Origin of the sequence: Microbulbifer sp. SH-1 (assembly GCF_011326135.1) — a bacterium.
Taxonomy (GTDB): Bacteria; Pseudomonadota; Gammaproteobacteria; order Pseudomonadales; family Cellvibrionaceae; genus Microbulbifer; species Microbulbifer harenosus.
On sequence record NZ_CP046948.1, the window covers coordinates 1,375,102 to 1,605,787 of the forward strand.

Annotated in this window: 191 protein-coding genes, 6 tRNA genes, 1 other RNA gene and 2 pseudogenes (2 of these 200 running past the window's edge); 71 read left to right on the top strand and 129 right to left on the bottom strand. The window is 57.9% G+C overall.

The genetic code is table 11. From position 1 onward, the window contains the following. The 6 genes from GNX18_RS06055 to GNX18_RS06080 all read right to left on the bottom strand — a co-directional run. A protein-coding gene (locus GNX18_RS06055) for an ATP-binding protein (RefSeq protein WP_166216184.1) crosses the window boundary here: on the bottom strand, window positions 1–2,637 show its 5' portion. Its footprint begins 999 nt before the window's first position; 2,637 of the gene's 3,636 nt are visible here — the first part of the coding sequence; it begins with the start codon at window positions 2,635–2,637; the stop codon falls past the left edge of the window. 5 nt (window positions 2,638–2,642) lie between these two features. Then, on the bottom strand, window positions 2,643–3,338 hold the full coding sequence (locus GNX18_RS06060) for a DUF4194 domain-containing protein (protein ID WP_138234702.1): 696 nt from the start codon (window positions 3,336–3,338) through the stop codon (window positions 2,643–2,645). After that, window positions 3,331–4,770: a Wadjet anti-phage system protein JetA family protein gene (locus GNX18_RS06065; RefSeq protein WP_138234703.1), complete on the bottom strand. Its 1,440-nt coding sequence runs from the start codon at window positions 4,768–4,770 to the stop codon at window positions 3,331–3,333. The genes GNX18_RS06060 and GNX18_RS06065 overlap by 8 nt, the downstream gene beginning before the upstream one ends. Before the next feature lie 31 nt (window positions 4,771–4,801). Next, entirely contained in the window at window positions 4,802–4,990 is a 189-nt protein-coding gene (locus GNX18_RS06070) for a DUF3012 domain-containing protein (RefSeq protein ID WP_138234704.1), read from the bottom strand. 174 nt (window positions 4,991–5,164) lie between these two features. Then, window positions 5,165–6,538: a cysteine--tRNA ligase gene (gene cysS / locus GNX18_RS06075; RefSeq protein WP_138234705.1), complete on the bottom strand. Its 1,374-nt coding sequence runs from the start codon at window positions 6,536–6,538 to the stop codon at window positions 5,165–5,167. 133 nt (window positions 6,539–6,671) lie between these two features. Continuing rightward, window positions 6,672–8,345: a glutamine--tRNA ligase/YqeY domain fusion protein gene (locus tag GNX18_RS06080; RefSeq protein ID WP_166216187.1), complete on the bottom strand. Its 1,674-nt coding sequence runs from the start codon at window positions 8,343–8,345 to the stop codon at window positions 6,672–6,674. Between the two features lie 152 nt (window positions 8,346–8,497). On the opposite strand from GNX18_RS06080, the gene GNX18_RS06085 reads away from it, so the two are divergent. Beyond that, window positions 8,498–9,007: a peptidylprolyl isomerase gene (locus GNX18_RS06085; RefSeq protein WP_138234707.1), complete on the top strand. Its 510-nt coding sequence runs from the start codon at window positions 8,498–8,500 to the stop codon at window positions 9,005–9,007. Between the two features lie 29 nt (window positions 9,008–9,036). Next, window positions 9,037–9,771 (top strand): UDP-2,3-diacylglucosamine diphosphatase, encoded by a 735-nt coding sequence (locus GNX18_RS06090; RefSeq protein ID WP_138234708.1) that lies wholly within the window; start codon window positions 9,037–9,039, stop codon window positions 9,769–9,771. A gap of 135 nt (window positions 9,772–9,906) precedes the next feature. Here the strand turns inward: GNX18_RS06090 and GNX18_RS06095 are convergent, their stop codons facing one another. Together GNX18_RS06095 and GNX18_RS06100 are read right to left on the bottom strand one after the other, a co-directional pair. Beyond that, the gene (locus GNX18_RS06095; protein WP_138234709.1) at window positions 9,907–11,547 is read right to left on the bottom strand and encodes a SulP family inorganic anion transporter; all 1,641 of its coding nucleotides are present in this window, start codon (window positions 11,545–11,547) and stop codon (window positions 9,907–9,909) included. Between the two features lie 90 nt (window positions 11,548–11,637). After that, complete coding sequence (locus GNX18_RS06100; protein ID WP_166216190.1) at window positions 11,638–12,312, bottom strand: carbonic anhydrase; 675 nt, start codon at window positions 12,310–12,312, stop codon at window positions 11,638–11,640. A 124-nt stretch (window positions 12,313–12,436) separates the two neighbouring features. Between GNX18_RS06100 and GNX18_RS06105 the strand changes: the two genes are divergently transcribed. Then, a complete protein-coding gene (locus GNX18_RS06105) occupies window positions 12,437–13,381 on the top strand; it encodes a hydrogen peroxide-inducible genes activator (RefSeq protein WP_166216193.1) in 945 nt (314 codons plus the stop codon). A gap of 134 nt (window positions 13,382–13,515) precedes the next feature. Then, window positions 13,516–14,898: pseudogene (gene adiC, locus GNX18_RS06110) on the top strand (arginine/agmatine antiporter); the annotation flags it as partial. Window positions 14,899–15,008: 110 nt separating this feature from the next. On the opposite strand, the gene GNX18_RS06115 reads toward adiC, so the two are convergent. After that, a complete protein-coding gene (locus GNX18_RS06115) occupies window positions 15,009–15,623 on the bottom strand; it encodes a tRNA-(ms[2]io[6]A)-hydroxylase (protein WP_138234713.1) in 615 nt (204 codons plus the stop codon). Between the two features lie 256 nt (window positions 15,624–15,879). Between GNX18_RS06115 and GNX18_RS06120 the strand changes: the two genes are divergently transcribed. Further along, on the top strand, window positions 15,880–16,827 hold the full coding sequence (locus tag GNX18_RS06120; RefSeq protein WP_138234714.1) for a hypothetical protein: 948 nt from the start codon (window positions 15,880–15,882) through the stop codon (window positions 16,825–16,827). Window positions 16,828–16,942: 115 nt separating this feature from the next. Here GNX18_RS06120 and GNX18_RS06125 read toward each other — a convergent pair whose 3' ends face one another. Continuing rightward, window positions 16,943–17,404 (bottom strand): DUF1289 domain-containing protein, encoded by a 462-nt coding sequence (locus GNX18_RS06125; protein ID WP_138234715.1) that lies wholly within the window; start codon window positions 17,402–17,404, stop codon window positions 16,943–16,945. 372 nt (window positions 17,405–17,776) lie between these two features. Between GNX18_RS06125 and acnB the strand changes: the two genes are divergently transcribed. From acnB to GNX18_RS06140, 3 genes are all read left to right on the top strand, one after another. Further along, window positions 17,777–20,392: a bifunctional aconitate hydratase 2/2-methylisocitrate dehydratase gene (gene acnB, locus GNX18_RS06130; RefSeq protein ID WP_138234716.1), complete on the top strand. Its 2,616-nt coding sequence runs from the start codon at window positions 17,777–17,779 to the stop codon at window positions 20,390–20,392. Between the two features lie 129 nt (window positions 20,393–20,521). Beyond that, the gene (locus tag GNX18_RS06135; protein ID WP_138234717.1) at window positions 20,522–21,031 is read left to right on the top strand and encodes a hypothetical protein; all 510 of its coding nucleotides are present in this window, start codon (window positions 20,522–20,524) and stop codon (window positions 21,029–21,031) included. 47 nt (window positions 21,032–21,078) lie between these two features. Next, window positions 21,079–21,555, top strand: coding sequence for a hypothetical protein (locus tag GNX18_RS06140; protein ID WP_205828075.1), 477 nt, complete (start codon window positions 21,079–21,081; stop codon window positions 21,553–21,555). A gap of 66 nt (window positions 21,556–21,621) precedes the next feature. Here the strand turns inward: GNX18_RS06140 and GNX18_RS06145 are convergent, their stop codons facing one another. Next, window positions 21,622–22,206 (bottom strand): hypothetical protein, encoded by a 585-nt coding sequence (locus GNX18_RS06145; RefSeq protein ID WP_138234718.1) that lies wholly within the window; start codon window positions 22,204–22,206, stop codon window positions 21,622–21,624. Window positions 22,207–22,370: 164 nt separating this feature from the next. On the opposite strand from GNX18_RS06145, the gene GNX18_RS06150 reads away from it, so the two are divergent. The 4 genes from GNX18_RS06150 (at window position 22,371) to GNX18_RS06165 (ending at window position 24,135) form a co-directional block, all read left to right on the top strand. After that, on the top strand, window positions 22,371–22,649 hold the full coding sequence (locus GNX18_RS06150) for a DUF72 domain-containing protein (RefSeq protein ID WP_138234719.1): 279 nt from the start codon (window positions 22,371–22,373) through the stop codon (window positions 22,647–22,649). Between the two features lie 287 nt (window positions 22,650–22,936). Further along, the gene (locus GNX18_RS19820) at window positions 22,937–23,134 is read left to right on the top strand and encodes a hypothetical protein (RefSeq protein ID WP_166216196.1); all 198 of its coding nucleotides are present in this window, start codon (window positions 22,937–22,939) and stop codon (window positions 23,132–23,134) included. A gap of 3 nt (window positions 23,135–23,137) precedes the next feature. Further along, on the top strand, window positions 23,138–23,485 hold the full coding sequence (locus GNX18_RS06160) for a hypothetical protein (RefSeq protein WP_166216199.1): 348 nt from the start codon (window positions 23,138–23,140) through the stop codon (window positions 23,483–23,485). 233 nt (window positions 23,486–23,718) lie between these two features. After that, entirely contained in the window at window positions 23,719–24,135 is a 417-nt protein-coding gene (locus GNX18_RS06165; RefSeq protein WP_166216202.1) for a hypothetical protein, read from the top strand. A 73-nt stretch (window positions 24,136–24,208) separates the two neighbouring features. Here GNX18_RS06165 and GNX18_RS06170 read toward each other — a convergent pair whose 3' ends face one another. Both GNX18_RS06170 and katG read right to left on the bottom strand, forming a co-directional pair. Continuing rightward, window positions 24,209–25,318, bottom strand: a complete 1,110-nt coding sequence (locus GNX18_RS06170) for a MipA/OmpV family protein (RefSeq protein WP_166216205.1) — start codon at window positions 25,316–25,318, stop codon at window positions 24,209–24,211. A gap of 168 nt (window positions 25,319–25,486) precedes the next feature. Then, the gene (gene katG, locus GNX18_RS06175) at window positions 25,487–27,733 is read right to left on the bottom strand and encodes a catalase/peroxidase HPI (RefSeq protein ID WP_166216208.1); all 2,247 of its coding nucleotides are present in this window, start codon (window positions 27,731–27,733) and stop codon (window positions 25,487–25,489) included. Between the two features lie 282 nt (window positions 27,734–28,015). Here katG and GNX18_RS06180 point away from each other — a divergent pair, with 282 nt between their 5' ends. Genes GNX18_RS06180 through GNX18_RS06190 form a run of 3 tightly spaced genes read left to right on the top strand, consistent with a single transcriptional unit; the run spans window position 28,016 to window position 32,903 of the window. Further along, entirely contained in the window at window positions 28,016–29,152 is a 1,137-nt protein-coding gene (locus GNX18_RS06180; RefSeq protein ID WP_138234723.1) for an efflux RND transporter periplasmic adaptor subunit, read from the top strand. Continuing rightward, window positions 29,152–32,319, top strand: coding sequence for an efflux RND transporter permease subunit (locus GNX18_RS06185; protein WP_166216211.1), 3,168 nt, complete (start codon window positions 29,152–29,154; stop codon window positions 32,317–32,319). Before GNX18_RS06180 ends, GNX18_RS06185 begins: the two co-directional genes overlap by 1 nt. After that, entirely contained in the window at window positions 32,319–32,903 is a 585-nt protein-coding gene (locus GNX18_RS06190) for an exopolysaccharide biosynthesis protein (RefSeq protein WP_166216214.1), read from the top strand. The genes GNX18_RS06185 and GNX18_RS06190 overlap by 1 nt, the downstream gene beginning before the upstream one ends. A gap of 20 nt (window positions 32,904–32,923) precedes the next feature. Here GNX18_RS06190 and GNX18_RS06195 read toward each other — a convergent pair whose 3' ends face one another. Next, window positions 32,924–33,520: a CPBP family intramembrane glutamic endopeptidase gene (locus GNX18_RS06195; protein ID WP_138234726.1), complete on the bottom strand. Its 597-nt coding sequence runs from the start codon at window positions 33,518–33,520 to the stop codon at window positions 32,924–32,926. A 306-nt stretch (window positions 33,521–33,826) separates the two neighbouring features. Between GNX18_RS06195 and ahpC the strand changes: the two genes are divergently transcribed. The 5 genes from ahpC (at window position 33,827) to GNX18_RS06220 (ending at window position 38,465) form a co-directional block, all read left to right on the top strand. Then, a complete protein-coding gene (gene ahpC / locus GNX18_RS06200) occupies window positions 33,827–34,393 on the top strand; it encodes an alkyl hydroperoxide reductase subunit C (RefSeq protein ID WP_166216217.1) in 567 nt (188 codons plus the stop codon). Window positions 34,394–34,610: 217 nt separating this feature from the next. Next, complete coding sequence (ahpF, locus tag GNX18_RS06205) at window positions 34,611–36,194, top strand: alkyl hydroperoxide reductase subunit F (protein WP_166216220.1); 1,584 nt, start codon at window positions 34,611–34,613, stop codon at window positions 36,192–36,194. A 310-nt stretch (window positions 36,195–36,504) separates the two neighbouring features. Continuing rightward, window positions 36,505–37,083, top strand: coding sequence for a YceI family protein (locus tag GNX18_RS06210; protein WP_138234729.1), 579 nt, complete (start codon window positions 36,505–36,507; stop codon window positions 37,081–37,083). A gap of 259 nt (window positions 37,084–37,342) precedes the next feature. Then, window positions 37,343–37,888 (top strand): DUF2058 domain-containing protein, encoded by a 546-nt coding sequence (locus GNX18_RS06215; RefSeq protein ID WP_138234730.1) that lies wholly within the window; start codon window positions 37,343–37,345, stop codon window positions 37,886–37,888. A 16-nt stretch (window positions 37,889–37,904) separates the two neighbouring features. Further along, window positions 37,905–38,465 (top strand): DUF1415 domain-containing protein, encoded by a 561-nt coding sequence (locus tag GNX18_RS06220; protein WP_166216223.1) that lies wholly within the window; start codon window positions 37,905–37,907, stop codon window positions 38,463–38,465. Window positions 38,466–38,503: 38 nt separating this feature from the next. On the opposite strand, the gene GNX18_RS06225 is transcribed toward GNX18_RS06220, so the two are convergent. Genes GNX18_RS06225 through GNX18_RS06235 form a run of 3 tightly spaced genes read right to left on the bottom strand, consistent with a single transcriptional unit; the run spans window position 38,504 to window position 41,626 of the window. Next, on the bottom strand, window positions 38,504–40,285 hold the full coding sequence (locus GNX18_RS06225; protein WP_371808086.1) for a SulP family inorganic anion transporter: 1,782 nt from the start codon (window positions 40,283–40,285) through the stop codon (window positions 38,504–38,506). 25 nt (window positions 40,286–40,310) lie between these two features. Further along, the gene (locus GNX18_RS06230; RefSeq protein ID WP_240914260.1) at window positions 40,311–40,733 is read right to left on the bottom strand and encodes a TIGR01244 family sulfur transferase; all 423 of its coding nucleotides are present in this window, start codon (window positions 40,731–40,733) and stop codon (window positions 40,311–40,313) included. A gap of 14 nt (window positions 40,734–40,747) precedes the next feature. Continuing rightward, on the bottom strand, window positions 40,748–41,626 hold the full coding sequence (locus GNX18_RS06235; RefSeq protein WP_166216227.1) for an MBL fold metallo-hydrolase: 879 nt from the start codon (window positions 41,624–41,626) through the stop codon (window positions 40,748–40,750). Between the two features lie 149 nt (window positions 41,627–41,775). On the opposite strand from GNX18_RS06235, the gene GNX18_RS06240 reads away from it, so the two are divergent. From GNX18_RS06240 to GNX18_RS06260, 5 genes are all read left to right on the top strand, one after another. After that, entirely contained in the window at window positions 41,776–42,090 is a 315-nt protein-coding gene (locus tag GNX18_RS06240) for a metalloregulator ArsR/SmtB family transcription factor (protein WP_166216230.1), read from the top strand. 9 nt (window positions 42,091–42,099) lie between these two features. Continuing rightward, a complete protein-coding gene (locus tag GNX18_RS06245) occupies window positions 42,100–42,534 on the top strand; it encodes a YeeE/YedE family protein (RefSeq protein WP_166216233.1) in 435 nt (144 codons plus the stop codon). 3 nt (window positions 42,535–42,537) lie between these two features. Next, the gene (locus tag GNX18_RS06250) at window positions 42,538–42,969 is read left to right on the top strand and encodes a YeeE/YedE family protein (RefSeq protein ID WP_166216236.1); all 432 of its coding nucleotides are present in this window, start codon (window positions 42,538–42,540) and stop codon (window positions 42,967–42,969) included. A 93-nt stretch (window positions 42,970–43,062) separates the two neighbouring features. Then, window positions 43,063–44,799 carry a sulfate permease gene (locus tag GNX18_RS06255; protein ID WP_240914261.1) on the top strand — a complete coding sequence of 579 codons (1,737 nt, stop codon included), beginning with the start codon at window positions 43,063–43,065 and terminating at the stop codon, window positions 44,797–44,799. Window positions 44,800–44,864: 65 nt separating this feature from the next. Then, entirely contained in the window at window positions 44,865–47,120 is a 2,256-nt protein-coding gene (locus GNX18_RS06260) for an ATP-dependent helicase (protein WP_166216239.1), read from the top strand. A gap of 71 nt (window positions 47,121–47,191) precedes the next feature. Here the strand turns inward: GNX18_RS06260 and GNX18_RS06265 are convergent, their stop codons facing one another. The 7 genes from GNX18_RS06265 to GNX18_RS06295 form a co-directional block, all read right to left on the bottom strand. Continuing rightward, window positions 47,192–47,890, bottom strand: coding sequence for a DUF4919 domain-containing protein (locus GNX18_RS06265; protein ID WP_138234737.1), 699 nt, complete (start codon window positions 47,888–47,890; stop codon window positions 47,192–47,194). Next, complete coding sequence (locus tag GNX18_RS06270) at window positions 47,871–49,136, bottom strand: patatin-like phospholipase family protein (RefSeq protein ID WP_166216242.1); 1,266 nt, start codon at window positions 49,134–49,136, stop codon at window positions 47,871–47,873. The genes GNX18_RS06265 and GNX18_RS06270 overlap by 20 nt, the downstream gene beginning before the upstream one ends. 192 nt (window positions 49,137–49,328) lie before the next feature. Further along, window positions 49,329–50,333 (bottom strand): YhdH/YhfP family quinone oxidoreductase, encoded by a 1,005-nt coding sequence (locus GNX18_RS06275; protein WP_240914262.1) that lies wholly within the window; start codon window positions 50,331–50,333, stop codon window positions 49,329–49,331. Between the two features lie 42 nt (window positions 50,334–50,375). After that, on the bottom strand, window positions 50,376–51,569 hold the full coding sequence (sohB, locus tag GNX18_RS06280) for a protease SohB (RefSeq protein ID WP_166216248.1): 1,194 nt from the start codon (window positions 51,567–51,569) through the stop codon (window positions 50,376–50,378). Between the two features lie 46 nt (window positions 51,570–51,615). Next, window positions 51,616–52,266: a cation/multidrug efflux pump gene (locus tag GNX18_RS06285; protein ID WP_138234741.1), complete on the bottom strand. Its 651-nt coding sequence runs from the start codon at window positions 52,264–52,266 to the stop codon at window positions 51,616–51,618. A 43-nt stretch (window positions 52,267–52,309) separates the two neighbouring features. Next, window positions 52,310–53,119, bottom strand: a complete 810-nt coding sequence (gene nudC, locus GNX18_RS06290; protein WP_138234742.1) for an NAD(+) diphosphatase — start codon at window positions 53,117–53,119, stop codon at window positions 52,310–52,312. Between the two features lie 84 nt (window positions 53,120–53,203). Then, a complete protein-coding gene (locus GNX18_RS06295; RefSeq protein ID WP_166216251.1) occupies window positions 53,204–54,901 on the bottom strand; it encodes a hypothetical protein in 1,698 nt (565 codons plus the stop codon). Window positions 54,902–55,247: 346 nt separating this feature from the next. Between GNX18_RS06295 and nhaB the strand changes: the two genes are divergently transcribed. After that, complete coding sequence (gene nhaB, locus GNX18_RS06300; RefSeq protein ID WP_166216254.1) at window positions 55,248–56,780, top strand: sodium/proton antiporter NhaB; 1,533 nt, start codon at window positions 55,248–55,250, stop codon at window positions 56,778–56,780. Window positions 56,781–56,868: 88 nt separating this feature from the next. Here the strand turns inward: nhaB and dnaQ are convergent, their stop codons facing one another. From dnaQ to GNX18_RS06315, 3 genes are all read right to left on the bottom strand, one after another. Beyond that, window positions 56,869–57,594 carry a DNA polymerase III subunit epsilon gene (gene dnaQ / locus GNX18_RS06305; protein ID WP_166216257.1) on the bottom strand — a complete coding sequence of 242 codons (726 nt, stop codon included), beginning with the start codon at window positions 57,592–57,594 and terminating at the stop codon, window positions 56,869–56,871. Window positions 57,595–57,598: 4 nt separating this feature from the next. Next, window positions 57,599–58,036, bottom strand: coding sequence for a ribonuclease HI (gene rnhA / locus GNX18_RS06310; RefSeq protein ID WP_220446105.1), 438 nt, complete (start codon window positions 58,034–58,036; stop codon window positions 57,599–57,601). A gap of 86 nt (window positions 58,037–58,122) precedes the next feature. Further along, on the bottom strand, window positions 58,123–58,845 hold the full coding sequence (locus GNX18_RS06315; RefSeq protein WP_240914263.1) for a class I SAM-dependent methyltransferase: 723 nt from the start codon (window positions 58,843–58,845) through the stop codon (window positions 58,123–58,125). Window positions 58,846–59,127: 282 nt separating this feature from the next. On the opposite strand from GNX18_RS06315, the gene gloB reads away from it, so the two are divergent. Together gloB and GNX18_RS06325 are read left to right on the top strand one after the other, a co-directional pair. Next, complete coding sequence (gene gloB, locus GNX18_RS06320; protein ID WP_166216261.1) at window positions 59,128–59,886, top strand: hydroxyacylglutathione hydrolase; 759 nt, start codon at window positions 59,128–59,130, stop codon at window positions 59,884–59,886. A gap of 155 nt (window positions 59,887–60,041) precedes the next feature. Then, the gene (locus tag GNX18_RS06325; RefSeq protein WP_138234749.1) at window positions 60,042–61,619 is read left to right on the top strand and encodes a LysM peptidoglycan-binding domain-containing protein; all 1,578 of its coding nucleotides are present in this window, start codon (window positions 60,042–60,044) and stop codon (window positions 61,617–61,619) included. Between the two features lie 91 nt (window positions 61,620–61,710). On the opposite strand, the gene GNX18_RS06330 is transcribed toward GNX18_RS06325, so the two are convergent. The 10 genes from GNX18_RS06330 to GNX18_RS06375 form a co-directional block, all read right to left on the bottom strand. Next, on the bottom strand, window positions 61,711–63,600 hold the full coding sequence (locus GNX18_RS06330; protein WP_166216263.1) for a SurA N-terminal domain-containing protein: 1,890 nt from the start codon (window positions 63,598–63,600) through the stop codon (window positions 61,711–61,713). Between the two features lie 222 nt (window positions 63,601–63,822). Continuing rightward, on the bottom strand, window positions 63,823–64,095 hold the full coding sequence (locus GNX18_RS06335; RefSeq protein WP_105104404.1) for an HU family DNA-binding protein: 273 nt from the start codon (window positions 64,093–64,095) through the stop codon (window positions 63,823–63,825). A gap of 507 nt (window positions 64,096–64,602) precedes the next feature. After that, on the bottom strand, window positions 64,603–67,008 hold the full coding sequence (gene lon / locus GNX18_RS06340) for an endopeptidase La (RefSeq protein ID WP_138234751.1): 2,406 nt from the start codon (window positions 67,006–67,008) through the stop codon (window positions 64,603–64,605). Between the two features lie 343 nt (window positions 67,009–67,351). After that, window positions 67,352–68,635 carry an ATP-dependent Clp protease ATP-binding subunit ClpX gene (gene clpX / locus GNX18_RS06345; RefSeq protein ID WP_166216265.1) on the bottom strand — a complete coding sequence of 428 codons (1,284 nt, stop codon included), beginning with the start codon at window positions 68,633–68,635 and terminating at the stop codon, window positions 67,352–67,354. A 224-nt stretch (window positions 68,636–68,859) separates the two neighbouring features. Beyond that, complete coding sequence (gene clpP, locus GNX18_RS06350) at window positions 68,860–69,504, bottom strand: ATP-dependent Clp endopeptidase proteolytic subunit ClpP (protein ID WP_166216268.1); 645 nt, start codon at window positions 69,502–69,504, stop codon at window positions 68,860–68,862. Between the two features lie 283 nt (window positions 69,505–69,787). Continuing rightward, on the bottom strand, window positions 69,788–71,101 hold the full coding sequence (tig, locus tag GNX18_RS06355) for a trigger factor (protein ID WP_166216270.1): 1,314 nt from the start codon (window positions 71,099–71,101) through the stop codon (window positions 69,788–69,790). 175 nt (window positions 71,102–71,276) lie between these two features. Beyond that, window positions 71,277–71,361 (bottom strand) — tRNA-Leu (locus tag GNX18_RS06360). Between the two features lie 268 nt (window positions 71,362–71,629). Next, window positions 71,630–72,805 (bottom strand): acetyl-CoA C-acyltransferase FadA, encoded by a 1,176-nt coding sequence (fadA, locus tag GNX18_RS06365; RefSeq protein ID WP_138234754.1) that lies wholly within the window; start codon window positions 72,803–72,805, stop codon window positions 71,630–71,632. A gap of 11 nt (window positions 72,806–72,816) precedes the next feature. Beyond that, on the bottom strand, window positions 72,817–74,973 hold the full coding sequence (fadB, locus tag GNX18_RS06370; RefSeq protein WP_166216272.1) for a fatty acid oxidation complex subunit alpha FadB: 2,157 nt from the start codon (window positions 74,971–74,973) through the stop codon (window positions 72,817–72,819). A gap of 401 nt (window positions 74,974–75,374) precedes the next feature. Continuing rightward, window positions 75,375–77,234, bottom strand: a complete 1,860-nt coding sequence (locus GNX18_RS06375; protein WP_166216274.1) for a beta-ketoacyl synthase — start codon at window positions 77,232–77,234, stop codon at window positions 75,375–75,377. A gap of 212 nt (window positions 77,235–77,446) precedes the next feature. Here GNX18_RS06375 and GNX18_RS06380 point away from each other — a divergent pair, with 212 nt between their 5' ends. Continuing rightward, window positions 77,447–78,433, top strand: coding sequence for a GlxA family transcriptional regulator (locus tag GNX18_RS06380; RefSeq protein ID WP_166216277.1), 987 nt, complete (start codon window positions 77,447–77,449; stop codon window positions 78,431–78,433). Window positions 78,434–78,463: 30 nt separating this feature from the next. Here the strand turns inward: GNX18_RS06380 and GNX18_RS06385 are convergent, their stop codons facing one another. Both GNX18_RS06385 and GNX18_RS06390 read right to left on the bottom strand, forming a co-directional pair. After that, on the bottom strand, window positions 78,464–79,129 hold the full coding sequence (locus tag GNX18_RS06385) for a class I SAM-dependent methyltransferase (protein ID WP_166216280.1): 666 nt from the start codon (window positions 79,127–79,129) through the stop codon (window positions 78,464–78,466). Window positions 79,130–79,140: 11 nt separating this feature from the next. Next, complete coding sequence (locus GNX18_RS06390) at window positions 79,141–79,650, bottom strand: Hsp20 family protein (RefSeq protein ID WP_138234759.1); 510 nt, start codon at window positions 79,648–79,650, stop codon at window positions 79,141–79,143. 243 nt (window positions 79,651–79,893) lie between these two features. Here GNX18_RS06390 and thpR point away from each other — a divergent pair, with 243 nt between their 5' ends. Continuing rightward, window positions 79,894–80,517 (top strand): RNA 2',3'-cyclic phosphodiesterase, encoded by a 624-nt coding sequence (gene thpR / locus GNX18_RS06395; protein WP_166216283.1) that lies wholly within the window; start codon window positions 79,894–79,896, stop codon window positions 80,515–80,517. 68 nt (window positions 80,518–80,585) lie between these two features. On the opposite strand, the gene GNX18_RS06400 is transcribed toward thpR, so the two are convergent. Further along, window positions 80,586–81,638, bottom strand: a complete 1,053-nt coding sequence (locus GNX18_RS06400; RefSeq protein WP_166216286.1) for a hypothetical protein — start codon at window positions 81,636–81,638, stop codon at window positions 80,586–80,588. Between the two features lie 532 nt (window positions 81,639–82,170). Between GNX18_RS06400 and GNX18_RS06405 the strand changes: the two genes are divergently transcribed. Then, window positions 82,171–82,524 carry an HPF/RaiA family ribosome-associated protein gene (locus GNX18_RS06405; RefSeq protein WP_138234762.1) on the top strand — a complete coding sequence of 118 codons (354 nt, stop codon included), beginning with the start codon at window positions 82,171–82,173 and terminating at the stop codon, window positions 82,522–82,524. Window positions 82,525–82,787: 263 nt separating this feature from the next. Here the strand turns inward: GNX18_RS06405 and gorA are convergent, their stop codons facing one another. Next, complete coding sequence (gene gorA / locus GNX18_RS06410; RefSeq protein WP_166216288.1) at window positions 82,788–84,149, bottom strand: glutathione-disulfide reductase; 1,362 nt, start codon at window positions 84,147–84,149, stop codon at window positions 82,788–82,790. Window positions 84,150–84,344: 195 nt separating this feature from the next. Here gorA and GNX18_RS06415 point away from each other — a divergent pair, with 195 nt between their 5' ends. Then, window positions 84,345–84,947 carry a hypothetical protein gene (locus GNX18_RS06415; protein ID WP_166216291.1) on the top strand — a complete coding sequence of 201 codons (603 nt, stop codon included), beginning with the start codon at window positions 84,345–84,347 and terminating at the stop codon, window positions 84,945–84,947. Window positions 84,948–85,120: 173 nt separating this feature from the next. Here GNX18_RS06415 and GNX18_RS06420 read toward each other — a convergent pair whose 3' ends face one another. The 4 genes from GNX18_RS06420 to GNX18_RS06435 form a co-directional block, all read right to left on the bottom strand. Then, window positions 85,121–86,350, bottom strand: a complete 1,230-nt coding sequence (locus tag GNX18_RS06420; RefSeq protein ID WP_166216294.1) for a TIGR01620 family protein — start codon at window positions 86,348–86,350, stop codon at window positions 85,121–85,123. Further along, window positions 86,350–87,789: a YcjX family protein gene (locus GNX18_RS06425; protein WP_166216297.1), complete on the bottom strand. Its 1,440-nt coding sequence runs from the start codon at window positions 87,787–87,789 to the stop codon at window positions 86,350–86,352. Before GNX18_RS06425 ends, GNX18_RS06420 begins: the two co-directional genes overlap by 1 nt. A 213-nt stretch (window positions 87,790–88,002) precedes the next feature. Next, window positions 88,003–88,779, bottom strand: a complete 777-nt coding sequence (locus tag GNX18_RS06430) for a GIN domain-containing protein (protein ID WP_240914264.1) — start codon at window positions 88,777–88,779, stop codon at window positions 88,003–88,005. A gap of 123 nt (window positions 88,780–88,902) precedes the next feature. Beyond that, window positions 88,903–89,322 carry an HIT family protein gene (locus GNX18_RS06435; RefSeq protein ID WP_138234768.1) on the bottom strand — a complete coding sequence of 140 codons (420 nt, stop codon included), beginning with the start codon at window positions 89,320–89,322 and terminating at the stop codon, window positions 88,903–88,905. Window positions 89,323–89,788: 466 nt separating this feature from the next. On the opposite strand from GNX18_RS06435, the gene GNX18_RS06440 reads away from it, so the two are divergent. The 3 genes from GNX18_RS06440 to tcdA all read left to right on the top strand — a co-directional run bounded on the left by GNX18_RS06440 (window position 89,789) and on the right by tcdA (window position 91,867). After that, on the top strand, window positions 89,789–90,235 hold the full coding sequence (locus tag GNX18_RS06440; protein WP_240914265.1) for a hypothetical protein: 447 nt from the start codon (window positions 89,789–89,791) through the stop codon (window positions 90,233–90,235). 228 nt (window positions 90,236–90,463) lie between these two features. Next, a complete protein-coding gene (locus GNX18_RS06445; RefSeq protein ID WP_138234769.1) occupies window positions 90,464–90,928 on the top strand; it encodes a peptidylprolyl isomerase in 465 nt (154 codons plus the stop codon). Between the two features lie 132 nt (window positions 90,929–91,060). Continuing rightward, on the top strand, window positions 91,061–91,867 hold the full coding sequence (gene tcdA, locus GNX18_RS06450) for a tRNA cyclic N6-threonylcarbamoyladenosine(37) synthase TcdA (protein ID WP_138234770.1): 807 nt from the start codon (window positions 91,061–91,063) through the stop codon (window positions 91,865–91,867). Between the two features lie 48 nt (window positions 91,868–91,915). Here the strand turns inward: tcdA and GNX18_RS06455 are convergent, their stop codons facing one another. From GNX18_RS06455 to GNX18_RS06480, 6 genes are all read right to left on the bottom strand, one after another. Then, a complete protein-coding gene (locus tag GNX18_RS06455; protein WP_166216302.1) occupies window positions 91,916–93,601 on the bottom strand; it encodes an aminotransferase class V-fold PLP-dependent enzyme in 1,686 nt (561 codons plus the stop codon). A gap of 38 nt (window positions 93,602–93,639) precedes the next feature. Continuing rightward, entirely contained in the window at window positions 93,640–94,437 is a 798-nt protein-coding gene (locus GNX18_RS06460) for a TatD family hydrolase (RefSeq protein WP_240914266.1), read from the bottom strand. A gap of 76 nt (window positions 94,438–94,513) precedes the next feature. After that, window positions 94,514–95,377, bottom strand: coding sequence for an SDR family oxidoreductase (locus GNX18_RS06465; protein ID WP_166216306.1), 864 nt, complete (start codon window positions 95,375–95,377; stop codon window positions 94,514–94,516). Continuing rightward, window positions 95,374–96,372: an SDR family oxidoreductase gene (locus GNX18_RS06470; protein WP_166216309.1), complete on the bottom strand. Its 999-nt coding sequence runs from the start codon at window positions 96,370–96,372 to the stop codon at window positions 95,374–95,376. The genes GNX18_RS06465 and GNX18_RS06470 overlap by 4 nt, the downstream gene beginning before the upstream one ends. A 59-nt stretch (window positions 96,373–96,431) precedes the next feature. Next, complete coding sequence (locus tag GNX18_RS06475; protein ID WP_240914267.1) at window positions 96,432–97,397, bottom strand: bile acid:sodium symporter family protein; 966 nt, start codon at window positions 97,395–97,397, stop codon at window positions 96,432–96,434. A 13-nt stretch (window positions 97,398–97,410) separates the two neighbouring features. Next, complete coding sequence (locus GNX18_RS06480) at window positions 97,411–98,772, bottom strand: NAD(P)/FAD-dependent oxidoreductase (protein WP_166216312.1); 1,362 nt, start codon at window positions 98,770–98,772, stop codon at window positions 97,411–97,413. A gap of 148 nt (window positions 98,773–98,920) precedes the next feature. Between GNX18_RS06480 and GNX18_RS06485 the strand changes: the two genes are divergently transcribed. Then, window positions 98,921–99,916 (top strand): AraC family transcriptional regulator, encoded by a 996-nt coding sequence (locus tag GNX18_RS06485; protein WP_166216315.1) that lies wholly within the window; start codon window positions 98,921–98,923, stop codon window positions 99,914–99,916. 72 nt (window positions 99,917–99,988) lie between these two features. After that, on the top strand, window positions 99,989–101,446 hold the full coding sequence (locus GNX18_RS06490; RefSeq protein WP_166216318.1) for a helicase HerA-like domain-containing protein: 1,458 nt from the start codon (window positions 99,989–99,991) through the stop codon (window positions 101,444–101,446). 22 nt (window positions 101,447–101,468) lie between these two features. Here GNX18_RS06490 and GNX18_RS06495 read toward each other — a convergent pair whose 3' ends face one another. Next, window positions 101,469–102,428 (bottom strand): DUF3445 domain-containing protein, encoded by a 960-nt coding sequence (locus tag GNX18_RS06495; RefSeq protein WP_166216321.1) that lies wholly within the window; start codon window positions 102,426–102,428, stop codon window positions 101,469–101,471. A 32-nt stretch (window positions 102,429–102,460) separates the two neighbouring features. Beyond that, window positions 102,461–102,958, bottom strand: coding sequence for a hypothetical protein (locus tag GNX18_RS06500; protein ID WP_138234779.1), 498 nt, complete (start codon window positions 102,956–102,958; stop codon window positions 102,461–102,463). Between the two features lie 740 nt (window positions 102,959–103,698). Here GNX18_RS06500 and GNX18_RS06505 point away from each other — a divergent pair. Further along, window positions 103,699–104,832, top strand: a complete 1,134-nt coding sequence (locus GNX18_RS06505; protein WP_166216324.1) for a M14-type cytosolic carboxypeptidase — start codon at window positions 103,699–103,701, stop codon at window positions 104,830–104,832. Between the two features lie 53 nt (window positions 104,833–104,885). After that, window positions 104,886–106,682, top strand: a complete 1,797-nt coding sequence (locus GNX18_RS06510; protein WP_166216327.1) for a M28 family metallopeptidase — start codon at window positions 104,886–104,888, stop codon at window positions 106,680–106,682. 81 nt (window positions 106,683–106,763) lie between these two features. Here the strand turns inward: GNX18_RS06510 and GNX18_RS06515 are convergent, their stop codons facing one another. From GNX18_RS06515 to GNX18_RS06540, 6 genes are all read right to left on the bottom strand, one after another. Beyond that, window positions 106,764–107,276, bottom strand: a complete 513-nt coding sequence (locus tag GNX18_RS06515; RefSeq protein WP_205828076.1) for a phosphate-starvation-inducible PsiE family protein — start codon at window positions 107,274–107,276, stop codon at window positions 106,764–106,766. 153 nt (window positions 107,277–107,429) lie between these two features. Then, window positions 107,430–109,067: an AMP-binding protein gene (locus tag GNX18_RS06520; protein WP_166216330.1), complete on the bottom strand. Its 1,638-nt coding sequence runs from the start codon at window positions 109,065–109,067 to the stop codon at window positions 107,430–107,432. 410 nt (window positions 109,068–109,477) lie between these two features. Next, window positions 109,478–109,804: an SCP2 sterol-binding domain-containing protein gene (locus GNX18_RS06525; RefSeq protein ID WP_166216333.1), complete on the bottom strand. Its 327-nt coding sequence runs from the start codon at window positions 109,802–109,804 to the stop codon at window positions 109,478–109,480. Between the two features lie 105 nt (window positions 109,805–109,909). Further along, window positions 109,910–111,703 carry an acyl-CoA dehydrogenase C-terminal domain-containing protein gene (locus tag GNX18_RS06530; RefSeq protein ID WP_166216336.1) on the bottom strand — a complete coding sequence of 598 codons (1,794 nt, stop codon included), beginning with the start codon at window positions 111,701–111,703 and terminating at the stop codon, window positions 109,910–109,912. A gap of 306 nt (window positions 111,704–112,009) precedes the next feature. Then, window positions 112,010–113,074 carry an AraC family transcriptional regulator gene (locus GNX18_RS06535; protein ID WP_138234785.1) on the bottom strand — a complete coding sequence of 355 codons (1,065 nt, stop codon included), beginning with the start codon at window positions 113,072–113,074 and terminating at the stop codon, window positions 112,010–112,012. Between the two features lie 64 nt (window positions 113,075–113,138). Beyond that, complete coding sequence (locus GNX18_RS06540) at window positions 113,139–113,345, bottom strand: hypothetical protein (protein ID WP_138234786.1); 207 nt, start codon at window positions 113,343–113,345, stop codon at window positions 113,139–113,141. A gap of 217 nt (window positions 113,346–113,562) precedes the next feature. Between GNX18_RS06540 and GNX18_RS19750 the strand changes: the two genes are divergently transcribed. Next, window positions 113,563–113,685 carry a hypothetical protein gene (locus GNX18_RS19750; RefSeq protein WP_256367376.1) on the top strand — a complete coding sequence of 41 codons (123 nt, stop codon included), beginning with the start codon at window positions 113,563–113,565 and terminating at the stop codon, window positions 113,683–113,685. A 62-nt stretch (window positions 113,686–113,747) separates the two neighbouring features. On the opposite strand, the gene GNX18_RS06545 is transcribed toward GNX18_RS19750, so the two are convergent. The 7 genes from GNX18_RS06545 to GNX18_RS06575 all read right to left on the bottom strand — a co-directional run bounded on the left by GNX18_RS06545 (window position 113,748) and on the right by GNX18_RS06575 (window position 125,123). Next, a complete protein-coding gene (locus tag GNX18_RS06545; protein ID WP_166216339.1) occupies window positions 113,748–115,160 on the bottom strand; it encodes an aspartate ammonia-lyase in 1,413 nt (470 codons plus the stop codon). Window positions 115,161–115,261: 101 nt separating this feature from the next. Further along, window positions 115,262–115,696, bottom strand: a complete 435-nt coding sequence (locus GNX18_RS06550) for a hypothetical protein (protein ID WP_138234788.1) — start codon at window positions 115,694–115,696, stop codon at window positions 115,262–115,264. Between the two features lie 165 nt (window positions 115,697–115,861). Then, window positions 115,862–117,898, bottom strand: a complete 2,037-nt coding sequence (gene ligA / locus GNX18_RS06555; RefSeq protein WP_166216342.1) for an NAD-dependent DNA ligase LigA — start codon at window positions 117,896–117,898, stop codon at window positions 115,862–115,864. Between the two features lie 136 nt (window positions 117,899–118,034). Continuing rightward, a complete protein-coding gene (zipA, locus tag GNX18_RS06560) occupies window positions 118,035–119,510 on the bottom strand; it encodes a cell division protein ZipA (protein WP_166216345.1) in 1,476 nt (491 codons plus the stop codon). Between the two features lie 81 nt (window positions 119,511–119,591). Continuing rightward, on the bottom strand, window positions 119,592–123,095 hold the full coding sequence (smc, locus tag GNX18_RS06565; protein WP_166216350.1) for a chromosome segregation protein SMC: 3,504 nt from the start codon (window positions 123,093–123,095) through the stop codon (window positions 119,592–119,594). Window positions 123,096–123,328: 233 nt separating this feature from the next. After that, complete coding sequence (gene ccmI, locus GNX18_RS06570) at window positions 123,329–124,600, bottom strand: c-type cytochrome biogenesis protein CcmI (protein ID WP_166216354.1); 1,272 nt, start codon at window positions 124,598–124,600, stop codon at window positions 123,329–123,331. Then, a complete protein-coding gene (locus GNX18_RS06575; protein ID WP_240914269.1) occupies window positions 124,593–125,123 on the bottom strand; it encodes a cytochrome c-type biogenesis protein in 531 nt (176 codons plus the stop codon). The genes ccmI and GNX18_RS06575 overlap by 8 nt, the downstream gene beginning before the upstream one ends. A gap of 191 nt (window positions 125,124–125,314) precedes the next feature. Here GNX18_RS06575 and GNX18_RS06580 point away from each other — a divergent pair. Both GNX18_RS06580 and GNX18_RS06585 read left to right on the top strand, forming a co-directional pair. Continuing rightward, a tRNA-Val gene (locus GNX18_RS06580) sits at window positions 125,315–125,390 on the top strand. A 48-nt stretch (window positions 125,391–125,438) separates the two neighbouring features. Further along, window positions 125,439–125,515 (top strand) — tRNA-Asp (locus GNX18_RS06585). 144 nt (window positions 125,516–125,659) lie between these two features. Here GNX18_RS06585 and GNX18_RS06590 read toward each other — a convergent pair. After that, the gene (locus GNX18_RS06590) at window positions 125,660–126,379 is read right to left on the bottom strand and encodes a DUF4197 domain-containing protein (protein WP_205828077.1); all 720 of its coding nucleotides are present in this window, start codon (window positions 126,377–126,379) and stop codon (window positions 125,660–125,662) included. A 172-nt stretch (window positions 126,380–126,551) separates the two neighbouring features. Between GNX18_RS06590 and GNX18_RS06595 the strand changes: the two genes are divergently transcribed. Continuing rightward, a tRNA-Val gene (locus tag GNX18_RS06595) sits at window positions 126,552–126,627 on the top strand. Window positions 126,628–126,675: 48 nt separating this feature from the next. Further along, window positions 126,676–126,752: transfer RNA gene (locus tag GNX18_RS06600), tRNA-Asp, on the top strand. A 126-nt stretch (window positions 126,753–126,878) separates the two neighbouring features. Here GNX18_RS06600 and GNX18_RS06605 read toward each other — a convergent pair. The 11 genes from GNX18_RS06605 to GNX18_RS06655 all read right to left on the bottom strand — a co-directional run bounded on the left by GNX18_RS06605 (window position 126,879) and on the right by GNX18_RS06655 (window position 135,673). After that, on the bottom strand, window positions 126,879–127,499 hold the full coding sequence (locus GNX18_RS06605; protein WP_240914270.1) for a YigZ family protein: 621 nt from the start codon (window positions 127,497–127,499) through the stop codon (window positions 126,879–126,881). Then, complete coding sequence (locus tag GNX18_RS06610) at window positions 127,462–128,043, bottom strand: DsbE family thiol:disulfide interchange protein (protein ID WP_166220425.1); 582 nt, start codon at window positions 128,041–128,043, stop codon at window positions 127,462–127,464. The genes GNX18_RS06605 and GNX18_RS06610 overlap by 38 nt, the downstream gene beginning before the upstream one ends. A 58-nt stretch (window positions 128,044–128,101) precedes the next feature. Next, window positions 128,102–130,105 carry a heme lyase CcmF/NrfE family subunit gene (locus GNX18_RS06615; RefSeq protein ID WP_166216360.1) on the bottom strand — a complete coding sequence of 668 codons (2,004 nt, stop codon included), beginning with the start codon at window positions 130,103–130,105 and terminating at the stop codon, window positions 128,102–128,104. Further along, window positions 130,102–130,551 (bottom strand): cytochrome c maturation protein CcmE, encoded by a 450-nt coding sequence (locus tag GNX18_RS06620; RefSeq protein WP_166216363.1) that lies wholly within the window; start codon window positions 130,549–130,551, stop codon window positions 130,102–130,104. The genes GNX18_RS06615 and GNX18_RS06620 overlap by 4 nt, the downstream gene beginning before the upstream one ends. A 53-nt stretch (window positions 130,552–130,604) precedes the next feature. Next, window positions 130,605–130,835: a heme exporter protein CcmD gene (gene ccmD / locus GNX18_RS06625; RefSeq protein WP_138234824.1), complete on the bottom strand. Its 231-nt coding sequence runs from the start codon at window positions 130,833–130,835 to the stop codon at window positions 130,605–130,607. 19 nt (window positions 130,836–130,854) lie between these two features. Continuing rightward, window positions 130,855–131,613 (bottom strand): heme ABC transporter permease, encoded by a 759-nt coding sequence (locus GNX18_RS06630; protein ID WP_138234948.1) that lies wholly within the window; start codon window positions 131,611–131,613, stop codon window positions 130,855–130,857. A gap of 78 nt (window positions 131,614–131,691) precedes the next feature. Continuing rightward, entirely contained in the window at window positions 131,692–132,387 is a 696-nt protein-coding gene (ccmB, locus tag GNX18_RS06635; RefSeq protein ID WP_371808100.1) for a heme exporter protein CcmB, read from the bottom strand. Window positions 132,388–132,424: 37 nt separating this feature from the next. Next, window positions 132,425–133,123 (bottom strand): cytochrome c biogenesis heme-transporting ATPase CcmA, encoded by a 699-nt coding sequence (gene ccmA / locus GNX18_RS06640; RefSeq protein ID WP_138234825.1) that lies wholly within the window; start codon window positions 133,121–133,123, stop codon window positions 132,425–132,427. Window positions 133,124–133,156: 33 nt separating this feature from the next. Continuing rightward, window positions 133,157–134,926, bottom strand: a complete 1,770-nt coding sequence (locus tag GNX18_RS06645; RefSeq protein ID WP_166216366.1) for a SpoIIE family protein phosphatase — start codon at window positions 134,924–134,926, stop codon at window positions 133,157–133,159. A 13-nt stretch (window positions 134,927–134,939) separates the two neighbouring features. Continuing rightward, window positions 134,940–135,254 carry an STAS domain-containing protein gene (locus GNX18_RS06650; protein ID WP_205828078.1) on the bottom strand — a complete coding sequence of 105 codons (315 nt, stop codon included), beginning with the start codon at window positions 135,252–135,254 and terminating at the stop codon, window positions 134,940–134,942. 245 nt (window positions 135,255–135,499) lie between these two features. Continuing rightward, the gene (locus tag GNX18_RS06655) at window positions 135,500–135,673 is read right to left on the bottom strand and encodes a PA3496 family putative envelope integrity protein (protein WP_166216369.1); all 174 of its coding nucleotides are present in this window, start codon (window positions 135,671–135,673) and stop codon (window positions 135,500–135,502) included. 408 nt (window positions 135,674–136,081) lie between these two features. Between GNX18_RS06655 and GNX18_RS06660 the strand changes: the two genes are divergently transcribed. After that, window positions 136,082–136,157: transfer RNA gene (locus tag GNX18_RS06660), tRNA-Arg, on the top strand. 25 nt (window positions 136,158–136,182) lie between these two features. Here GNX18_RS06660 and GNX18_RS06665 read toward each other — a convergent pair. After that, window positions 136,183–137,253: an isoaspartyl peptidase/L-asparaginase family protein gene (locus tag GNX18_RS06665; protein WP_166216372.1), complete on the bottom strand. Its 1,071-nt coding sequence runs from the start codon at window positions 137,251–137,253 to the stop codon at window positions 136,183–136,185. Between GNX18_RS06665 and GNX18_RS06670 the strand changes: the two genes are divergently transcribed. The 3 genes from GNX18_RS06670 (at window position 137,237) to GNX18_RS06680 (ending at window position 138,806) form a co-directional block, all read left to right on the top strand. After that, window positions 137,237–137,554 (top strand): hypothetical protein, encoded by a 318-nt coding sequence (locus tag GNX18_RS06670; protein ID WP_166216375.1) that lies wholly within the window; start codon window positions 137,237–137,239, stop codon window positions 137,552–137,554. The two genes, GNX18_RS06665 and GNX18_RS06670, sit on opposite strands and share 17 nt — an antisense overlap. Window positions 137,555–137,649: 95 nt before the next feature. Continuing rightward, window positions 137,650–138,228, top strand: coding sequence for an AHH domain-containing protein (locus GNX18_RS06675; protein ID WP_138234830.1), 579 nt, complete (start codon window positions 137,650–137,652; stop codon window positions 138,226–138,228). Next, a complete protein-coding gene (locus GNX18_RS06680) occupies window positions 138,225–138,806 on the top strand; it encodes a hypothetical protein (protein WP_166216378.1) in 582 nt (193 codons plus the stop codon). The genes GNX18_RS06675 and GNX18_RS06680 overlap by 4 nt, the downstream gene beginning before the upstream one ends. A 289-nt stretch (window positions 138,807–139,095) precedes the next feature. Here GNX18_RS06680 and GNX18_RS19825 read toward each other — a convergent pair whose 3' ends face one another. After that, complete coding sequence (locus GNX18_RS19825) at window positions 139,096–139,353, bottom strand: AlpA family transcriptional regulator (protein WP_138234832.1); 258 nt, start codon at window positions 139,351–139,353, stop codon at window positions 139,096–139,098. Between GNX18_RS19825 and GNX18_RS06690 the strand changes: the two genes are divergently transcribed. Then, window positions 139,271–139,600, top strand: coding sequence for a hypothetical protein (locus GNX18_RS06690; RefSeq protein ID WP_166214647.1), 330 nt, complete (start codon window positions 139,271–139,273; stop codon window positions 139,598–139,600). The genes GNX18_RS19825 and GNX18_RS06690 overlap by 83 nt on opposite strands. Window positions 139,601–139,739: 139 nt before the next feature. Then, window positions 139,740–140,840: an SGNH/GDSL hydrolase family protein gene (locus tag GNX18_RS06695; protein WP_166216381.1), complete on the top strand. Its 1,101-nt coding sequence runs from the start codon at window positions 139,740–139,742 to the stop codon at window positions 140,838–140,840. A gap of 17 nt (window positions 140,841–140,857) precedes the next feature. Here GNX18_RS06695 and GNX18_RS06700 read toward each other — a convergent pair whose 3' ends face one another. Genes GNX18_RS06700 through GNX18_RS06715 form a run of 4 tightly spaced genes read right to left on the bottom strand, consistent with a single transcriptional unit; the run spans window position 140,858 to window position 144,460 of the window. Then, window positions 140,858–142,396, bottom strand: coding sequence for an NADPH cytochrome P450 oxidoreductase family protein (locus GNX18_RS06700; RefSeq protein ID WP_166216384.1), 1,539 nt, complete (start codon window positions 142,394–142,396; stop codon window positions 140,858–140,860). Between the two features lie 38 nt (window positions 142,397–142,434). Then, window positions 142,435–143,268, bottom strand: a complete 834-nt coding sequence (locus GNX18_RS06705) for a DUF4198 domain-containing protein (RefSeq protein WP_166216387.1) — start codon at window positions 143,266–143,268, stop codon at window positions 142,435–142,437. Between the two features lie 21 nt (window positions 143,269–143,289). Then, window positions 143,290–143,823 (bottom strand): DUF2271 domain-containing protein, encoded by a 534-nt coding sequence (locus tag GNX18_RS06710; protein ID WP_166216390.1) that lies wholly within the window; start codon window positions 143,821–143,823, stop codon window positions 143,290–143,292. A 37-nt stretch (window positions 143,824–143,860) separates the two neighbouring features. Beyond that, window positions 143,861–144,460, bottom strand: coding sequence for a PepSY-associated TM helix domain-containing protein (locus GNX18_RS06715; RefSeq protein ID WP_166216393.1), 600 nt, complete (start codon window positions 144,458–144,460; stop codon window positions 143,861–143,863). A gap of 202 nt (window positions 144,461–144,662) precedes the next feature. Between GNX18_RS06715 and GNX18_RS06720 the strand changes: the two genes are divergently transcribed. Continuing rightward, window positions 144,663–146,009 (top strand): Na+/H+ antiporter NhaC family protein, encoded by a 1,347-nt coding sequence (locus GNX18_RS06720; RefSeq protein WP_166216396.1) that lies wholly within the window; start codon window positions 144,663–144,665, stop codon window positions 146,007–146,009. Window positions 146,010–146,023: 14 nt separating this feature from the next. Here GNX18_RS06720 and GNX18_RS06725 read toward each other — a convergent pair whose 3' ends face one another. From GNX18_RS06725 to GNX18_RS06735, 3 genes are read right to left on the bottom strand one after another with little or no spacing between them, the layout of a single operon-like run. Further along, window positions 146,024–146,728 carry an alpha/beta fold hydrolase gene (locus tag GNX18_RS06725; protein WP_205828079.1) on the bottom strand — a complete coding sequence of 235 codons (705 nt, stop codon included), beginning with the start codon at window positions 146,726–146,728 and terminating at the stop codon, window positions 146,024–146,026. A 58-nt stretch (window positions 146,729–146,786) separates the two neighbouring features. Further along, window positions 146,787–149,912, bottom strand: coding sequence for an efflux RND transporter permease subunit (locus tag GNX18_RS06730; RefSeq protein WP_166216402.1), 3,126 nt, complete (start codon window positions 149,910–149,912; stop codon window positions 146,787–146,789). Window positions 149,913–149,916: 4 nt separating this feature from the next. Beyond that, window positions 149,917–150,987: an efflux RND transporter periplasmic adaptor subunit gene (locus GNX18_RS06735; protein ID WP_166216405.1), complete on the bottom strand. Its 1,071-nt coding sequence runs from the start codon at window positions 150,985–150,987 to the stop codon at window positions 149,917–149,919. 380 nt (window positions 150,988–151,367) lie between these two features. Here GNX18_RS06735 and pulA point away from each other — a divergent pair, with 380 nt between their 5' ends. Beyond that, window positions 151,368–154,814: a pullulanase-type alpha-1,6-glucosidase gene (pulA, locus tag GNX18_RS06740; RefSeq protein WP_240914271.1), complete on the top strand. Its 3,447-nt coding sequence runs from the start codon at window positions 151,368–151,370 to the stop codon at window positions 154,812–154,814. Window positions 154,815–154,864: 50 nt separating this feature from the next. Here pulA and GNX18_RS06745 read toward each other — a convergent pair whose 3' ends face one another. From GNX18_RS06745 to GNX18_RS06755, 3 genes are read right to left on the bottom strand one after another with little or no spacing between them, the layout of a single operon-like run. Next, window positions 154,865–156,256 (bottom strand): Na+/H+ antiporter NhaC family protein, encoded by a 1,392-nt coding sequence (locus GNX18_RS06745; RefSeq protein ID WP_166216408.1) that lies wholly within the window; start codon window positions 156,254–156,256, stop codon window positions 154,865–154,867. Window positions 156,257–156,292: 36 nt separating this feature from the next. Further along, complete coding sequence (locus GNX18_RS06750) at window positions 156,293–157,351, bottom strand: LD-carboxypeptidase (protein WP_166216411.1); 1,059 nt, start codon at window positions 157,349–157,351, stop codon at window positions 156,293–156,295. Between the two features lie 9 nt (window positions 157,352–157,360). Continuing rightward, on the bottom strand, window positions 157,361–158,947 hold the full coding sequence (locus GNX18_RS06755) for a serine hydrolase (RefSeq protein ID WP_166216414.1): 1,587 nt from the start codon (window positions 158,945–158,947) through the stop codon (window positions 157,361–157,363). A 190-nt stretch (window positions 158,948–159,137) separates the two neighbouring features. Here GNX18_RS06755 and GNX18_RS06760 point away from each other — a divergent pair, with 190 nt between their 5' ends. Next, entirely contained in the window at window positions 159,138–160,589 is a 1,452-nt protein-coding gene (locus GNX18_RS06760; RefSeq protein WP_240914272.1) for a transglutaminase-like domain-containing protein, read from the top strand. A gap of 47 nt (window positions 160,590–160,636) precedes the next feature. Here GNX18_RS06760 and GNX18_RS06765 read toward each other — a convergent pair whose 3' ends face one another. The 4 genes from GNX18_RS06765 to GNX18_RS06780 all read right to left on the bottom strand — a co-directional run bounded on the left by GNX18_RS06765 (window position 160,637) and on the right by GNX18_RS06780 (window position 167,034). Further along, window positions 160,637–161,422, bottom strand: coding sequence for a MurR/RpiR family transcriptional regulator (locus GNX18_RS06765; RefSeq protein ID WP_138234845.1), 786 nt, complete (start codon window positions 161,420–161,422; stop codon window positions 160,637–160,639). 31 nt (window positions 161,423–161,453) lie between these two features. Continuing rightward, window positions 161,454–162,548, bottom strand: a complete 1,095-nt coding sequence (locus tag GNX18_RS06770; protein ID WP_138234846.1) for a dipeptide epimerase — start codon at window positions 162,546–162,548, stop codon at window positions 161,454–161,456. 11 nt (window positions 162,549–162,559) lie between these two features. Further along, window positions 162,560–163,963 carry an NlpC/P60 family protein gene (locus GNX18_RS06775; RefSeq protein WP_240914273.1) on the bottom strand — a complete coding sequence of 468 codons (1,404 nt, stop codon included), beginning with the start codon at window positions 163,961–163,963 and terminating at the stop codon, window positions 162,560–162,562. Between the two features lie 110 nt (window positions 163,964–164,073). Then, window positions 164,074–167,034, bottom strand: a complete 2,961-nt coding sequence (locus GNX18_RS06780; RefSeq protein WP_166216417.1) for a TonB-dependent receptor domain-containing protein — start codon at window positions 167,032–167,034, stop codon at window positions 164,074–164,076. A 461-nt stretch (window positions 167,035–167,495) separates the two neighbouring features. Between GNX18_RS06780 and ppnN the strand changes: the two genes are divergently transcribed. From ppnN to GNX18_RS06800, 4 genes are all read left to right on the top strand, one after another. Further along, complete coding sequence (gene ppnN / locus GNX18_RS06785; RefSeq protein WP_138234848.1) at window positions 167,496–168,869, top strand: nucleotide 5'-monophosphate nucleosidase PpnN; 1,374 nt, start codon at window positions 167,496–167,498, stop codon at window positions 168,867–168,869. A gap of 218 nt (window positions 168,870–169,087) precedes the next feature. Then, the gene (mutS, locus tag GNX18_RS06790) at window positions 169,088–171,730 is read left to right on the top strand and encodes a DNA mismatch repair protein MutS (RefSeq protein WP_166216420.1); all 2,643 of its coding nucleotides are present in this window, start codon (window positions 169,088–169,090) and stop codon (window positions 171,728–171,730) included. 151 nt (window positions 171,731–171,881) lie between these two features. Next, window positions 171,882–172,205 (top strand): ferredoxin FdxA, encoded by a 324-nt coding sequence (gene fdxA, locus GNX18_RS06795; protein ID WP_138234850.1) that lies wholly within the window; start codon window positions 171,882–171,884, stop codon window positions 172,203–172,205. A 131-nt stretch (window positions 172,206–172,336) separates the two neighbouring features. Further along, the gene (locus GNX18_RS06800) at window positions 172,337–172,969 is read left to right on the top strand and encodes a hypothetical protein (protein WP_166216423.1); all 633 of its coding nucleotides are present in this window, start codon (window positions 172,337–172,339) and stop codon (window positions 172,967–172,969) included. A gap of 63 nt (window positions 172,970–173,032) precedes the next feature. Here GNX18_RS06800 and GNX18_RS06805 read toward each other — a convergent pair whose 3' ends face one another. From GNX18_RS06805 to GNX18_RS06825, 5 genes are all read right to left on the bottom strand, one after another. After that, a complete protein-coding gene (locus GNX18_RS06805) occupies window positions 173,033–175,279 on the bottom strand; it encodes a hypothetical protein (RefSeq protein ID WP_166216426.1) in 2,247 nt (748 codons plus the stop codon). A 280-nt stretch (window positions 175,280–175,559) separates the two neighbouring features. After that, window positions 175,560–176,456: a MaoC/PaaZ C-terminal domain-containing protein gene (locus GNX18_RS06810; RefSeq protein WP_166216429.1), complete on the bottom strand. Its 897-nt coding sequence runs from the start codon at window positions 176,454–176,456 to the stop codon at window positions 175,560–175,562. 196 nt (window positions 176,457–176,652) lie between these two features. Then, window positions 176,653–178,827, bottom strand: coding sequence for a prolyl oligopeptidase family protein (locus tag GNX18_RS06815; protein WP_166216432.1), 2,175 nt, complete (start codon window positions 178,825–178,827; stop codon window positions 176,653–176,655). Window positions 178,828–179,011: 184 nt separating this feature from the next. Beyond that, window positions 179,012–180,385, bottom strand: coding sequence for an SLC13 family permease (locus GNX18_RS06820; RefSeq protein WP_166216435.1), 1,374 nt, complete (start codon window positions 180,383–180,385; stop codon window positions 179,012–179,014). Beyond that, entirely contained in the window at window positions 180,385–181,854 is a 1,470-nt protein-coding gene (locus GNX18_RS06825) for a hypothetical protein (RefSeq protein ID WP_166216438.1), read from the bottom strand. Before GNX18_RS06825 ends, GNX18_RS06820 begins: the two co-directional genes overlap by 1 nt. A 307-nt stretch (window positions 181,855–182,161) precedes the next feature. Here GNX18_RS06825 and GNX18_RS06830 point away from each other — a divergent pair, with 307 nt between their 5' ends. Continuing rightward, a complete protein-coding gene (locus GNX18_RS06830) occupies window positions 182,162–183,034 on the top strand; it encodes a zinc-dependent peptidase (protein ID WP_240914274.1) in 873 nt (290 codons plus the stop codon). On the opposite strand, the gene GNX18_RS06835 is transcribed toward GNX18_RS06830, so the two are convergent. The 4 genes from GNX18_RS06835 to GNX18_RS06850 form a co-directional block, all read right to left on the bottom strand. Then, window positions 182,925–183,656 (bottom strand): NTP transferase domain-containing protein, encoded by a 732-nt coding sequence (locus GNX18_RS06835; protein ID WP_205828080.1) that lies wholly within the window; start codon window positions 183,654–183,656, stop codon window positions 182,925–182,927. The genes GNX18_RS06830 and GNX18_RS06835 overlap by 110 nt on opposite strands. Continuing rightward, on the bottom strand, window positions 183,638–187,675 hold the full coding sequence (locus GNX18_RS06840; protein WP_138234861.1) for a translocation/assembly module TamB domain-containing protein: 4,038 nt from the start codon (window positions 187,673–187,675) through the stop codon (window positions 183,638–183,640). Before GNX18_RS06840 ends, GNX18_RS06835 begins: the two co-directional genes overlap by 19 nt. Before the next feature lie 2 nt (window positions 187,676–187,677). After that, window positions 187,678–189,441, bottom strand: a complete 1,764-nt coding sequence (locus GNX18_RS06845) for an autotransporter assembly complex family protein (protein WP_240914275.1) — start codon at window positions 189,439–189,441, stop codon at window positions 187,678–187,680. Window positions 189,442–189,652: 211 nt separating this feature from the next. After that, entirely contained in the window at window positions 189,653–190,039 is a 387-nt protein-coding gene (locus GNX18_RS06850; protein ID WP_138234862.1) for a hypothetical protein, read from the bottom strand. A 261-nt stretch (window positions 190,040–190,300) separates the two neighbouring features. Here GNX18_RS06850 and GNX18_RS06855 point away from each other — a divergent pair, with 261 nt between their 5' ends. Continuing rightward, entirely contained in the window at window positions 190,301–190,444 is a 144-nt protein-coding gene (locus GNX18_RS06855; RefSeq protein ID WP_171018906.1) for a DUF3149 domain-containing protein, read from the top strand. A 39-nt stretch (window positions 190,445–190,483) separates the two neighbouring features. On the opposite strand, the gene GNX18_RS06860 is transcribed toward GNX18_RS06855, so the two are convergent. After that, window positions 190,484–192,457 carry an acetoacetate--CoA ligase gene (locus GNX18_RS06860; protein ID WP_166216449.1) on the bottom strand — a complete coding sequence of 658 codons (1,974 nt, stop codon included), beginning with the start codon at window positions 192,455–192,457 and terminating at the stop codon, window positions 190,484–190,486. Window positions 192,458–192,687: 230 nt separating this feature from the next. On the opposite strand from GNX18_RS06860, the gene GNX18_RS06865 reads away from it, so the two are divergent. After that, a complete protein-coding gene (locus tag GNX18_RS06865) occupies window positions 192,688–193,584 on the top strand; it encodes a LysR family transcriptional regulator (protein WP_166216452.1) in 897 nt (298 codons plus the stop codon). Here the strand turns inward: GNX18_RS06865 and GNX18_RS06870 are convergent. The 5 genes from GNX18_RS06870 to ffs form a co-directional block, all read right to left on the bottom strand. Beyond that, a complete protein-coding gene (locus GNX18_RS06870; protein ID WP_166216454.1) occupies window positions 193,555–194,526 on the bottom strand; it encodes a hypothetical protein in 972 nt (323 codons plus the stop codon). The genes GNX18_RS06865 and GNX18_RS06870 overlap by 30 nt on opposite strands. 29 nt (window positions 194,527–194,555) lie before the next feature. After that, window positions 194,556–194,894 carry a PadR family transcriptional regulator gene (locus GNX18_RS06875; protein WP_138234866.1) on the bottom strand — a complete coding sequence of 113 codons (339 nt, stop codon included), beginning with the start codon at window positions 194,892–194,894 and terminating at the stop codon, window positions 194,556–194,558. Between the two features lie 219 nt (window positions 194,895–195,113). Further along, window positions 195,114–195,584, bottom strand: coding sequence for a Dps family protein (locus GNX18_RS06880; RefSeq protein ID WP_166216457.1), 471 nt, complete (start codon window positions 195,582–195,584; stop codon window positions 195,114–195,116). Between the two features lie 254 nt (window positions 195,585–195,838). Continuing rightward, a complete protein-coding gene (locus GNX18_RS06885) occupies window positions 195,839–197,758 on the bottom strand; it encodes a M2 family metallopeptidase (protein WP_166216459.1) in 1,920 nt (639 codons plus the stop codon). 307 nt (window positions 197,759–198,065) lie between these two features. Then, an RNA gene (gene ffs / locus GNX18_RS06890) (signal recognition particle sRNA small type) lies at window positions 198,066–198,162 on the bottom strand. Window positions 198,163–198,376: 214 nt separating this feature from the next. On the opposite strand from ffs, the gene GNX18_RS06895 reads away from it, so the two are divergent. Further along, on the top strand, window positions 198,377–199,219 hold the full coding sequence (locus GNX18_RS06895; RefSeq protein ID WP_166220435.1) for a 6-carboxytetrahydropterin synthase: 843 nt from the start codon (window positions 198,377–198,379) through the stop codon (window positions 199,217–199,219). Between the two features lie 5 nt (window positions 199,220–199,224). Continuing rightward, window positions 199,225–199,956, top strand: a complete 732-nt coding sequence (locus GNX18_RS06900) for a 16S rRNA (uracil(1498)-N(3))-methyltransferase (protein ID WP_166216462.1) — start codon at window positions 199,225–199,227, stop codon at window positions 199,954–199,956. Window positions 199,957–200,112: 156 nt separating this feature from the next. Here GNX18_RS06900 and ald read toward each other — a convergent pair whose 3' ends face one another. After that, window positions 200,113–201,258 carry an alanine dehydrogenase gene (gene ald / locus GNX18_RS06905; RefSeq protein WP_138234870.1) on the bottom strand — a complete coding sequence of 382 codons (1,146 nt, stop codon included), beginning with the start codon at window positions 201,256–201,258 and terminating at the stop codon, window positions 200,113–200,115. A gap of 223 nt (window positions 201,259–201,481) precedes the next feature. Between ald and GNX18_RS06910 the strand changes: the two genes are divergently transcribed. After that, the gene (locus tag GNX18_RS06910; RefSeq protein WP_205828081.1) at window positions 201,482–201,967 is read left to right on the top strand and encodes an Lrp/AsnC ligand binding domain-containing protein; all 486 of its coding nucleotides are present in this window, start codon (window positions 201,482–201,484) and stop codon (window positions 201,965–201,967) included. Window positions 201,968–202,106: 139 nt separating this feature from the next. On the opposite strand, the gene GNX18_RS06915 is transcribed toward GNX18_RS06910, so the two are convergent. Beyond that, window positions 202,107–202,403, bottom strand: coding sequence for a coiled coil domain-containing protein (locus GNX18_RS06915; RefSeq protein WP_138234871.1), 297 nt, complete (start codon window positions 202,401–202,403; stop codon window positions 202,107–202,109). Between the two features lie 154 nt (window positions 202,404–202,557). On the opposite strand from GNX18_RS06915, the gene GNX18_RS06920 reads away from it, so the two are divergent. Continuing rightward, entirely contained in the window at window positions 202,558–202,791 is a 234-nt protein-coding gene (locus GNX18_RS06920; RefSeq protein WP_166216464.1) for a hypothetical protein, read from the top strand. A gap of 121 nt (window positions 202,792–202,912) precedes the next feature. Here the strand turns inward: GNX18_RS06920 and GNX18_RS06925 are convergent, their stop codons facing one another. Further along, complete coding sequence (locus GNX18_RS06925) at window positions 202,913–203,377, bottom strand: DUF962 domain-containing protein (protein WP_166216467.1); 465 nt, start codon at window positions 203,375–203,377, stop codon at window positions 202,913–202,915. 187 nt (window positions 203,378–203,564) lie between these two features. Then, a complete protein-coding gene (locus GNX18_RS06930) occupies window positions 203,565–203,918 on the bottom strand; it encodes a hypothetical protein (RefSeq protein WP_166216469.1) in 354 nt (117 codons plus the stop codon). Window positions 203,919–204,054: 136 nt separating this feature from the next. Between GNX18_RS06930 and GNX18_RS06935 the strand changes: the two genes are divergently transcribed. After that, window positions 204,055–204,381 carry a transposase gene (locus tag GNX18_RS06935; RefSeq protein ID WP_205828082.1) on the top strand — a complete coding sequence of 109 codons (327 nt, stop codon included), beginning with the start codon at window positions 204,055–204,057 and terminating at the stop codon, window positions 204,379–204,381. Here GNX18_RS06935 and GNX18_RS06940 read toward each other — a convergent pair. The 3 genes and pseudogenes from GNX18_RS06940 to GNX18_RS06950 form a co-directional block, all read right to left on the bottom strand. Next, window positions 204,348–204,782 carry an ADP-ribosylglycohydrolase family protein gene (locus GNX18_RS06940; protein ID WP_166216472.1) on the bottom strand — a complete coding sequence of 145 codons (435 nt, stop codon included), beginning with the start codon at window positions 204,780–204,782 and terminating at the stop codon, window positions 204,348–204,350. The two genes, GNX18_RS06935 and GNX18_RS06940, sit on opposite strands and share 34 nt — an antisense overlap. Before the next feature lie 137 nt (window positions 204,783–204,919). Continuing rightward, window positions 204,920–206,100 (bottom strand): annotated as a pseudogene (locus GNX18_RS06945) (IS3 family transposase); the annotation flags it as partial. Window positions 206,101–206,131: 31 nt separating this feature from the next. Further along, a complete protein-coding gene (locus GNX18_RS06950; RefSeq protein ID WP_205828083.1) occupies window positions 206,132–206,731 on the bottom strand; it encodes an ADP-ribosylglycohydrolase family protein in 600 nt (199 codons plus the stop codon). A gap of 318 nt (window positions 206,732–207,049) precedes the next feature. On the opposite strand from GNX18_RS06950, the gene GNX18_RS19830 reads away from it, so the two are divergent. Then, window positions 207,050–207,181, top strand: coding sequence for a hypothetical protein (locus tag GNX18_RS19830; RefSeq protein ID WP_371808101.1), 132 nt, complete (start codon window positions 207,050–207,052; stop codon window positions 207,179–207,181). A 304-nt stretch (window positions 207,182–207,485) separates the two neighbouring features. Here the strand turns inward: GNX18_RS19830 and GNX18_RS06955 are convergent, their stop codons facing one another. From GNX18_RS06955 to GNX18_RS06965, 3 genes are all read right to left on the bottom strand, one after another. After that, window positions 207,486–207,881: a hypothetical protein gene (locus GNX18_RS06955; protein WP_166216474.1), complete on the bottom strand. Its 396-nt coding sequence runs from the start codon at window positions 207,879–207,881 to the stop codon at window positions 207,486–207,488. Window positions 207,882–208,288: 407 nt separating this feature from the next. Continuing rightward, entirely contained in the window at window positions 208,289–208,528 is a 240-nt protein-coding gene (locus GNX18_RS06960) for an Imm74 family immunity protein (protein WP_166216477.1), read from the bottom strand. A gap of 2 nt (window positions 208,529–208,530) precedes the next feature. Continuing rightward, on the bottom strand, window positions 208,531–210,420 hold the full coding sequence (locus tag GNX18_RS06965) for an RHS repeat-associated core domain-containing protein (RefSeq protein WP_240914276.1): 1,890 nt from the start codon (window positions 210,418–210,420) through the stop codon (window positions 208,531–208,533). 18 nt (window positions 210,421–210,438) lie between these two features. On the opposite strand from GNX18_RS06965, the gene GNX18_RS19570 reads away from it, so the two are divergent. Continuing rightward, a complete protein-coding gene (locus GNX18_RS19570; RefSeq protein WP_240914277.1) occupies window positions 210,439–210,588 on the top strand; it encodes a hypothetical protein in 150 nt (49 codons plus the stop codon). A gap of 356 nt (window positions 210,589–210,944) precedes the next feature. Here the strand turns inward: GNX18_RS19570 and GNX18_RS06970 are convergent, their stop codons facing one another. The 10 genes from GNX18_RS06970 to GNX18_RS07015 form a co-directional block, all read right to left on the bottom strand. Continuing rightward, on the bottom strand, window positions 210,945–211,301 hold the full coding sequence (locus GNX18_RS06970) for a hypothetical protein (protein ID WP_166216479.1): 357 nt from the start codon (window positions 211,299–211,301) through the stop codon (window positions 210,945–210,947). Next, window positions 211,302–211,514 carry a TNT domain-containing protein gene (locus GNX18_RS19835; RefSeq protein ID WP_166216482.1) on the bottom strand — a complete coding sequence of 71 codons (213 nt, stop codon included), beginning with the start codon at window positions 211,512–211,514 and terminating at the stop codon, window positions 211,302–211,304. A gap of 235 nt (window positions 211,515–211,749) precedes the next feature. Further along, window positions 211,750–212,100, bottom strand: coding sequence for a hypothetical protein (locus GNX18_RS06980; RefSeq protein ID WP_166216485.1), 351 nt, complete (start codon window positions 212,098–212,100; stop codon window positions 211,750–211,752). Next, complete coding sequence (locus GNX18_RS19575; RefSeq protein ID WP_240914278.1) at window positions 212,100–213,320, bottom strand: RHS repeat-associated core domain-containing protein; 1,221 nt, start codon at window positions 213,318–213,320, stop codon at window positions 212,100–212,102. The genes GNX18_RS06980 and GNX18_RS19575 overlap by 1 nt, the downstream gene beginning before the upstream one ends. A gap of 367 nt (window positions 213,321–213,687) precedes the next feature. Then, a complete protein-coding gene (locus GNX18_RS06990) occupies window positions 213,688–213,930 on the bottom strand; it encodes a hypothetical protein (protein ID WP_166216487.1) in 243 nt (80 codons plus the stop codon). A 1-nt stretch (window position 213,931) separates the two neighbouring features. Further along, window positions 213,932–218,782 carry an RHS repeat-associated core domain-containing protein gene (locus tag GNX18_RS06995; protein WP_166216489.1) on the bottom strand — a complete coding sequence of 1,617 codons (4,851 nt, stop codon included), beginning with the start codon at window positions 218,780–218,782 and terminating at the stop codon, window positions 213,932–213,934. 225 nt (window positions 218,783–219,007) lie between these two features. Beyond that, window positions 219,008–219,520 (bottom strand): O-acetyl-ADP-ribose deacetylase, encoded by a 513-nt coding sequence (locus GNX18_RS07000; protein ID WP_166216492.1) that lies wholly within the window; start codon window positions 219,518–219,520, stop codon window positions 219,008–219,010. A gap of 71 nt (window positions 219,521–219,591) precedes the next feature. Continuing rightward, entirely contained in the window at window positions 219,592–221,061 is a 1,470-nt protein-coding gene (gene putP / locus GNX18_RS07005) for a sodium/proline symporter PutP (protein ID WP_166216494.1), read from the bottom strand. Between the two features lie 782 nt (window positions 221,062–221,843). Then, a complete protein-coding gene (gene ttcA, locus GNX18_RS07010; RefSeq protein WP_138234877.1) occupies window positions 221,844–222,800 on the bottom strand; it encodes a tRNA 2-thiocytidine(32) synthetase TtcA in 957 nt (318 codons plus the stop codon). Window positions 222,801–223,058: 258 nt separating this feature from the next. Continuing rightward, window positions 223,059–223,769: an arylesterase gene (locus tag GNX18_RS07015; RefSeq protein WP_166216497.1), complete on the bottom strand. Its 711-nt coding sequence runs from the start codon at window positions 223,767–223,769 to the stop codon at window positions 223,059–223,061. Window positions 223,770–223,824: 55 nt separating this feature from the next. On the opposite strand from GNX18_RS07015, the gene GNX18_RS07020 reads away from it, so the two are divergent. The 4 genes from GNX18_RS07020 to GNX18_RS07035 form a co-directional block, all read left to right on the top strand. Beyond that, on the top strand, window positions 223,825–224,553 hold the full coding sequence (locus GNX18_RS07020) for an ABC transporter ATP-binding protein (RefSeq protein WP_166216499.1): 729 nt from the start codon (window positions 223,825–223,827) through the stop codon (window positions 224,551–224,553). Next, window positions 224,553–227,006, top strand: coding sequence for an ABC transporter permease (locus GNX18_RS07025; RefSeq protein WP_166216502.1), 2,454 nt, complete (start codon window positions 224,553–224,555; stop codon window positions 227,004–227,006). Before GNX18_RS07020 ends, GNX18_RS07025 begins: the two co-directional genes overlap by 1 nt. 247 nt (window positions 227,007–227,253) lie before the next feature. Beyond that, window positions 227,254–228,525, top strand: a complete 1,272-nt coding sequence (bioA, locus tag GNX18_RS07030) for an adenosylmethionine--8-amino-7-oxononanoate transaminase (protein ID WP_166216505.1) — start codon at window positions 227,254–227,256, stop codon at window positions 228,523–228,525. Window positions 228,526–228,669: 144 nt separating this feature from the next. Next, on the top strand, window positions 228,670–230,686 hold the 5' portion of the coding sequence (locus tag GNX18_RS07035; protein ID WP_166216508.1) for a glycoside hydrolase family 9 protein. 809 nt of this gene lie beyond the right edge of the window; 2,017 of the gene's 2,826 nt are visible here — the first part of the coding sequence; its start codon is at window positions 228,670–228,672; the stop codon falls past the right edge of the window.

The window sequence follows — 230,686 nt, forward strand, 5'->3', positions numbered from 1 at the left end:
ACCGGTGCCACTGCAGCTGTTGTAGTCCATCACCGCCTTCAGCAGTTGGTGACTGTATTTCTGCAACAGGCCCTGCCATTCGCTTACGTCCCGGGCAAAATCGAAGCCATCGCCAGCCTGAGCGGCTTGGTCATCGGCGTTCTGCAGCGCGGTCTCGGCATCGAAATCCGGGGCAATTTGCACAATGCGCTGCACCGCCGCTTCACAGTCTGACAATTCTTCATCCAACTGATCCAGCTGGCCGGACAGCGCATTCAGCTGCTTGGCAATGCTGTCGAGATTGGTCTCGAGCTTGCCCACCAGCTTCTGCAGGCTGGCCCCCTGCTGCCGCTCGGTATCCAGCTTGTGGTGTAGTTCGTTGGCCTGCTGTTCCAGTTCGATACCGTCGTCGAGATCCAGGTTGGACAGTGCCTGCTCCGCGTTGCGCCGCTGGCGCTGCGCATTCAACGCAGCATCCACGGACTCGAGTAGTTTCAGGGGCACAAGGCTGCGCACTGCCTGGGCGAGCTTGCGCAATTGCTGTTGATGCTCATTGACCTGAGTAGCTTCTTTGAGCAACTGGCGCATGGCCCGCTCCTGGGCCGCCAGTGCCCGCGCCCGCGCACCCTGTCCAAATACCAGCTCACCGTCGTCGATATCACAGCGCCACATACTGTAGTTGCCGCTGGCGAGACCCTCGGGGGTGAGACCGCGACGGGTACTGCGCAGCTCATCGGCATCCCGTACCTGCTGCACGCTACCGTAGGACGCGCGCAGATAATACTCCGCAGTTTTGTGATTGAACGACATCAGTTCGATGATGGATTTTTTCGGGGTCTCCATCCGCTCCGCATCGCGCCGCGCCTTGTCGCCCTGAATCACCCGCGCGCGGTTATTCTTGCCGGGCATAGCGCGCACGATACTGATGGCCTCTGCTTCGAATCTGGCGTCGACGATGATGGAGAAACGGGCACCACCGAGATAACCCTCCACCGCCATCTGCCAGCGCTCGTCCAACACCTCCACGAAATCACACAACACCTGCGGCTCCGCCTGCGGGCACTGCTCGCGAATCGCGGCCAGCGCCTGATCCACATAGGGCGGATAGTGGACGCGGTTGGACTGCAGATAATGGATGCGGGATTCCTGCGCCTGCAGCGCCTTTTGCAACTGCTGGGTTTTCTGCTCGCCACGGGAAACCAGATCGTTTACCAGATCCCGCAGGGTGACCTGCCCCGGATCGGCATCCGTCATCTGCTGTACCAGGCGGTTCTGCAGAGCTTCTGCCGACGCCGCCTGCTCCCGCAGAGACTCCTGCGCGGATAGGTCAATCCAGTCTTTGCCGAGCAACCCCTGCAGTTGCGGCAGGTCATCACAGCGGGCTACGGCCTTCAGGGACTTGAGCAATCCGCCACCACTGAATGCCGGAATCTCCAGTGACACCGAAGTGCTGTTCAACAGCGACAGGAGATCACCGGCAGCGGCCTGGTTGGCGGAAAAGGTCTGCTGCTGAGAGGCCAGTGGTGTACCTAACGAAGACAGGGTGCGATTGGCTTCTGAGATTTTCTGGTCCAGCTCATCCTTGCTGCGCAGCGCGGCAATACCCTGGCGCTGGGCCTGGATAGACACCAGCTGCTCGTTGAGCAATCGTGCACGACCTTCCGACAACTGGATTTCCTGCCCTGCACGCTCAAGTTCCGCGCGGGTCTCTTTTTGCCGGTTTTTACCTTCGAGATAGGTTTTCTGCACCCGCAATTGCTGGTGCTTGGCTTGAAGGTATTCCTGCACCCGCAATTGCAGCCACTGGCTGCGGTACATATCCGCGGATTCCGCGATGCGTTGAAGACTGTCGACTCGGTCGACGATTTCCCGCGCCTCCTGCTCCATACCGTGGATGGTCTTCATCAATTCCGAGACAGAGCGGATGGCTTCGCCGAGGTCGCGCTTTTCCAGCACTTCCTGGGCGACAAAATCATTGATGCTTTTTACTGGCTTGTAGGCCATAAAATTGGCAAAGGTACGTGCCGCATGGGTGGCCTCGCGATCAGGAACCGCATCTTTGCGCCCGCGCAGCGCGCCGTAGAGACGGCGCAGGTAGGCCTTTTTCTTGTCGTACTGCTCGACCTTGTCGAACTGCTTGCCGATCACACTGTAAAAGCGGTCCAGCGGCAACAGGTGTTTGCCGTCCTGGTATTCCTTGACGAAATCGCCCATCCCCAGCTGCTCGCCGGGGATCACAAAAAACTTCAGGCTTTCCTGGCGGGCCTGCGCGGGCTTGGCGCTGGTGTCCAGATGAGCGCGGATCCCCATGATTGCCGTGAAGGGCTCGCCGTCTTCACCATCGGTGGGGTGGAAAACCCCGGCAATGTAACAATCCGTCGGTTGCAGGCGCGCATAGCTGCCATCGTCACAACCCAAGACATAGGACGCGAGGGTGCGCACTTGTTTTCCCCCACGGCCGCGCTGAGTGGTTTCATCCTGCCCGGGGTTGAAGGTAAACAGGGTATCGTGGGCGGCGGTCATCAGCGTCTGGATTGCGTCCGCCGCGGTGGTCTTGCCCGAGCCGTTACCGCCGGAAAACAGGTTGATCGGCCCGAATTCGTATTCCAGCTGGGGAATATTGCCCCAGTTGATCAGGATGAGCTTTTTAAGAAACATGGGAATCAGGACTCGCTGAACAAACTGTGGTCTTCATTTTCCGGCGTAATCCGCTCAATCTCTGCGTCATCTTTCCCGGATTCACCGACCAGCTGCGCCAATGCGGATTCGGAGACAAACTGGGCAATGGTCGGGCGCACCCGCAACAGGGTGTCGACTACCGCATCGCTATCATCGCCGTTGAACTGGATCAGGCGAAGCTGTCGTAGCTTTTTCAGCAACTGCTTCCGCTCGATCTGCTTGTCCGGCAGTGACATCTTCAGCAGGTTGCGCATCCCAAGCTCCAGCGCCTCCAGCGTCAGGGCCACGCAGCCGTGGTCGTCCACCTGGCCTTCGCGCAGGGATTTGTCGTACTCGACCCGCAACACCAGGATCGCGGCAACTTCCTGCTGACCAAGGCGCGCGCGGAAGCCACCGTGGTGCGGCTCCTCCTGATCTGGCATACCCGGTACTTCGGCGCCCGGTGGATACACGCGGATAAACTGGAAGCGACTGTCGTGTTGCAGGCGCAGGCCGAGGGGGGAAATCCACTCGCGGATTAATTGTTCGCAGCGCTGGAAACGGTCGTAGAGTATGCTTTCCACATTGCTTTCATCCCGGCAGATCACACCGTAATCCAGCAGGCGCACCAGCAGTTCGGAAAATTCATTGCGGGTCAGCCGGCACTGGGCCAGCGCCTCTTCCAAAGCCTGTTCAATCACGGTTATTCAACTCGGTTTTCAATTCAAGCGTGTATTCGTCAAATTGTTCGAAGTAGTCGTTGCTCGCGACTTCTCCGGTAAAGGTCACCTGCATGAACGGGCCACTGCCGTCCTGGGATACCGCAGCCGCTTCCAGCGCGTGACTCATGGCAAGCAGGTCTCGGGCATTATTCAGTGGCAGATCGCGACTGCTGACTTTCTGCCCGCGACCGAGAGCATCGCTCAGATAATGACGCAGGTCACTGCCGTTGAAGTTGAACGCTTGATCCAGCAATTGCTGCAGGACGATTTCCCGCTGGCTGTCGTCGCTGAGGGGGGCTTCGTCTTCCACCAGGGTATTTACGGGCGCTCGGCGGCTGCGATGCCAGAGCTGGGTCTGCCTGGGATCAAACAGGCGCAGCTGGAAAGAGGCCAGCTGGTTGCCGAGCTCGCCAAGCAAAGCGTCGCGCTCGGGCGACTTGCCGAGTTCCTGGCACAGATCGGTGAACGCGCCCTCGGTGTGGCTCTGCAGATAACTGAGCTGGCGAATGATGATTTCCGCCCGTTTGGTGAACCCCTGCAGCGCGTGGCGCAGTGCCGGGAGTTTTACTTCACAGGCGCGGCGCATGCGGTCTTCGATGGTATCGAGCATCAGCCAGAGGACCGATTGCCCCTCGCTGTAGAGCTCCGGTAGCTGCTGGCGCAGGCGGCGCTCCCACTCGGCCTTTTTGCTGTTGTCCTTGCGGCGGATCTGGCCGATGACGCGACCGATGCTGTCGCGATGTTTTTCCACGCTATCGGCGGAAAGACGAATGGCCAGATCCGGCTGGAAGCGGCTTTCCATAAACGAGAAGAATTCTTCCGTAGCCTGCTGCACCAGAATCTGTGCCTCCACCTCGCGCACCAGTTCCCGCTTGCGCTCTTCCAGCTCGGCGATCATATCGGTGAAGTCGGCCACGATACGCTCGGAATATTCCCAGGCGTCAATCAGATCGTAAACCTCGCCGCGGCTGTTAAAAGCCTCCAGCGCATTGAGCGTATTGCGGGTATTGCGGTGGCGGGTACGCACGCGGGTGCTGTTCAATTCCACCAATGGTTGGGTGAACAGGCGACCGCGGCGGCTGAAGGGAAAGGAAACCGAAAGCGTGGCGGTATCCACCAGCTTTTCCAGCCAGCCAAACTCCACGAGATTGTTCAGTACCCAAACCGCCTGCTCGCGCAGATTGCGAAAGCGCCCTTCCGGTTCACTGCTATCGTCGCTGTCGAGCTGCGGCGCGCGCGTCAGCGCCTCGGAAAAAATTTCCAGGATCTGCTCGCGATTCAGCGACTCACCGTAATCCGCTTTAGCGGTATACAGCCGCTCGTATAGCAGACGCAGGCATTCCACCACCTGCTCGCGGTATTTCCCGGTCAGAGGGCGGAAAAAGTGCTGGTAGGAATCTGCAAAGAACAACGCAGGAACTTCCGTTTGCTTGGCGTGGCGCTTAGTTCTCTTCCGGCTTCTGGTTCAGTACGCAGTATTTGGTGTAGTCGCCGGCGTCTTTAAAGCTCCAGTCACCCTTTGGGGTTTCGTCCATTTTTTTGCACCACGCTTCGGAACCGCGTTTGGGTTCGCAGGCGGCGAGGGTGAGGACGGCGATGGAGGCGGTGAGGATGATCAGGATGTTTTTCATGCTAGCTTCTTTTACGTTGATTTTTGTCTTGATGGGGGACTTGGATTGCTTGTCCACCACTCGGCTTGAGCTCGATTCGAACGCTGTAGGAGCCTGCTTGCAGGCGAACGGTTTGGAGCTTCGATTTGTTCGCCTGCAAGCAGGCTCCTACAGGGGGTTACCGGAAGTTATGCGTTACTCCCGGCGCCACTTGGTTCCTTCACGGCTATCTTCCAGCACTACACCTTTTGCCTTGAGCTCTTCGCGGATCTCGTCGGCACGAGCAAAGTTGCGGTCTGCTTTGCTCTTCTGGCGCTCGGCAATCAGCGCCTCAATTTCGTCTTCGCTGATTTCGTCACCGCCGCGGGATTGCTTGAACCAGGTTTCTGCATCCATCTGCAAAATGCCGAGCAGTTCGCCCGCGGCGAGTAACTGGCCTTTGAGCGCCGGCTTGTCCGCTTCGGCGGCCTTATTCAGCTCTCGTGCCAACTGGTGCAGTTCGCTGATGGCGATGGGGGTATTCAGGTCGTCGTGCAGTGCCACCATAAATGCCGTGTTGCTCAGGTCACCCCGCTCAGCAGGTATTGCCTGGGTCTCGCGCAGGGCCCCGTAAAGGCCGTCGAGGGTGCGCCACGCCTGATCCAGCAGATCGGCACTGAAGTTCAGTTCCGAGCGGTAGTGCGCTGAGAGCAGTGCAAAACGCAGCACTTCACCGGGATACTGCTGCAGCAGGTCGTTGACCATGCGGAAGTTACCCAGCGACTTGGACATCTTCTCGCCGTCGATATTGACGTAGCCGTTGTGCATCCAGTAACGCACAAAGTCCACACCGTTGGCGCAGCAGCTCTGGGCGCGCTCGTTCTCATGGTGCGGGAAGGTCAGATCGCGGCCGCCGCCGTGGATGTCGATCGTGTCCCCGAGGTGCTTTTTGATCATCGCGGAGCACTCCAGGTGCCATCCCGGGCGACCGCGACCCCAGGGACTTTCCCAGCCCGGTTCGTCATCGGAAGACGGCTTCCACAGGACAAAATCACCGGCGTATTTTTTATACGGTGCCACTTCTACCCGCGCGCCGGCGAGCATGTCGTCGAGGGAACGCTTGGAAAGCTTGCCGTAGTCTTCCATGGACTCGACCGCGAACAGAACGTGGCCGGAGGCCTCATAGGCATGCCCCTTTTCGACCAGGCGCTCAATCATCGCGATCATTTCCGGCAGGTGCTCGGTGGCATAGGGCGTGACATCCGGCTGCAGGTTATTCAGCGCCTGCATATCCTCGAAATAAGCCTGGGCGAAGCGCGCGCTGAGCGCGGCGATTTCCTCGCCATTCTCCCGTGCCGCTTTCATGATCTTGTCGTCAATATCGGTGATATTGCGCGCGTAAACCACATCGCTGTACAGAGTTTTCAGCACCCGGTACAGGGTGTCGAACACCACCGCAGGACGCGCGTTGCCGATGTGCACGCGGTTGTACACGGTGGGACCACACACGTACATACGCACGCGGTTTTCCTGCAGTGGCTGGAATACTTCCTTTTCACCGGAAAAGGTGTTGTAGAGCTTGAGAGGCATCGCTTCCCGCTGGTTGTCTTTTGAATTTAGTGGTAGTTGCTACGCCGTGTAGGAGCCTGGCTGCAGGCGAACGGTCCAGAACTCAGAACGATTCGCCTGCAGGCAGGCTCCTACAAAAATCGCATGCAATGAATTAGTTGTCCTGTTCTCTCGCCCAGGAATCGCGCAGTCCGATGGTGCGGTTGAACACCGGTTTTTCTGCGCTGCCGTATTTACTGTCGAGACAGAAGTAACCATTGCGCTCGAACTGGTAGCCCTGCCCCGGCTTTGCGTCCGCAAGGCCGATTTCGGCTTTACAGCCGCTCAGGATTTTCAGGTTGTCCGGATTGACCGAATCCAGGAAGTTCTTGTCACCCACATCCGGGGATTCATCGTTAAACAAGCGGTCGTAAAGGCGCACTTCACAATCCACGTTGTTGTCCGCCGATACCCAATGAATCACGCCCTTGGGTTTGACACCGTCCGCCGGGTCTTTACCGAGGGTATCCAGATCGACCGAGCACCGCAGTTCGACGATATCACCGGCGTCGTTCTTGATCACTTCATCCGCCTGGATGACATAGGCGTTGCGCAGGCGCACCTTCTTGCCCAATACCAGACGCTTGTATTTCTTGTTGGCTTCCTCGCGGAAGTCCTCCTGCTCGATATACACGGTTCTGGTAAATGGCAGTTCCCGCGCCGGCAGATCATCGCGCACCGGGTGACCGGGAGCGTTCAGCATTTCCTGTTGGCCTTCCGGGTAGTTGGTGAGGGTGACCTTGAGCGGCTCCATCACGCACATGGCGCGGGGGGCGTTCTTGTCGAGGTCGTCGCGGATGGCATATTCCAACATACCTACATCCACGGTGGAATCCGCGCGGGTGACGCCGATCATTTCGCAGAACTGACGGATCGACGCCGGTGTCACGCCGCGGCGACGCAGGCCGGAAATGGTCGGCATGCGCGGGTCGTCCCAACCGTCCACAAATCCTTCGTCCACCAGTTGCTTGAGTTTGCGTTTGGACACTACGGTGTAGTTCAGGTGCAAACGGGCGAATTCGTACTGGCGCGGGCGCGCGGGCACCGGGAGGTTTTCGATGAACCAGTCGTACAACGGCTTGTGGTCTTCGAACTCCAGGGTACAGATGGAGTGACTGACACCCTCAATGGCATCGGACTGGCCGTGAGCGAAGTCGTAACTCGGATAGACGCACCATTTGTCACCAGTCTGGTGATGGGCCATTTTCTTGATGCGATAGATAATCGGGTCGCGCAGGTTGATGTTCGGCGCAGCCATATCAATTTTGGCGCGCAGGCTGCAGCTGCCCTCGTCAAATTCACCCGCGGTCATACGCCCGAACAGGTCCAGGTTCTCTTCCACCGAGCGGTCGCGGTAGGGGCTGTTCCTGCCCGGGGCTTTCAGGGTGCCACGGTACTCGCGCGCCTCTTCGGGAGACAGATCGCAAACGTAGGCTTTGCCCTGTTGGATCAGGTGGATGGCCCACTGGTGCAGCTGGTCAAAATAGTCCGAGGTGTATTTCGGTTCGCCAGCCCACTCAAAGCCGAGCCACTCCACATCACGCTTGATGGACTCGACATACTCCACGTCCTCCTTCGCCGGATTGGTATCGTCGAAGCGCAGGTTGCACTTGCCACCGAACTCCTTCGCCAGGCCAAAATTCAGGCAAATGGATTTGGCGTGCCCGATGTGCAGGTAGCCATTGGGCTCTGGCGGAAAACGGGTGGTCAATTGGCTGACCCGGCCCTCGGCCAGATCTTCGCGAATGATATTCTGTAAGAAGTGAGCGGGCTTGCTCTCGGATGTCATAGCTTTCTCTATATACAGCTGTACAAACTAAGCGCGGGATTATAACGCAGTTGAGCGTTACCGCGCGGGTTTTGATAGGTGCCATCTGGGCTGTGATCGGCGCCGCGATAAGAGTATCATGCCGCCCGAAACCGACCCGGACAGGACAATTTATGATCACTCTGCACACCACTCATGGCGACATCGCCATCGAACTGGACTTTGACAAGGCACCGAAGACCGCTGCGAACTTCTTGCAGTACTGCCGCGAAGACTTCTACACCGGCACCATCTTTCACCGAGTAATCAACAATTTCATGATCCAGGGCGGCGGCATGACCCCGAACATGGATCAGAAGCCCACCCGCGAGTCCATCGAGAACGAAGCGGACAACGGCCTGAAGAACGACACCGGCACCCTGGCCATGGCGCGCACCATGGATCCACACTCAGCCACTGCTCAGTTTTTCATCAACGTGAAAGACAACGACTTCCTGAACTTCCGCTCCAAAGACACCCAGGGCTGGGGCTACTGCGTGTTCGGCAAGGTGGTCGACGGCATGGATGTGGTAAACAAAATCAAATCCGTGCCCACTGGCAGCAATGGCTTCCACCAGGATGTGCCCACCGAGACCATCGAGATCACCGGTGTGACCATTTCCGACGCCTACTCAGACAAGTAATCGTCGAGACCCGAGGACGGAATTCTCCAGTGGCCAGTTTCATTATTTCAGACCTGCACCTGGACGAATCCCGCCCGGATATCACCCGGGCCTTTTATGACTTCCTGGAAGGCCCGGCCGCCGGTGCCGACGCGCTGTACATACTCGGTGACTTTTTCGAAGTATGGATCGGGGACGACGACGATGCCCCCCTGCCCCGTGAGGTGGCGCGCCACCTGAAGACCTACCGCGACAGCGGCACCCCGGTCTACTTCATGCACGGCAACCGCGATTTTCTGCTGGGCGAGAATTACGCCCGGCACTGCGGCGCGGAACTGCTGCAGGACCCCTGCACCATCGAACTTGCCGGCGAGCCGGTACTGCTGATGCACGGCGACAGTCTGTGCACCCTTGATCGCGAATACATGGCCTTCCGCCAGCAGGCGCGCAACCCGGCGTGGCAGCAGGCGCTGCTCGCCAAACCCCTGGAAGAACGGCGCCAGATTGCCGCGCAGATCCGCGCCGTATCCAAATCCATGAACAGCCGCAAAGCGGAAGACATCATGGATGTCACCCCGGGCGAAGTGGTCAGCGTCATGACCGAGCACGGCGTCCGCACCCTGATCCACGGCCACACCCATCGCCCCGCGCGCCATGCGCTCACGGTCGACGGCGAGCCCGCAGAACGTATTGTGCTGGGAGACTGGGGCGACCAGGGTTGGTGCATCAGGGCCGATGAAAACGGGCTTGATCTGATCCACTGGCCACTGACACAACAGGCCTGAACTGAGAGCCCGCCGGGCAAAGAGCGTCCACCCTAAATGACAAAGCGCCTGCCGATCCCGGGTTACCCGGAGTCGGCAGGCGCTTTGCGTATCGGGCCGTACAAGTCCGGCGCCGCGAGCCCAGATTACACCGTGTCAGCCAGCGGCCGGCAGTGCGCCCTCCGGCTTGTCGCCCGCATCCGAAAGCTGGAGTGCCTTCTCGGCGGCACACAGCGCCTCACTTAGAGTGTCAAATGTACCCTGGGCGGGAATCCTCCCGTTGAGCCCCTTCAAGACCTTGTGAACTTCTTCGTTCATACCCGCAAGGAACAGCTGTTTGCCGCTATCTTTGGCGTCTGAAGCAACGGTTTCCACCGCCAGCGCTGCGGACAAATCCAGAAAGGGTACAGAGGAAAAGTCCAGGATCAACACTCGGGACTGATCACTGCTCTGCTCGCGAACATGATGGCCGAGGTCGGCCGCCGCACCAAAACTCAGCGGGCCGCTGAACTCGAACAGGGCGATGCGATCGCGGTTGCGCTCCAAAATGGCCTTGTCTTCCTCGCTGTCCAGATGCTCCGGCAGGTTGCGCAGGTGCTCGATCTGCAGGCTCGCAACCTGCTTGACGTAAGCCAGCGCCGCCAACACCACACCAACGCCCACCGCAGTAATCAGGTCGACGAATACGGTCATACCCAGAACCAGCACCATCAGCAACAGATCCCAACGGGGGCCCTGGTGCGCGCGCTTCAGGTATTTCCAGTCGATGATATCCAGGCCGACTTTCACCAGGATACCGGCCAGTACCGCCTGCGGAATATTCTCCGCCAACGGACCCAGCCCCAACGCCACCGCCAGCAGCACCAAGGAGTGCGCCATACCGGATATACGGGTCTGACCACCGGAGCGGATATTGACCACGGTGCGCATGGTGGCGCCCGCACCGGCGATACCGCCAATAAAGCCTGCTGCCGCGTTACCGATACCCTGCCCGATCAGCTCCTTGTTGCTGTGGTGGCGGGTGCGGGTCATGTTGTCTGCCACCAGAGAGGTCAGCAGACTGTCCAATGAGCCGAGCACCGCGAGAATGATCGCAGCTTCCACCACCAGCATCATCTGATCCCCGCCAAACACCGGCAAATGCAATTCCGGCAGCCCCGTGGGAATGCTGCCAAGCACCGGTACGTTCAGAGCGAAGAAGGCAACCAGGGTACCGGCAATCAGTGCCGCCAGCGGCGCCGGCACATAGCGGCCCCACTTCGCCGGCCACAGATACACCATCGCCAGTGTGGCGAGGCCCAGCAGCAGGTTGGCAGGGTGAATATCCGCCAAGGCCTCCGGCACATTGCCGAGCGCCCCGAGGGTGCCGCTCGGTGAGGCGTGCCCCAGCAGCGGGTTCAACTGCAGGATGATGATGATGACACCGATGCCGGTCATAAAGCCGGAGATCACCGGATACGGCACGAGGCGGATGTAATGCCCGATACCGAGCACACCAAACGCCACCTGCAGCGCACCGGCCAGGATCACCGCGGTAAAGATCAGGGACGCGTCGCCAGACAGGCTTGCGAACAGTCCCGCCAGAACCACAACCATCGGCCCGGTGGGACCGGAGATCTGCGGCCCAGTACCGCCAAACAGCGCGGCAAAAAATCCCACGGCAATGGCGCCATACATACCAGCCATCGGGCCAAGGCCCGAGGCCACACCCAGTGCCAGCGCGAGGGGAAGCGCCACAACGCCGGCGGTAATACCGCCGGTGATGTCACCGCGCAAATTGGACAAATCAAACTTCATGACAGCTCAACCTCATTGAAACTACTCAGCTTCCTTGCCAGGACGCCACCATCTCAAGCATTCGGTATCAAGCGATGCAAAATCCGCGCCTCAAGCGCCGCTGGCGCCGCTGGTCAACGCTTCCGGCAACTCACCGAAAAGGGCACGGTAGCGCTCTTCCATCGGCTTGAATTCACGGGTTTCCTCGTCGAGGCACAGCACTTCGCCGCTGCCAATGTTGTAAACCCAGCCGTGCAGAGTGATACCGCCGTTGGCGAGACCGCTGGCCACGGCGGGATGGGTCCGCAGGTGCTGCATCTGCTGAATCACGTTTTCACAGGTCACTTCATCCAGGTGATCGCTGCACAGGTCACCGTGGCGACCGCGCACCACTTCCGTGGCGGAACGGCAGTGGCTCAGCCACTCCTTCACGTGCGGAAGACCGTCCAGCTTTTCGGGGGCGATGGCGCCCTTCATGGCACCGCAATCCGTGTGACCGCACACCACAATGTGAGACACCCCGAGCGCAGCCACCGCAAATTCGATGGAAGCGGTCATACCGCCTGTCTGGCTGCTGTGCGGAGGTACCACGTTGCCGGCATTGCGGCAGATGAACAGCTCGCCCGGCTCAGTCTGGGTCACCAGGTTCGGATCAATGCGGGAGTCTGCGCAGGTAATGAACAGCACCTCAGGATTCTGGCCATCCGCCAGCTTGGTAAAACGCTCTTGCTTGGCCGGGAAGACTTCCTTTTGAAACTTCGCCACACCGGAAATTACACGCTCCATGAAAACTCCTTACTGAATTTCAAGACTGGGCAACTAGGTTCGAATCCATTATTTTTTGATAGTTCAATAAGTTGAAATACCATTTGCTGATAACATCTCATTATCAGAGAACCCCGGAGCCCCCATGGCCGCAAATGTGAACCCCCCGAGCTTCAAGCAGTTGGAGTATTTTGTGACCATTGCGTCACGCTCGAATTTTCGCCGCGCCGCGGAGGAATTGAGGGTTAGCCAACCCGCCCTTACCACCCAGATCCGGGCGCTGGAAACCACTCTGGGCATCCAGCTGTTCGAGCGCTCCCGCTCGGGTACGCTGCTCACACCAGAAGGCCGCGAACTACTGGAACAGGCGAGACACCTGATCCTCGGCATGCGTGAATTCACCGAGCATGCCGAGCTGATATCCCAGGGCCACCAGAGCACCTACAAACTGGGGGTCCCCCCCACACTCGGCCCCTATCTTTTGCCCAATGTGCTACCCACCCTGCACGCGCGCCATCACCGTCTGAAACTCTATGTACGCGAAGCGCCGCCCCGCCTGCTGATTCAGTCGCTGGCCGAAGGTACTTACGACATCGCCATCGTGCCCCTCCCAGTGAACCGCGACGACATCGCAGTGGAGCCGCTGTTTACCGAGCCGCTCAAATTCGTGGTGCCGGCGGACCACCGACTCGCCGGCAAGTCCCAGGTAACCCCCTCACAATTGCGGGGCGAAAAAGTACTGACGCTCGAGGATCAACACCATTTCCACCATCAGGTTCAGGAAATATGCCAAAGCCTGGGCGCGCATTTGCAGCGGGATTACGAAGGCACCAGCCTGGACACACTGCGCCAGATGGTGGTGATGGGATTGGGCGTGGCATTTCTGCCCGGACTGTATGTGCACTCGGAAATGCACAATCCGGAAGCACTGCATGTGAGTGAATTGAAGTCAAAACCAATTCGCCGCCAACACGGCCTGGTATGGCGAGCCAGCGCGCCGGCGAGGAGGTTCTACCGGGATCTCGCCGTCCAGATCCGGGAAATTGTGCACGAGCGATTGGGGGATGTGGTGACCGTGGATCGCCCTTGACGCAGGTCATACGACCCGCGCCGCGATCACCAGAGCCGCCAACCAGTTACGTGAATTCTGCTAAAACTTAACAGGCTGTTAAAAAACAACATGTCAAACCGCGCCATCTTCGGCCCGGCCGCGCCGTAGTCGGCAGTATTTCGCTGATCGGCTGGCTGATAACGGTGGCCGGCGCCGTCGCACTCGCTCTGGTCTTTGCACGGCTCGCATCGCTATATCCGGCTGCGGGTGGACCCTATGCCTACGCCCGTGCCGCGTTCGGCGACTACATGGGATACCAGACCAATCTCGTATACTGGCTCGCCAATGTGGTCGGCAATGTCGCACTGGCCACCGCCGGACTCGGCTACCTCACGCATTTTTTCCCACCACGGAAAGAACCGATTACCTTCGCGCTGGCGCAAATCGCGGTGATCTGGCTTCTCACCTACGCCAATATACTGGGCCCGAAAACCGTCGGCCGCATCCAGTCCTTGACCACCGGCCTGGTACTGATCCCGATTCTCGGCACTGCTGTGCTCGGCTGGTTCTGGTTTAACGGGCAGACATTCAGCGACGGCTGGAATGTATCTGGCAAAAGCAGTGTGAGCGCCGTTATGGCCACGCTGACATTCACACTCTGGGCATTCATCGGCGTAGAAACCGCCTCCGTATCAGCAGGCGTAGTAAAGAACCCCACCCGCAATGTACCCATTGCCACTGTCGGCGGCGTCATACTCGCTTCAGTCGCGTATGTTCTGAGCTCATCGGTGATCATGGGGATGATTCCAAACAAAGAACTTATCTCATCCTCTGCTCCCTTTGCCGATGCAGCACGGCTGGCCCTTGGCAATACCGCCGCAAATGTCGTCGCCATATGCGCCGCTGTGGGATGTATCGGCTCACTTGGCGGCTGGACGCTGCTGGTTGGGCAATCCGCCAAAGCGGCGGCGGATGACGGGCTATTTCCGGGGCTGTTTTCCAAAACCAACGACAAGGGTGTTCCCACCGCCGGACTCGCGCTTGTGGCAGCGTTAATGTCAGTGCAGGTACTCGCCACCATGTCTCCTACGGCAAGCGAACAATTTGGCAAAATTGCCTCTGTCGCCGTAATTATGACGCTGCTCCCATACATCTACTCGGCAGTGGCATTGAAAGTACTTGGCTACGGGAAGATGCCGCAGAAACAATACAACCTGTTTACCTTGATCCTGTTGCTTGCTGCGGTTTACTGCCTGATGGCACTGGTAGGGTCCGACGGCGGCCAAACGCGCTGGTCGCTGATTTTTGTTATTTCCACGATCGTCTTCTATGCGCTCACACTCAACCGCAAAAGAGAAGTTCAGGAGTTGCACCACCTGCCCGAAGGGCCCGCGCCAAAGTGGGTGCGCTACCTTACGCTAACCGTCACCATAGGTGCACTGGTTGTATTCTTCTGGATATCCGTGGGGCAGATGAAAGAGACAAAACTGAACGAACGCGAACCACAACCCATTGAGCGACCCACACTCCCCCACGAGGAACCACAACGCCGATAATATTTCGTCAAATCAGCGCTGAAAACACACCTCCGTTACATATGCAATCGGCCTTGCCGTCCGCGGTGTGACGAGGAAATCAGTAGGCTGAAAATTTGGGATGGCAGGTGCTACCGCGGTACGCCACTGTGGAAACGAAACTCACTGTCCGCTCCCTCAACCAGCGAACGGTCCACTTCCAGCAGCGCACGCACTCTAGGCTGGATGTCCTCATCGGTTGCCTTCTGCGCAAGGGCCAGATAATCCCTAAAATGGCGCGCCTCCGACTTCAGTAGGGACAGATAAAATTTCTGCAGCTCGTCATCCAGATGGGGAGCAACTTTCGCAAAGCGCTCGCAGGAGCGCGCCTCGATGATTGCGCCGCAGATCAGGGTATCCACCAGCCTGCCCGGCTCCGCGCCCCGCACCTGATCTCGCAGGCCCGCGGCATAGCGGGATGCACTGACATGCGGATACCTGATTCCGCGCTTCTTCATGATCGCAATCACCTGCTCGAAATGCCGCAGCTCTTCACGCGCAAGACGTGACATCTTGTTCAACAGTTCGAAATTGTCCAGATAGCGGAACATAAGGTTCAGCGCGGTACCGGCTGCTTTTTTTTCGCAGTTGGCGTGGTCCACCAGCATCATTTCCGGCTCGGCGAGCGCCGCCTGCACCCAGGCGTCGGGCGTTTCACACAAAAGAAACTCGTGAATGGCGGAAAGATCAGGCACTTCGTTAGACATGGGCAGCTACTGGACTCGACAGGAAAAACGCACACAAACATCGGCACACCCCATTTCCGGGGCAGGTGCAGCGCCGGCGCAGTATACCCGCTCTCCCCTTTACTGGATAACCTCAACCACTGCTGGCAGCGGGCGCGAAGGGTTGGTCCCGTAATTCACAAAATATGGTAACGGCTTATTAAGTGGATTAATATTTGCAACCATATGAACACTTATATGCCGCACTACGGCCAGCTATGTCACGGGAGCGCCACTGATGCCCGATACCGCAAAATCCATTTCCGAACTGACTCGCTTGCTGCCGTCGATACTCGCGGATATGCACAAACAAGCTGCCGAACTGCGAGATACCCTCGAACAGGTTCAGCAGAGCGCACGCTCTTGGGAGAGCTATCTTCTTCAACCAGCCTTTGCACTAGAAGCCGCCCAACGCCTGGCGCAGCCATTTGAGCAACCTTTCCGGCTTGCCGGCGCCCTGTTTTCCCTGCTGGATTACGGCGAAGGCACTGAGCTGGGAGACGCGCGGCAGACTCTACAAATCCCTGGATTGCTGGCGGTTCCGCGCTCCGCTATTGAGCTGGCGCAGCGACTGAACCAAAGCAAGCACCACTTCCAGCAAGTGACCAATACGTTCAAAGCCTGCCTGAGTGACCGCCCTCCCCTTGAGCGGGACGGGCGGCTGCGCGATGCGCTGGCCGACGCCGGATACCCGCGCGCGCACCTGCGCCAGTGCTACCGGCAGATACTCGTCTGCGGAGAAAAACCCGATGGCATCGCACTGAGCTGGATCAAGGCCCGCAAGTCCATTCGCAGGGTTTCCGCAGAGTGGTGTGAGAAAAAGCTGGTGCAGCTGGACCCCCTGGGGGAGGACCCGGGCATTCAATATCAGCGGCAGTTACTGGCGGGATTGCATCAGAAACAGCACGAGTCTCTTCGGCAGGTTCAGGTTCAAAGCCGCCCTAACCTGCAAGTGGCGGAAATTTTTCACGGCGAGCCGCAAGACCACTATCGACAGGTGGGCTACTCCGCCATGCCGGTGCTGGTCGAAGGCGGCGACAACGGACGACTGCCCGAATTTACCCGGGTCGAGCACACCCCTCCGGCCAGCCGCAGACGCCAGCGACGGGACCTGAAAATAGCCACGGAGGCCTTTCTGCCGGCGCTCAGGGTGCATCTGCACACGGATGATAGGTTGTCGCGCTAATCGCTGACGGGTGAATCAGAACCAGCAGCGCGCGCGGCAAGCTGCCGTTCGTATCAGAGACCGGAAAGTTTAAAGGGCCCGCCCCCCTGACACCGGCACTGATTCAAGCCTGGGGTCACGCCGATTGCAGCCCCGGCGCCACGAATCTCTGGTAATACGCCACGGAAAGCGCATAGAAGTCATCGTCGATCCGGCGCTTCACCTCCGTCAGCGCCACGCCGTGCGCGGCACCCACAGCGGCAAGCCCGTAGTGCGCAAGGTTGTCAATCTGACTGGCACCCGCGCGCAGCAACTCAAACACCCAGCAGTAAGGGTTCTGGTCTTCATTAAAACGGATCTGCTGATGGCGCATCTGCGTCAGCAACAGGTTTTGATCTACAATTTCCAGCTGACTGCGCACGGCATTTGCAAGATAACCGTCACGACGCTCCGCTATGATCCGGCGCTGCTCTTCCGAATACGCATTCCAGTCAATCACTTCGTGGGCAAAGCGCTTGCAGCCACGGCAAACGTTGTCTCCGATTCCGGTGGAGCAAACGCCGATACAGGGCGTGCGCACTTTTTTATAGATCACCATGCAGCGTGAATACCTCTTGGTCCTGCCGTCCCGGATCACAGGTGTGAAAGCAAGCGGCAGAGAATAGCATTTTTGATGAGCGGATTGACCCATTCACAGGATGGATAGTGCTCTCGTCCCCGCCCACAAAATGCGATTAATTCTCACTTTCAAAAAGGTGGATAATCGACCTTTATTCATTTTGTGAATGGCGACAATTTGCGTAAGTTATTGATTTTTCAGCGAACTTAACAGGGTCTAGCCTTTAATGTAGAATTCGCCACCCGCCTCCAGCGGCCATTGTTAATTATCGGAGTTCGGCTGGCGCATTAGTCACAACCGGATTCCTGGAAAGCTGTTGGTTCTACCCCACATACACAGAGGGAATTATCCGTGCTTGAAGCCTATCGCAAACACGTCGCCGAGCGCGCCGAACAAGGTATCCCGCCCAAGCCCCTGAACGCTGAGCAAGTGGCCGGCCTGGTTGAACTGCTGAAAAACCCGCCCGCGGGTGAAGAGCAGGAGTTGCTGGACCTGATCACCAATCGCGTACCGCCGGGCGTGGACGAAGCGGCTTACGTAAAAGCCGGTTTCCTTACCGCCATCGTCAAAGGCGAAGCGAAATCCCCGCTGATTGACGGCGAACACGCCACCAAACTGCTGGGCATGATGCTGGGCGGATACAACATTTCCACCCTGGTTGAACTGCTGGACGATGCCAATCTGGGCGCACTGGCGGCCGAGCAGCTGAAAGGCACCCTGTTGATGTTCGACGCCTTCCACGACGTGGAAGAGAAGGCCAAAGCCGGTAACGAACACGCCAAAGCCGTAATCCAGTCCTGGGCCGATGGCGAATGGTTCACCAAGCGCGACAAAGTTGCCGAGAGCATCAAGGTTGCCGTATTCAAGGTAACCGGCGAAACCAACACCGACGACCTGTCCCCGGCACCAGACGCCTGGTCCCGCCCGGACATCCCTCTGCACGCGTTGGCCATGTACAAGATGACCCGCGACGGTCTCACCCCGGAAGAACACGGCGTGACCGGCCCGCTGAAGCAGATCAAAGAAGTACAGGCCAAAGGCCTGCCGGTTGCCTTCGTCGGCGACGTAGTGGGCACCGGCTCTTCCCGTAAATCCGCCACCAACTCCGTTCTGTGGTACTTCGGCGACGAAATGCCGGGTGTGCCGAACAAGAAAGGCGGTGGCATCTGTATCGGCGGCAAAGTTGCACCGATCTTCTACAACACCATGGAAGATGCCGGCGCACTGGTATTCGAAGCCCCGGTTGACGACCTGAACATGGGTGACGTGATCGAGATCCGTCCCTACGACGGCAAGATCCTGTCTGAAGACGGCAAAGTGCTGTCCGAGTTCGCGCTGAAATCCGACGTGCTGCTGGACGAAGTTCAGGCGGGTGGCCGGATCAACCTGATCATCGGCCGCGGCCTGACCACCAAGGCCCGCGAATCCCTGGGTCTGGGCGCTTCCGATCTGTTCCGCAAGCCAGAGCAGCCTGCCGACACCGGCAAGGGCTACACCCTGGCACAGAAAATGGTCGGCAAGGCCTGCGGCGTGGAAGGTATCCGCCCCGGTACTTACTGCGAGCCGAAAATGACCACCGTTGGCTCCCAGGACACCACCGGTCCGATGACCCGTGACGAACTGAAAGACCTGGCGTGCCTGGGCTTCTCCGCAGATCTCACCATGCAGTCCTTCTGTCACACCGCGGCTTACCCGAAGCCCGTGGACATCGACACCCAGCACACCCTGCCCGACTTCATCATGAACCGCGGCGGTGTTTCCCTGCGCCCGGGTGACGGCATCATCCACAGCTGGCTGAACCGCATGCTGCTGCCGGACACCGTGGGTACCGGTGGTGACTCCCACACCCGTTTCCCGATGGGCATTTCCTTCCCGGCCGGTTCCGGTCTCGTGGCGTTTGCCGCGGCCACCGGTGTTATGCCGCTGGATATGCCGGAATCCGTACTGGTGCGCTTCAAAGGCGAACTGCAGCCGGGCATCACCCTGCGTGACCTGGTACATGCCATCCCCTACTACGCGATCCAGCAAGGCCTGTTGACCGTCGAGAAGAAAGGCAAGAAGAACATATTCTCCGGCCGCATCCTCGAGATCGAAGGTCTGGACCACCTGACCGTCGAGCAGGCGTTCGAACTGTCCGATGCCTCCGCCGAGCGCTCCGCGGCCGGCTGTACCATCAAGCTGCCGGAAGAAGCCATCGCCGAATACCTGCGCTCCAACATCACCCTGCTGCGCTGGATGATTGCGGAAGGTTACGGCTCCAAGCGCACCCTGGAGCGCCGCGCGCGCGCTATGGAAGAGTGGCTGGCCAACCCGGAGCTGATGAGCGCCGACGCCGACGCGGAATACGCCGCGGTAATCGAGATCGACCTGGCCGATGTGAAAGAGCCGATCGTGTGTGCACCGAACGACCCGGACGACGCGCGTCTGCTGTCTTCCGTTGCCGGTGACAAGGTGGACGAGGTATTCCTCGGTTCCTGCATGACCAACATCGGCCACTTCCGCGCCGCCGGTAAACTGCTGCAGCAGCACAAAGGTGGTATTTCCACCCGTATGTGGATCGCTCCGCCCACCAAAATGGACGAGCACCAACTGATGGAAGAAGGCTACTACAACATCTACGGCGCCGCCGGTGCCCGCACCGAGATGCCCGGATGCTCCCTGTGCATGGGTAACCAGGCACGTGTAGCTCCAAACAGCACCGTGCTGTCCACCTCCACCCGTAACTTCCCGAACCGCCTGGGCGACGGTGCCAATGTGTACCTGACCTCTGCGGAACTGGCCTCTGTGGGTGCGATCCTGGGCAAACTGCCGACTCCCGAGGAGTACCAGCAGTACGCGCAGAATCTGGACTCCATGTCCGCGGAGATTTATCGCTACCTGAACTTCGACCAGATTGAGGAATTCCAGAAATCTGCCGAAGAAGGCAAGCGCATCGCCGCTACCGAGATTCAGGATGTTGCGGTTTAAGTAGCGGGCGGACTGACGCTAAAAAAAGCCCCGCTCGTGAGAGCGGGGCTTTTTCATCTTTGAATAAAACACGGGCAACGGATAGCTCTACCGATTCAAACTGATTTTCAGATATCGGAGCCGACCCACATGCTCAAAACCATACTACTTCTCTTAGGAGGCTTTGTCGCTGGAATAGGCTCTACCATCGGGCTTTCCATGTACTTTGTATACGAGTATGCAACGCAGCCCGACGAGCTGGAGAAATACTCACTTCCTGATGCCGAATACTCCCTCTCCAACGATGCCTATACGAATACCAACGAATGCCACAACTTTCCGGTGGAAAAACTGCTGGGCAACTGGTACGGGCAGAAGACACTGGATGACGGCAACCTCCAGAAATGGAAAGTGACCCGGTTTGCCGATGGCACCTATCAAATTCAGTTCGAGCTTTCCAGCCCTGAAGGCCTACACACTTCGAAGGAAAGCGGACTCTGGAGTTACTCTGGATGTCTTTATTCAGTTATCACCAAATCCCGGAATGGTGAAAATGTTCTATTTCAGGAAGTGTATCGGGTACAAGATTTGACCGACAAGAAACTTATCTACACGAATTATCGGACCGGGAACACATTTACTGTTATCAAAGGTATTTAACGGCAGATGTGCTCCAAACAACATCGAATGATTTGAAGGATGGCCCCTTGCCTACCCCCATGATTGGCAGCAAGAACCCTCGGCTGGTGCTCTATGTACCTCACAAACCCAATTCCTTTGACGAATTGACCGAGCGACCAAATATCCAGACTCTGATCGCCAACAACACAAACCATTGGCGGAAAATTGCCACTCTACTGGCCAAAATCTGTAGCCCGGATCTGGAAAACTGGCGTCAGTTCAGGGATTCGAGGTTGCTGGAAAGTTCTGCCATCAGCATCAACCCAACCCTGTGCAATCTCGAGAGCAGGCCTTGGCATTGGATCGGAGGCAAAGACAACCAACGACGTTTCTCCTACCTGCAACACAATGCGCTGCCATTGGAAAGCTGCGAAAATGTCGCCGTCGACCGGAGAAAACAATTACTGTTCACCCCCTATCCGGATTACCGACAACTGGATAATGCAGTAATCATCGAAATTCGCCGCGCGCTAGAAACAGGTGGTTTCTACAGCGGCACTTGATCTGGCACTTATCCCAAAGGCCGGAATCCGTTCCCACCCTGAGAAACTGTTCAGACTGACACAAACTCAACGCCTGGAAAGGGTTGACCCCCTAGCATCCAGTGAAGCCAGGATGCGTTTCATTTCATCCGCCTCCTCCTGCGCCCGTTTCGCTTTGGCCGCGGCCATTGCGGCCTTCTCCGCTTCGATCCCGGCCTTGATCGCGCGTTCGCGGGCTGCACTTCCGGTGCGTCCGGTCGCCAGTTTTTCTTTCGCCGGCTTTGCGGTGCGCTTGGTTGTGGTACTTGCCGGGGCAGAGCTAACAGGCGCAGCACCGACACCGGGGCGGGGTTTCGGCTTGGGTTTGCTCAGCGCGGCCTTGGTTGCGCCGGGCAGAACCGTGGTGATGCCGACAAGGCTTTTTCCATTGTAGGTATCCAGCGCCTCTTCTACCAGCTGTTGCAGCTCCAGGCGGTCTTCAGCCACCGCAAACAGCTCAACGGAGTATGAATGCGGGCCAAAGACTTTCAGTTCCCGGTAAAACGCGTGATCGATACCAAGGGGAAGCGCTTGCTGCAGTTGCTTGAAGCGGGCCTCTGGGGTTAACCCTTCGCGGGCAGTGCCCACCCATACGTCATCGGTTACGTCATTTGTAAGGGTAAATACGATCATGGAACCTCAGTCAACGTCATAGAGATCAAAAGTGAACAGCCAATTCACAGTTATCCGAATGGCCAAAAGGCTGCGCATTCTAATGATTTAAAACGAAATGTGCAGACTTGACTTGCGGTGCACTTCCCATACATTCGAACCATAAAATTAATCACTGTAAAACGATGAAACTCCCCTATTTTCTCGGCTGCCCCCAATGGCAACACCCGGCGTGGCACACCCGTCTGCCGGCAGGTGCCACGCCGCTTGAACGCCACAGCCAGCTACTGAATTGCGTCGAGGGGAACACCACTTTCTACGCAACACCAACACAAGCGCAATTTGCCGGTGCACCTGTTGCCGGTGGATGCAGCACCGGGATCCGCTACATCGGCCACCCGGACCTCGAAAACAACCGACCAATCAGTTATTCCAGCATAAATCTGCGTATTCGAACTTATTGAGTAAGTGACCGAAATCTCAATCGCTCGCACAGCGAGGCTTTCCAGCCGACTCTGACCTTCCTCTCCGCCAGATACCTTTCCCAAATACCCTATATGGAAAATCAATTGCGTGTAAAGGTACCAATTTTTGCGCATGCAAGCCGCACTTCCAGTAACTCAAAGAATTACGTACTACCCAAGGGGAGCATGGCGCTCTTTAAACCTAATGCTAGCTGCGAACCCACCTATTCTCCATGCTCCTGTTTGTCCGCATGGTATGGAGAGCACACCTTCGGTCCACAGGCGGCGTGGGTGAATCCGATCTGTTCGGCGTAGCAGCGGTACTCCTCGAACTCGTTCGGGTGTACATGGCGCTGCACCGGCAGGTGCTCCGTTATTCTATGGTAATCAAAGTAAAATGGTTGAATTTTCCGGCAAACCTGATCTTACCATTCGATTCGGTCGATTTATTTGATAAAGTCACCAAAAGTTATTTTCAGGAGTGATGCATGTCAACTTTTTGGGTTATTGAGGCAAAGGTCGAGCACCGTGAAGATAGCTCCATGCCCAGCGATGGATGTGATATAAGCTACGGTCGCTCGGTAGTTCCGGCTGAGACTAAAGATGAAGCGTTGGAGCTATTTAAAGCGGCTCTTGCAGAGCAAAAAATTTATATTACTGAAATATATTCAATTACGGACTACCGAAAGGGGGATTGGTCGGACGATATTTTTGATCTTGAGCAGACCTATGAAAAGGCTTCTATTGGGCCTGAAATCAGCCTTGGGACCTTTATATCACAAGAAGCCATGGACCATTTACACAAGGATTGGAAGCTGTGTCAAAAGGAGCAATGACAATCGCCGAGGGCGACATTGATTGTAAAACCGATGTCAACTTGATTTTGAATGGCTCTGTATCCAGGAGCTTTGTATTAAGGACAACCTTTAATACGCTGGAGTAGTGGAAATCGAAATATAAAAAAGGAATATCCCCATTCCACCCCAAAGGTACATCCCTCAAAGATGCTGCAATAGTCGATGAAAAAGAGCTTTGGATATTCAGTGTAGACGCTAAAAATGTTCAAAACTTGGTAGAAGCAGTAAAAATCGCCTGCTGGAAATTTGATGCCAGGCCCACTGATTTTATCAGTAATGTATATGTGAAAAACTTGAACGTTGAAGGCGAAACCGAAATGGACACCTATACACGTATAAAAGCTAATGAGCAGCTGTACAAGGATGTCACCAGCACAGTTATCGAAGCAGCGAGAATTCTAGGAGTAGCCACCGAGCTCTACTTTTACATATACAGCGCCGCTAAAAATTACAAAATACCTAAGGCGGAATTACATGGCGCCTTAATGGGTGGCGGAGCCCAGTCTGTAGAAATGGACTCTAATATTCATTTTTTTAAGGTAGGCAGCAATGATGGTTCGATTGCTCGTATTTTGCCCACCAATCTGCACAAAGCAATACTTCTCGGCAAAGCTGTAGTGACACACTAAATCTGGCCTCCTGGCTTTAAGATCTGAAATCCGGTGACCACTAACTTTTTAGTGGTCATTAAGGTCTAGTATCTCAGAAGGTATAGGTGATCGCTGCGAACCCCTTGAGCACATAGTCGTCATCGACTATCGGGCTGTCAGCAATATCGTTGCCCAGGTATTCGGCGTTCACGTCCAGTACCAGCCGCCAGTGTTCGTTAATTTCCAATATTCCTCCTACACCAACCTCTGCTGTTACAGTACTCCCTACATCGTAGGCAGGTCTACCCGGCAACGCTGCCCAGCGCGGCACGCCGAAGTCGTAATTGGCGAGATCGTCACTCAGCCAGTTCACACCGAGCGAAGGTGCCCAACTCACATTTCCCGTTTGAAATCCTTTAGAAACCCGAAGCTCCGCGGTACCACCCCCAAAGCGGTCGAGCACATCGTGCTGATAACGGAAGTCCACATCGATCCGGTTCGGGCCGTCGTATACCACACCCACCCCCGCCATGAGGGTGCTGTCGCGGTCACCAAGTCCCACAAGGATCGGACTGTCATCTTCTTCGTAGGCACCGACGCGGTAGGTGGCATTGACCGCGAAACGGAATCGGTCGCTGCCAAACAGACCGTATCGCAGACTCGGCCCTACCCACTGCAAACGCTCGCCGAAATAGGTAATGGCCGGGATGACCTGTACCACTGAGCTGTCCGATCCGAGATAGGGACTGCTGCGGCCGATCACCCCGATACCAACACCCCACTGGCCGGATTCGCCGAGCACCTGGTACATCTCGATGTCGACATTTCTGGTTTCATTTTCTGCCAGAGTAAAACTCGCACGCTGGAAGCTCGGCGGTCCCTTGGGACGATAGTTGTTCGACAGGCCTATCGGTTCTTTTGGAATACCGATAAAGGTGCGGTCCAGTGCGAGATTGTTGTTCTCGTCACCATAGACCAGCAGCGCTACGGTCCCGGCTGGCACACCCGTGATCCGATACACGCCATCCGCATTGATCGCCTGCCGGGATTCGCTGCGCGGACTGCGAAAATCACCGAAGGCATCGGGGTTGTCGTAGATCTGGAACACCAACGCACCGGTTGTCGGCGCATTTTGCACCCGGACTTCCAGCTCCGCCCCCCAGGCGCGACCGGCCATCAGCAACACCAATACAATACCGGGCAGTAGATTCAACTTGTTCATCCGGGTTTCCACTTCCACTCAGAAATTCGCTTATAGTACGCAAATATTTGCCGATGGATCACCACCCCGGACTTTTATAAAGCCAGAAAGCAGAAACGGGCGGCCTGCAGGCCGCCCGTTTCGGAAAGTTCTGTCGAGTATGCAATACAAATACTACTCTTTCACCGCTCAGTTGAATTGATCCAGATTCATGACTTTGCCCCACGCCTGGACAAAATCATTCACAAAGGCCGTTTCCGCTTCTTCTGTCGCATAGTACTCCGATACCGCACGCAACTCGGAATTTGAACCAAAGATCAGATCTACCGGTGTTGCTGTCCATTTGACCTTGCCTGTTTTGCGGTCTTTCCCTTCGTAGACCCCCTCACCACTGGATGATTTCGACCATTCCGTATCCATGTTCAACAGGTTCACAAAAAAGTCATTACTGAGAGTTCCGGGTTTATCGGTAAAGACACCGCGCCTCGAGTTGCCGGTGTTGGCGCCGAGTGCGCGCATACCTCCAACCAGCACCGTCATTTCAGGGACGGTGAGCGTGAGCAGGTCAGCCCGATCAATCAGCATACGGGTCGGCGATACCGAATTGTCACTGGCGTAATAGTTGCGGAACCCGTCTGCGCGTGGCTCCAGCCAGGAGAAGGATTCCACGTCAGTCATCTCCATCGTCGCGTCATTACGCCCCGGCTTGAACGGCACCTTCACTTTGTGACCGCCCTTCCTCGCCGCCTGTTCGACCGCGGCATTGCCCGCGATGACGATGGTATCTGCCAGAGAAACCTTTTTGCCGCCGGAAAGCGATCCGTTGAAGCTCATCTGGATGGACTCCAGCTTCGCCAGTACCTTGCCCAGCTCCTTGGGATCATTTGCCGGCCAGTCCTTCTGCGGTGCGAAGCGGATACGTGCGCCATTCGCGCCACCGCGCATATCGGAGCCCCTGAAGGTGGAGGCCGACGCCCAGGCGGTACGCACCAGTTCCGGCACGGTCAGCCCGGAGGCGAGAATCCTGGATTTGAGCTGTTCGACGTCTCCCTCATCCAGCAAGGTGTAATCCACTGCGGGTATGGGATCCTGCCATAGCAGATCTTCTTTTGGCACTTCCGGCCCCAGGTAGCGGGATTTCGGGCCCAGATCCCGATGGGTCAGCTTGAACCAGGCACGCGCAAAAGCATCTTCCAGCTCTTTCGGATTCTTGTGGAATCGCTCGGAAATCTTGCGATAGGCCGGATCCTCAATCAGTGCCAGGTCCGTGGTCAGCATGATCGGTGCGTGTCGCTTATCTTTCAGGTGTGCGTCCGGCACCATGTTGGCGGCATTGGGGTCTGTGGGTATCCAGACGGTACCGCCGCCCGGCCCTTTGGATTTCTTCCATTCGAACTTGAACAGATTGTCGAGGAAGTTGTGACTCCACTGCGCCGGGGTGATCGTCCAGGCGCCTTCCAGGCCGCTGGTGAAGGTATCTTCCGCGTTGCCTTTGCCGCATTTGTTTTTCCAGCCAAAACCCTGCTGTTCAATGGGCGCAGCCGCCGGTTCTTTGCCGATACAGTCGGCCTTGACCGCACCGTGGGTTTTACCGAACGCGTGGCCACCGGCAATCAGGGCAACCGTCTCTTCGTCATTCATGGCCATACGCCCGAATGACAGGCGAATTCTTTCCGCGGCCAACTTCGGGTCAAGGCTTGCGCCTGGCCCCTCCGGGTTGACGTAGATCAGGCCCATCACCGTTGCCGCCAACTGGCGATCCAGCCCCTTGCCCTGAAAGCGTTTTTCGTAATCCAGCATCTTGGTCTCGGGGCCCCAGTAAACCCGCTCCGGCTCCCAGTCGTCCTTGCGTCCACCGGCAAAACCAAAGGTCTTGAACCCCATGGATTCCAGCGACACGTTGCCCGTGAGAATCATCAGGTCGGCCCAGGAAAGTGCATTGCCGTACTTCTGTTTGATCGGCCACAGCAAACGGCGCGCCTTGTCGAGGCTGACGTTGTCTGGCCAGCTGTTCAGCGGGTCAAAGCGCTGCTGGCCACCGCCGGCGCCGCCGCGACCGTCACCCACCCGGTAAGTCCCTGCGCTGTGCCACGCCATACGGATCATCAGCGGGCCATAGTGACCATAATCTGCCGGCCACCAGTCCTGTGAGGTGGTGAGCACTTTTTCGATGTCTTTCTTGACCGCGTTCAGGTCCAGGCTGTTGAACGCTTTCGCGTAATCAAAGTCATCCGCCATCGGACTCGATGATTTCGCGTGATCCCGCAATGGGCTGAGATCCAGCATATCCGGCCACCAGAAGGTATTGGGCTTTGGTTCACCCGGCGGCGTATCCTCGGGCATGGGTTTGTTCTGCGCCTGAGTCGAAACGCTGGCGGAGAGTGTCGCGATTGTCATTGCGACGGCGGCGGAAAGGGTTATCACCTTTTTAATCATTGCTGTGTCTCCTGAGAGAAACCTGCTTGTTCGTAATGAAAATATCTGGTTGTGAATATAGGCGCTGGTACAGCCGAAGGTTGATGAACAGAAGGCATCCAGCGACAGCCTACTGAACGAGACTGGAAAATTCTTAATGTGCACCTCCAATCCATAAAACCGCCAAATCAGTTTGATTATTTTTTCTTATTTAAGGCCTGCACGATTTCCGAATCCCATCGCGTCATCACGGTACGTGGCGCGATTACTACACTAGCCACATACAATTTATGAACTTGGCTCATGTGGTCTTTCAAACTCCTTTTTACAGCCCTGCTCACCTTTCTCGCTTTTACCGGTGCGATCGTCGCATATGCGGCCGGTGACGCCACCGCAGCGGCACCCATGGCCGTTGAGGGCGTGATTGCAAAGCGGCAGCCATTGATCGAGGAGGTCCCTGTCACCGGAACCATCAACCCGTTGCGGCAAGCGCTACTGTCCGCGGAGGTTGCCGGCCTGATCCACGAGATCCACACCGACATCGGCGACCGCGTGCAGAAAGGTGACCTGTTGCTGAAACTGGACCCGGAACTCAGCAGCATCAACCGCGACGCGGCGCTCGCCGAGGTGGCGCGGGTGCGCGAGACGGTGGCGGACAGCCGCCGGCGCCTGGCAGAACTGCAGCGGCTGCTGGGGGACAAGCATGTGGCCGAGACGGAGGTGGAAAGCCTGGGCTCCGAAGTGCGCGAGCGCAGCGCACAATTGCAGGCCGCGCAGGTGGAAACCGAACGTCTGAGCGCCCTGCTCCGACGGCACCGGGTCGACGCCCCGTTTTCCGGCATCATCAGCCTGCGGGAAGTGGACGTAGGCGAGTGGGTCGAACCGGGCACGGCGCTGTTCGAACTGGTGGACACGGATTCACTGCGCGCGGATTTCCAGGTGCCGCAGCGATACTATCCCCGCATCCGGCCACAGACCCGCATCCGCGTAACGCTCGACAACGGCCAGACCCTGAATACGCGGGTGGAGCACAAGATACCGGTCAGCCGCAGTGGCAGCCGCACCTTCCTGCTGCGTACTGTGATCGACGCCGGTTCACGGAATCCCCCGGAACTGATACCCGGCATGTCCGCTTCCGCGGTGCTGCAACTGAAAAGCGACAGAGAGGGCATCGCGGTGCCTCGCGATGCGGTGCTGCGCTATCCCGACGGGCGCATTACCGTGTGGGTCGCCGCGGCAGGCAGCGACTGGGGCGTGCCGGTGAACGTGCGCGAGCAGCAGGTGACTACTGGCCTCAGCTTCAACGGTATGATCGAAATCCGCTCAGGCATCGAGGCCGGTGAGCGCGTGATCGTGCGCGGCAACGAGAGCCTGCAACCTGGGCAGCAGGCCGTTCTCAAACCGGCGCCAATTGCAACTTCAGAGGCGGATAACCGCTGATGTTCGAGCAGATCGTTAGGCACGGAATTCTTGTCACCGTGACGGTGCTGATTATTGGGATTCTCGGGCTGGTGGCGGCGTTCCGCATTCCCGTGCAGATGATTCCGGACCTCGAGGTGCGCACCATCTCCATCCGCACCAGCTGGCCCGGCGCGACCCCGCAGGACATTGAAAAGGAAATCCTGATCGAGCAGGAGGAATACCTGCGCAACATTCCCTACTTGCAGGAACTGCAGTCCACCGCCGATCTCGGCTCCGCGGATATCGAGCTGGAATTCCCCTTCGGGGTGGATATCCTTGAGACCCAGATCCGCGTCAACAACGCCCTCACCCAGGTGCCCTCCTACCCGGAAAATGTGGACGAACCACGGGTATACGCCACCTCGTTTTCCTCCAACGCCTTCATGTACTACCGGGTGTCGCCCCTGCCGGGCAACCCGCGCGGCCTGGACATGGATATGCTGCGGGACTATGTGGAAGATAACGTGCGCCCGCGCATGTCCGGCGTACCCGGCGTCGCACAGGTGGATGTGGGCGGCGGTGCCGAACGCCAGATCCAGATTCGTCTCAAGCCCGAGCGGCTCGCCGAGCGCAATCTCACTCTCGCGGAGGTGCGCGCGGCGATTGGTGCGCGCAACCGGGATATTTCCGGTGGCGAAGTGGAGAGCGGCAAGCGCCGCTATCTGCTGCGCACACTGGGGCGGTTCAAGGATCTGGAAGAACTGCGTGCGCTGATCCTGCGCCGCGATGGCGACGGTATTGTGTATCTTCGCGACGTGGCCGAAATCACACTGGATCATTTCAAGATCCGCAGCAGCGCCTACGTCAACGGCCTCCCGGTCATCAGCCTGTCCATCCGCCGCGAGAGCGGCTCCAACGTCATCGACATCAAGCGGGCCATGGTGCAGGAAGTCGAGCGCATCAACCGCGAGCTGCTGGTGCCCCAGGGCATGCAGCTCTCGCTGACCGCCGACGACGTGGGATATGTGCAGGCCTCCATATTCAATGTGTGGAAAAATCTCGCTCTGGGCGCCCTCCTCGCCACCGCTATCATGTACTGGTTTCTGCGCTCGTTTCGCACAACGGCGCTGGGTGTTGTCGGCATTCCCATCTGTACCATTGCCGCGTTTATCGGCCTTCTGATTGCCGGGCGCACCATCAATGTCATATCCCTGGCCGGCGTGGCCTTCTCCATAGGCATGACCCTGGACAACAGCATCGTGGTGCTGGAGAGCATTGAGCTCGAGCGCCGCCGCGGTCTCAATCGGCTGAACGCGGCCATCAGCGGAGTGAAAAAGGTATGGCCGGCAGTGCTGGCCTCTACCCTTACCACGGTGATGGTGTTCCTGCCGGTGGTATTTATCGCCGAAGAAGCCGGACAACTGTATTCCGATATCGCCATCGCCATTTCCGCGTCCATCCTGATGTCCATGCTGGTGGCGATCACCGTGATCCCCACTGCCAGTGCGCGCCTCAAATTTGACGGTACCAGCGCCGACAATATCGAGCACAGCAAACTGCGTCACGCGGTCATCGACCGGATTCAGTGGCTGCTGGCCTCACCCGCAAGGCGCCTTTACTGCATCGCCTTCACCGCGGCCACCAGCCTCGCCATTGTCCTGCTGCTGACACCGCCGGCGGAGTATCTTCCGGAAGGTGAAGAGGCGAAAACCTTTGCCAGCATGAATGCGCCCCCCGGCTACAACCTGGCCACCATGAAGGAGATCGCCCTCGAATTGCAGGCGTATTTTCTGCCCTATGTGGAACAGGAACCGGCAGCGTTCGACCGCGGCGACGCGGAAGTACCGCCGATGAAGTTTTTTATTATCAGCGTGTCGCCCCAGAGCCTGCGCATCATCGCGGAGACGAAAGACCCCAGGCACATCGACGAGCTCATGAGCATCATTGTGCAGAAATACGAGAGCTACCCCGGTATGCGCGCCTTCGCCACCCGCGGTTCCATCATCAGCAGCAACGACGGCGGCACCCGCAGTGTCAACCTGGATATTTCCGGCGCGAACCTCGCGGACCTTTATCAGGTCGCGCGCACCGCCTACAGCCGCGCCCAGGAAATTTTCGACAATCCGAATATCCAGACCCAGCCCGCGAGCCTCTCGCTGGCACAACCGCTGCTGGAAGTGAAACCGGACTGGGAGCGCGCCGCGGAAGTGGGCATGCGTGCAGAAGACATCGGTTTCGCCGTTGCGGCGCTGACCGACGGCGCCTTCGTCAATGAGTTCTTTCTGGACGACGACAAAATCGATATTTATCTGTACAACCGACAGGGCCCGGAAGCCACCATCGAGACCCTGGAACAGATCTTTGTCTACACTCCCAGCGGCGCCGTGTTGCCGCTGTCGGAACTGGCGGATATCGAGGAAACCGTGGATACCGCCACCGTGCGCCGCATCGATGGCCGTCGCACCGTCTCCCTGAACATCATTCCGCCCCGCGCCGTGGCGCTTGAAACCGGCGTGGAAAAAGTGCGTACGGAACTGGTGCAGTTCATGCGCGACAACGGCCAGGTGCCGCTTGGTGTTTCCATGAATATCTCCGGTGCCGCCGACCAACTGGATGCCACCCGCGCTTCTCTCGGCAACAACTATCTGGTGGCGCTCGCCATCATCTACCTGTTGATGGTGGCGATCTTTGCACACTGGGGTTACCCACTGCTGATCATGACCACAATACCCCTGGGCATCGCTGCGGGGATCGCCGGGTTGGCGCTGCTGAATTTTGTCGGCGCCAGCTTGCGCAGCATGGGGTTTGAAGGCGTGCACCAACCGTTCGACATGATCTCCATGCTCGGTTTCCTGATCCTCATGGGCACCGTAGTCAACAACCCCATCCTGATCGTGCACCGGGCCATTTCCAACGTAAAAGAAGACGGTATGCACGCCGTGGCAGCGGTACAGGAAGCAGTGGACTCCCGCCTGCGCCCCATCGCCATTTCCACCATCACCACCATCTGCGGGCTGGCACCGCTGGTGTTTCTGCCTGGTGCCGGTACCGAGCTCTATCGGGGCGTGGGTGTGATTGTGATGGCGGGGATTATCGGCGCAACGGTGGTGACGCTGACCATGCTGCCGGCGTTGACGGTATTCGTACTGGAGTGGCACGAACGACATGCCCGAAAGCAGGAACACCACGACCACAGCACTACGTGATGGCAAATGAAATCAAAAATCTGAGCCAACTGCTGCGGCAACTTGAGCAGCTTGCGCCGGAACAGGACCGTATATCCCTCGCTCAGGTTCTTGAAGTACTGGGGCAACGCTCCTTCGCCCCGCTGATACTGATTGCCGGACTCATACTCTTCTCACCACTGTCCGGTATCCCCGGCATGCCCACATTGATGGGCCTGCTTATTCTGCTGGCTTCCCTACAAATGCTGTTACTGCGCCGGCACCTGTGGTTACCCAGGTGGCTCCTGCAAAAATCCACCAGCGGCACCCGCTTTCACAGCACCCTGCTGTGGCTGCAGCGGCCGGCCGCGTTTATTGACCGCTGGCTACAGCCGCGCCTGCCGCTACTGGTTTACCGAAGTGGGACTTACCTGATTGCCCTGGTATGCACCGCGATAGCCCTGGCATTACCCGCCATGGAAATATTGCCTTTTTCCGCCACCATTGCCGGTATTGCGCTCACCGCGTTCGGGCTTGCGCTTGTTGCCCACGACGGTGTGTTGGCACTGGTGGCATTGATGGTGACAACATCCGTCGTGTTACTCGCGTTGCAGCTATGGATCTGAAATGGACGGAATGCCGAGAGTTACCGCGGCTTATCCACCACATCTGGGTATACCCCAAGGCGCTGTGGAAATTTCGCCAACACGCCGAGCGCAATCAGGTCGTACACACCGTGCCAGACGACCACGGCGAGCAGGCTTTCGCTCAACCAATACACCAAACCGAGAACAAGCCCCATCACTGCAGTAATCAGAAAATAAATGAACGAGGCATAGTGGAGCAAACCAAAAACTACGGATGCCACCACCAGCCCCACGATGGGTGCACTGGGCGTAAACAAAGATGCGATCCAGGGTTGTAGAAAGCCACGGAACAACAGCTCTTCGCAGACACCAGCAGCCAGTGCAAGCACGGCAATCTGCCACCAGTTCAAGTGGCGAAATGCCAGGTGCAATTTTTTGCAGTGATCCCGCAGTGTCGCGCCAAAATCGGAATTGGAAACGGTAATCGCGCGGGCGATCCAGTAGCTAACCAATGCGCCGGTAATCCCGAGCGCAATATACAGCGGTGCGCTACCGATACCCCAGGACACATCAATACGGCTGAAATAAAGACCGGCCCAGGCAACGGCCGCCACGACAGCCTGAATACTGAGCGCCATCACGAGTATCTGCTTCACCGAAACTTCCGTTTGCACCTACCCACGGTGTCCTCGCCTGCATCTTCCATTTCTGCCTCGATAAGTGACCGACTGGTCTCCGTGTGCGTCAATCCGGCGCTATCCGCTGAGTTTGCCGCATCTGTAAGAAACAACCAAAAGCACAAAAAGCTATGAAAAAGCACTGATCTATCGACCAGAGCTATCAGACTCATAAAAATCAATTATTTTTATCAATAACCGTAAACTAATAGTATTTCTCCCGTACCCGATAACCCACGCCCCAAACCACGGGGCAAAACTTCTCTCAGGAGAGATGGAAATACCATGGCTAACTACATCAACAGCGAAATCAAACCCTTCAAAGCCAAAGCCTACCAGGCTGGCGACTTCTTCGACGTTTCCGACGCGGACCTGAAAGGCAAGTGGTCTGTGGTGTTCTTCTACCCGGCCGACTTCACCTTCGTGTGCCCGACCGAACTTGGCGACCTGGCGGACAACTACGCCGAATTCCGGAAGCTGGGTGTAGAGATCTACTCGGTTTCCACCGACACCCACTTCACCCACAAGGCGTGGCACGACACCTCCGAGACCATCGGCAAGATCCAGTTCCCGATGATCGGCGACCCCACCGGCACCATCACACGCAACTTCGGTGTGATGATCGAGGAAGAAGGCATCGCCGACCGCGGCACCTTCGTGATCGACCCGGAGGGCAAGATCCAGATTGTGGAGATCAACGCCGGCGGTATCGGCCGCGACGCACAGGACCTGCTGCGCAAGATCAAAGCCGCCCAGTACGTTGCCGCCCACCCGGGTGAAGTGTGCCCGGCCAAGTGGAAGGAAGGCGAAGCGACTCTGGCTCCTTCCCTGGATCTGGTTGGCAAAATCTAACGACTGACTGCGGGCTCCGGCCCGCAACAAGCTCAGAGCTCTGAATAGAGTTCAGTGGCGTCGCCGCTACCGGGTGCTCTCTTGTGAGACACGCCGTGAACCCATCCCTGGGGGCTCTTCTAAAACATCCATGTTTTAGAAGGTCTCACAAGAGAGCACCCGGCATCGGCGCCTTCACAGCAACTTCTGATAAATACCCAAAACTCAGGACACACCGATGTTGGACGCAAACGTAAAGAAACAACTGGACACCTATCTGCAGAATATCGTCACTCCGATTGAGATCAGTGTGTCCGCCGACAGCAGCCCCAAGGCTGTTGAACTGAACAACCTTGCCCGCGAAATCGCTGGCCTCTCCAGCAAGATTGAAGTGAAGCAGGAGAGCCGCAAGCGCACCCCGAGCATGGCCATCGCGCCAGCCGGCGAAACCCCGCGCGTCAGCTTTGCCGGCATCCCCATGGGCCACGAATTCACCTCCCTGGTACTCGCCCTGCTCCAGGCCGGCGGCCATCCGTCCAAGGCGGACCCGGCGCTGCAGGAGCAGATCCGCAATATCCAGGGTGAATTCCACTTTGAAACCTATATCTCGCTGTCGTGCCAGAACTGCCCGGATGTGGTCCAGGCGCTGAACCTGATGGCGAAACTGAACCCGAACATCACCCACGAGATGATCGACGGCGCCCTGTTTCAGGACGAAGTGGAGCAGCGCCAGATCATGGCGGTTCCCGCGGTGTACCTGAATGGCGAACACTTTGGCCAGGGTCGTATGAGCCTCGAAGAAATCGTGGCCAAGATCGACACCGGTGCCGAGCAGCGCAAGGCCGCTGAACTGAGTGAGCGCGAGCCTTACGATGTGCTGGTACTTGGCGGCGGCCCCGCCGGTGCGGCGGCGGCCATTTACACCGCGCGTAAGGGCATCCGCACCGCGCTGGTAGCAGAGCGCTTCGGTGGCCAGGTGATGGATACCGTGGGTATCGAGAACTTCATCTCCGTGCCCTACACCGAGGGCCCGAAACTGGCCGCGGGTCTCGAGCAGCACGTGAAGGAGTACGGTGTGGACATCATCACCGGACAGCGTGCCGCCCAGTTAAAACGCGACAAGTTGATTGAGCTGCAGCTCCAGAGCGGCGCGACCCTCGCGAGCAAATCCGTGATCCTTGCCACCGGTGCGCGCTGGCGCGAGCTGGGCGTGCCCGGCGAGGCCGAGTACCGCACCAGGGGCGTGGCCTACTGCCCTCATTGCGACGGGCCCTTCTTCAAGGGCAAGTCGGTGGCGGTGGTCGGCGGTGGCAACTCCGGAATTGAAGCAGCCATCGACCTCGCCGGCATCGTCAAACACGTGACCGTGCTGGAATTCGCCGACACCCTGCGTGCCGATGAGGTGCTGGTGCGCAAGGCCCGTTCCATGGCCAACATCGACATCATTACCAATGCGCAGACCACCGAAGTGCTCGGCGACGGCAGCAAGGTGAATGGCTTGCGCTACACCGATCGTGTCAGCGGTGAGAGCAGGCAGCTGGAACTCGCCGGGATCTTCGTGCAGATTGGCCTGGTGCCGAATACTGAGTTCCTCAAAGACAGCAGCCTGGAAATGAACCGGATGGGCGAGATCGTGATCGACAGCCGCGGTGCCACCTCCATCCCTGGCGTGTTTGCCGCCGGCGACGCCACCACGGTGCCCTACAAGCAGATCGTGATCTCCATGGGTGCCGGAGCCACGGCCGCACTGGGCGTCTTCGACTACCTGATCCGCACCTCGGTGGCTGACGAGCCGACAGAGGCCTTGCCGATGGCGAGCTGACCGCAACACGAACCCCAAACCCGGATACCGGTTTCCCAGCAGTATCCGGGCCTCCTCCGGCGGCTCCCCGGCCGCCACCTCTGGGAATCTCTCTTTACGAGAGCCATCCTCAACTTGCAGCCGGCCTAGTGCCGGCTTTTTTGTAAGACGTACATACATAATTCACCATCCTCTACTGGCCTACAGACGCGCCGGCTGATAGTGTTTCTCATCTGGAACTGATTGGCCGTGTCCGGTCGCCCTGCCGTATTCCCGGCACGGGCTCGCGATGCACCCGCTATTAACGATTGGTTGAAACAGGAGAATCACCATGTCCTTCAAGTCCTTTGCTCTGGCGTCCCTGCTCGCCCTGCCCGCTTCTGCATTCGCCGACTGGCAGCTGGCCGGTGACGACTCTAGCGTCAACTTTGTTTCCGTCAAGAAAGCGAACATCGCCGAGATGCACCACTTCAAGAGCCTGAGTGGCAACATCTCCGACGCGGGCAAGGCGCAGCTGGTCATTGACTTGGCAAGCGTGGAAACCAATATCCCCATCCGCAACGAGCGCATGCAGCAGATGCTGTTCGAGACTGCCAAGTTCGCCAAGGCCACCATCAGCGCCGATGTGGATGCGGCCAAACTGAAAGCCCTGAAGCCGGGCCAGACGGCGTCTATCAGCGCGGATATCACCGTTGACGTACACGGCCAGCAGCAGTCCGAAAAGGCGACCCTGCAGGTCACCGGTCTGGAAGGTGGCAAGCTGCTGGTCACCACAGGCTCCCCCATCGTGATCAACGCCGGCAATTACAAACTGCTGGAGGGCATTGAAAAGCTGCGTCAGGTGGCCGGTCTCGACAGCATCAGCCCGATCGTGCCGGTGACGGCAAAGTTGGTATTTGCACAGAACTAAGAACCCTTCAGTTCAATCTGATTTCGTGGCAGTGCCATGCCGGCACAGCCTTGCAAGACACGAGCTAGGCGCCCCCCTCAACCCATCCATAGGGGCTCTTCCGCTCGGCCCTTCTCGCGGAAGGTCTTGCAAAGCTGTGCCGGCAGCGCCACCTTCACATCCGACGCCTGAGTTCTTAACTCGTTGAGCCCATCTACTGCGATCCTCCCCCGAAATCCGCTAGAATTCCCGCCAGAACTTTCCGATCAGGTATGTACCCATGGCATCACTCCAGGACCAACTGCTCAAGGCCGGACTGGTAGACGGCAAGAAAGCCAAGCAGATCAGCAAGGAAAAGCGCAAGCAGAACAAAGTGGCCAAGAAGTCTGGCGATGTACAGGTGGATGAAGCCAAGCTCGCCGCCGAACAGGCTCGCGCCGAAAAGGTTGCCCGCGACCGCGAACTGAACGCCCAGCGCGAAGCCGCGGCACAGCAGAAGGCCATCGCCGCGCAGATCAAACAGCTGATCGAGCGCAACAAGCAGCCCAAGGGCGCCAGTGGCCAGAACGATATCGCCTACCACTTCACCTTCGACAAGAAAGTGAAAAAACTCTACGTCTCCGCCGCGGTGCAGGACCACCTGATTGCCGGCCGCCTGCTGATTGTCGGCGAAGGAGAACATTTCGAGCTGGTACCGCGGGTGATCGCCGACAAGATCGCCGAGCGCAATCCGGCCATGGTGGTCCAGCCGCCCGCGCAGTCTGCTCCGGTGGAGGAAGACGATCCCTACGCGGGCTACGAAATCCCCGACGATTTGATGTGGTAAGCCGGGTCGGCTTGTTATGACAGACAGCGATCCGGTCATCGCCCAGGTACAACAGTGGCTGCAGGACGTTGTGGTAGGGCTGAACCTCTGCCCCTTTGCCCGCAAGCCGCTGCGCGCCGGACAGATCCGTTTTGTGGTAAGCGACGCCGCCGGCGAGAAGTGCAACGAGGTGTTGCTGGAAGAGCTGCTGCAGGAATTTCAGGTGCTGGACCGCTGCAGCGAAGAGGAAGTGGAAACCACACTGCTGATATTACCCACACAGTTGCGGGACTTTCACGACTACAATTTTTTTCTCGACGACGCCGAGTGGTTACTGCAGCGCCAAGGCTATGAAGGCACCTATCAGATCGCCAGCTTCCACCCCCACTATCAGTTCGCGGGCACGCAACCCGAGGATGCGGAAAACCTGACCAACCGCGCCCCCTATCCGATACTGCATATTCTGCGCGAAGCGAGCCTGGAGCGCGGCCTGAAAAATTACCCCGATCCGGACAGCATCCCTCACAACAATATTGTGCGGGTGGAATCACTGACCGAGGCAGAACGAAAAGCGCTGTTTCCCTATCTTTTTTCCTGATCGTTTATCGCCCGGCCCGCGCGGAGCTACCAGCCGGCTCAAGATTCGGCACAACCCGAAAAATTTTCCCGCAATTCAGTAAACGCCTGGTACTGGGTAAAGAAAATCTTGCCGGAGATTTCTTCCAGGAAACCGCAGCGCTGCAGCGCATCCATCACAGGCCCCTTCACCTCGGAAAGATGCAGGCAGATACCCGCCTCCTTCAGCTGTTCATTGATGGACTCGAGCGTCTCCAGAGCACTCCAGTCGATTTCATTGATGGCGCTGCACATCAGGATGACGTGGCGCAACTCCGGTGTTGCCGCCACATCGCGATAGATGCGCTCTTCCAGAAAGGCAGCGTTGGCAAACATCAGGCTTTCATCCACCCGAATACTGAGTATCTGCGGCATCGTCATAACCTGATGGCGCTCGACGTTGCGGAAGTGTTCGGTCCCCTCCACCAACCCCACCTCTGCAATGTGCGGTTTGGAGGTGCGGTACAGAAACAATACGATCGACGCCAGTACGCCGCAGGAAACCCCGATCTCCACCCCGAACAGCAGCGTCACCACGATGGTCACCAGCACCGCAAAGAAATCGCTCGGCGAGTAGCGCCAGGTTTTTTTCAGAATGGAAAAATCCACCAGCGACAGCACCGCGACAATAATGGTCGCCGCCAGTGTTGCCTTCGGCAGAAAGTAAAGGAACGGCGTCAGGAACATGGCCGCAAGCGCGATGCCAATGGCGGTGAAAACACTGGCGAGCTGCGTTTCCGCGCCGGCATCGAAGTTGACCACGGAGCGGGAAAAGCCGCCAGTCACCGGAAAGCCTCCGGAAATACCCGAAGCGAGATTGGCACTGCCGAGGCCGATCAGTTCCTGGTTCATGTCTATTTTCTGGCGTCGCCTGGCCCCCAGGGTCTTGCCCACCGAGACCGATTCCACATAGCCGATCACGGAAATCATCACTGCAGGCAGTGCCAGCTGCTCCACCAGGGCCCAGCTGAAGTGCGGCCACTGCAGTTGTGGCAGGCCACTGGGAATCGCCCCCACCAACTGCACCCCTTTGCCCTCCAGATCCAGACCGGAAGCCAGCACAATGGTAGCCAGTACCCCCACCACTGGCGCGGCCTTCACTAACAGGGACGCGGTTTCCTTCGACAGGGACACGCGCTGCAATAAGGTCACCGCGCCGGAGCGCGCCCACACCAAAAACAGCACGACCGCAATGCCAAGCAACAGCGTAATGGGATTCCAGTCCGCCAGATTCTGCACCATGCCTTGTATAAGCGCCGGCAGGCTCTCGCCGCTGGCGGAAATCCCAAGCAAATGCTTTAGCTGGCTGAATGCGATCAGAATCCCGGAGGCTGTGATAAATCCGGATATCACCGGGTGCGACAGGAAGTTGGCGAGGAACCCGAGGCGCAACACCCCGAGCAGCGCCAGAAAGCCACCGGACAACAATGCCAGCACTGCCGCCGCTGCAAGATAATCGGCGGTGCCCTGCGCGGCCACCTGCCCGAGCGCCGCCGCGCTCATCAGCGATGCGACCGCCACCGGACCCACCGACAAGGTGCGACTGCTGCCGAACACGGCGTAGGCAATCAAGGGCGTGATACTGGCGTAAAGACCAACCTCCGCCGGCAGGCCAGCCAGCAGTGCGTAGGCCAGCGACTGCGGAATCAGCATCACGGTAACCACTGCGGATGCCAACAAGTCTCGCCGCAGCGCCGCGCCGGAATATCCGGGAAGCCAAGCGAATATTGGCAGGTACCGACGTATCCACTGCGCTGATACACCTTTATTCGTTACCAAACTCGCAAGATGTCTCGCTTTCACGTATTGGGTACCGCCCGCTCTTTGATCAATAAGTCACAAGTACGCCAGAAATGTCATAACCGGCCTTTTGTGCGGCGGCCTGCAGTGCGCGCTTGTCGGATCCCTGAAGACAACGCGCCGCAGCCCACAGGTTGCAGGAGCGATTGCCGGTGCGACAGAAGGCGTGAATGCGCTTGCCGTTTTTTAGTAATTCGGCAAATGCCTCGCTGTGGGTGGGTTGCATCTGACCGCGGGAAAATGGAATTGCGGCAAATTCAAGACCCGCCTCGCGGGCAGCATCTTCAAGCTCTGCAAACGTCGGCAGGTTTTCCGACTCATGTTCTGGACGATTGCACACCAGCAGTTCCACTCCGGCATCGGCCAGGGCCTGAATCGCGCCCGGCGGCAGTTCTTCCGAAACACTTACCTGTTGGTCCAGCATTTTAAATTCCATAGTGATCTCGCTCATTGTTGATCCGGGAGTCAAAGTTTGTTGACCGGCACTTTCAGGTACACGGTGCCATTGTCTTCGGCAGGCGGCATCTGGCCGGCGCGGATATTGACCTGAATGGAAGGAATGATCAGGCGCGGCATTCCCAGCGTCGCATCGCGCTCGGTGCGCATCTTCACGAACTGCGCTTCGCTGATGCCGTCCTTCAGGTGAATGTTGCTGCGTTTCTGCTCGCCCACCGTTGTTTCACAATGGTGGGCGCGGCTGCCATCCGGGGGATAGTCATGGCACATGAACATGCGGGTCTGCTCCGGCAGCTCCAGCAGCCTGCGCACAGACCGGTAAAGCGATCGCGCGTCGCCGCCGGGGAAATCACAGCGGGCACTGCCCACGTCCGGCAGGAACAAGGTGTCTCCCACAAACAGTGCGTCGCCAATTAACCAGGCCATGTCCGCAGGCGTATGACCGGGTACATAGATCACGCGTCCTCCCAGGTCGCCGATGCGAAAGGTCTCGTTTTCCGCAAACAAATGGTCGAATTGGGAACCGTCTACGAGGAATTCTTTCTCCAGATTGAACACGCTGCGGAAGATGCCTTGAACCTGCGTAATGTGATCGCCAATCGCGATCCTGCCGCCAAGTTGCGCGCGGATAAATGGCGCCGCGGACAAGTGATCCGCATGGGCGTGGGTTTCGAGCACCCACTCGACCGCGAGGTCTTTTTGCCGCACAAATGCGACGATTTTCTCAGCGCCCGCCGTGGAGGTGCGACCGGAAGCCTGATCAAAATCCAGCACCGGGTCGATGACCGCTGCACTGCCACCTTCGCGGTCGTAGACAACGTAGCTCCAGGTTTCTGTCATCTCATCGAGAAACGGCTGAACGTGAGGAAGTACTTTGGTCTGGTTCATGGAAAATTTCCCCTAGACATTGGATCCGCAAACAATATACCTTTCAATATATTATCTTTCAATATATTATCTTTCAATATATTATCTTTCAATATATTATCTTTCAATATATTATCAACACCCAGAGTGAAAGCCCCACGGATCAACCCATGCCCGACACCACGAATATCAGTCTCGACAAGATGCGCGCTTCTGCCGGCGATGCATCGCTTATGCTGCGTTCACTGGGCAACCAGGATCGATTGCTCCTGCTGTGTCTGCTGAGTCAGGAGGAGTTGTGTGTCGGCGACTTGGAAGAGCGGCTGGACATTCGCCAGCCCAGCCTCTCGCAGCAACTGGGTGTACTTCGCCGTGAGGGGCTGGTTGAAACCCGCAAGGAGGGTAAACGGGTCTACTATCGGGTAGCTGACCCGAAGGTTCTCACTCTGTTACAGACGCTCTATCAACTTTATTGCGCGGAGTAAGCTGCCACCATGACGATCGACTGGAATGCTTTTACCCCCTACACCGCCCTCGGCGGCGGGGTGCTTATCGGCCTGGCGAGCGCCTGGCTGATTCTTATGAACGGCCGCATCGCAGGCATCTCAGGGATTCTCGGGGGGCTGCTTGACCAGACCCCGGGCGACCGCCGCTGGCGAGCGGCGTTCATACTCGGGCTACTGGCCGGACCGGCCGTCTGGGGGTTGTTTTACGCCCTTCCCCCTATCGAGATTCGTGCAACTGCGCCCGTACTGATTGCCGCCGGGCTACTGGTGGGCATTGGCACCCGCTACGCAGCTGGCTGCACCAGCGGTCACGGTGTTTGCGGTTTGTCGCGTCTTTCACCGCGCTCCCTCGCCGCCACACTCGCCTTCATGGGCGGCGGCTTTGCCACCGTGTATGTCGTTCGCCACCTGCTGGGAGCCTGACCAATGAACAAACTTTCACTTTCCGCCTTTGCGGCCGGCCTGGTCTTCAGCTTTGGGCTGTTGCTTTCCGGTATGGCCAACCCGGAAAAGGTGCTGGGTTTTCTCGACCTGTTTGGCAACTGGGACCCCTCACTGGCACTCGTAATGGGAGGCGCCATTGCTGTCGGCCTGCCGCTGTTTACCATCGCAAAAAAACGAACCACCTCCATTGTCGGTGCCCCGATTCAATTGCCCAGCAAGCGGGACATCGACCGCAGGCTGATCCTCGGCAGCCTGGCTTTTGGTATCGGCTGGGGGCTCGCCGGTTTCTGTCCGGGCCCGGGTATAGTGGCGGCAGGCGCACTCAAATCCGGAGCCTTCGTGTTTGTCCTTAGTATGATCGGTGGCATGTGGGCCTTCCGCTGGCTGGAAAAACGCCATCGGCCGGCAAACTGATTCGCGAGGATAAAGCGGGGATAGCTGCTGGCGTAGGCCAAGCGCCAGCGACTATCCTGATCAGATACATTGGCCTTGAGTTTCCATTGACACGTGATACGGGTAAAAGCCCCTGTACCCCTCTGGCTGAAACAGTATCGCCGCCAGAACCTGTCTGCTGATCTTACCGCCGCTTTGGTATCCGGCATGCTACTGGTCCCCCAGGGGCTCGCCTATGCACTACTTGCCGGTCTCCCGCCACATATCGGCCTCTATGCCAGCCTGCTGCCGTTGATCGCTTATGCCATTTTCGGCAGCAGCAGCGCCATGGCTGTCGGCCCCGCCGCAGTACTCTCATTAATGACCCTGTCCGCGCTGTCTTCCGTTGCACCGGTGGGCAGCCCGGAATATATAGCGGCGGCGATCATGCTTACCCTGCTGAGCGGACTGTTTCTGTTCGCCATGGGACTACTCAAGCTCGGCGCACTCTCCAACCTCCTGAGCCATCCCGTCATCAATGGCTTTGTCTCCGGCGCCGCCGCATTGATTATTGTCGGCCAATTGCCGGCGCTGCTGGGCATTGAGGCGGAGGGCGATACGGCATCGATCAAGCTCCTGCATGTGATCCAACACCTGCCCGAGGCCCACCTTCCCACCATGCTGTTTGGCGTGCTCACCGCGCTCACTCTGGTGGTCAGCCGGATCGGGCTGCCCATGCTGTTGTTCCGTCTCGGCGCACCAAAACAAATTGCGCGCCTGACGGCAAGGTTGATGCCAATGCTACTCGTGCTCTGTGCCATTGCCGTGGTGCACTGGCTGGCATTCGCGGACAAGCTGGAAGTGGTGGGCGACATACCGGCGGGCCTGCCCGCGGTCACCGTGCCCGAACTTGATTGGAACCTGATATACCGGGTGATGCTCCCTGCCCTGATCATTGCGCTGCTGGGTTTTGTTGAGAGCCATTCCATCGCACAGGCTCTCGCCACACGTCGGCGCGAGCGATTGAATGCAGACGGCGAGCTATTGGGGCTGGGTGCGGCCAATATTGCCAGCGCGTTCTCGGGGGGGCTTCCCGTCGCCGGCAGCTTTTCGCGCACGGCCGTCAATGCGGAAGCCGGCGCGGCTTCTCCACTGGCAGGAGTATTTGCCGCATTGCTGATGATTCCAATCCTGCTGTTTCTAACGGGGCTTTTTAGCGACCTGCCACTGACCGTGCTGGCCGCTATCATCATCGTTGCCGCCGCGGGGCTGTTTGATTTCAAGGGGTTTATCCACAACTGGCGCTACGATCGCACCGACGGCCTGGCCATGTTGTTTACCTTCCTCGGAGTACTGCTATTTGGCGTGGAAGTGGGGATTGCACTGGGTATCGGCCTCTCATTCGCAACGCTGATATGGCGCAGTAGCCGGCCACATATTGCCGTGGTAGGCCGAGTGCCAGGCACGGAACATTTCCGCAATGTTCTCCGACACGAGGTGGAAACACGGAAAGAGCTCCTGTTTTTGCGTATCGACGAAAGCCTGTTCTTCAGCAACATAAGCGCGGTGGAAGATCGACTACTGAGCGAACTCAAACGGCATCCGGGCACCCGCCACCTGGTTCTTATTCTCTCCTCCGTGAGCCGTATCGATGGCACCGCGCTGGAGCGGTTACAGCAAATCAACAAGGAGCTGAAGACCCGCGACATCAGCCTGCACCTGGCCGAAGTAAAGGGACCGGTACTCGACCGGCTGAGCCGCTCCAAGCTACTGGAGCAACTGAGCGGCCGGATTTTTCTGTCCTCCTACATTGCGGAGCTGGCCCTGCAAAAAGACAGCGAACAGCCTTCGCCTTCCGGAGAGGCCACATAAAGACTGTACCCTCAGGGCACATACTGGCAATATATCCAGTATTTATCAGCTAGCACAGAGTTTCCATGTCCGGCGAAGCCCCCAATCTCACGGAAGAGCAACAAGCCATCGCCAATCATCCCGGTGGCCACGCAAAGATCATAGCCGTGGCTGGCTCCGGTAAAACTACGGCACTTCTGCACTATATTCGCAACCGTCTGTATGGCGGGGCGGACCCGACGCGCATTCTGGTATTGATGTACAACCGCAGCGCACGCGACGATTTTCACGACCGGTTGCGCGCCCTCTGCGACCATCGGGTACCCGCTGTCCAGACGTTTCACAGCCTCGGTTATCGTCTGTACCAGCAGATGATTGCACGCAAGCACCTAGCCCCCGCCAATCTCACCCCCTTGCCGCAATCGGTTGTGCAACTGCAGGTCTGGAAGTCCATCGAAGCCTGTGCGCCACCGGCGGAACTCGAAGATATCCGCTCGCGCAAACAGTCTGAGACCGAAGCCGCGGAATTTTTTATCGACTACACCAAAACCATACTCTCCGGTGATCTGAGCGCATTCCGCCAACTCGGGCTTGGTGATGAGTATATGTATTTCCTCAAGGTGTTCCGCCATTTTGAAGACTGGCGGCGCAAACAGAATGCGGTGACTTATGCCGACCTGATTTACGACCCCGCGATCCTATTCAGCCTGCAACCGGACATTGCCGAGGAGTACGGCAGCTTTTATCAGGACATACTGGTCGATGAGTATCAGGACATCAACGAGATCCAGCACTTCCTGTTGCGCACGATTTACGGCAAATCCGGCAATGTGATCGCTATAGGCGATCCGGACCAGACTATTTATGAATGGCGTGGTTCAAAACCGGATTATCTCTTGCGCCATTTCGATGGCGATTTCCCTCCTTCCAACGTATACCAGTTGAGCCGTACCTTCCGCTACGGCCACAGCCTGTCGCTCGCCGCCAATCATTTCATTCACAATAACCGCGAGCGCGCGGAAATTCTCTGTGTATCCGGCAATCCACAGGCGGAAACCAAGCTGCACCAGGTGGCCACCGGTAACGAAGGCAAATGGCTGGTGGAGCACGTGCGTCGCTGTCGGCAACAGGGCCTTCCCCTGCGGGAAATTGCCGTGCTGGTACGGCTCTGGTCACTGGCCGCACCGCTTGAACTGGCGCTGCTGGCCAACAACATTCCCTACCGTTCCGGCAACCGCAATACCGTTCTCTCACGAAAGGAATTGCGCCCGCTATTTTGGAGTCTGAACGTTGCTGCCGGCCGATTCGCCGAGCTCACACCCGCACGGCGCAGCCAGGGGCTCTACGAATGGCTCACTACACCCCACATTCGCATTCCGCGCGCAACCCTGGAGCCACTCTGCGACAAACTTGGGCAATACGAAAAAGACTGGGGGAAAAAGCTGCTCGCGCTGATTCCGGAATCCGTGAGCCAGCCACAGAGCAAACGGCTGCGCCAGCGGGCAGACCTGCTGCAGCAATTGGAAAAATGGCGAGGCCTTGGCAGCGAACTGGTGCGCCGGCAACTGGGTGAACTGGACTACCTGAACGGAATTGGTGAAGACGCCTTCAACCGTCAGCAAGCGGAAGAAAAACAGCAGACCATTCTGGCGTTCTGCCAGTATCTCGACCAGTTGCGGCTGCCGCCCAAAGAAACCCTGGAACACCTGCAGCAACTGCAGCAACAACACCAAAGTGCGGGAAACACGGGAGAAGAAGCCCCCGCGGACACCATTCAGATCACCACGATGCATCAGGCCAAGGGCCTGGAATGGGATCAGGTCATCATCCCCTCGCTTACACTGCACAATATGCCGTACCAGCCACAGCGGGATTTCTCCACGCCGGCCTCCACCGAAAGCGAGCGACGGCTGATGTATGTGGCCATCACGCGGGCGCGAAGACAGCTCTACCTGTTGACGCCGGAACCCGGTGCTGTCAACGGGCAATTGAAAACAACGGGGTCGGACCAGGATCAGAAGCCGTCACTGTTTCTGGACGAAATGCATCTATCGCTCAGCAACCTGCTCGGAGAGACTCTGCGGGAAAGGCCCGACAATATCACCACTCAGGTTCCCATTACCCGGCTGGCACTCCGCTACCTGGCAGCCTGCGAATACAACCCGGACATCAACGCCCCACCCGCGGCCCAGAGAAAGCCGCAATTGGGGGAGAGCGTTCACCACCAGAAACTGGGTTATGGACGGGTAATAAAGTGGGAGGATTCCAGAGTGGAAATACTCTTCAGCGACCGCCAGAAACGGCGTTTCGAATGGGAAAAACTCGCCCGATTTTTAATGTAATGGCTCTGATGAGGTAGTAACCCGGCGCAGAGTATTGCCCGATCAGCCGCAGGGCGGGAAATAACGTTGTGTTACTCCGTCGCTGTCCCGCCGCTGGCAAACTGCTGGCTTACGTTGAAAAACAGTGGATACTCTTCCCCGGATTCCGGATCGCGCACCTGCATCTTGTCGTAGATACCCTGCTTATCGTAAACAATAGACTGATCGAGTACCTGCAGCCCCTTGAGGCGCACGAAACCGCGCAGCTCCGAAGTGCTGATGGTCTGAAACGCGCTGGCCTGGCTTTTTCCATCGCCACTGTTTTCAATGGAAGTCATCAGACCTTCCACCATATACCGGTGCAGATCCTCGCGATCAAAATCTCCCGCCTGACCACTGCAAACCACACCAATCATATGCGCCTCCAGGCTCATATAATTGTGTTCCAACACCTGATCGACACTGCTTAGGCAGGTTTCAAACTCCGCCTGTTCCACCGCGCTGTATGCTTCCGGCAATCCCTTGAGTTTTACACCACCGTAGGGGTTGTACTCCGGGGATGCCACATAGGCCCGGCGCAACCGGTCAAAATCCAGGGTAAAGCTCAGTTGAAACGCCTCTTCCAAGAGTTGCCGGTACTCGCTCTGGTTTTGCTGACGCAGTGTGGTTTCACGCTCCCGCGCATTCTGGGTAGTACCACAGGCCGCCAACGTTAGCGACACGCCCAATACCAGACCGCGCACGGACATACCTTGCCGCAAAAACTTGAATTCACGAAGGAGGATTGTCATTACTTGCTTCCGTTACGGGTTTGACCCGTATTCCAAAAAGGCTCTTCGGCTGAGTCTCAACCAATTGTGTACGCGGACGCAGAAATTCGCTCAGTTTATCGCGTTCCCACATGGCGTCCTGGTAACCCAGCTCAATCAATTCATCGACATAAGGTTTTTCAAATAGCAGATAACTCGCCGCCGACCCGCCGCCACCCGATGTGGTGGCGCCGGTGGAGCGAAACAGCCAACGCAGCGCCGGCGGCAAAAAGCGCACCTTGCGCCCAGCGATCCGATCCAGACTTTGGCTGGGTTCAATTACTGCCGATTCCACCGCGCGCAGGGGCGCCAATTCTTCCAGCGCCTTCCGCTCCACCGAATCCAGTAGCAAATTGACCCTTTCCAGATGCTCAAGATCCCCCTCGAGACTGTCGATGAAGGCTGCATTAAATAACTGGCCGCCGATCTGTGCCAGTGAGGGCGGGTGTTTCGCCACCTTGCGTCGCTTGCCCCAGTGCACCGGCGAGCGATTGTCGGATACACCGACCACAAATACGCGGCTCGCGCCCAAATGCAGTGCCGGGCTGATGGGCGCCAGCTGGCGCACCGCGCCATCGCCAAAGTACTCATCGCCAAGTTTCACCGCTGGGAACAGCGTTGGAATAGCCGCCGAGGCCATCAGGTGATCCACCGTAAGCCGGGCTCGTTCACCGCAGCGTCGGAATCGCCGCCACTCTTTCAGCTCGTCGTGCCCCTGGAAAAAGCTGACAGATTCCCCCTGGTGATACGACATGGCGTTGACGCTCACCGCACGCAGGCGGCCTTCGTCGATATTGCGCTGGATATTGGTGAACGGTATCACTTCCATAACCAGGTCCCGCAACGGGCGGTTATCCAGCAACGCCAGCGCCCTGTTGCGCACGACACCGTGAGAGAACAGTGAACGGGTAATGGTGAGGATATTCCCCGCCAGGCTGGTCCAGCTGCTGCGATAGATACGGTCTACCGTCAGTCCCATCCACAAGTCGCACAGGCGCGCCACCGCCTCTTTGAAGGTTCCTGGATGGCTCGCCAACAGCAGCGCATTGACCGCGCCGGCAGAAGTGCCGCAGATAATCTTGAAGGGGTTGGGTTCGGCGTCCGGCACCAGCTCCGCGAGGGCCTTTAAAACCCCCACCTGATAGGCCGCCCGTGCACCGCCGCCGGAGAGCACCAGTGCACCGGTGTTGCCACTGTATTGACCTTGTTGGGGGGGCGGAGTATTCACCGACAAAGCTAGCTACCAGATCAACAAAAGGAGGGACAGCATTTCGGCAGGATGGTGTTTCCGATCAATCTGTCCCGTCTGCAAATTATTCTCATCACTCAGCATAGCAACTGAGCCTGGCAGGCGAGCCACGCCACGGCGCCGGGCACCCCAACAGACTCACTGCATCACACAATTATGACCTACAAAGCGCTATATGGTCATATCCACCACATAGCGGCCGATTCCGTGCCCGCGGTGGAGACGTGCGAGAAATTCCGCCGCCTGCTCGAGGGAGATATCCTCCGCAAGTTTCTGCAGTTGCTCGCCGATATACCAGGGGCCCGCCATTTTTTCCCACACTTCAGCCTTCTTGTGCAACGGCAGTTCGACGCTATCGACCCCCAGCAGGCTGATACCGCGCAGAATGAACGGAAACACGTTGGCCTGGAACTGTGCGCCGGACGCCATGCCGCAAGCGGCCACTCCGCCGCCATACTTAAGGCACTTGATTACGTTGAACAGGGTTTCCCCTCCAACCGTATCTACCGCCCATGCCCACAGCGGTTTGGCGATGGCCTTGTTGGCAAACGGCGCCAGGGTCTCCCGGTCGAGCACTTTCCAGGCACCGAGCCCCGTGAGAAATTCCGCGGACTCGAGCTTGCCAGTCACCGCCGCCACCCGGAATCCGAGTTTGGCCAGCAGCGCCACCGCAATAGACCCGACACCGCCGGTGGCCCCGGTAACCAGCACCTCCCCGTCATCCGGTCCGGCACCCGCCTCCAGTAGCTTTTCGACACACAGAGCGGCAGTCATACCCGCCGTTCCGAGCACCATTGCCTCTCGCAGTGTGAGCCCCGGAGGAAGCGGTGTCACCCACTCCGCCGGCACGGCAATACGTTCCGCCAGGCCGCCCGCGGTATTCATCCCCAGATCGTATCCGGTTACCAGTACTTTCTGTCCAGATTCGAAGGTGCCACTCGCATCCGCAATTACGGTGCCGGCCGCGTCGATGCCGGGAGTGTGAGGGTATTCACGCGTGACCGCGCGATTACCAAACGCCGACAGCGCGTCCTTGTAATTCAGCGAAGAGTGGGAAACGGCAATGGTGACCGCATTGGGCGGCAAATCCTGTAGACGCCGCACGACGATCGACTGATCGTATTTCCCCGCCGCCACTTCTTCCACCCACATTGCGCGAAAGCTATCGTCATCCATAGCGTTTCCCTGAGACGTTATTGCCATTGTGCCACGTAGGCCCTATTGCGCCTGGTGCCGCCAAGCCGCAAGACGGGAAAACAACCGTGCGATTGCGTTCTCGATCCCGGACTGCGTGGCGAAACCGATTTTCTTGGCAATGTTCTGCCGTTCCTTGTACTCAACCTGGTAGAGATCGGCATTGCGCGCGCAGGATGTAAGGTATTCGTCAGAGGTTTTCAGTTCATCAACCAACGCCAGATCCAGCGCACGCTGACCAAACCACACTTCGCCGGTTGCCACCTTGGCAACGTCCAGCTGCGGGCGGTACTCTGCAACAAAATGCTGAAAAAGAGTGTGAATTTCCTCGAGATCGCTCTGGAATTTCTCTTTTCCTTCCGGGGTATTTTCCCCAAACATAGTAACCGTGCGCTTGTATTCACCGGCGGTAAACAGCTCGAAATCCACATCATTCCGTTGCAGCAGACGATGGAAGTTCGGCAACTGCGCGACCACACCGATAGAGCCCAGCATCGCAAAAGGCGCTGCGAGAATCCGGTCCGCCACACAGGCCATCATATACCCGCCACTGGCTGCCACCTTGTCCACAATGATGGTCAGTTTGACACCCGCGCTGCGCACTCGCGCCAACTGGCTCGCGGCGAGACCGTAGTTCGCCACCATGCCGCCGGGACTTTCCAGGCAAACGACCACTTCATCTTCACGCTCCGCAATCTGCAGAATTGCAGTAATTTCCTCGCGTAAATTGGATAGAGCACTAGCCTTGATATCGCCGTCAAAGTGCACCACAAACAGTCTTTTGCGCGCGTCGCGCTCAATGGCGGGCGCAGACTGTTCGCCTCCGGCCCCCGCTTCGGCATCGGCTTCCGCCTGCTCGGGCACTTTTACCTCGTGTGCGTCTTTCTCCGCGACGTCTTTATTTCTGTGCTTGCGTGCCTTTGCCTCGGCTTTCAACTCGGCTTTGCGTTTTTTTGCTTGCGCCTTGGCCTCAGCCTTCTTGTCCTTATCCTGCTGTTTTTTAAGTTCGGCGTATTCGGCATCGTCCAAGACCGCTGCCAGCAGAGCTTCCTTCATATCGTCATAGCGGTCGTTCAGTCTGTGGACCGCGATGTGTCCGGGCTGGCGATCACGGTGATGCGCCCGGTTGGCCACAACAATACCGAGGATCACCAACAGGGCCACGACGATGGTAACGACCTTTGCCAGAAACAATCCGTATTCACTCAGAAATTCCACTCAACCCCCAAAAATTCCACTTCAATTGTGTATGCAGTTCGACGCGTCAACGCCACTCGTTCAACGCCGACTGCGCCTGCTGATTCAGCGGGCGCGCAAGCAATCCGGTGTGGCTGATTCGCACTTCATATACAGCGCCATCCTGCATCGGCAGGAACGTCGCACTACCGTAAACGGCGTCCACTACCGGTACACTGCTGTCCATCCCCCGCAACAGGTTCCAGACATCAACACCATATTCGCTCTGCCCCAGGGCATACACCGAGCGTTGCTTGTTGCGTTCGTCCTGCAGCGTCAGGTAACGACCGCTGAGGCGGTCCAGACGATAGGCTGGTTCAATTCCCCAGCGCGCCAGCGCGCCTTTCCATTTCAGCATGCGCGCATCCAATTGCCATTGATCTCCATAGAGTTGGAACTCCTGCGAGATGCCATCTTCGTCCGCAAATTTAACCATGAAATGCTGATCACCGAGGCGCTCGAACGACACAGTGCCAACACTGTGCTCATTCGCCAGATTGCGATAGCTGTATACATCCAGCGCCACCAGAACAATCAACAGCGCTCCCGCCAGGAATAACAGGCCGACCGTACCGCGGAGAAACCCCAGTAGCCAGTTGCCCTTGAGCAACACTTTACCGCCCCAAAACACCAGAAGCAGAGCAACAAATGCAATAACGAAGGTAATGGCGATATACATTATCAAAGCCTCAGATTTGGCGGTGCGTCACCTGGCTCAGCGCTCAATCCATATCCATGAATGTTCTAATCAGTTGACCGGACAGAGTTTCCGCTGGCGGAATGGTTTCGGGAATTTGGCGGCGATGGAACCAGCGCGCCTCCATAATTTCTTCCTGATCTGGGGTCAGGATGCCACCGCGGGCTTCCGCCAGATATCCGATCATCAATTGGCCGGGGAAAGGCCAGGACTGTGTGCCCACATATCGGGTGACATCTACGTCGAGCCCGACCTCCTCTCGCGCCTCCCGGGCGACAGCCTGCTCTGCGCTTTCCCCGGGTTCGATAAAACCGGCCAGCGCGGTATACAGAGAATGTCGATGATGGGTATGACGCGCCAGCAGGCACTCATCACCGCGGGTGATCAGCATGATGACACAGGGAGAAATACGCGGATATACCGCGAGATTACAGTGAGAGCATACGCGCGCACGGTCGCGGGGATGGAACTCTGTTCGCAGGCCGCAGCGCCCACAATGCTGGTGATCAAGATCCCAGTTGACCACCTGCATGGCTCGGCCAGCGAGGAAAAACAGCGGCTCTTCGACCACACCCAGCAAGCTGCGCAAGCCGCGCCACTCACACCCGGGGAGGTCCACACGAATCGGCAGGTGGTGCACGCCGCAGGCTTTCCCCTGCCATTCGCCCAGATAGTGGCTGACGATCCCGGCTTCCCCTTCACCCGCCTGCCAGACCGGCAGTACATCGTGCAGCGGCCCTGCACCGGTGCAGAGTATTTCGCCATTGGAAACGACCAAGTGCCAATGAAATACCGGGTGCGGCAAGACCCGCGCGGCAGGGTTGAACTCTGTCATAGGACTCTGATTGAGAGGACTTGAATTGCTGACCACGGACTGCTCACCGAAAAATGCGTTCAAGACTGCACCAAGGGAGCGACCTCAGGCAACCTCAACGGGGTAGCCGAGCGCCTCCAGGCTCTCAACTGCGAGATCCAGCGACTTCATATCCGCCTGACGATGCAGTTTCACCTCTCCCAGATAGTATTCGAGACTGATGATGGCATCCGCGAAGATTTCCAGTGATTGCTCCACCGCCGGCGCAACGGTTTTTTGGTCGATCACCGCATCGACGAAGTGCGCCAGGCGCTCCACAACCGCCGCCGCGCGGCTGAGGCTCAGCACGACCAGCCCTCCGCGGACACTGTTTAAGGTGGTGGACACATTGCGAATATGACCGTGGTCAAAGGACGAGTCTGCATATGCCCCGAGTGCGCGCTTAATCAGCGCCAGTCCGGCTTCCGCCTCTTTCAGCACCGCCAGTTCTGCTTCCGCCAGTTGACTGCGCTCCAGCGCGATATCCGCATGACCGGATTCGTCCAGTTCAATACTGGAGCTTTGGCGCAGTGCCCGAATGGTACTGTCAACGGCGAGAATTTGATTGGTGAGCTGTTGCAATGCGTTGTCGGCAGCGCGCCCACCCGCGGTGGCACAGCTCTGATACGCCGTCAGCGAACCGTTCAGATTCTCACCGATGCGACGGAAGTTAAGCAGAATCAGCGTGTTGGCGATGCGGCGCAGTGTTTCCACCAGGCCACTCTCTTCACCGAGGTCATTGAAGCCCGCCATCTCGGCGTCGTCGAGAATCCGCCGCACCCCGGAGAGCTCTTCATCCAGTGCGTTGGCCACCGCCGCAATGGCAGTGGCACCGGGCCCACCGAGGCTGGAACGGTCGCGTTCCAACTCCGGCTCCCGATAAGACAACGGGCGCACACCGAACACCTGCAAGAGCTTTTCGCCCTGCCCGGAGGGGCCCGCCAGGGCGAGCCAATACAGGCATTCTTTCACCAGCACCGGCGGCGCCGGCTGATCCAATACTGCGTCGCCATCCCGGCAGATGTTGCGCAAGCGACGATCCAGCATACTGAACACCATCACCCGCTGACGGTTGACCAGCATCTCGCGACTGGCCATGGCACCAATCGCCGCGCCGGCCACGGTCCACAATTTTCCATTTGGGCGGCCGGCACACACGCTGGCAATGCGCTGTAGTGCCCTCGCCATCATGGTGTAGGCTGGTGCCCGTGGCTTGCCTTTTAGCAACGCCAGCAAGCCCACTTGGTACATGTGACGGAAACGGCGTACGAAGCTTTTGAGATCCTCGGAAACTACCGACGACGAAACAATTCCCGGCACGGTGGCATCCAGCCGGCAACGTAGAAAGTGACTTTCAGGCACGGGAGCCTGGGCACGGGCGAGGCGCAGGTTGTTGATGTAGGGCACCAGAAGTTCGGGACGAACGGTACCCCGATTCTGGACAAAATCCAGGTAACGGGTCAAAACATAAAAGGCTGTGCCTACCCCTTCCAGCAGCTCCATAGGGAATTGCTGGCGGTCCTGCAGAAGATCGGTCATTGCCGTCAGCATTTCCTGGGCGAGCAGCTCCGCAGCGCTCAACTGCACCATCTGCAGCACACCTGTCACCTGGCGCAGAGCCTGGATGCACTGCTCCAGCGACTGCTTGTTGCGGTGATCAGCGGCAAACTGGTCCAGGTAGCCGGTGGCCCCCTCAATACTCGCAACCAATTCTTCCTTGACCAAACTGACGGATGTCAGGTTGACTTCGCGCAATTCACTCATTGCCTACACCACTGCAATTGTCGTTATAGTTTTACCGGCCCAGGCAGGCGCATACGCCCCGCATAGCCGGATTCGACACATTTTTCGCAATTTGAACTTCCAATAGCAACCACACCTGTGGTATGGCGGTATATCGGATTCCCCTGTCAGAAAAGCAATTTATACGAAACTGTATAAGAGTCCACCTTTAAGCCATCAATTTCCACCGAATAATCGACAAATCGCGCCCAGAGGCCGCTGAATTGGTAAATCCAATTGAATTTTCCGCCGGAAGTGGGTAGGTTTCCGGACGACCTCCCGGCAGTATCGGGACGGGCCCATTGCGATCCAAGGAAGTTGTCTAAAAATGAACGCTCTCAATGACTCGATGCCCCGAACTGGCGGTGGGCTGGGCCGCGCCTTCAGCGAAAATTTTCTCGGCGAAGCGCCCGACTGGTACAAACTGACCATCGCCATATTCCTGCTGGCAAATCCGATCCTGCTGCACGCCACCTCCCCATTTATCACCGGTTGGGTGCTGATCGGCGAGTTTATTTTCACTCTTGCCATGGCCCTGAAGTGCTATCCACTACAGCCGGGCGGACTGCTGGCCATAGAGGCGGTACTGCTCGGTATGACCAGCAGCGACTCCGTGTTTCGTGAAGTCACGGACAACATCCAGGTTATCCTGCTGTTGATGTTCATGGTAGCCGGCATCTACTTCATGAAGAACCTGCTGCTTTATGTATTCACCAAGCTACTGATCAATGTGCGCTCGAAAACAGCGCTTTCTCTGCTTTTCTGCGGCGTGTCCGCAGTACTTTCCGCGTTTCTGGACGCATTGACCGTTACCGCAGTCCTGATCAGTGTGGCGGTTGGTTTTTACGCGGTATATCACAAGGTCGCGTCCAATCGCCCTGCACATTCGGATCACGACCACTCGCGGGATGACGAAGTAGTGGAGTACCACCGCTCCGATCTCGACCAGTTCCGAGCCTTTCTGCGCAGCCTTATCATGCACGGCGCAGTGGGCACCGCTCTCGGGGGCGTCTGTACCCTGGTTGGCGAACCGCAAAACCTGCTGATTGCTGAAAAAGCCGGTTGGGATTTCGTGCAGTTTTTTATCAATATGGCCCCTGTGACGCTACCCGCATTTGCCGCCGGCCTGATTACCTGCATCCTGCTGGAAAAAATTAGGATGTTCGGTTATGGCGCACGACTGCCAGACACAGTACGCGATGTACTGGCCAACTTTGCCAGAGAACAGGAACAAAAACGCACCCAGCGAGACGTGATTGAACTCTGGATTCAGGGTATCGTCGCCGTGATTCTGGTTCTGTCACTGGCCTTCCACGTGGCGGAAGTGGGTATCATCGGGCTCATGATCATAGTGCTTCTGACCGCATTCAACGGTGTTATTCAGGAAGCCCGCATCGGTCACGCGTTCGAGGAAGCCCTGCCATTTACTGCGCTCCTGGTCGTGTTCTTTGCGATTGTCGCGGTTATTCACGAGCAACACTTGTTCGAACCGGTCACCCACTTTGTACTAAGTCTTGAGCCACAACAACAACCGGGCATGCTGTTCCTCGCTAACGGCATTCTGTCCATGATCAGCGACAATGTATTCGTTGCCACCGTTTACATCAACGAAGTCAAGACAGCCCTCACCGCAGGGGACATCACCCGCGAACACTTTGACAAACTGGCCGTCGCCATCAATACCGGCACCAATCTGCCGAGCGTCGCAACGCCCAATGGACAGGCAGCGTTCCTGTTTCTCCTGACTTCGGCATTGGCACCGCTGATTCGCCTTTCTTACGGTCGCATGGTCATGATGGCCCTGCCCTACACCATTGTGCTTACCGTGGTGGCGTTGGCGTGCGTGGTTTACGCCATCTAGCCGATCCACACCAAGTAACCCAGACGTACAGAAACACAAATGGGGCCCAAGGCCCCTTTTGTGTTTTTCGCATCTCAAACAACGTCGTTTACCAGAAATGCTTGCCCGACGATTTCTCCAACAGAGCGAGAAAGCTTTCGTGAGCTTCCAGTTCTTCCGCGCCCGCACGCACCACGGCAAGGGGCGCTCGGTCCGCGCTCAAACGCCGGATTGTACCGACCTCTAATTGTTGCGCCTCTCGGCCCTCCTCCCGGTCGCTGCCATTATCGGCGCCGGCCAGCGCGAGATCCGTCTGGCCGCCGGTCATGATCAGGTAAACGTCTGCCAGAATTTCCGCATCGAGCAGTGCGCCGTGCAAATCCCGCTGCGAGTTATCGACAAAATAGCGCTTACACAGGGCATCCAGGTTGTTCTTTTGGCCAGGATGCTTTTCGCGCGCCAGCGCCAATGTATCCAGTACACCGCAGTGAGCCGCTACACTCTGCCAACGGGGATTACCAAGACGCTTGAGCTCGGCATTGATGAAGCCCACATCGAAAGGGGCATTGTGGATCACCAGCTCTGCGCCTTCACAGAACGTCATGAACTCATCAGCGATTTGCGCGAACACAGGTTTGTCCACGAGAAATTCGTTGGTGATACCATGCACTTCAATCGCTCCATCATCCACTTGGCGCTCAGGATTGATGTACTGATGGTAATGGCGACCGGTAAGCTTGCGGTTGACCAGCTCCACACAGCCGATTTCGATAATGCGATGTCCGGACTTGGGATCAAGGCCCGTTGTTTCCGTATCCAACACGATCTGCCGCATGTGTCTATTCCCCCAACTGATCGATTCCGCGGTTCGCGAGAGCGTCCGCGCGTTCATTCCCCGGGTCTCCGGAATGCCCCTTGACCCAGTGCCAGCGCACGTCATGATGCGCTATCGCCGCGTCCAACTCCTGCCAGAGATCGGCATTTTTTACCGGTGTTTTATTTGCAGTTTTCCAGCCATTCCGCTTCCAGTTGTTGATCCAGCCAGTAATACCTTGACGTACATACTGGGAGTCCGTGTGCAGGTCCACTTCACAACGTTGGTTGAGAGCAGTCAGCGCTTTGATTGCCGCCATCAGCTCCATTCGGTTGTTGGTGGTAAGTGACTCTCCGCCACACAGTTCTTTTTCGGCATTGCCGCTCATGAGCAGTGCACCCCACCCTCCCGGGCCGGGATTTCCACGGCAGGCGCCATCGGTATAAATAGTTACTTGTTTCAAACCGGGCTCTTTTTGTTCGATTCGTTGTCCGACCATTGTTCGAACGGGAATTCAGGAAAGCGTTTTGCGTAAACGGCAACGGCCATTTACCGCTTCTGATGACGATCTCTGGCGGCAACCCGCGGGCTGCTGGGCACGGCCCGCAAGGCAGGCTTTTTCTCTCCGCGCCAGTTGATCTTGATGGTGCGCATCCGGGCGACTTCTTTGCGCGCGACTATGATGTAAAACCCTCCCCAGGGCAAGTGGCAACGGCTCCCCATTCGCTCCATCCACGCCGTTCTGGCCAGTAGATCCGCCTGCTGCAGCGGCAGGCGAAAGAAACCGCGCTCCACCGGACCAGCCTGCAGATCCAACAGGTTCATCCAGTCTTCAACCCTTGCAGCTCGCAACTGGTTGCCTCGCTGATAGGGGCTGGAAGAGCGGAATACCCGCGCAAGCCCCAGCAAAGAAAAGGGATTAAAGCCAATCAACACCATGTGACCACCGGGTATCATCACCCGCGCTGCTTCCCTGAGTACCTGGTGGGGATGAGGCGAAAAGTCCAGCAAATGGTGCAGGACCACCACGTCGATTGATTCCGAAGGGAGCGGCAGCTGCTCAAATTCCGCCAACGCCGCGCCACCGCCATCCACACAGGGACTGAGGCGAAAACGGTGATTAATTCGACTACATACGGCGAAATCCACCTGCCGGGCGACACTCGCCTGCATCAGGTGATACCCGAACAGCCCCTCAATTAACGGCTGCGCCAGTGCCAACTGCTGGGTGAGGATTTCACGCCCCAGACCCGACTGAAACCAATCACTCAAACCAGAGCATGACTCCGCCAGCGGCGGCAGCTGATTTTCCCTGCGTGAAAACAGGGATTTTCGATCCGAACGCCACCCCATCTGCCACTCCTTAACGGTTGGATAACTATCGGCTCTTGACACTATGCTCACTTGGCGGGCCACACTAACTCTGCGGGTGATACCCCACGAACCTCCAGTCGGCCCGAGCCGGGTGACTTATGTTAACGTTGCGATAACGACCAGCAAGCGCCAACAGACAGAACCTTTACAGAAACACATCTAGGTTAGCGGGGACCGCCAATGATCACAATCCGCCCGATTCCGGCCTTCAGCGACAACTATATCTGGCATCTTCAACACAAAGATGAACACTGGGTAGTCGACCCCGGGGATGCCGATCCGGTTATGCGGGCCCTTGGGCGCAACCAGCTTACCGGCATTCTGCTTACCCACCACCACTTCGACCATACCGGTGGCGTGCCGGCTTTGAAGCAGACCTATGAATGCCCAGTCTACGGACCGGCTTCCATAGAGCTAGTCACCCACCCGCTGGCGGAGGGCGACCAGTTTTCCGTGCTGGGCGGCCAATGGGAGGTGCTGTCGGTGCCCGGACACACTCTCGACCACATAGCGTTGATACTGCACGCCGACGGTGCTCACCACCTGTTCTGTGGCGACACCCTGTTCGCAGCGGGTTGTGGCCGGCTGTTTGAAGGCACCCCGGAGCAAATGTTCCGGTCGCTCTCCCGGCTGGCCGACCTCCCCAGCGACACGCTGGTCTATTGCGCACACGAATACACCCTATCCAACCTGAAGTTCGCGCTGACCGCAGAGCCCGGCAACCCGGATATTGAGGCTCGCATGGCTTCAGCCAGCCGGACGCGCGCGGAACATTGCCCCACCCTTCCCTCCACTATTGGTATCGAGCTCGCCACCAACCCTTTTCTGCGCACTCAATCACCAGTAATCCAGGCCCAGACCCGCGCCAGGGCAGACTCAGAGGGAGACTCTCCTGTTGAAATTTTCGCCACCCTGCGCCGTTGGAAGGACGTTTTTTGAGCAAGCTTCATTGACCGGAACCAAAGACTCTCTTTAGAATCAGACCATTACAAATTAAAGCTCAAGCGTATTACTCAATAATAGAGGCGACAGGCGTCCGCACGGGCACCGCCAGACGCAGAGCAGCACGATAACGACAAACTGCGGACACCAAAATGGTTTATAAGAAATTGGCCGCTGCGATACTCGCAGCGACTGTGGGGGCCTGCGCGCAAATTGATTCCGCGCCACAATCTGCAGATACCGCATTACATAGCGAAACTGACAGCGGCAACACCGAAACCGCAGCAGTGAGCAGCATCCGCCAGAACATACTGGACGACACAGAAGCCGCGCTTCCGCCGACAGATATATGGCAGCGACTACGTCAGGGCTTCTCTCTGGATCGCGAACTGCAGCGCCCCAAGGTCCGTGAATACGTCAACTACTTTTCTACCAATCAGGGCTATATGGCCCGTGTTACCGAGCGCTCTCGTCGCTACATTTTCCATGTGGCGGAACAACTGGAGCAGGCAAACATTCCCATGGAATTCGCTCTGCTGCCCATCGTAGAGAGCGCATATGACCCATTCGCCTACTCCCACGCCCAGGCCTCAGGTATGTGGCAGTTCATCCCCGCAACCGGCCGTTCGTTTGGCCTGCACCAGAATTGGTGGTACGACGGACGCCGGGATGTCGTTGAGTCCACGCGTGCCGCCTCGGAGTACTTCAACTACCTGGCGGCAAAGTTCGATGGCGACTGGCTACTGGTACTCGCAGCCTACAATGCCGGTGAGGGCACTGTAAGAAGGGCAATCGAGCGCAACCGCCGCAGCGGCAAGGGCACCAGCTTCTGGGACCTGAAATTACCACGTGAAACACGCAGCTACGTCCCCCAACTGCTGGCCCTTGCCGAAATCGTCACCTACCCGGAACGCTATCAGGTGCCGCTGCACAATGTCGGGAACGACCCCTACTACACCGCCGTCAATGTCGGCAGCCAGATCGACCTGGCCCAGGCAGCAGAACTGGCCGGTGTGGAAATTGAAGAGCTGTACCTATTGAATCCAGGCTACAACCGCTGGGCAACCGACCCCAATGGAAATCATCGCCTCCTGATTCCCAGTGACAAAGCAACGCGCTTCCTCGCAGAACTGGACAAACTACCCACCGACCAACGGGTTACCTGGCAACGCTACAAAGTGGCGCGCGGAGATTCACTTTCCGTCATCGCTCGTCGTTACGAAACCACCGTCGCTGCGATACAGCAGACCAATAAGCTGCGCAATAGTGGTATCCGCGCGGGGCAGACCCTGCTGATTCCCAGCGCATCTGGTCCGAGCGCGCAGTACGCCTACTCCATTGACCAACGGGTACAGCGTCGCCAGTCTGCCGGAAGCGGTCAGAAATCCAGCTACACCGTACGCCCTGGTGATACTCTTTGGGGCATCGCCCGCTCCATGAACGTCAAGGTAAGGGAACTGGCAAGCTGGAACAACATGGCCCCCGGAGATACCCTCCGCCCAGGACAGACTCTTGTCGCCTATAGCGATAGCGGCAGCAGCAACTCGCAAAACCGCACCACCCGCAAGCTATCCTACCGGGTGCGCAGCGGCGACTCCCTCTACCGTATCGCGCGCAAGTACAGTATCGACATCGGCGATATATTGCGCTGGAACAAACTTAGTAGGGGCAGCTATCTACAACCCGGACAGCGCCTGACACTGTTCGTCGATAGCGCATCCAGTGGCTGATGAAATGAAGGCATAAAAAAACCGGCGCATCGCCGGTTTTTTTATGCCTTGGGTACAGGGGTGTTCACCACCCCTGCATCGGCTGCATCAGTTATTCGCCGCTGGCAATTTCAATCTTCGCCTTACCGGCGAGGAATTGCTGTACGGCCGCCAGTTCGGCATTTCCCTGCATTGAGGCAAGTTGCTGCATCAGTGCATCCCGCTGCTCCTTGCTCTGACGGGAAAGGTCGCCCGGGCGCACTGCGCGCAATTGCGCTACGACCACGTCACCACTCGCCAGTTTGAAATGTTCTAGCGTCTTGGCGCCGGGCTTGGGCGCCTCCATACCGAATACGCGGTCGATTACTTCACCGCGCGCACCGAAGCCGCCGCGGCGAGTGTTGTCGCTGGCTTCCAGCGTCAGGCCCTCTGTATTGGAGACATCAGCCAGCGCCTCACCGGAGCGGACCTTCTGCTCAATAGCCTCGGCCTTACTCGCCAGCTGTTCACTTGCCTTTTCACGCTTCAGAAGGCTGGCAATTTCCGCCTTTACCTCTTCCAGCGGCTTCACGCCGGCAGCCTTGTGCTCAACGACCTTAAGCACCACCGAGTGGTTGTCGCTCAGATTGAGCACATCGGAGGTGTTGCCATCTTCCATCACTTCCTGAGAAAAAGCGGCAGCTATCACTTTGTCGTCAGCGGCAATTCCAGGCCCACCCTGGCGGGAGAACAATGGAGATTTCTGCACGGAAACACCGAGTGCATCTGCCGGTTCAGATAGAGAAGCGGCATTATAGGCGAGATCCCCAAGGCGACTTACGGCATCGACAAATTCGCGCTCCGCTTCCGCATTGCGCAGGCGTGCGGAAATCGCGGCCTTACGCTCCTCGAACGTGGGCGGTTCCGCATCCGCGACTTCAAGCAATTTTATAAAGTGCGTGCCATTATCCGTTTTCACCGGGCCGGAAACCTGACCCACGTCCAGATTCGCCAGTGCCTCTTCAAAGGATTCAGGGAACACGTCTCCACTGGTGAAACCGACATCACCACCCTCTTCCCGGGAAATGATGTCATCGGAGTACTCTTTTGCCAGCGCGGCGAAATCGCCACTCTCATCAAGTTTGCTCTGAATTTCTGCCACTTTTTTCTGCGCGGCTTCGTCATCACCTTCAATGAGGATGTGAGCGGCATGACGGCGAATGTTCGCCTGGAAGTTCTTCACCTCCTGATCATACTGGGCGCGAATGTCTTCTTCAGAAATATCGATGTTGCCGGCAAACTGCTCAGGAGTCAGCTCGATGTACTCAATGGCCACCTGTTCAGGACGCAGGAAGTCCTGCTGGTGGGCCTCGTAGTACGACTGAATCTCGTCATCGGCAATCTGGATAGTTTCAAGCAACGGCGCCGCGGAGAGAGTTACATAGTCAAAATCCCGCTCCTCCATGGACACAGCAACGACCTTTTCCGCCCCGGCACGGGTTGCGAAGGCGCTGTCTGAGACGCTGCCCGCAAACTGCTGCATGACCATTTCCTGCTCCAGCAGCTGACGGAAACCGACAGGGCTATATCCCATGCGACGCAACCCATCGCGGAACATCTGCTGGTCAAACTGGCCATTGATCTGGAAACCTGGCATCTGCACGATTTCTTTATCAACCGCGGCGGTACTCATTACCATGCCACTTTTCTGGGCCGCCTGACGCATAACGGCTGAGTTAACCAGCTGCTGCAGTACAGGGCCACGAAGTTGCTCATCGCTCAACAGATCAGCAGGCACATTTTCACCATACTGGCTCTCGATCATGCTGCGGCGATTCTGGATTGCTCTTTGAAGATCCAGATTGGAAATTTTCTCACCGTTTACTTCGGCCGCCTTGTTGGCCGAGTCCCCACTGGCACCGGTGAAAAAATCAATTCCACCAATCACCATAATGAATCCGAAAAACGCTGCAACAATGATGGCAGCTGTTCCTTTCAGGTTGTCACGCATGGACTGAAGCATATTCAGCTCCGAAATTAACTCTTATCTGTACACAATTGGATCACTGTTTATTGTTATTTCAGCTGAGCAACCTGCGGCCAAATGGACACACTCAAGTGGTTGTCATCCTCGCTGAACCCGGCCCAAATCCGTAGATCCAAATGAAAAATCTAGTGGCTCAGAAACAAAAAAGGCGCATCCAACTGATACGCCCCTTTGAAGCATTGCGCGCTACAAAGCCTCTTATTGCACCGCGTCTTTCAAAGCTTTGCCAGCTTTGAAGTTCGGAATTTTTGCCGCGGCGATTTCGATAGGATCGCCAGTACGCGGGTTGCGACCAGTACGCGCCGCACGCTCTTTCACAGCAAAAGTGCCAAAGCCAACCAGGGCCACCTGATCGCCTTTTTTCAGTGCGTCGGTAATGCTTTCTACCATGGCGTCCAGAGCGCGGCCAGCAGCTGCCTTAGGAATGTCGGCAGATGCGGCAATGGCTTCAATCAGTTCGGACTTATTCACGCTATATCCCTCTGTTCTTTTCTGGGTCTAGGTTTAGGTTTCTAGGTGTGTATGTTGGGTTCGTCGCTGCCTCAGGCTGGTGAGGCGCATTCATGCGTTTTCGCATTCGAATTTTAATCGCCTGCGGCTCCCCCGCAGCGCAACAAGCCACGTTTTATACCAACTGCCTGTTGGTGGGTCAAGGAACCACGCGGCTTTGCGGGGAGTTGGACACTTTTAACTCTCGCCTGTTCAGGCAATGCCCTTCGAGTTCATTTTTTAGCCTGCACTCGCGCAGGGTGCGTACTCTACGCGACTTCTATCTCCCTGTTCAATGGTTTTTTATTCGATGCACAAATAAAAGCGTTACGCCAGATACGCAGGTTGGAATTCGTGGAATTCCCTGCTCTATTTAGCCGGTATGGCGGTCAGGGAAAGTACAAAAGCTCAAAAAACACCCACAAAAAGAGGGCTCGAAAGCCCTCCTGTTTTCCCGAAGCTATTCGCACAAGTTCGGTTATTTCTCGATCAGTGTGTCTGCATGGAGCGCTGCGAACGCTCTTCCGCCTGCTTCTGCAGTGCAGAGTATTCCTCATCACTCATCGGGCTCGGCATTTTTTCCAGCGCGTATTCAAATACCTGGTCAATCCACTTAACCGGTTTGATCACGAGATCCTGCTGGATATTATCCGGAATATCCTTCAGGTCGCGCTCGTTGTCAGCAGGAATCAGGACCGTCTTGATACCGCCGCGATGAGCGGCCAGCAATTTTTCTTTAAGACCACCGATTCGCAGCACCTCACCACGCAAGGTGATCTCGCCAGTCATCGCCACATCTGCGCGCACCGGGATGTTGGTTAACACGGATGCGAGTACCGTACACATGGCAATACCCGCAGACGGACCATCTTTAGGCGTCGCCCCTTCAGGCACATGTATATGGACATCCCGGGTCTCATGAAAATCCGGAGCAACACCCAGAGCCTGGGCCCGCGCGCGCACTACTGTCAACGCCGCCTGAATAGACTCCTGCATAACGTCGCCGAGAGAACCAGTCTTGATCACTCGCCCCTTACCGGCAACGGCAGAAGCCTCAATCGTGAGCAGCTCGCCACCCACTTCGGTCCAGGCGAGTCCGGTCACCTGGCCGATCTTGTTTTCCTCTTCAGCGCGCCCGTAGTCAAACTTGCGGACACCGAGTAATTCTTCCAGATGCTCCGACTTAACGATTACCTTGCTGGACGCACCTTTGCGCACATGCTCGGTAACCACCTTGCGACAAATTTTTGCCATTTCCCGGTCGAGGCCACGCACGCCCGCCTCACGGGTATAATAGCGGACGACATCACGGATGGCTTCATCGGTTACGTCGAGCTCTTCTTGCTTGAGACCAGCCGCATTGCGCTGTTTCGGAATCAGATAGCGCTGGGCGATGTTCAGTTTTTCATCTTCGGTGTAGCCAGGAATTCGGATGACTTCCATCCGGTCCAGCAATGGCCCCGGAATGTTCATGGAATTGGATGTGCACACAAACATCACATCGGACAGGTCATAGTCGACCTCAAGATAGTGATCATTAAACGACTTGTTCTGCTCCGGGTCGAGCACCTCGAGCAGTGCAGAAGCCGGATCGCCGCGGTGATCCATGCCCATTTTGTCGACTTCATCCAACAAAAACAGAGGGTTCTTTACACCCACCTTCGCAATCTTCTGGATCAGTTTCCCCGGCAGAGAGCCAATATAGGTGCGGCGATGGCCGCGGATCTCTGCTTCGTCGCGCACGCCACCAAGCGCCATACGCACATATTTACGATTGGTTGCGCGGGCAATGGATTCACCGAGGGAAGTTTTACCCACACCGGGAGGACCTACCAGACAAAGAATTGGTCCCTTGACCTTCTTGACGCGCTTCTGAACCGCGAGGTATTCAAGAATTCGCTCTTTCACTTCCTCCAGTCCGTAGTGATCCTTATTCAGAATCTCTTCCGCCTTTATCAGGTCATGGCGCACGCGACTGGCTTTTTTCCAGGGTACACTGAGCATCCAGTCGATGTAGCTGCGCAGCACCGAGGCTTCTGCAGACATCGGCGACATCATTTTCAGCTTGCCTAACTCAGCGCGCGTTTTTTTCTCCGCCTCAGCAGACATTCCGGAATCGGCAATTTTCCGTTCCAGCTCTTCGACCTCGTTGGGCTCTTCGGTAATTTCGCCCAACTCTTTCTGAATCGCCTTCATTTGCTCGTTCAGGTAATACTCGCGCTGGCTCTTCTCCATCTGCTTTTTCACCCGGCCACGGATGCGTTTCTCGACCTGAATCAGGTCGATCTCCGAGTCCATCAGACCGAGCAGGTGTTCGAGACGCTCCTTGACACTGATGGTTTCCAGCAGCTCCTGCTTCTGGGGCAGATCCAGCGACATGTGCGCCGCAATCGTATCCGCAAGACGCCCCGGTTCATCAATACCAGACAGGGAGGTCATTACTTCATTGGGCACTTTTTTGCTGACCGTCACGTATTGCTCGAACTGTGACATGGCGGAACGCACCAGTGCTTCGGCTTCGGCTTCCGGCAAATCCTCAGATTCTAGCGGCGAAACCGTCGCGCGATAGTGGCCATCGCCCTCGGTAATTTCTTCCACTTTGACCCGGTGCCCGCCTTCAACCAGCACCTTAACCGTTCCATCGGGGAGCTTCAGCAATTGCAGCACGCTGGCAACGGTTCCCACTCGGTACACATCGTCGGCGCCTGGGTCATCTTCCGATGCCTGTCGCTGTGCCACCAGTAACACCTGTTTGTCACTGCGCATGGCCTGTTCCAGCGCATCAATGGACTTCTCCCGGCCCACAAACAACGGGATCACCATATGGGGGTAAACCACAACGTCGCGAAGCGGTAACAGGGGGTATTCGTTCAAGTTCTCGGATGGCTGGTCCATATAACTCCTCTCGGCCTGGGGATGGCGGCTAACCACCCCAATTTGGCGACTTATCCATCACCGGGCATATGTCTGAGGGTCCCGGTTGAGCGCCAGTCTGCAACCTTAGTTGGGGCTCCCCCCAGAATAACAAGGCCAGCGGGACCCTCGCAGTAAAATAAGTTTAATTCACCGCAACCGGTAGCGTTCTGCGGAGCCGTGATGCTCCACTTCCGCGCGATTTCAATCCACATAAAGGATCTCTGCCGCAAAGATAGTACCTCATCACGATTGGGCGGATCTCAGACACAAAAAAAGCCCCAAATTGGGGCTTTCATAGGAAGACAATGAGACTTCCGGCGACTCACTCCTCTGGCGCAGCTTTCTGGGCTTCGGCCTGCTGATACACCAGAAGCGGTGTGGACTCGCCTTTGATGACAGCTTCATCAATGACCACTTTAGCCACGTTATCCATAGACGGAATGTCGTACATGGTCTCCAGCAGCACAGACTCCATTATCGAACGCAGCCCGCGGGCGCCGGTCTTGCGCTCCATGGCTTTAGCGGCCACGGCATCCAGCGCATCTGCGCGGAAATCCAGCTCGACGCCTTCCATTTCAAACAGCTTGGCATACTGCTTGGTCAATGCGTTGCGGGGTTCCGTCAGAATCTGCACCAATGCGGCGCGATCCAGCTCCTCCAGGGTAGCAGTCACCGGAAGACGACCAACAAACTCCGGGATCAGACCGTAGCGGACCAGATCTTCCGGCTCCAGATCAAGCAGGATTTCACCGAAATTGCCCTTGCTGTCTTTGGATTTCACTTCCGCGGAGAAACCAATACCACCCTTTTCGGAGCGATCTCGAATCACTTTGTCGAGGCCCGCAAAGGCGCCACCACAGATAAACAGGATGTTCGACGTATCCACCTGCAGGAACTCCTGCTGCGGATGTTTGCGCCCCCCCTGGGGAGGTACGGACGCGACCGTCCCTTCAATCAGTTTCAACAGTGCCTGCTGCACCCCTTCACCGGAAACGTCCCTGGTGATGGAAGGATTGTCCGACTTGCGGGAAATCTTGTCGATTTCGTCGATATAGACAATGCCCTGCTGGGCCTTTTCCACATCGTAATCACACTTCTGCAGCAGTTTCTGGATGATGTTCTCGACATCCTCCCCAACGTAGCCGGCCTCGGTCAGCGTGGTGGCGTCCGCAATGGTAAACGGTACATTCAGCAAGCGCGCCAGCGTTTCCGCCAGCAGCGTCTTACCACTACCCGTTGGGCCAACAAGCAGGATGTTGGACTTGCCCAGCTCAACGTCCTCTTTGCTCTTTGTGCTCTTGGTCGTGCGCAGACGTTTGTAGTGGTTGTATACCGCGACCGCCAGCACCTTCTTGGCGCGGACCTGCCCGATCACATACTGATCGAGGATCTCGGTAATCTCCTGGGGGGTAGGCAGACGCGAATCGTCGCCGTCTACGGCATCCTGTACCTCTTCGCGGATGATATCCGTACAAAGTTCTACACACTCATCGCAAATGTAAACAGATGGACCAGCGATAAGTTTTCGTACTTCCTGTTGGCTTTTGCCACAGAAGGAACAGTAAAGGAGCTTGCCGTTTTCGTCTCCGCTGTTCTTTTCAGTCATCTATGTACTCCGTGGTCAGGGCAGCCAACCGAAATGCGGCGGCAAATAGGGTTGGCAACCAAGATGCGGCCTTTTAGCAGGATTTTCAAGTTTTTTATCCTCTCTCCCTCACCCGACCGAAGGCGTCCGGAGAATATTTTCACTCGCGGCCAAACCGGTAGGACAACACTCCGGTGCCCCACCGGTCTATAGATATTCCGCATCTAATCGGGTGGAGGGATGCGTCACTTGACCGGCAGTTGACGACGGGCAAGCACTTCGTCTACCAGCCCGTACTCTTTAGCTTCATCTGCGCTCATAAAGTGGTCGCGCTCGGTGTCCCGCTCAATATCCGCCACACTGCGCTCCGCATGGTGCGCCATCAGCTCATTCAGACGCTTGCGGATCTTGAGAATTTCCTGGGCATGAATATGAATATCGGATGCCTGCCCCTGTGCGCCACCACTGGGTTGGTGAATCATGACGCGGGAGTTCGGGGTAGCGAAACGCTTGCCCTTGGCACCGGCAGTAAGCAGGAAGGCACCCATGCTGCAGGCCTGGCCGATGCACATGGTGCTGACGTCCGGCTTGATGAATTGCATGGTGTCGTAAATAGACATCCCCGCAGTTACCGAACCACCCGGTGAGTTGATGTACAGATGAATGTCCTTGTCCGGATTTTCCGCTTCCAGGAACAACAGCTGAGCCACCACCAGATTGGCCATATGGTCTTCTACAGGACCCACCAGAAAAATTACCCGCTCTTTCAGGAGGCGGGAATAGATATCGAAAGAGCGCTCACCTCGCGCGGTCTGCTCTACCACAATCGGCACCAGACCACTGGCAGCCATAATGTCACTGGATTTCGCAGGGTAGTCAAAATAAGCCATGGATACGATGCTTCCTTTTTCGGCGTATTAGGCGGGCTAAAAGCGTGCCACTGTAAAAAGACACGACCTTCAGAAAAACGGATCAACCTGAGCTTAACTGCTCAGCGGCGATAAAGCCAGTTGCGATGAAAGACAAAATTAGCGCCTCCAAAGGGCAGCGGAAGCGGCAGGTAACGGGGCAAAAAAACCTGCGAAGCGCCCGGGTATGTTTTGCAACAGCCCAGTGCACGGAAAATATGCAGGAGAAAAAACGGCCACCCTGTGGTGGCCGTTTTCCGCAATCTTATGCCTGCTTCTGCGGCTTGATTACGTCGTCGTAGGTGCTTTCCACTTCGCTGACCTTCGCCTTATCCAGCACAAAATCAACAACCTGATCTTCCAACACCACAGATTCAACACCGGCCAGCAGCTCACGGTTGTTGAAGTAGTAGTCCACCACCTCTTCCGGTTGCTGATAGGTAGATGCCAGTTCTTCCACTTTCGCTTTGACGCGGTCGCTGTCGACGGCAATCTTGTTCTGCTTGACGATCTCGCCCACCACAAGCCCCAAAACCACACGGCGCTTGGCCTGCTCTTCAAACATGGTGTCCGGCAGCATTCTGGCCGCATCTTGCGGATTGATCTGACCACCGAACTGCTGAACCATCTGTCCGCGCAGGGTGTTGACTTCACTTTTCACCAGAGCTGCGGGGATTTCAACCTGATGCTTGCCGAACAGCTGATCCATGACCTGGGTCTTCACCTTGTTCAGGGCCGCATTTTTGAGCTCGCGCTGCATATTGTTGCGCACTTCCTCGCGGAACTTCTCTTCACCACCGGTATCCACACCGTAAGCGGCAAAGAACTCATCATTCAGCTCCGGCAGTTCCGGCTTCTCGGAATTGGTCACCTTGATGGTGAACACAGCATTGGCGCCGCGCAGATTTTCTGCCTGATAGTCTTCCGGGAAAGTGACTTCCACTTCCTTTTCTTCACCGGGCTTCATGCCGATGATGCCATCTTCAAACCCAGGGATCATGCTGCCTGAGCCAAGCACCAGACGCTGACCTTCCGCCTTCCCGCCATCGAATTCTTCGCCGTCTTTGCGGCCAACGAAGTCGATCGTCACGCGGTCGCCTTTCTGGGCTTTGCGCTTGGTTTCTTTCCAGCTGGACTGCTGCTTGCGCAGCACATCAATCATGTTGTCGACGTCTGCGTCGGTCACTTCCGCAACCGGGCGTTCAACAGCCACCTCAGACAGATCCGCCAGCGCCACTTCCGGATAAACCTCGAAAGTCGCTACGTATTCCAGATTTTCGCCCGGGGCAATACTCTTGGCCTCAATGCTGGGCTGCCCCGCAGGTTTTACCTGCTCTTTCTGCACCGCCTCATAAAAAGAGCGGCTCATAACTTCACCCAGGACTTCCTGGCGAACGCCGTCACCAAAACGCTGACGCACAACTTTCAGCGGAACTTTGCCCTTGCGGAAACCGTTGATACGAACGGTTTTGGCTGCTTGCTGAAGGCGTTTGTCCACTTCCTTGTCAACGACCTCTGCCGGCAAGTTGACCGTTAAGCGACGCTCCAGGCCGGAAGTTGTTTCGATGGAAACCTGCATGTTTATCCTCGTGAGACTCTTCTCTTCACAGATGCCGGGCTGAAGGAAACCCATCCCAGCACCGGCGATTAGCGCAGCGCCGACAATCCGGCCGCCAAATACAAACAGCCCGCGCCATCGCCACCTCCCGATCACGGAAGAACAGCGTTTGTGGCACGGACTGATCAAATCTTGTTGGTGGGGACGGGGAGACTTGAACTCCCACACCTTGCGGCACCAGAACCTAAACCTGGCGTGTCTACCAATTCCACCACGTCCCCAACGGTTACCCCGCCGCTAACCTTTTGATTTTGATGGGGTTTTACAAAAAAACCCAACTGGCTTGCAACGAGGGGAGCAGATTGTGCCACAGCGAACACGGGGCTTCAACAGATGCCCGCCGCCAGACACTCATTCAGTCGCATTTGCGACCAAGTCGGAACAAATACGCATCACTGGAACCCGCCAGATGTCCAGCAATACTTGTCACAACCCAAAAACAATCGGGGCGCCGGATGGCGCCCCGATTGTTTAGGTGTCGAGTTAGGATCACACCCTCTCCACTATGGTGGTAATCCCCTGCCCCAGGCCGATACACATGGTCGAAACACCGAGATTGCCGCCCTCGTTTTGCATCACCGACAGCAGCGTGCCGGTAATACGCACTCCGGAACAGCCGAAGGGGTGCCCAAGCGCGATGGCGCCGCCATACAGGTTCACCTTTTCGTCCATGGCATCGAGCAGGCTGAGATCTTTGAGCACCGGCAGTGCCTGTGCGGCAAAGGCCTCGTTCAGCTCCACCTTGTCGATATCCTCAATAGTCAAACCGGCGCGCTTCAGTGCCTTCTTGGTAGAAGGTACAGGGCCATAGCCCATGATAGAGGGATCGACCCCCGCGAGCGTCATCTCGCGCACCTTCGCAATTGGCGTCAACCCCAGAGCCTGAGCACGCTCCGCAGACATCACCAGCATCACGGAAGCACCGTCGGTGATCTGCGAGGAAGTGCCCGCAGTGACCTGGCCGTGCTTGGGATCGAAGGCCGGCTTCAATTGCGCCAGAGCCTCTACCGTGGTTTCCGGGCGGATGGTTTGGTCTTTCTCCACCAGTACCGGCACGCCGTCATCGTCGTGACCTTCAATGGCAATGATTTCGCGGGCGAACTTGCCCTCTTCCGTCGCCTTAGCGGCGCGCTGATGGGAACGCGCACCAAACTCATCCATCTGCTGACGCTGGATACCGTGCATCATTGCCAGATACTCAGCGGTCATCCCCATCGAGCCCGCAGCTTTCGCCATATAACGGCCGAGCATCGGGTTCGGGCTAACGTGTTCCATCATATTGAGGTGGCCCATGTGCTCAACACCACCCACCACATACACGTCGCCCAAACCCGCCTGGATATTGGCGGCCGCGGTGTGCAGGGAGGACATTGAGGAGCCGCACAGTCGGTTGACCGTTTGCGCGGGAACGGTGTGCGGCAGGCCGGCACGCAGCACGATCATGCGCGCCACGTTAAAGCCCTGCTCGTCACGCTGCATGACGCAGCCCCAGATCACGTCGTCGATTTCTTTCGGATCGAGCTTGTCATTGCGCTGCAGGAACTTTCTCAGCAGCTCTGCCGACATGTCGTCGGCACGCACGTTGCGGTATACACCGTTTTTGGATCGACCCATGGCGGTACGCGCATAGTCGACAATTACGGCATCTCTAGGTTTCAGACTCATGGAAACTCTCCTTACTTGTCGCCGTAGTAGGTTTTGCCGTTCGCGGCCATTTCGCGCATACCTTCGGTGGGCTTATACAACTCACCAAGATCGCTGTACTTCTCCGCCATTTTCACGAAGTTATCCAGGCCGATACTGTCGAGCCAAGCAAAAATCCCACCGCGGAAGGGCGGGAAGCCGATACCGTAGATCAGCGCCATATCCGCCTCGGCCGGGGAATCAACGATCCCCTCCTCCAGACAGCGCGCCAACTCGGTGGCCATGGGCACCATCATGCGGGCAACAATCTCGTCATTCTCAAACTCGCGGCGGTCGGCCACGTGCGGCTTGAGCAACTCGTAAGTCTCTTCGGAGGCGACTTTCTTCGGGCGACCTTTTTTGTCCTCTTCGTAAACGTAGAAGCCCTTACCATTTTTCTGGCCGTAGCGGCCGGCTTCGTACATAACATCGGAAGCGGCGGTAAAGGTTTTGCCCATGCGCTCAGGGAAACCTTCGGCCATCACTTTTTCCGCGTGCACACCGGTATCGATACCAACCACATCCATCAGATAAGCCGGGCCCATGGGCCAACCCCAGCGCTCCATTACCTTGTCGACCTGCTGGAAGTCGGCACCGTCGCGCACCAGCATGGCGAAACCGGCGAAATAGGGGAACAACACGCGGTTCACAAGGAATCCGGGGCAATCGCGCACAACGATGGCCTTTTTGCCCATTTTGTTGGCGTAGGCCACGACGCGTGCAATGGCTTTCTCGGAAGTCTTCTCACCGCGAATCACTTCCACCAGTGGCATTTTGTGCACTGGGTTGAAGAAGTGCATACCGAGGAAATTTTCCGGGCGCGACAGCGGTTCCGCCAGGCTGTCGATGGAAATGGTGGAGGTATTCGAGGCGATCACTGTATCTTCCGATACCTTGCCTTCCACCTCCTTGAGCACCGCGTGTTTTACCTTCGGGTTTTCCACCACGGCCTCTACAACCACATCGACATTGTCGAAACCGTCGTAGCTCAGAGTTGGCTCAATACGATTGAGCACTTCACCCATTTCGCTCGCACTCATGCGGCCGCGCTCAACCATTTTGGACAACAGCTTATTGGCCTCTTTCAGACCGAGGTCGATACCGTCCTGGTTGATGTCTTTCATCTTGATGGCGGTGCCCTTGTACGCGGACTGATAGGCGATACCACCACCCATGATGCCCGCGCCCAACACGGCAGCGCGTTCGATTTTCTTGTCGGCTTTCTTTTCCCACTCCTTGGCGACTTTGCCAATTACCTGATCTCTCAGGAACAGGCCCACCAGCGATTTGGCGGTTTCGGTTTGCGCACTGGCAATGAACTGCTGCTGCTCAATCTTGAGCGCCTCATCGCGGTCCAGTTTGTAACCCTGCTCAATGGAAGTTACCGCGTTGACCGGTGAAGGATAGTTGCGGCCCGCCTGCTGCCCCACAAACGCCTTGGTGGTAAAGAAGGCCATCAATGCTTCGGTGTCGTTCAGCGGAATCGGTGATTTTTTGATGTCGCGACGGGCTTTGTAGTCAAGCTCACCGGCAATAGCGCGGCCGAGCAGCTTCAGCGCGGCATCTTTCAGTTTCTCTGTTGGCACCACCGCGTCAACGGCGTGGGCCGCGAGCGCCGCATCCGGACGCTGCTCCTTGCCCGCGGCAATCCACTCGGCAGCAACATCTACGCCGACAACTCGGGGCAGACGCACGGTCCCACCCCAGCCAGGAATCAGGCCGAGCTTCACTTCCGGCAGGCCGACTTTTGCCTGCTCGCCCATCACCCGGAAATCACACCCCAAACATACTTCAAAGCCGCCACCTAACGCGTACCCGTTGATCGCGACTGCGGTCGGGAATGGCAGGTCTTCAAGGCGGTTGATGTTGTCGTTGTTTTTGTTCATCAGCTCGGCGATGCCTTCCGCGCCAGCGGAGAACGCACCACCAAATTCGGTAATATCTGCGCCGACGATGAATACACTTTTGCCACTGGTCAGTAACAGGCCTTTGATATCGCCCGCCTTCTCAATCGCGTCCAGCGCGTCGGAGAACTCCGCCACAGTGAGACGGTTGAACTTGTTGACGGATTCGCCTTCCAGATCGAACTTCAGTTCCGCGATGCCGTTGTCCAGCATCTGCACGGATAGCGCTTTGCCACTAAATAACATTATTGACCTCATTGATTGGTGACCGAAAATTCACCCGGTTGGATGAGCCGGTCCGGGGGTCGGGGTTGTGCACGACTGAATCAAGGCTTACCGCCCATCAAGGATGCGACACAACTGTAACCAGCTGATGACGCGTACCCCAGGATCAGTCAACGCGACCAAGTATAGCCAGTTTCAAACGTCCGTTTGAATACCATTTCCGCCATATCCACTGTCCTGATCAGTGCGCCGAATGTGGCACACCACGATATGCGATCAAAACATGACCAGATCGTCGGAAGAAGAGTCAACGCTGGGGGTTTGCCAGACAAGTGTAGAAAGTCGGGAAGAGCACCGGTAAGAGAAACCGGTAAAATTCCGGACCCGCCGATGGCGAGTCCGGAACGCGAGAAAAATGCGAGTTAGACCATATCCGCGAAAGGGTTCTCTACCGGCAGAGAGACCGCACCCGCAATACCGGGCAGCGTAATAGAGTGGCCATCCACGGAGATGCCCTCCTCGTCCACCAGGCCCTCGCCGAAACGGTAGATTGCATCCAGGTCGCCGCGGCTGGCGCGAGCGTCATAGGCCGCTGCGCGCTCGGCAACTGCTTCGTTACGCTTGCGATATTCCGTAAGCGCTCGGTCACCATGCCGTTTAGCCAGCATTTTCTGTGCGACATGCGGCGCAAGCACGCTTGCGGTCGCATTGTTGCCGCCGAATCCTTTGGAATTCAGGAAGGCGACATCAAGCGACGCCGGATCCCGCTCCACATGAGAAAGCGAAAGGGAGAGGTGCTTGTGATAAACGTCATCTGCCACGCGATCGATGGTGGTGATACCGGGAAGAATCCCGCGCGCGAAAACCCCCAGGCTGGAAATCAGCTGATCACCACTGGCGGCGGCAACGGTGTGACCAACAAACGCCTTCACTGCACATACCGGCCAATTTTCGATACCGAATGCTCCCGCGAGGCGATCAAAGATTGCGGATTCCGTTACCCGGTTCTGCGGCGTACTGGACCCATGCGCCTGTACGAAACTGCGCTGGCGTAAACTCTCCTCCCCCAGAATTGCCCGCACCTCAGACATGGCGCGGGCGACGGTCAGGTAGTTGCCGGGACCCGGCGCGGAAATGGATTTTTTGGGACCATCGGCGTTGACGAAAACATTGGCCACAGCACCGTGAATGGGCGCCCCCAGCTCCAGCGCCAGTTCGTCGTCCATCAGCACCGCCCACTGGCTTCCCTCACCCAACGTAAAGCCACAGTTGTCGCCGAAAGGACGGCTCGCACGGCGGAAGTCTATGTTGTCACCAAAGATCTTTCGCAGTCCGTCCAAATTGGCGAGCGCACCCATGGTGGCGTACCCGTCCACCACTTCAGGCACCAGTGGCGCCTCCGCTGCACCGACCACCGCAACCCGCGCGCGGCCACAGCGAATATCCTCCACCGCGGCGCGAAGATTGTAGAGATAAGTAGCACAGGCGCCCGCCACAGCGCCGGTAGTGCCCACACTACCAAGCACATACGCATTGACAAAGTCAGCCGGCATACTGGTCAACCCCAGCGCCAGCTGCTTCGAACTCACGCGACCTCCACGCAAGCGTGACTGCAAGAGACCCCCATTACCATTGGGGTCGAGCTGGCTCATTGCAGAGCTGGCATAAACAGAAATTTTGTCTGGGCCCGCCTTGGCAGTCACCAGATCCCAGTCGATTCCAAGCGACTGCACGGCATCGGAAGCGCCGAGAATGGCGAGCTGCAGACCGCGCGGATGAAAGCGGGAGTTGTAATGGCCCCCGGGCTCGAACCCGGTGGGCAGCTGGCCGGCGGACGCCACCGCGATTTCCCGATAGCTGTCGAGCATAACGGCAAGCTCCGCGGCGTGAACCCGCACGCGGCCGTTATCCAGCGTTTCTACACGCCACCCCTGCGGCAGTGGTGACGGCAACTGACGGGCGGACATCTCAAAAACGAATCCACCCTCATTGCGCAACTCCGCCGGCTGGTGGAAATGGCAGTGGCGGTAATCGTAAAAGCGCGTTTCCAGCTCGCGTACCAGGGTGCCCTGCAGCACCTGTCTCTCAAGTTCGGTGTCGAGCGCTCCACCCGCGGCATCGCCGGTGCGCAGACCCATCAACGCCGCGAGATCAGACAGGATATCCGTGCGCTCTGCGGCTCCGAGATTGTCGAGCACCATACGCTTGTAGCCGCGGTGAAATGAGCTGCGACCGGCGGGGTTAACCCCCCCAAATGCGGTAATTACGGGTAGGCGCTGCATCCTGACCTCCTGCCTGATTCGTACTAAACAAGCCGAAACTGCCCCGGCAGATTCGATGGTGGGCCAGTTTAGGGGCTGGCGATTCGGCCTCGTTATGGGCATACTGGCCAGCAATTTTGAGCATCTGGCCAATCACCCCTAGGTGATACCACGCGCCGGGCGCCAGTCGCCGATAACCGCAAAGCAGATGGCCCAGCAGCAGAGAGTTACCTATGCCCACCGTCACATTCATGCTTGTCGACCAGATGCTTTCCACCGGCACCATGCTGCCACTGGAGATGTTGCGAGGCGCAGACAGCCGCGCGCGGGTCGAGGGTGAAAAGATCGCCCTGAAACTGGTCACGGCAAGTGTCGACGGCAAACCGGTGAGAACCAGCTCCGGATTTCAACTGACGCCGGATGTTGCGCTGGCCGACGCACCGGATAGCGACATCATTTATCTCCCCGCACTGTGGCGAAACCCGAGGCCAATCCTACGCCGCAGCGGACCTATCATTGCGTGGGTGAAACAGCAGGCGGAACAAGGGGCGGCGATCAGCGCGGTTGGCACCGGTGTATGCTTTCTCGCCGAAGCCGGCCTGCTGAATGGCAAGCCTGCCACTACCCACTGGCACTACTTCGAGCAATTCGCCGCGAGCTACCCCGAGGTCAACCTCAAGCGGCAGTACTTCATTACTCAGGCGGACAGACTGTTCTGTGCCGCCAGTGTCAATGCACTGGCCGATGTAACCGTACATCTGATACGGCAACTCTACGGCCCCGCGATTGCCAGTCATGTGGAGCGTAATTTTTCCCATGAAATCCGCCGACCATTCGAAGAGATCGCCTACTCGGAAGGCGCCGTACACCTGCATCCCGATGAAGATATTGTTCAAGCGCAAACCTGGCTGAAGCAACACTGCAGCGAGGATGTCAAACTGAGCGAAGTGGCAAAAACCTTTGACATGAGCGTGCGCTCCTTCAACCGCCGCTTCAAGCTCGCCACCGGGCAGACTCCGCTGCAGTACCTGCAGAATGTGCGGGTGGATATGGCTCGGGAGCTGCTGCAGTCCACCAACCTCTCTGTCAATGAAATCGCCGAGAAAGTCGGCTATCAGGACATGGGGCACTTTACGGCACTGTTCAAGAAGTTCCTTTCAACAACACCCAGCGAATACCGCACTACCGTGCGCGCGAAGCTTTTCCGGGTAAACACCTGAAGAGTCTGCGCGCGCAGCGCCACACAACCGTCACAGCTTCTTCAGGATAATCACATCTGAACTGCAAATTTCGAGCCCAGCGCGAAAGCGCTGCGCCAGCCAGAGAAAGGTTTCCCGGCTGAAAAAAACGATGTGTGTGGGATCGCGAATATAGTGCCAGTTGGCAAACCGTTCCCGGCTGGCCACCAACTTGGTCATCAGAACCATCAAACCACCGGGTTCAATACGTTGCCACAGGTCCATCAGCACCTTAAGTGGCTCTGCAAGATGCTCCACCACCTCCGTGCTGACAATGAAATCAAACTGACGATGCAGCGCGGTGGTATCCGGTTGATAGAACAGATCGTAGGTCGCCATCCTGTGTCCAGCATGCTCCAGCATCCGCGCCAGCAGTGGCGCAGGCCCACAACCAAAGTCCAGGCCGCTGGCGGTTGCGGGCAATCGCTCCAGCAACGGCTGTGCACAACGACTCAGAAAGCGCTGATAACCCTCATCATGCATGCTGTTTTCGTGGAGGTCGTAGTAGGCTTTTTCCGCCTCAGGAGAGAGATGATATTCCTGCGGAACGAAAACCAGCGCGCACTCAGCGCACTGGTAGTACTCGCGAAACTTGTCGCGATGATAGAAGTGTGCCGCCGGATGGCGGCACAGCGGGCAGGATGGCGCAGATACCGCTCCATCACGATGCAGCGGCATCTCGCTCACACTCAGGCGGCTTGACCACTCGGCGCGTCGCTCCGAGCCGGCGACGCCGCCACATCCACTTGCGTCGCCTTTTCAGACTGCAGCAGATTGCCACTGGATATTTCAATCTTGCGCGGCTTCATAGCCTCGGGAATTTCCCGCACCAGATCCACATGCAACAGGCCGTTGGCCAATTGCGCGCCGGTCACTCGAACGTGATCAGCTATCTGGAAGCGGCGCTCAAAACTGCGCGCGGCTATTCCTCGGTGCAGGAAGTTGCGGCCGGCCTCTTCCGCGGCTTTTTTGCCGCTGACCGTCAGGCGATTCTGCTCCATCTGGACATCCAGCTCGGACTGCTCGAAACCAGCAACCGCCATCGAAATACGGTAGCTATTTTCTCCAGTCAATTCGATATTGTACGGGGGGTAAGCTGGCTGATTCTGCTCCGTTGCCGACATCGAATCCAGCAGGGAAGCCAGTCGATCAAAACCAATGGCGGAACGGTACAGGGGAGAAAGATCTAAATTACGCATTGTCATATCCTCAATTCAGAGCAATATTCAGAGCTGCGGCATAACACACTGTATGCGTGGAGCTCGGTGTTAAAGAGTGCCTGTGTTACTTTTACCAGGTACTCAACCCCACATTTCCCGGCGAAACAGGTATTTAGATACCGGGTCTGGGGTCGCTTCGGGAGGCACCTCTGTCGAGCCTGCCAACCTTACTTTCAGATATGCGGCCACCTATTCCGGCTTCAAGGGCGTGAAAAGAAAAACATGCAGAAAATCCAATCCGAGCACACTGAGGAGAAACGCCCGCCCGGGCGAGATCAGCCGCTGCGGCTGTTTATTGGCGTAGCGCCAGACAGTGCAACGCAACGCTTTCTTGATGCCACCTGCCACCATATCGCGCAACAGGGGCTGCCTCGCGACCACCGCTGGATTTCACACGCCAACCGGCACCTCACCCTGACATTCCTCGGCGACACAGACGCCACGCATCTTAACCTCATCGAAGATCGCTTGCGCAGCATCGCAGCAACATCACCTATCTGCTACGGAGAAATCGTCAGCACCCACCCCTTTCCCAAAAACCGGGCAAAAATGCTCGCGGCGGAACTGCTTCCCAACCCACCGCTGGCAAAACTGCAGCAAAAGTGCAAAGCCCTGATGCGCGCCGTGGGCAAACCGCCCGAGCGCAAAACCTTTCGCCCGCACTTTACGCTGGCAAGAAGCCAGCGGGGATTTGCAGGCCCGCAGCCGGTTACTACGGCATTCACCTGCAGGCTGGACAACCTCACCTTGTACCGCAGCCTGCTCACACCCACGGGTAGCCAGTACGAAGTTCTACTGTCACTTCCCCTGGAAGGCGCACCGGATAGCCAGGGAACGAGCAAATAGCGGAAACAAAAAAGCCCGCTCCGCGGGCTCTTTTGTGCTCAGCTACATCTCAGCCACTTACTGACCGATCAGTCCAGGTGCGACAACACATATTCCGGATACATCACCAGGCGCGGACGTGAAAGCCGACGCGCGTCAAAGATAAATACATAGCGCACGCCTTCATCGTCCGCGGGGATTGTGCGACGGAAGCGCCATGAATTGATTTTATAGGTCTGGCGGCCCGCACTTACCGGTGCTACCAGCCTGTACTGATTCTGCCCCAGGAATTCAAACTCGATTGACTCGCCGCCCGACGGGCGCATCGACAGATTGCGAAACGTCTGCTTGCCGCTGTCATCCTCATCTTCGAGTTCACTCAGGACTTTTTCCAGTCGCTCCTGCTCCCCGCGCACATAGGCCAGCAGCTCAGGGTCAATCTCCGGTTGCTCCGCGGCCGGCGTTTCCACGGTTTCATCAGCCGGTGCCGGCGCTTCGAATTTAGGCTCCGCAACGGTCAGTGAAGCCGCACTGGGCTGTGGAATCTCCGGCTTGCCGATCGGGGCAGCCTGTTCAGCAGCACTGTTGGCAGCAACCGGTTTGGCCTTCGCCCTCTTCTGGGTCTCGGCCTGCACCAGCATCGCCTGCACCAACTTGTCAACCAAGGCCTGCTGACTCGCCAAGCGCGCTTTGTTGTCCGCCACGGACGCCTGCGAGGCTTTCAGTCGGGATTCGAGGTCGCCAAAGGTCGACTGGATAAACTCCACCCGGCGATTGCGACTGTCGACCCCGCGCTCGGCCATGGAATAGGCGTGGCGAGCCTTATTGAGCGCGCGCTCGGTATCACTACTGGGCGCCTGCTTGTGCTCCCGCTCCGCCACTTTGAGTTCTTTCAGGCTCTCCTGGAAATGGGTGCGGGCCTGCTCCAGGGACTCTTGGGCGCGTTTCAGCTTGTAGTCATAGCCGAGCAATTCATTCTCCACGTCCTCCAGCTCAACCAGCCGGTTTTCCAGAGACTGCTCCATTCGCGCAAGCCTGTTCTGCTCAACGGTCAGCGAAGACTCCGCCTGCACTGTCGCACACCAACCAAATACCCCCACTACACCCGCAAAAATCAGCGAGCAACCACGGTTTACCGCCATAGTCAAAAGTCCGTTGTTTGATTTTTTACTTCAGAAAAACGCAAAGCTGCAATTGCGCACATCGCGGGAAGCGTCCGGCGCTGCCTCGGGAAAACGGATATCACACAGGTGATACCGGTACGCAAACTGCCCCACACGAGGCCAGACAATGTACCCCAGACGGATATACGCAGCAATGACCGTGCCAACAGGATTCCTATACGCGCAGTGACCTGTGCCGCAAAACAGCACATTTGCAGCTGCCGGAAAAGTTCCCGTGGACTAACAAATATTTGTGACATTTTCTTGATTCGAGAGCTTGATTTTTTTTTTGAGAATCGCATTATGACCTACAGGGAGATAATCCTGAGCGGCATGAAAACCGGCCCGAGCGCAAAACACCTTTGATATTGCCAACCCGGCAATGACCGAACTGCGAACTCCGGTGACCCGATTTTCATACTGAGCAGACTCCCTACAGGGCGCCCTACCTTCTTTCAGCAAACCGCGTATGCGGCCTGCATAGGTCCTTTATAACCGGAGGTATGTGCCCATGAAATCAGCGCCTTACGATAACATTGTGTTCCGTGATATCGACAAGTCCGCCACCCTGGCAGACACCGTATCCAAAAAACTGCACAAGCTGGAACGTTATTGTGGCGACATCATACGAAGCCGCGTAGTCCTTGAAGCCCCCCATCATCACAAGCACAAAGGCAAGCAGTATCGCGCCTCTGTCGAGCTTGCCCTGAGCGGCAATCCGGTCACCATCACCAACGAGAGCGACTCCATTCATCGCGCGGTCAACGGTGCCTTTGACTCCGCCGAACGCTGCCTGAAAGAACGCGGAGATCGCCGCAAGACCCGTCGGCACCAGATTCCGGTACCCGAGATAGCCGAAGATTGACATTGCCGCGACCAGCGGAAACCACACCACCCAAATATCGAACCCTGGGGGAACTGAAAATTTGCCAGATCGCGCTTCTTGACCACTGAGGCCAGTAAAACGGCAACAGTACGACTGCTACCCTTGGCGAAGCTGAAGCGCAAAATGTTCACACTCACAGCCCGGCAAGGGCGAGGAATGCGCAAATATGAAAAAGCTGTGCCGGAGACCTCTCCGGCACAGCTTTTATATACCCCCTGTTCAGAGGCAACTCCGCCACAACATCACTCCGGGACCGCAGTGCGCATAGTGACAAACTCCTCCGCGGCCGTGGGATGAATACCAATGGTCTGATCAAATACAGACTTGGTAGCCCCGGCTTTCATCGCTACGGCCATGCCCTGAATGATTTCACCCGCATCGGGCCCCACCATGTGCACTCCAACCACCCTGTCGCTCTCCTTATCCACGATGAGTTTCATCAGGGTTCGCTCATCCCGGCCGCTGACCGAATGACGCATGGCTCGGAAGTCCGATCGATAGATGGCGACCGGAATACCCGCCTGGCGAGCCTCCTCCTCAGTCAGCCCTACAGTACCGATATTCGGCTGGCAAAACACCGCAGTGGGAATATTGTTGTAGTCTATTTCCGCCGTTTCACCGCTTTGCCAGTGCCTGACCAGCGCCATCGCCTCCGCCAGAGCTACCGGAGTGAGTTCCGGGCCACCGGTGACATCCCCCAGCGCGTAGATGGAGGTCACGCTGCTGCGGAAATTATCGTCCACGCCGATAGTCCCGTCCTTATGGGTGACCACGCCCAGGGCGTCCAGCCCCAACCCCTTAGTATTGGGCTTGCGTCCGGTCGCATAGAGCACCGCGTCCACCTCCAGCACCTCGCCGTCGCTGCCTGTAACCCGAAGGGCGCCACCCTCGAGTTTTTCGATGGCTTTCACCTGGTGATTGAAGTGGAGATGGATACCCTTCTTGCCCATTTCATCCCGCACGAATGTGCGAACGTCGTTATCGAATCCACGCAGAAACAGATCGCGCCGATAGGATAGATGCGTCTCAGCACCGAGACCGGCAAAGATGCCTGCAAACTCCACCGCAATATAACCACCACCAACCACCAGTACCCGGTGAGGGAATACTTCGAGGGAAAAAACTTCATTCGAAGTAATGACAAATTCGCTACCGGGAAATTCCGGCACAAACGGCCAGCCACCAGTGGCAACCAGTAGGCGTTCTGCCGTGTACGTTTCGTTGCGCACACTGACCTGGTGCCGCCCGCTGACCTGCGCTCTGCCGTCGATGATGTGGACCCCCGCTCCGGTGAGCAGGTTGCGATAAATACCATTGAGCCGGGTGATTTCTCTGGCATTGTTGTCCCGCAACGTCGGCCATATGAAGCGGGCACCATCCTGCCCCTCCCATCCATAGGCCCGCGCATCTTCAAACGCCTCGCGATAGGCACTCGCATAGACAAACAGTTTTTTGGGCACACAGCCCACATTGACGCAGGTCCCGCCCATGTAGCGCTCTTCCACCACGGCCACACGCATACCCGCAGCGGCAGCCATGCGGGCGGCACGCACACCTCCGGAACCTGCACCAATCACTATTAGATCAAAATCAAAATCCGACAAAACTCACTCCTCAGCTTCCGGGCAAAGCTCCCGCTTGCCGCCTTTTGCACCTGCCGCACGACCATACGCTCGCACTATTGTCAGGTTAAACACATCTGATCAGTACAAAGAAACGCGCACTGGTCCACAATTGGCACAATCGTGACAAATCATACTTAAAACTTGTTGACATAAGACTGGCGTTTCGATATTCATGTGACGCTTATCACAATAAAAAGCCTGATAGCTAAAACAACAGTAGGGCATTCAAAGATGAACACGCCACACTTATCCAAGACACCGTCATTTTCCCAATCCTCCCGCTCCCGCAAGCTGACACCGCTGGTTGCGGCGGCAATTGCCTGCTTTATTGCGACAGGAAAAGCCGGAGCCACCAGCTCCCACCCCGCTTACCTCAATGATGCATATTGCGAAAGCCTTGTTGAGCAATTCGTGGATTCCGGGATGCGAAGCCTGGGGAAATATATCAACGAAAACTTCAAGCCTGAGTATAAAGGTGGCATCCGAAACACGATCAACTTCCTCAATCAACGCGCGGAGTGGCTGGGTGAGTGCGATTCGTACCTGAGCGACACCGCAGACAGTCGTGTTTTCCACGACGAGCAAAACACCAAAGCCATATTTGAAGCGATGGACGCACTGGCCAAGGAATTGCAGCTGGTACGCGAGGGGGTTGAATATCCCGATGCGGCGGGCAACAACAACCCGCGTCCGTTTGTCAAAAGCCGCTTCGACACTCTGGCAAAACTGGTGGACCAACACCACACGCGAATGCTGATGAAAAAACAGTTCAAATAACTACAGTCGGTCGCGCTGCGCGCAAGTGAGTCGCACGGGCCCGCACCGCAGATTTCGCTGTGCATCCGCCCGGCCTCAATCCTCGTAACCCAATGCGTATTGTAGAAACTGCACGCAATGAGCACCCTAGCCCAGCGGTCAAATGTTTCATCCAGAACTATTTGACCTCCGGGCTAGGAATCGTGTGAATTCCGCGGCTTAAGGTTTTCCCGGGCATTGTCCTGGACAATGCGGTCCGCATCTCTGATCGTCGCCGCCGCATCCGGCCCGCTGTTGCGGTCTCGCCCCAGCATCCGCTCTTTCAGACTGACGGCAATTCTCCGAGTAAGCGCGCCAAGACGCGGGCGTTGCTTTTCCGAAAAAGGAATCGGACGGCAACTGTGTACTGCAGCCAACCCAATCCTTGCCATGAACAGGCCGGCCCCCATGCCCTGCCCCAGGCGCGCCGACACCGCACTGAGCATGCTGTCACCCACCAGTTCGGGCCACAATTCGCTTACCGCATATTCGCTGGCGCCACTGTAGGCCACCAGCGCAAGCACTTTCTTGAACAGACGCCAGCGCACCACCACTGACGGCCGCACGCCATAAATCTGAGCGACATCGTCAATCATGCGCATGGACTGCCGGAGCGCCACTAAAACATCCAGGGTGGTAAAGGGACTTAATCCAACCAGCGCTCCGGTTGTCGTCGCATGGCGAACAATTCGCCGCAGCGCCTCCTGATCCAGCGCTTCAAAAAAATTCAGTTCCAGATGCCGCAACAGTTCGCTGTTGTCATAGTAATCCGGCATCTCGCCCTGCACCCGCGCGAGTAGCGCACCCTGAGGTTTCCCGGCAAAGAGTTCACTCAGTTGCTGATTGAGCGGGGCCACCGCGTCTGTGGCGCGGCTGTCACGTACCTGCGCCGCCAGCTCCTGAGTTTTCTGCAGTCTGCGCAGCGGTCGGCCCGCACGGAAATACTCCCAAACAGCGCTCCCCATGGTCAGCACCAGTATGCCGATTATCCCCCCAGCCAGCAGGCCAAGGGTCCAGTGCATTTCGGCAGCCCAGTAGAAAAACTGCCGCAGCTCCCAGAACACCGCGCCAAACGCGAGTGCCAGCGCCGCCAGCAGCGCCGGCTTCCATAGTCGCAGACGAAATACCGGCAACCGCAGTTCCGAAAAAGAGATTTTATCCGGCAGCGATTCGCCAGTGGTGATAGAGCGGGGAAGCTGCGCCGGCTCCTCCGCCAGCGGCTCCACCCGGGTACTGGCGCGGTCGCGCGCTGTGGGCTCTTCCGCGTCCAGATTTTCTATACGGGTCTGGCGTCGGGCGCCGGCATTATGCGAAGCCCCGGTGCCGCTCTCAAGACCTTTGCGTAACTCTTCCTGCCCGGAGGTGTTTTTATCAGCACCAGCCATCAGACCTTGTCTCCCAACAGCAGATTCAAGAGCGCATCCACGCGGATGTGCGGCATATAACCTTCGTGCCCGATCCCCATGGGGGGCCGCAGCTGTGGCGGCAGGCCATCGGCGTAGTGTTGCCATTGGCTCTCCTGTGGCAGGTGCGCGAAGATTTCGGCATTTTCAAACCCGAGATAACGCCCATCCATGGCGTGCCCTACCAGCATGCGACGGCCATCGCGGACGCTTTCATTGGAACAGCGCACCGCCGCAATAGCCTCGCACGAAAGCGGCAAACCGCGGTGACGGGCAGCGGAAAAAACCTGCTGCAGCTGCTGCCCGAGCAACTGGCGCAGGGCGTCGTGATCCGCGGCCAGGACCTGGTCGACCTTGGTCGCGGCGAACACCAGACGGTCGATGCGCGGGCGCCACAGTTTGCGCAGCAGCCCATTGCTGCCATAGCTGAATGTATCGGCGATCTGCCCAAATGCCTTGCGCATGTCTTCGAGCGACGCCTCACCGGCAAACAGAGTGCTGATCAGATCCACCAGCACCAACTGCCGGTCCAGGTGCCGAAAGTGGCTGTCAACAAACGGCACCACCCGCTCTTCCACATAGTGCCGATAGCGGGCCTCCAGCACCTTGTACACACTTCCCTCGGGCAGTGCATCCAATTCCGACTGCGCTCGATGACCGATACCTGGCAGGGGGAAAAATCCATGCTCCTCACCGTCGAGCAGGGCCCGGCCCGGCTGCAGGTAGCTGAGCTTGCGCTCACTGCGGCAGTCGCGCAGAAATTGGCGGTAGTTTTGCCACAGGCTGTCGATCTGTCGCAGATCAGCGGCGGCATCCGGCGCGAGCTCCCGCAGTTGCGACAGCAGTTCCGGCGCCAGCGTCGCCCGCGGTTCCTCCTCCAACAGATCCCGCTGGTGACGGCACCAGGTGGCAAAGTCCATCCTCAATAGCGGTAGATCCATTAACCACTCGCCGGGATAGTCGCGAAACTCCAGAATGAGTTTCTGCTGGTAATTGCGCCCGAAGCGGCGCCCCTGAAGATGCAAATGCAGCTCCAGAGCGGAAAGATCACGGGTAGATTCCGGCCAGCGCGGCGGATTGGCGGTCAGCGCACTGAGACAGCGCTCGTACTCGAACAGAGGCAGCCCGGTATCAAGCGCCGGTTTCAGCTCCGCGCCCAGCAAGCGACCATTCAGCGCGGGGGAAAAACCAGGCAGTTGGGCGCGGTCCGGGTGGCTGAGCTGGTAGATCAAACTCGTGATCAATGTGGATTTGCCCGCACCACTGAGACCGGTGATACCGATGCAGATGCGCCGATCCAGCAGCCGCTCGGCGGCCCAGTGCGACTTTTCCACAGCATCTTTGCGCAGCTGCCGCACCTGCTGCCTGAGCGCGCGCAATCGGCCTTTCCTTTTCCCGGACTGATCGTCAGCAGAACTCATGAATACTCCTGTTTACACGCGGAATCCATCGTGTCTATTGCCCGGATCCTGGCCCTGTGGGCAAAGCGAGAAGGGATGCAAAAACGTTGCTGTATTGCAGCAGAAATGGAGGTCTGTGCGCCCGTTTCAACCCCTGAAGCCCATCGACGCCCACACAAAGTAAAAGCGCGGCCTGAGCCGCGCAATTGCATTAGGGAATCCGGAAGGTATAAATCACTCTACCAGAGCAATGTCTCCGGAGCCCATGACCGAAAAAGACTCGCTCGCCGGGCGCTTGAGCACGATGTCACCGGAGCCCATCACCGCACCGCCGGCGTTATTGGCACTCAGGTTGCGCCCCATGAAATCGCCGCTGCCCATCACGGTAATATTGAGGTTGGCCACCTTGCCACCAATGGCCATATCACCGGAACCCTTGATCTGGGCGGTAAAGTCCTCGCCAATGAAGTTGTCCATGCGGAGATCGCCAGAACCTGTGATACCTGCAGAGCCATGCACTGCCAGCACGGTGCCCAGAATCAGGTCACCAGACCCGGTAACGCTGGTACTAAGAGCTTCGGCAGCGACCTTTTCCACTTTAATCAGACCGGAACCGGTAACACGGAGATCGAGCTTCTCGCTCTCCAGGGTGTCCGCAAGGGCATCCCCTGAACCGGTCACGCGTATAGCGCTCACCACTGGCAGGGTGACACGGAACTCGATTTCCGGCTCACTGCTGACGGTTACCACCCCGAACAGGCTTTTGCTGTCGGTCTCCACCCACAGGGACAGATTGCCACCGCGATCCACTTCAGCGCGGGCATAATCCAGGTCTTTCTCTTCGCCATGCGCGGTCACGGAGAAACTATTTCCCTGTACAACCTTGAGATTGGAACTACCTTTTAGCGCGATGGCGGAAAACCCATCCAGTGCGAAGGTTCGACTGGACGTCTGCGCGTGTACCACGCCGGTGCCCAGCACCAGTAACAGCAGCGAGGCAAAAATAGACATTCTGGAAATCATGAGCCGGTAACCTGTTTTCTTGTTAACTGCCACTGAGACGCACGCCGCCACCGGTTTGGATGCACGGGATGCAAAACTTTTTGTCAGGAAAGCCCTTATGGCGAGGTCGCCTCAAGCGGCGCTGTCGCGATAACCCAGTTCAACCAACGCCGCGCGCAGTTTCGCCGCCTCAGCCGCCAGCACTTCTGGCGACGCCGGCTGCTGCAGAGCAAAGTCGAGATCGGCGATCTGGTCGATCGGCACCAGATGGTAGTGAGTGTGTGGTACTTCGAGCCCCGCCACCATCACCCCCACGCGCTGAGGTGAGTACACCTTCTTCTGCGCCTTGGCCACCTTGCCAGCCACATCCAGGAGATGCGCGTTGATATCTGCAGGCACGTCGTCCCAATGGTCCACTTCCTCTACGGGGATAACCAGGCAGTGACCGGGCCTGACCGGCGCGATGGTCATGATCGCCACCGCGACGTCATCGCGCCATACAAAGTGCCCTGGCAGTTCGCCATTGATGATCCGGGTGAAAATGCTCGCCATCTTATGCCTCGTGTATTGCCCGGAGGCAACCTGGCCTCAGGGAGTGACAGAAAAAAACAACCTGCTGTCCGCGCGTATTGTGGTCACACTCCTGACCAGAGCGGCCGACCGGGATATTACAGACCAGGAAGTCTAACAGCGCCACTTTCTAGGGCGCCACCCGGGCTGACTGCTGAGGGTCAAGCGCACGGTGAAATTGCGCCTTCGGCAGGCACGAAAGGTAATACACGCCGACGTTCTGCATCAAATTAAACCACTGCAGTACAACCCGTGGAAGGCTGTGACAATTTCGTGGTGATTCATTGGCAGGGGTATTTCCATCCCGTAATCTTGCCGCCCATATCGCGACCGGCAGTCCCAGCCCCTTTCCAGAAGCCCCAAAAAGCACCCGGAAAGATCGACAGATCGAGGCCATTCGGACACCAACGCGACATACCGATTACCGTCTCACAGGGGGAATCCACCAATGCCAAGTGTTGTACCCGCTCTTGTACCCATTCACGCACCCGCCCCGGGGGATGCAACCGCTGCCGCGCCGGAAGTACATGGGTGTCCGCAGGGGCTGCTCGCCGGCCTGGGAGGGCGCCAGTTTCTCAGCCGGACCGTGGGCGAGTTCTACCAGGCGATTGGTAAATATATGTCGAGCGAGGACAGTGCAGAGCACGACAAACAGCACAGCCGCCAGGCCCAGTTCCTGACCCACGCACTGGCCGGAGAGCCTGAGCCCACCCACAGCGCGCGCGCCTGCTTCCTGGCCCGGGGCCTGAATCCGGCACTGTTTGAAGCCCTGCTTGAGTTTCTCGACGCGCGCCTGCTGGAACTGGGCTTTACACCGGCAATGAGTGACCAGTTGGTACGCACGGCCACCGATCTCTTTGACCGCTGCGACGAGCCCCTGTCCATCGCTTGTTGAACTGCGCGTCTCACCCGGTGCGGCCCGCCCCCTTGGGCCGCCCCACTCGCCCTGCCGTAGAACCCCACAACCCACATTATCCGCGCGCACGCCATCAAAGCTCCTTGGTTGCGAGTACCGGGCCCGGCCCATACAATGCACGTTCATTCAGCCTTAAAACCCCCGTTTGCTTTTCCTTCCGTAAGCGGTAAGCGCTACAACTCACTCTCAAGACACAAGAGATTGCCCATGAAAATTGCTAACCACAGCGTTGTGGAGATCAACTACACCCTGAAAGACGCCGAAGGCACCGTGATCGATACCTCCGAAGGTGGCCAACCGCTGAAATACCTGCAGGGCGTAGGCAACATCATTTCCGGGCTGGAAAAGGAAATGCTGGACAAGAGCGCTGGTGACAAATTCAACGTGGTGGTGGCGCCGGAAGACGGCTACGGCCCGCAGAACCCCGAACTGATCCAGACCCTTCCGAAGGACGCATTCGGCGGTGTTGAGGAGCTACAGGTCGGTATGGCCTTCCGCGCCCAAAGCACTGAAGGTCACCCCATCGAAGTGGAAATTATTGATATCGACGGCGACCAGGTCACCATCAATGGCAACCACCCGCTGGCCGGTGTGGAGCTGCACTTCGATATCGAGGTGATTTCCGTGCGCGAAGCGACTCCGGAAGAGATCGACCACGGCCACGTGCACTGATCGATCCGGTTACCGCGGGGTGCACTCTGCGCCCTGCCCACCTCCCCTCCTGCAATCGCCGGCGGGAATACTCCTTGCCCAGCGTAAGCTTTCGCCAACACAATCATCCGCAACGCATCCCGGTTAATCTCCATGCCTCTCAGTGACTCCTATCTGCAACGGTTTGGCGGTATTGCCCGACTCTACGGCACTCATGCGCTCGATGTGCTGCATGCGGCACACGTGGTGGTGATCGGTATCGGCGGTGTCGGCAGCTGGACTGCGGAAGCGCTCGCGCGCAGCGGTGTCGGCAACATCACCCTGATTGATCTGGACGACATCTGTATCACCAACACCAACCGCCAGATTCACGCGCTGGTGGATACGGTTGGGGAGATCAAGGTGGAGGCGATGGCGGAGCGGTTGCGGGCGATCAACCCGGAAATTTCTGTGCGTACCCGGGAAGACTTTATCGCCCCTGACAATTTCGCCGAGCTGCTCGCCCCGGAACAAACCCCCATCGATGTCGTGGTAGACGCCTTCGACAATGCGCGGGTCAAGGCAGCACTGATCGCCTATTGCAAGGCGCGCAAGATACGCCTGATTACCGTGGGCTCCGCCGGTGGCAAAATCAACCCCGCCGCCATTGAGTGCGCGGATCTGGGGCGCACTGTGAGCGACCCCATGCTGGCCAAGGTGCGCCAGCACCTTTACCGCTTCCACAATTTTCAGAAGTCCAGCAAGCGCCAGTTTGGCATCGATGCCATCTACTCCACCGAGCCCATGGTGTACCCGCAGCCGGACGGCCAGGTGTGCCAGCAGAAAAGCGGGATGCTGAACGGAGTAAAGCTGGATTGCAGCGGCGGCTTCGGCGCCGCCACTATGGTCACAGGCACCTTCGGTTTTATGGCCGCCAGCAAGGCGGTGGAGCGAATTCTCAAAGCGCAGCAGAAAGGTTAACAGGACAAAGCCCGCCCCTCCTCAACGGGAGGCTCAGTGGCCGTGCCGCTACCGGTTTTCGCTTTGTGAGGCCTTCCCCATCAACTCAAAGGCGCGCTCGAGCAACGCGTGAAAGCCGTTGGCCCGCGACTCACTCAGCTGCTGCGCCAGGCCCAGCTCCACAAACAGGGACTCCAGCTCCGCACGCGTCACACCGCCGGCTGCCTGCCCATCCAGTTGCGTCAGCAGCAGCGCACCCAACCCTTTTACGATACGGCTGTCGCTGTCGAGGGCAAAGCGGTGCAACCCGTTTTCACGGCGGTGTACCAGCCAGGCGCTGGACTCACAGCCGCGCACCAGGTTTTTCTCCAAACGTATGGCATCCTTGCGGGAAATGGTCTTGGACCAACCCATCAGAGTACGGTAGCGGTCCTGCCAGTTGCGCTGGGCGCGCAACGCTTCAATGTCGAGCGCGCCGAGATCATCCGGCATCCAAGTTGCAGTTTCGCCACTAATCTGCGGCTCGGTTTGTGCGACGCTTTCATCACCCAGGTGTAGGAAAAACTCTTCCACCGCGGCGACAAGTTTCTCCACATCACTGCGTGTGTTGTAGGCGGCAACGGAAGCGCGCAAGGTGGCGCTGTGGCCACTGGCACGCACCAGGGGCTGGGCACAGTGGTGGCCGACACGCACCGCGATATCGCGCCCATCGAGCCACTGCATCAGGTCGATCGCCGCCGAACGCGGGTGGGTGAAAGCGACAATGCCGAGATTGTTATCCGCCGCACTCAACAGGTTCAGCTCCGGAATCTGGCTCAGGCGGTCGTGCAAAAAATGTAGCAACTGCTGTTCGTGCCTCGCCATGCCCGCGCGATCCTGGGCGTCGAGAAATTCCAGACAGGCGCCAAGTCCGGCGATCGCGGCGAGGGATGAGGTCCCCGCTTCAAACTTGTGTGGCAGGTCCGCGTAATGGCTGGAGAATAGATCCACATCCGCAATCATTTCGCCACCGCCCTGCCACGGCGGCATCGCCTGCAACAGGGATTCACGGCCGTAAAGAAGGCCTACGCCGGTAGGACCGTAGAACTTGTGCGCAGAACACACAAAGAAGTCGCAACCAATGGTTTGAACATCGACAGGTTCGTGCGCCGCCAACTGGGATCCATCCACAATCCAGTGAATATTTTTTCCTGCTAACACCGCCCGCACGGCATCCAGTTCCGTGCGAAAACCCAGCGCATTGGAGCCGGCGGTCAGCGACACAATTTTTGTTCGCGGTGTGAGGACTTCCGCCAGGCGATCAAACTGGGGTACGCCGCGCTGGTCCGGCACGTAGCAAATTTCCAGCCGGAAGCGCTCGGCCATCATCTGCCACGGCACCAGATTGGCGTGGTGCTCGGCGGTGGTAAGGAGAACCTGATCGCCAGGCTGCAGCTGCGAGCTCAGGCAGTACGCCAGCAGGTTCAATCCCTCGGTGGCGCCGCGGGTAAACACTATTTCTTTGGGGTTCGTTGCGCCGAGAAATACGGCCGCACGCGCGCGCACCTGCTCCACCATTTCCGTGGCGCGGCGGGCGAGACGGTGGCTGGAGCGATGGGTATTCGCATTGCTGTGGCGATAAAAATCGGCGATGGCGTCGATCACGCATGCTGGCTTTTGCGTGGTGGCGGCATTGTCCAGATACACCAGCGCACGGTTCTCGGGCTGAGCGAACAGCGGAAACTGTTTTTTGAACGACTCGACGGAAAAGCTCATAACCAGATTGTCACCATGGGGTATTCCCAGCCGGGTATTTACAGATTGAACAGCGCGCGGGCATTTTTTGTGGTCTGGGCAGCAATCTCGTCCACCGAAATACCGCGCAACCCGGCGAGGATTTCCGCTACTGCCGGCAGATACTCCGGGCTGTTGCGCTCGCCCTGGCGGCCGGCGTGGGGCATATCGGGAGCATCGGATTCCAGCAAAAGCGACTCCAGAGGAACCGACGTGAAAGTGGCGCGGGTCTTGGCGGCGCGCGGATACGTGATGGTGCCGCCGGCACCGAGGTAAAACCCCAGTTTCCAGTATTCGTCGGCAGTTTCGCGACTGCCGCTGAACGCGTGAATTACACCGCCTTGTGGCGGGCGAACGGATTTAAGCAGGCGGATGACCTCGTTATGCGCCCGTACGCAGTGCACGATCACCGGCAAATCCAGGGACCGGGCTGCGCGCAGCTGCGCTTCGAAAGCGGCCAACTGCGCGTCCATGGGCGCGTCGATGTTGGCATCCAGCCCGCACTCACCAACGGCGATACAGCGGTTGTTGCCCGCGCGTTCGCGGGCGACGCGCTCCTCAATGGCGCGCTGCAACTGCGCCGGCTCAATCGCCAGTTCCGCCACCCACCAGGGGTGCACCCCCACGGCCCCGTACCAGTCGGGCTGGGCGTTTACCAATGCAAACAGCGGGCGCCACTGGGAAATGCTGATACCGGGGATGATCATGGCCTGCATGCCGAGCGCGACGCAACGTTGCCACACTTCGTGGCGGTCTGCGGCGAAGGCGTCGAAGTCGAAGTGGCAGTGGCTGTCGATCAGCGGCATGGGCCTGTGCATATGGCTGCTATTGCCGTCGCATTTTAGGCGCTGCGGCCGGCAAATTCGACCGCACTGGCAAAAACCATAAACCGGCTTAAGACTGCCGCGCGAGCTTGCGGCCCTGTTCCAGCTCCACGCGGAAGTTTTTTACCATCTGCCGCAGGAATAGCTTGGGCGCAAATTTATACAGATAGGCCCCGAACAGCGACTTGTCGCGGGGGAACAGGCGTTCTTTTCCGGCGGCCAATGCTCGCACGATCTCGCCCGCCATCCAGTCGGCGCTGCGCACCTGGCCTATGGTGCTCTGGGCATGCCTGGCGCGACCGCCGTCACCGGCAAGCGCATTGCTATCGATATTGGTGGCAACAAAGCTCGGGTAGACCATGAGCACGCGGACGCCTTCGTCGCGCACCTCTTCGCGGAAGGTTTCGAAGTACTGGTGTAGTGCACTTTTGGCCGCGCAGTAGCCCGCGCGCCCGAGCACCGGCATCCAGCCGGCCATGGAACTTATGTTGACGACACAGCCGGACGCGGCGCGCAGCTCGCCGATCAGTCCCTGGGCCAGTTCCACCGGTGCGTGATAGTCCACGGCCATCACCCGGCGGATGACCGCATTGCTGGTCTGGGTGGAGAGGCTGCGGTGGGTAATACCGGCGTTGTTCACCAGCAGGTCTACAACCCCATAGACGTTGCGCAGACGCGCGCACAGTTCCGCTACGACGGCTTCCGAGGAGAGGTCGGCAACGAATACGTCGGCACCAATACCCCGCGCCTCCAGTTCGCGCGCGCGTGCGGCCACAGCATCGGCTTCCACGTCGATCAACGCGAAGCGCAGCGGGCCCTTGCCGGCGTAGGACTTTTCCAGCGCCTGAACCAGAGCCCAACCGAGGCCACCGGCGGCGCCGGTAACCACGAAGATCTTTTCCCGGCTTTGCGCAGCAATCAGGGATGCATTCATGCGACCTGCCCCTCCGTTGCCGCCGCCGGATCGGCGTGGATGGCCCGCGCGGTGTGCGGGTCTACATCAATACCGAGGGCCTCTTTCGCAAAAAGCGCGAATGCCTCTGCCGAGGTCTTGCGCGGCCGGTAACCCAGTTCGCATTTGAGTCGCGTGTTCAGCAGCACCGGGCGGTATTGCAGAAACATCACCTGCGCCGGCTGCACATTGCCAAGGCGCAGCTTGTAACTAATGGCGAGCAGCGCCTTCAGCAGCCACACCGGCGGGCGGCGCAAGGGTTTGCCCAGCAGGCGGGCGATTTCGTGCGGCGTCAGTGCGCCGTCACCGGCGAGATTGTAGATACCACTGGCATCTTCCAGCACGCCGTGTTCGATGGCACCGATCACATCCTGATCCCAGATGAACACAAACGGCGAGTTGTGCGCCCCCGGGTCGAGAATGCCTTTGCCGGCAAACAGTGCACTAATCTTACTGCTGGTGGTGGCACCGATAATCGAACACGGCCGGAAGATCAGTTGCTTCAACTGCGGGTGACGCCGGCGATAGTCCGCGAGCATTTCTTCCACGAGTCGCTTGTGATCCGAATAGGCAAATTCCGGGTTGCCGCGCAGTGGATCGTCTTCCGTCAGCCACATGGGGTTGTCTGCGTGGTAGCCGTAGGCGGCACCGCTGCTGGTGAGGGTAATATGGGTTACCCCGGCAGTGATACAGGCATCCAACACATTGCGGGTGCCGTCGACATCGATGCGGTACTCCCGTTCGCGGTCGCGCCCGGGGGATACTACGGACGCCAGGTGTATCACATGGGTAATACGCTCGGCGCGCATCAGTTCCGCAAGGGCGGCATCGCAGATATCCATCAGGAAGATGGGAAATGCGGCCTCGCGCCGGGCAATATCCACCCCGATCACCTCCATCCGCGCGGCCAGCGCCTCGCCCAACAGGCGGCCCACATAGCCCGCCGCCCCCGTAATCAATACCCGTTTTTCACTCATGCTCTGCTCTTGTAGTTATTTAGTCCGACGGCCAGCCGGTATTGGCAGCGAAATGGGATTCACACCGAATCCGCCACCCGCTCCTGCACATCGGCCAAACGCCGGTTGCTGTAGTTCCAGAATCCGGCAAGGGACAACCCCGATACCAGATGCCAGACACCCCAAAAGCCCGCCACCACCAACATTTCTCCGGAGCCCGGATAGAAGGTAAACAGGATGGCGAGCGCCAGCCCGGAGTTCTGGATACCCACCTCCATGGTCACCGCGCGGCGGTCACCCTGCGGCAGGCGGGCGCCGCGGCTCGCCAGGTCACCGATCAGGAAGGCAACAGCGTTGTGCGCGATCACCAGCACCAGAACCGAGCCCGCAATCTCGAGGGCCGTCTGCCAGTGTTTGCTGAAGGAGATGATCACGAACAGCAGGAATACCCCCAGCGACGCCGTGCGGAAATGGCGCTCGCTGCGCCGGGCAAAACCCGGAAAGTGCGCTCCCACTACCATGCCCAGCGCCATCGGCAGCGCCAGTACCAGCACCACCATCAACACCATGTTCTCCGCCGGTAGATGAATCGCCTGCAGGGCTTCGCGGGTGTGGGGATTGAGGCTGCCGTAGAGGGCAAAATTGAGCGGCGTGAGTACCACCGCGGCGAGGCTGGAAATGGCGGTCATGCTGACGGAGGTGGCCACATTCGCGCGCCCGATCCATGTCATCACATTGGAGAAAGTACCGCCGGGGCAGCAGGCCACCAGGATCATCCCCAGTGCCAGGCCCGGGCTGATATCCAATGCCCAGGTGCCAAAGCAGGTAATGGCCGGCAACAACAGAAACTGGGCAACAAGGCCGGTAACCGGCGCCACCGGGCGACTCAACACCCGACGGAAATCCGCGGTTCTGAGCCCCAGAGACACGCCGAACATCATGAACGCCAGTACCGCGTTCAGGGCGAGCAACGCTCCCGGCGACATCTGAAAGCTGTCGATGGAAGACGATACAGCGGCGGTAATGACGGAATTCACGTTATTCATCGTCCTGGCGACCTCAGCGGGTCGCCGCGGCCGGATTGATTGAAAAACATGCAGTATCCGCAACCTGACAGTCACTCAGCAAGTCCCGGGTGTGACCGGCCAGTGCTTTTAGATAAGTGTCCTTGTGCACGTAATAAGCCATACGCTCGAGTTTCAGGTATTGCATGCCGCCATCGGCGCGCTGCCTCGCCTGCATCCGCTTCACCTTTTTGAGCTTCTGCGCCGAAGCGGCACCATGGGCCAGCTGGCGGATGTACAGGGCCACCATCTCCGCCTGGCGATTGCGCCCCTCCCAGCCAAGGCCGGCGGCTTCCACCATGCCCATCAGGAACAGGTTGTCGTACTCCGGGTGAAAGACGTTCAGGTACATACGCGGGGCAAAGCCCTCCCAGTTGAGATGGGCAGACTCGATAAATGGATAATGCAGCTTGTAACCCGTAGCCATCAGGATCAGATCGTATTCGCCGCTGCTGCCGTCGGCGAAGGTCACTTTGTGCCCCGCCACCGCCGCAATATCCTTGCGCGCCTTGATATCGCCGTGGCCGATATGGTGCAGGATCAGGGAGTTGATCACCGGGTGCGATTCAAACATTTTGTAGTCCGGCTTCGGCAGGCCGTACTGCTCGGGCGACCCCAGCATGAACTTCGACAGCGCGGCGCTGATGCGCTGCTGGATAAACCGCGGCAGCTTGAGCTTGCCGCCGACGGCGTCGGTGGCCTTGCCGCCGATAAATTTGGGCAGGAAGTAGTAGCCGCGGCGCAGGCTGATATCCACGCTACTGGCACGGTGCGCGGCGTCCACCGCGATATCCGCGCCACTGTTGCCACAACCCACCAGCAGCACGCGTTTGCCGTCGAAAATGGCCGGGTCGCGGTAGTCGGAGGAGTGCAGCAGTTCGCCGGAGAATGCGCCGGGCAGCTCGGGTATATTCGGGTGGTGCAGCGTACCGTTGGCGATCAGCAGGCCGCCGAATACGCGCGTCTGCTCCTCGCCCCGGCAGCGGGTGGTGATGTGCCAGTCGTCGCCGACGCGCGTGCACTGCACCACCTCGGTCTCGAATTCGTAGTGGCGGTAGAGATCAAACGCGTTGGCGTAGGCGCGGAAGTAATCGCGCATTTCGCGGTGACTGGGGAATAGCGCAACATCCTCACCCATGGGAAACTCGGCGAACTCGGTCATGCGTTTGGACGAGATCAGGTGCGCGGACTCATACATGGTGCTGGTGGGGCTGTCGATATCCCACAGGCCGCCCACATCACTATGTATCTCGAATCCCACACAGGGGATACCGTGTTTGACCAGATTGCGTACACTACACAACCCCATGGGACCGGCGCCGATCACCGCGTAAGACTTACCATCTAATGGTTTCATTATTTTTTTCCCGCTATGGCGCGCCAGGGTGAAGGCGACCTTCTCCACTGACTTTCTTGTCATCTAATGTCGGCATTCAATATAACGTGACATTCCAACAGGCCGTCGTCATAATCGGGCAGCATCTGGTTAATTTCGGACAGTTGATTTGAACACCATCGACAGTAGAAGCGTTACATTAAGCTATACGCGAGCAGTTATAAGCGCTTTAGAGCGACTTCAGCTGAAACTGCCCGCACGGGCCCAGGCACTTCTGACCGCCATTAACGAAAATGAACGGGTCCCCATGAACGTGCAGGAGGAGATCTGGCTGGCGGTGCAGGATGCGCACCCGGATCCACTGCTGGGTATTCGCCTCGGCCAGGCCATGCAGGGCGCCCAGATGGGGCTGGTGGGCTATCTGCTGATGACCCAGAAGAATCTCGGCGCCGCCCTGGAGCAACTGCTCATCTACCATCCCCTGCTCGGCGAGGGCGGTCAGTTCGAGATGCGCCGCGGCAGCTTTTACGTAGAGCTCTGCTATCGCCCCAACTACCTGCGCTGCGCGCGCCTGCGGGTGGAAACGGTGCTATCCATCTGCTTGGCTCAGGCCCGCGTCATGACCGGACGCGAGTTCCAGCCCCAGAGCGTGCTGTTTGCCTACCCTACCCCATCGCTGGCGGTACAGCAGCAGTACCAGCAGCTGCTGCAGGCACCGGTACAGTTCAACGCCGAATCCTCCGGCATCCGTTTCCGCCCCCAGGATCTGGAGATCCCACTGGTGGCGGCAGACCGCCAGGTGATGGCGCGCCTGAAGCCGGAAGCCGACGCCCTGCTGAAAGCCCTCACCAGTAAAAGCCTGCAACTGAGGGTGGCCCACCTGCTGCAGCAGGAACCACAACTCTCCCGCGAGCAGGTCGCAGCGCGCCTGTGTATCAGCCCGCGCCACCTGGGCCGCAAACTACTGGAGGAAAACGCCAGCTTCCGCGCAATCCAGGACGAGGTGCGCAGCCACTACGCGTGCCAGTGGCTGCGCGAGGGCGAAAAAACCAACGTGGATATCGCCGCCGCTCTCGGCTATTGCGACGAGAGCGCCTTCGGCAAAGCCTTCCGGCGCTGGACCGGCCTTTCCCCCAAGGCATTCAAGGCAGCAAAATCCGCGTAACCGCGCGACGCTGGCGAGACTAGAGTTAGAGGGAGTAATTACACGACGTCTGCGCCGCCACCGGGATATACCATGCCGCTCCAGCCCGATACTTCACCGCCGATCCTTCTCGGCAAGGATGCCCTCAACGAGGGCATTCCTCCCACGGGCGGGCCGGCGGCAGCCGGCTACCTACTGCCGACCATGCTGAATCGCCACGGTCTGATCTGCGGCGCCACCGGCACCGGTAAAACCGTGACCCTGCGCTACCTGGTCGAGCAGCTAAGCGCGCGCGGGATAGCAACCCTGGTAACCGACCTGAAAGGCGACCTGAGCGGTCTCGCTGCCGCCGGCGGCGGCAGCGACAAGGTGCGTGCGCGCCTGCCGCAGTTCGGCCTGGACGAGAGTTATTTTCGCGCTTTTCCCCTCACCCTCTGGGGCAGGGGTGGCCTCCCCATGCGCGCCACACCCAGCGAACTGGGGCCGGAATTGATCGGGCGCATGCTGCAACTGAATGACAATCAACAGGGGCTGATGCAACTGCTGTTTCGCATCGCCGATCAGCAAGGCCTGCTCCTCCTGGACTGGAAGGACCTGCTGGCGCTGATCGACCATGCGGACCAGAACCGCAAAACGCTGCTTGCGGAGTTCGGCACCATTTCCCCCGCCAGTCTCGGCGCCATCAAACGCAAGTATCTCGCGCTGGAATCCCAGGGCGCCGACACCCTGTTCGGCGAGCCCGCACTGGACCTGACCGACCTCATTGCCGGCAACAATATTCACCTGCTGGACGCCAGCGACATGCAGCCGGCCGTCTACGGCATCCTGCTGTTGTGGCTGCTCGCCGAGCTGTATGAAAACCTGCCGGAAGTGGGCGACCGCGAACTGCGGTTAGTACTGTTTTTCGACGAGGCTCACCTGTTGTTCGACGATCTGCCCAAGAACCTCTGCAAAGAGGTAGAGCAGATCGTGAAACTGATCCGCTCGCGCGGTGTGGGAATTTTTTTCGTCACCCAAAATCCACTGGATATACCCGAAGACATACTCGCCCAGCTCGGCAACCGGGTGCAGCATGCGCTGCGCGCCTATACGCCCAGCGAGCAGCGGGCGGTCAGGGCTGCCGCCAACAGCTTCCGGGCGAACCCCGGCATCGACACGGCCACGGCCATCGGCGAACTCGGTGTGGGCGAGGCGCTGGTGTCCTGCCTGGATGAAAATGGTGTGCCGCAGCCGGTTTCCCGCCTACTGATCCATCCACCCGCGAGCCGCCTCGCCCCGCTGGACGACAGCGAGCGCCACGCGCTGTTGAAAAACGACCCACTGAAAGGCAAATACAGCCAAAAGCTGGACCGGGACTCTGCCTACGAACAACTGCAGCAACGCCGCGCGCAGGCGCCGGCACCCGCAGAACCGGCGCACAGACCCACCGCCAAGCGTAAGCCCGGTGCACTGGAAAAGTCATTCGACAAGATGGCGACGAGTTTCGGGCGCCAAATCGGCCGGGAATTGATGCGCGGCATTATGGGGGCGCTCAGCGACCGTAAGCGCTGACGCCGGCGTTGTGAGCGACATTTCAGACGTGCTCGCAAGACAGGAAAAATGCGTCCAGCGCCGGTCGCAGCGGCGCCAGGGATTTGTAGCGGGACTCTTGCGGGGACATCCCCTGCACCGCGACTCGAAGCGCCGCGACAGCGCCAGCCACTGCCAGCAGGTCCGCCAAAGGATTGATCATCACGCGAATGGTAAATACCACCGCTCCGGTCTCCGGCAGCCGCCGCAGAGACTGGCGCTCAACACGCAGAAACAGCGCGCCAGGTTCCGTGCACTGGGCGGTGTTGCCGCCGCGCTGCAACAAATCCGGAGAATTCACCACCGACCAGTTTCCCCGCCACACCGGATACTCCGGCAGCAGGTGATCGAAGAAGCGCGCTAGCTGCGGAGACAGCTTCTGCTGAAAGCCCGGAACCAGGCGGTGGATCTGATCCAGCGGCCGGCCGATTTTTTCCTCCAGCCGCCAGTAACTGGGAGCACACAAAGACGCGGCCGCAAGCTCGTAGCCGTGCCGGCCGGGCAGCAGGATACACAGGTCATCCGCCACCCACTGGCTCGCGTGCCACAGTGGCTCCCCACCCGATATTGCCGCCGCCGCGCCGGGCCAGCTCAGCGCGTTGTTGGCGCGGGACCAGCGCAGCACATCGCCCGCTGCACAGAAGTATTCCCTATGATCCCGGCGCAAATGCCCGGCCAGAGACGCCACCAGCTCACGTTGCGCGGGCAGCGACGCCGGCAACTGCGCATATACCCGCTCGCCCCACTCGCGACGGACACGGAGTTTGTTGTGCAGGTAGTGTGGCAGCTGTTCGCAGCGGGGAATCCACTGCGTAGAAGAGAGCCGGTTGAGCCCCATGTGCACGACATCCGGCTCGCGCACAAACGGCAGGCAACCATCGGGGGAAATGAGATCTTGGGCAAAGCGGCGCAGTATGGATGCCGCCTGCCCGAAGGTTTCGGAAGAATTTCCGTTAAATGTCACCGCAGTGCCGGTGCGCCGCAGAGGCGGCTGCTTCAGCGTGCAGCCGTGGCCTGCAGGCCGGCGCGTGCCTGTTCCAGCGCCACCAGGTCCTGCAGCCATACAATGTCCGTTGCCGCGACCTGAGCACCGGTATACTGGGTCAGCGCCGCACGCACCTGGTCCAGGTTCTGCGCGTCAGTGGTCGCATTACCGTTCACCGCGTCCAGCGGCAATTCGATCCAGGCCTGGCCGTTCTGATCAATCACTTCCTTTGCCTCCGGTTCATTCGCCGTCAGGTGGCGGTCGATGGCAGAGGAACCACCCGCCGGCAGATAAATGGTGCCATTGGTGATATCCACCGCAAACGCCACGATTCCCGGAAGGATGCCGAACAGGAGGCCGGCGCCATCAAGAATGACAACCACTGGGTCTACACGGCCTCCGGCTTGCCCTTTGCGCTCCGGGTAGAGGAAGTAGCCGCAGGCAGTGAGGTTCAGCACCAGGGTCAGAAGACAGGTAGCGGCGGCGCCGCGCTTGACAGATCGGTTCATGAATTTGTTTCCTCTATGGAATCCCGAAGTCGCTTGCATTGGGCGGCAAGAATACCCGATTTGGCGGAGGGGCCGAAAGTGGCGCCTTTTCGATCAATGTGCACCAGTTCGCGAGCGCGATGAGACTCTCTCTGCTTCTTCGCACAAATAGGTCACCGTCTCTGCTTCGAGTAATCCGCACCCACAGTACGGTGATCGCCAAAATGCGGGGGTTTGCACACAGGAGAAGGTCACCAACTTGCGTTGCTGGCGCGGCAATGCAAACCTGAATTAACTGTCTAATAGTTAACCAATCTTCCGCCAAGTTTCCGCTCACTGGAAACAGGCCCGCAAATGCCTGCCTAAACTTTAGACAGCACCTGCTGAGGGATGTCAGGGAGCAGTACAACGTTTCTGAAGGTGTGTTTGTGGTTCACACCGTGCAGTGACCAGGGCAGTGAGAAGTCGTCATTGGTCTGACGCCAGAAATTTCAGGGAGCAGTAGTCTCAGCAGGTGCCGCCAGGGAATGGCAGAAGCGCGGTGTTCGCAAGAGCACCGCGCTTTTTTATTGTGCACGGCTCAAAATAATTCTCTACAAAGTACCCCGCAGAAAGGAAATTACTCCAAGCTGCCTTGAGCTATCCTGAATTTTTGTCGCGAATCTGTATCCTGCTCAACAGAAACTCGCGACAGAATGCCGGATACCCGAGTCTGTCCCGGTCATACCCCTACATCGCCAAAATTACTGCGGAGCTCACGCATGCACATCAGCAGCGCCTTTGACAGCGGCAACATCAAAGTCATCAATAAAGACAGCGACCCCATCGAGCTGGCCATCCGGATCGACAACCAGTCGGATTTCTATCAGTGGTTCCACTTCCGCCTGGAGGGCGACGTGGGCAAGAAATACCCTCTGCGCATCACTAATGCGGGCAAGGCGGCCTACCCTGCCGGCTGGGAAGATTACCGGGTCTGTGCTTCCTATGATCGCCACAACTGGTTCCGCATCGACGCCCAGTACGATGGCTCGGTACTGGACTTTACCGTTGAACTGGAACAGCCGAGCATTTATCTCGCCTACTTCGCCCCCTTCTCCTGGGAGCGTCATCTGGACCTGATTGCGTGGGCCCAGTCTGACGAGCGGGTGCGGGCTGAAACGCTCGGCCTGACCCTGGACGGGCGCGACATGACCCTGCTCACTATCGGCAACCCGGAAAAAGCACGCCGCAAGGTGTGGATGATTGCCCGCCAGCACCCCGGGGAAACCATGGCGGAATGGTTTGTGGAGGGCTTCCTTGAAGCGCTGCTGGACGACGCCAACCCCACAGCCCGCCGCCTGCTGGAAACCACCGTATTGTACGTGGTACCAAACATGAACCCGGACGGCAGTGTGCGCGGTCATCTGCGCACCAACGCGGCGGGCGCCAACCTGAACCGCGAATGGCAAAACCCGAGCATGGAACGCAGCCCCGAGGTCTACCTGGTGCGCGAGCGCATGCTGGCCACCGGTGGCGACATGTTCCTCGACATTCACGGTGACGAGGCCCTGCCCTACAACTTCGTCGCCGCCTGTGAAGGCATTCCCGGCTACGACGACAAGCATGCGGCACTGGAAAACGTATTCAGGCAGGCATATATGAAGGCCAGCCCGGATTTCCAGACCACACACGGCTATGAACTGCACCAGCCCGGCGAAGCCAACATGACTGTGGGCACCAACTGGTGTGGGCACCAGTTTCGCACCCTCGCGCTCACCCTGGAAATGCCTTTCAAGGACAACGCCGACCTACCCGACCCAGTGGAAGGCTGGTCGCCCGCGCGCAGCCGCCAGCTGGCCAAAGACATCCTGTTCCCGATCCGCGAAACGCTCGCGTATATGGATGGAGCCAACTGACCCTGCAAAAATAACAGAGCCGATTCACCATAAATCAATAAAGGGAAATAACCATGCAATTGCCCCACCACTGGCGGCGCCTGGCGCTGCCACTGGCCCTCGCGGGCCTGGCGGCCATCGGCGGCTGCGCCAGAAAAGACGCGGATATAGAAGCAGCAAAAACCGAGGCAGCCGCTCCGCAAGCGAGCGAAACCCCGCCAGCAAATAAAGCGGCAACCACAGCACACGCGAGCGAGCCCACCCTGAGCGCGGAAGAAAAAGCCGAAGTTGCGGAGCTGGCCAAAGACCTACACAGGCACATCGCGGTTCTCGCCTCCGACAAATTCGAGGGCCGCGCCCCCGCCACCAAAGGCGAGGAGTTGACGGTCAACTACCTGGCAGAAGAGTTCAAGAAACTGGGTCTGGAACCCGGGGCCCAGGACGCCGACGGCAACCCCAGCTGGTTCCAGCAGGTGCCGGTGGTGGAAATGAATATCGAAACCACCCCACTGCTAATCAAAGGCGAGGGCTTCGAGAAATCCCTGCAGCCTCTGACCGATATGGTGACCTTCACCCAGCGCCAGGTACCCGAGAGCAAACTTGAGGACAGCCAACTGGTATTCGTGGGTTACGGTATTGTCGCGCCGGAGAACAACTGGAACGATTACGCCGGCCTCGATATGAAAGGCAAGACTGCGGTGATCCTGGTCAACGACCCAGGCTACGCCACTCAGGACAAGAACCTGTTCAACGGCAACGCCATGACCTATTACGGCCGCTGGAGCTACAAATTTGAAGAAGCCGCCCGCCAGGGCGCGGAAGGCGCGATCATCATTCACGAAACCGGGGCTGCCGGTTATCCCTGGGAGGTCGTCAGCGGCAGCTGGTCCGGCGCCCAGATCAGCCTTGCGGCCGATGACAAGAATACCGACCGCGTGGCGGTGGAAGCCTGGATGACAAGCGATGCGGCAAAGGAGCTGTTCACCGCTGCCGGCCTCAACCTGGCACAGGAAATGGACGCAGCCAAGCAGCGCGGTTTCAAACCCAAGCCGATGGACCTCAGCGCCTCAGTGGAGCTGAAGAGCAAGGTGCGCACCTCCAATTCCCGCAACGTGGTGGCCAAAATTCCCGGCAGCAAGTATCCGGATGAAGCCGTCATCTACACCGCGCACTGGGATCACCTTGGGGTGAACGAGCATGCCGAAGGTGGTGACCACATCTTCAACGGCGCCGTTGACAATGCCACCGGTACTGCCGGACTGCTTGCCATGGCCCAGCAAGTGAAGAAAATGCCACAGGCCCCGGAGCGCTCCCTGGTATTCGTCGCGGTGACCGCGGAAGAATCCGGTCTGCTGGGCTCAAAGTACTACGCGGAAAACCCCGTGGTGCCACTGGAAAAAACCGTGGCGGGAATCAACTTCGACGCCATGGGGGTTCTCGGCCCTATGCGCGATGTGATCGTAGTGGGTTATGGCAATAGCGAGCTGGAAAAACTGCTGGAAAAAACCGCCGCCAAACAGGGCCGCTACCTGGCCCCGGAAGACCATCCTGAGCGCGGCTACTTCTACCGCTCAGATCATTTCAGCCTTGCCAAGAAAGGTGTACCAATGCTGTATTTCGATTCCGGAACCGACAGCTTTGAGCACGGCCGCGAATGGGCGCAGAAGAAAGGCGAGGAGTACACCGCAGAGCACTACCACAAGCCCGGCGACGAGTACGACCCGCAGTGGAACCTGGAAGGCGCCGCACTGGATCTGGCCCTCGGTCTCGACCTGGGCCTGGAACTCGCCAACAGCCGCGACTGGCCGAACTGGTATGCGGGCAACGAGTTTCGTGCGGCCCGCGACCAGAGTGCGGATGCCCGCAAGTAATCGCACTGCCACACGTTCTATCTTCGGTCTCTAAACATAGGGCGCCATTGGGCGCCCTATGTTTATTTGGGATTAATAAAATTAGGTGTCTTTATCCTCCAGCAAGCTGCGCCGCTCACCGTAGGTCAGTGTTTCTTTCTTTGCCACCAGCCAATAAGTGATGCCGAGCGCCAGTACCGCCGCGGCAATTCCCAGAATATAGATTGGCCCGGTTTCGTCGAGATCCAGCACAATGACCTTCCGCGCGATCGCCATCAGCGCTGTCGCCACCACCAGCTGAATCGGGATCACATTGGACCCCAGGTAGAGACGGATGTTGATGAATATCTCGATAGAGATGAGTACCAACATGATCGCGCCGAATACATCGAACAGGTCGTTGTGATTCAACAGCAGTAAAGGCTCGGAGCGCAGACGCTGATACAGCACCCACACAACATCGGCGACACTCCAGATGATCACCAGTGCCATCAGCACTGCCAAAAAGCGTACGGAAGCGCGAATGATGATGTGCAAGACACGAATCAGAGGATCTTCGTGTTCCGCGGGCAATTCTTCGTGAATCAGTGTGTGCCGCCGCTGCTGTTCCGACATTCAGTGCTCCAACCGTATGCATTCGTCTCCTAGTTATAGCGCACCTACGAATTTCACGGCGTCAGCCGGTATTGCATCGCCATCACAAGATTGCCCTGAATAAAAAAACCCGCTGCAAGCAGCGGGTTTTTTTGGGAAAACAAATGACAGCAATCAGGCGCTGACTTCTGCTTCCACTTTTTTGAGTTCTTCATCGCGCAGCTCGCGACGCAGAATCTTACCAACATTGGTTTTCGGCAGATCTTCGCGGAACTCGATATTTTTCGGCACCTTGTAAGCGGTCATATTCTCGCGGCAGTAGGCGATAACCTCTTCCGCCGTCAGCGAGGGGTCCGCTTTCACCACAAACAGCTTGACGGTTTCCCCGCTGCGCTCGTCGGGAATACCTACCGCCGCCGCTTCGGTCACTTTCGGGTGCGCAGCCACGATATCTTCGATTTCATTCGGATAGACATTGAAGCCGGACACGATGATCATGTCTTTTTTCCGGTCGACAATTTTGATGTAACCGTCGTCCTGGATCACCGCCATATCGCCGGTTTTCAGCCAACCTTCCGCGTCGATGGTCTCAGCCGTGGCTTCCGGGCGCTCCCAGTAACCCTTCATTACCTGAGGACCGCGAACACACAACTCTCCGGGCGTATTGTTGGGGAGGTCGTTGCCATTCTCGTCCGTCACTTTCACTTCGGTACCCGGCACGGCAATGCCCACGGTGCCCAGCTGCACCGCTTCTGCGGGATTGAAGGAAACTACCGGTGATGTCTCTGTCATACCGTAACCTTCGGTCACCACGCAGCCGGTCATCTGCTCCCATTTTTCCGCGGTGGCGCGGGTCAGCGCCATACCGCCGGAACAGGTGGTGTGCAGTTTGCTGAAATCCAGATTGGCAAAATCCGGGCAACGCATCAGGCCGTTGAACAGGGTATTCAGGCCGCAGAAACCAGTGAAGCGTTTGCCCTTCAGGGTTTTGACAAATCCCGGAATGTCCCGCGGATTCGGGATCAGCAGCGAGTGGTTACCGGTGGTAAACAGACACATGCAGTGAATGGTGAAGGCGTAGATGTGATACAGCGGCAGCGGTGCAATGTAATACTCCTCACCCTCCTTCATGGAATCACCCAGGGCTTCACGCACCTGTTCCATGTTCGCCACCAGGTTGCGGTTGGTCAGCATGGCACCTTTGGCCACGCCGGTAGTACCACCGGTGTACTGGAGCACGGCGATATCGTCCGGAGTGCGCGCCACGTCCTGGTGCGGCTGCTTGGCGCCGGCGGTCATGGCATCACGAAAATCCACCTGGTTGGCAAAATTGAACGCCGGCACCATTTTCTTGATGTATTTCGCCACATTGTTGATCAGCACGCGCTTGAGCGGTGGGTGCAGGTCGGCGATTTCAGAAACGATGACCTGCTCTACAGAGGTCTCCGCAACCACTGAAGACGCGGTATCCGCAATATTAGCCAGCACCACCAGCGCTTTGGCGCCGGAATCATTCAGCTGATGCTTGAGTTCGCGACGGGTATACAGCGGGTTGGTGTTGACCACAACCAAGCCAGCGCGCAGCGCACCGAACACCACCACCGGATATTGCAGAACATTGGGCAGCTGAACCGCGATACGGTCGCCGGGCTTGAGACTGGTGTTGTGCTGCAGGTAAGAGGCAAAGTTGGCGCTGAGTCGGTCGATATCGCCAACGGTAAGCGTATGCCCCAGGCAGGTAAACGCAGGCCTTTCAGAATATTTGGCTGCGGCACTGGTAAACACGTCAAGAATACTGCGTTCGATGTCCAACTTATTTCTCCCAATGTTGTTTTTGTGGTGCTGCCCGCCGGTCTGGCGCCAAACCTTAACCCGTGAATTATCACTCAGGCTACAGAACGAAGAAACCCGCACCGGGCTGATCATCTGGCGAACCCGGTGTCGCCAGATGGCCAGTGCGCACTTCCTTGTCCGTATATAGACGAAATCCTCAGGCCAGGCGTTATGCGGACAGATAATTATTGTAAGTTTTGGTAGTTATCCGATGAATGTGCTTCAACGTGGCAAATCACCCGCCTGAATTTCGCTTCAGCGGGGTACTACACAACGGGTGCCGATTGGGTCTTCGCCGTGCACTCGCGGCAGGATATTTGAACATCAATAATGGGCGGTGGCTATTCCGCGTCAGGTAATTCTCTGACTGTGGCGTCTTTGGTTTACGCTCAGTGGCTGGAGAAAAGATCCGCCAGCGACGCCGCCAGTTCGCGGTTACCGGTATAGCGAATGTCTCCCAACAGAAAGGCATGCCGCGCGCTCAACTGACCGTCGATAATATCATTCAGAGTTTTGAACGACATCTCGAGTTCCAGATCGGCGGCGACCGTCTCCCCCGGAATCTGCACGGCTTCAATGACGGCTTCCGCGTCGTGATTACCTTGCACCTGCAGGTAGAAATCGCTGCCATCCGGCAGGCGAAACTGTACCCGAGTGGTATTTGGTAAACAAGCCAGCCCCCGCAGCCGCTCGAGAATATTCGCCGGTAGTTGCATCGATGCTCCGGTTTTCCTTTCACCCCACTTTCGCCTCCGTTGGCGGAAGTCGGATTCAAAAACACCGCCACTGTTGCCAGCGGCGGTGCCTCGGTGACGTCAGGCTCAGAATACGAAGTGTTCCGCGTCCAGACTCATCAGATTGTCGGCGCCACTCTGCATCGCGCTGGCGTGCGTCGCCGTGCGCGGCAGAATACGGTCGAAGTAGAAGCGTGCGGTAGCCAGTTTGGCGCGGTAGAAGTCTTCCTCCGCGGTGCCCGCGGCGAGCTGTTCATTCGCCACTTTGGCTGCCAGCGCCCACAGATAAGCCTGTACCGCATAGCCGGAATACATCAGGTAGTCCACGGACGCTGCGCCGACTTCGTCGGGGTTTTCCATCGCTTTAACGCCGATGTTCATGGTCAGCTCGCCCCACTGCTGGTTAATTTCCTGCAGTTTGGCAACGTAGGAGGCCAGCGCCTCGTTATCAACCTCGGCCTTGCAGAACTTGTGCACGACCTTGGTAAACTTGCGCAGCAACTCACCCTGGCTCATCAACACCTTGCGGCCCAGCAGGTCCAGTGCCTGAACGCCGGTGGTGCCTTCGTAGATAGTGGAGATACGCGCGTCGCGAACATTCTGCTCCATGCCCCACTCAGCGATGTAGCCGTGGCCACCGAAGCACTGCATGCCCAGGTTGGCGGACTCATAACCGGTCTCGGTCAGGAATGCCTTGGCGATCGGCGTCAGGAATGCCAGCAGATCATCGGCTTCTTTGCGCTCTTCTTCGCTGCCCACCTGGGTGCGGTCCACCTGTTGCGCGCACAGCATCACCAGCATACGACCACCTTCGGCAAAGGCTTTTTGCGTCAGCAGCATACGGCGCACGTCCGGGTGTACGATGATCGGGTCCGCGGGGCCGTTGGGGTTTTTCGGACCACTCAGAGAACGCATTTGCAGACGATCCTTGGCATAAGCCAGGGATTTCTGGAAACCCGCTTCCGCATGCGCAACACCCTGCAGAGCAGTGCCCAGACGCGCAGTGTTCATGAAAGTGAACATACAGTTCAGGCCTTTGTTCGGCGGACCGATCAGGAAACCCTTGGCGCCGTCGAAATTCAGCACCGCTGTGGCGTTGCCGTGAATACCCATCTTGTGTTCGAGGGAACCACAGGTCACGCCATTGCGCTCACCCACGGAACCGTCTGCGTTGGGCAGGAACTTGGGCACAATAAACAGGGAGATGCCCTTGGTGCCCGCAGGCGCATCGGGCAGACGCGCGAGCACGATGTGGACGATATTTTCGGCCATGTCGTGTTCGCCTGCGGAAATGAAGATCTTGGTGCCGGAGATGGCGTAGGAGCCGTCGTCATTGGGCTCAGCCTTGGTGCGCAGGATACCCAGATCGGTACCGCAGTGCGGCTCGGTCAGGCACATGGTGCCGGTCCAGCTGCCCTCGACCAGTTTGGTCAGGTAGGTGTGTTTCTGTTCATCGGTGCCGTGAGCCTCCAGGGTATTCATGGCGCCGTGCGACAGGCCCGGGTACATGCCCCAGGACCAGTTCGCAGTACCCACCATCTCACTCAGGATAGTGCCCAGTGACGGCGGCAGGCCCTGGCCGCCGTGGTCCACACTGTGTGCCAGAGAAGGCCAACCGGCTTCCACGAACTGCTGGTAGGCCTCTTTGAAGCCTTCCGGGGTGGTGACTTCGCCATCGTTCCAGGTACAGCCCTGCTGGTCACCGATCTGGTTCAGCGGCGCGAGGACGTTCTCGCAGAACTTGGCGCCCTCTTCCAGGATCGCATCCACTACATCGGGGCTCGCGTCTTCGTAGCCCAGAGACGCATAGTGCTGGTCCCAGTTCAGCAGTTCACGCATGGCAAAGCGCATGTCGCGCAGCGGAATCTTGATCTCGCTCATCCTGATAACCCTCTTCTGGCAATTTTGTAGTCGGTGGACCTGGGCCCGGTGTTCACAGTGATTACGGACGATACCGAAAGGCAGTACCGGGCCGTCACGCCTGTGACTCAACTTTTGGTTTTATTCATCTTAGTTGCAAATTGCCAAAAGCCACTATGGCGAAAAATGCCCAAACCACTAACAAAATACGGCGCGAGAACGGGGACTTCTGGCCTGACGAACCGGTCAGATTACGTGGAAATATGCGCCTGCAACACCGTGTTGTGTCACAGGACAAGTGGAGAAAATCGCTGAGCCGGAAGGAAATCAGAGCCCTACAGCCGTGGAGCGCGGGCTTTTGCGGTACTCCCCAGGGGTAACGCCGGTCCACTTCTTGAAGGCGCGAAAGAAAGCGCTGGCCTCATCGAAACCGAGCATTTCGGCGATTTGGGTATTGGAGAGATCCGGGCAGCTGAGATAGTGGAAGGCGGCCTCCATACGGCATTCATCTTTCAGCTTCTGATAAGACGTATTTTCCTGCTGCAACTTGCGCCGCAACGTCGTCACCGACATATTCAGGCGCTCGGCCACCGCCTCCGCCGCCGGCATGGATTCACTCACGTCCCGGTTGAGAATGGTCTTCACCTTGGTCTTGATACTGTTGGCTTTGCCATCGCTGATCACCAGGTGGTAGGGGGCCGTGCGAATGAAATCCTCCACAGTCTGCGGACTCTGCACAATCGGATAGTCCAGATAGCGGCTCTCGTATTCCAGCGCGTTTCCAGGCTGATCGAACAGCAACTCACCCGCCTCGCTCTGGGCCAGCGCGCGGAACTCCTCGGGGCACGGAAAGGAAAAGTGGAGTTTCGCCAGGGGAATTTCCAGCCCCACCAGCCAGCAGTAAAAACGGTGCCATACTGCCAAGGTGGTGCGGATCACGCCCGGCGACGTCTCCGCAATCAGCTGGTCGAATTCGCCGGGCGCCAGGGAGCTGATGCCCTGGATGACCACCCTGTCGCGCTCCCCATCCCGGTGCAGCACAGGTTTGACGCGAAAACCGCGGCAGATCTCCATGAACTCCGCGCTCAGAGTGATCGCCTGACGCACGGTCGCGCAGTTCACCACCGTGAGACACAGCAGGCGGAAAGAACCCGTGCGCACGCGCCCACCGCTTAACATGCCGAACCATTCATCCTGAGCGAGCCACATCACCCGCTGGTAAAGCCTTCCATACTTGACTGCGGAAAACGCCGCCGTGTCTTCCAGGTCCCGCTCAGTAATACCCACCGAGGCCAGGAGTTCACGGCGGTCACAGCCGTGGTTTGAGGCCTCGTCCAGCAAGCGTTGCACATAGGCAATGGGAATGCGGATGTCGTCGTTGGCGCTTTCCATAGTTGCTGATATTTCCCGTCGGACTCCCGCTCTCAAAGTGCTGCTGATCGTATATTTTTCGAGGTCACTTATTTCTGCGATTGCGCAGCCAGCTCAACAGAGCACCAAACCCCAGCGCCAACGCAACAATAACAGCGAGAAACACCAGCATCAGCACCAGGTAACTAAGCACATCTCTCACTGGCAGGTCCCAGCTCCAGATCGCCGCTGCGACAAAGGCGATGCACGCGAGCACACTGGTAACGAAGGAACGGCGGCGTTTAATGGCCATAGCAGAAATTCCAGCGAGATATGAACGGGTGGTCGACAGCAGGCGCCAACACTAAGCTTCAGGCATGTCCGTCAGTAATGCTATCCGTAAGGATAGTTTCCGATTGCGGGCTGGACACGGCGCCGCATCCTGCAACATCAGGACATTGGTGTCAACGAAGCCGCCGCCCACGAGACGTTCCCGGCATTTCCGCAGCTACGCCAGGGAGATGCACAAGATGAAAAAAAAGTTGATCTATCGCAGCGAAGACCGCAAAACACTGCGCAAGCTGGCGATATGGGTGGAATGTATGATGCTGCTCACCGGCACGGTACTACTCGGTATTCTGCTGCTCAGCTAAGGGAGCCGCGCACACCGTCGCTCACTGCACGTTTTTACCTGTCGCGCGGCGCACATCCCGCCTCAATCGCCATCGACGATACCGCCGCGCGTCAAACGCGCGGGATCGAGAAGCGACTCCAGTTCGGCGCGCGACAACCCGGTCATTTCCACCGCGACGTCCAGTACCGGGCGGTTACTGCTATACGCGTTCTTGGCAATTTCTGCCGCTTTTGCATAGCCAATCACGGGATTGAGTGCCGTTACCAGGATCGGATTTTTCTCCAGCACTTCGTGCATCCGCTCCTGATTGACAGTAAAACCGGCGATGGCCCGGTCCGCCAGCAGGCGCGTGGCGGCAGTCAGTATCCGCACGCTCTCCAGCAGGGAAAAGGCGATTAACGGCAGCATAACATTGAGCTGGAAATTGCCGCTCTGCCCCGCCACAGTAATGGAGGTATCGTTGCCCATTACCTTCGCTGCCACCATCGCCACAGACTCGGCAACCACCGGATTCACCTTGCCGGGCATGATGCTACTGCCGGGTTGCAGTGGTGGCAGCGCGATTTCGCCAAACCCGGCCAGCGGGCCACTGTTCATCCAGCGCAGGTCGTTGGCGATCTTCATCAGCGCGACCGCCAGGGTTTTCAGCTGCCCGGAAACTTCCACCGCAGTATCCTGGCTGGCGATCGCCGCAAAGGCATTCTCCGCCGGGCGCAGGGAAACCCCACAGGCACTGCTTAGTTTGCGCGCAAATATCACAGCAAAATCCTCGTGGGCATTCAGCCCCGTGCCCACGGCGGTGCCCCCCTGTGCCAGCGCTTCAAGACGCGGCAGCGTGGATTCAATGCGCTCCTTACACAGTTTCACCTGCGCCGCCCACGCCCTCAGCTCCTGAGACAGGGTGATGGGGACGGCATCCATAAGGTGGGTGCGACCGGTTTTCAGCACTAGCTCAACGGTGCCGGCCTTGGTTTCGATCACGTCGATCAGATGCACCAGCGCCGGCAACAACCGGTTCTGCAGTGCCAACAATGTGGAGAGATGGATGGCAGTGGGAATGACATCGTTACTGCTCTGACACATGTTGACGTGGTCATTGGCACTGACCGTTTGCCCACTCGACTCAGTCGCAATATGGGCCAGCACCTCGTTCACGTTCATATTGGTACTGGTGCCGGAACCGGTCTGGAAAATATCCACGGGAAAGTGGCGGTAGTAGTCGGCGTCGTCCAGCTGATCGCAGGCTTGAACAATGGCATCAGCCAGATCCGCTGACAAAATTCCCAGGTTGCGATTGGTCTCCGCAGCCGCGCGCTTGATGGCGACAACCGCTCGCAGAAATTCCTTCGGCAGCGGGTAGCCGCTGACCGGAAAATTCTCCACCGCGCGCTGTGTCTGCGCACCGTACCGGGCCGACGCCGGAACACGCACCTCGCCCAGGCTGTCTTTCTCGATGCGAAATTTCTCGGAGCCTTCAGCTGACTGGTCGGGCATTGATCACCTCGGTCGCGCTGCCGATGAAAAGCGGCACAACAAACTGTGCGAGTAGAAAACCGTCACCAATCTAATGTGCGGACTGGCGAATTGGAAATCGGCTATATGCTGACGCGTCCTTCCTGGGTCCACTCACAGCGCACCTGCATGTCACCGCTTCCCGGCTCATGATAGAGGCCGGCGGCTTCCCAGTTGAATGAGTGGGTTCCGGACAGTTCGGTTTCCAGATGAACGGTTGCAGACACCCAGTACATGCTGTGCAGCAGTTCCTCGAATTTTCGTATCCACTGATTCCATTCGTATTCAATGGCGCGATAGGAGGCTCCGAAGTGGATGACATCCGTCTGGTACTGGGATTGTTTGACCTTGATGGTGGGAACCGAAAACATATCGCGACACAGGAGAGGCCATTCGTCGGCACTGGGCAGGGCCAGAATGGCTTCGCGATTGGTCCGGCGGCGTTCGCTGCCGCCAGTCAGGCTGTTGCTGTCTTTGATACAGCCGTAAACGATGGATTCCTGATCACCCTGAATCACGCGGTGCCAACCCCTACACTTCCCTGCGGCGCAATTACATTGGCCGGCAGGCACTATCGGAAAAACGGATTCGCCAACTGTAACGGCGCCTCAGTCAGAAAGCCACCTTCGATTGTCGCCAAATTCACAATTCGATCGCATTTCGGGCAGCGGGCTAACAAGTGCTCAGATTTCGATTCCCTGCTCACGCAGCATCGTCATCAGCCCCTCTTCATCCAGCACCGGTAGATCCAGTTCCCGCGCCTTGTTCAATTTGGAACCTGCGCCGGGCCCCGCCACCACCGTGTGGGTATTGGCAGAGACGCTACCGGCGACCTTGGCGCCGAGGCGCTGCAGATAATCTTTCGCTTCACTGCGGGAGAGCGTTTCCAGCTTGCCGGTGAGCACCCAGGTCTGGCCCGCGAGCGGTTGCGCACCGGCTTCCTGCACTTCGTCCTCCCAGTGCACGCCAGCCTGCTGCAGGGCGGCCACTTCTTCGAGGTTGTGCGGCTGCTCGAAGAACTCGGCTACATAGTGAGCGACCACCGGGCCCACATCCTCTACCTGCTGCAGGGCTTCGGTATCCGCCTGCATGAGTTTTTCCAACTGGCCGAAGTGGCGCGCCAGGTTGCGTGCGGTGGCCTCGCCCACTTCGCGGATGCCCAACGCGTAGAGGAATTTGGGCAGTGTGGTGGCTTTGCTGCGCTCCAGAGCATCCAGCAGGTTCTGTGCAGACTTTTCGCCCATGCGCTCCAGCGCCACCAGTGGTTCCAGTGACAGGTGGTATAGGCCGGACACGGAGTGGAGCAACCCTTCGTCGACCATCTGCTCGACGAGCTTGTCGCCGAGGCCATCGATGTCCATGGCCTTGCGCGAAGCGAAGTGTTTGATCGCCTGCTTGCGCTGGGCGCTGCAGATAAGACCGCCACTGCAGCGGGCCACCGCCTCGCCGGGCGTGGCTTCCACCGGCGAGTCGCACACCGGGCAGTGGCTGGGGAATTCGATGTCCCGCGCGTCCGCGGGGCGGCGGCTTTCCACCACGGAAACCACCTGCGGAATCACATCGCCGGCGCGGCGGATAATCACGGTATCGCCAATTTTCACCCCCAGGCGCTCGATTTCATCGCGGTTGTGCAGGGTGGCGTTAGAGACGGTCACACCGCCCACAAACACCGGCTGCAAGCGCGCAACCGGAGTGACCGCACCGGTGCGGCCCACTTGGAATTCCACATCCAGCAGCTCGGTCATTTCCTCCTGGGCGGGGAACTTGTACGCGGTTGCCCAACGCGGCGCCCGCGCCACGAAACCGAGGCGTTTTTGCAATGCAATGCTGTTGACCTTGAACACGATACCGTCAATGTCGTAGGCCAGCTGTGGACGCTTTTCGCCGAGTCTCCGGTGGTACTCGATGCAGGCCTGGATATTCTCCGCAATGGCCATTTCACTGTTGATACGAAACCCCCAGCGGTTCAATTGCTCGAGAATTTCCGAATGGCGTGCGGGTAGCTCACCGCCCTCGACAATGCCCACACTGTACACGCAGAGCTCCAGCGGGCGCTGGGCGGTGATGCGCGGGTCCAGCTGGCGCAGGCTGCCGGCAGCGGCGTTGCGCGGGTTCACAAACCCCTTCTCGCCGGCTTCCCGGGCTTTTTCATTCAGGGCGGCGAAGCCGGCTTTGGGCATATAGACTTCGCCGCGCACCTCCAGCACCGCTGGCACGTCACTGGCGAGCAACTTGAGCGGCACCGAGTAGATAGTGCGCACGTTCATGGTGATATCTTCACCCACAGTGCCATCGCCACGGGTGGCGGCGCGCTCAAGAATGCCGTCGCGGTACATTAAACTGACCGCAATGCCGTCGAGTTTGGGTTCGCAGGCATATTCCACCGGCTCGGCGCTGTTCAGGCGCTCGCGGATGCGGCGGTCGAAGTCTTCCATCTCCTCGTCGCTGAAGGCATTGTCCAGCGACAGCATAGGCATTTCATGGCGAACCTGGGTAAATGCCGCGAGCGGCTCCGCTCCCACGCGCTGGGTGGGGGAATCGCCGGTGACCAACTGCGGGTATTCCCGTTCCAGTGCCTGCAGTTCGCGCAGGCAGCGGTCGTACTCTACGTCCGGCAGCTCAGGCGCATCCATCACGTAGTATTGGTAATTGGCGCGGTTGAGAATGTCGTGGAGTTCCAGAGCGCGCTTTTGCGTCTCGGGGGGAATAGTTTTTGTCATTTTTTATCCGCAAAAATAGGGAATTCTTGCCGGTGGAAAGAGAAGTGGGGTTTCTGTAGGAGCCAGCCTGCTGGCGAACAACCTCAAAGCTGGAACAGTTCGCCAGCAGGCTGGCTCCTACAAATATTTATCGGGATCAGGCCTGCGCCTTGGCCAGCGCCTTGCGGCGCTGGAACTCCATCACCCGCTGGCGATAGTGCTCCGCGGTCTGCGCGGTAAACACACTGCGATTCTCATCTTTCAGTTCACCACCCAGCTGCTCGGCAATATAGCGCGCGGTTGTCAGCAGCGTATTGAACGCCTTCAACGCTTCCACTTCCGCCGGCAACGCCAGGAACAGGCTGACACCGGGGGTGGTGAAGTCTTCCATGGCGGACATATCGAAGGTGCCGGGCACCACGATGTTGGCCAGGCTGAACAGTACCGGCCCTTCGCCATCTTCACCCGTGTGGTAGTGGAAGATATTCATATCGCCAAAGCGCATACCACAGGCAAACAGGGCTCGCAGCAGGTCATTACCTTCGAAGTAGTCTCCCGCGGGGGCCATGATATTCAGGATCAGCACTTCTTCCACCGGACGCTCCTTGCGCGCTGCGGATTCGCGTTTGCCCGCCTGTCTTTTCGACGGCGCTTGCGACGGCTCGCGGGTTTCCCGCGCAGGCGCGACCGCTTTTTTTAAGTCGGGGAACTTGAGCTCCGGCAGCTTGATTTCAGCGCTGGCCCAGAGTGATTTCGCGGTGCGCGGTTTTTCTTCCGGTTCATCGCCGTGACTGCCCTGTTCTTCCGCACTCGCGTGCAGGGAATCCAGACTCACGGATTCGTCCAGCGATGGCTCGCGACGCCCACTGGACAGCGGTTCTTCGGCAAGATTGGCCAGCGGATCCGCCCCGCGCTGTGTCTCAGCCACGCTCTCTGGTTCATCCCGCGGAGACAGGTCATCATCCGGTTCAGCAGATGCCTGCCAGAAGGGTGGTTGCACTTCTTCGCGGGGAGCTTCTTCAGGAGTTGCCGGTGCCTCGTCAGCGACGGAGTCCATCAGCACAGGCACCTGTTCGTCCAGATTCAACGACACCTGTTCCGGCATACGCCTGCCTTCCGGCCCCGGCTCGGCGCGCGTCAGCGATGCATCACCGGCTTCGTCAGATTCCCGACGATCAGGGCGGCTGCCCGCCAGCGGTTTGCGGGAGGAGTAAAAGTTCTGCTGGACCTGTCGGTTGACCTGATTTGCGTCTTCCGGCTTGCGGCGCTGTACCACACGCACGGTGCCGGGCAGCTCCGCGGAAATCTGGCGGCGTTTTTCCGCCTCTTCCGGGTCGATATATTCCAGCGGCGATTCCGCCAGCGCAGGCCCGAGTTCCGGATCATTGTCGCGGCCACGGTCGTATGCGGGCGAAGCGACATCGGCCCGGGACGCCGGACGCTCCGCATCCTCCACGACCCGGGGACTGGAGAGAATGTCGTTGTTGTCGTCGTCCAGATCGCGGCGCATGGAACGGGACAGGTTGCGCGACACCTTCATGCTGTCGCGGTGCTTGAGCCAGGCACGGCGCGCGCCGTCCAGCACGGCGACAAACAGCACCAGGGCCAACAGATTGATCAGCCAGTTATCCATTTGTGCTTCCCTCTCCCTATGCCGACATCCACATGTTGCCATTCACCGGGATATTCCACCTGCAGCTTACTCGTATCATTCTCACGCCGATGCCAACTCCGCGGCCTCTTCCACGTTCACGGATACCAGGCGGGATACACCCGGCTCGTGCATGGTTACCCCCAACAGCTGGTCGGCCATCTCCATGGCGATCTTGTTGTGAGTAATGTAGATGAACTGCACGTGTTCGGACATTTCTTTCACCATGCGCGCATAGCGGCCCACGTTGGCATCGTCCAGTGGCGCATCTACCTCATCCAGCATACAGAAGGGCGCCGGATTGAGGCGGAAGATGGAAAATACCAGCGCAATCGCGGTCAGCGCCTTTTCTCCACCGGACAGCAGGTGGATGGTGCTGTTCCGTTTGCCCGGCGGACGCGCCATGATCGCGATGCCGGTATCCAGCAGATCCTCTCCTGTCAGTTCCAGATAAGCGTGACCGCCGCCGAACACTTTCGGGAACAGCTCCTGCAGACCGCTGTTGACCTGATCAAAGGTCTCCTTGAAGCGGGTGCGGGTTTCCTTGTCGATGCGGCGGATGGCATTTTCCAGGGTTTCCAACGCGTCGTTCAGGTCGCCGAACTGGCGATCCAGATAGTTTTTGCGCTCGGATTCCTGCTTGTATTCGTCAATGGCTGCCAGGTTGATGGGGCCGAGCCGGGAGATCCGCGCGGCCACCAGTTCGATATCCTGCTGTACGGCTTCGACGGTCAGCTCTTCCGGGAGTTCCGTCAACAGCTGCTCAACATCGTGATCGGATTCCCGCAACTGTTCCACCAGGCCATTGCGCTGGGTTTCCAGTGATTTGGACTCCAGGCGCTGCATCTCCAGCTGGGCGCGCACGCCCTGCAGGGCGGACTCCGCTTTCTGGCGCTCCTGCTCGTGGTTGCGCAGGGTGGTTTCCACCTCTTCCAGTTTCTTGCGCGCCTCGACCAGCTCCTGCTCGACATCGATGCGCTGGGCAAGCTTCTCTTCCAGCTCGCCCTGGAAATCCTGCGAAGGGTCCTGGGCTTCCTCCATCTGCAAATGCAACTGCTCGCGGCGCTCCTGCAGGCGCTCGACCTGCTCGCGCAGTACCTGCAAAGTGCGCTCGAGCGACACCTTTTGCGTGCGCACGGACTGCTCACGCATGGCCAGCTCGTGAGAGCGGTCCTTATCTTCGCGGGCGCGCTGGCGGGCGGCATCGAGGGCTTCACGCAGGGCCTCGCGGCGCGCCAGCATGGTTTCGCGGCGGTCGGTATCATCGCTCATGGCCTCCACCGCTTCCTGCAAGGCGATGCGCGCCTCGGATATGGATTCGGCCTCCGCGTCTTTCTGCTCGCGCACCTCGGCAATTTCCTGCTCGATACGGCGGCGGCGCTCGTCCATCTGCTCCAGGCGCGCGCGCTGGGCCGACAACTGGCTGCGCAGGTCACCGGTGCGGCGGTTCAACTGTTCAGCGCTGTCGCGGGCCTGCTCGATGCCGGCTTCCAGCTCGCCGGCACGCCGGCGCAGCTGTTCGCGCTGCTCAGTCAGTTCTTCGATGCGCACTTCGCACTCTTCGAGAGACCGGGAGAGATCTTCCAGCTCCTGCTTGCGTGCCAGCACCCCGGCCTCCGCATCCGCGCCTCGGCTGACCCGCAACCAGTTGGGACCGATCCACAGACCGTCGCGGGTGACGATGGATTCGCCGCCCTTCAACTGATCCCGTGCGGCCAGTGCTGCGGTCAGATCATCCGCGGTGTAGATGCCGTCGATCAGACCGACAAGAGACACCGGCGCCTCTACCACATCCACCAATCTGGGCAGCCCGCCGGCGCTGGATGCGACGACACTGCGACCGTCGACGAAAACCGCCTGGCCGCCCTCGAGGCTGGAGAGGGACTCTTGCAAGGATTCAATCTGATCGATGCACACCGCCTGCAGTTGGGCACCGAGCACGGTTTCCACCGCAGTTTCCCAGCCGGATTGCGCACGGATCTGCTCCGCCAGACGCGGGCGGTCCTGCAGATTGTGCTGTTCCAGCCAACTGGCCACCGCCTTGCCCTGCCCCATGGCCGCCTGCTGCAGCGCTTCAAGGGAGGCCTGGCGGCCGCGACTGGTCTGCAGTTGCAGGCGCTCTCTGTCGAGATCACTGGCGATGTCGGTTTCCTGGCGGCGCAACTCAGACAACTGCTCCACCTGCTCGGCGATGGAGCCGCGCAGCTCTTCGAGCTGCATTTCCAACTCCGCCAGCTCTTCGTTTTGCTGCTCCAGCTCACTGTCGTCGCCGGAGCTGCTGAGACTTTCCAGTTCGCTCTGCAGTTTGTTGATACGGTCGCGCAGGCGCTGGGTAGAGGTTTCCAGATGCTGGATACGGGACTGCTGCACTTCCGCGCGCTGGCGCGAGTCGGACGCCCCCTGGTTGAACTGGTCCCACTCGTTCTGCCACTCGCGCATCTGATCTTCCGCGGTCAGCAGGGTCTGGGCAGACTCCTCCTCAGCCGCCTGGACCATTTCGAGGTCCGGCACGATCACTTCCAGTTCCGCTTCAAATTCCAGCGCGCGCTCCTGGTCTGCCGCCAGCAGTGACTGGGACTCAGCGAATTCCTGCTCGGTGCGGGCCAGATCCGACTGCAGCCGGGAGTTGCGCTCGCGCGCGTGGGAAATGCTCTGCTCCAGGCGGGCAATATCGGCCCCCACCGCATAGAAACGCCCCTGCACTTCGTTGAATGCATCGGAGAGTTCGTGGTAGGCCACGCGCTGGGTTTCGATCCCCGTATCGCAGCTCACCTGGCGGGTCACCAGCTCTTCCACGGTGAGTTCCAGCTCGCCGATCTGTTGCTGCTTGGCCCGGGTCTGATCGTCCAGCTCCCGGTATTTCAGCGCCTGCAAGTGCGCCTTGTGAGTGCGCTCCTCCTCTTTGAAACGGCTATATTTTTCTGCCGCGGCGGACTGGCGTTCGAGGCGCGACAGCTGGCGATCCAACTCATCGCGGATATCGGTGAGGCGCTCAAGGTTTTCCTTGGTGCGACGCATGCGGTTCTCGGTGTCGCGGCGGCGCTCCTTGTACTTGGAGATACCCGCCGCCTCCTCGATGAACACCCGCAGCTCTTCTGGCTTGGCCTCGATCAACTTCGAAATCATGCCCTGTTCGATGATGGCGTAACTGCGCGGCCCGAGGCCGGTACCCAGGAACAGGTCGGTCACGTCGCGGCGGCGGCACTTTTCACCGTTCAGGTAATAGATGTTCTGCCCGTCGCGGGTTACCTTGCGCTTGATGGAGATTTCACTGAACGCGGCGTATTCGCCGGTGAGCTTGCCGGCGGAATTGTCGAACACCAGTTCGATAGAGGCCTGACCGACCGGTTTGCGACCACTGGAGCCGTTGAAGATAACGTCGGTCATGGAATCGCCACGCAGGTTTTTGGCGGACGACTCCCCCATCACCCAGCGCACCGCGTCGATGGTATTGGATTTACCACAGCCGTTGGGGCCGACCACGGCGCTGAGGTTGGAAGGGAAGTATACGGTGGTCGGGTCGACGAACGACTTAAACCCGGCCAGCTTGATGCACTTCAAACGCATGGTCTTGAAACTCGGTAATACACGGCGCCCGTACGGTCACACTGCACCGCCGCCGAACGCTCTTCGTTGTAATCTCCGGGTGACCCGGCAAAAAATGAATGCCAAATCGCCGCTTTGTCTTTGCAAACCGCCGATTGTACATGGCTGAGGGCAGGGTTTCAGCGCTATTTTTGACCACGGGAGCCAAACCCCGCAGCGCCACACAATCGCCACGGGGCACGCCGTAAGATAGGTCAGATTTCCTGATCGATCGTTATGTGTACGGGTTCTGCCCAGTCGCTGCGGGGCAACCTCTCGACGGCACCCTGCCAGTCTCCCGGCGCGGGGCGGGCGCCGCCACTGATGGCGAGGCGCGCCACCAGCTGCACCTCATCCACCGTTTTGAGGCTGCTTCCAGGCATCATCGCTTTGGACTCATCCAGCACCACTTCCACCGGCAGCTCTGCCGCGGTCAGGCGAACGATCGCCAACGGCATGGGGCTCGCTGAGGTGCGGGCATAGATGAAGACCGGAGTATCGGGCGCGTGCTGGATCCCATCCGACAGGGTCACCTTGACCACGATGCGATTTTCTCCGGCGGCCACCTCTGTTGTTCCCGGCGCGGAGGTTACCACTGGCTCCGTATGGGCATTTCTCTGGCTTTGCTCGCCGCCGGCATCCGCGAGCGCCCGCTCCGCACGGGCAACACCCGCCGACAGTGCCTGCGCCGCACTGGAACCCGCCGGCATCTGCGCCAACGCGTGCTGCCAGTGCGCCCGCGCCGCGGCAAAGTCCTCGCGTTCAAACGCGGCGATACCCGCCAGACCAAGCGCCGTGGTGTTGTCCGGCTGCACCGCCAGCACCAGATCCACCTCCTTCACAACCTCCGGCGTCATTTGCGAGCCGCTGGCGAAAAACAGAGCCTGCGCCAGCTCAGCCCGCACATTCGCCGCCTCGGGTTCGTGTGCAACTATATAGCGGTAATGATTTACCGCTCCCTCGATGTCATTGCTTACCAGCAGGCGCTGGGCCAGCACGTAACGGCTGGTCAGATCCTCGGGGTGTGATTCTGCGCGCGCGCTCAACTGCTGGGTGATACGGGCTTCCGTCACCCTATCGGTCTCACCAGTGTGGCTGGCGGCGATATCGCGGTACAGGGCGAGGTCGTCGTAGAAACCCCAGTAGGCGTACAGTCCCACCGCGGCCAGTGGCACCAGAACGGCCAGCGCATACAGCAGACTGCGCCCGCCTTGCTGCGCGCCAGTCAACTGATAACCGCCGCCCTCTTCCGACAGCAGCTTGCGCGCGAGTTCAGTCTTGAGCGACTGGTACTGCGCCTCGTCAACGGCGCCGCTGAGATGGGCGGCGTCGAGCTCGGCCAGGTGCTCCCGGTACAGAAGAGTGCGGGTATCCGCGCTGCCATCTGCACCCTGACTGTTAAGCCCACCGCAGCGCAGCAACGGCCAAGCGATGATGGCGGCCAGCGGCAGCAGTAACAGCGCCAATATCAACCAGAGATCAATCATCGCTCTTACTTCCGCCCTGTTCACTCACGTTCAGCAACTCCGCCAACCGCCGTTGCTCTTCGGCACTCAATGCCTGTGATTCCTGATCCTGCCGACCACCGCGACCATTGCGCGCGCGCGCCACGATGACAATCAGGGTCAACAGGCCCAGCGCCGCAAACACACCGGGCGCAATCCACAACGCCATGGTGTTGCGCTGCAGTGGCGGCCGGTAAAGTACGAAGTCACCGTAGCGCGCCACCATGTATTCCTGAATCTCCGCGTCGCTGAATCCCTCTTCCAGCAACCGACGGATTTCACGGCGTAGGTCATTTGCCACCATGGAGTCGGAGCCCGCGAGATTCTGATTCTGGCATTTGGGGCAGCGCATCTCTTCAATCAGTACCAGATAGCGCGCTTGCAGTTCGGCACTGGAAAGCGGTTCCACCTCCACCGACGCCCAGCTCGCACTGGCGTACATGACCACCGCCAGCAGCAGTGTCCATGCGCCGCGCAGCGGCCTGTATTCAATCTTGTTCAGCACTGATGGTCTCCCGCGGCAGGTAGGCGGATTGAAAGTGGCCGGATTATAGCAGCGCCAGGCCACCCCGACACACCCACGCGGAATCCGCTCCAAACCGCGAGAAACAGACATAACTCTTTGAATCACAATATTTTTTTCAAAAAACGTTGACGCCCCAAAAAATATCATTACTATACGCAGCTCCTGACGCGGGGTGGTTAGCTCAGTTGGTAGAGCGGCGCCCTTACAAGGCGTAGGTCACAGGTTCGACCCCTGTACCACCCACCACTTCCTTTACTCTGCACGGCAGATTTCTTAAAGGGATGTCAGGACTGCGGACCGGTAGTTCAGTTGGTTAGAATGCCGGCCTGTCACGCCGGAGGTCGCGGGTTCGAGTCCCGTCCGGTCCGCCACATACAAAAAAGGCTCATACGAAAGTGTGGGCCTTTTTTGTATGTGCAGATTTACCCGCAGGCGTCGAAAAATAAAAAAACAAGAAGGGACATTCAGCCCCTTCCTCTCACATGGCCGCGTACAGTCAGACTGTCAGCAACGCGTTAACCTTCACCAAATACCTGACCGATCAGCACGCTGCCCCGCGCAACCGGATCTTTGCGGATCAACGCTTCCTCCTCACCGATACGGGTGAACAGCGTTGCCATACTGCTATCGACCACGTGGCGCTCTACATCCATGGCGGGCTTGTTGGCAATGGGTAACTTTTCGTATACCGCGAGCATGCTTTTGTACTGGTCGTAAAAACCGGTCTTCCGCAGATTGGCCTCTACAATCGGCTGGAACCGCGCGCGCAGCGCGCTTTCGGTTTGCCCGCGGAAGTACTCCGTTGCGGCGGTGTCACCGCCGCGAATGATTCCGAGCGCATCGCTTACACTCATCCCGGCTATCGCCTGCTTGAATACCGGCGCCGCCTCAACGGCGGCCTGCTCCGCACCGCGATTCATCGCCGCTTCGAGCTGATCCACATAACTGCCAAATCCGAACTGGCGCAAACTGTTGGCAACAGGCTGTGCAGACGGGGGCAATTGCAAGTGGAAGGCGCCCTGCTGCGACAACCCGGTACTGGCGCGGTCGGTACTGGCGCTCAGAGTATCCTTGATGGCGCGGGCAAGCCGCGAGTCGGTGTCGTAACCCGCATTCTTGGCAACCTGATTACCAAGGTCCACCCAGGGTGAAACCGCTTCCATATTCTGACAGCCCGCCAGCGCCCCCATCACCGAGCCAGTTACCAGCCCGACCATCATCAATCTGCTCTTCATGGATAAACCTTTCGACCAAGAAAAAAACAAATTCTACCCGTTAACGACTGTCGCGGTAGTGACATGCTCCCGAAACGCACCTTGTCCACCTCCGCAAACAGAATTGAAAAGAATTTTTACCCAACAGTTGCAACTCTCAAAACTATCGTTAATATACGCACCTCCTGACGCGGGGTGGTTAGCTCAGTTGGTAGAGCGGCGCCCTTACAAGGCGTAGGTCACAGGTTCGACCCCTGTACCACCCACCACTCTCTTTCCTCTGCACGGCAGATTTTTTAAAGGGATGTCAGGACTGCGGACCGGTAGTTCAGTTGGTTAGAATGCCGGCCTGTCACGCCGGAGGTCGCGGGTTCGAGTCCCGTCCGGTCCGCCACATACAAAAAAGGCTCACACGAAAGTGTGGGCCTTTTTTGTATGTGCTTGCATCACTGGCCCAGACAGGAAAAATCAGAAGATCAAAGGTATTGCACTGGCCCACCAAAACGACACGAAACATGTGTCATGTTTTTGACGGATGGCTACCGGGCTCCGCAAGCAACTCAAAACCTTCGGCCTGCAACTGCGCCTGCAGAGACGGCCAGCGGTCTTCCGGCAGCACCACATCGAGTTCAACGCGAGTGCCGTAACTGGCGTTGCCGCAAGTCCCACCCTGCTGTGCCACCAGGAAACGCAGCCGAGATTCTCCGGCAAAATCACAGGCGATACGCAGATCCAGTAATGGGACGTACCGCTTCATCTCCGCAGCCTGTAAGGCGGCCCCGACCGCACCGCGATAAGCGCGCATCAGGCCACCCACGCCGAGCTTGGTGCCGCCAAAATAGCGCGTGACGATAACACCCACATTGCCGATTTCCTGCTTTAGCAGCAGTTCCAGCATGGGCCGACCGGCACTGCCACCGGGCTCGCCGTCGTCGTCCGCCTGCATGATTTCCGGATTCGCGGGGTTGCCGACGACCAGGGCGGTGCAGTGATGGGAGGCATCGGGATAGCGGGCGCGGATGATTTCCAGCTCGCGCAAAAAAGCCGCTTTATCGGTTACCGGCCCCAGCCAGCAGATAAAGCGGCTCTTTTTTTCTTCCGTCTCAGCGACAACGGGCGAGCAGGGAATCTGATAACTCACCGGCAAACTCATCCCAGGATTGCTGTTGCAGCTTTTCATACAATGGTTGCAGCTTGGTCTGCCACACGCGGTCGTCCACGACACCCACATGTTTGCAGCGAATGGTGCCCCCGGCGTCCACCAGGAAGGTTTCCGGTGCACCGAACACGCCGAGATCAAGCGCCAGGCGCCCTTCCACATCCGAGACGGAAAACAGATAAGGATCGTGGAATTTTTCGAGCCACTGCAGCGCTGCGGTATTGTCGTCCTTGAGATTGATACCGACGATAGGCACGCCCTCTTCCGCCAGTTTGTTGAGGTACGGATGCTCCACCCGGCAGGAAATACACCAGGTGGCCCACACGTTCAGCAACAGGGGTTTATTGGGGAGATCGGCCTTCTTTAGCTCGCGCGCGCTTTCCACGTCCCGCAGCGCAAATTCAGGTACTGGCTTATTGACCAGTGCCGACGGCATGTCCTGTGGATTCAGCGAGAGACCGCGCCAGAAAAGTAACGCCAGCGCAGCGAATATAATCAGTGGCAGAAAGAGTTTCAGCCTGGCCATCAGTTGTTTCATTCCTTCTTGTTCGGCCCGCGGAATAGCACACGGGCCAGGTTCCGGATCAGGCGCCAGCCAGGGATCCGTCCTGAGCGGTGGTAACAGCGACTTTGCCTGCGCGCACTGCCTTTACCTTGCGATAGCGTTTGTCGGCCACAGCGATGGCGCCGCCGAGTGCCATGAATGCGGCACCCAGCCAGATCCATATCACGAACGCCTTGTACTGCAATCGCACCGCCCAGTCCCCGCTGGGGTTGTCCTTGTCCATGGGCTCACCCAGAGCCACGTAAAGATCGCGGAACAGCCCCGTGTCGATGGCGGCCTCGGTCATCACATTGCCACCAGACAGGTAGCTGCGCTTCTGCGGGTGCAACTCCGCCACCAGGCGGCCACGTTCGCGCACCAGGATCACCCCTTCGGAAGCGCGGTAGTTTGGTCCGCGCGCCTGGCGCACGCCCTCGAAGGTGAATTCATAGCCGGATACCGTCGCGCTCTGCCCGGGTGACATGCGCAGATCCTTTTCCACGCTGTACACCGTGGTAAGCGCCACGCCGAGTACAGAAACAGCGAGGCCAATGTGGCCCAGGTGCATACCGTAATAGCTGGCGCGCTGGCGCTTGAGCCCGGCCCACAGTGAATCGGCATTGCGGGATTTGGCGAGCACATCGGCCACACTCGCAGCAATCACCCACAATCCGGCAAAAATACCCAGCATCGCACCCCAGTGGAAATCGCCCGCAAGCAGAGTCAGAAGTGGCGCACCGATGGCGGCTACCAGCGCGGGCAACGCCCAGGCGCTCGCCAGCTTCCGCACCTGGCTATCTTTCCAGTTCGCATGAATACCGAGCCCCAGCAGCAGGCACAACACCAGCATCAGCGGCACAAAGAACATATTGAAAAACGGCGGGCCGACACTGATCTTGCCCCAGTTAAGTGCATCCGCCAGCAGCGGGTACAAGGTACCGGTCAGCACCACCGCCATGATCAGGATCAGCAGGATGTTGTTGCCGAGAAGGAAAGTCTCCCGCGCACGCGCGGAAAACACACTGCCCGCGCTGACCGCCGGTGCGCGCACCGCAAACAGCAACAGTGATGCTCCCACGACGATGGCGAGGAACGCGAGAATGAATCCGCCGCGCAGCGGATCGGTGGCAAAAGCGTGTACCGAGGTCAGCACCCCCGAACGCACCAGAAAGGTACCCAGCAGGCTCAGGCTGAACGCGAAAATAGACAGCAGGACGGTCCAACTGCGGAACAAGCCGCGCTTTTCCGTCACGGCGAGGGAATGCAGCAGTGCGGTACCCACCAGCCAGGGCATGAAGGAGGCGTTTTCCACCGGGTCCCAGAACCACCAGCCGCCCCAGCCCAGCTCGTAATAGGCCCACCAGCTGCCAAGCGCGATGCCCAGGGTCAGGAAGGACCAGGCCACTGCCGTCCACGGACGCGCCCAACGGGCCCAGGCGCTATCGAGCCGCCCTTCCAGCAGCGCCGCGATCGCAAACGCAAAGGCCACAGAAAACCCCACATACCCCATATACAACAGCGGTGGATGAATGATCATGCCCGGGTCCTGCAACAGCGGGTTCAGGTCGCTGCCATCATTGGGAGGGAAAGGCAGAATCCGGTCGAACGGGTTAGACGTGAGTAGGATAAACAGGAAAAAACCAATCAACAGCATCCCGAGTACCGACAGCACCCGCGCCACCAGCACCGCGGGCAACTGGCGGCTAAACAGGGCCACCGCGGCAGTCCAACCAGCCAGCATCAGCAGCCACAACAGAATCGAGCCCTCGTGGCCGCCCCACACCGCTGTCACCTTGTAGATCATGGGCAGAATGCTGTTGGAGTTCTGCGCCACATAGGCCACGGAGAAGTCGCTGTTGACGAAGGCCACCGTCAGGCACACGAAGGACAGCGCGGTAAACCCGAGCACGCCCAGCGACAGCGGGCGCGCGGTGTCCATCCACAGCACCCGCCCGCTATAGGTTCCGAGCAGCGGTACCACCGCCAGGGCCAGCGACAACAGCAGGCCGACAATCAGGGCAAAGTGACCGAGTTCCGGGCTCATATCTTGGGGTCTCCGTGGCAACTGGCCCCGCCACTCATGGACTCTGCCACTTCCGGCGGCGTGTAGGATTCATCGTGCTTGGCCAGTACCTGGTCGGCACGCACAAATCCGCCCTCCTGCAACTTGCCGGTCACCACCGCCGCTTCGCCCTCTGCAAAGAGATCGGGGAGAATCTTGTCGAACATCACTTCCAGCTCGGCTTCACCATCGGTAAGCGCAAAGCGCACATCCAGAGAACTGCCATCGCGGACAATACTGCCAGGCACCACGCAACCGCCGGCGCGGATACGTTTGTCGAAGGGTACTTCGCCGGCGGCGAAGGCCTTGGGCGCATAAAAGTAATCCATATTGGAGCGCATGGCATAGGTCACGAACCCTACCGCAGCGGAGGAAAGCGCTACCAGGAGGACCACCAGGATCAGGCGTTGTTTACGGGCTGGATGCATGGTTGTTGTGTTCTCAAAAATAGAAATTCGGTGCCGGGCGAGATACGGATCATTCAGTCGGCGGCAGCAGTCTCAGATGCCGCACGGGCAATCTCTGAGCGGCGGCGCGCTTGTTCCTGACGCAGCTGGCGCCGGAAGGCTTCGCGCATCTGTCGCTGTCGCAGTACCGGTACCAGTACCAGCGCCGCCATGACTGCGATCGTCACTCCGTAGGAGAACCACACGTAGGGGCCGTGGCCGTTCATAGCCAGAAAGCTGGCGAAATTTTCAAACTGGAATTGCATGGCTGTCTTTTCCTTCCGCTCAGGCCTTCGCCGCCGGTGCGGACTGCCCCAACAATTCGCGGACCCACTGGGTGCGCCACTCGCGCTGTAGAATCAGGCCTCGGGTATGCAGGATCAGCACCCAGGCGTAAAACAGATAAAAGCCGGCAATCATGGTGATCAGCGGATAGAACATGCTGGGATCGATGGTACTGGCCTGAGTCAGCTTGAGGGTGGCCGGCTGGTGCAGAGTGAACCACCAGTCCACCGACTTGTAGATAATGGGAATATTGACCGTGCCGACCAGAGCCAGCAATGCGCTGGCCTTATCGCCGGACAGCTCACGGCTGAAGGCACCAGACAGCGCCATCACGCCGAGATAGAGGAACAACAGGATCAGCATGGACGTAATACGGGCATCCCACACCCAGTAGGTGCCCCAAGTGGGTTTGCCCCACACCGCGCCGGTCAGCAACGCGACAAACGTCAGTACCGCACCGATCGGAGCCGCCGCGCGCATCACCACAAAGGAGAGCTTCATTTTCCAGATCAGGCCGATGGCCCCGCAGATGGCCATGATGTAGTAACCGGCAAGCGCCAGAAATGCCGCCGGCACATGGATATAAATGATGCGGTAGCTATTGCCCTGCTTGGCATCCTGAGGCGCAAATCCGAGACCCCAGGTACAGCCTACCGCGAGCAGCAACAGAGCTGCCGCACCAAGCCACGGCAGCCAGGCGCTGGTTTTCTGATAAAACCAGCGCGGTGATCCCAATCTGTGAAACCATTGCCAGGACAATTTCATGTTCGCCCATTTCTCCACGCCCGTATCTCGCCCAGATGGCGCTCCGCAGTCGCCATATGGTGCGGAAACGGGTCAGTTTTCCAAGCTGATGCGGATGGCTCCCGCCGCAGCCAGCGGCGCGAGTGCCGCGGCGGCGGCGAGAATCGCACCGAGAATCGCCAGTTGCGGGCCGTAACCGTACCCATCCAACGCCGCCTGCACCGTTCCGGTGCCGAAGATTAACACGGGCACATACAGCGGCATAATGATCAGTGCCAGCAACAGGCCCGGCCGTCGCAGGGCAACCGTCAAAGCCGCACCGACAGCCCCGATCAGGCTCAGGCTCGCGGTACCCAGAACCAGTGACAACAGCAGCGGCCAGTATCCCGCCTGCCCCAGGTTCAACATCATTCCCAACAGCGGCGACAGCACGGCCAATGGCACGCCGGTCACCAGCCAGTGCACCAGCACCTTTGCCAGTACCGGGAAATACAGCGGTTGCGACTGCAGCGCCAGCTGCTCGAGTGAACCATCTTCATAATCGCTGCGAAACAGGGATTCCTGGGACAACAACGTGGACAACAGGGCCATCACCCAGATCAGCCCCGCCGCCATGCGCGACAGCACCTCCGGCTCCGGCCCGATACCAATGGGCATCAGCGCCAGAACCGTGACAAAGAACAGCAGTGGATTGACGATATCCGAGCGGCGTCGCACCGCCAGCGTCAGTTCGGTGCGAAACAGGGTAAAAAAGCCTGGCGCAGCAGCGGGAACGGCGGGCCTCAACACCGGCTCAGCTATCCTCTTGCGGCCGTCGCCCACAGATTCAGACTGCACGGTGCAACTCCTCCTCTACCGCCATCCGCGGTGAAAAGTCCGCGAGATTGACCCGTTGCAGCGGCGCAATATTGACTGGCTGGTGAGAAGTGAGAAGTACGCTCCCCCCACGCCGCAGATGACAGTTCATCTGCGTCTCAAGGCCCGCCACGCCGGTCACATCAAGGGCGGCGAGGGGCTCATCCAGTATCCACAGAGGGGGGGAATCAGGCAGATACAGGCGCGCCAGCGCCACCCGACGGTTTTGCCCGGCCGAAAGCTGCTGGCACAGCACATCTTCAAAACCGTAGAGCCCGACCAGTTCCAGCGCGCGCATCGCGTCATCTTGCCCCGCGCCATACCAGGCGAGATTTTCCAGAGGCGTGAGGCCGCGCCGGACACCGGCATAATGGCCGATGTACAACAGCGATGCGCGCATCGCCGCGAGCCCTCGGGGAAAGGCCAGGCCCTGCCACGCAATGGTACCAGTGAAGTCGGAGGCACTGCCGATCAGAGTACGGATCAGGGTGCTTTTACCGGCACCGTTCGCCCCCTCTACCTGCACCGCAGCGCCTGGCGCCAGGGTGAACTCGAGCCCCTCAAACAACAGGCGCCCGTCACGCTCGCAGGCCAGCCCGCTTACAGCGAGGGACTGTTCGCGCACACTCTGGGCATCAGGTACCGGGCTTTTGGAGAGTTCAGACGCCATTGCGCACCGCAGTTGATGAAAAACTGAGCGCGATTATACCGGCACCGAGGGATTTTGTACGACATTCGGCTGCGATCCACCGGATTCTGCCGGGTCAGGCCCCCAGCGAATGACCGCTTCTACCCGGCTGCTGCCCGGCGCCAGCTGTACCTCGCTGCAGACCGTCTGCAGCAGCGCAAGACCGCGACCGGCGTAGACGCCTTTGGGTTCTCGAATTTCCGGGAAGCCGGCGCCGCTGTCTTCCACCACCAGCTTCAGCTCTCCACCGTCCTCCCCTTCGCGGCAACTGAGCGAGATACGGACCCAACCGGTATCCAGTCGGCTGCGACGCTCTGCAAGCAGGTCGTAATAGCGGATAAAACCGTCGTCGGTGGACTTGATGGATGAATCCAGCTCCAACACGCCGTGTTCCAGCGCATTGCGGAAGAGTTCCCCCAGTGCGATAGCAAGATCCTCCTGAAACCGGGCGGCACCCGGCATCTGCGCCAGCACACTGAGGAGATGCGGCAGCGGATCGGCGGTGCGCAACTCATGCTGCGACAGCAGAAACTGAATGGACCAGTTACCCATGCGCCCTCCCCTGCGCTCACCGCCGGAATCCGCCGCCGGGCAGGCTCCGTGGAAAAGTGAAGAGTGGGTCAGATCCAGCTCCACCAGTGAAAGATCGTCGTGCTGCTCGGCGGCGTGGGCATTGACGGCCTGCAGGATCTGATCAAATGCCTGCGTGCCGTCGCGGTCGGCTCGCAGCAACTCCAGCAGGCGGCACTCACCAAAATGCTCGCCCTTGGTGTTGCGGGCTTCATGGATACCATCACTCCATAGATAGAGACGGTCCCCAGGCAGCAGCCGCAGATTGACAATGGCACTGTCGATCTGGTCAGACGCCAACACGCCAAATGGCAGGTGGCGCGACTCCAACAGGTGCAACTCGCCACTGGTGCGCTTGAGGCACGGGCTCGGCATACCGGCATTGAGAAGCCGCAGGTGGTTGCGCCGCGGGTCAAGCTCCAGCATGACCAGACAGCAGAACATCTGCCGCGGCAGGATATCGTAGAGCTTGCGATTAATCTCCCGCAACACCCGCCCCATGGAGAAGCCCCGCGGCATCATGGAGTAGAAAATGGACGTCAATGGAACCGCCCCTACCGCCGCCGCCAGACCGTGGCCGGCGAAATCCCCCAGCATCAATACCAGTTTGCCATCCGGGGTGTGGGTGGCGGCCAGTAGATCTCCATTAAGTACCGCCCGCGGCGACAGCTGATAGCGAATCGCCGGCGTGTCATCCAGGCAGCTTTCGTTGCCGAGGTTGGAAAAGATCTCACGCGCGTTGGCCTGCTCCTGCAGAAAATCCGCATGATGACGCCGCAGCCGGTCGCGCTGGGCCATCAATGAGCGACTGAATTCGCAGAAGCGGCGGATGGAGCCTAGCTTGAGCTGCACCAGCGATGAACTGTAGGGCTTGGTGAGAATGTCATCGCAGTCGGTGGGTGGCGGCGGTTCTGCCGCGCGGGAAAGATCCTGCACAAACAGAATCGGCACCGGTTCGATGCCACCGCTGTGACGCAGATGCCGAATCTCACAGCTGGACACTTCCTCTGCCGAGGTGGGACCAAAGATAATCAGGTTTGGCGGGAACTCAGCGTAAGCCTCCAGCGCCATTTCCGCGGTTTTTACCGAGTGAATGGAGGCGGGCAGCATACAACCTGTGGAGCTGGCGTATTCCCAGTGGAGGATCAGTTCGCGGAGTTCAGCGGTCTCACCGGCGTCTCGTTCTACTATCAGTATCCGGAAGACTGGCATCATTGGGAGAGAGTTTTCAGCGTATGCTGAAAATCCGGTCGAAGTTGGACACGGAGAGAATATGGGAAACGTGCGCGTTGGCGTTCATCAATTCCACCCCGGGTTGAAATCCGTCGCGTCCCACCTCGACACAATAGTCTCTCAGCAAGAGCAGCATGCCGAGGGCCGCGCTGTCGAGGTGGTCGGTCGCGGACAGATCCACCAGGAACATCCGGGGTGGAGGCGCCACATTGCGGTAGGCGCGCTGGAATTCCCGGTGCATATTGAAATCGAAATTGCCGGCCACACGGATAATCACCGCGTCACCAGCCTCGGAAATCTCAGAAGTCACCCGGCTTTCAAACCTGTCGGAAACCACCATCTGAAGGTCCCTTTATCCTTCTCTACCCTGACCATTACGGCCAATATACACCCCACCGGCGGGCATGGAAACTGGCCTGTCCATGCGTCTTACCAAAGCATGACGGCAGGCCGCAATAGCGGGCCTACCAAAACAGAAAAGGGTGCCGGTGGCACCCTTATCGTATCCCGGAGCGGGTCCAGGTTATGGAATCGCCGAATATCCCGGCCCCAGGCTTAAAAGTCGTACTGATAGTCCATCAGTTCCCGTCTGAGACGCATCTCCTCCAGCTTGTCTTCGACCATCCGGCGGGCGTCCCTTGGGCTCTTGTTTGACTTCAATACCTCTTCTGCCAGAGGGGGATCAGAATCATCAAAATCAATGTCATTTTCGATAACGTTGCCGCTCATAGAAAACTCCACAATCTCGATCTGCCAGGGCAGAAACTGTCTGTCTGTTGTTGTTATGTTGCCGTCAGGCAATCGGAGATTAGCCAGCTCCGGCTTTTCTGGTCAAGCAACTTTTTCACCGTGGAAGCAACTTTTTTCGGGAGTTACACCCGGTCCAGAATACGGCCGGCAGCCGGCAGAAACCCCGGTCTGGCCAATGGCTCCACAGGCGTCAAAATACCCCCGTTTCATGAACAAATTGCGACAATATTTCGGCACACCTGGACTTTGGCGGACCGGCTAACTGCAACTAATCCTACGTAACGGATCTGCCACCCCCGTTACTCTCGGTTACAGCGAAAGTGAACACACCATGACAGCGGCGGCGCCAGCCGCTAGAATGGCCGCCCTGCCCGTACAGGCAATGCCGTCCCCGTCGGTTAACAGGATAAACCACGGACCTCCTAAGTCCGGACTGCCCGTTCGAGTCGGGCCGGGGACGCCATCTTTGTAAGTCCTTCAGCGCGCTGTCATTTCTTCCCGAATATCGCCACCTCTGCCGCTCCGCCGGCTACGCGACTGCCGCGGTACATGCCCACGGTATTGAAAGTGAGCGCAATATTGCCCTTCACATCCAGCACGATCACCCCGCCGGTACCCCCCACCGGTAGCAGTATCTGGTTGATGACCTCATCCGCCGCCTCGGCCACGGTTTTACTCTGGTAGGCGACCCGGGAGCAGATGTCCGCAGCAACGTTATAGCGAATGAAGTATTCACCGTGGCCAGTGGCGGAGACCGCGCAAGATTTGTTATCGGCGAAGGTGCCGGCACCGATCACCGGGGAATCGCCGATGCGGCCATAGCGCTTTGCCGTCATACCGCCGGTGGATGTGCCGGCGGCCAGGTTCCCCTGTTGGTCCAACGCCACCGCGCCCACGGTGCCCATTCTGAACGGCGCAGGCAGTGCATCCACCGCTGCACGGTAATCCTTGTCCTGCCTGCTCTCCTTGTCGAGTTTTTCCTTGGCGCGCTTCAGCTGCTCGCGGCGGTGCTCGGTATCAAACGAATTGTTGTCTACCATGGGCATTCCGCGGCTGCGGGCAAATGCCTCCGCGCCCTCCCCCGCCAGCATCACAAATGGGGAATCCTCCATCACCATACGCGCCAGATTGATGGGATTAGCGATACGCTTGACGCCGGCAACAGCACCCGCCTCGCGATTGCGCCCATCCATGATCGAAGCGTCCAACTCGTGGGTACCGTCGTAGGTGTAGACCGCGCCCTTACCAGCATTGAACAAGGGCGAATCTTCCATCACGTTAATCGACGCCACCACCGCATCAAGGCTGGAGCCGCCTTTTTCCAGAATTACATAGCCAGTATTGATGGCCTCTTCCAGCTTTGCGCGATAGGCGCGCTCCTGTTCCGCCGTCATACTCGATTTTTCAATGGTGCCGGCTCCACCGTGGATGGCGATGGCGAATTTGGGGGGCTCAGATGCGTGCGAGTGATGTGCCTGCGCGAGCGCGCAGCCGAACAGCAAAAAGCAAAGTGACTTGGCGAGGGAGGGGCAGGAAATTTTTTTGATGGTGCGTTTCATGGGAATTCTCTGGTCTCTTATTGGAATACTCTTTTACCCGGTTGCGATGTGGGTAACCAATCCTCTTGATAGTGCGAAATACTTCGAAAAGCTGATTCGCCGCACGATCAAGACTCATATAACTCGCGCCGGGTACAACATGAACACCATTAAGCGCCTGCAAGTCCATCGAATCAAGGATGTGGACGCGCAGCGCTACGATATGTACGACTTCTGGACTGAGAAGAAAGCGGTTATGGATCGGTGGCAGGAGCAACTGGAGGGCCCGGGTAGCAGATGCTTGCGCCCCGTCCAAGAGTGAATTGCCCCAACGCAAACTGGGCGTTGTCTCCGTCCCGGGCTCTGGGTAAGATCAACCCTGCCATCTGAGGACATAGCTAAAGAAGGAACTTTGCCATGCTCACGAAGAAATACTTTGAGATGGACCGCGTAGACTGCGCCATCGCAAACTTCGCGTCCATTGAGAACCCCACCCGCGCAGACCTTAATCGAGTCCTAACAGTCGCCCAGGTCGAGTGTGAACTGGACATCTACCGAATAGAGGCATGGGGTGTGTCACGAGACGAGCTTGAGGCTGAGAAGCACGACTCCGCACGCCTGGGCAAGCACATGGAGCTAGCCAACGATCCCCGCCCTCACGAGCTTTGCGATGCCCACGCGATTGTATCCGGGGCACACAAAGAAGCCGCTGGATTACGGGCAGTCATCGCTTGGTTCAAGCTCCGTATAGACGACCCCTGTAACGGGTGTTGGCTGCCACGCAATACAGCGGCAGCGAGCCAAATGCCGGCCCATCTCCGTAACGCAGTGCCGCACAGCCGGATACACAGGAAAAAGTACTACAGATGGCTTGAACGCCTGATCGACCTAGACATTATTGAGGACCTCGCTGACCTGAGGAGGACCCTAAAAGAAGTTGAAACTCGCTTACAGAATGGGTCAATCCGCCCCCAAATTATGGACGCGTCACAATGATTCATCTTATCAGCAATGATGACAGTTACCTCATTTACACGATGTCAACCAGCGATGTTGTCGCCAAACTTGGCGAGGACAACCCGTTCCACATCAAGCGCACCCCTATCCCGTACTCCTCGGTATGGAAAGAGCCCCTGTGCCTGGACTTCGGCCCTGGAGAGGAGACTACCAAAGAGTTGGTTCCTGATGTGGCAGTCCGTAATGGGCGTATGTTCTTCAACGAGAAGGCGTACAGCCTACTCGGCTCCGACCTGACGCAGGACGGAGAGTTTCTTCCCGTAACCTACTTGGGCGGAACGGGATACATTTTTAATCCCCTCACTGTCGCAGAGAAGTACGACGCGTTGGACGAGTCTGTTACCGTGTTCAACGAATACGGCGAGGTCGAGAATCTGGGGTTTCGGGAAGACAAACTCCCCGCCGGCACGATGGCATTCCGCTCTAAAGCGGGCTCCTACTATGATGTGTTCTGCACCGACCAAATGAAGAAGGCAATCGAAGACTCTGGCCTCGTCGGCGTCTGCTTCCATCCTGACCTCGCAGACATAGGCGGTGGCGCAACTACCCAACACTAATCAGTGCATAACCTGACCAGAGTTCCGGCTAGCGGCTGTTTTACAACGTGGCGAGCGAAGCCCGCGCAGTAGCTGAGAAACTGCTTCTCGATGTGGACTCATGCCTACTGATCACGATGTAAACGCTTAGTCTTTTTGGGAGAAGATTTGTGCCGAAGGAAATGTATATATTTTTAGGAGCGGCAGTTGGTGCTGTAGTTGGCGCTATAGCCGCATACATAACTGCACGAACAACCGGCAAGAATCAGACAAGAATCGCAGAAATCGGTGCGCAGAAAGATGTTGGTCTTCAGGAGGATAGATTGCTAGATGAGCGCATTAAATCTGAAGTCATACTAGCCCGGCGGACCTCGCCGGTCGCTATGTAGTGCTGAATGTCGCTCATACGCCACCGCACCACTTTACCCATGTGGACGGCCGGCTCTGGGAACCGTCCTTTCTCACGCAACCGGTAGATCGTCTGCTTGGACATACTGGCGATACCCACAACTTTCGAGAGCGGCAGCAAAAGGGAGGGGCAGGAAAACTTTTTAACGGTGCGTCTCATGGAAATTCTCTGGTCTCTTTTTGCAACACTCTTTTACCCGGTTGCGATGCGGGTACCCGATCATCGTAATGGCGTGAAATACATCGATAAGCCGACTCACCGCACAATCAGGACTCTCATAACTTGGGTCGGGTACGACACGAATGCCATTAAGCGCCTGCAAGTCCACATGATCAAGGACGTCGGCGCGGTGCACTACAACATGTACGACCTCCGGACGGAGAAGAAGGCGGCTATGGATCGGTGACAGGAGTACCAGGAGGGTCCGGCTTGCGCCCCCCAGAAGTGAATTACCCCCAGGTAGAGCGGGCGTTGTCTCGGTGCCCGGCTCTGGATACCATCACTTCACCCAATTGAGGACGCACTAAAAGAGATTTTCCGTTCTGATGAAAATATTGCCCCTATTCGCCGCCGCGCTGACATTCAGCGGTTTTTCAGCTTTACCAGTTTGTGCGACGGCAACTGAATCCTCCAATTTCATTCCCGCCGATGCCGCGGAACTGCAATATACCGGCCGTATCGACTTCAGCAACAAGCTGGCCCCGGTTCTTACCTGGCCGGGCAGTAGTGTGCGGGCAAACTTCACCGGCACTTCGCTGCGGGTGACGCTCGACGATGAGACGGGCTCGAATTTTTACAACGTGATGATCGACGGCAATACCGCTCACCCATTTGTGTTGGAGGCCAACAAGGGCGAGCACAGTTATGAAATTTCCCGTGCGCTGCCACCCGGTGAGCATACGCTGGAAATTTACAGGCGCACCGAGGGCGAATACGGAGCAACGAAATTCAAAGGCTTGCAGCTGTCAGACACCGGCAAACTGCTGCCGGCGCCCCGGAGACCTACGCGGCGCATGGAAATTTTCGGCGATTCCATCAGCTGCGGCATGGGCAATGAAGGTGCGGACAACGGTCGCGACGACCTTCCCGCAGAGCAGAACCAGTACTGGGCCTACGGCGCAGTAGCCGCGCGTGCGTTGAATGCCGAGCTGCACACCATCTGCCGCAGCGGGATCGGTATCATGGTGAGCTGGTTTCCCTACACTATGCCAGAGTATTTCGATCAGCTGAGTGGCGTGGGCAACAATGACAGTGTGTGGGATTTCAAACGCTGGACGCCGGATGTGGTGGTCATCAATCTGTTCCAGAACGATAGTTGGCTGGTGGACGGGCAGAAGCGCCTGCAACCGATTCCCAATGATCAGCAGCGGATTGACGCCTATGTGAAATTTGTGCGAGATATCCGCGCGCGCTATCCCGAAGCCAATATCATTTGCGCACTTGGCAGCATGGACGCTACCGCCAATGACAAGTGGCCCAACTATATCCGCCGGGCGGTCGCGCAGATTCAGAAAGAAAACGGGGACAAAAAACTGCACACGCTGTTTTTCGATTACACCGGCTACGGCCAGCACCCGCGAGCGGCACAGCATGTGGCCAATGGTGAAAAGCTGGCGACGTTTGTACGTGAAACCATGGGCTGGTAAATCGGCCCAATCCGCTGTCAGTACAGATCCCGCCGGTAACGTCCGGACTCCAGCAGCACCTCGACTAGGTGCTCACCCAGTAACTGGTTGAGTACCCGGTGCACAGCTTCCCCCATACCGGTTCGGTTGCCGCACACATAAATATCCGCGCCCCGGGAAACAAACAAGCACAATTCTTCGCCCTGTGCGGCAAGAAACTCCTGCACATAGCGGTGTTGTGTCTCGTCACCGCGGGAGAATACCCGGTCGCAACGGGAAAGGCTTCCCTGTCGAAGCCAGGTATCGAGTTCGCGGGTTAACGGCCGGTCCGTGTCCGGGCAGCGCTCGCCGAATACCAGCCACACAGTCCCTGCATTTGACTGCCCCGCGCGCTCGGCCAGTTGCGCACGCAAACCGGCGAGGCCGCTGCCGGCACCGATCAGCAGCAGTGGGCGGCTGTGGTCTGCGGTGTGGCAATTGCTGTTCTCCCGCAGGCTGCCGGCAAATAATTCACCGGTTTCGCAGTACTCGGTAAGCCAGCCGGAGCCGAGCCCGAGATCACCGCCCGCATTGAACTGCTGCCGCACGATCAATTTGAGCACTTTTTCTTCCCCGCTGGATGCCACGGAATACTCGCGCGCGGGCAACAGGGGAAATTCGGAAAAATCCCCACGCAGCAGTTTTTCCCGGTCAAATTCTGCTGTCGGCAATACACGGTCGCGCAGCCAGGCCTGCAGTGTCTGGCCGCGGCCGTCCACGGCAATCCATTCACTGGCATCGAGCCGATGCTGCGCGAGCCAGTTCGCCACCACGTTTCGCTCATGGCGCGGCTGCAATACGAACACATCGCCGGCACGCCATTTCGGCCAGTCGTTAACCGCGCGCAGGGTCAGCTCAAACAGCGGAGCACCGGGACTGCCGGGATTAAGCAGCGTGCGCTCAGCCAGCCGCCACCAGATCGTCGGTTTGCTGACCCTATTGGACTTCGCCGTCGGCGACGGGCCGAACCAGGCAGATATAGCGCTGGCGGTACGGCTGGCATCACCGCTGGCGCTGTCGATTTTATGCAAGGGTTCGAGCGCTCTTGCACCCAGCCGTGCCATACCGTCGAACAACAACTGGCCGAAGGCACAGAAGCGCGCGTAGGTGCTGTCACCCAGGGCGACAACGGAATAAGAAAGATGGGAGAGATCCAGTGCCGTTACTTCGCCACCGGCACCATTCAGATAAGTTCTGGCAAAACGCTGACCATTGTCCGGCGCCTCGCCTTCCCCGTAGGTACTGACAACAAACAGCGCCCTGCTGGCGGTTTGAAGTGTCTGCGCGGAAACCTGGCTGAGTGGCAGTACCGTCACCGCCTGCGACTGGCGCAAATACTCCGCGCTCTGGCGCGCCAACGCGGCAGCGGTACCACTCTGACTGGCGTAGGCAACAAGTACCGCGCCGGCCGCGTGTGATTGCTGCTGACGGCGGGCGCTGTGTATTTCACGGCGATGCCGAACCATCAAAATGGCGACCCACAGGAGCCAGATCAGCGTGCACACGAGTGCGATAGCGAGGCGCTGATATTCGGTCACTTTCCGGCTCCCTGAGTCGTTCGCGTCTGCTTCCGCAATTACATCGGCAACACTTCAAAGGTCGCGGAGTAAGCACCACTGCGCACCGTGGCCGGCGCCTTGGCCTTGCTGTCTTGGTATTCTGCTTCCATAAAGTACTGACCGGCACTCGGCCATGTCACACTGAACAGACCGGCGGCATCCGCCTTCACCTGGATTTCTTCCTGGTTGTCGCGGTAGCGGCTGCCGCCGGGGATCAATACAACCTCTGCGCCTTTGGCCGGCTCGCCGTCGATCAACAGTTTAAATTTGGCAGCTTCACCAGCGTACAGGTCGTTGGGGTGGGTAACCGGCACCAGTTCCAGGCCGACACCTTCCGGCTTCAGCACCGCATCGGAGGGTTCACCGGCAGTAACAAAGGTTTCGATGCGGCGGGAACTCTGGGTAACGCGCAGCTCCTTGGCATTTTTCGGTACCGCGGTGGCGAAATCGGCATCGTTTGCCTGCTGACCGCGGCCCGGCCACATGTGGCGCTTACCTTCAGCGTCTTTCCAGAAGGCGCGAAGACCGGCGGAGGCGAGACCGATCTTGTAGGTGCCTTCCTCTTTCAGTTGCACATCGAAGGTGGTGCGGTATTTGCCTCGGGACGCATTTTCCAGTGCAACTTTTTCACCATTGGGCGCGGTGGCCGTCACTGCCTCCGCCCCAAGGGCCACGTGATCCGGAAAGAAAATGGTGTTGGAAACGGCCGCATCGAAAGTCACGTAGGGATCGTCACCGGACAGCACGGTAGAACTCGGCAAAATCCAGGCGCGGTGCGCTTCTGCGTGCATAGCAACACCAGCGGTCATCAGGCTGGCCATCAATACTCTGGCAATGGTCATTTTTTTCATGGGGATTTCCTTATTGACAAGTTAGGGCAATACAGCAATGCGAATGCTGCCCAGCTCTTCTTCACCCCTGGCTGACAACGGCAGGCTGGATTTTTCCAGCGGCCAGATCAGGGGAATTTCCACCAGCTCGCGACCGCCCACTTCTCGCGCTGCTTCAACCCGCAGGCGGTATTTGCCGGGCGCCAGTTTGGCGAGATCACTCTCCGCGATAGCCACTTCCAGTGCATGTTCACCGGGGCCGTAGGTGGCGGAGGTGATACCGTCCACTGGCACGTCCAGGCTGCGGCCGCCGCGGCGCCACCACTGGCGCAGGTCCTTCAGCCATTTTTCGCCTTCGTTGTTGCGCATTTCCAGGTCGTACCACACCGCGATCTGGGTGGCGTTACGGGCTTCATCTTCCAGCCACACGGCCACATAAGGCTTGTGGTATTCCGCCACATTGAGACGCGGAATTTCGATGCTGACCTGCAGGGTTTCCGCCTGCGCGGTGCCTGCGATACAGCTGCCCGCGATCAGAACCGCAGCAGCCAGTTTTCCGAACAACTTCATTTCCATGTCTTTTCCCAAAAAAATCGTTTGCGTCAGTAAGGCGTCAGTGAATGAAAACCAGTGCGATGACCAGGGGAATCAGCACCCCCAACGCGGTGACAGGCCAAGTGGATACCCGCCGCGACGACTGCTTCCACAGCAGCCAGAACCCGGTCAGGCAGAAGACCACACAGGCCACCGCAAACACATCCAGGAACCAGCGCCATACACTGCCGGTATCGCGGCCCTTGTGCAGATCATTGAAGTAAGCGATCCAGCCGCGATCGGTGCTCTCGAAAATGAGATCGCCCGTCTCCACATCCAGCGACAGCCAGCCATCGCCACCGGGGCGCGGCAGCGCCAGGTAGTATTCGCTGCCGTCCCACTCCCCGCGGTGATTGCGCGGGATCTGGATACGGTGTTCTTCCGCCAGCCATGCCACCAGATTTACCGGCAGTTGTGGCGCTTCGGATTCGCTCCCATTCCATGCTTCCAGCAGCTCTGCCGGCACACTGAGTTCGTGATTGATGACCTTCGGGGTTGAAGGAATCTCCGCGGCATGGTTCAGAGTGATGCCGGTAATGGCAAACAGCAGCATGCCCACCAGACACACCGCGGAACTGATCCAGTGCCATTGGCGCGCTGATCCGAGAGAAACTGCCACTACTGCCTGACCCCTGTTGTATTCGCAGATACCTGAAGGGCACAGATGATAATGGATCTCATTACCCACATAAAGGGAAGAAATGGACGAAAAGCGTAAATATCTGTAAAGCGGCCGCAGAATTAGCCAGCCCTATACTGTTTGTTTAGAATCCGCGCCTTTTTTAGCCAGCAGCCATCAACTCAGATTCCCAGCGGTACCCATGAATCAACTGCCCACTTCGCCATCGCCCATCTCGCCCTCAGCCCTCGCACTGCTCCCTCTCACCCTGTTCCTCGCTCTATTCGTCGGCGCCGGGCTCTGGTACCAGTGGCACGATGTGGACATGGCCTTTTACAAGGTCTCGGCGACAGTGGCGATTCTGCCCGCGATTGCGCTGGCAGTACTGCTGGCACGTGGGCCACTCAACCGAGCGATCGAGACGTTCGTCCGCGGCGCCGCCGACAACACCATCGTCACCATGGTGCTGATTTATCTCTTCGCCGGTGCCTTTGCCAGCGTCGCCAAATCCATCGGCGGAGTGGACGCGACGGTGAACTTCGGGCTCAGCGTGATCCCGCCGGCTCTGGTGCTACCGGGGCTCTTCCTCATCACGGCGTTTATCGCCACTGCCATGGGCACCTCCATGGGCACCATCGCGGCGATCGGTCCGATTGCGGTGGGACTCGCGGACGCAACCGATCTCTCTATCCTGCTCACCATTGGCACCGTGGTGGGCGGAGCCATGTTTGGCGACAACCTGTCGATCATTTCCGATACCACCATCGCCGCCACCCGCACCCAGGGCGTGACCATGCGCGACAAGTTCCGTATGAACCTGCTGATCGCCCTGCCCGCCGCGCTTATTACCCTGGCCTGGCTGTGGTTTTCCGGCACTACCGCCCAGATGCCGAGCCCGGGGAGCTATGACTTCGCGCGCATTGCGCCGTATATCGTGGTGCTGGTGCTGGCGGTTTCCGGCGTGAATGTATTGCTGGTGTTGTTTCTGGGCATTTTACTGGCGGGCGGTATCGGCTTTGCGCTGGAGCCGGACTATACGGTGGCGCAGTTGTCACAGGATATTTACGCGGGCTACACCGGCATGCAGGAAATCCTGATCCTGTCGCTGATGATCGGCGGACTCGGCGCGATGATGCAGGCCGGCGGCGGTATCGCCTGGCTGGAGCAGATGATCGACCGGCTCAGCCGGCTCGCCAGCCGCGGACAGCCGGGGCGCAAAACCGGTGAACTGGGCATCAGCGCGGCGGTGGCGGCAACCAACGTATGCACCGCCAACAATACCGTCGCCATCCTGCTCACCGGACAACTGGCGAAAGACATGGCCGCGCGCTACGGCGTTGATCCGCGTCGCAGCGCCAGCCTGCTGGATATCTATTCCTGCACGGTGCAGGGCATGCTGCCCTACGGCGCGCAGATTCTGCTCGCCTCCTCCCTCGCGAAAATCTCGCCGATCTCGCTGGCGGGGAGCATTCTTTACTGCTGGTTACTGGGTGGCTGCGCGCTGGTTTCCATTCTCGTGTATGGAAGCATTGCCCGTAGTAGCGAGTAATGAGTGCTCAGTCGTCAGGAAACATGTTTTCCAGACAACCAATGGACGATTGTTTCAGCCAGTACCTGGGGCTGTTCCAGCGGAATCATATGGCCGCTGTCGTCAATCACTTGCAGCTCGGCACCGGGAATCGCAGCGACCAGTTCCTCCGCTTCTTCGCGGGACCGCAACGCGTCGTCCGCGCTCGCAATGACCAACGTCGGGCAGCGGATAGAGGACGCGGGAACGTCCTTTCGCTCCAGTTGTGACTGTGTCACCAGCGCGCTGTACCCCAGTCGCTGGCTCATTGCTTTGATGAACGCAATTTTTTCAGCATCCGCAGCAAGGCGCGGGTGCAGCGACTGCGCAATGGTGGCGTTGCTCAACCCTTTAAAACTTTTTGCCGAAATCGCCTGGAGCGCCTGCCGCTTTACCTTCTTCTGCTGCTCGGTGTCGTCGCGCAGTGAGCTGGCAATAATGATGAGCGCGTCCACACGCTCGGGAAAATCCGCGGCCAGTTGCCTGGCGACATAGCCCCCCAGAGAAAATCCCACCAGCACGAATCGCAGGGGCAAACGATCAGCAATATTCGCAGCGATCTCGCGAATCGTCTGCCCGTCGCCCAGGGAGGCATCGGCGGTGGACCAGCCTTCCGGAAGGTAATTTTTGAACGTGTTCCAGAGCGTCTCATCCAGCATATAACCCGGAATCAGCGCGAGCGATGTTGAGGGGGGATTCACGAGACTCTCCATCTTAGAGATGGCTGGCGATGGGTCACCGGCCACCAGAAGCCTTGGTTCACAACCGACTGGCTGCCTGCAGCTCTTCATCCAATTTCGTGGTTTCCACCGAGCGCGGCTTGTGGAAACGCCCAAGGCCCAGGTAAACCACCGGCGTCAGGTAAAGCGTGAACAGCGCCGCGAGGCCGAGCCCACCGAACATCACCCAGCCGATGGCGGTACGCGCTTCGGCGCCCGGGCCGCTGCTCAGGATCAACGGCAGGCCGCCGAGGACGGTGGAGAGCATGGTCATGGCAATGGGGCGCAGACGCACGCGCGCGGCCTCGGTTACTGCGTCGTACACGCTGTAACCCTTGTCCCGCAGCTGGTCCGCAAATTCCACCAACAAAATCCCGTTCTTCGCCATCAATCCGATCAGCATCACCAACCCGATCTGGGAAAAAATATTGATGGTAGTGCCGGTGAAGAACAGCGCGTAAACCGCGGCGGCGAGTCCGAAAGGTACGGTCACCATCACGATCACCGCACTGCTGATACCCTCGAACTGCGCGCACAATACCAGGAACACAACCAGCGCGGCGATGGCGTAGGTCATGGCCACTTCCCGCGAGCTCTCTTCCAGTGAATCCGCTTCACCGAGGAAGGTGATGCCCACATCCCCCGGCAGAATTTCTTTGGCGAGATTCCGGATTTCCTCCATTGCGGTCGCCAGCGGATAGCCTGGCGGCAGACCCGCGCTGATCTCGATAGCGCGACGCTGACCGTGGCGATCCAGCTCCGCGGCCACACTCTCTTCCCGCAGAGTGACCATGCTCGACAGCGGCAGCAGATTACCGCGCTCGCTTTTCACGTAGAGATTGACCAGGTCTTCCGGCGAGGAAATCGTGCTGTCGGAAGTTTCCAGTATGATCGGCACCGCCTGGTCGCCCACGTTCAGATCCACCACGTCCAGCCCGTCCACCACCGTGCGCAGGGTGGTGGCGATACTGGTGAGCGGCACACCCAGATCGGCGGCGCGGCGGCGGTCGATCTCGATGGAGAGCTGCGGCTGGGTCGGACGGTAACTGATATCCGGGCGGCTTAGATGTGGCAGTCGATCCTCCATGGCGCGCGCCATCTCGCGCGCGGCGTCGTAAATATGACGGTAGTCATTGCCCACCAGCGCCACTTCGATACCACCACCACTGCCGCGCAGATTCAGGCTGTTGGGGCTGCCAACATGAATACGCGCACCGGGGATCTGGTCCAGAGGCCCCTGGATTTCCCGGATCAGATCCTGCTGGGAAATACTGCGCTGATCCCACTCCGCCAGCGTGAGTACGATCTGCGCGCGGTTCGGGTCCCACTGGCCAACGCGGGACATGATGTCGGTGGCATCGCCACGCTCCACCAGTGGACGCACCACATCCTCCACATGTTCCGCCTGGCGGGCGATATAGTTCTGGCCCACGCCGTCGGGGCCATTGGCCATGATGTAGATAATGCCGCGGTCTTCCGCCGGCAGCAGTTCCTTGCCGATTGCCAGGTACAGGCCACCGGCACCGACAGCGAGCGACACGGCCACCGCAAAACTCAGCCAGCCGTGGCGCAAGCACGCCACCAGGCTGTTTGAATACATATTGGCCAGGCGCTCACCGATGTTGACCAGGCGCCGATACAGCGGGAAACCCGGCGTACTTTCGGTGTTGCCGGTGATGCGCGCGGTGAGCATGGGCACCAGCGTCAGCGCCACAATCGAAGACAGCGCCACTGCGGTGGCGAGCACCAGGCCGAACTCGCGGAACATGCGCCCGGCAGTGCTGGGCAGCAGTGCAATGGGAATGAATACGCTCACCAGCACGGCCGTGGTGGCGAGCACCGCAAAAATCACCTGGCGGGTACCGAGCACCGCCGCGGCGCGCGCGCCCAAGCCCATGCCGCGCAGGCGCTGGATGTTTTCCAGCACCACGATCGCGTCGTCCACCACCAGGCCGGTGGCGAGCACAATCGCCAGCAGGGTCAGGATATTGATGGAAAAACCCATCATCCAGATACCCGCGAGCGTGCCTACCAGCGCGATGGGAATGGCGGTACTGGGTACCAGCGTGGTGCGGATATTGCCGAAAAACAGCCAGATGGCGGCAACCACGATAAGTACCGTGTAAATCAGGCTGGTGACCACTTCTTTCACCGAGCCCTTGATAAAAGTCGCGCGGTCTTCGGTGACGGTAATTTTCAGATTGTCGAAACGGGCATTGAGCGCGGCAATTTTTTGGTACACCGCGTCGCTGATCTCGATGGTGTTGCTCTGGGCCTGGCGCACCACCCCAAGCCCGATCACCGGGCGGTCATTGAGAAACACCAGCGACTGCACATCTTCCGGCGCAAAGGTCACATGGGCCACATCGCCGATGCGGATATCGCCGCGCACGATGGTATCGCGCACCTGTTCTTCGGTAATGGTGGAGGCATCGGTACGCACCAGCAGCTGCTGGTCGACGGAATTAAAGCTGCCGGAAGGCACATCCAGCGGCGCATCTTCGAGCACCGCGGCCACTTCGCTCACAGATAACCCGAAACTGGTCAGGCGCAGCGGGTCCAGTACCACCCGCAGCACCCGCTGGCGCTGGCCGGAAATCGGAACATCGGCCACGCCGTTGATGGAAATGAGCTCGGGGATGATGTCTTTTTCAATGATGTAGGTGAGCGCTTCGTCCTTCAGGGTGTCGCTGGTCACCGCCAGTTGCATGATGGGGTCCGGCTGGTCCGCGGCCTTCACCACCGTCAGCTGCTCCACATCCTCCGGCAGATTGCGCTCCGCCTGACTCACCGCCTCACGCACATCCGCGGCGGCGGTATCCAGATCGACACTGGAATTGAATTCGATATGGATGCGGAAACTGTTTTCCTCGCTGGAAGACTCGATGTGCTTGATCCCGGAAACACGCGCCACCGCACCCTCGACGATACTGGCCACTTCCGCGTCCATGGTTTCCGGGGAGGCGCCGGGCAATGTGCCGCGCACGGACACGATCGGCACATCCACGTCCGGCAGCTCACGCACTTCCACCGCACTGAACGCGGCGATACCGGCAATGGCAATGAGCAGGTTCAACACCAGGATCAGCACCGGCCGACGGATGGCGAGGGAGGCGATATCGCTGCGGAAAATATTCCCGGACTGGATTGGGGTTTGTTCGCTCATCGCTTTACAACCCCGCGATATTGGCAACGCTCAGGCCCTCGCGCATGCGCTGGGTGCCTTCGGTCACCACCTGAATGCCCTCTGGCAAATCCGAATCCACCAAAATCGCGCCCTGCACCCGCTGCACCACGGTCGCCGGTATGCGTCTGACCTTACCCTCTTCAACGCCCCAAACAAAAGCGCCGTCGTTACCCCACTGCAGCGCCACCTCCGGAATCAGCGGATAACGACCGGCCTCCAGCGCCAGGGATACCCGGAAACTCATACCCGGGCGCAACAGATCCTCTCTGTTATCCACCAGTGCGCGGGCGGCAAAGGTGCGGGTTTCGGGATTTATTCTGCTGTCGATATCCACCAGCGTCCCGTGAAATGGGGGGCTGCCGTTGGCCCAGGTGGCTACGGCGATGCTCTGCCCGTGCTGCATCTGTCCCATGAACAGCTCGGGCACCTGAAACGTGACCAGCAGCTTGCTGCGATCATCGATGGTGGTAATGGCAGTAGCCGTTTCCACCCGCGCCCCTGGATCGAGGTTAGTGATACCGATATACCCGTCGAACGGCGCTTTGATAGAGCGATAGTCCAGCGCCACCCGGGCGCGGTCGAGGTTGAGGCGAGCACGTTCCACTGCACTGTGCGCATCGTCGAGCGCGCTCTCGGTCACAGTGCCGGAACTGCGGGTGCGCTGATAACGGCTTAAAAGTTTTTTCGCATCATCAAGCTCGATACTGGCGATCTCTACCGTCAGACGCTGATCGCGATCGTCCAGGCGTACGATGGTCTGCCCCGCCTTCACCTTCTCTCCCGCAGCGGCGGAAACCTCCACCACTTCACCGCTGACTTCGGGATAGAGCGTAACGCTCTTCATTGCCCGCGAGGTGCCCACTGCCTCGATGTTTACCCGGCGCGGCGACCACTCCACTACCTCCATCACTACCGGCTGCGGCGGTACTTCGCGGTGAGCAGGGGCCGATTTGCTATCCGATGCACAACCGGCCATCGCGGCAATCAGTAATAACAGACAGGCGAGGCCCGTCGTGCGGCTTGGGAAGGCGGCAATAAATCTGGAGAAACTCACGGTCGCACCTGTCGGCTTTCGATATACACAAAAGATAGGTTATGCAGGTTACCGATTCTCATTTGTGGTTTCCATGTTTGGTTAGGCCAATCGGCCGCAAATGGAGCACTGAAATGTAAAGAAATGTTGTGCCCGAGCCTGAGCGGGCCAGCGACCCACTCCGCCCTGTTCATATTTTGTCTCCGCCCTCATGGGGTGGGATGCCACTGGCAAACCTGTGACCTCTAATTCAGATTCCGGTTTTTATGGGCCGTAAGCTGCCTGTCAGTTTGAGGGGAGCGGCTCAAAGCGATGATAAACCGGTGAGCGGCGGCGTCAGATCGCGCCGCGACAGCATAGATAATTTCAATAACTAAATTTCAAAATTCAGGTCTTCAATCATGCATGCACCCTTCCTCCTGCGGGGGCACTTCCGTGCGGCCTCGCTTTTGGCTGTGGCCATCTCGGCATCCATCCACGGCAGCGCCCACGCGAGCAGCAACTCCGAGCTTTCCATGGTGAACATTCCCGGCAACATCCAGAGTGCCATCGGTTGCGATGGAGACTGGCAGCCGGATTGCGCCGCGTCGCAACTCACCTATGATGCCGATGACGATATCTGGCAGGGCACTTTCTCGCTCCCGGCAGGCACTTATGAATACAAAGTCGCCATCAACGGCGGCTGGGATGAGAATTATGGCGGCAACGGCGATGCCAGCGGCCCGAATATCGGCCTGACCCTTGCCTCCGATGGAGCGGTCAAGTTCCTGTACGACCACGAGAGCAAATGGATCACCGACAACACAAGGCATTCCATTGTCACCGCCACAGGCAACTTCCAGAGTGAACTGGGTTGTCCCGGCGACTGGCAGCCAGACTGCCTGCGCAGTTGGATGCAGGATGTGGATGGAGACGGAATTTACACGTTCATCACCAGCGAGATTCCAGCGGGTGATTACGAAATGAAAGCGGCCCTGCACGAGGGCTGGGACGAAAGCTACGGCAGCGGTGGCAACAATATCGCCTTCACCGTAGAAACGGGTAAAGAAGTCTACTTTGCCTTTAACAGCGCCACCAAAAGCGTGGTGGTTAGCACCGACGGCGTTCCCAAAGGCGACCTGACAACCGACAAGGCCCACTGGGTGGACGCCAGCACCATCGTATTGCCGGTGAGCCTGCCACAGGGCGGCAGCGCCAAATTGGTGGCCAGCGATTCCGCCACACTCGCGCTGGGTCCGGACGGCGTTACCGGCGATCTGGAAATCGCCCTTACCCACAATGCCAGCGGCATGTCCAACACCGCAGAAGCCAAATTCCCACACCTGGCCAATTACAGCGCGTTTACCCTGCCGGAGAGCACAGACATCACTGCACTGGTGAAAGGCCAGCTCGCGGTGGCCATCTACAACGCCGACGGCAAGATCGTCGACGCCACCGGCGTGCAAACACCGGGCTTGCTCGATGCGGCCTTCGCCTACGACGGCACCCTCGGCGCCACCGTCGGCGAAGATGCCATTGAGTTCGCGCTGTGGGCGCCCACCGCAAAATCCGTCAAGGTGCACCTGTTCAGTACCGCGGATCAGTACGAACCAACCACTTCAATCGAAATGACTTCAACCAACGGCGTGTGGAGCGCATCCACCAGCGTCGATTGGAATCGCAAGTTTTACCTGTACGAAGTAGAAGTCTATTCCTACGCGAGCCGCAAAATAGAAACAAACTGGGTCTCAGACCCCTACTCCCTGAGTCTCTCTACCAATTCGGCCAAATCACAGATCGTCGACCTGAACGACGCCGACCTCAAACCGGAAGGCTGGGATGCCCTGGTGAAACCGGCATTGGCGGCACCGGAAGACATCAGCGTGTACGAGCTGCACGTGCGCGATTTCAGTATCCGCGACGACTCCGTCAGTGAAACGGCGCGTGGTACCTTCGCGGCCTTCGCCGAAGATGGCCGCGGCAGCCTGCACCTGGCAGAACTCGCCAATGCGGGTCTCACCCATGTGCATTTACTGCCGGCGTTCGACTTTGCCACCGTGAATGAAGACCGTGCGGCCCAGCAAACGACTCCGGACCTCGGTGTCTACGCTCCCGACAGCAATGAGCAACAGGCTGCCGTGAATGCCATCCGCGATGAAGACGGCTTCAACTGGGGTTACGACCCGCTGCATTTCAGCGTGCCGGAAGGCAGCTACGCCACCGATCCGAACGGGGTGCAGCGCATCCTCGAATTCCGCGAGATGGTGCAGTCGCTCAGCAACATGGGTCTGCGCGTGGTGATGGATGTGGTCTACAACCACACCAGTTCCTATGGCCAGTACGAGCGCTCCATTCTCGACAAGATCGTTCCCGGCTATTACCACCGCCGCAACGACGAAGGTTTTGTGGAAATGAGCAGCTGCTGCGCCAACACCGCCAGCGAGCACACCATGATGGAAAAGTTGATGCGCGATTCCATCAAAACCTGGGCTACCGCCTACAAAGTGGACGGCTTCCGTTTCGACCTGATGGGACACCACAGCAAGGAAAATATCCTGAACGTGGCGACGGATATGCAGGCGCTCACCACAGAGAGTGACGGCGTCGATGGCTCGGCCATCTATCTGTATGGCGAAGGCTGGAACTTCGGCGAAGTGGCGGACGATGCCCGGTTTGTGCAGGCGCGCCAGGGCAATATGAGCGGCACTGGCGTAGGCACCTTCAACGATCGCCTGCGCGACAGTGCCCGCGGCGGCAACCCGTTTGGCGGCTATGACGAACAGGGATTCAGTACCGGTCTGTTCACCGACAGCAACGGTAAATTCGGCGGTATCGACGAGCGCGCCACCCTGCTAACACTGGCAGATAAGGTACGCCTATCCCTCGCAGGCAACCTCTCCGACTACATCTTGACCGACTCCACTGGAACCGAGCTCACCGGCGCGGAACTGGTCTACAACGGTCAGGTCACCGGCTATACCGCAGATCCACAGGAGTCCATCAACTACCTGGCTGCACACGACAACGAGACGCTGTTCGACGGTATCCAGATCAAGGCCAACAGTACAACGTCTCTCGCTGACCGGGTGCGCCTGCAAAACTTCAGCAATTCGCTGGTACTGCTCGCCCAGGGTGTGCCGTTCATTCACGCCGGCCAGGAGTTCCTGCGCTCGAAGTCCATGGACCGCGACAGCTACAACTCCGGCGACTGGTTCAACGCGCTGGACTTTTCCCTGGCCACCGACAACTGGGGCATCGGCCTGCCGATTGCAGACAAGAATGAAGACAATTGGTCACTGATGGCGCCGCTCTTGGCGAATCCGGCCATCGCACCACAACAGAGCGATCGCGAGTTTGCGTTGGCCGTCTTCAAGGAGTGGCTGCAGATCCGTGCGAGCAGCGGGCTGTTCCGTTTGCCGAGTGCAGAGGCAGTACAGTCTGTAGTGTCGTTCGAAAATACCGGACCGGAACAGATTCCGGGCCTGATCGCTATGCACCTGAACGACCCGACCGGAGACTATGACGAGGAAACCTCGCAGATACTCGCGCTGTTCAACGGCTCTGCCGATACCGTCGAGTTCACGCTCGCCTCAGCCGCAGACCAGCCCTTCGCCCTGCACCCGGTACAGCAGGCATCCGCCGATACAGCACTGGCAGCGGCCAGCGTCGACAATGGCGTATTTACCGTGCCTGCGCGCACCACGGCGGTGTTTGTTGTCAACCGTGAGGATGACTCCAGTGATGTAGACGAAGAACCCGAAGAGGAAATTGAGGAGGACAATCGCAATGGCCGCAAGCGCGGCGGTTCCGTGGGCTTCGGAGTCCTGACTCTGCTGGCTCTGGCCCTGATGCGCAGACGACTTCGCTGACAAGGTGCCCTGAAGTAATGCGGGTGGCATTGCCACCCGTAGTCCTTCTTCTACAGTAGAAAATAACCGAGCACGACAAAACCCACAGCACTTGCGACACCCGCTCTCAGCGCATAAGGCAACTGGGTGCGCACATGATCCATATGCTCGGTTCCCGCCGCCAGCGATGAAACAATGGTGGTATCGGAAATCGGTGACGCATGGTCACCGAACACGCCACCGGACAGGACCGCCGCCACAAACAATGCGGGCTCCGCCCCCAGCGCCGAGGCCACAGGAATGGCGATTGGCAGCATGATGGAAAAGGTCCCCCAGCTGGAACCGACGGAAAAGGCAATTACACCGGATACCAGAAAAATTACCGTCGGCAGCCACGCCAGCGGAATACTGTCACCCACCAGACCCGCCACATACTGCCCTGTGCCAAGTGCTTTCGACACTGCACCCAGTGCGAGTGCCAGCACCAGAATGATTGCCAGCGGCAACATGCGCCCGGCACCCTCCATCCAGGTATGACTAAGCTCGTCCAGCGTCATACTGCGTTGAATCAGCACAAGCACGGAAATTGCAGCCAGTGCCGCCAGTGATGCCCACAGAACAGATGTTGAACCGGAACCCTGAAACAGTTTTCCATCTCCGGTGATCCAGAGCCCCAAAGGCATGGCGGCAATCAGGATGAGCACCGGGATCAGCATATTCATCGCGCGCGGCTTGATATGCGCCGCCTGGCCTATGGACCCGGCAATGTCCAAAGTGTCTTCTTTTTTACTGGATACGCGTGCCTGTACCTCGCCCATCGAACCCGGGTTGTAATCCCGGCTAATGGTGTATGCGGTTAACGCCACCGCAAAAATCGCGTAGAGATTCAGGGGAATACTGGCGAGCAATACCGACAGTGGGTTGTCGACACCAAGGCCATCCAGCAGACCAAGATTGAAAGCCCCCCAGGCGTTCAGCGGGATCAGCATGCACACTGGGGCGGATGTGGAGTCAATGATGTAGGCGAGTTTTTCCCGCGCGATCCGGAAACGATCAAACAACGGGCGCGACACGGTGCCAGCCACGAGTACAGTGATGTTGGACTCGATGAATATCACCAACCCCACCAGCCACGCCATCCACTGCGCGCGCTTGCCATTGGTTACCCAGCGGCTGCGCTCAAGAAAATGCACAAAGCCGCTGACCGCACCACTGCGCTCGAGGGTGATGATGAACGCCCCAATCACCAGGGTGAACATGACCACCCGCGCATCGCCGGGGTTTGCCAGCACCGCCAGCACACCGTCCAGCGCTTCCGCCAGCGAGGGCAGAATGCCGGAGCCATTGAGCAGGAAAAATCCAAGCCAGATCCCGGCAAACAACGCCAGATAAACCTGGCGGGTTAGCAACGCAAGACCTATCGCGAGAAAAGGTGGTAACAACGTGAGCCAGGTAGAGGCCATATTTTATTTATTCTTTTCGGTCGTAAATTGAATGAATCAGACAACAACTTTGTCGCGCAGCACCAGCGTACCCGCATCGCCGTCCAGCTCTGCCATGGCGCCCACCGGGACCACTGTTTGATCCTCCACATGCCCGATCATCAACCCACGCACTACCGGTACGCCGAGGTTCAGGCAGCGTTCGCGCAACACATGTTCCATGCTGAAGCTGTTGCCCTCCACTTTCGCTTCAGTAAATTTTCCGAATACGATCCCCGCCACCTGCTGCAGCTTTCCTGCCAGCCACAGCTGAGTGAGCATGCGATCGACGCGGTAAGGCGCTTCGCCGACATCTTCGAGAAACAGGATCTTGTTGCGGAAATCCGGCTCAAAGGGTGTGCCCAGCAGTGTGGTCAACAGGGTGAGGTTCCCGCCGATCAGACGACCGCGGGCGCGGCCGCCGACGAACCGGGTAATGCGGTTTTTGTCTTCCACACGCCCCGGCGCGCTTTCGAAAGGCGGTGGCGCCCCCAACGGCACGGGGTGCTCGCCGTGCATCAGCACTTTGGAAAATTCGCCCAGAGTGTAATCGGTAAAATTCTGCGCAGCGATGGGACCGTGAAAAGTGATGACACCACTGCGGTGATAAATGGCATTCAATAGCGCGGTAATGTCGCTATAGCCCAGTAACACTTTTGGATTGCGGCGGATATTTTCATAGTCGAGCAGTGGCAGAATGCGCGGGGTGCCGTAGCCCCCACGCAGGCAGAACACCGCATCCACATCCGGGTCGGCAAACATGGCATTGAAATCTGCTGCGCGCGCCTCGTCTGGTCCAGCCAGGTACTGGGTGCGCTGGTAGAGGTTTTGCCCTTCTTTGACCTTGAAACCAAGGGACGCCACCACATCGCACGCAAAGCGGATGTCTTCATCTTCCCAGACATTGCTCGCCGGGGTCACCAGACCAACCGTCATACCGCGCTGCAGGCGCCTGGGACGCAGCAGTTCGCGACCGGGTTCATCGCCGCTGCTTACTGACGGTGGATTCGCGGTTGCCGTTGCCGCCCCCAGTAGAGGGGCGGCCAGCATGGACTTGATCAGCTTGCGCCGTTGCATGGGTTCTCCTCAGGGATCCTGCGCCGTTTCCACATCGCGCCCGGCAGCGACGCGCGAAAATCGCAGGTCGTGAAAATCGTAACTGAAGTCGGTTCCGCGGGATTTCGCCCGCATGGTAAGAATCAGCGCGCCGTTATCGTCGCGGTCGGCCATCAGCCAGGCATCGGCGTTGAGACTGCGGTCGTCCCAGGTCAGCGCCCATACGCCCTCGCCTGCAGAATCGAGCGTACCGGTAAGGCGTGGGGACTTCAGCGCGCGCCAGCGCAGGCGTCCGCCATCGGCAAAAATTTCCATCTCGCCAAACCACGGATCGCGGTAGCGCCCGCGCAGCTCCTGTGCATCGACCGCGACGAGGCCCGCCGGCGGCGGCAGCACTTCCGGCTCTACGGCTTCCGCGGGAGTGCCGTAAAGATTCTGGAAATAGGCCAGCCAATCCTGTTCCGGCGCGCCGAGAAAAGGTTTTAGCAGGCCGTAAATCAGTGCCTGGCGCGCGGCACCGGCGCTGCGGTTCATCAATACCACCAGCGCCACGTCTTCTTCCGGAACCAGTGCCACCCAGGCGTACATGCCAGAGAGGGAACCGGTGTGATGGATCACCCGCTTGCCGTGCATATCCTGCACACGCCAGCCCAGCGCATAGGCATAGAAATGACCGCCGTCGCGCGTGGCGCGCTCGGGGGAAAATGGCATCAGGGTTTCTGGCCGCCACAAGCGATCACGAGTCTCCTCGCTGAGCAGACGCTCACCGCCAGGTATCTCGCCACCCGCCATCAGAGTGCGCAGCCAGGTGAGCATGTCACCGGCGCTGCAGTGCATGCCGCCCGCTGCCGCGAGCACAATCGGGTCGTCACCCGCGAGGTTGGGTGTATCCACCACCAGGCCCTCTGCCTCAAGCCTGTGGGGATCTGCGAGATTTTCTCTCGCGGTTGCCGGTACCGGGCCCGCGTAACAGTTCTGCAGCCCCATTTTTTGCAGCAGCCGCTGTTGTACGAAGTCTTCGAAGCTCACACCACTGACCGCAGCTATCAGCTCACCGGCGACGATATACAGCAGATTGTCGTAGGCGTAATCCGCGCGAAAACTCCCGGTAACCGGCAGATGCGCCAGCCCGGCCAGAATATCGCTGCGGGAATACTGATTGGGCTGCGGCCACAGCATCAGGTCACCCGCCCCGGGGCCGAGACCGGAGCGATGGGTCAGCAGATCGACAATCCGAAACTCCTGAGTTACCCAGGAATCACCGAGCCGAAATTGGGGCAGATAATCGACAACACGGCCATCCCAGTCGATCTTTCCCTCCTCCACCAGCAGTCCCAGCGCTGCGCTGGTGAATGCTTTGGTGGTGGAAGCCAGCTTGAACAGCGTCTTATCATCCACCGGCCGGGGATGCTCCACATTGGTGACCCCAAACCCCTGTAACAGCAGCGGTTTGCCCCGGTACCAGATGCCCACCGCGGCGCCGGGCACCTGTTCTTCTTCAAGCACACGCTCGACATATTGTGCAGCGCTGTCGGCATCCATGGGCGGACGTTCACAGGCAGCGAGCAACACTGCCGCGATCGGGAAAAATGACATCGCCAATGTTCGCGCGGTCATATGCTGCCTCTGTTTATTGTGATTATTTCGCCCTTTTTCGCCCAGGGCTCGTTTTACGGTTGACGCCGCGCAGTCGCGCGAATAATTTATCAATCGTGGTTTTTAATGTATATCATAAATTATTCATTCAATGTAGGCCTGAGGCATCTGCTGTACCTGCCCCAGACCGACGAATCACACGGAGCCCACAGTGCCCCCCAAAAATACCAATCCGTGGCGGTCACGCCTGATGATTTCCATGATGACTGCGACAATATCCCTACCCGGTTGGCCCAGTGAACTGGAAGCAGTACAGCAACAGATCGATAGCGGCCATTACACTCAGGCTCAGCGGCAGATTCACGCCCTGTTAAACCGGGAAAACGCCGGGCAAACAACCGCTGATTTGAGTGCGCTGGCATTTGAGGCCGAGCGCATGCGCCGGATTGAAATGGATTTCCCGCTGACACCAGAGGAACTGCTGCCTGCCATCCAGCGCTACGTTCCCGACGCCACGCAGGAAGACGTAGACCGCTGGAACGCCCAGGGGTTACTGGAATCCATGCTCATTGACGGGCAGCCGCGCTATTTCGTGAGATCGGCCTACAACCTCATGCATCTTTCCGACGAGGCCGTGGCCCGCGCCCGCGACAGCAAACGCTTTACTGATAAAGCGCCGCTCTATCGCCTTCACCCGCACCACCGCGAGATTCTCGAATCCGATGCACCGGTTCGCCAGCGCATACAGGTGACGTATACCCTCACCGTCGACAGCGACGCGGTGCCAGCGGGTGAAACCGTGCGCGTCTGGCTGCCATTCCCTCAGGAAATCCAACGGCGGCAGGTAAATATCGAGCTGCTGGCGACGTCGCCCGCCGCCCATCAGCTGGCACCGGCCACCCAGCCGCAGCGAACCATTTACCTGGAGCGAAAGGCGCAGCGAGGAACACCCACGGAATTTAAGGTTCGCTATGCATACGACAGCCTATCGAGCCATACCGAGATTGTTCCGGATACGGTAAAACCCATCGCCCCGTCGGATGCACTGGCGCCCTACCTCAGCGAACGCGCTCCCCACATACTGTTCACACCGTCGCTGCGCGCACTCTCCGCACAGATTGTTGGCGATGAAACCAATCCCTACCGCATTGCACAAAAACTGTTTGCCTATGTGGACCAGATTCCCTGGGCTGGCGCACGGGAATACTCCACCATCCGCAATATCAGCGAATACGCAGCCAGTGCAGGCCATGCGGACTGCGGCCAGCAGACCCTGCTATTGATGACGCTGATGCGTATAAACGGCATCCCCGCACGCTGGCAATCCGGTTGGGAATTTTCCCCCGAGAGATTCGACACCATGCACGACTGGGGTGAGTTTTACCTCGCGCCCTACGGGTGGATGCCAATGGATGTGACCCACGGCCTGCTCGATAGCGAAAATGAGGCCGAGCGCTGGTTCTACCTGGGCGGAATGGACAGCTACCGGCTGATTTTCAATACCGATTACAGCCGCGAGTTCACCCCGGCAAAACAACACTTCCGCTCGGAAACGGTGGATTCACAGCGCGGCGAAGTAGAGTGGCGCGGTGGCAATCTGTACTTTGACCAGTGGAATTATTCGATGGAATGGCAGCTGCTCGACAGCCCGGAAGCAAACTGACATCACAGCGCTGTGCGGGCTTCACGCTCAAGCCCGCACAAGCCATTTCACTCCTGACGTAACAGGCCGCTCACCAACCCTTCGACTACATGTAGCTGTGCCGAGCGGAACAACAGACGCTGCAGCGACTCTTCGTCTTCCGAGGGCACCACAAACAGGCGAACATCCGCGTGAATACTCGCCGCGTTGTAGTTGTAGCGCGTCAGGCTGAGCACCTTCACCCCCTGCTCGTGGGCGCGGTTGGTCACCTCCACCAGGGATTCCTCTCCGCCGAAATCGCAAAGAATAAGTAACAGATCCTCCTCACCGAGAGAACCGGAAATGCGCTGCTGCAGCTGCCCGCCTTCATCAAACACCGCCCAGCAACCCAGTTCGAGCAGCTGATGGGTCAGATAGCGCGCAACAGAGGCGGAGCCAGGGCAAGCGGAGATCTGGATGCACTTTGCTGCGCGGATCGCCTCCACCGCGGCCATGAACTGCTCCGACTCATTGATACTTGCTGTGTTGTGCAACACCTCAAGTTTTTTCTGCCCCAACAGGCTGAGCGGGCTGTCGCCGTGAGAAAAATGCCCGTTTTTATCCGCCTCTTCGCCCTGGGCCACGGTGCCGGCGTAAGACTCGTACACCGCGAGCTTCAGGCTGGGATAGCCGCGGTATCCCAGTTTCTGGGAAAACTTCACCACGCTGGATTGACTGACCCCTACCGCATCCGCCAACTGGGAAGACGAGTAATCCCGGAGCAATGGCGTGTTGTCCAGAATGAAATCCGCCAGTTTGCGTTCATTAACCGACAACTGGTCGCGCATCGCGCGCATTTTCAAGAGACAGGTCATGGGGTCCTTCACTCACTGCAGGGGAGCGGCATCATGCCAGTGGCTGCAGGCCGTCAATTCTTTCGATACCCAGGCCGGGCGTTTCGTTGAGAATGATATCCGCATCCCTGTAGGTTGCGCCACCAACCACGGGGTCGTACTGGCACAGGGACGGCACGTCCAGGTCGAGCTTGGACACGATGGGAGCCTTGGCCGCGGCCACATGTGCCGCAGCCGATACGCCGATACTGGTTTCGAGCATACAACCCACCATACACTCGATATCGTACAGACCCGCCAGGTCCGCGATCTTCAGAGCGTTGGAGATACCACCGGTTTTCATCAGCTTGATGTTGATGATTTCCGCCGCATGCCGCTGGATTACATCCAGTACTTCGTGCGGCCCGAAAATACTTTCATCCGCCATGATTGGCGTTTTGACCCGCTCTGAGATATACCGCATACCTTCCAGGTTGCCGGCTTTTACCGGTTGCTCCACCAATTCCAGCAGTACCCCGGCCTCCTCCAGGCCGCGAATGGCCATTACCGCCTGCTTGGGACTCCAGCCCTGATTGGCGTCCAGGCGCAACAGCGCGCGGCCTTTGACCGCGGCATAGACGGCCTTGATACGCTCAATATCGAGGCCGATATCTTTACCGACTTTCACCTTCAAAATCTCGAAGCCGCGCGCCACCGCGCGCTCTGCGTCCGCCACCATTTTCTCGATGTAATCCACACTGATGGTGATGTCGGTGGTGAGACTGTTTTCGCCACCCCCGAGCAGGCGGTAGAGCGGTGTGTTGTAGCTCTGTGCAAACAGATCGTAAAGCGCAATTTCCACTGCGGCTTTCGCACTGGTGTTATTGATCATGGCACCCTCGATCTGCCGGCACAGGCGATTGAGATCTGCCACATCACGCCCGAGAAGCATCGGTGTGTAAATGGTTTTGATCGCCGCAATCACCGAACCGTGGGTGTCACCGGTAATGACCGCCGTTGCCGGCGCATTGCCGTAACCGATGTGACCGGTGTCGGTTTCCAGCATCACGATTACATCTTCTACACACTCTACGGTCCGCAGCGCCGTCTTGAACGGGGTTACCAGCGGTACGCGCAACATTCCGAGTTTTACGTCAACAATTTTCATGGCATTCGCGATCAGATAATGGTTTTAATGGCATAAATACCATCGACAAAGCTCTTCTCACGATTGAGAAGCAGTGGCGTCAACGGCGTAACGGAGACGCCGGAAAGCGTTCCCGTATAGAGTGATTGGTCCTCGGCAAAATACCGCAACCCGGTAACATCGTGAATCACGTAGGGCTCGCCCTCTACACGGCCGATGTACATCATCACATGCCCGGGAATATAGATCAGGTCGCCGACGGAAAGATTTGCCAGCGCGGTCAAGCGCTCTTCGCGGTCGCCGGGTGCAAAGGTCTTGGTGGGTGCGAATCCGCTCGCACCCTGCTGCCCGGAATTTCGCGGCATCAGAATACCTACCGACTTGTACACCTCACCGACGAAACCGGTGCAGTCGCGCGCATTGTAATCGTGCCCCCATCCGTAACGCTCACCCAGAAACTTGAACGCCTGGCGCAGGATGTTGGAAGGCCGGTAGGCCAGCGGACCTACGCGGACATCGCGTCCACGGCCAATCAGCGCCGGCTCAAATTCCAGTGCTCCGGTATCCGAGCGGACTGGCAGCGAGACAATGTAACTCGCATAGGGGTTCTGACCGTGTACATTATGTCCAACCTCCCTTGCGGTGAGCAGAGGCAGGGAGACCCCCATATCCAGCAAGACCTGGGAAGTGCGCGCATCTTCCGGGTTATAGTTGGTGGTAACACTTGCGCCAGTGACCATCAGGCGCGGCTCGCGGGCGGCCCACCGCTCCAGCTGCTCGCGCGCCGCCAGCGCCACCGCCTGCTTTGGCAGCCAGGCCGCGTAGTGATAATTGACCGCAAACCACCAAAGCCCGTCCGCGCTTTCATGCAGCAGCGCCAGCCTCTGGCCTGGGAACACGCCGGTTTCCTGGAAACGATCCAGATCCCGATCGTCCTGTGATTTCAGCACGCGGGTATCCGTGGGAAAGCTGCGCATGCTTGCGCGCTCGACCACCATACCCCAGCGCACATCTACCTCGGCGGGGACGCGCTCTCGCTGCACCGCCGCCTCGAGCGCCGCGTAATCCTCAGCACTGACGATGCGGCCATCCACATGGTAGCGAGAAGAAGACGCGGGCCGACTAACGCCATCAATCCATTTCAGCACCTGTTCGCGCGGCAGCGTCTGCGGAAAGTCATCCAGATCGTTGAGGTGCTCGTCCAGTTCAAAACTCGCGTTATTGAAACGCCGGATTGCCGCCGCATCCATGCGCACATCATCGCGGTCGAGGCGCTCGATCCAGTAGGTCGCGTCCAGCATGGCTTCACGCACCATGGGCACATCGGTGGTGAAGTCTGACGCCACGCGTTGTGCCGGCAACGTATTGTCCGAGTCTTCGCAGGCACAGAGCATCGCGCCGAGCACCGCCGCCAACCAATAACCTGTAATACGCACGTTGTTACCTCTGCTGTTTTACCTCAGGTACGGGAAAGGTCGGTTCATTGTCGATGAAATACAAAAAAATGGGCACCCGAAAGTGCCCGACAAGTAGAAGAAATCCGCGATCAAAAATCTACCGAGGCAGACAGACGGACACTTCGTGGGGTCTGGAAAGCAGTGGGAGAAAGGAAGTCATCACTGTTGGTGGCCATGGTGTAGCGCAGAATTTCATCCACATCGGTAACACTCTGGCTGTTCAACACGTTGAATATATCCGCGCGCAGGCTCACGTCCCTGCCTGCCACCTGGGTGCGGTAGGCCGCACCCAGGTCAAGGGTATTGATCCAGTCGAGATCGCCATACTGCCCTTTGTTCAGGCGAGCAAAGGTGCGCTCGGCATTGGTGTAATCACCCGAACAGTTTTCAACACATACATAGTTGAAGTCGTAACTTTCACTGTCGGTGAAGGGGTTGCCCTGGGCGCGGGCGTTGATCGGACGACCGGAAATCATGCTGAAAGATGCCGACAGGCTCAGGCTGTCGGTCAGCGCATATATACCGCGCATTTTCAGTGAATGGGTGCGATCATTTGGCAGACGGCCGTAGTTACCCAGCAGGTAGGCAACGTTATCGCCCGCTTCGGTCCACCCGGGAATATCATTGCCGGTATCCGAATTCACGCCACCTTCATAGTTGCCGTAGGAACGGGACCAGGTATATGAGGTATTGAAAGACCAGCGATCGGCGAACTGGCGATCCAGAATCAGCTCAATGGCATTGTAGCTACGCTCCGGCACCGGGCCGCCCAGGGGCTGGCCGTCGAGGCCCGGCATCTGGTTTTTCGCCAGATCGATGCTGACCTGACGCGTCTGGCCATCGTCGCATTCACGGGTCAGGGTAAGTTCGCGCCCGGGGTTGGCGAACACCCAACCGGAAATATTGCCGCAACCGGCCACGTCTACATTGATCTTCATATCCTCGATGGCGTTTTCGAAGCGCCGCGCGATCCCGCGCACACCCAGCTTCCAGTTCTCTGCCACCAGTTTTTCGTAACCGAGAATCAGCTCGTCCTGATAGCTGGCCTCGAGGTCGTTGTCGACTACCGCCTCAGCGCCCGACAGACCGGCCGTGGAATTGCCCACCTGGTAAACATCGCCAATCTGGGCACCGAGAATCGGTGTCACATTGGTGTAACCGGACGCAGTTGTCTCTGAAGTGAACCCTTCCAGCTCGTGGTAAGTACGCAAGTCCAGACTACCGCCACCCTCACGCGCGACCAGACCGTTGGCCAGAGGGAAATAGTAACGGCCGAGATTTGCAAACAGCTTGGAGGAACCGTCGCCATTGATATCCCAGGCCACGCCAAAGCGCGGGGAGATCATGTCGTCAACTTTCAGGAAAGAGTTACCACCGGCATCCTTGGTGTCGAATTCGTCAAAACGTACGCCCAGGGTAGCGGTGATGTTGCTGGTCACCGACCAGACATCTTCCAGGTAAAACGCCGAGGTTTCGGCCTCGAATTCGCCAGTGGAGTTTTTGGTCCAGGCGATCACATAGGCATCGCCGGCAACGGTACCGCCGTTCACCGCATCGCCCGGCGTGGCATCGTAGATCTGGTAGTACTGTTGGTCGGGACCGGTGGTAAGGCGATTCATTACAGTAGTGCGGACTTCGTCGTCCATACCGAAGCGCAGCAGGTGATCACCGAGTGCGTATTCCATGTCGAGGCGGAATGCCTCGCGACCATTGTCACGCGCGTCGAATTGCCGCGACGTGGTGCAACCGAGCTGCTCATCCACGCGGTTGTCATAAACATAGGCACACTCGAAGCCTGAGGTGTCGGACGCGTCGTAGTTGCCCTCACTCTCGCCGTACATGGCCTTAATCAGGAAGTTATCGGTGACCTGACCGGTGTAGGTCGCGAGATAATTCTTGCCACCGCGCTCAACAAAGGCCGTCTGCAGATACTCGCCATCGTCGTAGTTATCGGTTACGGACTCACGCTCGTCGGAAAACGCGATCAGCTCCAGCGCGTGGTCGTCGGTGATCAGCCAGTCCACCTTGCCACCCCAGAAGGCACTGTCATCTTTGGTCTCCCAGGTGGTGCCACCATTCAGGGTATGCCCTTCGCTGCGGTTGTTGCGCGGCTCGTACACCACGTAATAGAACAACTTGTCCTGGATCAGCGGGCCGCTGGCATAGAAGCTGGTGCTGAAGTCATCGCTGTCGGCGAGCTTGTTACTGGATACCCGCTCTCCATTCGCGTTGTAGCCGTCGGTACCACCACCGCGCAGGGCCGCGGGCTCGTAGTAGGTACTGAAGCCGTATTTGAATTCATTGGTACCGGATTTCACCACGGCGTTGGTCACGCCACCGGTGGTGCGACCGAATTCCACGGAATAACCGCCGGTTTTGATCTGGGCCTCTTCGAGGAAGGAGAAGGGTACCGAGCCCGCGCTCACACCGGTCTCCACGTCGCTGACGTTGAGACCGTTGATGAATACCGCATTTTCGCCCACGGAAGACCCGCCAAACGACACACCGCCAAACGCAGTGCCGGAAACCGTGCCCGGTGCCATCAGTGCGACCGACTCCAGGCTGCGGCCAACAGGCAGCATCTCCAGATCCGCCGCGGAAAACGTCACGCCGGACTCAGATGTGGCGGTGTCAATCTGCAGGCGGCCGCGCTGTCCGATCACTGCCACTTCTTCAATCTCACCCTGATCCTCTGCCACTTCCGTGGTGGTGCCGATGGTTACGCGTACGTTCGGCGCGAGGACCTGCGGCTCACCGTCAACCACGATGAACACTTCGTAGTTGCCTACCGGCAAGCGCGAAAAGCGATAGCGGCCTTTACTATCCGCCTTCGCCGTTCGCGTCAGTCCGTTGTCCTTGTTGCGGATGGTGACTTCCACACCGGACACCGCGGCTTCAGTGGTCTCAAGCGTACCAACGATGGCGCCATCGCTGTTTGCCGCAAGCGCCACCGGAGTGCCCAGAGAGGCGACACCGACGGCAGTACCAATGGCCATCGCCAACAAGTGACGTTGAAGCTTGTTCTTTGCAGAAGCGTTTCGATCGAACATGAGAGAGTCTCCCAGGCTGTTATTGTGCTTGTTTCCCGGACGGAGAACGGCTCCATCCATCGGTGGAACTCATCGCTTTTTTCAGGTGCTTCTGTGGCACCTCTACTCTTCCTGCTGATGCAACCCGCAACCACTGGGTTTCATACTTTATAACTGGACTAAAAAATACTTGGAATAAGATATTCCTCCGACATTCTGATGAAAAAATTCGCCGAATGCGATGGCTGACTAATAAAAAATTCAAATAAATTTCGCAAAAGAGACAAAAAGACAGTTAAGTCATGTTTGGTGTCAGGAAAATAGTAAGGAGGGGGATTCTGATGGCCGATTTCCCGGGAGCCGGGAACTACACCAAGCCAGAACTGAGCAAAAAACACCCAAAACTGGGTTGATGGATTTTGCGGAGGCGGCAGTTACATCACCTATACTGCAGGTGCACATAACATTAACGAGGGGGTCGCATGTTTTCAGAAGTTGTCGATGCGCAGGTATCACCCACCGGGCAGTTCGATATTCTCTCCAAGTACGAAATCCACAAACTCAGCGACGAGAGCCGAGGGCCGCAATACCAGGCATTTCGCAACTGTTCCCTGGCGGTACTGAACAGCGGCGGCTACATGGATGACGGCAAGGAACTGCTGGAAAAATATTCAGATTTTGATATTTCGGTTATCCCCACCGAGCGCAGTGTAAAACTCAGGGTCACCAATGCGCCGGCCGGCGCCTTTGTGGACGGCAAAATGATCCGCGGTATTGCCGAGCATCTGTTCGCAGTATTGCGGGATATCATCTACGTCAACAGCGAGATTACCGGGGACCCGCGTTACAACCTGGTATCTGCGCAGGGCGTCACCGACGCGGTATTTCATATCCTGCGCAACGCCGGCACCTTCAATCGCAATCGCACACCGCGGCTTGTGGTCTGCTGGGGAGGCCACTCGATTTCCGCAGAAGAGTATGACTACACCAAGAAAGTGGGTTACGAACTGGCGCTGCGCCATCTTGATATCTGCACAGGTTGTGGTCCCGGCGCCATGAAAGGCCCCATGAAAGGCGCCACCATCGGCCACGCCAAACAGCGCGACCGCCACGGCCAATACCTGGGCATCACCGAGCCCGGCATCATCGCCGCGGAAGCGCCGAATCCAATCGTCAACCAGCTGGTGATCATGCCGGACATTGAAAAACGCCTGGAAGCCTTCGTACGCACCGGCCACGGCATTGTGGTATTCCCCGGAGGCGCGGGCACCGCGGAGGAAATTCTCTACCTGCTCGGCATTCTGTTGCATCAGGACAACAGGGATCAGCCATTCCCGGTTATTTTTACCGGCCCGGCCAGCGCGGCGGAGTACTTCATTCGCATCGACCAGTTCATTGCCAACACCCTTGGAGAGGAAGCGCGTACGCGCTACCAGATCATCATCGACGATCCGCAGGAAGTCGCGCGGCAGATGGCTGCAGGCATCGAAAAAGTGCGGGAACACCGCAAGGAAACCGGCGATGCCTACTACTTTAACTGGCAGCTGAAAATCTCCACCGAATTCCAGCGCCCGTTCGCGCCGACCCACGAAAACATGCGCGGGCTCGCCCTGCACAAAAATCAGGAACCCTACCTGCTCGCCGCCAACCTGCGCCGCGCGTTTTCCGGAATCGTATCCGGCAATGTGAAAGATGAAGGAATCCGCAACGTCGAGAAAAACGGCCCTTACGAGCTGTGCGGCGATCCAACACTGATGCACAGCATGGACACCCTGCTTGAATCGTTTATTAAGCAACAGCGCATGAAACTGCCTGGGAGACAGTACACTCCCTGCTACAGGATCAGTGCGGACTAAGTTCTATCTACTGCGGCTATTGCCAAGACTTCAGCAAGAGCCGCCTCTCTCCCGAATCCTTCGCCAGCGGCGGTCAGGCCAACCGGTCTGATAGTCGTTTCCCTGCCGCTTTGGTATCCTTGCGCGCTTGCCCGATAGCCCGCAATAGGAGGCACATCCCCCTTAGTGCCGGCACACCAGAACAACCAAGCCACTGATTTATAAAGAATTCCTCACCCATGCCCGCAACCGTCAGCACGAACCAGCAAGTCGAACACACCCCGATGATGCAGCAATACCTGCGCATCAAGGCCGAACACCCGCAGGAGCTGGTGTTCTACCGCATGGGGGACTTCTACGAGCTGTTCTACGACGACGCCAAGCGCGCGGCGGAACTGCTGGATGTGACCCTGACCGCCCGCGGCAAGTCCGGGGGGCAGCCGATTCCCATGGCGGGTATTCCCTACCATGCGGCGGAAGGGTATCTGGCGCGGCTGATCAGGGCTGGGGTTTCCGTGGCCATCGCCGAGCAGATCGGCGACCCGGCCACCAGCAAAGGCCCTGTGGAGCGCAAGGTGGTGCGCATCGTCACCCCGGGCACCGTCACCGATGAGGCGCTGCTGAACGAGCGCCGCGACAACCTGCTGGCGGCCACTGTGATGATCGGGGGCAAGTTTGGCCTCGCACTGCTGGACGTGGGCACTGGGCATTTTGCGGTGCAGGAAGTGGACACGCTGGACGCGCTGGTAGAACAAGTGCAGCGCTATAGCCCCACCGAGCTGCTGGTGTCCGAAGACCTGATCCTGCCGGCAGAAATCGAACGTCGCGCCGGCCTGCGCCGCCGTGCGCCCTGGGAATTCGACCTGGAGAGCGCACTGCGCCTGCTGAACCGCCAGTTCGGCACCATGGATCTCGAAGCCTTCGGCTGCAGCCATATGCATGCTGCCCTGTGTGCCGCCGGTTGCCTGCTGCAGTATGCCCGCGACACCCAGCGCACCGAACTGCCGCATATCCGCACCCTGCGCACCGAGCGCAGTGAAGACACCGTGGCACTGGACCCGGCCAGCCGCCGCAATCTGGAGATCGACACCAACCTCAATGGCGGCGATGACAACACGCTGCTGTCGGTGTTCGATGCCTGTAAAACCGCCATGGGCAGCCGCCTGCTGCGCCGCTGGCTGAACAATCCCCTGCGCAACTTGAATATCCTCGAACAGCGCCAGCAGGCCATCGCCGCGCTGATCGCCGACTACCGCTTCGAACCGCTGCGCGAGGCACTCAAGCCCATCGGCGATATGGAGCGCATCCTCGGCCGCCTGGCCCTGCGCTCGGCGCGCCCGCGAGACCTGTCCCGTTTGGGCATGTCTCTGGCGCAGTTCCCGGAACTGCAGCGTCAATTGAGTGAGACGGATGCGAGCCTGCTCGGCCAGCTCTCCCGGGAAATGGGCGAGTGGCCGGACACGGTGGAACTGCTGGAGCGGGCACTGGTAGAGAACCCGCCGGTGGTGATCCGCGAGGGCGGTGTGATTGCCGAGGGCTTCGATGAGGAGCTGGACGAGCTGCGCGGCATCAGCGAGAACGCCGGCGACTATTTAGTGCAGATGGAAGTGCGCGAGAAGGAGCGCACCGGCATCCCCACTCTAAAGGTGGGTTACAACCGCGTGCACGGCTACTACATCGAGATCAGCCGCGGCCAGAGCGACAAGGCGCCGGCGGACTATATCCGCCGCCAAACCCTCAAAAACGCCGAGCGGTTCATCACTCCGGAGCTGAAAGAGTTCGAAGACAAGGCACTGTCCGCCAAGAGCCGCGCCCTGGCCCGGGAGAAGTTCCTGTACGAGGAGCTCATCACCACCCTGAACGAACACCTGGCAGAGCTGCAGAACGCCGCCGCCGCGGTGTCCCAGCTGGACGTGCTGGCAAATATGGCCGAGCGCGCGGACCAGCTGCGCCTGACAAAACCCGAGCTGTCCAAGCAGCCCGGCATCCACGTCGAGGGCGGCCGCCACCCGGTGGTGGAGCAGGTTCTCGACGTGCCCTTCGTGGCCAACGATATCGACCTGCACGACGCCCGCCGCATGCTGGTGATCACCGGCCCCAACATGGGTGGTAAGTCGACCTATATGCGCCAGACCGCGCTGATTGCGCTGCTCGCCCACTGCGGCAGCTTTGTGCCCGCCGACCGCGCGCGCATCGGCCTGCTGGACCGTATCTTTACCCGCATTGGCAGCGCCGACGACCTCGCCGGCGGCCGCTCCACCTTTATGGTGGAGATGACCGAGACGGCAAATATCCTGCGCAACGCCAGCGAGCACAGCCTGATCCTGATGGACGAGATCGGTCGCGGCACCAGCACCTACGACGGCCTATCCCTGGCCTGGGCCTGCGCCCACTTCCTGGCCGACAGGGTGCGCGCCTTCACCCTGTTCGCCACCCACTACTTCGAGCTGACCGAACTACCCGCGCAGTGCCCAGAGGCCACCAACATCCACCTGAACGCTACCGAGCACGGGGACTCCATCGTGTTCCTGCACCGCATCCAGGAGGGCCCCGCATCCAAGAGCTACGGCCTGCAAGTGGCAAAGCTGGCCGGCATCCCTCAGGAAGTTCTGGACGAAGCCAAGGCACGCCTCGCCGCCCTGGAAGCGGGCCACACCACCCGCGACTCCGGCCCTGGCGTGAAAGTGGTCGCGCAGCCTACGGCAGCGCCTGCGCCCAAACCAGTCCCGGTGTCGCAACCCAAAGTTGCCGCACCCGCCCAGGTTGACCTGTTCGGCAGTGCCCCGCACCCGGCGGTGGAAGCGCTGGAAGCCCTGGATCCAGACGACCTGACCCCGCGCCAGGCGCTGGAACAGCTCTACGCCCTGCGCAAACTGTTATAAGCACCCAACCAATTCGACTCAAAAGCCACTACAATTCGCGCCAGTAATTGCTAAAATCCGCTGCTTTCAGAATCGGGCCCGGCCCCACCATGGGAACCGGCCCGGCAGCGGTAACGCACAGCACTATTGATAGCACTATCGAGGGACAAGCATGACATTCGTAATTGGGGAAAACTGCATCAAGTGCAAATACACCGACTGTGTGGAAGTTTGCCCGGTAGATTGCTTCTACGAAGGCCCCAACTTCCTGGTGATCCACCCGGACGAGTGTATCGACTGCGCCCTGTGTGAGCCCGAGTGTCCCGCCAACGCCATCTTCTCCGAAGACGAGGTGCCGGAAGACCAGCAGGAATACATCGAGCTCAATGCAGAACTCGCGGAGGTATGGCCGAATATCACCGAGAAAAAAGACTCACTGCCCGATGCCGAGGAGTGGGATGGTGTGAAAGGCAAGCTCCAGTATCTGGAGCGCTGAGCACTCGTATTCAAATAAAAAGCCGTCTTCACCGACGGCTTTTTACTTTCTCAGGGATTGAACCCCCTCGCGCCGGCTCAATGGATTTATCGGCTGTTCACCGGAAGTAACCAAGTACCGACTGATTGTTTATGTCCACCATGAAATCCCTCCGCGTCCTGCTGCGCCGCACCATGGCCATCGCCGTGCTGGCCATCCCGATGGAAGCCACTTCCGGCGAGGACCGCCGCATCGCCCTCGCGTTCGACGATAGCTTGAGCACCAGCAGCAACGAAGGGTTACTGGACGAACTGGAACGGCTGGATATCAAGGCCACTTTTTTTCCGGGAACACTGCCGCTGAAGAACGAAAAGAATAGCGCAAAGAAACGCCGCAAAGGCACCCCCCGAAAAGACCGGGAAATTGCCTCTACCAAAGCACAGCGGGAAATTGACGGCGCTAAGCGGATCCTGCGCAACCTGGGTGAACGCAACCCCAACATACTCGCCCCGTCTTTTACGCTGATGCCTGAAAAATTTGAACAGGGCAAGGCCAACGCAAGTTATTGGCACTTCTCCGGCGATGCGCTGGCAGACCTGGACGACCCGCAGGAAATTGCCGATTTGCTGGTGGAAAATGCCTTTCCGGGTGCGGTGGTGATACTGCACCCACTGTATAACCAGCGCGAGCAAATTCTCCGGGCACTGCCATTGATCAATGAACGGTTGAAGGCCGAGGGTTATGAATTCGCTACACTCTCGGAACTGCTATACAAACTCACGTAAGTCTTCTCCCCGAAGAAACAAAGAAGGCCACCGGAAGGTGGCCTTTCTTCATCAGATAATTATTTACTTGGAAATAATCACATAGTTTCCACTTTCAAAGTCCAGTTGTTTCAGCTCATTGAAAAAGGTTCCCAAAAGCTGACCTTCTGAGGTTACATCAAGATTGAACACACCATGTGGTACCTGCCTGGATTCTGCAGTACATACATCACCAGCGAGATCTGCACGAGCCAAATTGTCACTGACCACCCACAGACTTCCGGAAGACCTATCTAACAGCAGATCCTGGGCGGTACTATGATCAGGGGCTATTCCCTGGCTAATGGGCGCATTGCGGCACCCCCCAAGCATGCTCGTGAGTGATCTACTTTCCAGATCGTAATGGAACAGGTCACCAACTTCCTGATCCAGGATGTAAAGAGCACCACGCTCAGAATCCAGGGCCACATCCACTGGTGTCGGCAACTCTTCTGCGGACTGCAGGAGTGTATCTACAGCGCCAGTAGCCAGGTCCACCGTCAGCACGCCATTCGCATAGGCATCCGTCACCAACAAACGATTGCTTTCAGTATCCAGCGTGGCCCCGGTGAAGGCAAATAGATTTACCTCACAGTCTGCCCCGGGCGCGTTACCTCCGACCAGACGAGTCCAGGTTCCATCTTCAGGGTTCACACTGAAAATATCATTCGCATACACCGCATAGAGGCGGTTCCGCGCTTGGTCTCGGACCACTTCCTCGGAAATTTGATGACAATTAAAATCAAACTTGCTCAAAACTCGCCGGTTTCCGTTCTCCAGATCCACTTCAAACAGATAGCCGCCATTGTAAGCATCCTCGAGCAAATAGGCCTTACCCGCACTTTCGTCCAGAGCAATTCCGCGAGGAGTAGACAAACGCTTGCCACTACCAACGCCATTCCCGGCAAATTCCGACCGCGCTCCCGTCTGCGTATTGACGGCAAGCACGTAGTCAAAATCTGAATCGGCAATCAACAGGCGATTATTGGCCTCATCCAGACCCACAGATCGAATCTGATTGATATTGAAAATGGGTTCCTCCGTTTCCAGAGAAAGAGTACTAACCGTTCCGCTTTCAAGGTCAGCTTTCACTATACCGTCGTAACCGACCATAAATGCGGTTGTACTGGCAGAATCAACAGCAATTCCGGCCAAAAACAGAGAGGAAGATGGAGCGACATCGCTGATCACTGAACCATCCACGGCCAGCTTGCGCAAAGAGTCGTCCCACCCGCCCCAGAATTCGCTGAACACCAACAAACCATCATGAGACAGTGTCATGTCGTCAGACGCTAGCCTCTGCTTGTCCGCCGCTTGCCCGTCTACAATCGTAATGAAGCTTTCACTGGCAAAATCGTAGCGCACGATCACGGACTTATTTTGGGAATAATCTTCCGCGGAAAAATACTTCAACAATAAGTATAGGGATGTTTCGTCTTCAGTAATTTCGATTTTGTTCAGGTGTACGAACAACCACTCGGCGGAATCGAAATCAAGGTTGAGGATTTCGAGTTGAGACTTGACGCCAGTTTCCAGAGAAATACTGGACAGTGTTAGCCAGCTGCCACGCACTTGCCCGCATACTACCTGGTCTTCGCTACTGAGAAATGTCAGCGCATCGCAGGTCCCGAGGTAAGGAACATCAATTGGCGAATAACTATTGTCGTCCAGTCCGTAACGAATTAACTGGTCACCTTCCACCTGACCGACCATTAATCGCCGATCAGTATCCAGTGCAAATAAGGTCGGCACCTTCCGTTGGATGACCTCGGCCACTCCGGCCTCATCGTTCACATTACCGCTGTTATCTTCCGTACTCACCACCAGTATGGTACTGGCCACTTCAGCCAACGGTAAATTCACTTCCCACTCCACCTCATTGGAGTCGGACGCTTGCATTGAACTGGTAGATTGAAAAGAAGACACTGCGGAGCTATGCACCGTCTTCGGACTGGTATTCGCTTTCAGCGTAGCGGCGACCCCATTGACCTTGACGGAACGAACACCATCAGTATCTCTGGCAACCCCTCTTACCAGTATGCTGCCATCTTCGGTACGAGAAACCTTCCACGGAAACAGAATGGTAGCGACCGGTGCATCAGAAGCCGAACCGGACGAACTGCCACTGGATGAACTACCGCTACCCGAAGAACTGCTGGTGGAACCGCTGCCGGACGAACTACTCGATGAGCCGCCGGCGGGCGCATCGTCAGAAGATCCGCCACCACCTCCGCCACAAGCAGTAACAATGATACTCAACAGCACTAGCGCACTAAGCCTGGCCAGCCCCATATACCCCCCGGTAATGACGTTATATTTAGTTAAGAGAACGAGGGATTATGGTGAGTCTTTTGAGAACTGACAATTCTCCAAGCTTGGATTGTCGCTTATTGGAACAAAATTCCAAACTACAGCAATTCAATCAAATATAAGTCCAACTAACTGTTCAGCCACTATTATTTGCATTTTACTCATGCCACTGCGCCTCGCAAAAGCCGCGTTAAGAAGGGTTAACTTTGGGTAATTAACTTTAATTGCGGCCCGGCTGAGAACCGCAGGCGTAGCCCACGGCTCAACAGTGAACCAGCGTGCCGGTCAGATTCACGCGCCTGCCGCCACTGCTGAGCGAAAATCCGGTGCCTGTCGCGCTCTGCGCGGACTGAAACAGGACTTCTGCCGGAAGAAATATCGGCTTGATGAAGTCCACACCCAAGGTGAACCGGTCCGGCAGGGTTCCCGCGTAGGCCCCCTCCTCCAACGCCGCCAGGCAGCGCGCCTTGGTCCACATACCGTGAGCAATGGCGCGCGGGAATCCGAATATTTTTGCGGTGGAGGCGCTGAGATGAATGGGGTTGCGATCACCGGAAACACGCGCGTAACGCCTGCCGATATCCGCGGGCACCTGCCAGTTGACCGCGCTCGCACAGCCCTCGTCCACAGGTGCCACCCAGGCTTTCTTGCCGCTAGACGGCCTGGACACTTTCGCTTCCCCGTGAGGCGTGCGGCTCAGCAGCGTGCTGAGACACTCCCATACCAGCTCCCCGTTAACACGCACGCTTGTCAGCAACTCAAACTCATAGCCCCGTTTAACCGCGACCGCGGCAGCCAGATCACAGCGTATATCCAGATGTTCACGCTCCAGCAACGGGCGGTACTGAGTAATGCTGTTGCGCACATGGACTACCCCCAACACCGGGAACGGAAATGCCTCACTGACCAGCAGTTTCAGCTGCAAAGGCATGGCCAGTACAAAAGGATAGGTTGCCGGCAGATGCTGCCCGGGGCCAAAACCACAGACATCGCGGTATATCTGCAGATGAACGGGATCAACCGCCTGATTGCCAAGCAATACACTGGCGAGCACCCGCTCCTGCCCCGGAGGGAGCCGGCCCGGTTTGCGGGCAGTCAGGGCGCGGAAATACAACGGCAATATGGCCGGGCGGGTATCGAGATCAAATTGTAACGGCATGGGTGTGTTTACCGCGCGAGGCGCAGTGGCAATCCTGTGCATCTGAACAACAAGCTCCGCATGATAAATCGAATGGATACGGGCAGGTAGCCCGATGCTACGCCATTCTGCCAGTCAACGATGCCGTAAAAATGACAAAACCCGGCAGTTGCCGGGTTTTGCGTTGAATTACGCGAAACGTCCTTTCGGAATCGGTTCAGCCCTGGGGCAATTCGCTAATGCCCATGTTGTACAGGGTAAAACCGAAAATGTCCGCATACTGCTCAATGGATTTCGACACCGGAGTGCCGGCACCGTGGCCCGCATTGGTCTCGATGCGGATCAGGGTCGGTGCCGCCCCCGACTGTTTGGCCTGCAGCTCGGCGGCAAACTTGAAGGAATGCGCCGGCACCACGCGATCATCGTGATCGGCAGTAGTGACCAGAGTCGCCGGGTAGTTCACACCCGCCTTCACGTTGTGCACCGGGGAGTAGCCTTTCAGGTACTCGAACATTTCCTGGCTCTGCTCGGCAGTGCCGTAATCATAGGCCCAGCCGGCGCCGGCGGTGAAGGTGTGGTAGCGCAGCATGTCCATCACCCCCACCGCAGGCAGCGCGACTTTCACCAGGTCCGGGCGCTGGGTCATCACCGCCCCCACCAGCAGGCCGCCATTGGAGCCGCCGCGAATCGCGAGATAATCCCGGGAGGTGTAGCGCTGCTCAATCAGATATTCACCTGCGGCAATGAAGTCGTCGAACACATTCTGCTTCTGCAGCTTGGTGCCGGCATCGTGCCAGCGCTTGCCATACTCGCCGCCACCGCGCAGATTCGGCACCGCGTACACGCCGCCCAGCTCCAGCCACACCGCATTGGGGATGCTGAAACTTGGGGTCAGGCTGATGTTGAAGCCGCCGTAGCCGTACAGAATGGTCGGGTTCTTGCCGTTGAGCTTGAGACCTTTTTTGAAGGTGATCAGCATCGGCACCCTGGTGCCGTCCCTGGATGTGTAAAACACCTGCTTGGACTCGTAACCGGCCGGATCGAACTTGGCACCGGATTCGCGGTAAACACTGGATTTACCCTCTTCCACGTCAAACGCAAAAATGGTGGATGGCGTCTTGTAGTTGGTGAAGGTGTAATACAGGGTTTTGTCTTCGCGTTTGCCGTCGGGCGCGCTCACACTGCCCGGGCCAGGCAGCGCGATTTCACGCACCTGTTTGCCGTTGTAGTCGTACTGGTAGACCTTGGACAGCGCATCCACCATATACTCGGCAAAGAAGTAACCACCGCCGGTGGAGGCCGTCAGTACATTTTCGGTCTCGGGAATAAAGTCCTGCCAGTTTTCCGGTACCGGATTGGCCGCATCCACGGTGACGATTTTCTTGTTGGGCGCATTGCGGTCGGTGACCAGGAACAGCTTGCTGCCCTGGTTGTCGATTACGTAGGTGTCGGAATCAAAATCCGTCAGTACCGGCACCAGCGGGGCGTCAGACTTGGTGAGATCCACAATGAACAGGTCGTTGCCGGAGGTGGACGTAGCGCCGGAAATTACCAGATAGCGGTCGTCTTCTGTCACAGTGCCGGATACGTAGCGGCGCTTCTGGGCCTCGCTACCGCCGAATACCAGCGCGTCTTCAGCCTGGGGCTGGCCCAGCTTGTGGTAATAGAGCTTATGCTGGTCGGTCTTGGCAGACAGCTCGCTGCCTTCCGGTTTGTCGTAGCTGGAATAGTAAAAACCTTCGTTACCTTTCCAGGAGATGCCGGAGAATTTCACATCCACCAATGGTGCTTCGAGCACTTCTTTGGTCTCGGCATTAATGATGTAGATCTTGCGCCAGTCACTGCCGCCTTCCGAAACTGCATAGGCAGCGATGGAACCGTCTTTGGAAAATTCCAGCGTGGCAAGTGAGGTCGTGCCATCTTCGCTGAAGGTGTTCGGATCGAGGAAAACTTCCGCTTCACCATCGCCCTTCTTGCGCCAAACCACATACTGGTTCTGCAGACCGTCGTTGCGGTAGAAGTAGGTGTAATCGCCTTCTTTAAAGGGCGAACCAACTTTTTCGTAGTTCCACAGGGCTTCCAGGCGCTGCTTGAGGGCATCGCGGTAAGGAATCTGATCGAGATAGCTGAAGGTGACTTTGTTCTGGGTTTTCACCCAGGCTTCGGTTTCCGGGCTGCGGTCATCTTCCAGCCACCGGTAGGGATCGGCGATCTCGGTACCAAAATACGTATCGATGACATCGTCTTTGCGGGTCGGCGGGTACGTCAACGCCGCCGTCTGTGCGGCAGGTGCCGCCTCTACAGTTTCACTCATGGATTTGGTGTTCTCCGGGGACTCTCCCGAGCAGGCGGCCAGTACTCCGGCCACGGCCAGTACGGATAGTTTTTTCATTATTCGGGGACCTCCCGGTTGCTCCCAATACATTGGATGGATTTTGCAAAACCACTAGGAAACCCAATTCCCGCGGGCAGATCAAGGAAATGCCGGAAAGCGGGAAAACCCAGGATAATAAGCCACAAAATAAATAAATTGAAAAACAAAAATCTAATCAATAAACAGCGGACCAACTAATCCGCTAGGACAGCATCACACCACACACCCCTGCAATCACCAGGGAGGCAAGCACACTCAGCACCACGCCCTCGCGCACCATTTCCTGAATTCGCACCTTGCCGGTGCCGTAGGCGATGGCGTTGGGGGCGGTGGCTACCGGCAGCATAAAAGCGCAACTTGCGCACATGGCAGCGGGAATCATCAGCACCATGGGGTCGAACCCGGCGCTGGTGGCGACCACCGCGAGAATCGGCATCAGCAGTGTCGCCGTGGCGGTATTGCTGGTGATTTCGGTAAGAAACGTGACCGAGAGACACAACACCACCAACATCAACCACAACGGCATGTCGGTGAGTGAGACGAGCGCCTGTCCCATCATCTCGCTCAGGCCGGAAACCACAAATCCTTTTGCAATGGCGATGCCGCCGGCAAACAGCAGCAACATTCCCCAGGGAATACTTTCCGCCGTCGGCCAGTCCAACAAATGGCCACCCTTGCCGTTGGGAATCAGAAACATCAACACCACCGCGCCGAGCGCCACGGTGCTATCACCGGCCCCTTCCACACCCAGCAGGCCGCTCCAGCCACCGAAAGGCTCGTTGCGGGTTACCCAGAACAGAATCGCCACGGCGAAAACCAACAGAGTGCGCACCTCTTCCGGCCGCCACTCGCCGACCGGCGGTGCCTCCAGCGATTTATTCAGTTGAATGCCGCGGGTCAGCCACAGAGCCATCAGAGGCAGTGTAAGCAATACCACTGGCAAACCGATTTTCATCCAACTGAGGAAGCTGAACTCCCGCCCGGTAAACTCTTCATAAATACCCATGAAAATCACATTCGGTGGTGTGCCCAGCGGGCTGCCGACGCCACCGAGACTGGCGGCATAGGCAATCCCCAGTATCAGCGCCACCGTGAGTCGGTGATTGTCGGCGCGAGACAGAATGGCCAGCGCGATGGGTAGCATCATCAGGGTAGTGGCGGTGTTGGAAATCCACATACTGAGCAGTCCCGCCGCGAGCATAAACCCAAGCACCAGACGCCGCCCGCTGGAAATGCCCACCAGTTTCAGCATGTACAGTGCCAGCCGCTCGTGCGCGCCACTTTTTTCCAGCGCCTTGGACAACATGAACGCGCCCATCAACAGCAGGATTACATGGCTGCCGAGTGACGACGCCACCAGTTTGTGATCCCCGACGCCAAACAACGGAAATAGTACGAACGGCACGATGGACGTGGCGGGAATGGGCAGTGCTTCGGTAATCCACCACACGACAGTAAGTACCGTGATGGCTGCGGTGACTGCCGGCAGGTAGGACATGCCGAAAGCAACCATCAGGAAGTAACACGCCACCGCCAGCACGGGACCGAGCAATAAGAATAAAGTTCTGAGCACCATTATTCCTGAGCCTCCGTAGTGAGAGTCTCGGGTTCGCGCTGCGGTTTACCTGCAGTTGCGCTGACCGGTGCAACCGCTGCCGTTACCGCGACACTGCGCCGGCGCAGCAACACGTCTGCCAGTTCCCAGTCACGGGTCAGTTGGCCATCGGCATTGCGCGCATTGACATTCCAGCACCGGACATGGACATTGATGCCGTTCTCTACGCGGGAAAAGTTCAGCGTGGTGAAATTGTTGTCCGACATATGGCCGATCAATTTCTTGCGGTAACTTCCAGTTTTGACATATTCCACCGGCGCTTGGATATCCGCGACGGGTCTGTCGGGAAAAGTTTTCACCGTGGTGTCGGGCCGGCTACCCGCGCTCGGCAGACAGGACAGTGGTGTAGATACCACTTCCACCACCTGCTTTCCGTTCAGTTCCATGCGTGTGAGGCGACTGTAGTGCACATCCCCTGCAAGGATCAAAATATCTTGCGGGCAATCGTGTAATGCCTGTACCAGTGGCTCATATTGGGCGGTGTCGGCCAGCGAGTGGTCGCCCAGTCCCAGTTTTACCAGCCAGGCCGCAAAAGCATTTTTTAACCGCGCTTTGAAACAGCCCCCTTTGCGCCAGTGCCAGTTGGTCAGCAGTGGCATGGGCAGTACCAGCACCCCCGGACAGGTGAGCCCCCGCAGCCAGGTACACGCGCGCTCAAGAGTCGCATCATCGGTGAACCTCGCGTTGTTTCCCCGCTCCCGTTGCAGATAGGTATCGAGGTAGAAAAACTCAAGCTCATTGCCAATGGCAAACTGGTCCGAAGCATTGCCCTCGGGCAACTGGTAGGCGTCAAACAATGCTTGCGCGCTCGACTTCCAGATTTGCCGGAGGCTGGCAATCGCGAGCCCCCAGAAAAATCCCGGCGGGTTGGGGTAATCGTTCCAGAATTCGTGATCACCGGCGAGAAAATGGTGATTGCCTGAACGCAGCACCCGGTGCAGACCCCGTTGCCAGTTGTCGCGGTATTCCGCAGCGAAAATCCGCTCGAGTTCCGCCTTACCTTCCGCGGCATACAACGCCGCAAGACGCAGGGATTTGACGATGCTCAGACCCGGAATGGGGGCAAAGCCCCAGCCGGCGGTTGCCACCGCCGTATCCAGATACACCTGATCGCCGCCAAGAAAGGAAACGTCCGGGCGACAGTCTTGTGGGAGGGCGTCAAAGGCAGCCGCCAGTGCGCCCTTGTCTGCCTTGCAATAAAAGCAGGAACCGTACCAAACGTTGAAACCATCCGAGAGACTGCGCGGGCGCGCGCGGAACTCCGCATCGGCAAGTTCAATCGCCCTGCCCTGCTCGTCCAGTGCCCACAGGGAAGCCTGATAGCGGCAACCGGGGGTGACGGGCAACAGCAGCACGGTGTAACGCAGGGAAGGCGCCTCGCGCTCCAATTGCAGCGGAAAATCGCGGCAACCGGCTTCGCGGTGGGACACCGGCCCTGCGCCCTGTGGAGTACACCGCACCCACATCCGTTTGGGCAATTCCTCGCAGTGCGCCCCAACCCACAACTGCAACCGGCCCCGCACGCAATAGCCGTGCGGTACCAGCATAAACCCCGAATCGCTCGCACTCATTTTCGGAACCCCAACCCCTGACAATCCTGCCTGTTTTTCATTTTTATTCTGCCCTACCAACCCTGTTTACGGCGGGCGCGCCACATGGTCGCAGAATTTCGGGGGACGTCAACTCAAGCGCCAATTGGGATACACTGGCCGGACAGAGATTATGCAGGTTACCGGTTTGGAAACGTTCTTCGCGATTATCCTGTTCGCCATCCTCATCTGGGTAGTGCCAATGGTGTGGCAGCGTGCGCGCCGGCGCTACCTGCGTTCGCGCCCATTGACGCGGCAACAGACGTCGATACTGGCGGACCGTCTCGCCCTATTCCGCCACCTGCCGAAGGAACGCCAGGAAGAACTGAAGCGCAATATGAGCTTGTTTCTGCGGGAAAAAGAATTTGTCGGCTGCGACGGTCTCATCATCACCGAAGAAATGCGGGTGGTGATTGCCGCACACGCATGCTTGCTTTTACTCGCGCGGGACAACAACTGCTATCCCAATCTGTACACGGTGCTGGTGTACCCGGACGCGTATGTGGCAGAGGAAACCCACTACGACGGCCACATTCAAACCACCCACCTGAGCGCGCGCGCCGGTGAGGCGCACTATCGCGGGCCGGTGGTGCTGTCGTGGTATGACCTGCAACAGGGGCTCGCGCACCCGGAACAGGGCCACAATGTGGCGATTCACGAGTTTGCCCACAAGTTGGACGAAGAGGACGGCTATGTAGACGGGAGACCGCCCTTTGCGAAGAGTGCCGACGGCAAGAGCTGGGCGCCGGTGATGCGGGAAGCTTTTGCGGAATTGCGCCAGCGGATTCACGCGCTACAGGGCGAAGCGGAACTTCAGGATGTCACCGGGGAGCGCGCGCCGTCCGTTCTCGATACCTACGGCGCACAGTCCCCGGCGGAATTTTTTGCGGTGGCTACCGAGGCGTATTTCATTATTCCAACAGCGATGGCAGCCGCTCACCCGGCGCTGTATCGGGAGATGCAAAAATTTTACCGAACAGATCCTGCCGCACTGCTGCGTGGAAATCGTCCGGGCGGTTGATATCGCAGTTGATCGCAGGGTCGGGGACTTCCACATCGTAAACGGCGTCACTGTAGATGCGCAGCACCTTCTCTACCCCGCTGCGGCGCAGACGTGAAAGTGCGGTGAGATAACGCCGACCGATGGCGATAGGATAGCCGCGGGTACCGGCACAGACAGGCACGCAGATGCGATCCTCTCGCGCGGATTGCAGCAGCGTGACCATCGTTTCCGGTTCCACGAACGGCATATCCCCGAGGCACACCAGCACGGCTCTGGGGTTGGCACCCTGGCGCTGCAGCTGCTCAACGCAAAAGGCAAGACTGGCACCAATGCCCACCGGCCACACGGGTGCATGCAGCACCTGCACCGGCATGTTGCGGAGTCCGTTGGCGATCACCGGGTCGCGCGCGCGGATAACAACCTGTATCTGGGTATCCTCAAGTGTAGAAGCCGCCGCCATGGTGGCTTGCAGAGTGCGCAATAACATGGGCTCACCCTGGATGCTGGCGAGGCGCTTGTCACCGCCAAAGCGATGGGAGTAACCCGCGGCCAGAACGACAATCGAATATTCCATTTCGTTTTCACCCATCCTTTTTAATATCGTCCAGTTTTTATAGTCGGTCAGTAATCCTTCTTCCACTGCAGTTCCACACTTCCGCCGCCGCTTTCGTCGTTATCCGCGGATTTGATATCCAGGCGCAGATTTCTGCGCAGCTCGATCTGCATTTCCGCCCGCCAGGGGTTGAGCGGGTCGGTGCTGCGCTGCAATTCGAGATAGATACGGCTGGTGATGTACTTGCCGAGGCTCAGTGAGTACTGATCGCCCTCGTCCGTGGCCTCGGATTCGAAATCCAGACTGTCCAAGCCTACCAGATCGCGGGTACTGGCAAGCGGGTCAAAGCCGGTGCCGCCCGTCTGTAAAGTGCGCACTACACCGACCAGGCGCACGGCCTGCAGCGGCGAGATATCCGTCAGAGACTTGCCAAACAGCAGCTGCGCAAAGATTTCGTCTTGCGCCGCCGCCGGGTTGGAGCTGAACTCGATTTTGGGGTTATCCGTAGTACCGGAAATTTCCGCGGTAATCTCGCCCTCCGGATAGGTGTGCACGCCCTTTACATAGAGCACCGCAATATTGTTCTGGAACTGCACCTGCCCCTCCTGCAATTCGAACTTCTTGCCCAGCAGGTCGAACTTTCCGCGCACAATGGTCAGTGTGCCGGACGCCTGCGGGTCGGCGGCGGTCCCCGCGATTTCCACTTTGCCCTTGAGGTTGGAATCAAGCCCGAGCCCGCGCACGTACGACTGTTGGTCCAGCACGATTTCCAGCGCCAGGGCGATGTTGCCCATCAGCGGGGAGCCCTCTTGCTGCTCGCCGCCGTCCATCTGAACCTCAACCACGTCAATCTCGGGCACACTGCTGCCGATAAAGTGCTCCACCTGTACCGCTAACGGCCGCAGGTTCAAGGAGCCCGCGAGCAGCGCATCCTCGGTATTGCCGGTGAGACGCATTTCACCGGTAAAGGCGCCCTTGGCACCCGGCATGTTGAGCAGGTGCGCATTGCGCGCGGTAACAGAAAAATTCAGCGCCGGTGGCGCGGGCGCGTTGAAGGTCACTGCGCCGGCCAGGTCGATCCGCCCGCGATCGCCATCCCGCGCACTGGCCTCCACCACCTGCCACGCTTCCGGCGTAAGATCAGCGACGAACACGACATTGGTCAGGCGGGTATTGCTGGGGCGGTGCTCGTAGTAACCGTCCTGCAGATTGATCTTGCCGCGGGCATTGGGGGCGACGCTGGTACCATCCGCCACCAGGCTGAAGTCGAGCCGCCCGCGCATGCTGTGAATTTCCGGGTCGAAAAAGGCGCCGAGAGCCGCCAGGTCCGCGGTGCCGTTGGCCTCAAGATCGACAGGCAGCGGCGGCGACTCACCCGCCGGTTTCTCGCGGAACAACTGCTCAAGGATGGGTGCAATGGCCAGCGTGGCCTTGGCGTCCGCGGCAGTGCGATCCCCGTGACTGGCATCCAGACTCATCTCCAGATCGCCATCACTGGTCTGCCATGTGAGCGCCAGGGTCAGTGGCGACTGCACCAGTGCATCGTCCCGCAGTGCGGGCGCGCGGCCGGTAATGCGGAGTTCGCCGGCGAGATCCGGATCTTTCGGGGTGCCGCGCGCGGTAGCCACAAGGTTCAGCTCGCCGCTGTCACTGATGTCTGCACTGATCCATTCTTCAAAATCCGCCAGCACCGCCTGGGCGCGAAGCTCCAGATCCAGAGACTCCGCACTCAGGCTGCCATCAGCGGTGAGCTGGTTGCGTCCGGCCCAAAGTAACTTCACTTCCGACAGTGTGACCTGTGCCTTGCTGTAACTCACATCCCCCTGCATCTGCCAAGGCTCACCACGATATTCGCCAAGACCGAGGAGATTGGCGGTGGCCTCGGGATCGCTGAACGACCCGCTGAACTGGCCGTCGACACTAAGTTCGCCGCGCAGCGATGGCGGCAAATCCACACCCGCCAGACGCGCAAGCCGCAGCGGGATATTACGCGCGGCTACACTTCCGTTGGCACGCTGGGCTTTGGGTTGCAGTACACCGTTGAGTTCGAGCCAGGCGTAGCCGCGCTGGCGCGCCTGCTCAGAATCCGCCGCCAGGGCGGCAACGCCGGCGGCCCGTTGGCGGGATTGTTCCAGCGGGGCACGCGCCTGCTCCAATGGGTAATCCTTGCTCGGCTCGTGCACTTCATCCGGCACCAGCGACTGCTCAGCGGCTGCGGCCGGATCGCCACCATTGACATCGGCTGCGGCATCGGCAACGCCGGTGAAGAGCTCCAACCGCAAGCGGTCGAAGGTGATGGCCTCGGCATTGCCCACCGCACCGCCGCGCAGACGGTAGCGATACTCGCGATACTCGCCATCGGACGACAGGCGCGCAGACATTTTGGGATTGTCCCAGGGGCCATTGACCGAAACCACCGCATCCAAATCGACTTCGGTGCCCTCGTCCACCGGCAGCCCGAACTGCTCCGCGGGCTGCAGGCCACGCGCCGCAACGTCCAACTGGAACTGTACCGCCTTGCGCTCGACATTTACTTCACCGCTGCCACTTACCCGGAGCCCTTCACCTTCCAACACCAGGTCACTCACCGCAAACTTGTTGAGATCACCCACGGCCCGGCCTTGCAGTCGGGTATTGAATTCCAGGTATTGCACGCCGCTATCGAGTGTGACGCCGAGGCGCGGATTCTTCCATGGGCCGGCGGCGGTCACCTGCAGTTGAGCGATGGTACCGTCCAGTTCCGACGGAATTTCCAGATCGCGCGTTTCCTCAAGAGACGCGAGAATTCGCCGGATCTCCGCAAACGGCAATTGCGCGAGCTGTCCCTTCAGATCGATGGCTTCACTGCCAATATCCACACTGCCGCTCACGTCGAGCCGCGCCTCAGCCAGTTGCAGGCGCGCGGTGCGCAGGTAAATCCTGTCTTCGATGGTTTCCACGTCGCCGGTCAGGTGCAGAGGTTGCTGCTGGTAGGATGTTTTGAGTTCCAGCGTGCCGTCGGCATTGGGCAGCGCAAGCGGACCTTTCACTGCAAGATCGGCGCTCAACCAGCCGCCGCGCAGATAGTCCTGAAAGGGATGGGATATGGCGACAGGCAGGCGGCTCAACTGTACCTTGAGGTCCACGGCCTCGCTGTCGATACGGCCGCGAATAGTGTGGCGGGTGTCGTCCACGGTGAGCGTAAGATCATCGGTGGCAACGGACCAGGGCGACAGCATGACGTCTGCATGGCCAACCAGCCCAAAGCGGTGCTCCACCAACGGCAGGGAGAAGCGTTCGACAGCGACGCTCACACGATTTTCGCCCGCGAGTTCCAGCAGGAATTTGCCGTCTGCATCGAGCCCTTCGCCCGCCGGCAACAACAATGTGCGCGGCAAAAATCCACCGGCCCGCTCACTGGCCGACAAGGTGAGTGCATACACCGTATCGCTCTGCATGCGTCCCTCGAGACGCACGTGCATCCCGTGCCCGTTTTCGGATTCAGCAAGCTCCGCAATATCCAGGGTCAACGCCGACTCCCGGCGCGGCCATCGATAGCTGCCCTCACCGTTCACCGCTACCTCGGGAAAATCCTTGAGGCTTTTGTCGATGATGGTGAGCCGTTGTACTGACAAACGCTCAACCCAGATAGCGGGCATCGTGGGATCGTCCACCTCTTCTGCGGTGTCTTCCACTTCCTCTTCACTGACGTGGGCCTCCAGATATTCGCCCAGTAGCGTGTTGTCGAACAGGAAGGACTGCGCGCTCAACTCGGGAATATGGATCTGGTTTCGCCACAGCCGCTGCATGTCCAACTGCAGGGTCAGCTTGCGGCTCTCTAGCAATGGCCTGTCCTTGTAGTGCACCTGCAGCAGGTCGAAATACCAGTACCCCAGCTGTGGGCTACTCAGGCCCCGGGCTTCAATTTCCAGATCGGGCAAGTAGTGACGGGCGATGGCGAGGCCGCTGTTGGTTAGCGCGATACGCCCGGTTTCCGAGCCCACGAGGAAAATCGCCCCCAGCAGTGGCAACAGAAGCACCACCGAGATCAGTGTCAGGCGCGGAGCACGCGGCCAGCGTCTGCGTTTTTCCCGTGCGGAAGTAGTGGAATCAGGTTGCACCGCCATAATCAGAACGCCTGCCCCAGGCTCACATAGATCTGATAACGGCTGTCATCCAGGTCGTCGCGGCGATCCAGCGGGAAAGCGATATCAAAGCGCAGCGGCGCAAAAGACGTCATATAGCGCACACCAATGCCCGCACCCCAGTAGAGATCGTCGAAACTTGGCTGGGGGTCGGCGTAGGCGTTGCCGCCATCCAGGAACAGCACGCCCCCCCAGGTCTCGGTAAAGCGGAAGCGCCCCTCAAACGACACTTCACTCAGCGCCCGCCCGCCGATAGGGTCGGAGAGCGTGGGCGGTTCACCCGCCACGGTCGATGGAATCAACCGTCTCGGCCCCAGCGCCTGATAGGCGTAACCGCGCACGGAGCCACCGCCACCGGCGTAGAAGCGCTCATCCGCGGGGATATCCAGGTTGTCGATGCCGCTGATCACGCCGGCCTTGATACGCACTGCCAGAGTCGGATCGTAGCGAACCTCCTCGGCGGTGAGATAACCGGTGGCCACCAGAGTATTTTTGACAAAGCGGGTGCCGCTGCCCTTGAGATCGAAATAGGGTTTCACCTCCATGGCAATGGTGGCGCCGCGGTGTGCATCCAGCAGGTTGTCGGTTGTATCGATTTTCAGACCCAGGGGAAACGCCAGCAGGTTGTAGTTTTCACTCTCCTCCCCCTCTTCCTGTACGTCACTGAACTTCAGCTCACTGCCGATACTGAAGGTGCGGTGTTTGGTGTGGCGGCGGGAAATGGTGCCGCCGAACGTAATGGCCTCGGCCTGATAGGATTCCCGGTCTTCGTTGGACGCCTCCGCCTTGGCGGTGAAATTCTGATCATCGCGAAAAAAGCGCGGTACCAATAGCTCTCCGGTGAGAGACTGCGTGATTTCGCTGACCCGGGTCTCCACTTCAATTTTTTCACCGCGCCCGAGAATGTTGCGGTGCTCCCAACCGGCGGAGACGCCGGCGCCTTCATCGGACGCATAACCCACCCCCAGGCGCACGGTGCGATGTTTGCGCTCGATCACCAGAAAAGTGATGTCCACCATCCCTTCGTACGGGGCCGATACCTCGGCATTCACACCAGCGATCAGGTTGGTGCGCAACAGGCGCAATTTCGCCGCATCCAGCTTGCTGCGGCTGAAACAATCTCCCGGTTTCAGTTGTACCCGCTTGCGCAGAAATTCTTCGTTTACTGTCTCGACGCCTTGTACCTGTACCTGGCCAATATGCACCTCGGGGCTATCCGCCACCCGGTATTGGAGGCGTGCGGCATGTTCGCTGTGAATGACGGTGGCTTTGTAGGTCACATCCACGTTGAGCAGGCAGGCATTTTCCGCGAGATAGGTCTCAATCTTCTTTACGCCCGCAGTCACTTTTTCCGCATCCAGCGGATCGCCTTCCTGCAGACCCACACCGTCAAAGCCCGCTTTCAGGTGCGCGGGCATGCGCACATCCAGCGACTTGATCCGGAACTGACGCCCGGGCACCACCCGGTAGAGAATTTCGCCATCCGTTACCGACTGGCGCACACGCCCGTCGTAGTAACCGCGGGATCTCAGTAATTTCTCCAGCGTGCCGCGCTCGTAGCGCGCGACATCCAAGGGATCGTCGTAGGACTTGAGCACACTGCTGGATTTGCGCTGTTCATTCAGTTGATCGCGCAGCCAGCCCTGCAGTTCGCGGTCTTCCGGCACACGGATTTTGAATTTGGGCAGGCTGTCGAAAAAAGGCAGCGCATAGCCATACTGAGGGCTCAGTAACAGTAGTGCGGCCATCAGGACCACAGTTAAAAATGGAGGGGATACCGCTCTCGGAGCGAACAGGAAATTGCGCAACTCTACAACCCGCTTGCCAATCATCACCACTGCGACGCTAATGGAGAGAGAAAGTTGCGAAGAGAGTCGCAACTTTACCAGTCTTTACACCCGCGCAGCGCTCATCCCGCGCGGGCTATCTCTCCTATCTACCAGCTGTTTACCAGCAGACTCAGCGCCCCGGCACCACCTGTGTGCCAGTGCGCTCCATCAGCGGATTGCAGTTCTTGATGACGACCCGGCCCTCCAGCAGATTACCCTTGGAGTATTCGCTGAAGATGCACTCGTTGGTGCGCGGATCAAAGTTCTCCACCCAGAGATTGTCGTCTTTCCAGGTGGAACCCAGATGTCGCTGCCCATCGGGCACACTAATGTACATCACGCCGCCAAAGCGTTTCACGAACACCTGTTCAAAGTGGAAATAATAAGCGAGCCACGCCGTCAGAAAGATGATGGCAGCGACGATCGCGCCTTTGCCGAGACTGCCAAGACGGCCGCCGATGAACAGGCTCAATACAATCAGAGCGATAACGGCAGCCCAATACAGGTAAGTAATCATGCTTATCTTCCGTGACGTTATTAGTTTACGGGGTTGGCTTACAGGGTAGCGCAGTTTAGCTGGCGCGGCATAGCGCAGAAGACGGGGGACAATGCCGCCAATGCGGCGACATATGGCGGAACAGGTATTCCACTCCGCCGAAAAATGCGCCGCCAACCGCGATTCCAGCACAGGCTTGATCTCGCTCAAGACCGCCAGCGGGCGCCACTTTACACTGGAGTCCGTCAAACACAAGCGGTTGCACACTAAAAGGAGGCAATCATGGACGCTATGATCGACCTATTTACCAGTTTTTCCGGCCTGCTGAGTCTCGGGATAATTGCCTTTGTGTGCGTCATGGGCGTGTTTATCACCCGTATGGCGCTGACCAAGATGAATGAAGAGCTGGCCCGGAAAACCAACTGAGCGCGCATCGGCCCGCTCTTCCGTCGGCGCTGGCGGGGATTATCCCTCCGACAGCGCCGGCAGGTTCTCAAACAGTTTCAACGCTTCTGGATTGGCCAGCGCTTCCTGGTTTTTCACCGGTTTGCCGTGCACCACGTTGCGTACCGCAAGTTCCACGATCTTGCCGCTAATGGTGCGGGGAATATCCGCCACCTGAATCACTTTGGCGGGCACGTGGCGCGGCGTGGTGTTGGCGCGGATGGTCGTGCGGATTTTCTGAATCAGCTCGTCATCCAGCGTCAGCCCTTCGCGCAACACCACAAACAGCACCACGCGCACATCGTCGCGCCAGTCCTGGCCGATGCAGATGCTGTCCAGCACTTCTTCCACCTTCTCCACCTGGCGGTAGATTTCCGCAGTACCGATACGCACCCCACCGGGATTCAACACCGCATCGGAACGGCCGTAAATGATCACACCGCCGTGCTCAGTGATTTCCGCGTAGTCGCCGTGAGCCCAAACGCCGGGCCAGCTGTCGAAATAGGCATCGTGATATTTGCTGCCGTCGGCATCATTCCAGAAACCGATGGGCATACAGGGAAAGGAAGTGGCGCACACCAACTCGCCCTTTTCTTCCAGCACCGGTTTGCCGTCGTCGCTCCACACCTGCACCGCCATTCCGAGACCGCGGCACTGCAACTCGCCCGGATACACCGGCAGAGTGGGATTGCCGAGCGCAAAACAGGAAATGATGTCGGTACCGCCGGAAATGGAACTCAGACATACATCGGACTTGATGTCCCGGTATACGTAGCGGAAGCCCTCGTGAGCAAGCGGCGACCCGGTGGAGAGCACCGCGCGCAGACGCTCCAGCCTGTGGCTCTCCCGCGGCTTGCAGCCGGCCTTTTCCAGTGCGGCGAGGTATTTGGCGCTGGTGCCAAATACACTGATGCCTTCCTCATCCGCCATATCCCACAGGCATTGGGCCGCCGGGTAAAACGGTGAGCCGTCGTACAGCACCAGGGTGGCGCCGCAAGCGAGGCCACTTACCAGCCAGTTCCACATCATCCAGCCACAGGTGGTGAAGTAGAACAAGGTGTCGTCACGGGAAATGTCCGTGTGCAGGCGATGCTCTTTGATGTGCTGCAGCAAGGTACCGCCCACCCCGTGAACGATGCACTTGGGTACGCCGGTGGTACCGGAGGAGTACATGATGTAGAGCGGATGATTGAAGGCGGTCTGTGCAAATGTGAGCGGGCGCGCGGGCGCCTTTTCAACGAAGGTATCAAGGGTCGTGGCGCGATCCAGGCCGGCAATATCCACTGCGGTCTGCTCCGAAGAACGGGCCACCGGCACCACCACCAACTGCTGAATGGAGTCGATCTGCTCGACAATCTGCGCGAGGCGCGGCAGCGAGTCGATGACCTTGCCGTTGTAGAAATAACCTTCGCAGGCAAACAGGATTTTCGGTTCGACCTGGCCGAAGCGGTCCAACACGCCATTAATGCCGAAATCCGGGGAGCAGGAGGTCCAGATAGCGCCAAGACTGGAGACAGCGAGCATGGCCACCACGGTGTCGATGATGTTCGGCATAAAACCCGCCACCCGGTCGCCCTCGCCTACGCCCGCATCTGCCAGCGCTGCGGCCAACCGCTCCACCTGTTCATACAGCTGCTGATAGCTCAATGTGCGGCGTCTGCCGTTTTCCAGCCGTTCAACCAGTGCAGGCTTGTCATCGCGAAAACGCAGCAGGTTTTCGGCGAAGTTCAGCTGCGCCTCGGGAAACCACTCGGCGCCGGGCATACTGTCTTTGCCAAGAATTTTATTGCCCCGCGCACTGGCTATAACCTCACCGAACTCCCAAAGGTGGCTCCAGAATTGCTCGCGGTGGTCGACGGACCACTGATACAGCGCGTGATAATCCGGCAGCGACTGCTGGTGCAGCTCGTTGATCTGGCGGCGAAACTGGTCCATCTGAGTGGCGGCGATGGCCGCTTGGGTGGGTTGCCAAAGTGGTTGCACAGGATTGCTCATCTCGGCTGACTCTCTCTTGTTCTGTGTTCTGGCTGTTTTGCTGCGTTAATGCTTGCTCTGGGGCTCCATCGCCGGCCGGTAACGTCTGCGGATCGGGTAAATCAATGGTTGACCATTATTCGCGCTCTCGCCATAGGCACAATCATGCCCTGGTCTGACACTTAAAACTAATTTAAACTTATTAACAAATGTTAAATTTTGCTTAAATAATTTCTGCGCGGGAGAAACCGGTGAACACAACCGTTAAACAGCTGCGCGCCTTTGTGGCGGTAGCCAGAACCCGCAACCTCGCTGAGGCCAGCGCGCAATTGCATGTCTCCCAACCGGCCATTTCCGTAGCCATCCGCGCACTGGAAGATTCCCTTGGCGGCGCCCTGTTCAATCGCGATGGCCGCCAGCTCGCGCTGACGCCGGAAGGCGTGGCATTTTTGGAGCGGGCCCAGCAACTGCTGCACAACTGGGACAACACCCTGGACGCGGTGCAGCAGCGCTTCCGTCTGCAACAGGGGCAGTTGTCCATCGCGGCCATTCCGGCGTTTGCATTGAATCAATTGCCCGAGCTGTTGCGGGAGTTTCACCAGCGGTACCCGGACATCAATATCGTGCTGGAAGACATCGTGATGGAGCGGGTGGTGAACGCGGTGCAGGAGGGACGCGCGGAACTGGGGATCAGCTTCCGCCCGGAGGATCTGGGCAATCTGCGCTTCACCCCCTTTGGCGATGACCGCTTTGTGGCGGTGCTGCCAGCGGGACATCCACTGCAGCGCAGGAAAGCGTTGCGCTGGCAGGACCTCGCGCGCGAGCCATTTATCGCCATGAACAGAGGATCGGCGGTGCGCCGCTGGACAGACGCGGCGTTTGCACAAAGCCGGGATCAGGGAATACAGCCCCGCCTGCTGTGCGAAGCTAACCAGCTGAGCACTATCGGCAGACTCGTGCAGACGGGGTTGGGCGTGAGTGCGGTGCCAAGTCTGTGTGAAACGCAGATGCGCGCTTATGGACTGAGCTGCAAACCATTGGCAGACCCGGTGGTGACGCAACCGGTGGGGATTCTCGTGCGCGAGGCCGGCGCACTGTCCGCGCCGGCACAGGCATTCTCAAACATGCTTCTCGGCATCTCTCCCTGAGTATGCATGCAGCAATCCGCGAATGTTCTCAAACAAATCCCACGCCGTGATGGCGATAACGACACCTATCGCGACCTGCCAACCACCCTGGCTCGGCTGCCAGAACTCGCCGCTGTGCCACTCGAGTGAAAATGGCGCATTCAGGCCGAGCAGCAACGCCAGCATCACCAGCCAGTTACTATTCAGGGCGGCGTCGGTGAGCAATCGCCGGCGTGTCCAGAACGGGAAAAAGAGTTTATAGAGCGACATCAATACACTGGCGCCAAGGGCGAAATTGAGCCACGGCAACAAGGTAGTAAATTCCACCGACAGTGAGAGCGACGAGTTCCCACCGGTGCCGGGTAACAGCCACATATCGTTCAACCACGCCATCGCCAGCAACGTCACCACAAACTCCAGCGCAGAGTCAAAACGCTTGATACGCCGACCACTGTCTACGACATTTGGCAGAGTGCGGGGATTCCAGTTAGCGAAAACCCTGCGATAGCTGAGCCCCTCTCCAGCCAGGTAAAATACCAGCGTCACCCAGGCGAAGGCGTGAATACCACTCTCGTACAGGCCGGCAAACCACCCAATGGCGGCAGACACCAGCTTCGGATGCTCGTCCCCATACAGGGACCCTACCGTGCCAACGGCGCCGAGAACCGCTAGCACCAACAGTGTCCATTTGAGCACCTGCAGATACAGGGGAAACAGCGGTTCGCTCACCAGCGTTCGGCGCGGCTGGTACGCCGCAGCCACGGCCATAGGATGCCCTCTCTGCTTCAGCAACTTGAGAATTTCGGACTCGGTAGGCATGCGGCCGAGCGACTCTTCGAGCTCATCCCGCTGATCCTGCAGGTCTGAATAAAGTTCATTCCCCACATCCTCCCGCAGGCGCGCCGGCAAATAGGTGCGGACATTGTCCACGTAGCGCTGCAACCAATCTGTCTGATTTGCCATTTCCTTCGACTCCCTAATCGTTTTCGCGATCAATATTCCGCCGCCAGCTGGTCGATGACCTTGCTGAGATCCAGCCACTCGCGGCGCATCGCAGCAAGTGCAATTTCGCCACCACTAGCGATCTGGTAAAACCGCCGCTTGCGCCCCTCCTCCTGCTGCCAGTGGCTGCCCAACAGGCCCTGCTCTTCCAGCCGGCGCAGCAGTGGATACAGCGTGCCCTCGTCTATCTCCAACCCGCGTGCGGCCAGCTTTTTCCGCAACGAGTAGCCATAGTGCGGCTCGCGCAATGCCAGCAGTACTGCGAGGGTGAGCGCGCCGCGGCGAACCTCCATCACCAGCCTGTCGAGCTTCTCCGGCACTTCCGTCATTTGTTCAACCCATACTGTGTGTCACACAGTAAATACTGTGCACCACACAGTACTGAAGCGCAAGAGAAAAATTCAGCCAAGCTTGTGACTAGCCCCGGGAATGGCAGGAGAAACGACGAGAAACGTGGGAAGGAATAAAAACGGATGGACCAGCGGGTGCCGGAAACAACAAAGCCGGCGGTCAGGCCGGCTTTGTTGAATAGGGAAGCGCTTGACGACTCAGTGCGCGGTGGCCCGCAACATCCAGGCGGTTTTCTCGTGGACCCGCATGCGATCAGACACCAGCGCAATGGTGGACTCGTCGTCCCCGGCCTGTGCCGCCTTCAGCACATCGCGGCAGGTTTTTACTACCTGCTCGTGCCCCTGGGTCAATATGCGCACCATGTCTTCGGCCGCTGGCACGCCGTCTACCTCCTTGATGGAGCTGAGTTCGGCGAACGCCTTGTAAGTACCCGGCGCCACCACATCCAGCGTGCGAATACGCTCGGCGATATCATCAACCGCGACGGCCAGTTCGGTGTACTGCTCCTCAAACATTAAATGCAGCTCACGAAACAGTCGACCGGTTACGTTCCAGTGAAAGTTGTGCGTCTGCAGATACAGGGTGTAGGTATCCGCCAGCAGGCCTTTCAATCCCTGGGCGATTTTCTCGCGGTCTTTGGCACCAATTCCGATATCTATATTGCTCATCAGCAACCTCTTTTTGGCTCGGGTTCAATCCTTTAATCGGAGGCGTCAACCTCGCAGGCTCAGCTGGCGTCTCCGGATTCCTCAGATGATGACAGCAATACACTGCCTACACCTGACTTGACTTCCGGGACAGAAGGGACAACGCCCTTCCTCCCGGTCAGTACTTAAGGTCAGACAAAATACTAAGGTCAAAACTCCGTATTCAAACCCCGCCCGCTATTGACTGTGAATATTCAGTCAATAGTTTCACCCAATCACCAGCCGCAATCGCGCCCCTCGTTCTGCTCCTGCAGGTACACCATCAGCGGCTGGAAATAATCCACGATGGCAGAGGCGTCGAGTTCACGCTGACCGGTGAGCGCTTCCATCGCATCCGGCCAGGGTTTGCTGGCACCCATAGCGAGCATGTCGCGCAGCTTTTTACCGGCCGCTTCATTTTTGAAAATGGAGCAGCGGTGCAGCGGCCCGGTTTCACCGGCGGCTTCACACAGCGCGCGGTGGAACTGGAACTGTTGGATGCGCGCGAGGAAATAGCGGGCGTAGGGTGTATTGCCGGGAATATGGTATTTGGCACCCGGGTCGAAATTGGCTTCGCTGCGCGCAACCGGCGCCTGAATGCCCTGGTAGTCTTCCCGCAGTTTCCACCACGCCTTGTTGTAATCGCCCGGCTTCACTTCACCGTTGAATACCTGCCAGCGCCACTTGTCCACCAGTAGACCAAACGGCAGGAACGCGATCTTGTCCAGCGCCTGCTGCATCAGGTAACCGATATCTTTGTCCTCGCCCGGAATTTCATCCATCAGGCCAATTTCTTTCAGGTACTTCGGCGTAATGGACAACGCGATCGTGTCACCCACCGCCTCGTGGAATCCATCGTTGGCCCCTTCCTTGTACAGGAATGGCTGTTGATTGTAGATGCGCTGGTAGAAGTTATGCCCGAGCTCGTGGTGCACGGTGATCAGGTCTTCCCCGGTCTTGTTGATGCACATCTTGATACGGAGGTCGTCTTTGCCGTCGAGGTTCCAGGCGCTGGCGTGGCACACCACATCACGATCTCGTGGCTGTACAAACTGGGAGCGCTCCCAGAAGGTCTCCGGCAGCGGTTTGAAACCGAGGGAGGTGAAGAATTTTTCACCGACCTTCACCATGTCCTGCTCACTCATGCCGGAGTCCACCACCAGCTGGGTGAGATCGTAGGGTGCCTCCATGTCGTCATCTTTGACGATGTCGTAGATATTGCCCCACTCCTGAGCCCACATATTGCCAAGCAGATGTGCCGGGATCTTGCCATTTGGCGGGACCACCTCGTCGCCGTAGCGCTCGTTCAGCTTGGCGCGCACATGGCAGTGCAGGGCTTCGTACAGCGGCTTGACCTTGTTCCATTGGGCGTCCATGTCCGCGGCGAAGGCATCCGGTTCCATGTCGTATTTTGAGCGCCACATGACACTCAGGTTGTCGTACCCCAACTCCCTGGCACCGGCGTTGCCGATTTCCACCTGACGCTCATACAGCGGCTTCATCGGCGGCGCCACCTTGCGCCAGCCAACCCAGAGATCCTTGAGCAGTTTCGGGTCGCGGCTGTTGGCCATCAACTGGCCCATTTCCGTCAGGGTATAGCACTTGCCCTCTTCGCCATTGCTGGCTTCCGGACAGTATTTACCGGCGCCGTACATACCCTGCATTTTTGAACCGATCTGGGCCAGTTCCGCAGTCAATTTGGGGTCGTTCGGCGCGGGGAAGACCAGCCCCTGCTTCAGCATAGTGAGCATTCGGCGGGTTTCAGGGTCCAGTTCGACATCGTCGAATTTGGCCGCTTCCTGGGCCAGCTCCACCGCCAGCGACGTGTAGCGCTCCACCGCAAGCGCTTCGGTGTACTGGGAATCCACATTGATATAGGTGGACGCAAGCCAGCTGGCATGGCTTACTTCCTCGGCCATTTTTTCCAGCCGCTCCTGCGCACTTTGCAAAAATGCTTTGGCGTCTTCCGCGTCGAGCGAATCCGCGGCGTTCTCCGCGCGGGCCACGGTCCCGGCTGCAGTACTGTCTGCTGCGTATGCAACGTTTTCAGTGGACGCTGATACCGGGCCCTGCTGGGCTTCGGATTCATCATTCCCCTTATCACATCCTGCTGCGGCCAAAGCGGCCACGGCGACTACCAACGCGAGCTTTTTCATCGGCATCCTCTGGTCGATTTTTCGAATTATCTGCTGAGCCAGCCCCGGAACCGGGGAGGAAATTTGAATTACTGTCGCGATTTATAGCACATACTTCCGAGCCCACGAGACGATACCGCAGCGCGCCCCGGTACATCGGCACAATATTCCCCTTATGACCGGTGATTTGGAGAAATATTTTGCGCAGACAAGTCGCGTGCAAATTCAGTGCGGTAATGGATACGCACAGAACGTGAACAAACCGGGTAACAACAAGGGATTGCGGGAAAAAGGATGAGATAGCGAGAAAAGCAGGGATTGGAGGCAGCCCAACCAGCACACCCCCGGCACATGATGTCACTGCTACCGTTGCTCCCTTCCGGGCCTGGCGGGGTTCACAGCTGATCATTGCGAGGAGACCGGAAGGGCCGCCATCACGCTTGAGTACACAGAGCGATACTGCTGCACTCGAAGAGGGCGCGATTATAGAGACTCAACGCGCCAGGTGCCACCCCCAAATCCAGATTCCTGACGCCCGAAGAGCAAAATGCCAGCAACAAGGTCAATTCAGGCTTTCAAATCGCTATACTGTGCTCCGCCCAGAACCGGGCCAAGATGTCATTGCCAGCCGGAATCAATATGCACCTGTTTGTCGACAGCCTTACCAACGTGGACTTCAGCTATCTTCACCACAGCCGCGGCATCGTGGGCGAGACCTGGCTAGCCAATGCCGCCCTGGATGGCGCGCTGGATCACCAGGGTATGGTGTGTGATTTTGGCATCGTCAAAAAAACGCTGCGCAACTGGCTCGACAGCGAACTGGACCACCGCTTGCTGGTCCCCATCCATGCGCGCAATCTGACACTCACAGAAAAGGGCCAACAGATCGAACTGATCTGGGAGCTCGATAGCGGCGAAACTATTCGCGTAAGCGGCCCCTCCCAGGCCTTTGCGCTGGTAGCTGCGGAGAGCATTACCCCGGAATCCACTGCAACCTGGAGTGTGCAGCAACTGGATGGCATTTTTCCTACCAGTGTCGACCAGCTGAGCCTGAACTTTTCCGCCGAAATTATCGACACGCCTTATTACCATTACAGCCACGGCCTGAAGAAACACGATGGCAATTGCCAGCGCATTGCCCACGGCCACCGCTCGCGCATCCGCATTGACCTGGACGGCGAGCGCAGCAGCGCACTTGAAGCCATGTGGGCCCGGCGCTGGAAAGATATTTACCTGGGTACCCGGGAAGACCTGATCAAACAGGATGAAAACACCCTGCACTTCGCGTACCGCGCGCGCCAGGGAGATTTTACGCTGAGCATTCCAACGCACTGCTGCGAGCTGCTGGAGTGCGATACCACCGTGGAACAGCTGGCCCAGTATATTGCCGAAGAGCTTGCCGCCGCCCACCCCGGAAGCGACGTGCGTGTGCGTGCCTATGAAGGTATCGGCAAGGGTGCCGTTGCCTGCGCCAGGCGCTGACCGCCGTGAACCTGATCATTCTGGAACCCGGGGATTTTCAATCCCCTGCTTCCGAGCCTATTCCAGTTGCTACAATCCGCGGCCGACGCCTGCAGCATGTCCTGGAAGTACATCGCGCAGAAGTCGGCGATGCTTTGAAAGTCGGGCTGCTGAATGGAGAGATAGGTGAAGGTAAAGTCTTGCGGCGCGATGAACAGGGAATCACCCTCGAGATCGCTCTGCACCGCGCACCGCCTCCCCCGCTTCCTCTCACCCTGATACTGGCACTGCCGCGCCCGAAAATGCTGAAGCGCACCATCCAGCACGCCACTGCCCTCGGCGTAAAAAAACTGTACCTGATCAATAGCTATCGAGTAGAGAAATCCTATTGGCAGAGCCCCTGGCTCGCGGAGGACCAACTGCGCGAGCAGTGTCTGCTGGGTTTAGAGCAGGCGGTGGATACCACCATGCCGCAGCTTGAACTGCGCAAGCGCTTCAAGCCATTTGTGGAAGACGAACTGCCAGCAATCGCCACAGACTCCGTCAGACTGGTCGCCCACCCGGTAACTGACACACCCTGCCCGGTGGATATTCGGCAGCAGACCACGCTGGCAGTGGGGCCCGAGGGCGGGTTTATTCCTTATGAAGTGGAAAAACTGCAGGAGGTGGGATTCCTGCCAGTGCATCTGGGACCGAGAATCCTGCGGGTGGAAACCGCACTCCCGGTTCTGCTGAGCCGCCTTTTTCCCGCCACATAGCGCGATGCCGCCATAACGAAAAAAGCCGCGCTAAAAAGCGCGGCTGCAAAGGCAGTCATAAACACTGCCGGGTCTCACAGAGCGGGGCGTGGGGACGCCCCAGAAGAGAACCTTTTGTAGTCACCCGTGAGGTTAACTGCGTAATATCTTTCGCCATCAGGCAGCCTGATCAGAGGTTACCGCAGATTTCTGCAGTGCCAGTTTCGGGTCCACGAATTCATAACCCAGCACATCGGCTACGGCTTTGTAAGTCACCATACCGGCGTGCACGTTCAGGCCTTCCAGCAGGTTGGCGTCGTCCAGCAGTGCCTGCTTGGCGCCCTTGTTGGCGAGCGCAACCGCGAACGGCAGGGTTGCATTGTTCAGTGCCATGGTAGAGGTGCGGGCGACACCGCCGGGCATGTTGGCCACGCAGTAGTGCACCACGCCGTCCACAACATAGGTCGGCTCTTGGTGAGTCGTGGCCTTGGAGGTTTCGAAACAACCGCCCTGGTCAATAGCCACGTCCACCACCACCGCACCTTTCTTCATGCGGCTGATGTGGTCGCGGGTCAGCAGTTTCGGTGCAGCCGCACCGGGGATCAGTACCGCACCAATCACCAGGTCCGCTTCCAGCGCATGCTTCTCGATCGCGTCGTTGGTGGAGTACTCAGTGCGCACCGCGCCACCAAAAATATCGTCCAGCTGACGCAGACGCGGCAGCGAGCGATCCAGAATAGTCACATCCGCGCCCATGCCCAGCGCCATTTTGGCTGCGTTGGTACCGACGACACCGCCGCCGATAATCAGCACTTTGGCCGGTGCAACACCAGGGACACCACCCAGCAGTACACCGAGGCCACCCTGGGCTTTTTCCAGGTGATGCGCGCCGCACTGTACGGACATACGACCGGCCACTTCAGACATCGGCGCCAGCAGTGGCAGGCCGCCAAAACGGTCGGTTACGGTTTCATAAGCGATGCAGGTCGCACCGGATTTCACCAGCAGCTCGGTCTGCTTGGGATCGGGTGCCAGGTGCAGGTATGTGTACAGCAGCTGGCCCGGGCGCAGCATTTCGCACTCGTGGGGCTGGGGCTCTTTTACCTTCACGATCATATCGGCGGAAGCAAAAATTTCTTCCGGCGTGTCGATGATTTTCGCACCCGCCTGCTCGTACATTTCATCGGTAAAGCCAATGGCAGAACCGCCATCTTTCTGCACGATCACCTCGTGGCCATGGCCTACCAGCTCACGGACGCTGGCCGGGGTCAGACCAATACGGTACTCGTGGTTTTTGATCTCTTTCGGGACACCGATCAACATGATGTTTCTCCTGGGTACTCTGCTAACTTCACGTGAGCGCAATCAGGTGCGCCCCTTCTTTGTTCGATTTACCCAGTATAACCACTCCAAATAAGTGGATTTCAGCACATTTTTAACCACAGCCAGTTGATTCCACTGGCACAATGGCGCAAAGTACGTTTTTTCGCCAAACAGAACCCAACTTCCACCTCGGGCCATGTCAACCCGGCAGATTGAGGAAAATATGAAGCGGCGCGCCAACGAACTCAGCACCATTGACCGCAATATCCTGCGTGTCCTGCAAAAAAACGGACGCACGAGCTACGCCGAACTGGCCCGCCAGGTCGGGCTCACTCCCACACCTTGTGTGGAGCGGGTGAAGCGCATGGAATCCGACGGTGTGATCCAGGGCTACGCCGCGCTGATCAACCCGGAATTCCTTGATGCCGCCCTGGTAGTGTTCGTGCAGATCAGCCTGAACCGCTCAGCGCAGGACGCTTTCGAAGCGTTCCGAAACGCCGTATCCGCACTACCGGAAGTTCAGGAGTGCTACCTGGTGTCGGGAAATTTCGATTACCTGATCAAGGCGCGGGTGGCGGATATGAGCGCGTACCGCAAGTTCTACGGCGAAACGCTGCTCACTCTTCCGGAGGTGCAGGAGTGCACCAGCTATGTGGTGATGGAGCAGGTTAAAGAAACGCTGGAAGTTCCGGTGCACTACAACCGGTGAGCGGCATTGTCCTGCCGCGGTGAATTGCACACGGCTGGACGTACCGCGAGTGAAATCTGACGTAACCCACACCGACACACAGGATGGGCAAAGCGAGGCCAGCCCATCCTGCTGACAATTTCCGACTGAGCGAGCGCGATCAACGCATGCGGTTGCGGGCCCGGTCGATAGAGTTTTTCAGGTCACCCCAGGCGCTTTCGACCCCAGCCTTGACCTCCTCCCAAACCTCACCACTCTGCTCCTGCATATGGTTCACTTTTTCCTGCAGCGCATCGCGTTTGGACCGCAATTCACTGAGCTGGTCGCGATATTTGATTTCCGCATCGGCACCAGCCTCTTCGGCCTTCGCCTCCAGCTTATTGATCTCCGCGGTCCACTCCTTTAATCGCGCATCCATCTTTTTCCGATAGGCCGTTTTCTCTTCACGTTCTCCCATGGAATCTACCTCCAGTTAACGGTATTCCCCTTGAGTGTAGAACTATCCGCCAAATGTCCATAAATCATCTACGCTTTAGTGAGCGGCTTCCGCAAGTAACACGAGCGACAACAGTCCGGTGGCACGGCGCCCCGGACTTCGATGGAGGTGATGAATGAATCAGTGCGAGACCTGTGGCAACCAGTACGACAAGACGATGGAGATTACCATCGGCAATGAATCCCACACTTTCGATAGCTTTGAATGTGCAATTCAGGCACTGGCTCCCCGTTGCGATCAGTGCAACACCCGGATTCTGGGGCACGGCACCGAGGCCGGAGGAAAGTTCTACTGCTGCGCCCACTGCGCTGCGCGCGCCGGGCACGATGATATTATCGACCGGGTCTGAGAGACGCGCCTAGTCCTGCAGACTTCGGCGACTGACCAGTTCATAACGCGGTTTGTAGTGGTGAAAACAGACAAACGATATCCCGGTAGCCCCGGGATATCGGCAAATCAGTAACCCCTGGTCAGTAGTTAATGCCCAGCTTGCGGTACAAAAAGCCTATCACCCAGGCGGGGCCGATCAGCAGAAACTGAAAATCCTTGAAGAACGAAGGCTTTTTACCCTCAATGTGATGCCCTACAAACTGGAACACCCACATCACCGCGAAAACTCCCACGGACCACCACAACACACTCTGCCCCGCCGCCTGCAGCGCACTGCAGACCCACAGACACAACCCAGAAAGCACCGCCATTCCCAGAGCCAGCGGCAGGGACATCGCCAGGTAGAAGAGAATCGCCGGCACCAGCGCCACCACCGCCCAATTCAACCAGGGCAACTGCGCCATCCACTGAGGCTGCGGGATAGACCAGAAGAGTCCGATAACGGTCAGGTAGATCAAAGGGACTGCCACCCAGTGGATGGCCTTATTGGTAGGATTCTGATGGCTCTCGCCGTACTCGCTGAACCATTGTTGTGCCGTACGCATGGTTTACCCTCGCCTTGGTTGTTATTGGGATTGGCTTTGGGACGATGGTACTGCAGAACCAATTTAGACTAAACGGTCACATAGTGGGCCCCGACACTGTCACATCTGGCGATCTACCTCCCTGAGCGTTTGGAAAAGCACCTTAGCCCATGAGGCTCGATGGCCTGGCACAGCGTTTTGAACATCTTCACTCGCGCGCAATGTCTCCACCATACAATTTAATATTCCTACTCGATATGTACTCTTTAAAACACTCTGCACACATCCCACTAGTTTCAGGAAAAAAAGCATTTAATTTTTCTTCATCTTCATCACTACGAATAACGTACTCAAACTGCATTCCGACTTGATCAAATACATTTTTGCTGATGTAATTTTTCTGATCAAAAAGATGCTCACCACCATCAAAAACCTTAACGCAAACAATGCAGATTTCGTTGACATTGTTATTATTTTCTCCTGATTGATCCCTACATATATCAATAGATATATCTGGAACAATACCGGTTTCCCCATGCTTTCTACATAATGCCAAACCCATGATCACCCCCGTTAATCCAGAATACTTTCATCAACAGAGTTATAACCGAATCTGGTGTTTGAGGGTTTGAAAGAAAGCAGCGTATCTGGTTGATTTGTTGTCGCCAAACAAAGAAACCTACCGAGAGTACGCCGCTATGGACAAGAATACCGTTGTTGAGTTTACAGGTCGACAGGAGGCCACTGACCCGCTGACCGAGCTGCTGCGTCGAGGCGCACGGGAACTGCTGCAGAAGGCAGTGGAGGCAGAGCTGTCGACCTTTATGAAGGGCTTTCAAGACCGCCTTCTGGAAGATGGCCGCGCGGCTGTGGTTCGCAATGGCTACTTGCCTGAGCGCGATGTGCAGACCAGCATCGGCCCGGTGAAGGTCAAAGTACCAAAGGTCCGCAGCAAGGCCTACCAATTGCACTTATTATCCGAAATCGCGACTTACAGATACCGACCGCTCAAAAGGTATGGGTAGTCACAAATGCCGTACTTCAAGAGTTTATCTGCATACACGTAAAAAACATGGTGACGTGCCAGTTTTCTTATCCACCCTGGATTAATATTATATTCTCCATAATACGCGCCTGCGAGCTGACCATAAACGGCGGCAACAGTATCTGCGTCTCCACCTAAATTTGCCGCCAGTATGGCGCCCTCCTCAAATGTATTTGTGTTGTGGAACGCCCAGATAGCCGCTTCTAGAGTGTCAATGACATAGCCAGAGGATCTTATTTGATCTCGTGTTTTAAGGTGGCCGTATTTAGCTGCATTAATGACCGCAGGCTCTAGACTATTTCCATCCCATGCATTGGGGTATGGAGAAAACAAATCTTCTGTTAATTGTTTCTTTGGAACCCCCTTGATTGCACCGAACAAAAGCTATAGTGGACCCCATTGGCAAGACACTTTTCCCACAGAGTTTAAGCTGCAATCATCTCCTCACTCACAGCTGAACAGCGCTGCCCTGTTGCCGCTGGCGAGGGAGCTCCCTCGCAGTCCGGTGACCCCGTAGACTTCTTCTTTGATCCACCAAATTTATCCACGATCATTGCTCCACCACCCTGTCCGCTGACGTATACCTCGCTCGGAGTTTTGTTCCCCAGCGATTGATGTGGCCGCTCAGCATTGTAGAAGGCAAAGTAATTCGTTATGCCGATAATCAGCTCGCCCATACTGGCGTAGCCCTTCAGGTATACGTCTTCATGCTTGACGCTTCGCCACAACCGCTCGACAAAAATATTGTCCAGAGCTCGGCCACGACCATCCATACTGATCGACACCTCTTCGCGCTTGAGCACCTCCGTAAACCCGCGGCTCGTAAACTGTGAACCTTGATCGCTATTGAAGATCTCAGGCTTGCCGTATTTCCGCAAAGCATCCTCCAGGCAATCAACACAGAAGGCGGCATCCATGCTGTTGCTAATGCGCCAGGACAGCACTTTACGGCTATACCAATCGATAATCGCCACCAGATAAGCAAAGCCCCGATCCAGACGGATATACGTCACGTCAGTACTCCATACCTGGTTTGGTCGGGTGATCGGAACACCGCGTAATAAATATGGGTACACCTTGTGCTCTGGGTGCTTCTTGCTGGTCGCCGGTCCCGGAGCCATACCCGCCAGACCCATTTGTCGCATCAGGCGCTGAACACGCTTGCGGCTAATCTGGTGGCCTTGTCTCCGCAGGAAAACCACCATCCGTCGACTGCCGTAGAACGGACGGTTTGTATACTCCTCATCTATCAGGCGACATAGCAAGAGATCATTGGCATCGGCATTCAGCTTCACAATATCCCGCTGCCTATACGTAGTGGCACGCGATACTTCCGCCAGTTCACACTGGCGTTTCAGCGGTAATTCATCTGCCTTGTCAATCCAGCCCAGCCGCGCTTCCCGACTCACTCGCCCAACTTTTTTTTGAGCCAGTCGACCTCCATCTTCAGGCGACCTATTTCGCCGTACAAACGATCTTCCTTGCCGTCGTTATCCTTGGTAGGCTTTGGGCCTCGCTTGGTCTCGAACAGTGCACTGGTATTTGCCAGAATCTCTTTTTTCCACTGTCCGACCAAGACAGGGTGCACTCCGTGCTCCTGTGCGATCTCACTGATCGTCTTGATACCCCGCACGGCCTCCAAGCCAACTTTGGCTTTGAATTCTGGTTTGTGGGCTGTACGTTTTTTGCGTTCACTCATGGCTATCATCCTCTTTGGGTGACAGCTTAAACTACAGTGCTCTGGGTGTCTCAGATCTGGGGTCCACTATACCCCCCCCAAAATACTTGCAGGCATCAATAGCCTCTGGTGCCCGATGTGTTGTTTCGGAACTTGCTCCTGATGCATTTACACATGCATCAGGTCTTCCAAAAAAAAACAAAGCAACTGGAGCTAAACGCATTAGCGATCCATTACCCGCTGCATTTTTATCTGAGCTTCCAGATAGAGGGTCACCTGTTTTCTCGTAGCGTTGCAATGCAGATACAACGGTATTTCCGATATCAAAGCACTTCCTGTTTACGCTAAACGCACCATTCTTCCACCATTGTAAATAGAGGTCCATTTGATCCTGCAATACTAAGCCTTCTTTTCTGAGCAAGCTATGTGCCAAGCAAAGAGCCATACTGGTATCATCAGTCCACTGGCCCGGCTCCAGGTTAAATGGGCCACCGCCAACTAAGTCGGTTACCTTGGGAGCTGAATCTCTGGCGGAAAATTCCAGCGTCGTGCCAAGCGCATCTCCAATAGCCAAGCCAAGCAAGGCTCCTCTAAATTTGGATGCCAGCATTGATGAGTTTTGGCCAATCATGTCTAAATAGTTCTTAGACATGATTATGTCGGCGTTACCATCTAACCGATAATTTAAGTAAGCACTTACCCAAGGGCTTACGGCTCTACTACCCTCACAAGTTCGATCATTTAATAAAGGGAAGGCTAGATCTTCTGGTATGTTTCCCATAGGTAATTTTCAATCTCTCTTCTTTTAAATCATCCACGCTCAATAAGTTTGATCTTCCACTGTAGTGGCACAGTGAATTTGGCCACTTGACTTTGAGTGATATTATCACGCTCAACAAGATCAGGTGAATTAATGACCAAGGCAAAGAAGAAACGATTTGACCCCGAGTTCTGACTGGAAGCGGCACAACTGGTAGTAGACCAGAACTACACTGTGAAGGCGGTATGTGACGCCATGGGGGTCAGTAAATCTAGGATGGAGTCGTGGATTCGGAAGCTGCGCGCAGAGCGAGGCCGGTATTGCTCGACTTATTGGCGTTGATAGCGCGGAGTCACGGTTGATGGAACCTCAGCTGAGTTCGCACACGCCGCAGTTCTATCCGATCAATACTCTGTTAAAAAACGGCACTCGCGCTCGGCGGAAAGTGTCAAATTCGACGAGAAACTGTCGTCCTGTTCCCGGACTTCGACTGGCAGAAAGCATCAGAGTAGCGTATCACCTTTTGGGGTTGAGCTTGAAGTTTGATTCAATCGTCTCCAGAATGACTCAGTTGATCCGCCCCTTACTCCGTTTATAGCAGCCATGTCTAGACTTGATCCCAGCGCACCCGGGAAGCTGTGCGGCACTATCTATAAATGTATAAGTACTTTCCAACGTAAGGGGCAGTCGTCAAAAGTTCGTACTGAACCATATCGTTCCACTCAGTTTTCTTCCCCTCAGCTTCTGGATTAAAGATAACCGACACCCCAGTCACAGAATAAAAATTTTTATTTAGACCCCAAAAACTATAACCGTCCAATGACGGCATAGGTATGTCAAAAGAGAAATCACCACTCTCTGAATAAAAAGCAATTTTTTTGTGCTGAAAAAGTTCCACTACAATCTTTTCCAGCTTATCAGAATAAAAGGCGTGTGCATCATCTTCAACTTCAACAGAAACACTTCCCCCATGAAACAACCATGTCAGAGTCGTTGATACCACCCTTCTTCCATCTTTAGTAAATGTGTGATCTATTCGCATGAATTAATTGCCCAAAGGTTTTATTCCAACCACTTCCAAATATGGATCAGCCGCATAATTGTTATACCTATTAGGCCGAGCTTGCTTCCAAACAGACTCATCCTTGAATGTAATTTGCGTACCGCCACCTTTTAGATAATTATGGCCATCAAAAAGCCAAGCGATTCCTACACGACATCTGGCAGGCAGAAACCCGGGGTGGTTCATTCTGCAGTATGTATTATCTTCCCTCGTTTTGGTTGTTATTGGGGCCGGGCTGAAACGATGGAATCATAGATTAAAATTTAACCATTTGATCACGCGCCAACCAATGACTGGTGCCCCAATTTAGCCACAAACCAGATCTGAGCAATGCGAACGAATTGATATTGGTCAGCTCTGATTGAGAGTACTGGGGGCTTGCCAAACTACTCAATTTCAATATTAAGTTGTTTTTCTTTCGCATCCTTTTTTAGCTGCTTGAGAATATTCCGCTTTGAATTGGGAGAGATCAATTCATTTGCCGGTTCCAACCACTCTTTAATGCTATTTTCATAAACCACAAAGTCCGGAGAACCATACCCAGGAAGTAAAGCCTCACCTAATATTCTCACAACACCCTCTTTTGTCTCCAAAATAATGTGCCCACGAGTAATTTCCTTAATCATAATTACCTCTCAAAAACAACAGTTTCTTTAAGAGTTTTCGGGTCCACCGTGGTGATTTTGGTCACATTCACATTACCCATAAGCGCCGGCAACTCTTTATTTTCCCATATATTACCTGGCCTCATATTTTTACCTACAACAGCCCTGACTTCTCCAGAAACATTAGCTGCATACTGCTCTGAAATATTTTCCCATGCTTTAATTGAGCTTGGATTGGTTGGATCCCAGTTCGGCATCGAGACACCTCTATTTTCCAAAATCATTTCAAGAGTAACTCCACCTTTTTGCTCAGCAATTTCCCATGCAACATCCTGCCCACCAACACCGTCCGTTCGCCCAGACCAAAAGAAAGCAGTATCTGGGTCAGTAGCTACTTTAGATTTTTTTATGAACTGACCTTTTTCATTTCGCCATCGCTGAGCGTCAACATCCCAGACTTCTTTGCACTTTAGACCTAAAGGGTCAATCCACCCAGCCGGATTGGGCACATACTGGTAATTGTTGCCCCCTCCCAACAATCCAATCGGGTCTTGCTGAGTAAACTGTCCACACTCCGGATCAAAAAACCTAAACCGGTTGTAATGCAGCCCACTCTCTTCATCAAAATACTGCCCCTGAAACCGAATCGGCTGCTCCACCTCATTGCAGTGCGCCACTGCAAGATTTCCGTAGGACTTATAGCTGACGCTCCAGGCGACCTCGCCGCTTCCATTGGTCAGCGTATCCGGCGTTCCCAAGTGGTCCAGGTGATAGTGGTAGATCTCATCGTTTTCACTTAGGGCGAGCGGTTTGAAGGTGCCCGGCTCGAAGTAATAGGTACGTGTTTTTTCCGTATCAGTTGAGCCGGCTTGTGCTGCCCGCTCCTGCAGCAGTACATCTCCATCCCACAGGAATTCGATCCGTTTATCGGCATCGCTTTTGGTGATGCGTCGTCCCAGCGGATCATACTGATATTGGGTTTCGCGCTGCAGTTGTGCTTCACCGGTGTCATCCATCCGGTATTGAGCAACGGCGATCAGTTGGTGTTTGCTGTTATAGCGATAGCGGGTCTGGAGTTTTTTGCCTTTGCCGCGCAGGGCGGCGATGCGGTTGCCGTGAATGTCGTATTCGTAGTGGGTATCACCGCGGAATTTGAGGCGGTTGCCGGTGACCTGGGTAGCGCTCGCCTGCTGTTTTGCTTCCTCCGGGGTTGCGGCCGCGGCGAGGATGTTGTGCGCGGGGTCGTGAATGAAGTGTTCCGGGTTGGGGCCTTCTACTTGGGTGAGGCGATCGAGTGCGTCGTAGTGGTATTTGCGGGTGCCGCGGAGGCTGTCATCTATCTGGCTCAGCTGGCCGCTGCGGTTGTAGCCGTAAGCGCGCTCCAGCAACGGCTGTCCGGATAGAGGGTTTTCCACCGGGCCGCTGCTTTTACCCAGACGCATTTTCTGCAGGCGGCCCTGTGGGTCGTACTGACTTTCGGTGGCGAGGCCATTGCCGTGCAGACGCTGGGTTTCGCGGCCCAGTTCATCGCGGGATATCTCGGCCAGCAGTTGTTCCACTTCTTCGCCCGCCGGTGTGCGGTGCAGGCTCTGGAACTGACCGGCAGCGTTGTAGCCGATGCGGAGCTTTTCCCCATTCGGCAACAGTGAGGCTATACGATTGCCGGCGGCGTCATACTCGTGGCGGATTTCGGCGTTGCCCTGCCAGTCGCCAATAAGGCGACCCGCAGCGTCGTATTGCCAACGCAACTTGCGGTGGGTATTTTCCGCTTCCGTCATCTGACCGGCGCGGTTGTAGCGGAATGTGGTAATGCCGTCCGGGGTGGTTTCCTGAAGCAGGCGTCCGAAGGCATCGCGATCAAACAGGGTGTCGACACCCTTGCCGCTCTTGCCGGTGGAGCGGGGATCGGTCACCGCGCGGCTGGCGATCAGATGTCCGGCCTTGCTGTAAGCGTAGCGGGTTACACGGCCATCAAAGCCAACTTCTTCGATCAGGCGCTCGCGCAGGTCGTATTTGAGCTGGTACTGCTCGCCGTATTGGCGTTGATAGCGCGGAGTCACGGTCGATGGAACCGCGGCTGAGTTCGCACTCGGCCGCAGTTCTATCCGATCAATACTTTGTTAAAAAACGCACTCGCGCTCGGCGGAAAGTGTCAAATTCGACGATAAATTGTCGTCCTGCTCCCGGAATTCGACTGGCAGAAAGCATCAAGGTAGTGTATCACCTATTGGAACTGGGCCAGGAGTTTGATTCGATCGGCTCCAGAATGACTCAGTTGATCCGCCCCCTCCTCCGTTTATAGCAGCCATGTCTAGACTTGATCCCTGCGCACCCGGCTGTTTCCAGCTGGATTAAATTCTCAGCGCGAATCGCTAATATGGGGCCCTATGTGTCAGGGCCATTTAATACTATACAATATCCTAAGTATACTATTTGGCTACTCATCGACGATAATAGATTTTTTGTAAATGTTATATCGCTGGGGCTGGACCTCTTTCAATCCGATCAAAATGTGCTGCCTTATACCGCACCCAGGACATTCACAAGATACTACATATGCAGGAATACCAGCCTTAATAAAATACTGATTGCTCGATTGAGACACAAGCTTCTTTTCAATCAAGAAGCCAATCATCCTATCATTTAAAACCGTTTTTATTTTTTTTAGATCTTTAACCTGGTATTGGCTTTGTTTACCGCACTCAATGCACGCATAGGGATAATTTTCTTCTGTTATACCTGAATCGTTACCATCCCAAGTCAGACTACTTTTTGTCCCAACATATCTAAACATTTAAAGCTTGCTCGGATCGAATTGAGGTGTTACTGGTTTAAGATAACAATCTGAAACCAATATATCTATATTATCAGGCAATTCATACTGCGTTCCGTTGCCTTGCATCCCGAACCACGGAATTGTTTCAGCTGATTCTACATCCAATGGCTTCAATATTTCATAGGCTGTGTAGGGTTTACTTCTTGTCGCGGGCGGTAATGGAAGCGTCAAGCATGAAAACGTATACCTGAAAGGTTACACCGGGCTGCGAGGGAGCACCCTCCCCAGAGGCAACAGGGCAGCGCTGTTCAGCTATGAATGAGGAGATGGTTGCAGCTTAAACTCTGCAGGAAATGTGTCTTGCGAATGGGGTTCACTATACGTAGTCTCGTGAAATGTAAGGTCGAACCCTGCTGCCGCCCCCGACTGCCGTAAGACCAGAACTTGCTAACTTTTCTCTGAGCCGTTAATGAGACATGAGAAAGAGCATTCGAAGCCTTTTCACTCCATAGCTGGAAGCCATACATTGCCTGGGCGTTAATCCTCCAAGGACATCAATCCCCTCTTTATCTAGCCAAGCTTTATAATTCTTGCCAACAAAATGATTTATCGCCATTGCGAGATACTCATCGCCGTTTACTTCTGAAAGTAAATCTTCTTTGATATGACTTTGCTCTAGTTCATCTTTACCTAATAAGCAAAAACTCTTCCACCAGTCATCTGAAGTTGGAAATTTTCTATCTGAATCCATATTGTATTTATCATAGTCAGTTTCAAATCCTTCTCCTTCTGGAATAATTTTTTTGCTATGAATCATCAAAACCCTCCAAAAACGATAACATTTGCCCCTGATGGATTGCGAGCGGATGGGGCTAATATTCCACTGAAGCCCGCATCTTCTGCTAACTTTCCGATTTTATGAGTCGTGTCATACTGTCCAGGGCCCGTAGATATTAAGTCATCAATAGTTATGCCGAGCTGATCTCGCACGGTCGGGTCAGTCAGATCCAATATATTTTCCATATTAACATCTTTGTACTTATATTTTCGGTCTGAAGTTGGATAACCAAATTGATCGTCGTAATGCTGCACTTCTGCTATGGCGGTTTTCTTGTCGGTCCCACCATATATGGCTCCTTGACCAGGCCCAGAATATCGGTGAGATGCATTTATATTCCAAGGCCCAGCAGTCCATGTTGTCTCTGTTTGCCCAGGTTTCTCCATCCGATGGATTCTGCCTTTGTATGTAGTTCCCTGAATACTCTTTAATTGCTCCTTGCAAAGCAGACCTAGTGGATCTGTCCATTGCATGGGGTTTGGAGTGTATAGGTAATTATTAACTCCTCCAGAGAGCCTGATGGGGTCTTGGGTGACAAACTGCCCCAAAGCCGGATCATAGTACCTAAACCGGTTGTAATGCAGCCCCGTCTCCTCATCAAAATACTGCCCCTGAAACCGAATCGGCTGCTCAATCCGGTTTTCGTGTTCAATGGCCACATTGCCATAAGTCTTGTAGCTGACACTCCAGGCAATTTCTCCGTTGCTGTCGGTCAGCGCATCGGGAGTACCCAGGTGATCCAGGTGGTATAGGTAGATCTTGCTGTCTTCGCTCAGGGCGACCGGCTTGAAGGTGCCTGGTTCGAAGTAATAGATTCTTGCCTTCAGATCCTGCCCGGTCTGGGCATCGCGAGTAGTTTCCTGCAGGAGGACGTCACCGTCCCACAGGAAGTCGGTCTGCTTTTCCTGTCCGATCTTGGCGATGCGGCGGCCCAGTGGGTCGTAGCGGTATTCGGTTCGCTGTTGGAGAGTTTCCTCTCCGCTTTCTTCTACTTTTAATTGCTCGACGCAGATCAGCTGCTGCTTGCTGTTGTAGCGGTAGCGGGTCTGCAGTTTCTGGCCCTTGCCACGCATCTGGGCGATGCGGTTGCCGTGTACGTCGTAGCGGTAGTGGCGGCTACCGCGCAGGCTGTCGTCTATCTGACTGATCTGGCCGTAGCGGTTGTAGTGGTAGCCGCGTTCGTGCAGCGGATTTTCCACGGGCGCACCGGCCTTGCCCAGGCGCATTTTGTACAGGCCGCCCTGGAGGTCGTAGCCCCGTTCGCTGGTGAGACCGTTAATTCCGCCAAGGTTCTGACTGGCTTTGACTTGGTATAAATAGGTAAGCGGCGGTATGGAGAACTGAAGCTGATTTGCGTTCGAGTTTCTCCAAATTCAAGCCAATCAATACTCAGTCCTGACAGGTGCTCTGCATGGCCAGAAAAATGGCTTGACTAGTTGCGATGCTGTTCCTGCTCGCCGCCGCTTCCTATGCTCTCCGTTTTGTTAATGAGCGCCATATAGGCTAGCTACAGTACCTTTATTAAAGGATGTGAGGCTTGGTCTATCTCCTCTTGTCCTGTCACTTCTATTGCCCTAGGATTTTGTCAATTTCAGAATCCAATTTTTCCAGTTTCTTCAGGGCGATTTCGTCGTCGCATATATTTTTTGACAAAAATAGTTTTAATGTTCCGGAAGTTTTGAAATAGAGCTCGCTACTGCTGGTACCGAATTCTAAAGTCTCCCTTAATTCTTGCTCTTCGTTGTCAAATCCATTTTCTTTCAATATCCGTAAAAAGTACTGAATTTCATCCCATACAGTTTTTCCCATATTAATTTCCTGTATATGGAGTTTTAACATTGGCGCCAAAATATTCGACTTGAACGTCATTTGCATTTACAACGACCTCTATAGACCCACCAGGATTTATTCCTTTCGGGTCCGCGGGGGCAGACCTTGTTACAAACTCGGCTCCAGGCTTAAGCCTCCCGACCTCGTAAAAATCAGCTGCTTCTACATTTTCCTTTGGAATGCCATATCGTGCCGCATATCCTGGGGAATTGGGTGGCTCTATTGCCCAAAATTGAGCTTCAGTTGCGTCACTTTTACCCATTTTTCCAATCCTATACAACGGAGCGCCTTCAGCAACTTTTTTTCTTGCTTCTAGGGCTTTAACAGAGTTTTCTTGCTTTGCAATCCCTTCCCATGGCTCGCCCGGAAATGTTTTAATCTCGGTATCTAGAGCGGGATCTTGAAGAGTATTTTCTTTGCATGTTAGTCCGCGTGGGTCGGTCCACCTCACCGGATTTGGTGCATACCGGTAATTATTGATTCCTCCGATAAGTCCAACTGGGTCCTGAGTCGTGAACAGCCCCAAAACCGGATCATAATACCTAAACCGGTTGTAATGCAGCCCCGTCTCCTCATCAAAATACTGCCCCTGAAACCGAATCGGCTGCTCAATCCGGTTTTCGTGCTCAATGGCCACATTGCCATAAGTCTTGTAGCTAACACTCCAGGCAATTTCTCCGTTGCTGTCGGTCAGCGCATCGGGAGTACCCAGGTGATCCAGGTGGTATAGGTAGATCTTGCTGTCTTCGCTCAGGGCGACCGGCTTGAAGGTGCCTGGTTCGAAGTAATAGATTCTTGCCTTCAGATCCTGCCCGGTCTGTGCATCGCGAGTAGTTTCCTGCAGGAGGACGTCACCGTCCCACAGGAAGTCGGTCTGCTTTTCCTGTCCGATCTTGGCGATGCGGCGGCCCAGTGGGTCGTAGCGGTATTCGGTTCGCTGTTGGAGAGTTTCCTCTCCGTTTTCTTCTACTTTTAATTGCTCGACGCAGATCAGCTGCTGCTTGCTGTTGTAGCGGTAGCGGGTCTGCAGTTTCTGGCCCTTGCCACGCATCTGGGCGATGCGGTTGCCGTGTACGTCGTAGCGGTAGTGGGTGTCGCCTCGGAAGGCGAGGCGGTTGCCGCTGACTTTGGTTTCGCTCGCTTGGGTTTTGGCCTCTTCCTGGCTGCCGGCGGCGGCGAGAATATTGTGGGCCGGGTCGTGAATGAAGTGTTCCGGGTTGGGGCCTTCTACCTGGGTGAGGCGGTCGAGCGCGTCGTAGTGGTATTTGCGGGTGCCCCGCAGGCTGTCATCTATCTGGCTCAGCTGGCCGCTGCGGTTGTAGCCGTAAGCGCGCTCCAGCAACGGCTGTCCGGATACAGGGTTTTCCACCGGGCCGCTGCTTTTACCCAGGCGCATTTTCTGCAGGCGGCCCTGGGGGTCGTACTGACTTTCGGTGGCGAGGCCATTGCCGTGCAGACGCTGGGTTTCGCGGCCCAGTTCATCGCGGGATATCTCGGCCAGCAGTTGTTCCACTTCTTCGCCCGCCGGTGTGCGGTGCAGGCTCTGGAACTGGCCGGCAGCGTTGTAGCCGATGCGGAGCTTTTCTCCATTCGGCAACAGTGAGGCTATACGATTGCCGGCGGCGTCATACTCGTGGCGGATTTCGGCGCGGTCCTGCCAGTCGCCTATAAGGCGACCCGCAGCGTCGTATTGCCAACGCAACTTGCGGTGGGCATTTTCCGCTTCCGTCATCTGGCCGGCGCGGTTGTAGCGGAATGTGGTAATGCCGTCCGGAGTGGTTTCCTGAAGCAGGCGTCCGAAGGCATCGCGATCAAACAGGGTGTCGACACCCTTGCCGCTCTTGCCGGTGGAGAGGGGATCGGTCACCGCGCGGCTGGCGATCAGATGTCCGGCCTTGCTGTAGGCGTAGCGGGTTACACGGCCATCAAAGCCCACTTCTTCGATCAGGCGCTCACGCAGGTCGTATTTGAGCTGGTATTGCTCGCCTTTCTCATTAACCAACCCGATCAGATTGCGCTCGCCATCGTACTGATACTGCAGCTGGCTGCCGTCGGGATTGGTGCGGGCTTTTACCTGGCTCAAGCCGTCGTAGCTGTAGCGGGTGCTGCGCCCTTCCGGGTCGACAATCTCGGCAATCAGGCCCTGAGGATTGTAACGATATTCGGTACGGCCGCCGTCGGGGGCGGTGATGGCACTGACCCTGTCTTGGGCATCGTACTCATACCGGGTGCTGAGCCCAGACCCATGCTGTACTTCAATCAACCGCTGGGCGACGTCGTAGCGATAGTGTTGCGAGCGACCCGATGCGTCATGTATGGCAGACAGTTTGCCCTGTGGGTTCCACAGGTAGCGGGTGGTTTGCCCCAATGGATTGGTGATACTGCCGATCAGGCCGATGGGGTTGTAGCTGTAATGGGTAGCCTGTCCGAGCGGATCAATGCTCGCGGTAATTTGTCCGCGTTCGTTGTACTGCCGCTGCCAGATACGACCGGCGGCGTCGGTAACTTTTGCTGGTTGCCCCGCAGCGTTGTATTCAATCTTATGTACACCGCCGCCGACATCGGTTTTCGCTGTGAGCCGACCCAGGTCGTCGTACTCGAATATTTCGCGGCGGTCGATACCCTCTTCCGATGGCAGTTGCACCGAGACCGGTTGCCCCATCGTGTTGTACGTATAGAGTGTTTCCGCACCTTCCGCATCGCGGTGATAGATGGGCAGTGCGCGATCGTTAAAACGATAGCGTTCGGTACCGCCACGGGTATCGGTGACCGATACGCCCCTGCCGTCGTCGTCCCAGACAAAGGTGTAATCATAGGTGGCCTTGCCATCAATGGGGTCGCCCCATTGGCGCAGGCAGCGCGCGCCGGGCCCAGTGTTGTCCCACAGGAAATGGAAGGAGTATCCGGATTTCAGAGTCCGCTTCTTGATGAGGTGACCGCTGAACTCGTACTCTTCACTGTGCCCATTGGCATCGGTTGCACGGATCAGGTCACCATGATCGCTGTATTCGTAGCGGGCAAGTGTTGAGATATGGCCATCGCGGGTTTCTTTCTTCAACTCACCGATGCGGCCATCCACCGGAGTAATATGCAGCGCTTCGCTGAGGCTGCTCTCCACGCAGATGAGTTGTTTGTTCACATAGTGGAAACGATAGAAGTTACCGTAGCCATCGCGGATTTCTGATAACAGTAGCGCATCGCTATCCGCCGACACTGACCTGAAGTGTTTTTGGACACCCTGCGGGGCACCATAAGGTGTAACTATCCAGTGGTCCGCGCTATTGCGCGTGATGCTCAACTGCTCCACCACGTTGTGACTGCGCCCGCTGCAACCGGGAATGGGCAGACTGATCACCCTCCCTTCGGCATCGTACAGCTCAACAACATCCCGAGATTTCCGCACCACGAGTTTTTCCGCGAGCGTGTGACTCCAGCCAACCCCGAGTCCGGAATCTGTGTGGTTACTGCTGCGATAGGTACGCGCTACGGTCAGTGGCAGCGGACCGTCGAGCACCGCATCAACCAGAGTAAGACGCTCTTCACCGGTCTTCAGGTTGATGGGCTCTCCCCCTTCACAGGCGCGCGCATTGCACTGAGTGGTCTGGCCATCTCCGTTAACGCCAGTTGCACCGCTCGCCTTATCCTCTTCGCTGGCAATGGACGATTCCTGTTCGCCGCTGTCCGATTTGTTTTTATCCGCGTCGTTCTGGGATCTGGATTTTCTCGCCGCCGGGCTGCTTTCCGGCCCGGCCAACGGCGACACTGTAACCTCCTCCGTCGGCAGGGAGTCGAAGGAGGTACCCTCGCCTTTCGCGCTCTGTGTCTTCTGCAACCGTTTGCGCTGCTTCTGGTACTTGGCGAAGTCCAGCATCAGGTCACCGACATCCTTGAAGCGGAACATCAGGCGTGCATTCTTGGCCATCGCGGCAGCGCCGCCCACACCACCGGTAAAGGCGGCCAGCACAATGGTGAGGACGATTTCAAATACACCACCGCCGGCAAATTCGGAAATCTCCAGGCTGTGTTGGGCCTTTACATAGTCCTTGGCAAAGCGACCGATGTCACTGCGCAGGCCGGCATCGTCATAGACCAGATGAGCGACCTCAAAGGCCTGCTCCAACTGCTCTGCGGTGATCGTGGTAGGATCAAAGCCGAGTACGTCGACCACTTCTTTTCTTGCATTTCCCAGATATTCCCTGGTGGAGGCATCGAAGCTTTTGTCGTGCGCGTAGTAGTCGTACGCGGCGTTCAGCATTTCAGTCTGCATGCGGATGGGGTTGATCACCATCGCCACTTCCGCAAGGTCCTTGGTCCATACCGCCAGATTCCAGACCGCCTGTCCGAAGCCTTTGGCACCCTGCGCTATATGCGCGCCAACCTTTTCCAGCTCAGTGCGTTTCTCGTGAACCGCCTGAATGCGGGCAGCTTCGGCCCGCTCCTCGGCGATGATTTTCTGCAGAGCCATGCGAATCTGGTGCCGGATGCCCGACTGGCGATTGTTCAGCGCTGCTTCACCAAACGGAGCGGCTTCTACCAGAATCTGATGCTGCCTTACCGCGGCGTATACTGCCTTGTGATCGTCAGAAAAATGTGCCGGAGCACCGGGGAATTGCCGGGTGTGCAGCAAATCGCCGCTGCCAAAAACCTTTTCAAAGGAGTGATTTAGAAGCTTGGGGGCGAGGAATGCCTCGAAAATCTGGTCGAGCGCAGCGGTGGGGAAGCTGGCGAGCAGATCCGCTGAAAAATCATTTTCAAAAATGGTAGGCGCGCTGGCCCAACCTTCGGTAACCCGAAAACGTTCGCCGCGCTGAGTTTCAACGTAAATCTGCATGAATTATCCCTTTCGTGCGTCGTGGGCGGATGTGTCGCCGCGCAGTTCCGTAAGGGATAAATTCTAAAAGAAGAGTGACTCCCAGCAAAGCCGGGCGGGGTATAAGTTGTGGCAAATGTGGAATGTTTAAAAGAAAGTCTCGCGCCGGCCACCTGACTGTTACGACAGTACCAAGTAAATCCTTGTACCAGATCTTCGATAATTCAGAAACCGTGCGCGCCGGCTTTACCGGCGCACACAGGCATCCAGCTGCATTCGATACAGCTCGGCCATATTGTCCTCAAAGCAGCAAAAAATGACGTGTCGCGGGCCGCCATCCCGATCCAGATGAATTTGTACCTGCTCTACCGCGATTTCGACGGCAAGTTCGGGAGGGTAGTCGTAAACGCCGCAACTGATGGCAGGAAAGGCGATGGAATGTGCATTTTCGCGCCGGGCGAGATTCAGGCACTGCCGGTAACAACTGGCGAGCAATTCCGGCTCCCCCAGATTCCCCCCACGCCACACTGGGCCTACGGTGTGGTAAATACGCCTCACCGGCAAACGGAATCCCGGAGTAGCGCGCACATCCCCCACCGGACAACCGCCAATCTGGCGACAGGCTTCAAGCAGTTCCGGGCCGGCAGCACGGTGGATGGCACCGTCCACGCCGCCGCCACCGAGGAGCCTATGGTTGGCCGCATTGACGATTACATCTACATGCAACCGAGTGATATCACCGAGGTGTACTTCGATCACTCTAATTACTCCAGCCGCGGCACCAACCGCCAATTGCGCATCGCTGCGCCAGTGTCGCAATCAGATTGCTGCTACTGCCCCATTAACTGACGGTGGCGCGTGGATATTCCTTCGGGGCAATGCGTCACGGCACTTACTAAAACAATAGCAGCTGAGGAGAGCACGAACCCCGGCAAAAGCTCGTATATATCGAAGATCCCACCGGAAAGCTGTTTCCAGATCACTACGGTTATACCCCCTACCATCACCCCAGCAATGGCGCCTGCCCCGGTCATGCGAGACCAGTACAGGCTGATCAGGATGGCCGGGCCAAAGGCCGCGCCCAGCCCGGCCCATGCATAGGCCACCACATCGAGCACCTTGGAATCCGGCTCCATGGCCACGCCGACGGCAATCAGCGACAGTGCGACAACCGCCCAGCGGCCAACCTTGAGGACACTTTCCGACGTTGCCCTTTCGCCGAACCAGACATGATACATATCCTCCGCAAGGGCTGCGGATGACACCAGCAGCTGTGAATCGGCGGTACTCATGATGGCCGAGAGGATCGCCGCCAGCAGAATTCCGGCCACCAACGGGTGGAATATGGTTTCCACCAATGCCATGAAAATGCGCTCGCCATCCGGCAGTGTCTCTGTCAGCTCCAGGTGGCCGAACAGCCCGACGCATATGGCACCGAGAAAACCCGCCAGCGACCACACCGCAGCTACCGTCGCTGCCGCCGGCATGTCATCCGGGTGCCGCAATGCCTTGAAGCGCGCAAGGATATGCGGCTGCCCGAAGTAGCCGAGGCCCCAGGCGAGCGAGCTCAGAACCGCCGCCATACCGAGGGATTTGCCGGTGGAATCGCTCATCCAGTGCGTCAACTCCGGATACTGTGTCTTCATGGTTCCCCAGGCTGCGCCCAATCCACCTTCATCGGAGATCACTACCACTGGCACAATCACCAGCGCCAGACTCATCAACAGTCCCTGAAATACATCGGTCCACGACACGGCGAGAAATCCGCCAAACAGCGTATAGGAGATCACTGCCACGGCGCCGATCACCACCGCCCACTGATAATCCCAACCAAACACCGTTTCAAACAGCTTGCCCCCAGCAATCAGACCGGAAGCCACGTAAAACAGGAAAAACAGCAAAATGAAGAAGGCACAGATGATGCGCAGATAGGGATGCCCCATATTGAACCGGCGATGTAGATAGGCCGGTACCGTGAGCGAATCGTCGAGCGCATAGGTATAAATCCGCAGCCGCCGCGCCATGGTTGTCCAGCTCAGAACGATGCCGCTGAACAAACCGATGGCAATCCACCCGGAAGACAGGCCACTCGCATAGGCAGCGCCTGGCAAACCAAGCAACAGCCAGCCGCTCATATCCGACGCACCGGCACTGAGCGCAGCCACCGCCGGCGGCAGCGAGCGTCCACCCAGAAAATAATCACTGGCGTCTTTGGTACGCAGATACGCGTAGACGCCAATGACCAGGATCAGGGCCAGGTACGCGACGAAGGTTAAGGCGACAAGCCACTGTCCAGACATGTGAGATTCCCCGTCAGAATTGGCAGATCCTGCCTTCTTTGGCGAAAGAATAGGCTGAATCCATCGTTATTGGTCTTTATTGCGCGCAAATCTACCTATTCGCTGGCGTTTACTCAATCGGCAAACTAAACCAAGGTGGTAAAGACGATGTATTTCCAGTGTTCGAAATCCACCATGGATGGTGCTTTCAGGCTGAGAAGTAAGGAAATTGCCAAGCGATATGGGTATATGCATTGACGAACTGCGCTTGCTCGTCGTTCGTCCCACACTCAAGCAGCTGCGCGCCTGGTCTCCGGGAATGGAGGCCCTGCTGCTCGGCACCGCGGCCCAGGAGTCTGAACTCGGGTTTCATCTCAAGCAGGCTTCCCGCCACGGCATGGGTATCTTTCAGATTTCGCCCAGCACACACCGTCAGATATGGGACAAATACCTGATCAACTTTCCCGCGCTCGCGTCCAAAGTCCGCGGACTGGCCAGCCAACGGGACTTCCTGCAGCACCCCCACGCCGAGCTCGCCACTAATCTCCGCTATGCCACGGCTATCGCCTGGCTCGTGTATCGCTCTGCGGGGGTGGAAAGCGTGGAGTACAGTGACCTTCCGCGGATGGCAAAACTGTGGAAGAAACACTTCCATCACGGCCCCAGCGCCAGCCTGCGAGATTTTGTCGACAGTTACCGCAAGCTGATTAACGCCATGGAAAATCCCACGCTGCAAAACGAAGCAGCCGCGGTAGATACCGCGGCTGCCAATAAAACCGACACGCTGTTGACCGAAGACGACACTACAGATTGCGCGCCTCAATGTACAACGGCTGGGAAGCCTCAGCCGGCCTCTCTCCACGCTCCGTCTCCAGATCCTCTTCGCGAGCATCTTCCGGAATCCAGGAATCCACATACTGCTCAATCGAACGCGCGTCCACCATCGGCGCGGGTTTAGAGCGGTCCAGCTCCAGGCTCTCGAAATCGTAAAGATCCCGGTCTGCCAGCTGCGAAGGCGACACGCGCGTAAGCGCAGCAAAAATGTTGTCACTGCGGCCGGGAAACTTCTTGTCCCAGTCATTCAGCATCCCTTTGATCGCCTGCCGCTGTAAGTTTTCCTGACTGCCGCACAGGTTGCAGGGAATTATGGGGAACTGCTTGTGCTCCGCAAACGCGATCAGATCCGACTCGCGACAGTATGCCAGCGGGCGAATAACAATATTGCGCCCGTCGTCCGCACGCAACTTCGGAGGCATCGCCTTCAGGCGGCCGCCGTAAAACATGTTGAGAAACAGCGTCTCGACGATATCGTCCTTGTGGTGCCCAAGCGCCACCTTGGTCGCCCCAATCTCCTCGGCAAAACCGTACAGAGTTCCGCGGCGAAGGCGGGAGCAAAGCCCACAGGTTGTCCTTCCCTCCGGCACCACCTCCTTCACCACACTGTAGGTATCCTTATTCACGATGTGGTAGGGCACGCCGATGGACTGCAGATATTCCGGCAGAATATGCTCCGGGAAACCCGGTTGCTTCTGGTCCATATTCACCGCCACCAGTTCAAAGTGCACCGGTGCGGTCTTCTGCAGGTTCATCAGGATATCCAGCATCGCGTAGGAATCCTTGCCGCCGGACAGGCACACCATCACCTTGTCGCCCTCTTCAATCATGTTGAAGTCGGCGATCGCCTTGCCCACATTGCGGCGCAGGCGCTTCTGCAGCTTGTTGAATTCCAGCCGCTCGCGGCGGTTTTCCAGATCAGACATGGGTAAATCTCGAAAAAAGCATGAGGTATTACGCACGGGTCAGGTAGCGGCAACCACTACCATGCGAAGGCGCTGACACCGGGTAAGCCATTGCGGGACCGTCTGTGGCCATGGATGGCCACAGCCGAGCGTTCAGGGATGAACTCGTAGCGTGTCCCGCAATGGCTTACCCGGTGGCAGTGCCGCCCCGGAACCATCTACGGAGCCCCACCACCAGATGGGACCCGGACAAATAGGGCGCGATTGTACGCTTTCCGATCAGGAAGTGCACAGGCTATCGGACTGTGTATTCCCATTGCCTTTCAATATGGTTTCCAGGCAGGGCCACACATGGTCCAGCAACGCCGGCTGGGCCTTGGCGGTGGGGTGAATACCATCCGTCTGCATCGCCCCGTCCTCCAGTGCCACCGTCTCCAGGAAAAAGGGTACCAGCGGCACCTGCTCAGACGCCGCCACCTTTGGATACACGGCCGCAAACGCCTGGGTATACGCCTTGCCATAGTTCGGCGGCATCTGCATGCCCAGCAGCAACACATCCGCCCCCTGCTCCCGTGCCAGCTGCACCATTCGCGCCAGATTCTGCTGCAACGCCCGCGGCGGATAGCCCCGCAGGCCATCATTGCCGCCAAGCTCCACCACCAGCCAGTCAGGCCTGTGCTCGCTCAATAAGCGCGGCAAGCGCGCCAGCCCGCCGGCGGACGTCTCCCCACTTACACTCGCGTTCACCACCTTCACCGCCAGCTCCCGCTCCGCCAACCGGTTGCGCAACAACTGCACCCAGCCCTCCCGCTCATCGATCCCGTAGGCCGCACTGATACTGTCCCCCAGTACCAGTAAAGTCCCTCGGACGGCATCCCGAACCTCGCCCTGTTCATCCGCACTGGCTGCCGATGCGTACAACAAAACGATCAACAGCAGACTGCGCGAGATAAAACCGGTGGTCAGGTGCCGGAAAAAAACTGCCGCCATGTCATACTCTCCACTTCTGAATACGCACATTTTGCAGAATTTACAGGGACTTGCCATGTCAGTGATGCTCCAAGCCGAAAACCTCCACCATCGGGTTACCACCAGTGAAGGCCAGCTCACTCTGTTGAACGACATCTCCCTGCAGCTCCAGGCCGGCCAAAGCCTCGCCATTACCGGCGCATCGGGCTCCGGCAAGTCCACCCTGCTCGGCCTCCTCGCCGGCCTCGACCGCCCCTCCGAGGGCCGCATCTGGCTCGCCGGCGAGGAAATAACCGCGATGGACGAAGAGCAGCGTGCAGCCCTCCGCGCCCGCTGCGTCGGCTTTGTCTTTCAGACCTTTCAACTGCTACCCGGCCTCACCGCCCGGGAAAACGTCATGCTGCCCAGTGAGCTGCGCGGTGAGCGCAATGCCGGCAGGCGTGCGCAGGAGTTCCTGGAACGGGTCGGCCTCGGCCACCGGCTGCACCACTACCCTCGCCAGCTTTCCGGCGGCGAGCAGCAGCGCGTAGCAATCGCGCGGGCGTTTTGCAGTATCGCAGACAACGATGTGTCCTCAAGCAACGGCATTTTGTTCGCCGACGAACCCACCGGCAGTCTCGATGCTCACAATGGCGAGAAGGTCATCGACCTGCTGTTCAATCTCAATGCCGAGACCGGCACTACCCTGGTGCTGGTGACTCACGAGCAGCGTCTCGCCGCGCGCTGCGGTGCGCACCTGCGCATGGCCGCGGGGGAAATCACCGCCGGCGACCAGCCCGGTTCACTGGCAGAGGTGTCTGCCTGATGCTACCGCTGAAACTGCTGAGCCGCGATTGGCGCGGCGGCGAGCTGGCCCTGATCGCCACCGCCCTGATACTGGCGGTGAGCAGCGTCACCGCCATCGCCCACTTCTCTGATCGGCTCACCCGCGCCATGCATATTCAGTCCCAGAGCTTTCTGGCCGCCGAGCGGGTACTGAAAAGCAGCCGGGAGGTGCGCGCAGAATGGCTGCACAAGGCCGACGAACTGGGCCTGCGGCAGGCCCGCACGGTCACCTTTGCCTCCATGCTCGCCGCGGGGGATGAATTTCAGTTTGCCTCGGTCAAGGCCGTGAGCGACGGCTATCCCCTGGTGGGCCACCTCGAAATGCGGCAAACCGTCGATGGCGAATCGCGCGTCGTGCAGCAGGGCCCTCAGCCCGGCCAGGTATGGCTGGAAGCGCGCCTGCTGCCGCTGATGCAGCTCGATATTGGTGACCAACTGCAGCTGGGTGACCGCAGCTTTACCGTCAGCGGCATCATCGACCACGAACCGGATCGCGGCGCCAATCTCTTCTCCATGGGCGCGCGGCTGATGATGCACAGCGACGATCTCGCCGCAACCAACATTCTGCAACCCGGCAGCCGCGTCGACTACCGCTACCTGTTCGCCGGCGATGACAAAGCACTGGAAAACTACGTCAAATGGCTGCGCCCGCAGCTCACCCTGCACGAACACATCACCGACCTGGAAGAGGGACAGCCGCGGGTGGCGCGCACCCTGGATCGCGCCGAGAGCTTCCTGTTCCTCGCCGCCAGTCTCGCGGTGCTGCTCGCCAGTGTCGCCGTCGGCCTTGCGGCCCGTCGCTACGGCCTGCGCCACGCCAACTATGTGGCAGTCATGAAAAGTCTCGGCGCCGGCAAGAACAAGATACTCGGCATCTACATCGGCCAGATGACCGCGCTTGCCTTCATCGCCACCGTCGTCGGTCTCGCTATCGGCTCACTGATCCAGGCCCAGGCGGTCAATCTGCTGGCCGGTTTTTTCCCGGTCACACCACCGCCCAGCGGGTTACGGCCATTACTGGTGGGGCTCGCGACCGGCCTCGCCTGCGTTATCGGTTTCGCCCTGCCGCCCCTGTTCCGTCTGGCCCAGACCGACCCCATGCAGACCCTGCGCCAGGACTGGAGCAACCCGGACAAACGCGAGTGGTTCGGCCTGATCCCCGGCCCACTCTCCATGCTACTGCTGATCTGGTGGCTCTCCGGCAGCATGGCTATCACCCTCGCCCTGCTTACGGGCCTCGGCCTGCTGGTGGCCGGTGCTGCCGCCATCAACCGTCTGCTGGTGCGCGGGCGGCTCGCCGCACTTGGCGGCAGCTGGCGCATTGCCCTCGGCAGCCTGCAGCGCCGCGCCGGCTTCAACACTCTGCTGATTGCCGCCTTTGGCACCGGCCTGCTGGCCATGCTCGCCATGTTCTACGCCCGCACGGCGTTGATCGACGAGTGGAAAATGCAGTTGCCAGAAAATGCGCCCAACCACTTTCTGGTCAACATCGCCCCCTATGAACTGGACGGCGTCAAACAAAAAATTGCCGGCAAAAACCTCGAAGGCACCGAGTTCTACCCCATGGTGCGCGGACGCCTAATTGCCGTAAACGGTACCCCGGTCACCGAGCGGGACGAGAAAGACGGCGCCATCCGCCGCGAACTTAACCTCAGTTGGACCGACACCCTCCCCGCCGACAACAAAATCGTCGCCGGCGATTGGTGGAACGAAAACCTGAAAGAAGGCGTATCCGTGGAAGTCGAAGTGGCCGCGCGCCTCGGCCTCAGCCTCGGCGATGTATTGCGCTTCTCCATCGGCGGCCTCGAAACCGAAGCCACCGTCACCAGCTTGCGCACCCTCGACTGGAACAGCATGCGCCCCAACTTCTTCATGCTGTTTGCCCCCGGCAGCCTCGACAGCTTCCCGGCCACCTACATTCAGAGCTTCTACCTGCCGCCGGCAGACAAGCTGTTCGTCAACGAACTGGTAAGAGAATTCCCCAGTGTCAGCATCATCGAACTGGATAAAATCCTCGAGAACATCCGCGATACCATCGGCCAGGTCGCCATCGCAGTGGAATCCGTACTCGCCCTCATGCTCGTCGCCGGTGTACTGGTCCTCATCGCCGGTGTGCGCGCCAGCATCGCCGAACGTTTGCAGGAAGCCGCCGTCATCCGTACGCTGGGCGGCCGCCGGCAATTGCTGGTTCGCAGCCTGATGATTGAATTCGGGTTGCTCGGGATTGCCGCGGGATTGCTTGCGGCCTTTGGAACAGAAGCGACACTGGCTGTGCTTACGCAGCGGGTGTTTGATATGCCGTTCCACTTCCACCCGGGACTTTGGCTGCTAGGGCCGCTTGTTGGTGCACTGCTGGTAGGGACTGCGGGCACGTTGGCGTGTAGAAGCGCTGTAAGCCAACCACCCTTGAAAGTCCTGCGGGAACTGGCCTGATACCACTTCGCAACGCTGGATTCCGGCCTTCGCCGGAATGACGGCAGAGCGAATTAAAGGCCTTTTTACGAAGCACAACTCTACAACGCGAAGGCAAGGTGCCGGGGATGGGGTTTCAGGAGCGTCGCAAACAGGATGTTTGCACCGCAGCGCCCATGGATGGGTTGAAGGGGGCGCCTAGCCCGGTCCTGAAACCCCATCCCCGGTGCCTTGCCGCCACCAAACAAGACCAAAGTACCAATTACAAATGATCGATCTGGAATTCGACAAAAAACATATCTGGCACCCCTACTCCTCCCTGATCAACCCGCCCCCCGTCTACCCAATCACCAGAGCAGAAGGCGTAAGGATTTATCTGGAAGACGGCCGCGGATTGATCGACGGCATGAGTTCCTGGTGGAGCACCCTGCACGGCTACAACGTCCCCGAGCTGAATGCCGCCATGCAGGCGCAGATGGAAAAAATGAGTCACGTCATGTTCGGTGGCCTCACCCACGAGCCCGCCATCGAACTGTGCAAAAAACTCGTCGCACTCACCCCCGAGCCACTGCAGAAGGTCTTCCTCGCCGACTCCGGCTCCGTCTCCGTCGAAGTCGCTATCAAAATGGCTCTGCAGTATTGGCAATCCCAGGGCAGACCGGAAAAAAACCGCTTACTCGCACTCCGCAATGGTTACCATGGCGACACCTTCGGCGCCATGGCCACCTGCGACCCCGTCAACGGTATGCACCATCTGTTCGCCAGCCAGCTCACCCAGCATATATTTGCCCCGGCACCGGCACCAAAGTTCGACGAATCCTGTACGGAAGAAGATATTGCTGAACTGCAACAACTGGTCGAACGGAACCATCAGCAACTGGCTGCCGTGATCCTCGAACCCATCGTGCAGGGCGCCGGCGGCATGCGATTCTATTCCCCGGAATATCTCAAACGCGTGCGCGAACTCTGCGACACATACAACCTGCTGCTGATCGCCGATGAAATCGCCACCGGTTTTGGTCGCAGTGGCAAACTGTTTGCCTGCGAACACGCGGGGATCTCACCCGATATCCTCACTCTGGGCAAGGCACTAACTGGCGGCACCATGACACTTGCCGCAACACTATGTACCGACGAAGTAGCACAGGGCATCTGCAATGGCGAAGCCGGCGTATTCATGCACGGCCCGACATTTATGGGAAACCCAATGGCCTGCGCCGTGGCCAACGCCAGCATTGATTTATTGTTGCAACGTGACTGGCAACAGCAGGTGAGCGACATAGAGCAGCAGCTGAGGCAGGAACTGGCACCATTGAAAAATACCGAAGGCGTGGCCGATGTGCGCGTGCTCGGCGCCATCGGCGTGGTGGAAATGAAACAGCCAGTGAACAACAGAACCCTGCAGGAAAGCCTCATTGAGCGGGGGGTGTGGCTGCGGCCATTCGGCAAACTGGTGTACACCATGCCTCCATACATCATCAACTCTTCAGACCTGGCTGATCTGACAAAGGCAATGAACGAAGCGCTGGGCGTAATTTGATAGCTGTAATGCATCACAAAATGTAAAAGCTGGCGGGGAAACCTTTCCCGTTGTAAGTCGAAATACGTCCTTCTTGTGCGAGCCAAAGCCTCGCCGGGCAGCCTGCCTGCCCGAAAAAATAATTTACAAGAAGGAATCCTCACAATGCGATTGATCAGAGCCACCAAGCCGCTCAGCGCCGCCATTGCAGCGACGCTGGCCGGTTCCGCACTTGTTTCTTCCGGTGCCTATGCCGCCAACTACGGCGAAGCCCTGCAGAAGTCCATCTATTTCTATGAGGCCCAGCAGTCCGGCCCTATCCCCAGCTGGAACCGCAACGAGTGGCGCGGTGATTCCGCGTTGCAGGACGGCGCGGACCAGAATGTGGATCTGACCGGTGGCTGGTACGATGCCGGTGACCACGTAAAGTTCGGTTTCCCGATGGCGGCGAGTGCCACCATGCTGGCCTGGGGCGTGGTGGAAAATCGCGAGGCCTACGCCCAAACGGGGCAACTGCCGCATATGCTGAATAACCTGCGCTTTGTCGCGGATTACTTCCTCAAAGCGCACACCGCACCCAACGAACTCTGGGGCCAGGTGGGCAATGGCGGTACCGACCACGCCTGGTGGGGCTCCGCCGAAGTGATGCAAATGGCGCGGCCTTCCTACAAAGTGGATGCCAGCTGCCCCGGCTCGGACCTGGCGGGGGAGACCGCGGCGGCGCTAGCGGCGATTTCCATGGTGTTCGAGTCCACTGATGCCAGTTATGCGGCAAACCTGTTGCAGCACGCGGAGCAGCTGTACAGCTTCGCCGACAACTACCGTGGCAAGTACAGTGATTGCATCACCGACGCCGGCAGTTATTACAATTCCTGGAGCGGATACAACGACGAGTTGGTATGGGGCGCGGCGTGGCTGTATCGCGCTACTGGAGAGCAGTCTTATCTGGATAAGGCCAACAGCTACTACGCCAACCTTTCCACCGAGCCACAGTCCACCATCAAATCTTACAAATGGACCCACGCCTGGGACGACAAGAGCTACGGCAGTTACGTGCTCATGTCGCAACTCACTGACAATCCACAGTACCGCGCCGATGCGGAGCGCTGGCTGGATTACTGGACCACCGGTTACAACGGCAGCCGCGTCACCTACACGCCCGGTGGCCTGGCGCATCTGGATCAGTGGGGCGCGGCGCGCTATACCTCCAACACCTCGTTTATCGCGCTCGTTTATGCGGACTATCTGAACGAAGTGGATCCTGGCAATCCCAGGGCACAGACCTACTACGATTTCGCCGCGGGGCAGATGGAGTACCTGCTCGGCGATAACCCGATGAACATGAGCTACCAGATCGGGTATGGCTCTGTGTATCCCACCTCCCCACACCATCGCACCGCCCACGGCTCCTGGAATGACAGCCTGGCCGACCCGATAGACAACCGGCACACTTTAGTCGGTGCTCTGGTCGGTGGCCCGGATACGTCTGACAACTTCGAGAACGATCGCGGCGATTACGTGTTGAACGAAGTAGCCACGGATTATAACGCCGGCTTTACCGGTGCACTGGCGCGACTGTGGCTGGATTTCGGCGGCAACCCGATTGCGGAAGGCAGTTTTCCGGCACCGGAAAACCGCGATACTGAGTTTTTTGTGGACGCAAAACTGAATTCCAGCGGCCCCCGTCACACGGAGATCAGCGCGCGGCCACACAACCGCAGTGCCTGGCCGGCACGCCTGACTGACAACCTCAGCATGCGTTACTGGATAGATATTTCCGAATTGGTAAACGCGGGTTACTCCGCCAGCGATCTGCAACTCTCCAGCGCTTACAGCCAGGCCAGCGGTTTCAGCGGCCCGCACCCCTGGGGCGACCCGGCAGACAACATCTACTATGTGGAAGTTTCCTTCGCAGGCGTGGATATCTATCCCGGTGGTCAGTCACAAACCAAGAAGGAAACGCAGTTCCGTATCGCCGTCGGTGAGGGCCTGCCCTGGGATCCGAGCAACGACCCGTCCTGGGACAACTACAACAGCGAGCGCACACCTGCACCGCTGATCGCACTGTACGATAACGGCGAACTGGTCTGGGGCCAGGAACCTGGTGAAGGTTGCGGCGGTGATTCCGGAGTTAACTGCGCGCCGACTGCGCAGGATGTGAGCGTGCAAACCGGTTTTGAAT

Bases quoted from the DNA above. Each gene is read 5' to 3' on its own strand.
- GNX18_RS06840 (WP_138234861.1), bottom strand. From the start codon at position 187,675: ATGGCGGTGCAACCTGATTCCACTACTTCCGCACGGGAAAAACGCAGA.
- mutS (WP_166216420.1), top strand. From the start codon at position 169,088: ATGCCCGCAACCGTCAGCACGAACCAGCAAGTCGAACACACCCCGATG.
- GNX18_RS06910 (WP_205828081.1), top strand. From the start codon at position 201,482: ATGAAGCGGCGCGCCAACGAACTCAGCACCATTGACCGCAATATCCTG.
- GNX18_RS06930 (WP_166216469.1), bottom strand. From the start codon at position 203,918: ATGGGTTTGGCATTATGTAGAAAGCATGGGGAAACCGGTATTGTTCCA.
- GNX18_RS06095 (WP_138234709.1), bottom strand. From the start codon at position 11,547: ATGAAGTTTGATTTGTCCAATTTGCGCGGTGACATCACCGGCGGTATT.
- GNX18_RS06505 (WP_166216324.1), top strand. From the start codon at position 103,699: ATGCACATCAGCAGCGCCTTTGACAGCGGCAACATCAAAGTCATCAAT.
- thpR (WP_166216283.1), top strand. From the start codon at position 79,894: ATGCAGAAAATCCAATCCGAGCACACTGAGGAGAAACGCCCGCCCGGG.
- GNX18_RS06980 (WP_166216485.1), bottom strand. From the start codon at position 212,100: ATGATTCATAGCAAAAAAATTATTCCAGAAGGAGAAGGATTTGAAACT.
- ligA (WP_166216342.1), bottom strand. From the start codon at position 117,898: ATGACAAAAACTATTCCCCCCGAGACGCAAAAGCGCGCTCTGGAACTC.
- smc (WP_166216350.1), bottom strand. From the start codon at position 123,095: ATGCGTTTGAAGTGCATCAAGCTGGCCGGGTTTAAGTCGTTCGTCGAC.
- GNX18_RS06730 (WP_166216402.1), bottom strand. From the start codon at position 149,912: ATGAGCGAACAAACCCCAATCCAGTCCGGGAATATTTTCCGCAGCGAT.
- ahpC (WP_166216217.1), top strand. From the start codon at position 33,827: ATGGCTAACTACATCAACAGCGAAATCAAACCCTTCAAAGCCAAAGCC.
- GNX18_RS06675 (WP_138234830.1), top strand. From the start codon at position 137,650: ATGCTCACGAAGAAATACTTTGAGATGGACCGCGTAGACTGCGCCATC.
- GNX18_RS06275 (WP_240914262.1), bottom strand. From the start codon at position 50,333: ATGGATGACGATAGCTTTCGCGCAATGTGGGTGGAAGAAGTGGCGGCG.
- GNX18_RS19570 (WP_240914277.1), top strand. From the start codon at position 210,439: ATGTCCGGCCTTGCTGTAAGCGTAGCGGGTTACACGGCCATCAAAGCC.
- tcdA (WP_138234770.1), top strand. From the start codon at position 91,061: ATGCCTCTCAGTGACTCCTATCTGCAACGGTTTGGCGGTATTGCCCGA.
- GNX18_RS06435 (WP_138234768.1), bottom strand. From the start codon at position 89,322: ATGGCGAGCATTTTCACCCGGATCATCAATGGCGAACTGCCAGGGCAC.
- GNX18_RS06100 (WP_166216190.1), bottom strand. From the start codon at position 12,312: ATGGAGCGTGTAATTTCCGGTGTGGCGAAGTTTCAAAAGGAAGTCTTC.
- GNX18_RS06925 (WP_166216467.1), bottom strand. From the start codon at position 203,377: ATGCGTACGGCACAACAATGGTTCAGCGAGTACGGCGAGAGCCATCAG.
- GNX18_RS06400 (WP_166216286.1), bottom strand. From the start codon at position 81,638: ATGGCGGTAAACCGTGGTTGCTCGCTGATTTTTGCGGGTGTAGTGGGG.
- GNX18_RS06070 (WP_138234704.1), bottom strand. From the start codon at position 4,990: ATGAAAAACATCCTGATCATCCTCACCGCCTCCATCGCCGTCCTCACC.
- GNX18_RS06800 (WP_166216423.1), top strand. From the start codon at position 172,337: ATGTCCACCATGAAATCCCTCCGCGTCCTGCTGCGCCGCACCATGGCC.
- GNX18_RS06480 (WP_166216312.1), bottom strand. From the start codon at position 98,772: ATGAAACCATTAGATGGTAAGTCTTACGCGGTGATCGGCGCCGGTCCC.
- GNX18_RS06525 (WP_166216333.1), bottom strand. From the start codon at position 109,804: ATGCAACTACCGGCGAATATTCTCGAGCGGCTGCGGGGGCTGGCTTGT.
- GNX18_RS07020 (WP_166216499.1), top strand. From the start codon at position 223,825: ATGTCAGTGATGCTCCAAGCCGAAAACCTCCACCATCGGGTTACCACC.
- zipA (WP_166216345.1), bottom strand. From the start codon at position 119,510: ATGGATAACTGGCTGATCAATCTGTTGGCCCTGGTGCTGTTTGTCGCC.
- GNX18_RS06950 (WP_205828083.1), bottom strand. From the start codon at position 206,731: ATGTCTAAGAACTATTTAGACATGATTGGCCAAAACTCATCAATGCTG.
- GNX18_RS06810 (WP_166216429.1), bottom strand. From the start codon at position 176,456: ATGCCGTTACAATTTGATCTCGATACCCGCCCGGCCATATTGCCGTTG.
- GNX18_RS06915 (WP_138234871.1), bottom strand. From the start codon at position 202,403: ATGGGAGAACGTGAAGAGAAAACGGCCTATCGGAAAAAGATGGATGCG.
- dnaQ (WP_166216257.1), bottom strand. From the start codon at position 57,594: ATGCGGCAGATCGTGTTGGATACGGAAACAACGGGCCTTGATCCCAAG.
- ppnN (WP_138234848.1), top strand. From the start codon at position 167,496: ATGTTTTCAGAAGTTGTCGATGCGCAGGTATCACCCACCGGGCAGTTC.
- GNX18_RS06530 (WP_166216336.1), bottom strand. From the start codon at position 111,703: ATGAGCGAGATCAAGATTCCGCTGCGCGACATGCGCTTTGCCATGCGT.
- GNX18_RS06885 (WP_166216459.1), bottom strand. From the start codon at position 197,758: ATGAAAAAGCTCGCGTTGGTAGTCGCCGTGGCCGCTTTGGCCGCAGCA.
- GNX18_RS06260 (WP_166216239.1), top strand. From the start codon at position 44,865: ATGTCCGGCGAAGCCCCCAATCTCACGGAAGAGCAACAAGCCATCGCC.
- GNX18_RS06535 (WP_138234785.1), bottom strand. From the start codon at position 113,074: ATGGAAAGCGCCAACGACGACATCCGCATTCCCATTGCCTATGTGCAA.
- GNX18_RS06190 (WP_166216214.1), top strand. From the start codon at position 32,319: ATGGCAAATGAAATCAAAAATCTGAGCCAACTGCTGCGGCAACTTGAG.
- GNX18_RS06455 (WP_166216302.1), bottom strand. From the start codon at position 93,601: ATGAGCTTTTCCGTCGAGTCGTTCAAAAAACAGTTTCCGCTGTTCGCT.
- GNX18_RS06460 (WP_240914266.1), bottom strand. From the start codon at position 94,437: ATGCACAGGCCCATGCCGCTGATCGACAGCCACTGCCACTTCGACTTC.
- GNX18_RS06895 (WP_166220435.1), top strand. From the start codon at position 198,377: ATGCACCTGTTTGTCGACAGCCTTACCAACGTGGACTTCAGCTATCTT.
- GNX18_RS06235 (WP_166216227.1), bottom strand. From the start codon at position 41,626: ATGAACCAGACCAAAGTACTTCCTCACGTTCAGCCGTTTCTCGATGAG.
- GNX18_RS06470 (WP_166216309.1), bottom strand. From the start codon at position 96,372: ATGAGTGAAAAACGGGTATTGATTACGGGGGCGGCGGGCTATGTGGGC.
- putP (WP_166216494.1), bottom strand. From the start codon at position 221,061: ATGTCTGGACAGTGGCTTGTCGCCTTAACCTTCGTCGCGTACCTGGCC.
- GNX18_RS06185 (WP_166216211.1), top strand. From the start codon at position 29,152: ATGTTCGAGCAGATCGTTAGGCACGGAATTCTTGTCACCGTGACGGTG.
- GNX18_RS06850 (WP_138234862.1), bottom strand. From the start codon at position 190,039: ATGATTACTTACCTGTATTGGGCTGCCGTTATCGCTCTGATTGTATTG.
- GNX18_RS06120 (WP_138234714.1), top strand. From the start codon at position 15,880: ATGCCCGATACCGCAAAATCCATTTCCGAACTGACTCGCTTGCTGCCG.
- GNX18_RS06765 (WP_138234845.1), bottom strand. From the start codon at position 161,422: ATGACCTGTCTCTTGAAAATGCGCGCGATGCGCGACCAGTTGTCGGTT.
- GNX18_RS06385 (WP_166216280.1), bottom strand. From the start codon at position 79,129: ATGCCGCTGCATCGTGATGGAGCGGTATCTGCGCCATCCTGCCCGCTG.
- GNX18_RS06780 (WP_166216417.1), bottom strand. From the start codon at position 167,034: ATGTTCGATCGAAACGCTTCTGCAAAGAACAAGCTTCAACGTCACTTG.
- GNX18_RS06710 (WP_166216390.1), bottom strand. From the start codon at position 143,823: ATGGAAATGAAGTTGTTCGGAAAACTGGCTGCTGCGGTTCTGATCGCG.
- ccmI (WP_166216354.1), bottom strand. From the start codon at position 124,600: ATGATTGATCTCTGGTTGATATTGGCGCTGTTACTGCTGCCGCTGGCC.
- GNX18_RS06265 (WP_138234737.1), bottom strand. From the start codon at position 47,890: ATGACAATCCTCCTTCGTGAATTCAAGTTTTTGCGGCAAGGTATGTCC.
- katG (WP_166216208.1), bottom strand. From the start codon at position 27,733: ATGATTAAAAAGGTGATAACCCTTTCCGCCGCCGTCGCAATGACAATC.
- GNX18_RS06820 (WP_166216435.1), bottom strand. From the start codon at position 180,385: ATGGTGCTCAGAACTTTATTCTTATTGCTCGGTCCCGTGCTGGCGGTG.
- GNX18_RS06135 (WP_138234717.1), top strand. From the start codon at position 20,522: ATGCTCAAAACCATACTACTTCTCTTAGGAGGCTTTGTCGCTGGAATA.
- GNX18_RS06240 (WP_166216230.1), top strand. From the start codon at position 41,776: ATGCCCGACACCACGAATATCAGTCTCGACAAGATGCGCGCTTCTGCC.
- clpP (WP_166216268.1), bottom strand. From the start codon at position 69,504: ATGGCTTATTTTGACTACCCTGCGAAATCCAGTGACATTATGGCTGCC.
- GNX18_RS06655 (WP_166216369.1), bottom strand. From the start codon at position 135,673: ATGAGCGGCAACGTTATCGAAAATGACATTGATTTTGATGATTCTGAT.
- GNX18_RS06145 (WP_138234718.1), bottom strand. From the start codon at position 22,206: ATGATCGTATTTACCCTTACAAATGACGTAACCGATGACGTATGGGTG.
- GNX18_RS06920 (WP_166216464.1), top strand. From the start codon at position 202,558: ATGAATCAGTGCGAGACCTGTGGCAACCAGTACGACAAGACGATGGAG.
- GNX18_RS06440 (WP_240914265.1), top strand. From the start codon at position 89,789: ATGCCAAGTGTTGTACCCGCTCTTGTACCCATTCACGCACCCGCCCCG.
- GNX18_RS06420 (WP_166216294.1), bottom strand. From the start codon at position 86,350: ATGGCTGGTGCTGATAAAAACACCTCCGGGCAGGAAGAGTTACGCAAA.
- clpX (WP_166216265.1), bottom strand. From the start codon at position 68,635: ATGACTGAAAAGAACAGCGGAGACGAAAACGGCAAGCTCCTTTACTGT.
- GNX18_RS06815 (WP_166216432.1), bottom strand. From the start codon at position 178,827: ATGAAAAAACTATCCGTACTGGCCGTGGCCGGAGTACTGGCCGCCTGC.
- GNX18_RS06990 (WP_166216487.1), bottom strand. From the start codon at position 213,930: ATGGGAAAAACTGTATGGGATGAAATTCAGTACTTTTTACGGATATTG.
- GNX18_RS07025 (WP_166216502.1), top strand. From the start codon at position 224,553: ATGCTACCGCTGAAACTGCTGAGCCGCGATTGGCGCGGCGGCGAGCTG.
- GNX18_RS07015 (WP_166216497.1), bottom strand. From the start codon at position 223,769: ATGGCGGCAGTTTTTTTCCGGCACCTGACCACCGGTTTTATCTCGCGC.
- GNX18_RS06295 (WP_166216251.1), bottom strand. From the start codon at position 54,901: ATGAGTGAATTGCGCGAAGTCAACCTGACATCCGTCAGTTTGGTCAAG.
- lon (WP_138234751.1), bottom strand. From the start codon at position 67,008: ATGGACCAGCCATCCGAGAACTTGAACGAATACCCCCTGTTACCGCTT.
- GNX18_RS06880 (WP_166216457.1), bottom strand. From the start codon at position 195,584: ATGAGCAATATAGATATCGGAATTGGTGCCAAAGACCGCGAGAAAATC.
- ttcA (WP_138234877.1), bottom strand. From the start codon at position 222,800: ATGTCTGATCTGGAAAACCGCCGCGAGCGGCTGGAATTCAACAAGCTG.
- GNX18_RS06695 (WP_166216381.1), top strand. From the start codon at position 139,740: ATGAAAATATTGCCCCTATTCGCCGCCGCGCTGACATTCAGCGGTTTT.
- GNX18_RS06085 (WP_138234707.1), top strand. From the start codon at position 8,498: ATGATCACTCTGCACACCACTCATGGCGACATCGCCATCGAACTGGAC.
- GNX18_RS06860 (WP_166216449.1), bottom strand. From the start codon at position 192,457: ATGAGCAATCCTGTGCAACCACTTTGGCAACCCACCCAAGCGGCCATC.
- GNX18_RS06510 (WP_166216327.1), top strand. From the start codon at position 104,886: ATGCAATTGCCCCACCACTGGCGGCGCCTGGCGCTGCCACTGGCCCTC.
- GNX18_RS06160 (WP_166216199.1), top strand. From the start codon at position 23,138: ATGTCAACTTTTTGGGTTATTGAGGCAAAGGTCGAGCACCGTGAAGAT.
- GNX18_RS06375 (WP_166216274.1), bottom strand. From the start codon at position 77,234: ATGCAGCGCCTACCCGTAATTACCGCATTTGGGGGGGTTAACCCCGCC.
- nudC (WP_138234742.1), bottom strand. From the start codon at position 53,119: ATGACAGAGTTCAACCCTGCCGCGCGGGTCTTGCCGCACCCGGTATTT.
- GNX18_RS06590 (WP_205828077.1), bottom strand. From the start codon at position 126,379: ATGAAGAGCAGATTGATGATGGTCGGGCTGGTAACTGGCTCGGTGATG.
- fdxA (WP_138234850.1), top strand. From the start codon at position 171,882: ATGACATTCGTAATTGGGGAAAACTGCATCAAGTGCAAATACACCGAC.
- GNX18_RS06445 (WP_138234769.1), top strand. From the start codon at position 90,464: ATGAAAATTGCTAACCACAGCGTTGTGGAGATCAACTACACCCTGAAA.
- GNX18_RS06680 (WP_166216378.1), top strand. From the start codon at position 138,225: ATGATTCATCTTATCAGCAATGATGACAGTTACCTCATTTACACGATG.
- gloB (WP_166216261.1), top strand. From the start codon at position 59,128: ATGATCACAATCCGCCCGATTCCGGCCTTCAGCGACAACTATATCTGG.
- GNX18_RS06500 (WP_138234779.1), bottom strand. From the start codon at position 102,958: ATGAACCGATCTGTCAAGCGCGGCGCCGCCGCTACCTGTCTTCTGACC.
- bioA (WP_166216505.1), top strand. From the start codon at position 227,254: ATGATCGATCTGGAATTCGACAAAAAACATATCTGGCACCCCTACTCC.
- GNX18_RS06805 (WP_166216426.1), bottom strand. From the start codon at position 175,279: ATGGGGCTGGCCAGGCTTAGTGCGCTAGTGCTGTTGAGTATCATTGTT.
- GNX18_RS06080 (WP_166216187.1), bottom strand. From the start codon at position 8,345: ATGACATCCGAGAGCAAGCCCGCTCACTTCTTACAGAATATCATTCGC.
- ccmA (WP_138234825.1), bottom strand. From the start codon at position 133,123: ATGGCGTCTGAACTCTCCAAAAGCCCGGTACCTGATGCCCAGAGTGTG.
- GNX18_RS06220 (WP_166216223.1), top strand. From the start codon at position 37,905: ATGACAGACAGCGATCCGGTCATCGCCCAGGTACAACAGTGGCTGCAG.
- GNX18_RS06115 (WP_138234713.1), bottom strand. From the start codon at position 15,623: ATGTCTAACGAAGTGCCTGATCTTTCCGCCATTCACGAGTTTCTTTTG.
- GNX18_RS06475 (WP_240914267.1), bottom strand. From the start codon at position 97,397: ATGAATAACGTGAATTCCGTCATTACCGCCGCTGTATCGTCTTCCATC.
- GNX18_RS06465 (WP_166216306.1), bottom strand. From the start codon at position 95,377: ATGAATGCATCCCTGATTGCTGCGCAAAGCCGGGAAAAGATCTTCGTG.
- tig (WP_166216270.1), bottom strand. From the start codon at position 71,101: ATGCAGGTTTCCATCGAAACAACTTCCGGCCTGGAGCGTCGCTTAACG.
- GNX18_RS06745 (WP_166216408.1), bottom strand. From the start codon at position 156,256: ATGGCCTCTACCTGGCTCACGTTGTTACCACCTTTTCTCGCGATAGGT.
- GNX18_RS06855 (WP_171018906.1), top strand. From the start codon at position 190,301: ATGGACGCTATGATCGACCTATTTACCAGTTTTTCCGGCCTGCTGAGT.
- GNX18_RS06430 (WP_240914264.1), bottom strand. From the start codon at position 88,779: ATGTCTATTTTTGCCTCGCTGCTGTTACTGGTGCTGGGCACCGGCGTG.
- GNX18_RS06490 (WP_166216318.1), top strand. From the start codon at position 99,989: ATGCCGCTCCAGCCCGATACTTCACCGCCGATCCTTCTCGGCAAGGAT.
- GNX18_RS06755 (WP_166216414.1), bottom strand. From the start codon at position 158,947: ATGACCGCGCGAACATTGGCGATGTCATTTTTCCCGATCGCGGCAGTG.
- GNX18_RS06665 (WP_166216372.1), bottom strand. From the start codon at position 137,253: ATGAAACGCACCATCAAAAAAATTTCCTGCCCCTCCCTCGCCAAGTCA.
- GNX18_RS06615 (WP_166216360.1), bottom strand. From the start codon at position 130,105: ATGAGCCCGGAACTCGGTCACTTTGCCCTGATTGTCGGCCTGCTGTTG.
- GNX18_RS06285 (WP_138234741.1), bottom strand. From the start codon at position 52,266: ATGTATATCGCCATTACCTTCGTTATTGCATTTGTTGCTCTGCTTCTG.
- GNX18_RS06390 (WP_138234759.1), bottom strand. From the start codon at position 79,650: ATGCGTAATTTAGATCTTTCTCCCCTGTACCGTTCCGCCATTGGTTTT.
- GNX18_RS06620 (WP_166216363.1), bottom strand. From the start codon at position 130,551: ATGCATCCAGCCCGTAAACAACGCCTGATCCTGGTGGTCCTCCTGGTA.
- GNX18_RS06105 (WP_166216193.1), top strand. From the start codon at position 12,437: ATGGCCGCAAATGTGAACCCCCCGAGCTTCAAGCAGTTGGAGTATTTT.
- GNX18_RS06770 (WP_138234846.1), bottom strand. From the start codon at position 162,548: ATGAAAATTGTTGACGTAAAACTCGGAATGTTGCGCGTACCGCTGGTA.
- GNX18_RS06955 (WP_166216474.1), bottom strand. From the start codon at position 207,881: ATGCGAATAGATCACACATTTACTAAAGATGGAAGAAGGGTGGTATCA.
- GNX18_RS06245 (WP_166216233.1), top strand. From the start codon at position 42,100: ATGACGATCGACTGGAATGCTTTTACCCCCTACACCGCCCTCGGCGGC.
- GNX18_RS06870 (WP_166216454.1), bottom strand. From the start codon at position 194,526: ATGGCAAATCAGACAGATTGGTTGCAGCGCTACGTGGACAATGTCCGC.
- GNX18_RS19750 (WP_256367376.1), top strand. From the start codon at position 113,563: ATGAAAAAAAAGTTGATCTATCGCAGCGAAGACCGCAAAACACTGCGC.
- GNX18_RS06935 (WP_205828082.1), top strand. From the start codon at position 204,055: ATGGACAAGAATACCGTTGTTGAGTTTACAGGTCGACAGGAGGCCACT.
- GNX18_RS06330 (WP_166216263.1), bottom strand. From the start codon at position 63,600: ATGCTTCAGTCCATGCGTGACAACCTGAAAGGAACAGCTGCCATCATT.
- cysS (WP_138234705.1), bottom strand. From the start codon at position 6,538: ATGCCTCTCAAGCTCTACAACACCTTTTCCGGTGAAAAGGAAGTATTC.
- ald (WP_138234870.1), bottom strand. From the start codon at position 201,258: ATGTTGATCGGTGTCCCGAAAGAGATCAAAAACCACGAGTACCGTATT.
- GNX18_RS06125 (WP_138234715.1), bottom strand. From the start codon at position 17,404: ATGGTGATCTATAAAAAAGTGCGCACGCCCTGTATCGGCGTTTGCTCC.
- nhaB (WP_166216254.1), top strand. From the start codon at position 55,248: ATGAACGCTCTCAATGACTCGATGCCCCGAACTGGCGGTGGGCTGGGC.
- GNX18_RS06845 (WP_240914275.1), bottom strand. From the start codon at position 189,441: ATGGCCGCACTACTGTTACTGAGCCCTCAGTATGGCTATGCGCTGCCT.
- GNX18_RS06545 (WP_166216339.1), bottom strand. From the start codon at position 115,160: ATGCCCGACCAGTCAGCTGAAGGCTCCGAGAAATTTCGCATCGAGAAA.
- GNX18_RS06250 (WP_166216236.1), top strand. From the start codon at position 42,538: ATGAACAAACTTTCACTTTCCGCCTTTGCGGCCGGCCTGGTCTTCAGC.
- GNX18_RS06705 (WP_166216387.1), bottom strand. From the start codon at position 143,268: ATGAAAAAAATGACCATTGCCAGAGTATTGATGGCCAGCCTGATGACC.
- GNX18_RS06515 (WP_205828076.1), bottom strand. From the start codon at position 107,276: ATGTCGGAACAGCAGCGGCGGCACACACTGATTCACGAAGAATTGCCC.
- ccmD (WP_138234824.1), bottom strand. From the start codon at position 130,835: ATGCAATTCCAGTTTGAAAATTTCGCCAGCTTTCTGGCTATGAACGGC.
- GNX18_RS06170 (WP_166216205.1), bottom strand. From the start codon at position 25,318: ATGAACAAGTTGAATCTACTGCCCGGTATTGTATTGGTGTTGCTGATG.
- GNX18_RS06180 (WP_138234723.1), top strand. From the start codon at position 28,016: ATGTGGTCTTTCAAACTCCTTTTTACAGCCCTGCTCACCTTTCTCGCT.
- GNX18_RS06210 (WP_138234729.1), top strand. From the start codon at position 36,505: ATGTCCTTCAAGTCCTTTGCTCTGGCGTCCCTGCTCGCCCTGCCCGCT.
- GNX18_RS06405 (WP_138234762.1), top strand. From the start codon at position 82,171: ATGAAATCAGCGCCTTACGATAACATTGTGTTCCGTGATATCGACAAG.
- GNX18_RS06750 (WP_166216411.1), bottom strand. From the start codon at position 157,351: ATGCAACGGCGCAAGCTGATCAAGTCCATGCTGGCCGCCCCTCTACTG.
- GNX18_RS06875 (WP_138234866.1), bottom strand. From the start codon at position 194,894: ATGACGGAAGTGCCGGAGAAGCTCGACAGGCTGGTGATGGAGGTTCGC.
- GNX18_RS06720 (WP_166216396.1), top strand. From the start codon at position 144,663: ATGAATCAACTGCCCACTTCGCCATCGCCCATCTCGCCCTCAGCCCTC.
- pulA (WP_240914271.1), top strand. From the start codon at position 151,368: ATGCATGCACCCTTCCTCCTGCGGGGGCACTTCCGTGCGGCCTCGCTT.
- GNX18_RS06380 (WP_166216277.1), top strand. From the start codon at position 77,447: ATGCCCACCGTCACATTCATGCTTGTCGACCAGATGCTTTCCACCGGC.
- GNX18_RS06960 (WP_166216477.1), bottom strand. From the start codon at position 208,528: ATGATTAAGGAAATTACTCGTGGGCACATTATTTTGGAGACAAAAGAG.
- GNX18_RS06150 (WP_138234719.1), top strand. From the start codon at position 22,371: ATGAAACTCCCCTATTTTCTCGGCTGCCCCCAATGGCAACACCCGGCG.
- GNX18_RS06540 (WP_138234786.1), bottom strand. From the start codon at position 113,345: ATGGCCATTAAACGCCGCCGTTCCTTCGTTACCAGTGTGCTCGCGTGC.
- GNX18_RS06325 (WP_138234749.1), top strand. From the start codon at position 60,042: ATGGTTTATAAGAAATTGGCCGCTGCGATACTCGCAGCGACTGTGGGG.
- GNX18_RS06610 (WP_166220425.1), bottom strand. From the start codon at position 128,043: ATGGCCAGGCTGAAACTCTTTCTGCCACTGATTATATTCGCTGCGCTG.
- GNX18_RS19825 (WP_138234832.1), bottom strand. From the start codon at position 139,353: ATGAGACGCACCGTTAAAAAGTTTTCCTGCCCCTCCCTTTTGCTGCCG.
- GNX18_RS06970 (WP_166216479.1), bottom strand. From the start codon at position 211,301: ATGTTTAGATATGTTGGGACAAAAAGTAGTCTGACTTGGGATGGTAAC.
- fadA (WP_138234754.1), bottom strand. From the start codon at position 72,805: ATGAGTCTGAAACCTAGAGATGCCGTAATTGTCGACTATGCGCGTACC.
- fadB (WP_166216272.1), bottom strand. From the start codon at position 74,973: ATGTTATTTAGTGGCAAAGCGCTATCCGTGCAGATGCTGGACAACGGC.
- GNX18_RS06230 (WP_240914260.1), bottom strand. From the start codon at position 40,733: ATGAGCGAGATCACTATGGAATTTAAAATGCTGGACCAACAGGTAAGT.
- ahpF (WP_166216220.1), top strand. From the start codon at position 34,611: ATGTTGGACGCAAACGTAAAGAAACAACTGGACACCTATCTGCAGAAT.
- GNX18_RS06425 (WP_166216297.1), bottom strand. From the start codon at position 87,789: ATGAGTTCTGCTGACGATCAGTCCGGGAAAAGGAAAGGCCGATTGCGC.
- GNX18_RS06995 (WP_166216489.1), bottom strand. From the start codon at position 218,782: ATGCAGATTTACGTTGAAACTCAGCGCGGCGAACGTTTTCGGGTTACC.
- GNX18_RS06645 (WP_166216366.1), bottom strand. From the start codon at position 134,926: ATGATGCCAGTCTTCCGGATACTGATAGTAGAACGAGACGCCGGTGAG.
- GNX18_RS06215 (WP_138234730.1), top strand. From the start codon at position 37,343: ATGGCATCACTCCAGGACCAACTGCTCAAGGCCGGACTGGTAGACGGC.